Source organism: Desulfomonile tiedjei DSM 6799, from assembly GCF_000266945.1.
GTDB lineage: Bacteria > Desulfobacterota > Desulfomonilia > Desulfomonilales > Desulfomonilaceae > Desulfomonile > Desulfomonile tiedjei.
On record NC_018025.1, the window covers coordinates 5,077,813 to 5,308,498 of the forward strand.

Below are 230,686 nucleotides of genomic sequence, written 5' to 3' on the forward strand. Positions count from 1 at the left end.
GCAAACGACATCGTTTGCAGTCCCCCAACTCGGTTCTGATCGACTCAAGCGAGAGACGATTCTCTTTGTCGGAAGTGGTTCCGAAATCCTTCTCGGGAATCATCACGGGGTTCAGTCCTATGCGCACCATATATTCAAGATAGTTCTTGATCGAATGTGCATAAGAATCCTGCGCTTCGCGTTCAGTCATGGACAACCTTCAGATAGCGGGTACCTCCCTGGATTCCAGAAATTCCCAATGAAAGTCCAAGGAAGGCAGGCCTGCGATTTGGGTCGCTATTCTGTCTTCGACCTCAGTCTTATTACTCGATCCAGAATCAAATCCGCAACCTTCTCTTTAGACATTATATCCATTTGCTCTTCCTCACCGGAACGAAAGAGAAATCTCACGATATTGGTGTCGCAATCAAATCCTGCTCCTGGTTTCGATACATCGTTGAGCACCAGCATGTCCAGGTTCTTGTTTTTCAGCTTTGAGCGCCCGTTTTCGAGAACGTCTCTGGTTTCTGCGGCAAATCCCACCAGGATCTGATCCGGCCGTTTTGTCCGACCCAACTCCGCCAGAATGTCCGGATTTTTTGTGAGTACAATGGTGGGTTCCATTCCATCTTTCTTGATCTTATCTCTTTCCAGCGATGCAGGTCTAAAGTCTGCCACTGCAGCAGCTTTGATGACAGCAGATGCACGGGGAAATTCTTCCAATACTCTGTCACGCATTTCGAGTGCGGTTCGGATTCTGATGTGCCGTATCCCGTTCGGCGGCTCTGCTTTGAGCGGACCGGAAATCAGCGTGACCTCGGCCCCCCTGATTTGAGCACGTTTACAGATGGCCAGGCCCATTTTCCCGGAAGACCTGTTTGTTATGAATCGCACAGGATCGAGCGGCTCTTCCGTGGGACCCGCAGTCACCAGGATGTGCTCCCCTTGAAGGTCGCGCGGCATGAGGAGAGAATATATCTCCTGTGCAATTGCTTCCGGTTCGGGCATTCGGCCTTCCGCATCCCAGCCGCAGGCGAGATAACCGCTTTCAGGCTGCATGACATGGTATCCCAGATTCCGTAATTTATTAATGTTTTCCTGCACGATGGGATTGCGGAACATATTCACGTTCATTGCCGGACAAACCAGCACTGGACATTGAAGCGCCATAAATACCGTCGTCAGCATGTCATCGGCAATGCCGGATGCGATCTTCCCGATGACATTGGCCGTAGCCGGAGCTATGACTGCAAGGTCCGCATCGTCTGCGAGAGAAATGTGTTCCACAGAAGGCCGATCTCTGTCTCCCCACATATCACGATGTACTGGGTTCCCGGTTAAAGTCGCAAGAGTAAGAGGTGTAACGAAATTCGTTGCCGCATCGGTCATTACCACCCGCACAGATAGATTGTTGCGGATGAGCATTCGGACGAGCAACGGTATCTTATACGCGGCTATTCCACCTGAAATCCCGACCAAGACTGACTGATTCATGCGATTACCTTAATTCTTGGCATTTCGGATGCAATTCCGGTACCGAATTATTTCAGGATTCCGACGAGTTTACAAGTGCAGGATTAGCCATCAAAAATCAGACTATCCGATCGGAGCTAAGCGGGTATTATTTCCACACAATTCGACAACGCTTCAGTCTATAGCAAATGTCAGAATTTTTGTACCATTGCGAAAAGCGCTTCTCGAAAATCGGTGGGTGCCGTGCCCTACCGTTCCTTATAAAAGATCCGGTGTTCAAAAGGTTAGAAATTATGTCAACCGCTATATGACGGATCCGGAGAGATTGCGCTTGAACCATGAAAGTTCTTTCCGTCCATTGTTGACAGATAGTCCCTGCATGTGTATGAATAATCATGCCCATTTATTGACAGTGCGCCCGTAGCTCAGCTGGATAGAGCAACGGACTTCTAATCCGTAGGTCACAGGTTCGAATCCTGTCGGGCGTGCCAGAAATCATTGAGGATCCAGGACGAGCTCCGGGTCCTTTTTTATTCAGGAATAACCCAGGGATAGCAAATATGGGGGAGAAGAATGGGCATGCTTTATAAGATCGGTCTACGGCATATTCAGGATTCGTTCACTGCGCCAAACCCTAACAATTCTGATACGAGGTTTATCAAGACGGTAAACTATACGGAAGGGTGGATGAACAATCTCCCGCAGAGTGGCAATGCCAAACTCAGGTACAATCCGACCAATTTCGGGAAAATCGGTGAGCCTTTCCACCGCCGAGAGTACCTGCTCCAAAAAACGTTCGCCAGTCTCGGGATTCTGCTGGTTAGCGTACCACCTGCGGATTGCCTCAAGATCCTGCACAGCCGAGGCAGCGAAGGTGATCTTATATTTCCGAGGCATTTCTTCAAGTCAATCCGAGACGTTTCTTCACGTCTGCGAGACTCATTTCCCTTCCCTCTTCCAGATCCACTATACCTTGAACCACACCACGTAAAAAGGCCAACTCTTCCGTTTGAGTTTCGTAATCCTTGAGTGATTGAACAACAGCCACTCCACGTCCTCTATTGGTCAAAAGGACCGGCCTACGGGTCTTGTCGACTTGGTTAACAACTCGGCCTGGGTTAATTTTCATATCGCTCAGCGGGACGATATCCTCCGAGAATTTTGTAGTCATCGCCATATCTTCTCCTCTCATGATCTACTAATAGTACTGATAATAACACCAATTAAATGACCAAGCAAACTGGATCTAGGATTGGGAACCCGAACTCACGCCTCCGTAGTTATTCGGGGTGAATAGCAGAAGTGATTGGAATGATGAATCTTCCCATCTCCCGCGTTCAGACCAACCCGACTCGGACATCGATTTAGGTTTCAGGGATAACTGATGAGGAATAATTCTTTGGGGCGCTGGAAGCTCAGATCACACCTGGGCGCAAAGAAACCGAATAGGTGAACAGGTCGGATCGATACAACGAACAGCCCGCCATGATGGGGCGAGCAGGAGCAGCATAAATGACCAATCTTCTTGCCAAAAGCGGGCTCCCACGCTTGATTTTCAGCACAGAGGCCTGTTCTGCCGAAGCTACAGTGGCACTTATCTGGTAGTCGGCCTTCTCTATAATCATCTTCCCCCTGCGAGCCAGTGTTATGAAAATGGGTTCTCTTACGATGTCGGCATGTTTCACGAGGCTCATAAACTCTGCTGGTAAATAACGGTCATCCAACGCCACAGGGCAACCATCCGCGTATCGAATGCGTCTGATATAGAAAACGGGTGTTCCTGCCGGCAGCCCAAGGTCGGATAGCCATTGTTCGGAACAGACTTTGGTCTCGTAGGCTGCGACTACAACTTCAATTTGCTTGCTCTGGAGAGTCCATTCTTCGATGAAGGTCTCTATTTGGTCGAGCTGTCCGCTGATCCGACGGGGAGTTATGAATGTTCCGACCCCTCTCACTCTGTACAGGTGCCCTTCATTAACGAGGTCTCTCACTGCTTGTCGCACGGTTAATCGACTTACGCCGAATATCCGGGTAAGTGCTTCTTCGGGCAATAATTTGAGTTGCTCTTTGTTGCCGCCTTGTTCCCTTTTTTCATCGATAAAGCGCAGCAGTTGATCCTTGATTTGACTGTGCAAGGGCAACGCAGAGTTTCTGTCGATGCTTTTGAGCACCTGACTCTCCTCGAGGGCCGTAAGACCATCAGACCGGTGGTATCATGGTGCGCGAGTCCTTTTGGGTGTACCCACGATCGGCGATTCCGTCTCTGGACGGCCCGATTGCACCAGGATCGATTGTTATTATACCCGTCCGGTCCCCAATGGCAAAGCCTGTGACATTCGTTCAGTGAGCATTTGCTCTTGTGCCCGGGCTCAGGCCCGGTCAGCGTGCCGGCAACGAACCTGCAGCACCGCACAGACAAATCTTTTCTCTCCTTATACCATATCTTTCCCATTGTCATCTCCAATTTAACCGCAACACGGTTCCATGAACTGCCCGGGAGTCACACACGCCGGATCGACTGATTTTCTGATGTCTCAAGAGAATATGTCAGGCTTCCGAAGCCTGGAGGAATCGCCAAAACCGTGACCGATATTGGTAGGTGTCGGCCTCCGTACCGGCACATCTTCAATATGATCAATGATATCGGTAGAATGGACCGGCAGGGACGCCGGTCCCCACCAATACCTTCTATTCGAGCGTAGGATAAACGTCAGAATTTTGGGCAATCGCTCTAAAAGAATGCGGAGTACGGGAAAAGCTCACGCCAGGCCTCTCTCGCGACAGCTTTCCCCAGACTGCATCTCGGAACCGGCCGAGATGGGCGCATTGCCCAGTCTCAACCTCCTAAAGCGTTAGCATGCTGTTCTTTTGCAGGACATCCAGCGCAAGAGGCCTGTCCTCGAGTGCCACCAGAATGACCGGCCCCACGCAGCCCATACCGGTCTCAGCGTAAATTCCCCTTGAACGCAGGAGTTCCTGAGCCGATTCCAGGAGCAGGACGTCGATGCCGGCGATCTGTTCGGTGACCACCTTTTTCTCGGGAGCCGGCGCCTGAGGAGCAGTGGCTCGCTTCCGCGTCTTGCACAGTGTGCTCAATCCTGCTCGGTGGGCCCGCTGCCACTCCTCGCGAAAGACTTCCGTGACCTTTCCCCTGACCATAGCGGCCGCGTAAGAGATCGAACCGGCTATTACCGGTGCTCCCGAAGCACGTGAGATGATGTGGATGATGCGTTGATAACGTTCTCCTATGCCCGGACCATATCCCCAGCCAACGGATTCGTAGCCGCCTCCCGTGGTAAACGCAGAAAAGAGTTTGGTTAGCAGGTTTCCGGTAAGGCTATCGCAGACCATGACATCCGGGGTTCCTCGCAAAAGATCGTTCCCACGCATGACCACGTCCCGATCGGACCGCCCTGAAACGGCCAGGTTGATACAGTAGCCGTTGGCCTGGAGTTCACGGAGTATGCGTTCCACCGGTCTGGCTCCGTCGATGTTGAGTACTCCTACGGAGGGGTTGGCGATGCCGTAAGCCTTGGCGACACTAATGCCGTACAAAGCGTTGTAGGCCATGCCCTGGACTCTTTCAGCGGAAGACATGCCTGTGGTGCAGGCTATAAACATGGGCCTTCCCAGGCCTGGAGTACTTACAAGACCTACGGTAGCCACACCAAGGGGAAAGGGATAGTGCATGGTCACAGCGGCCTGGAGTTCGCCCGCATCAAGCATACGTTCCATGACCGCATGCGCCTCTTCTTCCGTAGATGCAGGAACCGTGCGCAGGTTGGTGGCCATGTCAGCAGGTCCGATCGTCAGAACTTCTATGCCCGGTACATTCCTTTGAGCCATCTCAGCCCCCGACAGAACTTCGCTGTATCCATGTTCATTGCCGATCGCAGTGAGGCCGATCTTGATTGCCGGTTCGGAATGAGGTGCCAACAGATGCTGAGCAGTCTCGTCCAGCACTTCAGCGATCAGATGTCTGATATCACGCATCACGCAGTCCCCGGATTGTTCTTGGACAAAGACATCAACATCTCGGCCAGGACCTGGCGGATGCTGTCCTTATCCAACGATGAGCTTTTGGCTGTCAGCCCGCGATTCTTCTCTACGATCAGGGACAGCCCATCGAAGAGATTCGTTATTCTCCCCAGGAACAGACTGCCCTTGCCAATGACCATCGCAGCATTCATATCGCCGGCCAGCAGGCGTTCACGAAAGAAACCGAGACAAGGAACTCCCGAGGGGATGTGTCCCTGAGTGGGAGCAAATCCTGGGAGACCATGTTTTTTAACAAATGCCGGGATGTCTTCTCTGGCAATCTCCGAAGCCATGACTGCCAGCGCGGCTATCATCCGGTAATTACTCTCGGGTACATTGCCGGCTCCGGCAGGTTCGGTAAGTTCGGGGTTCTGCATCTCCACTGAATAGCGGTCAATGTCAGTAATTTTGAGGCCTAGCTGTGCCAGAGGGGCTGTTACAAGGGCCTGCATCACATGCTGAGGCGAAGAACCGGTCCCGATCGCATGCTTGCCGATCACGTCCAATCGAATAACCGGGTTCACTCCATCGTTTTCGGAGATCAGCAGGGCAAAAGTTCCCAACATGTCCTCCAAGACGGGCATGCCCTTGCTCACATGGTCTTTGCCATTCATGCCCAGCTTGGCGACCGAGCCTCCGCCAACCACCACCACATTTTTAAACACTCCTGCCTTGACCAAAGAAGCGGCGTGCAACAGAGCGTGGACAGGCCCCGCGCAAAAACCGCGCACATCGCAGCCGCTCGCATTGACCAGGCCAGTCAACTCTCCGATAGATTTGGCGAAATTGCCGCCGCCCCGTTGGTTCATGTCTCCGCAGGCCTCTTCGGAACATTCAATGATGTAGTCGACCTCGGCCGGAGGTGTGCCCGTGTTGGCCAGCAAATACAGCAAAGGAAGAAGAGACGATGCCTTGACTGTAATGTTTTCGAGCATCACGCGGGCAGACAGATTCTCGTCCGTTTCATGGGCCTGCCGCACACACCCCACAAGTTTTTGTCCCAGGTACAGGCCTTCGGCAGTGTGATTGGCCACAAGCTCTTCAATCACTCTTGAGTCTTCGCCTTTGCTCAAGCGACTCAAGTTAGCCCCTGTCAGGAGACTATGGGAGCCAAGCGACTCGAGGAGCTCCTGAGAAAAATTACGCTCCAAAACCACCAGGTCGAAGGAATCCGCAATCTTCAGGAGTCCGTACAGCTCGACTTCCGGCATGATTTCTCCATATGCCCCAAGTCGGCTTCCTCCATCAGTTGATGTTCCGACCGCAGCGTGCCAAGGTCGCTGGATAGCGTCAAGATCGAGAGGGGAAACGTTGCCGATATAGACCTGGTTCGGAGGATAAGAGACAGCGGACTCAAAATCGCGCAGATGATTCGGGAGCCTGGCAAGGTAATCCGAGTTCGGGTTCTTTTTCCGCTCTGTGCTCTGCGTTGAGCCGTAATGAAGGAGAAGGTTGGGCGCGTGAACCAGGGAATAGGCCACGCCTTTGAGGACAGCCATGTTCCTACCTCGATGCTTGATACCAATTTGCTTTCAAAGTTAGACGAAAATCCCCTCTAACCCCCCTTTACTAAAGGGGGGAATGGGGGGATTTTGAATGCAAATTGATATGATATGGGTCCGGCAGTTGCTACGCCAGCCCCAGGAAAAAGGGAGTTGGCACTTCCCGGCCATAGCCCGTCCGGCGATCACCGGGAAGCCGGAGGTCTCTAGACCTGTTTCCGCATGCTGGCGACTTCAGAGGTCAATTTGGCGACGTCAGCCACCATTTCCATCATGGCCACTTGTTCCTGATACACATTCGGATCGAACTCGGCTTTAATCTCCTGTTCGAACACATGATACACGGGGAGTCCCAACGAGACCCCTGCCAATGAGCCTGCATAGGTCGGATCGCCGACCGTGACCGTCTCGGCAGCCAGTCCGGCGCTACTCGGTTCGGATGCACCGAGAAGCACCACCACGTTCTCACTACCGTATCGCTCGGCCACTTCTTTGATCTTTGCCTGATTTTGCAGGTCCATGGCACCCGCGGCCGTTCAGACGTAGCATTCCGTACTGACGAACACTACTTCACCGCCTGCGCTCATGGCGCACTCGGCAATAGCTGGGCCCGGTATGCCATCCCGGTCTCCCAGCGCAACGATCTTCTTTCCAGCCAGAATTCCCAATTCTGCTCTCCTCTCTGTGTATAAGTAGTTTTCTTACAGTGTTTGCCAAAAGTTTTGTCCGATTCAAATCCCCCAGCCCCGATAAGCACTAACTTCGTTCTAATTCTTTGTTCCAGAGGGACTAAAGAAAATAGCCCGGTAATTCATTGCCGGGAATTTGTGTATCAGCCGTCCCTCCGGGACTCAAAAATCATTAGATTTTTCCTTAACCGGCGATGAATCGCCGGCCTATTTCCAGTTGTTCCTCCGGAACAACCGACCCAAAGCACCCTGAGTTAGCGCCTATGCCCCTTACCCCCCTTTACTAAGGGGGGAATCGTACGTTGCTTCTTTACTCCCCTTTTACAAAGGGGGGCCGGGGGGATTTTTCCCACGAATAACTGAACGGATACCTCTATCAGAGCACTTGACCAGTATCTGGTCGCCTGCATCAGTTACAGAATCGTTTGTTACTCCGCCAAGGCCTTAATACAGTCTTCGATTTCCTTTTGCCCGAACTCGCCGGTGAGTTCGGCTACCCTGTCTCCTGCCTTGAAAAAAAGGAACGTGGGCAGGCTCATCACCTTGAGCCGCACGGCCAGACGCCGGTTCTCTGCGCAGTTGACTTTGCAGAATTTCACCTTTCCGAGGTAACGTGCAGCGAGCTCTTCTACGATGGGCATGAGCCCAAGACAGGGCCCGCAACGCGGTCCCCAGAAATCCACCAACACGGGCAAATCGCTATCCCTAACTTCCGTGTCGAAACTGTCCTGGGTCACTTCTAACAAACCAGGCATTTTGTGTGTTACTCCTTTTGTGATTAGACCTGCCAGAGGCCGGCCTCGATGTATTTCTCGGCGTGGAAAGCAGCAATGGCTCCATCCGCCGCCGCGGTCACCACCTGACGGAGCAACTTCCGGCGGACATCCCCTACTGCGTAGACACCCTTCATGTTTGTGCACATATGTTCATCTGTCGGGATATAGCCTTCCACGTCGGTTTCGACTGTCCCGCCCAACCATTCTGAATTTGGAGTCAGGCCGACATAGATGAACACGCCGTCTACGGGTACGACCTGAGTCTCACCACTAACCACGTTTCTTAAAAGCGTCGTTTCTACGGCACTCGAGCCTCTTATTTCTTCCACAACCGTGTTCCACATGATCTGAAGTTTTGGATTGGCCAGCGCCCTTTCCTGTACAATGCCTGTTGCCCGCAGACTATCCCTTCGATGCACAAGCGTCACTTTGTCTGCGAACTTGGTAAGGTACACGGCCTCTTCCACGGCAGCATCTCCTCCTCCCACCACTAGGAGCGATGCCCCTTCGTAGAAGGCTGCATCGCAGGTTGCGCAGTAGGACACCCCGCGTCCTCTGAACTCCAGTTCCCCGGGGCATTGAAGTGCCTTGGGGTAGGCTCCTGATGCGATTATCACAGCGTGAGCAGCATATTCACACTTCTCTGTACGCAACACCCAAAGGGTTTCATTACTGAAAAGACCCTGTGCCTTGGTTGCTACTTTCTCAACTCCGAATCGTGAAGCTTGCTTTGCCATGGCTTCCGAAAGGGCCGACCCGGAGATTCCTGTAGCAAAACCGGGGTAATTCTCTATTTCATCTGTAGTGGCAGCCTGCCCCCCTACGGCAAGTTTTTCGACCAGAAGCGTTTTCAGCTTGCTCCTGCCCGCGTAGATCGCGGCAGTAAGTCCTGCAGGGCCGGCACCGACTATAATAACATCGTGTAGTGACATGTTTTGTCCTTGTTACGCCGCTGATATCAAAGCTTCTTTCCCTTTAAGAGTCCGCAGTGAAAACTCTTTGCTCGTCAATGGATGTGTGTAGAGCTGTCAAGGCTCTATCCACCAGCCTGCTTCGCAGGCTCTTCTCCTGGCCGAGACTTAGTTCAGGGTTACCTAACGGATGAGGTATGGCGTAGCCGGGCACGATGCGATTTGCGCCTATTGCCATGGCGATGGACGTGATGGTGCACACTTGTACGGTTGGCAGTCCCGCACGTTCCAGCTCTTTCGTTATCGTTGCACCGCAACGAGTGCCCGTCCCTCAGGTACTGGTCAGGATCACCGCGTTGACCCCGGAGGCTACGAGGCGCTCGGCTATTTCTCTTCCAAACTTTCGGCTGTTTTCCAGCGACGTGCCGTTCCCGGTTGTCGTGAAGAAGCTCGAGAACAGCGCTCCGATCTTTCCTTCTCGCTCGCATTTCCTGAGGATGTCCACGGGCAATACCCGGTCGGGATCTTGATTGGCAAAAACGCTACTGTAACCCCCGTGCACCGCTTGGAATTCTTCTCCCGAAAGGTCGTCAATGCCTTCAAGGCTATATTCGAGGTATTTGGTAGCCCGCGCGGATTCAAGGCGATCGGGGTTTCCTTTAGGAACGATGCCGCCTTCGGTCACAAGGGCAATAGTGGCAACAGCGAGGTCTGATACGGGAGGTGCCGGGGACACCTTATCAAAGGCAGGCATTGGTAATTCCGTCACAAACGGTGCCCCATCGATCTTCGCCAACAGCATGTCTACAGCGCGGGCGGCACCGTTCTTTTCGGTCCATGCCTCTTTTCTAATCCCTCGCGGCAGATAACCTTCCTCCTCGGGAGGGCCTATTTCTGTCCTCTTGACCAGTTTAAGCCCAAGGTCCGCCATGATTTCAACGGCCTGACGCATCCCCGCTGCTGAGGACTCGGTTCGAACGCAAAAGATGTCTCTCCCGAAGAGCTCCACTCCAGGGTTCTCGGGGTACATGCCGGTAATGGCCGGAATGTTAAGGTCCGTAGTGACTGCCTTACACACCGCGCCGCACGCGGGTCCGTACCGGCCGGCATTGAATGCAGGACCGGCGACGACCAGGTCGGGATTAAAGGTGCGGATAAGATCGATCACTTCTCTGGTCGCCCGGTCGGACTGTTCTGCAAAGAAATTGTCGCCGCAGATGACTGTGCCGACGATTGACGCTTCATCACCCAAGGCCGCTTCCAGTGCCTTGCCGGGCCCCAGGGAGCCCTCTCTGATTTGCGGCGGAACATCTGCTTTGTCCTCGCCGCCGATCTGCCCGAAAAATTGGTTGAGATAGTGGACTACTCTGATCACGTGCGCACCTCCTTTAGTAACCCTTGACTGTGAGGCGATAAGCCCCCAACTGGTTAGTTGCGGTGTATAGGCGTCCCAGGGCAGTAGTGAATGCGCTTTCAGGTGGACCGGATATTCCCGCGATGGAATTACCACCAACAGTACGGGTCATAGCCGGCAAAGCCACTTGAACGTCGTTATTGCCTGTTGTGACCACCGCATCCGCCTCGGGGATGCTATCGACCAAGGAAGGAAGATCGCCCTTCGGACCGGCGATCTCGTTGGCAATAATCACTGTCCTGATGCCCACTTTTTCACATTCCTTGCAAGTCAACATCAAATCCGTATCTGAGTGGCCACCGCCCTCTTGGGTGATGACGGCTCCGGAAGCGCCCAACTGCTTTCCCAGTTTCGCCGCGAATTTGGCAGACCGATCTTTTTCCCTGAGCGTGTTGTGTTCATTGGCGATGATGACGCCCAAGAACCTGAGGTCTTGTCCGTTACGACGAGCCAATTCCAGGACAACCGGGTTGTTTACGTGGAAATATGAGGGATTCTTTTGACATGCAATAATATAGTTGCTGCTGACAATGGCCCCATCCAAAACCTCATTAGGATGGAGTACGGTTGGCAGAAGACTTCTAGCGTTTTCTCCATACACGAACGTATCGCGAAACAAGCCCTGAGATTGCAGATGGCAGATGTACACAACCCCCGGCAAGTCTTTCCCTTCAGACGTACGTGCGTCAGGGCCGTACAACTCTATGTCATCGGGAGCCAGGTTTCGGGTCGGTTCCGCCAGATAGACAGCCGCTTCGAGCCCAGCCTTCCTTGCCGCCAGATCGAATTCCAGGTCAGTCATCTCCGGAAAGGCAGTACACTCCAGGACGATATTTATGGTACGTGAGAACTGGCTGTAGAGGGCGCCGGGACCGCTCATATCGATGATTCCTTCCTGAATGCCCGGCCTCTGCCCGGTCTGGATTACAGCCACTCCCTCCAGGACGTTCGTTTCGCCTATGCCCGCAGTCTCCATAGGGCCGAGGGCTCCCGGGAACGGAGTGGTTCCACCGGAAAGCTTGACGCGAGGCTGAATCGCATCCATGACATGGATGATTCGTGCGGTTTCGCCCGGTGAAACAATCTTGACGTCCACCTCGGAAAAAAGACCGTCTCGATTCAGGGCTGCCGTCATTTCCTGTTTATCGATCTCCAGAGCACCGTTGCTTATTCGAGTGACAGCCCCGAACATGGCACTGGTAATCTTGAACTTGCGCAACGCTAACTGCATGAAAGGAAATTCTTTTTGTTCCATTGGAAAATCTCCGAGACATAAACCGGGCATTTGGTGCTTAAACCAGTCCCAACCAATGCCAGTAAGTGGTGCTGAAGACGACCATCAGGCCCACGGCTATCAGAACTAGAGGAACCCCTACTTTCAACATTTCGTCCGAGCTGAACGTATTTGTCGAATAGGCGACCATCGACATGGGGGTGTTGACGGGGATGATGACCGAGAACTGAATGCTGTAGTACATGATGAGAGTCAGGCCCCACACGTTCAGGCCGGGAATCGAGAGCCCTTGGGCAAATCCTATTGCTGTCGGAACTAAAGCTGCCACTGCGGCGGATCGTGCGGAAAATGCCAGCGAAAAGATGGCGAAGAATAAGCCTCCTGCTGCAATCATCAGCAGTAACGGCCACTTGTCGACTCCCAGACTGATAATAGTGTTTTGCGCCACCCATGCGGCTGCTCCGCTTTTCAGAAGCCATATACCCAGAGAAATGGCCGCGCCGAACAGCATGAGGGTTCCCCAGTTTACCTTCCGTTCCAACTCCTTCCAGGTCGCCACGTTGATTCCTGGAAAAAAGATGGCTACCACAGCGAGAATCGCGACGGTGCTGGGATCCAACGGATGTAACACCTTGCCGGTAGCCCACAAAAATATGGTCGCGCACATGATCGCCAGGAGCTTCTTCTCCTTCGCTGAGATGCGGCCGACCTCGTCGTATCGCTTGTATATGAGTTCACATCCGCCCTCTAATTCCTCGTCGCCTACCGGGAAAAAGCGGAGGACCAGCAGAAACAACACGAAACCGACTGCCAATGAGAAGGGCATTCCGTACACAGCCCACTGTAGCCAACTGATGTCATGCTTGGTTGCGGTGGAGATGTACATGGCGGTTTGTACGGGAGGCGCACCTGAAGTAAGAATGCCCATGCCGGAGATACCAGTCCCGAACGCGACAATCAGCAGCATGGCTTTACTCAGGTTGCTCTTCAAATCAAGACGAAAAGCTTCAATGATGCCAATCGACACAGCAGTCATGAGTGCAGCGTTGGCTGCCTGGGCAGGAATAAAGAGGGTTAAGATAAAGGACATGAGCAACACACCCAAGAGCACCCTCTTCGGTTTCGCACCCATACGGCAGAGAATAAAGAAGCCTATTCTCCGGCCTAGACCTGTTATTTCGATTGCGGATGCGAGGAACAAGGCACAAGCTACCAGCACCCAGGCTTCCGAACTGAAGCCGGATAAGGCCATCTTCAGCGCTTCTTTGGTCCCGATCAATTTTCCCGGATTGGACGATGCCGGAGAAATCGCCACAAGGATCGTAAAAGACGCTATGAGGAGAAATGAACTGGCCGCATATCCTACAGCTTCGGAAACCCACAGAATCAGCATGAACACCATCACGCTGAGGAGAGCTTGCCCCACAGGAGTGAGAGTCGCTGGAAAGTGGATCGATTGGAAAAGTACCAGCGCTACGAAGGCGAGCACAATTCCTGCAATTTTGCGAATCTTACCGTCAATTGTTTTCACGTCGGCTCCTTGATTACAGGTAATCGTCACATTCTGAACGAGACCGGTCCGAGCATACTGCATGGCTCACAGACTCTTTCATCTGTGGAGAACCATGGACCGCAAGATTGGTTCTGTTGTATAGACAACTTGTCATCCACATGTCAAGTCTTTTTTTACGACCTCGATCGTTCATCTGACATCACGAAAACCGCCATCGCGCTGATCCAAAGAAATTCCGATGGCCTAGTTATCTATAGTTTCGCCCTTTTTGTATTCTGGACGGTTAGATGGTGAGATAATCCTTGAAAAAATAAGGCGTTCCGCACATACCCGGTTTTGTGTAAAGATTCTGGGAAGGAGGAACGCCAGTTGAAGAGATCTATACCAGATCCGTTCGGGATTGACGAGATTCATTTCAGAGCGTGTTTCAGCGCACCGAGTTTCCGTATCTTCGTTGCGCTGGTGGTCGGTTGGGTGCTCACTATGGGCAAGCACACTATCAGCCAGGTGATTCTGACCATGAGACTCCATGAATCCAAGCACTTCGCCAGCATCTACCGATTCCTCGGCAAGGGACGATGGGAGACTGACTTTGTCTCCTATTTCGTCTTCAGAATGTTGGTAGAAACGCTGATTGCAGAAGGGATCGAGATCCTTGTGGTGATTGACGACACCTTGAACAAGCACACTGGCAAGAAGATCTGTGGCGCGGGCTGGCAGCATGATGGTTCACTCCCAAAGCATACTAAGCAAAAGGGGTATGGAGTGTGCTTTGTCATCATAGGACTGGCGATTCGCCTTCCCGGCATCAGCGATCGCATGTTTTGTCTGCCATACGCTGCCCGCCTTTGGTGGCCGCCAAAGGCCAAGTTTAATCCCAAGAGCCTGCCCTACAAGACAAAACCCGAACTTGGATTGGATCTTATAAATCTGACTCATTCATGGCTCCAAGAGGGAGAAAGACTGAGAATTGTGTTCGACCTGGGATACTGCTGCGATACCATCCTCAAAGCACGACCCAAGAATGTGCACATTACAGGGAGGCTGAGAAAGGATGCAGCTTTGTTCGCTGTGCTGGAACCTGCTCCATTTACAGTGATGGGCAGACCTCGCAAGAGAGGCGCTCGACTGCCCTCCCTGGAAACGATGTTCCAGGACCCCAATCTGGGGTGGAATGAGATTAGGGTCTTCTGCTATGGAAAACAAACTAAGCTCCTGATACATCAGTTCACGGCGCTATGGTATCATAGCGCAGGGCAACAGCCTCTTTCGATCGTGTTGTGCCATGACCCGGCCGGCCACCATGCCAATATGGTGTTTTTCGATACGGACCCTCAGGCTGCACCACAGCAGATTATCGAGCGCTACGCTGCACGCTTTAGCATTGAGATGACCAATCGAGAGACCAAGAACCTCCTGGGTGCGGCTGAACCTCAGTGTCGGAAAGAGACCTCGGTAACCCGTGCCCCTATGTTTGCTTACTGGGCCTACTGCTTTGTAGTGCTTTGGTTCGTTGGGCAATTCGTCACTGCAAAGAACCTCGTTGCCGACCCGGCTCCCTGGTACTGCCGGAAAAAGTCGTTCACCTTTTCAGACATGCTGGCAGCAGCTCGAAGGAGTCATTTCTCGCTGAGAATTTATTCGAAAGCCAGCCGAATCAATAAGTTCGAAAAACTCAACGGCCCGCGCTCCACGCGCGGACTCGACCATGCAAGAATCGCGAAACTATAGTAGTTATATCAGTTGCCAAAATTAGTGACCGATTGAAGATTAGGAAGATTGGTAGGTGCCGTGCCTCCGTGCCGGCACATCTTAAATATGATCAATGATATCGATAGAATGGACCGGCAGGGACGCCGATCCCTACCAATATCCTGTAATTCACACGAGGGATAAACGACAGAATTTTTGGCACTGACTATAATGTCGGCAGAATGCAGCGGGAAGGCAAGGTCAAATATTTTGTGTCGCATCCCCTTACGATGCCGTCACATTCACTCTCGAGCCATGCACATTGCAAGGTCTCAACTGAGCCGCGTGCCAAATGAGACCATAGACGGCGCAATCGGTGGCTCCGTAGACATCGATCCTCAGGAACGCGCCGCATCGTGAACCAGTGGGGTACGTCGAAACGACAATGGGGCCGGGAGCACAGAGGGACTGGATTGGAGTAGGATCTATCGAGTGAGTGATGGAAAGCTGGCGAAAGTGATGGGAAGTGAAGAGATAGTCATTCAGGTTTACTGTTCCACTACGAAATACCCCGTGACGCCGGACAGTTCGGCAGACGTTTCGAGCACATCGGAAGATCGTTTTCCGCAGTTCAACAAGTTCGCATCCTGTCGGACGTGCCAGAAATCATGAAGGATTCAGGAAATGTCCTGAGTTCTTTTTTCGTCAGGGTTAACACGAGGTTAACATGAGTGAAGGAAAGGCTCAATATTTTAAACCTGGCACAGGAGACGAGTGAAGCCACTTTTTAGCGAGATCAGGCAAGCATTCCCACCGCGGGATATTCATTAGGGGGCTGGTGCTTCTTACATCTCGGCCCCATGTTCCCGAAGAACGTCTTCTATTTCACTGTGCTGCATGCCAGTGGCCATAACCAGTGCTGTCTCGCCGTTGCAATTCTTGGCGTTCACGTCGGCGCCGTGCTCCAGAAGCAGTCTTACCGGTTCAATGCGGCCCTGAACGGTGGCACCCATGAGGGCAGTCCAGCCGTCTTGATCAACCATGTCGATGTTTGCTCCTTTGTCAAGAAGCAGCTTCATAACCTCCAGGTTTCCGCGGACTGCAGCCTCCATTAAAATAGTGGTCTTGTACTTGCCTTTCGATGCATTGATGTTTGTTCCTTCGGCGAGGAGTCGTTCCAGCGATGCAAGGTCATCTTCAGCGACAGCGATTCGCGCCGCCTCATCCTTGTCCCTTTCCTTGGCCAGTCTGTTGGCAAGGGCCAGCGCTCCACGGATTCCGGTTCGATAGATCTTCGGGTCACTCATCAAGGTTCCTCTTTCCATTCAATGCCAGAGCAGTTCGTGAGGCTTTCGAGTAGTCGTTACGAGTCGAACAGCGATTGTCGATTTGTCAGTGATTGTCGATTTGTCGTTTCGGAAGCATAGAATCGCGCACCGGAACAACTGTCTTCCAGCTTCGCCTTGGGCCCAAAATCTGTGGAGTAAATAGGAACAACTCCTGCCTTCTCAATGACGTCCACGGCAATCTGATCCGCGATCACGGACACCGCCGGAATCAGCTAATTCTCCCTAGTCAAAGCTTATTACGCCTTGGGCCCCGCGTCAACAATGAGGAGACCGATCTGATGACGCTGCCGGGTCGAACCTCACATGCTATGCGAACCGATAATTTCACTCCCGGAGATTTTCTGGTAGAACCAGAGGGGAGAAGCACAAATATGGTGGAGAAGAGAGGTAGACCATGTCGGACGATCCCAAGACGTTTCTTACGAGCGGAAGATTTGATTACTCTCTCAACGTGGCTCAAATCAGGGCCAAGGAGGCAGCCATCTTCGATCACGATCAAGGCAATCCCTATGGTACCGGGATTCAGAAGGCTGTTGAAGAATTCCCTCGAGAGTTAGGAGATCCCAGAATCAGACTCGGGTACGAACAGGCTTACAAAGAGACATGGGAAGAGCTTGAAAAAGATGAGTCGTAATTAGGCTGCTGATTTTGGTTTCCACAACTCTTACTACCAAGAGAAGAGTTGGGAGGATTCTAAGATGTAATGGACTGGGGTCTCCCGAGGAGGGATTTCCTTGGTCCATTTTGCGCTGCATCCTTGTTCCCAAAACTAAACAAGTACCCGGAGACGGGGGAGGAAGAGACCATCACGCCTCCGGGTTTCTCGAAAATCGCCGGAAAAAGCTATCCCCTTCTTATTCGGGCGATACATGACAATTAATAGATAGACCCCCTCTGCAGAAGTCGAGGCTCCTTTCAACAACCGGTCCCCAATGCTGTGTGGAAACCGATCCGAGAGATCGATGCACATTGAAATTTACAGGATGCGATTTGGGAATTCTGAAGCTGTTAGCGGTTCTGTCTGTGTAGCATCATATCTAATCTCACTTTTCCATCATCACCCTGGTGTAGGCCAATTGAATCTGCAGCGTTATATTTTTCCAGGAGCTTTCATATGCATTTGCCTTTTTTCTTGCTAACCCAATACGCACCCAAACCGGCAGTTACCGAGGCCCAGCATGTGTCCGGGCCGGAAATTCTTGTGGCCATGTTGGCGAAGTCCGATAAAAGTGCCCGGTTAAGCGAGCACTTTTATCGTTTGTTGTGGCGTTTTCGCCATGGGAGTCACTAGTTCACACCAAAGCCGCCAATTCTCCCGACAATTTCGGGATTGTTCGTCAATCCTCCGGCAGCGGCGGAGCGCCGGGGGATGACGTATTCCGATGGCCTAGCCATGGAACACGGTTGTGAAGATTTAGAAGTTAATCTGCAAGGATCCGTGGAACGCGTTAATGGCATCCCGAGAATCCATCGGATTGTTCACGCTTACGGCTCCACCACGTATGCCTCGCGTCTGATACGCTTCCTTGAACCAGTCACCCGGCTGCCAGTAGGCATATCTGAAGTACATGTTCAAGTTTTCGAGCAGTTTCCAGTCTACGCCCAGGTTCGCTTCCCAGCCGAGATAACCGTCGCTGACATAGCCGTATGTGGTACTGGTGACACCACCGACCTGCATAGTGGAAGCTGCCCTTCCGGCATTTGCTGCAAAGGCTGCGATATTGGCATCTCCGTTGGTAGCAGGAGTTCCATTCGAATTCTTTCCACCGAAGAGATAACCCTGTTTCTCAAGCCTGTGAGCCCACATATAGGTTCCCCAGAGATTGAGGTTCGCAGCGATAGCGTAATCTAAACGACCTGCGTAACAGAAAGCATCTGCCATCATGCCGTGGCCGTCATTGGGAACAAGCAATCCGGTGAAGGCATCGTTTCCACCGCCATACGTGGTGAACATCAGCCATTCATAGGGCTCTACAGCCTGGTAGTTGATCGGCCAACTGCCGTACGATTTTGTAGGATTGGGATTGTTCAAAACAGGACCGGAAGCAGTCGCAGCCATCAATGTGGCTTTGGCAGGTCCGGCCATGGCACCCAATTCTACGAGCCAGTGATAGTATTCAGAATGCTTCGGCGACAGCGCGTTGTTTTGAGCAGCAGTTCCGGTGTAATTGGCGTTAACTGCGGCGGTATTCACGCTGATCGTCGTCCAGTCATATTCTGCATTGAAGAAGAATCGGCCGTTATTGTACTTGGCATAAGCGGTCCAGTTTGCCAGTCTCTGGTCATAACCTCCACGGCCGAGAGCTTTGGACCCATCGTAGAAGTTCTTGGCATGAAGGTTCTGCAATATCGGTCCGCCACCAGCTTCAAAATTACCACTCTGATACGTGAACAGATAACCCTCGAAATAGTAGGGCTTGAGGTCGCTGTCCGGTGCCGTTCCCCAATTTGCGTTCAGGGCATTGCGCGCCAACCAGACTCCAACCATGAAACGGAAGGGGCCATAGGGTACTACGAGCAGAGTTCCTTCTGACCTGGTGGAATTTGCAGTAGAAATTCCGATACCGAAGGGGAAGTCTTTGACTCCGATTGACAAAACGCACCAGGGGAACTGTATCGTGGCCCTGAACTGTTCGACGCTTATCAAGGAAGCAGTATCATACGCATTGTCAGTGGTTTGATGCATATAATAGCGCTCAAACGGCGGCACCCCGATGCCTGCGCTTGAAGTGCCGGGCACGCCAACGGCCGGTTCCGCATACTTGTTCCTGTACCCACCGATTGTCATCACACCGTGCACCCTGATTGCAGGGTTCACTTTGATTTCAGGAAAGAGAGTCAGGCGCGAGTCATTGTATATGGCGTCAGAACCAAATTGAGAAAGCCCGCCCTGGGTAATGATCATGGGATACAAGTTGCCGGCCGTACCTCCTGCCGTAGGAGCCGGGAGGGTATGCGCGGTAGCAGCAGGATAACCGTAGATGTTTGGACCTGCAAATCCGACTTCGCCACCTCCTATGGCTGGGTTGGTGTCGTATCCGAACAGGTCGTGCTGGCCTGTACGTCCTAAATATCGGAAGCGGAATTCGTACTCACCTTTCATACTGAATTCCCACGCGATCGCTGGCGCGGTGACTGCCATTATCAGCAGCCCCACAAAGAGAATCGCCAAAAACTTTCTCATATGTTTTCCTCCAATCACATCAAATACGCCTATCGGCAGTCAACAGACAGCCACACAATGCACTCCGGGGCATCTCCATCTTCCGAATTCGCTCAGCCAATCGGATTTCGGCACTGAACGATTCGGGCAGAACGAAAGAAGCCCACTTCTATCAAGCGATAGTGAGATACCAAGTGTGTCAAGTACACTTGGCACAAAACGTGCCAAACACTGTGTCTTGGGAAAAGCGCTTTGTGACTGAAAATTCTCTCTAGAGGAAGAGTGCTGATTGGAATTCCATGGAGAAATTTAGGAGCCTAATCGGCGCATCAAGAACTGCCTGAACGTAACTGAGCGCTTTAATTATGGTTATTGAGGCGTCGATTAGGCGCAAGGGCACAATTATCTGCGCCGACACGGCGCATCAAGTGAGCTTGAATGTATCAAGCTGCCGTCTCAACATATGGCGTGAGATGCCCAACAGGCGACATGCTTCACTTTTACTACCGCCGGAACTGGCCAGAGCTTCCAGGAGGAGGTTCCGTTTCAGCCCGGCGACTACATCCACATACGATGGACGGGGAGGAAAATGGACGATCCAATATTTAGAAGTGGGAACGGCAGCTTCCGATTCCAAGAAATCGAACTGAAGCTGCGGACCCGGCGATACAATGAGTGCTCTTTCGAGAACATTGCGAAGCTCCCGAATATTTCCCGGCCATTTGTACCCGCAGAGCTTTGCCAATTCCTCAGGTGGAACGGTGGGTCTCGTGGGGAGCTTGAGTTTTTGCCCCAATTCAGAGATGATCTGTTCGGCCAGTGCGGGCAAATCTTCTATCCTGTCAACCAGTGACGGCACCCGTAAAGACAGAACGTTTAACCTGTAGAACAGGTCACGACGGAAGCGTTTTTTCAAAACCTCCTTTTTCAAATTCCTGTTTGTAGCCGCAAGCAATCTTGCGTTCACTTTTACCGGTTTCTCTCCACCGACTCTGGTAAACGATCGATTATCAAGAAAGGTCAGCAGCTTTGCCTGAAGATGCGTGGGCAGCTCTCCGATTTCGTTCAGCAGGAGCGTCCCTCCTTCTGCAAGCTCCAGGAGACCTTTCTTTCTTTTATTCGCTCCCGTAAAGGCCCCTGGTTCATGACCGAAAAGTTCCGATTCCGCGAGTTCGGGAGGAATGGCCGCGCAATTAAGGGTGTAAAAGGGGCCGTTTGCGCGGGCGGAATTGTCATGGATAAAACGCGCCAAATAGTCTTTGCCTGCTCCACTCTCACCGGTGATCAAGACGATGATATCTGTCATTGCGGCTACGCGGGCTTCTTCCACAACCGCACGCATAACAGGTGAAAGGCTGTCCTGGATTGAGGACTCGGAAGCATGAGCAGCCCGTTCCGTGATTCTGCGGAAAATGCCGCAAATTCCAGCAATCCGGCCGTCTTTGTCTCTAATTGGAGCGCGAATTTCCAGGAATCTCATAGGGAGGTTGTTTATTGGTCTCGTATGCTCCATCTCTACAGATTCCCCCGATAACACACGTGTATCCAATTCGTGAAGACGATCGGCAGCTTCTTGACCGAAAAGATCCTTGTCTTGAAGCTTTATAATCTCCGAGGCCGGCAGGTTCAGAAGTTTTTCCATGGAAGGATTGACAATCACGTATTTTAGGCTCTCATCCTTTATGAACACACAATCTGTGGAGGTCCTGATAATTGCACTGAACTGCTCTTCAAATCGTTGCAATGCTTCTTGGGCTCGTCTCCGTTCGGCTACTTCCACACGAAGTTCCCTGTTTGCCCAAGCTAATTCCTTCGTATTTTCTGCGATGCGTAGCTCCTGTTCGGTCAGGATTTTCCGTGCTTCCTCCTCTGCACGTTTCCGCTCGGTTATGTCGACTATCACTGCAACCGCAGCCTCAACTCGGGAATCCGGATCGCGTATTGGGGTACACGTCACATCTCCCCAAAAAACGGAACCATCTTTTCTCATGTAGCGCTTTTCCAAACGATAAAAGTCAATCTCTCCGCGAATGAGAGATTGCAGCTTCTCGTTTGAGGCATCAAAATCCTCGTGAGAAGATACGTCCTTGGGAGTAAGACATTTGGCTTCTTCGGCGGAGTATCCGAACATTCTTTCAAAGGCCGCATTTACGTACATGATGGACTTGGTATCGCTGAGCATGGTGACAGCTTGCCCCAGGTTATCTATGGCAGCCCGAAAGTTTGCTTCGCTCTCACGCAGTTCTCGTTGTGCCTGCGTCCGTTCGCTCATCTCTGCGATAATGCCTACCGCTGCTCCCACGCGTCCGCCGAGACTGCGCATGCGGGTGATACTGAGATCACCCCAGAATAAACTACCGTCCTTTCGAGCAAATAGCTTTTTCATGCGAAAAGAACCGGCATCTCCACAGAGAACCGCCTTGAATTTCTCTTCGAAGATATGGGAATACTCAGGATGCATCATGTCCCGGCACCTTAAGAACAGAGCTTCCTCAGCACTATAACCGAACATCTGTTCCCACGCTGCGTCAACTTGCGTGAGGCCTCCACTGTCATTCACGACGAATATGCCGTGAATGACTTTGCGAAGAGTTGTCCGGATGGCTTCACTTTCTGCATATTCCTCTTCTCTCCGGTTCATATTTTCACTATCACGAGCGATTGTCAAAAGAGCTTTTCTCCCGTCCACCCAGTCGATCTCCAGCTCTTGAGCCACGATTGAACGACCCGTTTGAACGATCTCACATTCCAAATCATGGACAAGCGACTCCACTGCTTCGTGTGGTAGTTCATTCGATAAGCCATTCATCCCCGAACTAGCACCAAGACAGCGGTTATGGCCGTTATCTTTAATTCTTTCCTGCTCGCCAAGCACTTCTTCGGCCTGCACATTGGCAAAGAGGATTTCATCACTAAGCTTATCGGTCACCCATACTGCGGCATCGATATTCTGTAGGACACCAATCAAAAGCTGGTGTGTATTACTCCCAGTCTGTCGACAGACTCTATCCATTTCCGGTCCCTCTATCTATGACCGTTTCGAAGAAAAAGGCATCGAAACGGATTGAAATATCCGATTGAATTTTCGACGAAAAAGACTTCTGATGTCGAGCTATTCACAGTCTCAAAAATGGTCCCAAACGATGACATTGCCCTATACCGGATGCCTTTCGGTAACCCGATGATATGTAAAGCCGCTCCATATTTCCCATTTTCCTTCCGAAAATAGGATGATGAGCCTTGTTCTTTGGATAAAGGCTTCAGCGACATTACAGTATTGTAAAATACCAGCATCAGATGTTACTTCTTTGAACGCACATTGGTATTATATCTTCTCAGGTTTTGTTTCCGCATCTCCAAGTTCCCAGCCTGTCCGGAGGCTCATAAGGGAAACAGAACCGGCAAGCCGCCGGAAAAACGGAGATTCGCAAAGCAAGTCTGAGGTCGGCATCTTGGGCTAGCAGTTGTCTGCCGCAATCAGGAGATCGCTACAGAGGAGCAATTGCTCCATGCGCGGGGTGCAAGGCAAATTAAAGTAGGGTCCGTTTCGAGATATTCTCTCAACGCAACCTGTGCTGAAGTCAACTTGCAGTCTATGTTATGAAGCTGTCTCCTTGCAGACGATAGCTTCATATATTTCATAAATCCTCTGATGTCTTCACCTTGAAAAGTCGTCCCTCGTTGATTCGACTTTTAAGACTGTCTGCCATTGTCAAACTTGCCGCTTCCGATATATTGAATGATGATCGCTCTGCATGAATACCAAAAGAGGCGCTGTAGTCGAAATCGACAAAGCTTCAAGCATAGACATGCTGAAGCTGAAGCCTCTTCATACGGTTCCGGAAACGCTCTGGAACTCGCGGTTCACGAGGGGTATCATCATGAAAACCTTATCCGCTTTTCAGCGGGATACCTCCAAACTTTAAAGAAAGTCTAACCTGACGTCATAGTCAAGACGCCATTATCTCATTGAACTGTATAGTACAATAATTTGCTGTCAAGTGGTTTTTGTGAATCTTTAACTTGATCGCGTAGCATTTTGACAGGCTGGTTCGGCAATAGTACAGCCTGGAAGCTGTGAATTCAACGTGTGGTCCAGAAAAAATAAGCTCTGTACTATGTGCCAATCTTCGCTGACAATCTCTGCCTCGCGATTGTCTTCTTTGGCCGTCGGGACCGAAGATCGGAAAACGATGAGCGCCTGTGGTGCAGGGAAAGATTTGTAGAAAGTCTTTCCCTGCAAGTCTCCCTATATCATGACTTCGCCGGACATCTGCCGACTTTCGCATGTCCTCTGTTCAGTGCTCAAATTCCCGAATCTTGTCGAGCCTGAATGAGTTCCAGGGTTTGGATGGCGATTTCCAGTTCCTCATTGGTTGGAATCACGAGCAGCTTCACGCGCGATTCGTCGGAGTTAATTGAGAACGGTTCTCGTCCGCGGTGTTGGTTCAACCCTTCATCAACGACGATCCCCAGGGAATCCAAACTTTCACAGCAGCGGCCTCGAACGGTTGGTGAATTTTCGCCTATTCCGCCGGTGAACACAATTGCATCCACGCGGCCCAGCACTGCGAAATAGGCGCCTATGTACTTTTTGATACGATAACAAAACATGTCCAGGGCAAGGGTCCCGAACGAGTCGCCTGATTCGGCCAGTCGGACCACCTCCCGCATGTCATTGGAGCCACAAATTCCCTGCAATCCACTCGCTTTTTCGAACAATGTTCCGATTTCTTCATATGTTTTCCCTGTGACACGAACAAGATAGCCCTGGAGCGCCGGATCGATATCGCCGCATCGCGTGCCCATGATGAGACCCTCCAGAGGAGTCATTCCCATGGAAGTATCAATGCTCCTGCCTTGCCGTATTGCAGTGGCACTGGCTCCATTTCCCAGGTGGAGAGAGATCAGGTTGACAGAATCCAGGGGCAGGTGAAGCCGTTTCGCCGCCTGCTTGGCCACGTATTGATGTGATGTCCCGTGGAATCCGTACCTGCGCACTCGATAATCCGTGTACATCTCATTGGGGAGCGCATAACGGAAGGCATACGACGGCATGCTCTGGTGGAATGCAGTGTCGAAAATAGCGACCTGAGGCACCGACTGAAACTGTTCCAGAGCCAATTCAACTCCGATCAGATTGGCCGGATTGTGCAGCGGTGCCAGTGGAATCATAGCTTTTATGGTTGAGATCACCTCTTTATCGATCAAAGTGGGCAAGCGGAAAGCTTCCCCTCCGTGCACAATCCTGTGTCCCACGCCGGATAGGTCGCTGAGATCCCATCCTTTGGTCGGGTGTGCCAGGAATTCCATGATAAGGTGAAAGCCTGCCGCATGATCGTGGACAGGCTGGCTATGGGTGAACTCGGCGAACTCTCCATTTCCGTTGTTCTTGCGGTGCTTCAATGTGCTCCCTGTCCGACCGATTTCTTCCAGGATGCCTGCAACAAGCACTGACTGATTATTCATGTCAAACAACTGATATTTAATGGAAGAACTTCCTGAATTGATCACAAGAATCTTCATTCCGGCTCCTGCATGGTTTGCGCTTGAATAGCCGTGATTGCCACGGTGTTGACAATATCCGTTACGGTACACCCTCTGCTCAAGTCGTTTACAGGCTTGTTAAGACCTTGAAGGACTGGGCCTATGGCTACGGCATTGGCAGAACGTTGAACCGCTTTATATGTAGTGTTTCCAGCGTTGAGGTCCGGGAAGATGAACACTGTGGCGTTTCCGGCCACTTCGCTCCCCGGTAATTTTGTGCGGGCCACCTCCAAATCGATGGCTGCATCGTATTGGATCGGCCCTTCAATCTTGATATCGGGCCGCCGCCTTTTCGCGATAAGGGTTCCTTCCCTCACTTTGTCCACATCCACCCCTTTTCCGGACTCTCCCGTAGAGTAGGACAACATTGCGACATACGGTTCGATGCCGAACACCTGAGCAGTTTCGGCTGAACTGATCGCAATGTCCGCCAATTGTTCCGGAGTTGGATCCGCGTTGACCGCGCAATCTCCGAAAACGAGCACCCGATCGGCCAGACACATCAAGAACACACTCGAGACAATTGAAAATCCGGGTCGGGACCGGATGATTTCAAAGGCCGGCCTGATGGTGTTTGAGGTCGTGTGAATCGCTCCGGATACCATTCCATCAGCGTGCCCATGGTAGACCATCAGCGTGCCGAAGTACGTGTTGTCTGCCACAGCGTCGAATGCCATTCCTCGGGAAACACCCTTGTGTTTTCGCAATTCGTAGTAGGTCTGTGCGAACGTCTCCCGCAGAGGAGAATCCAAAGGATTAACGATATTTACTCCTTCGGCTTCTATTCCAAGCAAACCGATTCTCTGACGGAGCCTCTCGGGGTCGCCCAGAAGGGTGATTTTAACCACATCGCGGAGTAACAGAATTTCGGCCGCCCTCAAGATTCGCTCTTCCGACCCTTCGGGCAGTACGATATGTCGGCGTGTTGACCGAGCGCGCTGGATGAGCTCGTATTCAAACATTAATGGGGTGACATGGCGCGAGCGCGGCAAAGTCAGACTTCCCTGTAACGAGTCGAACCGTACGCTCGCCTCGACGATTCCAAGCGCAGCGGCGATCTTGCGCTGATCTTCGGGAACCAATGAACTCTTCAGCGAGCTCACCTTGGCCGCGGTTGTGTACGTGTCTGTTTTTACGGATAAAATAGGTATCGGGAGTCTTCCAAGACCTTGTATGAGACGCTGCACCTGGGGAGCAGGTTTGAAGCCTCCTGTGAGGATTAAGCCCGCTATGTGCGGATACAATCGTGAAGCTTCCACTGCAAGACTACCAAGAATTATCTCTGCTCGATCTCCCGGTGTAATGATGAGATCTCCTTCTTCAATCCGGTCCAGGAGATGAGGCAATTCCATGGCAGCGACTTTGAATTGGTTAACCGTGTGGCTCAGGCTGCCAGTATCGCCCTGCAAATGTTCAGCATTCAAAGCGCGAGCGACTTCTCCGACCGTAAGTTTGTCCAGAATCGGATGTTCAGGGATCACGTGTGATGGTAGAGTGGCCGGTAAAGCTCTCCGCAACTCTTCCGTGACTCCAGCGCTCTGTCGGTGATCCACGCGATTTGCGATTATCGTCAAAATGTCGCATTTTTGCTGTTCGAGAGTGTCCATCACTACTTTTGCGAAATCGCCGATCTGACGGGGAGTCCTTCCCATACCATTTATTACGGCGACAACAGGGCTACCCAGGTTGTATGCTATTTCCGCGTTGAATCGTAATTCCATTGGAAAAGATGCTCCGCCGAACCCCGTGCCGACGCAGATCATTATCTCACATTGCTCTTCCAGAGCCTTGTACTTGTCGAGAATGAGCTTATATGATTTTTCCCGATCTTCTATCGTTTGTTCGTATGTACAGCCATACATCGTGAAATACGGAAACCGGGAGCCATAACGACTCAGGATCAGATGTATCAGGCGATCCGGCTCCTCTTCGGACTTGATGACCGGCCTGAAGAAGCCCACGGTGCGGCCCTGGTTCACGAGCCATTCCATGAGTCCGAGAAGAACCACGGATTTGCCGCTTTGAGCTTCCACTCCGGTTATATAAATGCTTTGTGTCATACCTTTCTCCGCAATATGTTAAAATCTCCGTTGTACCAAGTTTCAGTCTCAGCACGTTCTTAGTGACAACAAGATCACATGTTAAAGATACACCATGAATTTCTGGTAAGGTGAAAATTTCTTCCAGAATAAATTGGGCCTAGGATGATCCCGTTAACGCTCCTTAAAAGGATATAGACTGCGTGCTGCCAACGGCAACGATGGCGGCGCGTATCGGAGACAAGGCAGCGAGGGTCGAGAGAAGCAAACCTTGATTGATATTCTTTTTGAAGATCCGAGCTTCGCAGAATAAGGCCTGATACCATTTCGCAGTTATGCATATAAGATGGCGTAGGCTGAGGTGTTCTGAGCGGAGTGATTAGACGGCCTTGCGTAGTCCGGAGCGAAGGATACCTCCAGCCTCCCGGATTGTGAAAAGAAACCGAATCGGTATGAGTTGGTTGACCGCTATACCCCACTCAGAATATCATCACAATTATCAGAAACCTGGAAATTGCGTCATGTTAAGAAATCGCATCGGAGGTTTCGGTGGTATTCCAAGAGTGAAATAGAGATGGGCCCACAGGAGTCGAGGAGACAATCGTTATGGAATTGTGGAAAGAGAAGTATTCTTCAAAAATAGTCGATGCAAAGGAAGCCGTTTCCCACTTGAAAAACGGTGACCGGGTATACTTGGGCAGCTTGTGTTCGGAACCGGGGATGATCATTGATGCTCTGCGATCTTCGCACCTGGACGATATCGAAATCATCCAATTCATGCACGGTCGTCGGGCAGAGTCTCTTACAAAAGCACAGCCGACCAGATTCAGAATGAAGAGCTTTTTTATAGGAGGCGATCTAGCGGAACCGTCTGTAAGCGACTATGTGCCATTATATCACTCTCAAATACCCGGATTTTTTCGGAATCGCCGAATTCCCATCGATGTCGCGATTGTTCAGGTCTCCAGCCCTGACAGGTTCGGGCGCTTCAGTTTGGGTCTTTCGGTGGATGTTACTCTTGCCGCTCTGGAATCCGCTCGCGTGGTGATCGCTCAGGTCAATCCCAGGATACCCCGCACCCGTGGGGACACGGTAATTGTGGGCGATCGTATCGACTTCATTGTTGTTGCAGAAGACGACCTTTTTGAATTCTCTCAGGATGTATTCAGCGATTCTGCAAGCGTAATAGGTCGCTATTGCGCCGAATTGGTGGAAGACGGTGCAATACTGCAATTTGGATTCGCAGGTGCACCCAGGGGACTCACGAACCACTTGAAAGATCGTCGTAATCTGGGGGTGCATTCGGAAATCTATACAGACGGATTCATGGAACTTACCGAGGCAGGGGTAATTACCAATGAAACCAAGAAACTCTATCGTGGCAAGTCTCTCGCTACGTGTTGTATTGGAAGCAGCAAGTTGTACGACTTTATTCATGATAACGATTTAGTGGAGCTGTATCCTTCCGACATGATCCTGAGACCGGGCTTCATAGGACTAAACGACCGCGTGACAGCAATCAACCTTGCCGTGGAAATAGATTTGCGCGGCCAGATTAGACAAGGGCGTTCAGCAGCCAACTATATTAAGGGATCGGGTGGAGATCGAGACTTTATGAGGGGAGCTAACCTCTCTAACGGAGGAAGATCCATAATCTGTCTTCGCTCCATTTCTCCGGAAAGCGGCAAATCATCACTGGTTCCTGCGTTCGAACCGAGATCTGCGGTTCTTATGAACACGGGAGAAGCGAATTTTATCGTCACTGAGTACGGAACAGCATACCTGGGTGGCAAATCGATTCGAGAAAGGGCATTGGCAATCATTGAAATAGCGCATCCGGATCACCGCGATCACCTCATGGAAGAAGCACGAAAATTGGGGTATGTAGGAAAAAACCAATTCCCGTTTCGCACGGTTTCTCACGAATTGCGAGAACGGGTGCGCATGGACCGAACATTTAAAGGAGATCTTGTGGGTCGGGTTCGGGTAATCAAGCCTACCGACGAATCCATGATGAGAGATCTTTTTTATCATCTTTCTGAGAGAGCCGTATATTTCAGATACTTCGGCCGTAGGAAAAGCATGCCTCATGACAACCTTCAGAAGTATGTCAATTTAAGAGATGAAGACGGTCTTTCCATTGTGGTTACCATCGGTCCTCGAGAGGACAGACGAATTATCGCAGAGGCGCGATATATGTTTGAAAAAGATAACCCATTTCCTGAAGTGGCGTTCATGGTCGACGAGAAATATCATGGCAGAGGCATTGCCACTTTTCTCTTGAACTATCTTACCGAAATTGCTCAAGAGCGTGGGGTCCCTGGATTCAAAGCGGATGTTCTGGTGTCCAACCTTCCGATGCAGGACATATTCAATAGAGTTCCCTATGTTACTGAGAAAACTGCTGATATCGGTATATTAAGTTACAAATGGAGATTCGATCAGTTGAAGAAACCGGAGAATACAGATACCCACGGCTCTGTCCCGGTCATCCCAAGCGGCGACGACAATTAAGACGTAGCCTTATATTCCGACGATTCTTGTGCGATTCGCCATTTTCGTGGAATCGAATTCGGAAACATTGCATCTTATGGTGTGGAGATAGTACGTCTCCGTCGATCATAGAGACTGAGAAAGACCAATACAATGCTAGGTTTAGCCATAACACTGTTAATTATAGCTTTGATTGCTGGATTCCTCGGCTTCCTGGGAATTGCGGGAGCCGCTGTAGCCGGAATTGCTAAAGTCGTGTTTCTGGTTTTTCTCATACTGTTTGTAGTATCACTTGTTTTTGGAGGACGCGCAGTCCTCTGAAATAGCATTCCAAGCCTTGAGAATTCCTCGAGGCTTGGAAATGAACCATGTGTGAATCGGATTTATTCCATATTCTATTTTGTTAGGACCACCAATTGCAAATACCACTGTAATTCCCCACCTCATATATCATTTTGTAAGATGAAAGAAGTGATTATGTTTTTCTTGAGAAAAAGAAGAAAGGATGGAAATTAACATGGCAACTTCCACTGATATTGAATCATCTCAAAATATTCATCACAATATAGATATGCACGCGGCAATGGAGATTTACAGGGAAAAAGCAAAGCTGACTGCGCCTCATAAAATGCTTGCTTCTCTGGCGGGAAGCTGGACTACGAAAACCACAGCATGGATGGGACCCGACCAGCCTGCTATGGAAAGCACAGGAACCTGCGAGCAGAAGATGCTCCTTGGCGGACGTTACTTGCAGCAGGAGTATACCGGAGAGATGATGGGCGATACATTCACAGGGATAAACCTCATAGGCTATGACAATCATACGAAAAAGTATGTGTCTACCTGGATCGATTCCATGAGCACCGGTATCTACTATTTTGAAGGTACGGCCAGTGAAGACGGTAAAATCATAACTCAGGAAAGCTCCCTTGACGATCCGGTCAGAGGTCCTATTGTGTGGCGCAGTGTGACCACCATCGTGGATGAGAATAACATGAAATACGAAATGTACATCACACCCAAAGGAGGCACCGAAGAGAAAGTGATGGTAATGACCGTCACCCGGAAATAGCGAGGGCTTGCAAGAACGGGAGTCGTTGCGGCTTGATGGGCAGGACCGGCGCTGAGGCCGGTTCTGCGATACTTAAATACTTCCGTGACCGTGAGATGTACCTATTCGGGATAGTACGGAAGTGGTGGGTTCGAGTGATCTTTCCAATGAAAATCAAAACCCGTATTGGGGAGAATTTCCACTGTGAAATTCGTCGGTCCGGCCTGCTGGTAAATCTCGACGCCTATACTTGAAGGATGAGCTTCGTAGTAATAGGAATTATCGCTATTCTTATAGTAATCATACGGCGGACTGACGGCCGCTTGTTGCGTATCGCAACCTAAACCGTAAACGCCCAGAGCGTTCTGGTTGCCTGTTGCATTCAAGACCTCTATGGTTGTGCCGGTGGTCGGGGTTATGCGCATCCCGCCATTATATCCGTTGACCAGGCTGAGATTGTAGACATCCCTCGCATGGGGTTGCGTGCCATCATTGGCGTGTAAAGTCCATTCAAATCGAGTTTGGACATGGTCGTCCAAGACTTGTCCTTGAGGCGCAAATTCTATGGAAGAGCCACTGAGCCTGTGGACATGGTGAAAAGTTATGGTTGCAGAGGCATTTGCACCCAGGTTTTGGTAGATCCAAGTATCGGGATCGGCTTGCTGGGTAAAACCTGAAAAGGCCGTCGTATCATACTCTACCCAATTCAAGTGAGCAAACTTGAGATAAACATCAATTGTTTCGCCAAAATGATTTGTTACGGTAAAAGTTTGATCGTATGTTATTTCCCAGGCTTGAGTGGAGGGATTTGTCCAATACCAATCTCCTTGGATGTGATCCCAATACCAGTATTCGTTTGGATCTATAACCCAATAATTGTTGGATCCATCAAAATTGCAGTAGTACACAAATGACCCATTCCAATCATTGTAGTAGTACTTGTGCAGATTCGGATCGAATCGCCATGTAAACATTGCTTCCCATTGGCCACCGGGCTGGAACTGATGAATGTCATCAAACCAAATCCATGTACCGGTATCGATCCGCTGCATATAATATTCATGCTGCCCGTGGTACCATTGGTTCAACCCTGCCTGTGAGTCCGAAAACCACCACTGGGTCTGTTCGTTCCACCACCAGTTCGTGTTTTGGTTAAACCACCAGCCTTGACCGTCATCGTTGTACCACCAGCCGTTATCGACATAGACCCAGCCGAGATTATCGACCTGTTCAGCTTGGGCTTGTTGTTCCTGCACATCAGGCGCATCCGCTACTGCTCCATCAAGGACAATTCTGTCCTCCAACTGCTCCAGGAGCATGCGCCTGTCCACGGCAAAAGCATTCGTAACTGAGCTGGAATTCTCTGAACAAAACATTTCAGCCTCCTGGACAAACAAATAGAATTATAGGAGAAAGGGGTTTAGGAACTGCAGGTCTATTTAAAATCGTATGTTATGGCTTGATTGCTGTCAATCAAAAGTTCATATGCCGTGCACTTTGCGGGCGCAGGTCTCTTTGCCCAACGGGGAGGAGTGGAAGTCCGTTTTCTACATTTTTTTGAAGACCCTCTTTTGAAAATTCGTTAAATGTGACACATTCTAGCGCCCGGACTTCAGGCACTTTAAGGAGGAGCAAACATGAAGCACTTCTTCTGGATATTCACACTGCTTATCATCTTTTGGAGCCCGATGCGCGGTGAGGCTGCCGAACAACCTATCAAAGTGGCACTGCTTTTCAATCTTACCGGAGACATGGCATCCATTGACGCTCCAGGTTTCAGGGGCGCACAGCTTGCAGCCATTCGGATCAATGCTGCCGGGGGGCTGCTCGGAAGAAAACTGAAATTGATCGTCATCGATTCGCGTTCCGACCCCACAGCGGCAGCGGAAGGAGCGTTTGAAGCATTAGAACAAGGAATTGTTGCAGGTATCGGATACGGTGACACCACGTACGTGCTGGCAGCAGGCCCTGAGTTTGCTAAACGCGGAATTCCCTTCATCACTTCCGGTGCAACCGATCCGAATCTTCCCCGGGATGTCGGTCCCAGTCTCTTGATGACTGCGTACGGTGATGATGAGCAAGCCGCAGCTATGGCCGATTTTGCCGTGAAATATCTGAAAGCGAAGCGCTTCGTCCTGTGGACCGATGTATCGACTGATTTCACCCGTGATCTCGCCGAATATTTCAAAGAGAGCCTCGCAAGAACGGGTGGTCAGTTGATTGCACAAGATGTGTTCAAAGCCGGCACAAAAGACTTTGCCCCGCACGTAAAACGCCTGAAGGCCCTCAATGCCGTACCAGATGCAATATTTGTCTCCGCGGCTCCAGGCGAAGCAGCCACAGCAGTGGCACAAATAAGACAATCCGGAGTGACGGCTCCCATACTGAGTGGAGACGGATTTGACAGCGATCTTGTAAAGCAGTTGCCCTCGCCTAAGATTGCAAATGGGATTTACTTTTCGACGCATTCATACAGGGGGCAAAACAGACCTGAAGTGCTGGCTTTTATTGAAGAATATAAGAAAGAGTACGGGATGAAACCGGAAAACGCCTTTGCCGCGTTGGGCTTTGATGCTTTGAATCTCCTCGCGGATGCGATAAAGCGGGCAAATTCAGTTTCTCTGGATCCACTTCTGAAAGCCCTGTACGAGACTCGCACTTTCCCGGGGGTGACAGGAGAAATTTCCTATGCCCGGCCGAACCGCGCGCCGATCAAACCAATTTCCATAATAGGCATAAAGAATGGTGAATACTCGGTTATAGAGACGTGGAAAGCTGGACATTGATGCGTTTGTGTCCGCAGTTTGAATGATGGACAAGTATTCGCGTACTTTCTATAATGACGACGCTGCGATCCTCGGAGAAAACGATCGCACAAAGACAGTCTTGACAGTTGTTGAGAACGGGTTGAAAAGCCCGAAAGATATGGAGTTTGCATTGAAGGAATTGTTGAAGCAAATAGCGCTCGAAGAAGCCACAGACCCGGAAGCCCTTTACCATGATTTTGAACATGGCCGACTGGCGGTCTTTAAGGCTCCTCCATCGGGAAAATCCGTTGCAGTAGGAGAAAAGCTCAAGGTCAAGGTGAATGCCAATATCGGAACGTCAAGCGACCTGCACGACGAGGATTTTGAACTCAGGAAACTCGAAGCTTCTATAAAAGCCGGCACCGATGCCGTGATGGACCTCTCCACCGGCGGTGACTTACGAAGCGTTCGGCGCAAGATCATTTCCGAATCGTCTGTCCCGGTTGGGTCTGTACCCATCTACGAAGCCATAGTCCAGTCACTGCGCCTGAGGCAAGGGGCCGAAAAGATGGAGCCCAAAGAAATGCTCGACGCCATACGGCTCCACGGTGAGGACGGGATCAGTTTCGTTACCGTTCATTGCGGAGTGACGCTGAAAGCACTGGAGCATCTGACGGCAAAGCCCAGAGTGTGCGGTATCGTGAGCAGAGGCGGCAGCTTTCTTGCCCGCTGGATGAGGGCCAACAAAGCGGAAAATCCGCTCTATGAACAGTATGACGAAGTTCTGGACATCTGCAAACAGTACAACATGGTGATCAGCCTTGGCGACGGCCTGAGACCCGGTGCAATCGCGGATTCTCTGGATGCAGCACAAGTCGAGGAACTCATCACGCTGGGAGACCTGTGCCGAAGAGCCAGAGCAAAAGGTGTACAGGCAATCATCGAAGGCCCCGGCCACGTGCCTCTGGATCAGGTAGCCTCTCAGATGCAGCTTCAGAAAAAGCTCTGTGATGACGCTCCGTTCTATGTGCTGGGTCCTCTCGTGACTGATATTGCTCCGGGATTGGATCACATCACGTCTGCAATCGGCGGAGCGGTAGCTGCTGCAAACGGCGCTGATTTCCTGTGCTATGTCACGCCGTCCGAACACCTGGGCCTGCCGTCCGTGGAAGACGTGAGAATGGGAGTGCTTGCCGCCAGAGTTGCCGGGCACGCTGCGGACCTGGTCAGGAAACGTCCTGGAGCATGGCAATGGGACGAACAGATGAGCCGTGCCAGGAAGGACCGAAACTGGCCGGATCAGATCAGGCTGGCACTCGACCCGGAGCTGGCCAAGGAAATACGGGCCCGAACTTGCAGAGAAAACCATGAGACATGCACAATGTGCGGAGATCTCTGCGCTTACAAGGCCGACACGGAACTTGATATGCTGTGAGTTCGCCGGTTCTCAACGGCATAGCCACGCTTGACCGGTGAGCGCAGCGAACCGCATGGTGAAACGATTCTCAGCGCCAGACTGCGCAGCCCGTGGAGGAATGCTGTGACCGGCAGGAACCGCGTGGTTCGTGTAACTTTACGGCCTGAACAGAAGCACCACCACTGCCTCGGTCATCTCAGCAAATTGAAAAGCCTTATCGCGATTGCTACGGTTCGCTTCGTTCCCCGCATCCTACGCGAGCTGAAGCTTACAGAGGAACAACGTTTTCCCTTGCCGCTTATGGGGGCACCTGCTAAGAGCATGAATGCGGTTTACACACAGAGTCACCTCCATGTCGAGACAAAGTCATGAAGAGAGTCTTGCTGTTGTTGTGCAAAGGCTTTGAGATCTACGAAGCCGCAGCATTCTACGATGTATTAGGCTGGTCCGGGGCCTATGGTTCGGAACAGGTTGCCGTTGTGACGGTAGGCTTGCGAAAAGAAGTCCAAGGCTCGTTTGGGATAAGGGTAATCCCGGACCGGCTTTTGTCGGAAGCACATCCCGAAGACTTTGAAGCGCTGGCTGTGCCAGGCGGGTTTGAGACACACGGCTACTACGAGGAAGCATATTCCGAACCGGTGGCTGACCTTATTCGTCGTTTTTTCGCTATGGAGAAGCCGATCGCATCAATATGCGTGGGCGCTCTTCCTCTCGCGAACAGTGGAATACTCAAAGGGCGGCAAGCGACCACATATCATCTGCTCGAAGGGATACGGCGCAAACAATTGGCCAGTTTTGGGGCGCATGTCATTGACAAACCGATTGTGTGGGACGAGAACGTTATTACTTCCACGTCACCGGCAACGGCGATGGAAGTGGCGTTTGCACTCCTGGCGAGAATAACGAGTAAGGAGAATTCGGATCAAATACGGTTAAAGATGGGTTTTTAAGCATAGCAGGCTGGCGCGACGCAATGCATTTCTTCAATTCCATATTAGAAAGTTGATTTATCGAGGGAGGCGAGCCTCGCTATCAGGAGCCGCGTCGCATGAGGGTGAACAACGGGGACCGCATCGATCGAGTCATTTTCCTGCTCTCATAACCTTAGCGAACCAAACCCTAGTGAGCGTAGTAAGGGTTCGCCTCGATTAACAAGAAAAGAAGTCCGATAAATCCAAATAAGAAACTCGCCACATTTGCGGTAAGCACCATCAGTATTGTGCGCTTCGTTGTCACTGGGTTATCGATCACCTTATTTCTGTGCATCCGCCTAAATATCGAAGCCATCATGCTAAACTCTACCGTCGCGACGACAAATTCCATGACACATATTGCGATCCATGCTGAACTATTATCGGAACCGTACAAGTTGGCAAAAAAGACTGCGTCCATTTGAGACACAGGATTTGTGATCGCGTTTACGAACAAAACCCAGCCTACAAGTTCTTTTCCTGCTTTTCCGGACCACCCGAAAAAGGCCCAGATGACCAGGTATTCAATGATCACTGTGCACAAAAAATTCCCAACCAGCAACTCCAGCCGATTATTATTCCAAGAATGATTCAGTTGGTCCAAAGGCAGCGGAACATCATTGGCGTGACTCAATCCAATTGAGCCTCCCAAGACGATCCAGAGACACAAAAGCGCTGGAGACAAAGGAATCAGACGCAATATCATATACCTAGGATGAACAAAATAGTCTGACATTTTTCTCTAATCCAAATAGTTTAAGCAGTCACTACAGACCAATTTACCTTTACGATAAGTAGCAGTAAAAGAGCAATGGCCTAGGCTATTATCGAGCTTGCTCGAGACTATTTCTTTCTCTTGCATCTCATTGATGACGACCAGTCTGAGTTCAACCTTTCTTCGGGGAGCCCGGAACTCTGCAGAGATACTTCCACCATGCGGATCAAGATAAGGCTTGTCCAGATTCGAGTATGTTCTGATGACGAATTCAGGTCGGTCCCATATAACCTGATCGTCTACCGTGACTTTTTCAAATCGAACATCCGAGCCTGACATGTTGGAAATAGACACCTGGCTCGTCGTCAACAAATAGTAGATGAAGCATGCCGGTGGCACTAAAATACTAAAAACAATTACCCAAAATAGCTATAGTTTCGCCCTTTTTGTATTCTGGACGGTTAGATGGTGAGATAATCCTTGAAAAAATAAGGCGTTCCGCACATACCCGGTTTTGTGTAAAGATTCTGGGAAGGAGGAACGCCAGTTGAAGAGATCTATACCAGATCCGTTCGGGATTGACGAGATTCATTTCAGAGCGTGTTTCAGCGCACCGAGTTTCCGTATCTTCGTTGCGCTGGTGGTCGGTTGGGTGCTCACTATGGGCAAGCACACTATCAGCCAGGTGATTCTGACCATGAGACTCCATGAATCCAAGCACTTCGCCAGCATCTACCGATTCCTCGGCAAGGGACGATGGGAGACTGACTTTGTCTCCTATTTCGTCTTCAGAATGTTGGTAGAAACGCTGATTGCAGAAGGGATCGAGATCCTTGTGGTGATTGACGACACCTTGAACAAGCACACTGGCAAGAAGATCTGTGGCGCGGGCTGGCAGCATGATGGTTCACTCCCAAAGCATACTAAGCAAAAGGGGTATGGAGTGTGCTTTGTCATCATAGGACTGGCGATTCGCCTTCCCGGCATCAGCGATCGCATGTTTTGTCTGCCATACGCTGCCCGCCTTTGGTGGCCGCCAAAGGCCAAGTTTAATCCCAAGAGCCTGCCCTACAAGACAAAACCCGAACTTGGATTGGATCTTATAAATCTGACTCATTCATGGCTCCAAGAGGGAGAAAGACTGAGAATTGTGTTCGACCTGGGATACTGCTGCGATACCATCCTCAAAGCACGACCCAAGAATGTGCACATTACAGGGAGGCTGAGAAAGGATGCAGCTTTGTTCGCTGTGCTGGAACCTGCTCCATTTACAGTGATGGGCAGACCTCGCAAGAGAGGCGCTCGACTGCCCTCCCTGGAAACGATGTTCCAGGACCCCAATCTGGGGTGGAATGAGATTAGGGTCTTCTGCTATGGAAAACAAACTAAGCTCCTGATACATCAGTTCACGGCGCTATGGTATCATAGCGCAGGGCAACAGCCTCTTTCGATCGTGTTGTGCCATGACCCGGCCGGCCACCATGCCAATATGGTGTTTTTCGATACGGACCCTCAGGCTGCACCACAGCAGATTATCGAGCGCTACGCTGCACGCTTTAGCATTGAGATGACCAATCGAGAGACCAAGAACCTCCTGGGTGCGGCTGAACCTCAGTGTCGGAAAGAGACCTCGGTAACCCGTGCCCCTATGTTTGCTTACTGGGCCTACTGCTTTGTAGTGCTTTGGTTCGTTGGGCAATTCGTCACTGCAAAGAACCTCGTTGCCGACCCGGCTCCCTGGTACTGCCGGAAAAAGTCGTTCACCTTTTCAGACATGCTGGCAGCAGCTCGAAGGAGTCATTTCTCGCTGAGAATTTATTCGAAAGCCAGCCGAATCAATAAGTTCGAAAAACTCAACGGCCCGCGCTCCACGCGCGGACTCGACCATGCAAGAATCGCGAAACTATAGGTCTTGACCCTGTAGAGAGAAGCCGGATCGAGATCACGATCTCTTACCAGTTCATCCACAATAATCTTCCTTTTGTCGGGGGTTCGAAGAGTTATTTCGTAGTATCCTTCCCGGGCTTTTTCCTGAGAGGCTTGCTGAGCTGAGGCAGGAAACGCGGTGACAAGACCGAGAACAACAGTGATGAACAAAACGACCTGAACATTACGCATCATCATATTCTCTCCTTCCGAGCTTCGTCGGTGAGAAAATGAAAAATCAGATTTCAAACACTGATACTTGGTTTGAATAGCTGGATTATACATGATAGGTGATGAAAAAGCAATTAATATCAATCTCACTATTGCCTCATGCTGACCAATATTCGATAAATCCTTCATTGTATTCCTGGGTCTCATGCAACCGCTTTTTATGTAAAGGGAAACGACACTGTAATCATACGAAGTGCTGAGAAAGCCATTTTTTTGTATACTCTGCAACAAATTGTCACGTCTTTCGTGGACCTCAATTCTCGAGTGCGGTTAAATTATTGACAAAACGGATCATTTTCGATATAATCCGTTTATTCGTGTACCAAATAAAGGGGAAAACTATGAGAGCAAAGATCGCTGTTCTGGCGTGCTTCATGGTCTTTTTCTATGCCTGGCCTCTTCAGGCGGATGACAAGAATGTGCAACAACTTCTTTGGGATGCTTTCAGAGCTGAAAAGAATAGCCCTACTTCGGCGAAAACTATCGAAAAGTTCCAGCAGGTTCTCAAAGCAGATCCGGACAATTATTATGCGCTCCTGAAGATCGGTATCTCTAAGGCGAATGATCCCAATCAGTTTGTGGAAGCTGTAGATTATTTCCTCAGAGCCGCTCTTTCCAAACCGGACAGTCCTGAAGCGTATCAACATCTCGCGCAGCTCTACTACAAGACAGGCTATATCAGGGAAGGGGACAGATTTCTCAATATGTCCCGTAATCTGAGCGGCCAGGATTTTTACGATTCCATACGACTGCTGGGCTGGAGGTACGAGGATACAGGCAACTACTCTGCCGCGGTTCGGACGTATGCCAACGCGGCATTGCCTCCAAACTCGAAATTCCGCGGAAATCCGTACCTATTACAGCGGCTGTATGCATCGGCCTTGTCTTCCGAGGCTCCCTACGATTGGGCAGAACCGGTGTTCAAGCTTATGCAGGGGGAGAATTCGGGACAGGCCGTAATTCGGACGCTTCAAGCCAAGATGAATCAGAATCCCGAATTTCTGCTTTCGTCTTCTCGAACTACCTCAGGAGCAAATACAGAGCTTCGTGGCGCCATCCTGGACGAATTGCGGAGCGTAGTAGGCATGACGGAGCGGATTCCTGAAACTCCCGAGCTGTCAAACGTGGTCTATAAGTCTTTTTCTTGTAATCCTGGAGACTTGAAGATCAAGGCACCATCCGATCCGTACGCAGCCTTTGCTGGGGCATCGATCGATTCCCCTGAATCTCGGAGGAGAGTTGTCGCCGAGTTGCATCGACTTCGTGACGAAGCTCTGAAGGATCTGGAAAAAGACACGCTCCTCGAGGATAAGGCTGAACGGTTGTTTCTGTTTCTCAAGCGAAATGTTCTGAAGGAGTACAACCTATTCGAGGGATATACCGCAAAAGATGTCGTGGAGCACAAAAGGTTCATTTCTCTCACCGGCACGATTCTCTATGTTCTCATAGCCCGTGACGCAAACCTGCCGGTCTTTGCGGTGCTTGAACCCGGACATGCTTATCCGGTCCTCGATCTGGGCAAGGAGCGCAGAACGAGAATCGAGTTGACTGCTGAGGCCAATGAAGGTTTCGGCCCGGATGCAGAGCAGTTGGCGAAACTTCCGGTACGCGACAAGGAGTTTCGAGTCGGCTCTTTCCAGGGTCTTGGAGAAGTCAGCGATCCGATGAACCTGATAGCCGTTTTGTACAATGTTTCTGCTGACTTTAATCTTTATAGATTTGTCCTGAATGACAACGAAGCTCTTTTCAGGCAAGCTATGAAAATGGATTACAATCTGGATTATCCCAGGCAGACTGAACGCATTAGCGCTATGAAAACCTCCGGATTGGGCAATGGTGATCTGAAATCCTTCTGGTGGCTCGTAAGGACAATGGCTGCTTCGGATAATCGATTCAGACAAGAATTGATCGAACGGTTCAACCGGAGTATCGAGTTGATGAAACAGGGAAACCAAATATTTCCTTTAGATCTCGAGCTCAGAGAGCAAATGTTCACACTTATAATCCAGGCCGCCGCGTACGAAGCGCTTCCCGCCGAAGTGGGACTGGCTGAAAGAGCTCAGCGAAAACTCGCCGGTTTCGCCTCTTCTGAAGACGACACCGGTTCGACAAGTGCTCTTCTTGATGAGGAGCGGACGAGATGGCCGCAAGAAAAACGATATTGGCTGAAGGCGGTTGAAAGAATTGCATCTGCAGTACGTGAGAATCCTTGCGATGAAAAACTCGTTGGGATTCTGTCCATTCTGCGCACGAGAATAAGATCTGTTGCCGAGAAAGTGGACGATATAGCGGCTGAAGACGAATTGAATATGATAACCGCCGGGTTGACGAGATAGGCTTGTCTGTACTACGTTGACGGGGTTCCGGGCTTCCGGGTCCCGTCGACAACCATCCCTTCCAAGAAAACCTTCTGTTACCCTTCTTTAAGCAGCATGCTATAATTCATTCATGAGCACTGCAGGGGATTTCGATCACATTCTCATCAGAGAGGCAAGCGTTCTGGTACGCGTTCCCGAAGGAATCAGGGAACTCAATGATGACATCGTGCCGGAATACTTCGACGTGCGCACCGGGGTACCCCTTAAGAACATCTACCCGGAACTTCAGACAATAGAGCTTCATCGAGGATACTTATTATCGCCCGAAGACGCGCAGGGAATACTGAGATGTGGTTTGCCCGGATTGGAGCCCAAAGTCATCAGTATCTTGGATGTGAAGCAAAGGAGACTCGATTCGGTTGTTGCTGATTCGGTTCTCGATCAGCTGAAGGTTCTTACGGAATTATTTGGAGAATTCCTCCGGGCCGCGGAAGATGCTTCCCAGGAAGAGCGGTACTGGTTATCGCAACAGGTCCTGGGGCTCCTAAGAAAGTTTTCAGGCCGCGAACTTCAGGAACTCCAGGAAACAGTGGAGTGGTTCAGGAATCGTTCGAAAAAATAGAGAATAACAATTTGACAAATGCGGCTGAACATCCTTATGTTTCGAGTATTCAGACGATGATCCGGAGTTTTTTTCGTCATTTGCGGGGTATGCCTTTATGCGGTACATTGCCATTCTTATTTTCTGCGTGACTCTCCTGGTATCGGGAGCACCGGCCGGAGGTGCTGAATCTCAAGTTCTGCGCTTGTACGAAAAAGGAAACTCCCTTATGAAGGAAGGCAATTTCAAGGAGGCGGTTCAGGCCTATTCAAGTGCTTTAAACCTGTTGGAGCCTGATGGGAAGAACGCACATGTGGTCATTCTGGCGCGGGCCCGTGCATATCATGATTCCGGGGAACTGGAGAGGGCCTTCAAAGATGTGAGCACGATAGTGAAATCGGACACGGTCGATGCAGAAACCCTGACATCGACTCTCCATCTCAGGGCGCGGTTACATCTCCAGCAAGGACGCGATCAACAGGCTCTTTCGGACATGACCAGCGCCATAAAGATCTCGCACGAAAACCAATCACTGCGATCGTTGTCTTTTGCCCATCGTGGGATTATTTTCCTTAACCTCAACCGATACGAGAATGCACTGAGCGATTTCAACAAAGCCATCGAATTGGATCCAAATTCCGGATACGCTTATGCAGGCAGAGGCCTGGCATATCTCCGACTGGACAAAATAGATGCGGCTCGTCGCAATGCCGAAATAGCGCTGAGCAAGCACCCTGACGACAAAACGAAGAAACTTGCAGCCAAGATTACCAACGAGCTTTCCGTGTCGTCATCAGGGCCGCTCAGTCTTGCGGTTCCTATAGGGGACGACGGTCATATTTTCGTGCTACTCAAATTCAGCAAGAACGGTCCGCCGCACAGGTTTCTTCTTGATACCGGTGCAACGTTTTCCCTGATAAGCCGAGAGCTTCTGACTCAAATTCAGCAAGAAACGGAAGTGAAATCTGCCGGCAAAGCACGAGTAAAGACTGCTGATGGTTCGGAGCACATGGTGACGCGATACAAAGTCAAAAATGCATTTCTTTTCAATTTACCGCTCGGGGAAGTGGAAGTTCACGTATTTGATAAGAATGCAGGCGTCATCACCAATCTTCTCGGAATGCACAGCATTAAAAATATTTCTGTCTCCATTGATGCTCAGAGCAAGAAGGCTCACATCACAAGAAAGCAATCGCTGGATTAATACCATTTTGCGTTCAAGATGCTTACCACTGACCTAGCTTCGCAGGTCAGGTCCGTGCTTCCGCCTCTCAGTTAAGAACATCTTGAATGCAAGTCCGTATAACTGTGCTCGCGCTCGAAGGGGGTTCAAACGGAAACAGCCGCACGCTTCTTCAACAGAGCGATGCGGCTGAAAGTAGAACCGTAATGAATATGTTATAGCAAATGTCAGAATTCTTGCCCGATTGCGAAAAGCGCTTCTCGAAAATCGGTGGGTGCCGTGCCTCCGTGCCGGCACATTTTTACACAACAAATCGACTAGTTAGGCCCGGCAGGGACGCCAGGCCCCACCGTTCCCTATGAAGGATAGGGGTGTTCAAAACGTCAGGAATTATGTCAACAGCTATAGAAGAGACTATGCAACCATTCAGTTACGCATGAGAGGAGGTTTCTTCAGCCCCGAAGGGTCTTCCCAACAGTAGCCGTGGGTGCAAACCCACGGAAGCGATACGGCAAGTCCTATGTCTTCAGGACCCTGAAAGGGGTCAACCAATAACATTTGGGAATCATTGCCTGTTGGTCGACCCTTTCAGGGTCTTTGAACCATGCTTATGGACATGGCGCTGTCCACGGGTTGACGAAACTGTCTCAAAACTCCATTTTGGGCTCGCGATTTGCCAAGAGATGTACTAGAAAGGAGAGGAATTCAACAACCACGAGGCTGTCATGGGCAAACAGATCCGGGCCGATTACGAACAGATCTTGATGTTTCCGCCGTCAGTGGAAGACTGGGTGGCTAAGGATCACCCGGCGCGCTTTATCCGAGATTTCGTGGATTCCTTGGATCTGTCCGAGTTGGGAATCGAGGTTCCCGACAGCGATACAGGACGTCCTCCGTATGCGCCAGATCTTCTGTTGAAGGTGTGGCTTTTCGGATACTTCAATCGGATCAGGAGTACCCGTAAGCTTGAAAAGGGTTGCCTTGAGAATATGGGGCTGATTTGGCTGACGGGGATGAATGCTCCGGATCATAATTCCTTATGGCGATTCTTCAAGGCGAACAAGAAATCATTGAGGCATCTGTTCAGACAGTCGATTCGTGTTGCTCTGAAGGCCGATCTGATCGGTCTAGCTCTTCATGCCGTGGACGGGACCAAGATCCAAGCCGTCTCATCCAACGACAAGGCTCGGGGTCGTGAGCACCTGGAGAGGTTTCTGGAAAGTGTTTCGGAGAGATTGGACCGCACGATTGCCGATGCGATGACTGAGATAGAGAGAGCCGAGCGGGAAGAGACCGGTGAGTATCGCCTTCCGCAGTCCATGCAAGACGGATTGAAACGGAAACAGCGGATACAAGAGGCTCTGAAGGAGTTGGATGAATCGGACAAGAAGTCAGTTCACCCTTCGGAACCGGAAGCTCGCTTTATGAAGAATCGCCGGACCAAAGACTTGTCGTACAACGCTCAGGCGGTTGCCGACCAAAAGAGCGGCCTTATCGTGGCCGCAGATGTGGTCACGGATGGGGCCGACAACGGGCAATTGGTCCCCATGCTCGACAAGGTGAAAGAGAATCTGGGCGCTGTGGCAGAGGAAAATGTGGCGGACGGGGGATATTTTTCCTCAGGGCAGATAGGTCTGGCCCATGAGCGAGAATACGGCATTCTTATCGGGAAATCGTCAGGGGAAATTGTTTCCGAGAGAGGTGCGGATGAGGATCTCTATCACCGATCCCGGTTCGTCTTTGATCAGGAGCGTGATTGCTTCATATGCCCTGAAGGGCGCTTGTTGCCTTTTCATCAGCGGAAAATTAACGGCAAGAACCACAATGAGGTTCGCAGGTATCACTGCAAGGATTTTCTAACGTGTCCCAATCGCTGGAAATGCTCCAAGAGCAAGAACGGACGCCTCATAGACCTCAGCGTTTACGAGGCGGCCCTAGAACGACACCGCAGCAAGAGGGAAAAACCAGAGAACAAAGAGCGCCTGAAGACTCGAAAGAAGATTATCGAGCCACCGTTTGCCTGGATCAAGAGCGCATTAAGCTTTCGGCGATGGACCGTGGCCGGAATCGACAACGTAAAGGCCCAGTGGGACCTTATTTGCACGACCATAAATCTCAGGAAGCTCTACCACCATTGGGTATCCGGCGAGGTGGCATTCACGTAAGCAGCCGGAGGGAGACCATGACCTTATAACGGACAGTACACTCGGATCGAACCTCGCCTGATCTTCACTTGACGGGACTGCTTTTTTCCCAGAAGCAGGTCCTCCCGTCCGGCTTGCGTGATTCGCCGCAGTGCGCAGGTTTTGAGACGCTTTCTGACACCCGTGGCTACAATCGGGGCGCCCTTCCAGGGCGTGCCAGGTTATGACTAGATGGTTACATGGCTGTTGCTTTTTATCCACTTTACAAGAGGAAGAACCAGGGATTTTGGTCTAAATCCCTGAAACCAACCCGGATCCCAATTTAGAAAAGGGGAACGTTGGCTGCCAGCTTGATTGTCGCAAATGACCATTCAAGCAGCCGTGAGGCGATTACGACCATTGCCATCAATGCAAAATTCTTTCCCGCGGCTGACGCTTCTCAGGACGCTGCTTTCCGAATGCTGCTCCAAAAGTGAGCTGATGCTGTTCCAGCGCACGAATCTGATCCCGTAATTCGGCAGCCTTCTCAAACTCCAGGTCCCGAGCTGCAGCGAACATCCGATCCGTCAGTTGTTTGATCAGACCGGGAATCTCGTCCGGAGCCACGTCGGGTAGATCGGGTTTCTTCTCAACTTCCACCGTGACGTAATCCTGTTCCGCGAGAGAAGAGAGGATGTCGGTGATGTTCTTACGAACCGTTTCCGGCGTTATGTCGTTTTCGACATTGTATTCCTGCTGGAGACGCCGTCTTCGCGTGGTCTCCTCCGTAGACTTGCGGATGGATTCAGTCATGTGGTCTGCATACAGAATCACCGTGCCTTCCACATTACGAGCAGCCCTACCGGAAGTCTGGATCAGCGAACGCTCCGACCGCAAGAACCCTTCCTTGTCTGCATCCAGAATAGCAACGAGAGCCACTTCAGGAATATCCAGACCTTCTCGCAGAAGATTGATTCCCACCAGCACGTCGAATTTCCCCAAGCGCAGATCGCGAATGATTTCCATGCGTTCTATGGTGTGGATTTCAGAATGCAGGTACTTCACCCGAATTCCCAGGCCTGCATAGTATTCGGTAAGGTCTTCCGCCATCTTCTTTGTGAGCGTGGTGACCAGCACTCTATGACCCTGATCGATACGTTTGCGGATTTCACCTAAAAGATCGTCCACCTGATTGGAAGCGGGCCGCAGTTCAATCATCGGGTCGGTCAGGCCGGTGGGACGAATGATCTGCTCTATTACCCGGTCTTTGCTCCTCTCCAGTTCATATGGGCCGGGAGTTGCCGAGACGTAAATGGCTTGATTCACGTGAGATTCAAACTCTTCAAACTGCAACGGCCGATTATCCAGCGCACTGGGAAGCCGAAATCCATAATCGACCAGGTTCTGTTTTCTGGCTCGATCTCCTCTGAACATGCCGCCCAATTGAGGTATGCTGACATGGGATTCATCGATCATAAACAGGGAATCTTTGGGAAAATATTCCAGGAGCGTAGGCGGAGGCTCGCCAGCATTGCGGCCGGTGAGATATCGGGAATAGTTCTCGATACCGCTGCAGTAGCCCATTTCCCTGAGCATCTCCACATCGAATTTGGTTCTTTCCTCTATGCGCTGAGCCTCTATGAAACGATTCTGGTCGCGAAAGAACTCCACCCGCTCTTTCATTTCCTCAAGAATGGCATTTACAGACGAAAGCAGTCTGGATCTTTCCGTCACGTAATGGCTTGCCGGATAAATCGCAACCTTTTCGAGCGAGCGAATCACTTTTCCCCTGAGTGGGTCAATCTCATAGAGTGACTCGACTGTATCGCCAAAGAATTCTATCCGGAGCGCAACCGATTCTTCGTAAGCAGGAAATACTTCAACAACATCGCCTCGGACTCGAAAGGTTCCCCGGTGGAAGTCTATGTCATTCCTCTCGTACTGGATTTCCACGAGCTTCCGTAACACTGAATCCCTATCGGCGTCCTCTTTATCAATGAGGTGCACGAGCATGTTTTGATACGATTCCGGAGATCCGAGACCATAAATACACGAAACCGACGCTACGATTATGACATCCTGCCGTTCCAGAAGAGATCTTGTCGCAGAATGTCTCATTTTGTCTATCGTTTCGTTGATGCTTGAGTCTTTTTCAATGTACGTGTCAGACTGCGGTATATAGGCTTCCGGCTGGTAATAGTCATAATAGGATACAAAGTACTCTACCGCATTCTCAGGGAATAATCCTTTGAATTCGGCGAATAATTGAGCAGCCAGCGTCTTGTTCGGGGCAAGCACGAGCGTGGGTTTTTGCACTCTTTCAATGACATTGGCCATGGTATACGTCTTCCCCGAGCCAGTCACACCCAACAAAACCTGATGCTTCAACCCGTTCTCCACACCAGTCGCTAAAGCATCTATGGCTTGAGGTTGATCGCCCTTGGGTACGTAATCGGAATATATCTGAAACGGCCGCATGTATCTGTTCCTCAACTTCGTATTCAAGGCAGTAATATCGGGGAAACCCTTCTTGTAAGAAGTGTTTCCCCGAACCCCATCCCAAGAACTTTCAATATTTGGCTACATCCTTGTTTGCTTCGCAAACTAACGATGCAGCCGAAATGTTGAAAATTTCTTGGAAGAGCTTGGGAAACCTCTTCTACAAAGAAAGTTCCTCCAACACTACTACTTAAATGCGAACATATGACGTTCTTCATTTTAAAGATGGTTTAAGGATCTTAAGGGAATTATGGATTTTCCGTATTACTTTTTCCAGGTTCTTGAATCCCTCGGTTCGATCCGAAATCACCATCTGGAGCACTCGTTCCTCAGCAATGTAATACTGTACAAGCTGGACAAGCTGTAGACCGCGATGATCTTTATAAAGAAAAATAGTGTAGCCTTGAGTTCCGTCAAGTCCCTTAATTTTACCCTCTTCGAGAACCGAGCTATTCTTCATCTCCTGTTTCAGCTTTCGGAAGAGGTCTGCAATCGTTTCTGCCGTAACAGGACCTTTCTTTTGGCGCTCCTGGATGAAAACGCTTATTCTTAAGGTGGCTCCTGGGTGAAAGATCTTGATCTCGTTCTCTCCGGCAGTTTTCAGGGTCATGGATGTCGGGTAATCGAACGTGAATCTCCCCGCCGGATCGGCATATTTCGAAAAACCGTCTTGCCCGGATGCAGTTCCCGAAAGCACTATCGAGAGGATGATTATGAGAAACGTTGCTCGCGTCATCACTCCTCGCGACTCCACCCGCGTTTACGACGTGTCGATTTTTCTTCCTTTTCATCAGCAGGAGGACGCTTTAGGTCCGACAATGCCTGCCCAAGGGTTCGTGCCAATTCGTACGTTGCGATTTGCAGGCCGTTGATTATTCTCGACCTGAACCACCGATCCGGTTCGGATTCGCGGAATACTGCCAGATTTTCCAATTCCTTGTCGCTCAAGTGCCTGAATGTGTAGGCGATGGTTGTGATTGCCGTTTCCCCTATTCTGCTCTTTTCAAAGCCGAGCCCTTTTTCCACCATACCGATTTTTTCGTGTAATCGGTCGTCGTTTGCTGCATTTTCAGGGTCCGATCCGGAGAGCAGTCCTTTAATGACACTTTTTACGAGAACTTGATTGTTGCCATAAACATCTTCTGCCACAACGATTCTTCTCATAAGCTCTAAACGTTCGTCATCCTGTGATGCAGCCATCTTTCGGCTTTCTCGAATATTCTTCAGCAGAGCGGGATCCAGAGCGTTTTCCTGGGCGCGTGCAACTTTTTTTCCCAGAGACGATTCATAAAATTCTACTACTTTTCCGAGATATTCCTGTTTCAACTCATCTCGGATAGAAGAGCGCAAGATTTTCAGCAGGGTATCTTGGGCGGAATTCTTCTTAAGCAACGCTTCGGTTTCGTTCCTCGATCTGGAGTCCGGAAACACATCGGAGGGAACCGAGGCCAAGACAGATTTCGGCAAGGCGTCGAGCTGACCTGATATACCGGAAATTCTGAGTGCTTGATCGATCAGACTGTCTGTGCGATCGGCGAATGTCGCCTGAGAGGTAAACAAGACCAGAAAAAGCGTCAATACAACTGATGCGCAGCTTGATCGTCGAGGTATCGTGTTGATGTCCTGCAATTGGGTTACACCTTTAAAGCGAATGGAATTCCGAAGGAATCTGTTTCAGTTCCCCTTCCGGACTGACGGCCACCAGAGTAACCGTTGCTGTAATAAGATAATCCCGAGGCTCGCCTTGACGGGTTATTATCTGTTTGACAACAATTCTGAACCGCGTCGTGCTTTCAATCCAGGTCCGTACGACCAGGGAATCCCCCAGTTTTGCGGGAGCATGGAATACAATCTCGACCTTGTGCACCATGAACAGGTACCCGTTATTGTGGTACTCCGCGACGCTCGACAAACGCTTTTCAACGTATTCCGTACGGGCTCGTTCCAGGAATTTTAAGTAATTGGCATGATATACTACTCCCATGCAGTCTGTATCCTCGTAGTACACCTTGCATTCGAAGAGCAGCTCTACCGGACGTGTCGGTCTGGTTGCCGACTTGGATTCCACAGGCTCCAAGGTCGTGTCCTTTCAGAAGATATTTCTGAAACGCGTTGAAACGCCTTCGGCGGCAGGATAGCAAAGAAATGCATATTCTTCTAGCCAGCCGTCTCTGGTAGTGTAGGAAAAAGGAATCGCAGAGGATGTGGGATGCAAAAGATTGAAATGGCCGGATTCATAATAGCGCCAGTAGTTGGGCTGTCCGGTGTCTTAGTAATTGCTGCAGCAATTCTGTTGCAGGCGACCGGGGCTCTCGCATTACATACAGTCAGTCTCAATCCTGAAAAATCCGGTAGAATGACGGAAAGCCACTTTCAACGCCAATAGTGTTGCATGGATCGAAAGACGAATATGATACCTATTCCGAACGCCAAGAACCACCAGTATGTACGTCGAGAACGTGGTGAAGGCGAAGCGTAAAATCTGGAGATGCTGATCCATATGAGCCCGATACCACAAACTGCGTCTGTTATGGGAGTAACCCATCCGGGTACTCTGAGTTTCGTCAAATCAAGGAAGCCTTCCGCTATCAAATTAGCACCGAATCCAAAGCACATGATCATACCAAATAAGGGATCGCCCTCCTTTACCCAGAAGAACATACCCAAGATAACGCAAAGTGCTCCGGCAAATAGACAGGTTAACGCGTTGAGATGGTTTAACAGGAGATCCATGCTCTTTGCTCCTCGGATTCCATACAACGAAATCAGACTTGGCTCGAAAGAACCTAACAGTAGATGGGATATTATGGAAGTTTTTTCAATTCAGTATTTTTGATCTTTTTCTGATCAGTGTTGTGCCTCTCCATATATTGCATTTTGTCTGGGCGTCTGATTTCACTACAGATGGCTCAATGACCACAAAAAGAAGAAGCAGCGCCCTGCTTCCTCTTTCTTTCTTGTACCCATATTGGCCCATCGGGAGGGAAAATAGATGGAACTTTAGGAAACTAGATGAATCTTGAGATTACAACTTTTCCTGGCAGTTTTCAATTGTTGTAATCACTTCCCACTCACGTACCATCTTGCCGAAACCATCTTAAATGGCTACGTCTGATTCGTCTTTGGTGCGTAGTTTCTTCATAGCCTTAAACCAATCCGAGGAGGCCCGCTGACACAGGAGTACTGCAGCCCCGCTTTGAAGACCTATTTGGACAATTTCAACATAGTCCAAGTAAGCACCAACTGGGCCAAATGAATCTGAATGTCCGGAAGGCGGAGTCAAGCGTAAGACGGAAAGGAGCGTACCTAAAACAACTACGATCAGGAAAAGAATTCGTGCCCAATTTCGCCCTCTAGCAATCATGTAGCATATTAGCGCCATCACTGTGAGCAATGTTACCGTTATAGGCCATGAGGGGCTCATCCTGATTGTTGAGCACAGGGTCAAAAAGACTACCATAGAAAGCCATATACTCAAGCAGAGCATATAAACCGCGATTGTGATCGTCCATGGCCTCTTAAGCATTGCGTCTTCTTTCATGCAGCATCCTCTGTCAGAACGTCTTTTCACTATTTGACGTGCTGCGATATACCACTTCAGGCTCGTCGTGATGTGCAGTTCTTCTCTGAGTTTGCTGTGAATCTGTTCAAGCTTCTCCAAAAGTCTTATTGGTGAACATCTTTAGAGTCAAGGAAGTTTTGAGGAGTGGGGCAGCGAAGCCAAACTGTGGGTCTGCTCTCCCGAAAAACTCGTCGAATGACCACAAAAAAGGATGCAGCTCCCCGCTTCCTCTTTTTTTCTTGTGCCCAAATTGTGCCCATCGGGAGGGAAAATAGGTCAAACTTTAAGAAACCAGATGAAACTTGAGATTACAACCTTCCTTACTGGTTTCCGATGGTTGCAATCACTTCCCCTGTGATAAATTGAGATTATCGAAATGTCCAGAATGTCCTCGTAGTACACCTTGCATTCGAAGAGAGGCTCTACCGGACGTGAAACCGCTTTGGCCGACGTGGTTTCTTTCGTGTCCAAGGTTCGGGTCCTTTCGAATGACTTCCGGGTCGAACAGTGACGGACAGCATAACGGATTCCGCGTCAACAGAAAACCCCTCGCTTGCAGAAGCCAATTTGAGGACATGTCATTACCAGGGGCGAACCAATATCCGTTTGAGCGTAGGAGTATTGGTAGGTACCGTGCCTCCGTGCCGGCACACCTTAAATGTACTCAATGATATCAAGATAATGGACCGACAGAGACGCCGGTCCCCACTAATATCTTATGGATTATGCCCTTAGCTCCGCCAATTACCAGCATCGCATTGGGGCGCCACTCATCAAGGTTCAAAAGTCCCGAAGGGACGGACCGTGGGTAGCCACGGGTTGACGAAAGCGTCTCAAAACCTGCGCACTGCGGCGAATCACGCAAGCCGGACGGGAGGACCTGCTTCTGGGAAAAAAGCAGTCCCGTCAAGTGAAGATCAGGCGAGGTTCGATCCGAGTGTACTGTCCGTTATAAGGTCATGGTCTCCCTCCGGCTGCTTACGTGAATGCCACCTCGCCGGATACCCAATGGTGGTAGAGCTTCCTGAGATTTATGGTCGTGCAAATAAGGTCCCACTGGGCCTTTACGTTGTCGATTCCGGCCACGGTCCATCGCCGAAAGCTTAATGCGCTCTTGATCCAGGCAAACGGTGGCTCGATAATCTTCTTTCGAGTCTTCAGGCGCTCTTTGTTCTCTGGTTTTTCCCTCTTGCTGCGGTGTCGTTCTAGGGCCGCCTCGTAAACGCTGAGGTCTATGAGGCGTCCGTTCTTGCTCTTGGAGCATTTCCAGCGATTGGGACACGTTAGAAAATCCTTGCAGTGATACCTGCGAACCTCATTGTGGTTCTTGCCGTTAATTTTCCGCTGATGAAAAGGCAACAAGCGCCCTTCAGGGCATATGAAGCAATCACGCTCCTGATCAAAGACGAACCGGGATCGGTGATAGAGATCCTCATCCGCACCTCTCTCGGAAACAATTTCCCCTGACGATTTCCCGATAAGAATGCCGTATTCTCGCTCATGGGCCAGACCTATCTGCCCTGAGGAAAAATATCCCCCGTCCGCCACATTTTCCTCTGCCACAGCGCCCAGATTCTCTTTCACCTTGTCGAGCATGGGGACCAATTGCCCGTTGTCGGCCCCATCCGTGACCACATCTGCGGCCACGATAAGGCCGCTCTTTTGGTCGGCAACCGCCTGAGCGTTGTACGACAAGTCTTTGGTCCGGCGATTCTTCATAAAGCGAGCTTCCGGTTCCGAAGGGTGAACTGACTTCTTGTCCGATTCATCCAACTCCTTCAGAGCCTCTTGTATCCGCTGTTTCCGTTTCAATCCGTCTTGCATGGACTGCGGAAGGCGATACTCACCGGTCTCTTCCCGCTCGGCTCTCTCTATCTCAGTCATCGCATCGGCAATCGTGCGGTCCAATCTCTCCGAAACACTTTCCAGAAACCTCTCCAGGTGCTCACGACCCCGAGCCTTGTCGTTGGATGAGACGGCTTGGATCTTGGTCCCGTCCACGGCATGAAGAGCTAGACCGATCAGATCGGCCTTCAGAGCAACACGAATCGACTGTCTGAACAGATGCCTCAATGATTTCTTGTTCGCCTTGAAGAATCGCCATAAGGAATTATGATCCGGAGCATTCATCCCCGTCAGCCAAATCAGCCCCATATTCTCAAGGCAACCCTTCTCAAGCTTACGGGTACTCCTGATCCGATTGAAGTATCCGAAAAGCCACACCTTCAACAGAAGATCTGGCGCATACGGAGGACGTCCTGTATCGCTGTCGGGAACCTCGATTCCCAACTCGGACAGATCCAAGGAATCCACGAAATCTCGGATAAAGCGCGCCGGGTGATCCTTAGCCACCCAGTCTTCCACTGACGGCGGAAACATCAAGATCTGTTCGTAATCGGCCCGGATCTGTTTGCCCATGACAGCCTCGTGGTTGTTGAATTCCTCTCCTTTCTAGTACATCTCTTGGCAAATCGCGAGCCCAAAATGGAGTTTTGAGACAGTTTCGCAAACCCGTGGGCAGCGGCGTCACAGTATAAAGGCTTGGACCCTGAAAGGGTCAATCATTCGGTTCATCTGAGTTCAAGGTTGAACGATGGTAGACCCCGCCAGGGTCCTCACTGCTCGGTTTGGCTACAATTCTTTCCATGGGTTGCACCCATGGCTACGATTTGGATCGCCCCGTTGGGGCTCCGACTGGCACGTCTCAGCCACATAAGCGCCAATAGCGGAGCCAAAGGAACAATCCAACATCTTATATTGGAGCGTGGTATAAACACCCGAATTTTTGACAATCGCCTGAAATCAGCCTCTTGAATCAGGAGATTGTCCCGCTAGACGCAGAATCGCTGCATGCCTTGTGATGAACCGCGTGTCAATCGGATGAATCCGGTTTTTCGGATTCGTTCTCTTCCGAATCCAGATATCCGGACTTTTCCATCCATTCCTTTATGGTCTGTTCGTATCCTCTTCCTGTTGGGTGATAGAAACGTGTCTCCCGGATTTCTTCAGGAAGATACTCCTGATCCACCTTTGCGTCGGGAAAATCGTGGGCGTACTTGTAACCTTTTCCGTATCCGATTTTCTTCATGAATCGGGTGGGAGCATTCCTGAGGTGCAAAGGCACGGGCAAATGGCCTGTTGCTGCAATCTCTTCCTTCACCGCAATATACGCGGCTTCAAGCGCATTCGACTTGGGTGACGTCGCGAGAAACACTACAACCTGCGCCAAAGCCAAAGCGCATTCAGGCAGACCTATGTACTGACAGGCCTGATATGCTGCAACTGCCTGCTCCAGAGCACGTGGAGAGGCAAGGCCCACATCCTCGCTGGCAAACCTGACCAGTCGCCGCGCTACGTACAGCGGGTCTTCTCCTGCTTCGATCATCCGACCCATCCAGTACAGCCCGGCATCGGGATCGCTGTCTCGCAACGATTTATGGAGTGCGCTGATAAGATTGTAATGCTCTTCGCCGGTCTTGTCGTACAGCAGGCTTCTCTTTTGAGCCAGTTCTCTCACCAGATCGATGGAAATCACTCCATCATGATGCTTTTGAGCTTCCAGGGCTGCGGGTTCGAGCAGGTTCAACGCAGCTCGTGCATCACCTCCGGAGATAACCGCTATGAAATGCTCTGCATCTTCATTCAGCTTCACCTGCAAATTGCCTAAACCCTGTTCTGTATCCGTCAGACCGCGGCGAATAATCGCGCGGATATGTTCATCGGAAAGCGATTCCAAGATGAATACCCGAAGTCGTGAGAGCAACGCGGAGTTTACCTCGAAGCTCGGATTTTCCGTGGTTGCTCCGATCAGGATCAGCGTACCTCGTTCTACGTGAGGAAGAAGATAATCCTGCTGGGACTTGTTGAATCGATGGATTTCGTCCAGGAAGAGAATGGTTCGGGTGCCTCCGTACTTGAGATCGTCCCGAGCTCGTGCAGCGATTTCCTTTATTTCCTTCACCCCAGCGGTAACAGCGGAGAAAGGTACGAATTTCGATCCCGTTGCCTCCGCGATAATGGTTGCCAGCGTTGTCTTACCTGTTCCGGGAGGTCCCCAGAACAACATGGAAAACAGCCGGTCATCACGAATGGCATTCCTCAGGATCTTGCCGGGGCCGACAATGCCTTCCTGGCCTACGAAATCGTCCAGATTTCGCGGTCTCATTCTATCAGCCAAAGGTCTGTCCGGACCCGTAACCAAAATGTTTTCGAACATATCCATACTGCTGAACCTAACGCTAAGCGTGTCGATTATCAAGAGCACATTCGCTTCATATTCGATTTTGTTGATTTGTCATGCGAAAACAACCAGTTGTCTTTCGATTTTCCCGGAAATCGGGTTTGAGTGAGAAATGAAAAATTTCCGTTGGCGAACTACGCGCTCAAGAATAAAGCGATTGCCAAAGATTCTGACGTTTATAGTAAATGTCAGAATTCTTGTCCGATTGCAGAAAGCGATTCTCGAAAATCGGTGGGTGCCGTGCCTCCGTGCCGGCACATTTTTCAAAATAAATCAACCAGTTTGGCCGGCAGAGACGCCGGGCCCTACCGGTCCTTATAAAAGGTAGGTTGTAGGTCGGTAGGACGATGAGAAATCTGTGCCTCTATTGATATCATTGATCATATTGAAGATGTGCCGGCACGGAGGCCGGCACCCATCAATACTCTGACCCTCAAGTAGACATCATTTTTGGAGGTTCCTAAATTCCTTCAGATGTCTGTAACAAGAAATCCACAGTGATATTAGGTACTCTACCATTTCTCTGGATTTTATGGCTGATCCGTGGTACTTAGTTCTGTCCAAATACTCGAAATCTGTCGAGGCTTGCATGCAACGAATCGGGTTCGTGTTGAAACGCGGAGATCAGGAAGCGATTCGACTCGGTGAAAAGATCAAGGATTTTGTGGTGAAATCCGGCAAAGAGGTGCTGCTTGAATCTACGCTCACCGCATTGGCCGACAAATGGGGTGGCCGAGCCACAGACCGCCTCACGGACGAAGCAGATATTTTGATAGTGCTTGGAGGAGACGGCACGATACTTCGGGCCGCGTCTCTGTTGAACGATACTTCCATGCCCGTGCTTGGGGTGAATCTCGGAAGAGTTGGATTTATGGCAGAGCTTTCACCGGACGATGCTATTTCCGAGCTTGAGTCCGTAATGAAAGGAACTGCGGAATATGCGACCAGAATGCTTCTGGAGATCACGTGGGAAGAATCAAGCCGGATGCGTGTTCTCAACGATGCAGTAATCCACTGGGGCGCAATTGCCCGGTTAATCGATTTGGGACTAAGAATAGGATCCTCCAGCGAAATAGAACTCAGGGCCGACGGGCTGATCGTGTCCACTCCAACGGGTTCCAGCGCTTACTCGTATGCAGCGCACGGTCCTTTGATTCATCCCGATGTGGAAGGTATTCTCCTCACACCGATCTGTCCCTATGTGGGACTAAGGCGTCCCCTGTTGCTTCCTCCGAACGTGGAAATCGAAGTAATACTCAAGAAAGGGCCGTCTCTCACGATGACTCTCGACGGTCACACAACCATTAACCTTGAGGAAGGTCAGTCGATTCGTATTGCAAAGGCGCCGATTCCTTTTACTATGGTAAAGTGCAGGACCAGGGATTACTTTGAACTTTTAAAGCAAAAAAAACTTGGCCTGGTGTGAGCTTTCACGTATACGATCCTGGAGCAAAAGGACGTTATTCGCAGCAATCCTCACGTCCGCAAACACGTCGCATGATTGTGAAAAACCGCTTCCTGAATGCTGAGATATCTGAAAATAGCGAATCTTGCCATTATCGATAACGTCGAAATCGAATTCGGCGATGGATTCAATGTACTCACAGGAGAGACAGGGGCTGGAAAATCTATCCTGATCGGAGCGCTCAATCTGCTGCTGGGAAGCCGCGGGTCCGCGGAACTCATCAGGACAGGCGAAGAAGAAGCTCACGTCGAAGGATTATTCGAGATTTCTCCGACATCATTGCCTGATAGTCTGAAGGAAGCAATCGGATCCGGTGAATTTGTGCTTTCCAGGAAAATTGCCCGGTCCGGTCGTTCCAGATGCTGGATTAATGGAAATCTTGCCAGTGTCGGCATGCTTCAGAGTATCGGCTCTTCTCTTGTCAGCATATTCGGACAACACGATCACCGCGTGCTTCTCGATCCGGATGAGCATATCGACATTCTCGACCGATATGGAGCGCTGGACAAGCAGGTCGGAGAAGTTGCCGACCTGTACTCGAGATGGAAAAAAGCGGAAAAGGATCTGGATGCAGCACTCGGGCGCCTGGAAGAGTTAAAACGTGAATCCCGCGAAAATGCAGATTCCATAAAGGAGTTATCAGAGGCCGGTCTCAAAGCCGGTGAGGAAGAAGAACTGACGCAAGAACGGGACACTCTGAAAAAAGCGGTTCAAATTCGAGAAAAGGCCTTCGAGGCATACCAGGTTTTGTACGGAAAATCCGGAAGCATAATCGAGAACCTTTCCGACGTGAAGCGGGCAACGGATTACCTTGCGTCCACAAGCCAAAAATTTGAAGCTCTCCGGGAGAATTTTCAAGATGCCGTGTACCGGCTGGACGACGTTGCCCTGGAGCTTCGTGACATAGCAAAGAACTTCTCTGCCGACCCGGCTCGCCTGGAAGCCATAGAAGAAAGATTGGTTGCCCTGAGACGTCTGAAAAGGAAGTACGGCAGAGATATCCCCGGTCTCGTTGCTCTGTTGGATTCCCTTTCACAAGAGGAAGGAAATCTCCTGGATGCCCAGAATCTGGTGAACAAAACCAGGGCGGCTGCCACTCAATTCCATGAAGATTATCTCAAGGCTGGAGAAAATCTTTCCATATCCCGCAAAGAGGCGGCATCTCAGCTCGAAAAGGCTATGGGACAGGAATTGAGTGAACTTGCAATGCGGGAGGCGGTCTTTTCGGTCGAGTTTCAACCTCTGGAACGCGACCGGTCTTCACAAAAAGGTCTCGAAAGCGTAGAATTTTTCCTCGCATCCAATCCGGGGGAAGCTGCACGGCCCCTTGCGCGGATTGCCTCGGGAGGCGAGCTTTCGCGTATCATGCTGGCTCTTAAAGCTCTGCAGGCAGATGGACAGGGTGCATCGACAGTGATATTCGATGAAGTGGACGCGGGTATTGGTGGTAATACCGCGTTTGCTGTCGGCTCCAGATTGGCGCGAGTGGCCCGGCGGCAGCAAGTGCTCTGTGTGACTCACCTGCATCAAATAGCCGCTCTAGCGAATCATCATTTTGCAGTACAGAAGCACGTGAGTGAAGGACGAACCCAGATTGACGTAAAGAGCCTCGATTCCGAAGCCAGACCTGCGGAACTGGCGAGAATGTTGGGCGCCGGTTACGATCCCGAATCTGTAAAAGAGCACATAAAGAAACTCATGGAATTTCGCAGCATGGAGAACTCGCAGTGATTCGAAAAGCCCAGCTTTCGGACATGAAAATCATACACCAGCTTATCATGGAGCAGGCCAAATTCGGCCACATTCTGGCACGAGCTATCAGCGATCTCTACTCGCAGGTGAGGGATTTTTCAGTATTAGTCGATGATGCGACAGGAGAAATACTCGGGTGCGGTTCGCTGCATATTGTGTGGGAAGATCTTGCGGAAATACGGTCTCTTGCGGTAAAATCATCACACCAAAGTCGAGGACTTGGTACACTTTTAATCGATTTTCTTCTTAAGGAGGCGAATGAATTAGGCATTCGCCGCGTATTCGTCCTGACATATAGGATTACGCTCTTCGAGAAGCTCGGCTTTTCGGTTATGGATAAGAGTCAGCTTCCTCACAAAATCTGGGCCGACTGCATCAAATGCACCAAATTCCCGGAATGTGATGAAGTAGCGCTGGTGAAAATTCAATGATAGCAAGATGGGCAACAGGAACCGCATTCCGGAGACGGCGGCAATTCGACGAATCGATAATGCTGCTCTCATCATGGAGATTCATCACTAGGCTTACGGTATTGATGATTTGCATGGTTTGGCTTGGAGGTTGTGGAGTCATAAATGTCGGAAAGTGGAAGGGAATTGAGAGTACCGCGAAAGATGAGAATTACTATTTGTTGAAAGATGCATTTCTCACCGCCGGTTCGGCAGCTCTTCCCAAAGATAGCTTCGATCACACCATGAATGATATGGTGACTCTCATATTCATCCCCAAAAATGAAAAGAATGAATACGTTGCCGAGACCCGATGGATCGATCCTAACGATCAGGAATACCGAGTGATTCGCACTGCCTTTGATGTCAAAAGGGAGGGGAGGGAAGGCCTAGACAGGCGTAAAGACGGCACTCCCCGCATGCACGCCATGCCCACCAGAGAGCTCGCGGGCCATAAGAAAGGTTTGTGGAAAGTAGCTTTGTATCTTGATGATAAATTGGCTCGACGACTCTCCTTTTCCATTCGTTAGCCAAATTCGATGAACGTGCTGCAATAATGCTACGACTAATCGCTCAGGGAGCCCCAACGGGGCGATCCAAAATGGTAGCCATGGGTGCAACCCATGGAAAGAATTATAGCCAAACCGAGTAGTGAGGACCCTGGCAGGGTCCACCATCGTTTGACTAACTCGGATGAACCCAATGATGGACCTTTCAGGGTCCAAGCCTCTATAATGTGGCGCCGCTGCCCACGGGTTTGCGAAAGTGTCTCAAAACCGTATTGACGCTCAGAATCGTGCCACGCTGACACCCGGCGCTGAAGCACCGGGCTATTTTCTATCGCCCCTTCGAGGCTCAGGAAGCTGACGTCCCAAAGGGACGTAGGATAATAGCCCGGTAATTCATTGCCGGGAAGAAGGATGTCGTGCCACGATTTGGGGTAAGTTTCGACTATTGAGACAGTCTCTTGCACTCGTGGCTACTCATGGTCCGTCCCTTCGGGACTTTGGAGCTTTGAGCCAAGTGGAGCCCTGACGGAAAGCTGGCAAATTAGCTGAGCTAAGGTCATACTCCATTCCTCAATATGGCTGTGAATAATTGTCTGGTTTATTGCTTTTTTTACAGGGGCTGGCCGCAATAAACCTTGCGGCAAACAGGAGCACGCAAGCGGCTCACAGTTTTGTTTGCATCCGTACTCCGGCTTGCAAGAGAACACAGGAATTGGTAAGATATAATCCAAAATGAAGTTTAACTCCGGAGGCTTGGTGAAAATTACCCGAAACAATATGAAGCTAGTACTGCTTGGACTTATTTGTTTGAGCATTTGTTTTGCGCAGCCGGTCTTCGGAGATCAGCTCTATGCGCCTGAATACCTGTGGGCAAAGGGTATCGATTCAAAAACGGAGGCCGTGGAAATCGTCGATACTCATTTGGGAATCCCGTACAGAGACGACGGTGCACTGGACGACAAGGGTTATTTCACCTCATTCGACCGCCCGGATCGCTTCTTTAATACGCCCGGACTGAACTGTAGCGGTCTTGTGGTATCTGCGGCCCGTTTTCTCTTTGATAAGAATTTTACCCTGGCAGAGGTTACCCGTGATCGGCAAGGCAACAGCGGTAATAATTCCCCAATGGGAAAAGATTGGGATTTTGGCTGGGATTTGATTCTCAATCTGAGTGACGGCAGGCAACCTAAAGTCATAATGCCTGACGGAAAGGATTATCCGCTTGAAGGCGCCGATGGCATGAATCTCAGGGGATTCGATCTCCAGGACACTTCAGCCTGGAGAAGAGTAATCAGCCAGATGCAGCCCGGTCATGTTTACTTCGGAACCATCAGCAGAGCCGGGAATGAAAGACCGTACAAAATACTGCATTATCATGTCGTGATGATGATCCCGGATAGCAAAGGCGCAGTATGGCTGTATCATGCGACTCGCAGGAGCAGCGTTCATAAGATGAACGTCAATACCACCCAGGGACTGAATCGTTTCATGAGCCAATTCAGAGGCTCCCGGGGCGATGAAAAGATGATTCTCGTCGTCTCCGCGGTTCTGCCCACCATAGGTCAGGAAACGGTCGCAGATGTTCCCACGCCTGTTGCGGGAGAAACAGGTGCTGCTCAACAGCGTCAGCCTGGGACTGCAACGGCCAAATTGGAACCGTCGGACACGAACCATGACGCCGCTCCGACATCCGAAGAAGAGGAACAGGCGCCACCACCTCCCCCGCGAGAACCTGAGAAGAAGGGACCGGAGATCGTCATTAATCATCTGGCAGGCAAAGTATTCAAAGCATTTCCTGACCTCAATGGTTCTATTCCAAAATTTGCGGATGATGCAAAGCAGGCGTTGAGCTTTCGTTTTCAAAATCACGGAAACGCCGCCAGGAAAATTGAAATTATCCTGCAAGGCCCCCGCGGAAACTCTCAGTATTCTGGCAGCTTGGAAAATAATGCAGACGAACTGAACGTCGTGTACCCCAGAGATTTCACGAATGCGGAACCCTCTACCAGCCAGGGAGAGTACCTGGTAAATGTGAAAATCGATGGCGTCCAGTGGCTGGCCAACGCTTTTGAAGTCGCAATGCCGAGAGAGGCTCAGCCTAAAATAACCAGCGTGAAGGTCCCGAACACCGTAGAAGCAGGAAAGACTTTCACAGTTCGCATTGACGCTCAGAATATGGGTGCCGAATCCGATTATGGAGGCATAACCGTTTCGTGCCCGAATCCCGCGGGACTCAAGATCGTCTCGGCAAAACCGGGAAAAGTCTTTTCTCAGGGGAGTACAGTCCTCTCGGTTATGAGCGATAAAATCAGGACCAAGGTTCCCATGGCGGAACGATGGATCGAGCTCTGGGGCGAGAACAAGCCCTATGACATGACTGTGCAAATTCAAGCCGGCAAGCCCGGGACCTATCCGTTGTATGTTCGCTGCGCTCTCAGGGGTGTGAATGTGAAGAGCAGCGTCATCCTGATGGACCCCGGTTCGTCCGACACTGCGGATCAGCAAGGATTTCCGGTAAAGGTTTATAATATCACCGTTCGTTGAGTTGGAAGCTGGGAGACGGCTCGAGCTGGAGGTTTTGATGAAAAAAACCGGAATTGTAACCGGAATTATTCTATTCATTCTTGGTATGGCTGCGTTGTCCTATGCGGCCCCGAAAGAAGAGCCTTGGTCGGAAATAGAAGCACGGACGAAGTTTCTTCGGACAAAGCACTATATCGAGACCATTCGAGTCCATTCCGAAGTATTCAAGAGCGCCAAAGCTAAAGGTGGGGTCGATGTTCCGGGGCCGTTTCCGGTACACGTCATACTACCTGAGGACTACGAACAGAACGTGAATCGTCGCTACGGAGTAGTCTATCTCCTGGGCGGAAAATCGGGATGGGATAACGGTCCTGAACTCGGAGGCGCCACATATTGGTCTGTCTGGTGCAAAACGCCTCTTACCATGGATAATCTGAAATCCGGAATGCTCACTCCTGCGAGCTTTCAGGATAATATTTCCGATCAGGAGCTCCAGGTTTTTAATCAGTGGTTACGGCAAGACCCATATGATGACGTAATAGCAGTGGCAGTCTGGAATCCAGGCGGCGGGAACACCAGCCGCTACGAAGATTACCTTTTGGGTGAAGTCATTCCTTTCATAGACGCCCATTACCGCACAGTGCCCAATCGTCTGTTCAGGGGAATTGACGGGGCATGCGCCGGCGCAGCACAAGCCATTATGATTTCCGCGCGCCGACCTGACGTATTCGCGTATGCCGGCGGCCAGCAAACAGATCTGGGAAGCTATCCCATGACTCCTGACGTCTGGCGCAGCAATCTTGCAAAAATAAAGAAAGCGGGAGGAATCGCGTACAACATCAACACCAATGTGAAGGACGGCTGTAACTCGTACAGTAATCATGGTCGTTTGTACGAATTAGTGCAGGACATGCGTTCTTCAGGATTTCCCGTTGATGTGAATATATTTCAGAGTTGCGGTCACGGGTATTGTGCATACCGGTACCCCAACGGTCATCAGGCCTTGTATTGGTTTTCAAAGCAGTTCAAGAAGAACTTCGCTGCTCTCGGAATCAACCAGAATCAGGCTAAATCGAAAACAAACCCTCAGGTGTCCCCGGAGGGGGACAAGGTTCAATCTCGTTCCTCCTCGGAGCAGCAAAAAGACCTGCCCGGTTTGTGGTAAAACGAGATTGGAGAAACTCAGTCGTTTCTTGTACAGAGATGACTGCTTTGCAGGAATCATGGTGGGACAAAGCAACGGCTCCGCGTTGCTGATGTTTTCTGCGCTGATTCCCGAACAGGGGGCTCCAATTGATACAGACACATTTGAGAAACAAGGCGTCATTCTTGACCGCTCGCGTCCTCATTGTGGTGGCGATTCTCGCTATGATCGCACTGGGGGCGTGTTCCTCCCAGGAAAAGGCTGCTCCCGTTTCCGAATCCCGGCAGGTTCAATCCGAGATCGAAAAGCCGAAACCGGCCCCAGCGCCAGCCGAGCCCCAAAAGACCGTCGAACCCGAGATTGACAGGAAAATTGACGACATCAAAACGGAACCGGCATCGACTGCCGATGGCGTTGCGGTTACCGAGAAGATCCAGGGATACAAGACTCCGGCAGAGTACTTCATCCTTCAGTCCAAACGTATTCCATCAAATGTCACTGCAGTGAGTTTGCCATTAGACTATTTTGAACACCCGGACAAGAGTTATCCGCTGGTAATCGTTTTCGGCGGCGCGACTGAATGTGCCTTGGCTCCGAAACAGGGGTCTCTCGCGTGGCTCCATTATTACAAAACCGACGATGCAGTTGTTGCATTGGCAGGAAAATCTCTGGAAACGGCTCATTTCAGGGGCCTGGTTACGCCGGCTCATTTGAAGGATTTCAATCTCAAGTTGCGAGCAAAGCCTTATCAGGGAGTAATTCTCGCGTGTCCCGCGTCACCTCCTCTCGCCAGGCTGACCGGACCTGAGATTCCCGAGTACGAAGCGTTTGTCATGGCCGAGTTAATTCCCGCTTTGAAAAAGCATTACCGTGTGAAACCGGAGTTGATCGGTGTTGATGGCGTTTCCATGGGCGGATCGCGTTCCATGTATTACGGATTCAAGTACCCGGAGGTATTCTCCAGTATTGGATCGGTTCAGGGAGCATTCGGTCCGTACATGGATATTTACCGGGATCTGGTAACCTGGAATGCCGAGCATTTGAAACACAGACAAATACAGCTTGTCACTAGCGATAAGGACGTAATGGCCGCGTCTGTCCAGAAATTGCACCAATTACTGGTTTCCAAGAGAATTCCCCATGCGTACCTGATCCTTTCAGGACCGCACGATTATATTTTCAACCAGGGACCTGGAGCGATTTCGCTTCTTACATTCCACGATCAGGTGCTCAGGTGAGGTATTCTTTTTGAGAGCCGCCCCATGTCAAACGCTTGATCCTGTGGGATTCCGCGATCTCGAGGTCTTGCTGAATCGCGGCTGCGAACAATCACTATTTACTGCTGGGGCATTATCGGTTTCCCGTTCAGGAAAGACAATTCATGAACAATATTGTGGAAACCTGGGAAATTCGACAACCCCGAGTGTCGGACCGGATAGTCTCTTTGACTTGGCCTCTCTCACCAAAATCCTCGCAGTCACTCCTGCCTGGATGCTCATGGAGCAGCGGGAACCAGGTGTAATCGACAGCAGTATCTCACGTTGGTTAGCCGACGTACCCCTCGACAAATCGGAGATAACTCCGAGACATCTCCTGGCTCACTGTTCCGGCCTTCCGGCATGGAGACCGTATTATTTGCACGGTTCCAATTCCCGTAGTGAAATGCTCGACCGGATCTTTTCCGAGCCTTTGGAATACGCGACCGGAACGCTGTCAATCTATTCCGATCTCGGGTTTATGCTGCTCGCTTTCATCGTCGAAAAACAATTCGGCCAGGATTTCAACGCCTTTGTCGCAGAAAACCTGTATGAGCCCATGGGACTGAATGACGATCTCATTTTTCTGCCCGGTGCGAACAACAGCCGTGCTGTATGGACCAGGTACAGCGATCCTCCCGGATTGGTTCACGATCTCAATGCGAGGTCGCTGGGCGGAGTTTCAGGTCATGCGGGATTGTTCGGAACTCTGAAAGGTGTGACATCGCTTGCATCCGAGTTTCTGCATTCCCTAAAGACTCCTGAAGGCCTGTTTCGAAGCGACACCATCCATAAGTTTTGCCAGCCGGCCGGATTGGTAGAAGGCTCTTCTCGTGCGCTTGGCTTCGATACTCCTTCTCTTGAAGGCTCGTCCAGTGGAGAGAAATTCTCTCGTTTCAGCATAGGTCATACGGGTTTCACAGGCGTTTCTCTGTGGATTGATATTCCCAGGGAAATAATTGGCGTACTCCTCACGAACCGGGTCTTTATGGGGGAATCCGACCTCCGCATCAAACAATTCCGCCCTCTCGTTTACAATACCATTATTGAAATGCTGGAATGACGATCACATTCGGTTCTGCAATTCCGCATTCCCGAACAACAAACAAGACTATAGGTGCTCTGCGATCTTCTACGGCCGAATGAAAGGATTATTCTTTGAGAATCAGCGAGGTTTTACCATGATACACATAGATGTGCCTAAAGAGAAGCTCACGGCATTCTGCCGTAAACGTCATATTCGTTGGATGGCCTGCTTTGGTTCAGCAGTTCGGGACGATTTTGGACCAGATAGCGATGTGGATGTTCTCGTGGAGTTCGCACCGGACCATACCCCTGGATGGGAAATAGTTGACATAGAGGAAGATTTATCAGCGCTGCTGGGCGGCAGGAAAGTGGACCTCATCAATCCCAAGTACCTCAACCGACGGTTAAGAGATCGGGTCCTGGCCGAAGCGGAGGTCCTCTATGCAGAGGGATGAGATAAGTCTGCATCGTGACTGATACAGACCTCGCTGAAATATATGTTCGCTGAAGCGGCAAGATCGTCATATAATTCCGGTTCAACTGCGTCGATTATGGAAAACTAAATTGTTGGCGTTGCTCTGCCCCTAATTTAGGGACATGCAAAGAAAGATTGAAGAATGGCCATACAATTTGAATTCTTACCGGCAGGCTACGTGGACCAGCACTTCCAGAAAGACGAAGCCGGTCGAATCGTATTTTTTCCGTGGCTTGCTTGGGGCAGGGGCCGTATGTTACCGGACCAATCTTCAGAAAGTGATTTAAAGAGGCTCCTGAAGTTCCATAGTTCTATAGGTATTTTGGGTGCCATCATAGTGTACCCTCTTCTCGGAGTACTGTGGATGCTCTTTGCTATGATACTATCGACGTTATGGTATCACTTGAGACTGAGAGCGCTTATCAGCGGACTACCATTCAGCGAAGCTAAGTTTAAAAGGTTAAGCTTTCGAGAAAAACTTTCCTGGTACAACAAGCCGTTCAGCAAATTCACATTATGGCTGGTACTGGTTTTTTCAATGTTCTCCTTGTCAGCAGGGGTTTTTGGTTTACTCGATTCGTTAGATGTAATTGCCCCACCACCGATGAGTCCACGGACCAAAGAGACTCCAATAATTCCAATATTGTTGATACTCTTTTTTGGGGCAACAGCTACTTTGTCAGCCCATCGTCTAGCTCGCAAATACTGGTTGCAAGCCAGGACCCAAGGTGACGATGGAGATTGGTGAGAGAAATTGGCATAAAGGTTGTCGATCATGGAAATTGAACAATTGATCAAAGAAAAACGAGAAGAGATATTGCAGATCGCTCACCGACATGGGGCCAAGAATATACGTCTGTTCGGCTCCGTAGCTCGTGGAGAAACGAGGGAAACCAGCGACATCGATATTCTTGTTGAAGTTGGCGAAAACCCTTCCCCCTGGTTCCCAGGAGGGCTCATAGCCGATCTCGAAGAATTACTGGGACGGCGGGTCCATGTTGTCACGGTTGGGGCTTTGCATTCGTATATTCGGGACCGAGTATTGCAGGAGGCGGTTCCCTTATGAAGGATGATCGGCTATATTTCGTACACATCCTGGAGTGCATCGATCACATTTTGCAGTTCACCATTGACGGCACGAATTCTTTCCTGGCTGATCGCAAAACGCAGGTCAGTGGCACCCAGGCTCTGATACCTAAAGGACGGGACAATACATGGAAATAGCTTTTAACGTGATTGTCGAACGCGATGAAGAAGGATTCTATGTGGCCACAGTTCCAGAGCTTCGAGGCTGTCATACACAGGCTAAATCATTGGATACCCTCATGGAAAGAATCAGGGAAGCCATTGATTTGTGCCTTGATGAAGCTCACGTTGCCAGCCTCGAGAATTGATAACAGAAGTTGTTGTGTACTCACAAACGCGAGACTCATAAACGCATGATGATTCTTCAAAATAGTACTTTTTCTTGACTGGCGCGCGAGGAGCGCGTATGTTTTCCTTATGTAGGACAACATAGAAAAGTGGGGACATAAACAAAGCTTATGTGATAAGATTTCGGGATTAGCTTAGTGGAGGACAAGTTGGATGTTGTTTCTCCCTCGTGTAATTCCTGATTTCAACGGTGACGGTTACCTTCCTGAAGGAATTTATCCATGTGGTGACAACGGGTTATTTTTCCACTTTGTTGAGTCTTTTCCAGAAGCCATTACACGTGAGATGATTTTTGATGGTTTCACGAGGTGGAGGGTAGAAATTCGGCCATTAATAAAGGCTATTAGGCAATGGGTAGACGGTTCATTCGTCACTAACAAAATGAATCCACATGACGTGGACGTTGTTAGCTTTTGTGATACGGATTATTACAATAGCCTTACCAAAGACGATCAGGATGAAATTGATCGTCTGCTAGACGGACAACGTTCTACTCAGTCCGAGTATGCCACACACTCAATCCTGATTCTCAGTGCGCCTTTGGGTCATCCTGAACATCGGGATTCAGAAATATTTCGTAACCACTACAGAAAGTGGTTGGCTAAGACATATGTTGAAGATCCCGTCACTGGATACAGAGTTGAAACGAATCAACGGAAAGGCTTTCTGGAAATGACTTTGGGTGAGGAATGGGCTGCACCTATCATTTCGACAGAAAGGATCGAGTAATGTCTATCGAAATTGGACATGGCGATCAACTGGCTCCTCGGCTCCCGCACGAGATCATGGAAGAATTACGTGATCTTAAGAAGATAGAGGACGTCCTTGCTGAGCAAACAGAAGATACTGCTTCGCATCGGTTTAGATTGCGTTCTGTAAACAAAATGCGATTAGCCTTACAAGAAGAACTGCATGCCGCTCAATTATTGGGCTCTGATAATGATTTTGAACTCTCTTTAGAAGGGGAACCGGTTCAAGATCATATGATAGCTGCAAATTTTCTTGGTAGATTTTTGGCAGATTTACAAGAACTTGCAGATCGCGTTACTTTTGCGGCTGGGGCGACATCGAGAATTAGTGAAGAATTACCAGAAAGTAGCTTGTTAGACAGTAGAATTATGATCACTGGATGGCGTGCTTCGTCATTCACTGTTCAGTTCAAACTAGTTCCACAAAGACAAACTGATGACCTCTTAGTATCTGAGCGACATAAGATTGCTCTTAGAGATTTGCGGGGACTATTTGATGATGCCACACCTGATGAAGAGCTCACCGATTTAATTACGCGGTCTGCATCAAGAACCGCTTATCGAAGACTCCTCCGCAACGTTGCCAATGGAGGAGCCACTGTAAAATTGAGGACAAAGGTTGACCCGTATCCCACCAGACTCAGCGCGGAAAAGGCAGCAGAGCGCACCAGATGGATGGACGTCGCGGAAAAGGAAACAAAGCAGATTCTAAGAGTGGCTGGCATCCTTGTTGCCGGAAACATAGACGCTCATACCTTTAGGATTAGAACCAAAGAAATCACATATTGGGGTCCAATTGCGCCAGATGCCCAGCAACAGATACAACAAATTGCTCTGGGGAGTAATGTCAATGCCATGATCAAGCAAATCACAAAATATAAGAGTAAGGTTGACCACAAACCCAGCGTAAACTGGACGTTAGAAACTATTTCTGAGGCTCCGAAAGAGAGCAGCGAAGAAACCATCAACTTGTTTGAATGATTGCTTGTCTAATTCCTTTATCTCCAATCTGATCCGTATCCCCCATGCTTATCCTCTCTGGATTCCTATTAGTCCGTCCTCAAGGATAATCTCGTTTCTGGTGACGAGTACTTTCCACCTAAAAGGTCATGCCAGAGGAGTACACCTCTCCCGCTTTATTTCTACTGTTCCTTGATGTCTGCGATAGAAATGTGAGTGCCGTTTCGATCGAGAAATCCTTCTCTCACAAGCGCATCAACTATACCTTTCACTCTTTCAGGCGGTTCGTTCAAAGCACTGCATAGATCCTGCTCGGAAAGCTGTCGAGCTTTCACTAAAAGCTTCAGAATGTTACCTCGAATCTGCCGATCCGAACCTTGGAAGGAGGATTGTACGGAATAATGGGCGCTCCGGCGATTCGGATTCGATACAGTTTGCTTGAGCATAACTCCGTAATCCATGAGCGCATAGTACCATTCCCGAATTTTGCATGTGTCCAAGGTGAGTTCAATGAGGGGAAGGATCTGGGTGTCTCTTACAGATTCGCATTTCGGAAAAAAGGAATGAATAAACACTCTTCTGATATTGGTTTCAATGAACACGACCGGTTTTCGGAATGCAAATGCTGCTATGGCTCCAGCCGTCGCAGCGCCAATACCGGGAAATGTCTTTAGGGTATCCTGACAGGCCGGGAGTGTTCCCGAGAAATCCTCAATCACTTTCCAGGCAGTCTGTTGCAGAGCTTTAGCCCGCCGGTTGTATCCCAGACCTTGCCATAGTTCCAGCACTCGACTGAAGTGAGCTTCAGCCAATGAAGCAAAATCCGGAAAAGCAGAGATAAAATGTTCGTACTTGCCCAGGACCCGTTCGACCTGAGTTTGCTGCAGCATGATTTCAGAGACAAGAATCCTGTACGGATCGTCAGTTTTCCGCCAGGGCAATTCCCGACCGTGCTCCCGGAAGTGGATCCATATGTTTTCCCGAAACAGGTGAATCGCCCGAGAGTCAAGCTCAGGATGATTGGAATCCGCGTATGAGACATTTCGGGAAATGCCTTCAGGGATGGAAGGATTATTCTTGGTAGTGTTGAATCGAGGCACTATTCTTCTTCAATGATAAACGTCCCGGCAATTATGATCGCCTTGCCGTCATGTATGAACCGAGCGGATCCACCTTCGACCTCTACTTTATACCTTCCGGACCATGATTTAATCTGCTTCCCATCTGCCGCATACAGCGTAATGGTCCGTTTCAGCCCGACCAGGTCAGATTTCCAGTGACTGTAATCCTGCCGCTGCCGTTCCGTACAGCCCGAGAAGAGCGCTGCACATATAAAAAGCCCCATAATCAGAAATCTCTTCATGAGCACAAAACCTCACGCGAAAGTATATTTCTGAGTATGGGGCAATAATAGCCCGGATACAAGTTTCTAAAACAGTGGATCAATCGCTCAGCACGTCCGCGACCGCAAGGAAGAGATCCGATTCCCGGACCACCCCAATCAACTTTTTATCTTCGTATACAGGCAATACTGTGATTCTATTCTGGTACATAAGCTTTATGGCATCCATGAGATCCGCATCCGCCTGAATCGTGCCCCGTACTTTGAGCATGATATCCTTTACTTTCGTTTCGGCATTCCGGATCACTCGAGCCCTGAAACTTGCACGAGCTTCGTCCAAATCGAGCGCATCCGCTTGAGCGAAAGCAATGGATATTTCCGCAGACTCCAATCGAGTTGCGATGCCTCCCGCCAACTCGGGGACAAGCGCTTCTATGATGCTCTTGAAGCTGAGGATGCCGACCAATTCTTCGGATTTGTTCAAAACAAGGATATTTCGGTGCCCAGCTTGCGTACATTTTCCTTCTTCAATCTGACAGTAGAGTTTTCTCAGCTTAGGCACTGCTTGTCTCAATGAATCGTCAACATAGGTACTCGCATATTCGCTCAAAGGAACCAAAAGGTCCCTCACCTTTTTTGCAATTGGCATGGAAGTCTCCTTTCAATCCGCAAGTCCAAATGCATCGCCACAATCTTCATCCAAATCGAAAGTACTCATACCGACTCGCAAATCAAAGCAGTAATACGTGGGGAACCCTGTAAGAAGTGTTTCTCCGAGCATCTTATGCTTTGAAAGCGCAATATCAGTGGCCTCCCGAGCCCAGAATCCCGCTCGCGGCGGAGGCTAGAATCAGAGCTTCGACGAGCGCAAAGACTGCGTACAATTTATCGTCATTTCTCCAAAGAACCGGCACTATGGCTAAAAAACAGATAATAGTGACACCGGCAAGCAGTGCGATTCCGATGAAATTCAAGTAATCCCCGTACGCTATTAAGGAAAGCCATGTCCAACCGTCTTTCAGTCCGAAGTGATGCAGGTAATCATGAACGTTCATATTCCAATATTTGGTGACTTCATATGCCGGCACATAGGGCTTTAAAAAGCCAAATACATAAAGACAGTACGTGAAAATTACCAGCAGAAGACCAAAGAACATGCCTTTTTCCAGAATCCCGGCGTACACGAGCTGTTCTTGTCGCGGTTGCAAGGATTTTTCAAGATGATCGGTCATATATTTGCCTCCAAATGTAACCGTATTTGAGCAGACTCACGCCCTGGTCAGCCGAATATTCCTTTTTGCAGAGCTTTCAATCCTGCGAAACCCAGCATAGCTATAACGATCCACCGAACCACAGTGGGTTTTGCCACTTTCAGGAGTCTCACGCCGACAAACGATCCGAGCATGATTCCCACGAGAGAAGGAACTACTATCAATGGAATGACACATCCGTTGTTCAGATAGATCCATGCCGCGGAGGTATCTGTTATGGAAAGCAGGAACTTGCTCGTAGCCACACTGATCTTCAGTGGTGCTCCCATAAGGAGGTTTAGTACAGGAACGTTTGCCCAGCCTGCTCCGAGACCGAACATACCGGCCATGACTCCAATTGCGATGAATAGGAGCAGCCCTTGCCAGGTGCGGTGAATCTTCCACTGGACAATTTGCCCTGTGGTTGCCTCCTGGTATACCCCACTAATGTGCAGCGCGGCTGAAATCCAGTCAGCCTGCGGTACGTCCGGCAATTCGGATTTCTTTGCAGTCAACATCAATGCGCAAATGCCGAGGATTGTCACCCCCAACGCTATTTGAACAATCTTTGTCGGCAGAGCCAACCCGATCATTGCACCGATAATGGAAAAGGCTGAAGCAATGAGAGCCACTGGCATGGCAAGCCTCAGGCTGGCAAGATTCATCTTCAATAGTCCCGGGCCGGCTGCCAAAGCTCCTGCTAGAGCGACCAACAGACCCGCTCCTCTCACGAAATCCAGGTGAAATGGAAAAAATCCGCTGATAATAGGAACGAAGAGGACTCCTCCTCCAACTCCGCCGAGCACCGCCGCTACCCCCATTACAAAGGTAACGACTAACAGAAGTACCGGCCAAATCCACCATCCGTACTCCGATCCGCCTGGATCCATCGGCGATGTCTGCGCACATGCCCACTGTCCCAGGAAAAGGACCGATACCATGACCGCCGCAACGATCAGGAAATGCCTTCCACGTTTTGTCATTTGAAGCTCCTGCCCTCATGCACGAGTAATCTTTAAAAGTCCCGAACATCTAGCCTGATCTATAAAGCTGCCGTTTAAGGCAAAAGTTCACCCGTTGGCCGTCGGAAAACGGTCGAGCACCCTTCCGACGTCATCAATGGACCCAATCCGATTCAGATCGGGTCAAGTTCCCCCAGATCTCACTCCAATTTTTCGGACGAGAGAACACTGCACTGAAAATCAAGCTACCCCGGAAAAGTCTTGATCAGCATTCCCGGCAGAATCTCGATCGGTAATGCAGCTTGTGGAAGCGCAGCCCTCCTTCTATTACAAGAGTGAGTACCTCAATATCCGTCTACCAGCCTCTTGCCGCCACAATCTTATCGATCTCGGCGCGGCGAATACGTTCTTCCTGTTCGGATTTTCGGGCGTACGCCCTGAGAATCTTGGAAACCAAGTCCGCGGTTTCCGTGGGCTTCATCAAATAGTCGTAAGCTCCCAGCTTCAAGCCGTCTATCGCTGTTTCTATGGTTCCATGACCGGTTAACATGATGACTTCGATCAAAGGATATTTTTGCTTGATCTCCTTTAGCGTTTCGATACCGTCCTTGCCCGGCATAAGCACGTCGAGAATCACTACATCCGCTTTTTCTTCGGAGATTCGCTCGAGACATTCATCGCCGGAATATGCTCGCGATACCTTGAGTCCCCGGGTTTCCATTCGTTCCGCCAGTGTCTCTACGAATTCTTTTTCATCATCGACAAGGAGCACTTTCACGTCCATGATAAGTGGCCTCCCTTCTCATCATTTGTTCTTTTCGTCTATGATTTCCCTGGCTGTCTGAAACTCACCTTCTTCAGCAAATGCAGCAGCCGCCATAGTGTCTTCCAATTTTTTCTTGTATGCCTGGCGGAGCGTTTTTACGAGCCTCTCCATGTCCACGGGTTTCTGAAGATACGCAAAAGCGCCAAGCCGCTTCGCCTCTGCTTCATCTTTCTCGGAACCGTGACCTGTGAGAACGACGACCTGGACTTGCGGATATGCTTGTCTTACGCGCCGTAGCACCTCCATTCCGTCTATGCCGGGCATTTTAAGGTCGAGCACCATGACATCGGGAACATCTTCCTGCACTCGCTGGAGCGCCTGCTCTCCACTCAGAGCGAGATCCGGCGAAAGATCTCGCATTTTCATTCGTTCAGCGAGGGTAGTGACGAAATCTTCCTCGTCATCGACCATAAGCACCTTGAATTCTTGCATTGTATCCTCCAGCTTCGGCTGTTTCCGCAGCTTTGTCGAATCAAACGGGCTGCTTCGGATAAAACAGATACCCTTCGAACAGGATTTCCCGTACGCACCCCGAAACAAACTTGTTGATAGCGAAATCTATGTGGACAAGCAGCAAGAGTATGTTTGTCACATAGTAACAGTCAGATATTTGAGTCGGACTCCCGAAAGCCCTACTGCTTCCACAAACGATTCTTGATAGTGGGCAATTCCATAGAACACTTTTGCATGCTGCAGTCCTACGGTCTCAAGGAATGAAGCTTTACGAGCCACTCCCGCCAAGATCTCGGCCGCGTATTCGTGACAATTCTCCTCGGCAAATGCTGCGGCAGCAAATGCAGTACTGAGCGAAGGTAGGATGCTGACGGCTTCCCGGGTTTCAGGAATAGGGGTTTCCGCTATTTGCAGAGCGGTCTTGTGCTCGCCTTCCTCTGCAAAGGCGGCTGCGGCAAACCAGCTTTCGAGCTTTGGTTTCCAGTTCATGGCTTCCTCTTTGTTTAGAGCGAAATGAGGTCGGTTGAAGTATTGCCATGCCATGCTTGCGCTCAACTCCGTCAAGTGGCGTAGTGTTTCCAAGATAACTTTACATAATTCCGGACCTTCCAGGATATTGGGCTTTTTGGACCACAAAAACGGGCCCGAACCGTTCTGCTCCCGAATATATGCATCTACTGCAGCCACAAGATCGGACACACCGGCAGCAGAAGAATCTCTCTTGTTTCCTGCCGTGCCGTCCAAAAGCTCTTGTATATCATGTCCGGAAAGATACCCCCGCGGAACGATCTGAACGCAGATGTTCGGCAACGCGCCCAATCCATTATCGACCAAATATTTCACCGAATCCGCGTCCTCAAGGAAAAGATGAAGTTCGCCGCCATCTGAAATATTAGACTCCAATTGGTGCACAAAGCTCCACAATCCCGCTGTGGCTGCGTCAAGGTCACTGTGCCCGGTAACAACTGAATTCAGAAGCTTAAGGGATTCGGATAAGCACGAATCACACCCGATTGCGGAATCCCGCAGTTGTGTCGACTTTTTCTCCGGACTGAAGCTGCATCCGAAGGACTTCTGAAACGAGCCTCGCTCCAACTTCAGAGCAAAGGCCCTGACAGGTGGATTCAGGTACACTCCTGCAATTTCGACAAATCTGCTTTCCGAAGGCTTTTCCTTCTGGCGTTTACCACCGCGTTTCTTCCGGGAAGCCGCTCCGAGCGTTTTCCAGATCCTGGCCACAGTGGCGTTACTCACACCGAGGGCTTTTGCCAAAGTCCGCGTCGTCCAGTGTGGAGCATCCAGTGGAGTCGAATTCAAGGTTGCCTGAACGATGGCTTCCCTGACTTCCGGGTCCAATTTCCTCGAACTGGGGCCTCTGGGTGCATCCTTTGTCAGACCTTCCGGACCTTGCTCCTGAAAGCGCTTCCTCCAGAGCAGAACTGTAGGTCTGGAGGTTTTCATGCGGTCGGCAATTTCCGTAGCGGGCAGTCCGTCTGCTGCAAACAGGCAAATCTGAGCACGAAAGACAACGCGTTGAGGTGTAGTCTTGGCTCGAATCCAGCTTTCCAGCAGTTCTCTTTCATCCGCTGTCATGGGGAGATTTTGTGTCTTTTTTCCCATGCTCTTCTTGTAACACCTTGGTTCATATGTGGCAAGTTATTTCTGTAACAAACAGATTCCTTTTTCCAAAAAAACGGGGTCGCGATCCTTAACTTTACAGATGTAGCTTTCCATAATTTGTTTCTCAATTCCCTTGGCCGCGCCCGGGGAAACAAACCCTCACTTTGAGAGGGGAATCTTCAGTCTCAACTTGAATCTCAAGCGCGGATGCGGTTCTGTGGACTGCATTCAAGAGGGGGCCTGCAGCAGGCCGTGGGTTCTCGGCCGGCTTGTTCGAGATTTCCCCTGGAAGCACCGTAATCTCCACACATTTGCGTTCGGAAGAATCCGGGACTCGTAATTCAATCGTGCTGCCGGGACCCGATCCATGCATGAGAAGATCCATGCATTGAAACAGGAGCATTTGCAGAAGCAGGGGATCTGTCGTGACGCTTGAGCTCTTTTCAGCAGGTTTCACATCCAGTGTGATTTCCTTGAGTCGAGCAAATCTCTTACAGAGATGCGCGGCCTGGGAAACAGCCTGATTTATCTCCACACTCGCGGAGATTTCATCGGATGAATGAGCAAATGCATTCAGTTTTGTGGAGAGATCGACCCCTCGCTGCACTTGCTCGGCAATACGGCCCAGAGTGCGCTGAACCTTTTCACGAGGCAATGGAGTATTATCCTTTGCCAAAAACAAAAGGTCTTCGAGTAGACCTGCGGATTCCTTTATAATTGCCAGAACGTTCTTTATTTCATGGGTGACACCTGCTGTGATTTTGCCCATGAACTCCGTTTTTTCCATATCAAACCTCTCGCTCGGACTTGCTTACCGCATCCTTGATTCTTGCGACCAAGTCTTCGATGTGAACCGGTTTCATCAAGTAATCGAATGCACCGAGCCGCAAACCCTCCACTCCTTCCGATACGGAACCCATACCGGTAAGAAGAATGACCTGAATTTGAGGAAAATCCTGCTTGATTCTTTCGAGAACCGCCAGACCGTTCATTCCCGGCATCATCAAATCGAGGATAACCACTTCGGGGACCGATTTTGAAAGACTCCGCAATGCATCTTCCCCGCTGTTTGCTACATCTACGCTGATACCTCTGAGATCGAGTCGCTCGGCCAAAGTGGAAGCGAACTCCTTTTCATCATCGACAAGTAGCACCTTGCAGTTCATGTCAGCTTTCCACTCCTTCTTTTGGGGTCTTGGGAAGGAAAATCAGGAATCTCGTGCCCTGTCCCGGTTTGGAAAAAACCTCAATTTCTCCACCGAGTTTTTTCACAATACCGTATGTAATCGACAAACCGAGCCCCGTCCCGTTGACCTTTTTTGTTGTAAAGAACGGCTCGAAAATGTGTTTCAGAGTGTCTTCGGACATCCCTATGCCATCATCCTGGAAAGAAATGCCCACAAAATTGAAATCCTTATCCCAGGTGGCCATGGCGACCGTTCCTCCGTCTTTGACCGCGGCAAAGGCGTTGTTCAGAATATTAAGAAAGACCTGCTGAATCTGACCGCGGTCTGAAGCTATCCGCGGCAGGTCTTTCGCTAAATGCAGGCTTATCTGTATGTTTCGGTGAAGTGCTTCTTTTTCGAGAAAGCTCAGGGTCTCCTGCAAGACTTCGTTCACATCCAGGACTTCAATTTGCACTTCCATTCTTTTCGCAAAACCGAGGAGTCGATGAGTTATGTTCCGGCACCTGTCCACCGAAGCGGTAATCGCCTGGACCAAGCCTAGGAATTTGTCTCTTTGGGGAAAATCGGAGTTCAACTGAATCAGATCCTTCATGAGCCCCGCTTTTTCGTTAATGATCGCCATGGGATTGTTCACTTCGTGGGCCACACCGGCTGCCAGTCTTCCGATGGATGAGAGCTTGTGTGTATGCTGTACTTCCCGGTACGCCAACTCTCGTTTTTCATCACTGATCTGCAGTCGTTCCACGAGCACCCGTGTCAGGCGTATCACCACGAACACAATGACGAGCACACCTCCTATGAACACCAGAAGAAGCTCACTTTTCAGGGTGTACCAAGCCTTCAATACCTCGGCCTTGGGCTTCACCACCATAAGTATGAAATCGGATCGGTTGAAATAGGCGTACCCCACCAATACGTCTTTACCGGTTGAATCGGTGCGTTCGACGATTGCAGGCTCGTAGCTGGCCGGAGGAATCAAATCCGGCCGCTCATCGAGAACATTTCCGTAGAACTTGGATTGAGTCTGAAGAATGCCGTTTCTGCTGATAAGAAATGCGTCGGTTCGAGTATCGAGTCCCATGCTGCCGATGAGTTCGTCAAACCTGCGAGTGTCAATGGTTGCGCGCACAATCCACGCCTCACCGGAATCACTGAGATGATATACGGCGACCACCACATGCGGAAATCTTCGATATCCCATGAATACATCGCTTATATAAACACTGTTTACCTTAAGTTGCTCAAACCACCCCTGATTTGCGTAATTCTTTCCCTTCAGATCGTACGGGCCTGCATAGCTGACCTGAACTCCGTTTGCATCAATGAGTCCAAGATCGACGAATCCGTCGAATTCCTGTTTGAGCACACGGAAGATGCGGTTCAGTTTTTTTTCGTTCGCTAAATCCTCATATGTATAAGCAGATGCGATGAACCGCACGGTTGCCAGCCTGTTTCCCAGGAAAAGCTCAAAGGAGTGTTTGGTCTTGTTTACGAGCACTCGGATAGGGTTCAGGACTTCATCTTTGAGGGCCGATTGATACTGGTGATAATTAATCAGAGCCATAAGGGACAGCGGGACCAAGGTTATGAGAAACATGAGAATTGAAATGTTTCTCCGTATCATCGTGTAACGTCTAGGTCCCTGAATCTCCTCGGGGATTTCAAGAAGACCCCTGCAGGGCGCCGGAATGAATTTTCTCAGGTTCATGATTCCTCAGACAAAGAGGGACAGCTCAAATGTTTCTGAAAAACGTTTACATTAATCACGTTTCCGGAAAAGTAGCTTCAGTCACAGGATGGACCTTATGATGCCAGACTTTTCCGAAGATTGCACCCGTGAGCGTGTTGTTACACATTTTTTCCATTTCCGCGTACGGCGGTCACTTCCGTCTCCCGGTCGTCGTGGCAGTCTGTCACTACGAGAGAAAGGCTGGGACACGTGATTCACACAAGGAAGGTTTTTAAAGTGTCCCCTCCCATTTCAGGTGTAAAGGAGCCGCAGTTAAAAGTCAAGTTATTATTGTAACACTTGTCGAATTCGACCTAGGCGCGCCGGTTTCCCTCTTGAATCTGTAGGAAGAGGCAGAAAAGTAAATGCACTGATTGACGGTGTCTTTGATTGGTTGTTTCGAACGAATCCCGTGCGAGACGCGGAAAAATGCACTGGCGATTCATGGCGGTTAAGGAAAAATGATGATTTTTGAGTCCAGGAGGACGACTGATATGCAATAAATTAGCGCCGCAATCGCAAAAATTAACGTCTAATTGAGGATAAGAGTATTGGTGGGTGCCGGCCTCCGGAGGTTGTCTCAAATGAACTCACAAGAACATCGTGCCACGATTTGATACCCGTAGTAGTAGGGGCAGACCCACGCGTCTGCCCTAATTTGGGCGGACACGCAGGTCCGCCCCTACACTCAAGCAGGGAAGATGATGAGAATTCGTGCCACTATCTCGGATAAATTTCGATTTTTGAGACAATTTCGGGACGCAGTGACCCCGGTGACCACTAGTATCTTTGTTTTCGAGCGCGGGATAGGCGTCAGAATTTTGAGCAATCGCTATAATCTCTTTGCGAAAGAGAGTTGAAAGGTTAGCGCGCCTGTGAGACAGAGAGGGACTTTGGAACAAATCCCTCTCCTCAAGTTCCTAAGAATCGATCAATGCCGAATTTCCGTTATCTTTCGTGCCTGTGGCCTCTCCCATGCGACTTATCTCCGAAGAATCCGCGAACCTGGCGTTTGCTCAAGAGATCGGCCAGACGATCGACCTGATCCGAGCTGAGCAGACTGAGTCGATCCCTCTGAAGCTTCAAACGTTCGCGGAGCATTTCACTTTTCAGCTTCACCATTTCATCATCGATTTTGGTCATTCTATCCTGATCGATCTTCCCCGAAATCATCATTGTACGTTTTTCATCTTTGAGTGCGTGCAAGCCGGTACGCAATTTCCTGGTGCGGTCCCGGAATTGAGCGAACTGTCCGCGCATATCTTTGAGTTGTTGATCGTTCAGCCCCAACGCTTCTTTCATATCCACTTTGTGCCGGTGCCTTTTCCAGTGTCCGGTCGCGGATGGATCGAAAGAGTGCGGACCACCCGGCCCCGGGAGCGGACTTTGAAATTCCTGACCCGGTGTCTGCAAGGCAGGATTTTGCAGCGCGAACCCCATATCTGCAGCCATCAGCAAAACAGTCATAAGTGCACAGGAAAACAATACCTTCACGATTTTCATAATCGCCTCCTCATGGTTTATTACTTGTGTTGACTGAGAAGAAGGATTCGCGTTAAATGGTTTGATGAAAAAGATTCACGTTGAATTGCGGACTACGGAGTGAAGCACCTGTTCAGACGCGTCGATGAAGAGATCGCGATTTGTCGGCACTTCCACTGTACCCTGGAATGGCCTGAAATGTGTGCCGAATCTATGGTTGAATTTTGTTATCCGGGGAACTGTCCGGAAAAAAAACGGACAGATACAATATGTATTGTGTGAACCCCTTCACAGTGCAGGGGAATGGGTACAACAGGATCTTAATATCAGGTTTCGGCACTAAGGATTGTCAATCGTTCCGGACTCCACGCGGGAAGAATACCGGATTGTTCTTGCCTGGATCTTGACGAGCGCGGAAATAATCTGGTACACTCGCTGAGTTTTGCCGATCCTTCCCGAACGCGCCGGTGAAGCGGCCATAGCCGGTGGTCGGAGAGGGCGGTCTGGAGTTACTGAACCCGTCAGGTCCGGAAGGAAGCAGCGGAAGTAATCTCGGGGACCGGCCCTCAATCCCGATCACCGGCCGTGGTCGTTTCTCACGGCATCGGATGCCTCGCACAAATGCCATCATATCTGGTTCTCGCAAGAAAGTACAGACCCTCCACATTCTCCGAAGTAGTCGGACAAGGCCATGTGGTTCAGACTCTCTCGAATTCCATCATTTCGGGTCGGGTAGCGCATGCCTTCTTATTCTGCGGTGTACGCGGCGTCGGCAAAACCACGGTTGCACGCATTCTGGCCAAATCGCTCAATTGTTCGGGCCGCGACGCAGCCGATCCGAATCCCTGCAATTCATGCACGAGCTGCAAAGAGATAAGCTCGGGGACCTCCGTCGATGTTCAGGAGATTGACGGCGCATCCAATACGTCGGTGGAAAATATCCGTGAGATCAATGAGAACATAAAGTACCCGCCTGTAGCTTCCCGGTACAAGATCATCATCATCGATGAAGTCCACATGATCTCGATCAATGCATTCAACGCGTTGCTCAAGACACTTGAAGAACCGCCGTCACACGTGAAATTTATCTTCGCCACTACAGAATCCCACAAGGTTCCGCCCACGATAAACTCCCGGTGCCAGCGGTTTAATTTTCGGACTATTTCGGTCAAAGAAATTGCCGACGGAATGGAAAAAATCCTGGTGCAGGAGGGGATTCAGGCCGAAGAGGAAGCGCTCATCCTGCTCGCACGGGAGGCGGGCGGTTCGTTCAGGGATGGATTGAGTCTCTTGGATCAGATTATCGCATTCTCGTCTCAGCGGATAACTGTCCAGGACGTGACGCAAATCCTCGGAATTGTCGGGAAAGACTGTTTCGGCAGACTCGTCACTGCTGTGCTGGACAGGGATCCTGCAGAGTCCTTGAAGATCGTTCACGAACTCTTTCAGCAAGGATTCGATCCGGAACAAATCGTGATGGATTTGATCCAGTATGTCCGCAATCTCATTGTAGCTCGGAGTATTCCCCGGAATGCTCGAACAGAAGGTTTGATTGAAGCGCCGCCTTCCGAGATTCAAGACATGGAGGACATTTCCGGACGCTCTTCACCCCAGGAACTCCAAAACCTATTCAGCATTCTTCTGAAGAGTGAAGGAGAAATCAGGCGTTCCGGAAATCCCTGGGTGACCATGGAGATGACCATCCTCAAGATGGCGTATGCGCCTGAACTCACCGATCTCGCAGAGATCATCCGCCGCATTGATAAGGGTCTTCCGGCAAGTCCGAAACCCAGACCTTCGTCGGAGCCCCCTCCAAAATCGAAGAAGGCTGAAACGAGCACTTTGCGGCCTGTGGCTGCAGTACCCGATACTCGACCGGATCCTCCGGAAGATATTCCCCCGGAGACGTTCACCATCACTCAGATCATGCCGCTTCCGTCCGGAAGTCCGGATGAGGTATGGGCAGATCTCAAGGATCGGTTCAGGTCTGAAAACGAATCCATTTTGCCGTCCGTAATGGATCACGGGAATCTGCTTTTGTTCGGTCCTACAGAAGTTGAAATCGGTTTCACCAAAAAGATTCATAAAGAAAGCTTCGAGTCCAGGTTGGCTAAGAAGCCGGAACTTGGCACCTTGCTGCAGGATTTCTTCGGAGGAGCGCACATCAAAATTTTGACGTTGGCGGCTCCCACCTCCCTGGACACCAAAGATCCCTATGCAGGGCCTTCGGATGGAGAAAGCGACTTCAACCGCGCTCTGAAAACGGAAGCAGTCGAGAATCCTATAACGAAAGCCATTCTCTCGGAATTCGACGGAAGCTTTGTAGAGGATATCAAGATCTTAGCGTTGCCTAAGATGTGATTGGGTCAGGGGGATCTTGAAATTCAAGGAGATCCCTTCTTGACAGAGGTGACTCAAATTTCTAACCTGCTAGTACGATCTAATGAGGAGATGTTATTATGGCTGGATGTAAAAGCTGCTCAGGACGTTCGCACCTTGCCGGGCCCAGACAACCCCGAGCCGTGGAAAAACTTGGTAACTGCGAATTATCGAGCAATCCGAGGTATCCTCGCATTTTCGTTGGAAAACAAGCTATCTATTCTGACGAAAACACTCAGTTGATAGTCACCGTGATATCCGATGAATCTGATGAGAAGCAGGACAAGTTCACCCTGAAACTGACGACCATCTTGAAAGACCTTCTCGAGAACTATTCCGACGGTGACCAGTTCCAGATCGATCAGATTGCCGGCGAACATCGCTGGAAATTGCACGCACTCATTTAGTTGGAATTCACTTCCTTATAGAGTTGATTGTACACGGTCGGGTGAGTCGCCTCACTCTGACCGTGCAGCAAAACAAAACCGTCTGCAAGTTTTGAATGTGATCTTTTTCGGGGGCTGCCGTGGATAGACAGTTTGACCGAGAGGGGCTTGCCAAGAACGATGGCCGTGAAAACAGACCCGCTTTTGTCGCAGTCAACGGCACGGTGTATGATGTGTCCGCAAGCAAGCGGTGGGCTGGTGGAAATCATATGAAACGCCATCAGGCGGGAACCGATCTAAGTATGGATATAATCTCCGCTCCCCATGGGTTGGATGTGCTGGACCGATTTCAATCAATAGGTGTTTACACGCCCACTTTGCAAGCACCATCTTCCCCGCTGAAAGCGCGGGTGGAAGATCTTCTTGACACGTACCCTTTTTTCAGAAGACATCCTCATCCTGCCGTCGTCCACGTCCCTGTCGGGTTTCTTACAATAGCCCCTTTTCTGGTTGTGCTGAGTATCGTTTTCGGTTCTGCAAGAACCGAATGGGCTGCATATTGTTGTGTCCTGGTGGCCACAGTATCGATTCCACCTTCAATTGCGACCGGGTATTTCACCTGGTGGATAAATTACGATCTCCATGATTCACCGATTATTGCTTCAAAACGCCGCCTGGCTTGGGTTACACTCATACTGGCCGTCCTCGCAGGTGTGACGAGAGGTATGGCGGTGCAGGAACCTGTAAATTTTACCTCAGTTCCAGTGCTGATTTACCTTCTGCTCGTCTCGATCCTGGCTGTTCTGGCCGCGAGGATAGGATTTCTCGGCGGCAAACTTGTCTTTCCCTATGATTCTCACTGATGCAGGAATTGATACCTGTACTGCGGATGTCGGCAATCAGCGGGAAAAAGGAATCTTATGAATCAAACAAATGCGGAAGCCTCCAGCATACTGAACAGATTCTGGTCAGCCGACTGGAGACTGTTCTTTGCGCTATCGCGTACGCCCCATGCGGTCTTGGACATGTGTACCCCGGCATTGGCCGCGGTGTTGTGGCTCGGTGGGTTTCCTCCGATTTCTGTGACCCTCGTAGGGTTGATTACCGCTTTTTCCGGGTACACTGCAGTATACGCACTCAATGACCTGGTAGACTGCAAAATAGATCGGCAACGATTGGGTCTCACGGAGAATTCCCCTGAGACAGTCCGTGTGGATGAAATTCTCATGCGACATCCGGTTGCCCAGGGAGCACTCTCCTTCGAGACCGGTTTGGCCTGGTTTGCTTTGTGGTCTCTCATAGCATTGGCAGGCGCATGGTGGCTAAATCCGTTTTGCGTCATCCTTTTCGTCCTCGCAGCAAGCATGGAAGTTATCTACTGCAAGATGCTTCGGATCAGTCATCTCAAGATAATTCCCTCCACCATCGTGAAAGCTACAGGTGGTCTCGCTGGATTGTATGCAGTAGAACCTCACCCTGATCCGGCCTTTGTTGCGCTGTTGGTGATATGGCTTGGGGCCTGGGAAATCGGTGGACAGAATATTGCTAACGATATCGTAGACATGCAAGCGGATCAAAAGGTCTCGGCTCGAACAACATTGACGATCCTCGGCATGAAGGAATCCGTTTTCATCCTCCTGGCGGGTATTTCGGTTGCTGCATCTGCAGGAATCCTCATGTACTGGTTTTCAGGTCCGGGCCTGAATTTCTTCTACCCATTCGGAGCCGCGGTGCTTTCATGGAAACTCCTGTTGCAGCCCGCTCGACAGGTTTACCTTAATCCCGGTCCGGAAACTGCTGCTTCCCTTTTTAACAGGGCAAGTTATATGCCGCTTGGCTTTCTCGTGATCGCTCTGATCTCTCTTTTACCTTTCTAGTGTGACCTGATGAAATGCAGCAACGATCCCCATAGACCCGTGGTACCCTTCCGCACCATCTTCAACTGGAAATCTCTCACCGACAAAGAACAAATGCTCATGAACTGGCCGGAACGAGTGTGGATTTACAGTCCGGTTCGCGTGTTCTTTCAGAAGCGAGAAATTCGGAAATGGCTGAGACTTACCGGAATGGTTGACGTAGAAGATGCCCTGGAAATCGGCTGCGGTCTGGGTAGAGGGGCCGCTCTCCTGGCGAGGGATATGGGATTTCAGAGTGTTGCGGCATTCGATCTCGAAGAAAAGCTCATTCGAAGAGCAGTGAGACACAGGCCGCAATCATTGGCGAACAGGGTTTCCTTTTACGTGGGAGACGCACAGGATTTGCCTTTCAGAGACTCCTCTTTCGATGCTGTCGTTAATTTCGGGATCATCCATCACGTTCTTGACTGGCGTCGCTGCATTGCCGAACTCTCCCGAGTGCTCCGGCCGGGGGGGCTATTCTTCTTCGAAGAAATCTATCCCCCACTTTATGCGAATTTCTTGATGAAACACATCGTGAGACACCCCACCGAGGATCGATTCAGCCCAACACAATTCCTGGAGACGCTCCGAAAAGAATCTTTGATTCTTGTGGACGGAGTGGAGACCGGATCGAAGTTCGGAATCGTGGGAGCTGCCCGAAAATCAAAAGAGTAAGACCGGGGAAACCCTTCTTACAAGAAGGGTTTCCCAAATCTTACTGATTTGGAAGACGCATCGATAATATGAGCGTGATTCGAGAAGATGCGTAATGAATCCGGCAGATCGCGAAGACATGGCAGTTAGACTAATTGCCAAAAATTCCGACGTTTATCTCACACTCCAATTCAAGATATCAGTGGAGACCGGCGTCCCTGCCGGTCCATTTTATTGATATCATTTATTATATTGAAGATGTGCCGACACGGAGGCCGGCACCCACCAATACTCCTATCTTCAATCGGACATTAATTTCGACAATTGCTATAACCTGTCGGGATGACTATTTTTTGATGTTCGCTGCCTATTTTCGGCCCGAACGTTTCTTCTTGCGGACGGGTTTACACGAGGCCCCGTACAGATCGGGAGGAGGACCGGGAATAAGAACAGGAGCAGGTGCAGGGTAACAACCGGAAATTCCGCCTCCATATCGTGTTTGCCATTCAGCTAATTCCCGGAAACTGACGCCTTCTATACGTTGTTCTTGCCTGACCTGGGCGAACCCGGGCTGGATGCACGACATGAGTATCAGAAGACCCATAATCCACCCACACATAACCAGCCGATCCCTTTTCATGTTCGTGCCCTCTGACTTCTGTGAATGCCGGCTCAGGTACGGCCTTCAGCATACAATAGCATAAAGGGCGTTTAAGAATCTATTCATATCAATGCACCTTCAAAGCAGTGAGATTTGGGGAAGCTTTTTTGTAAATGGATTATGTCCTTAGTTCAGCACCGTAGTGAAGGCATTGGCTTTATCCAGGCTTCAGCTTGGATGCGGTGAACCCGTTGTCTGCACGGGTGAACTGCATCGGCTTCATTAACTGTCCTGATATTGCGGGCGCACTAGCAATTGCCAAAATTAGTGTCCGATTGAAGATTAGGAATATTGGTGGGTGCCGTGCCTCCGTGCCGGCACATCTTCAGCCGTCCCGGATGACCGGCACGGAGGCCGGTCGCTACCGGGCACCCATCTCGCGTTTCGCGGGACCCCTACCCGATCCACATTGGCCCTAATCCTTCGGACCAGGATCGGTGTGAGCACTGGATCGAGGAATTGGAAGGAATCGAGGCACTTTTTTCATGTACGCGACATACTGCTTGCCGAATTTCGCGAGAAGTCGTTTCTCTTCAATGTGGGCGCCGATAATAAGGTAAGCCGAGAGAACAATATTTATGACGAAATCCGTGCGTTTCAAGTCACGGGCCCACAGGAGCATGAGACCTCCGAGAAACTGCGGATGTCTTATCCATCCATAAATTCCCCAGGTGATGAGTCGATCTCTGCCGCGTTTTCTGTTGCCGTGGGTTCCAAGAGCTCGTAGCCCGAGGAAATCAATGAATCCGATATACTGAAAGGAGAGAATAAGCAGTATGATGCCGACAATGGCGAGAAGAAGTCGAATGTAATGAAGATTACCTGTCCATTGCCACAGCGCTTTTCCGTTGTCCCATGGAGTAATCCACCAGAGCCCGGTCAGACTCAGAGCTGCAAAGATACTGTATGCCAACCGATAGTATCGTTTGAAGCCGGTGTCCAGGATTCCGGTCTTCCTGATGGGCCCCTCTTCATTGAGGAGTGAATGCACGACGCACCAGGAACCCCAAAGGATGGCAGTCGTGAACAATCGCGCAAACGCATCACCATCAGAATCCATAATCCTTCCCGGAATGTCTTCTGCGTTTACGTCTCGGCCTGGACTGGTTAGCAAGCGGGGGTGGGACAGATTCCTGCTGCGCGGATCGGATAGGAACAAATTTACCCGTGAATTTGTTCTCAAGATCGACGTCGGATCTGCTGTCGTCTTCCGAGACCAGGTCAAGACCGATATCTTCAATCATCTTCTCGGCCTCGGAGACACACAAGATCACGTTTTCAATGTTCTCTATGCGTTTCTGGTATTCGCTTAATTCTGCGCTTGGCTTCACTCCATAGTCACTGTGCAGCATCTTTCCTCACGTGCAACCGAACTTCTTCGTTCTTCTCAACACGACAAGTCCTTACCCCGGAGAACTCTCTCACGTGAGAGATCCTCTCTGTAAGAGCCGACCAAATCGCTCTCTCAGTATGCGGTTTCCGGGACAGTCCTGCAATAGATTCGCTTTTCAGATGGTTTTAATCGCTTCTGCCAATCTGCTGAGTTCTGCTTCAGATGTCAAATGAATCCGTCTGATTCGGCGTCCGGTCTGTTTTAGAGCTTCGTAGTCTCCCAACGCCTGCGCTGTCTTGAGCACTCCAAACGAATACTTTTCCCCGGGGATTGGAATATCTTCGCTATCTTCGCACGTGATAAGCAGGAATATTCCCGTATCCGGCCCGCCCTTGTGAATCTGCCCTGTTGAATGCAGATATCTTGGACCGAAACCCACGGTAGTTGCTACCTGGAACCTATCACGAATATTCGAACGCATCTGTTCGAGCAGATCTTTATTCTCGCCGTTAGCTCGCATGAATACATTAAGTCCTACATAATCACGGCGTCTTACAGATTCAAAAAAGTTTCTGAGGTTCTCGGAAATGTTCGGATCGTCTAAGGTGAGAAAATCGCCAGCGGGCATTCTGCCGTCTTTTATAAAAGTTTCCAGATACTTCTTTGTAATGTCTTTCGATTGTTGCACGTTTGGTTGATCGAATGGATTGATCTTCAATATGATCCCTGAAATCGCGGTGGCAAATTCCCACCTGAACATTTCCCGGCCGAGATCGTAGGCATTATGCATGCGCTGGGTAACTACGCGATGTCCAGCCTGTTCCAAATCCGACATCGCTTGATCGTAGGTATCGTCTCCGTCCAGGCGTATGTATATGAAAACCCGATCGTCCCCATATGAATTCGGAAGTCCGACTTCTTCACCCGCGATGGGAAGAACGCCTTTGCCTTCTTTTCCCGTGCTTTCGGCAACCAATTGCTCTAGCCAGTTGGCAAAAGTCTCCAGTCCCGGAGAAATGACCAGAGTCAGTTTATCGAAACCATGAAGCGCTGCTTCCGAGATGATCGTTCCAAGCCAAGTACCCGGATTTTCAAGGGAGGACACTTCCGGTCCGCAAGCCTCAGCAGATTGGTCGGCTCTCATCAGCAATCTCTTGAGATTGATACCCATGAGAGCGGCAGGGACAAGACCAAAATATGAGAGAGCACTGAAACGCCCCCCAATATCCGGGGGATTAAGAAACGTGCGCCTGAATTTGCCCTGTGCCGCCAATTTGCCCAAATGGGTGTTTGGGTCCGTTATGGCAATGAAATGATCTCCTGCCTGGTCACCTACGGCTGCTTCCATCTGTTTTCTGAAATGCTTGTAGAGCGACATCACTTCCACAGTTGTGCCGGACTTGCTTGCCACGATGAACATGGTTTTTTTCAGGTCAAGACTTCGTTCCATGTCCAGGATTGCTCCGGGAACAGTTGTATCTATAATTTTCAACACGGGATAATCGTCAATGACCCCAAAACAGGACGAAAAGACCTCCGAAACAAGACTGCTACCACCCATGCCGAGGAGAACAACGGATTCTATTCCCGATTCCTTGATTTCCAGCGCGAATTCCTTAATTTTGGGCTGCTCCTCTTGCATGCGATTGATTACGTGCAGCCATCCAAGTCGTTGTGCTATTGCAGACCCCACCTTCGGGTCAGCGGTCCAAACGGAGGTGTCAGTGCTCCATATACTTTCTCCAACGTTCTTGTCGTCAAATTGCTTAAAAAGCGCATCCACATCCTGTTGAAGCTCTCCGAGCGATGCCGATCGATGTCCCCATCCTCGCAATAAACGGGTGCGTTTTGTTTCGATGTCTTTCATGATTTTCAAATACGACCCGGCAAATGCCCGTAATCCATCTTGCAGAAGCTTGTCCAGAAGATCGGGCACATGTATTCCCATGGATTTCAACGAGCGGAAAAGGGATCGAGCGTCTTCCACACCTCCGTCCAATGAAAGACTCGGACGCCCATGATCCCTGAAAGCTTGCAGAGTCGCCGGAGGTATCGTGTTTACAGTGTGGGGACCGATCAACGCATCGACATAGTACGTATCCGGGTAGTCAGGATTCTTCGTACTGGTGCTCGCCCAAACGATTCTCTGAGGCTGAGCCCCTTGTGCTTTGAGATCTTCGAATAACTCGGATTCAAAAGTCTCCTTGAAAATACTGTATGCAAGCTTAGCATTTGCTATCGCCGCTTTCCCCAACATGCTGAGGCCAACAGATCTATGGGAGGGATCGGTTCTATCCTTCAATTGCTCGTCCACAACGGTATCCACTCTGCTCACGAAAAAAGACGCTACCGAAGCGACATTCCCAAGATCGCGCCCGGTTTCGGCCAGTTTTTCAAGGCCTCTGAGATAAGCATCGATCGTGTCCCGATACTGATCCAGTGAAAAGATGAGTGTGATGTTGACGTTAATTCCTTCCGCTATCAACTCGATTACAGCATCCAGTCCCTCGGCAGTGGCAGGAACCTTGATCATGAGATTCTTTCGGTCGACCCGGGAGAACAGCCGTTTCGCCTCGGCTATGGTCTGCTCTGTGTCGTACGCCAATTCCGGTGAGACTTCCAGGCTGACGAATCCATCCCGTCCGCGGGTCTCTTCGTAAACAGGCAGGAGTGTGTCTGCAGCTTCTTGGATGTCGGGAATCACGAGCTCTTCATAAATCTGAGCTATGCCAAGACCGGTATCGACCAGATTATGAACGTCGTTGTCGTAGATTCTCTCTTCCCGTAATGCTTTCTCCAAAATAGAGGGGTTTGAAGTGACACCCGTAACGCCATCGATTTCGATCATTCTGCGGAGTTCGCCCGAACGCAACAGTTCGCGGCTGAGATTGTCATACCATACAGCTTGGCCGAGGTAGACGAGATCCCGCAATGGATTCATAGCTGCCTCCAGGTCTGGTTGCCACGTATTCGCTTGACAGATCGAGAAAGTGTGGCTAAGAATAGTTTCGGAGGATTTTACACGAATCTGCGAATGTCTACAATGTAGATGAGTTCCGGAAATGGATTTGAAGCAGTATCTTGAAATTCAAAGCCGTGAAATAGAGCGGCACAAGTGGATAGAGTCCGAGAAAGCCGGGAGAGACCTGGGAATGGATGCAGCCATAGATTGGATTCTGAAATATGCGGCCGCGTTCAGCGATCAACTCAATCCGGAAAATAAAGCCTGACCACTCTTCAGCGCACGGATTTTCCCGCCCGCTCGATTACCCATCCTGAGATATGCCAGTACAGTTCCACCTATTTCCAGACATTTACCTCACTGCTTATTTCACAAGAACCAGATATACTACTAAAGCGACTGCTATCCTGTACCAGGCGTATGGAGCAAGCGACCATCGCTGAACAAGGCTGATAAAAGTTTTCACCGCGAGTGCCGCTGAGATGAAGGAAACGATAAATCCGATAGCGAAGAATCCCAGATCCGACATCTCGAGCCACTGCCATTCCTTATAGAGATCGTATCCCGTTGCAGCTATCATGACAGGCACGGCGGCCAGAAACGAATATTCTGCAGCCACATAACGGTTCAGACCCGAGATCATGCCGCCCACAATAGTTGCAGCCGATCTGGATACTCCGGGCCACATTGCGAGGATCTGAAAACAACCCACGGTCAGTGCCTGTCCGTAGGTAAGTCCGTCCAGAGTTCGGACATTTCCCTCCGGTTTGACCCGTTCCACTACAATCAACGCTATTCCTCCCACTGCAAGTGCCAGGATTACAGTCATAGGGCCGAACAAATAAGCTTTTATGGCCTTGTGGGCCACTGCTCCCACGACCAGAGCAGGAAGCGTGGTCAGCGCGAGAAGCACCAATCCCCGGATTCCGGAGAAACCCTGCTCCGAATAGGAGCGGAATCCATTCACCGGCACCAAGCCTAGAAAGCGCTGATAATAGAGAAAAACCACTGCGCAGATTGCCCCTAGTTGGATGAACACATCAAAGCATGCAGCCTTTTCCCCGCTAAATCCAAGAAAATGACCGGCCAAAATGAGATGACCCGTTGAAGACACAGGGATGAATTCAGTTATTCCCTCAACAATTCCAAGTACTGCCGCTATCCACAATTCCATTTCTCAGCCCCTCATTGAGATGAATTAGCAATTCGCAATCTGTTCTCTCGAATCCGACATGGGAGACTCATAAAGAGTTTTCATACCGATCGCTTTTCTTTTTGTAATCTGGCAGGCTGGAGGTATTCTTCGCTCCGGACGACGCAAAGCCGTCTAATCACTCCGCTCAGAACCCCTCAGCCTGCGCCATCTTATATGCATAATTGCGAAATGGTATCAGACATTTCTCCGCAGAAGAAGATCTGAAGAGCATCTGACTCCAATAGATGTTCCCCGTTGTTAAGAAGACCCAAGAAAGCAAGAGACCCGGAAATTGCTGTTCTTGCAGAATTCCCGGGCTTGCTTCTCTTCTATCATCAGGCGTAAGAATCGCAATGTTCTCGGTCAGGATTTATTTTGCTCCGAGTAGCTCTACTTCGAAAACAAGTGTGGCATTCGGCGGAATGACGTTCCCTGCTCCTCTGGCACCGTATCCTAACTGCGGCGGGATGGTGAGTTTCGCTTTTGAGCCTACGTTGAGCAGAGCAATGCCTTCATCCCATCCTTTTATGACATTGCCTGCGCCGAGTTTGAAGCTGAACGGCTCTCCTCGATCGCGCGAGCTGTCGAATTTCTTACCGTTTTCGAGAGTACCGACATAGTGAACCGTTACGGTTTGACCCGGTTTTGCTTTCGGCCCGGTGCCTTCTTGAAGCATCTCCACCTTAAGACCCGAATCTGTAGTCATGGTTTGTCCTGCCTGTGCAATTACTGCGGAAAAGAGGAATGTTCCTGCGATGAGAGCGATTACGAGCAGACTTGATTTCACTTCCGTCTCCTTGAGGTAAAATCGGATACGGTCTCACAATGAAAAAACAACACTGGGAGCACCTTTGCAAGAGAATGCTTCCCGTGCTCTCCGTTTCATTGGATCCACAAGATTTTTGTAGCAGTCGTAATCGCTTATGTCCAGAGGTCGGCTGGTCCGGACCCTGGAAAGACTTTCTGAAACGTCATTAAAACGGCCTAGGGGACAATTGTCTTGCCCGCTCCTGTATCTGCCACTGCAGCCATTGATTCTGATTCTGAAGAGCCTGATTCTGCTGCTGTTGAATCCATTGGAGCTGCTGTTGATATGCTTGATTTTGCTGATGCATTTGACGCATTCTTTCTTGCTGCTGCCATATGAGCATTTGCTGACGTTGATGTTCCTGTCGGATTCGTTCCTGTTGCATCCACTGGTACATGTCAGAACTTGCCGAGTAGGGAAACAGGAAGAATACCAGACTGAGCAGCGCAACACTGATGATTGTACGGAAAGCTCTTATTCCAGTCATGATCTATCCCTTCGAACAGTCGCGACATCGCTTTATTTGAGATACTTGTTTAGGTTATACCATAAAACCATTGAAAATGCAGAGCAAAATATTAAAGAAGAGGATATTCAAGGCAGAATTGCGGCTCGGTTGTCATATGGAACACACGAAGAATGGATTGCGGGGAAGAACCTGCTCGATGCAATTGGTACATTTCGCAGTTGGGCACATAAGATAGCGGAAGGCTGGAGTGTCCTGAATGGGGTGATTAGTCGGCTTTGCGTCCTCTGGAGCGAAGGATACCTCCAGCCTCCCGGATTATGAGAAGAAAAGCGAATCGGTATGAAGTTGTATTGGCTTGTATGTTCTCCTATGGATTTGAAAAAGGTATATTATTGCATAACCGGTTTGTGTTAGGTGATTCATGCGTTCGAAATTTCCGGAAAGACGGCTGAGACCGGTCAAGAGTCGAGAATACGAAGTTGAGCAAATCCTTCCTTTAGTGAAACCCGGTTTATTCGGGACAGACGGGGTCAGAGGACTCGCCAATCAGGAGCCCATGACTGCAGAGACTGTTTTGGCCTTGGGGAGAGGTCTGGCGTACATCTGCAAGAAGGAACGCACTGCTGGAGGGAAAATCCTCATTGGCAAGGATACTCGCACATCGGGGTACGTCTTCGAGTATGCCTTATGTGCGGGAATCTGTTCGACCGGAATGGATGTGCTCCTTGTAGGTCCTATGCCTACGGGCGGGGTCTCGTTCTTGACTTCCAACATGCGATGCGATGCAGGCGCGGTGGTCACTGCGTCGCATAATCCCTGGGAATACAACGGCTTAAAGCTGTTTTCCCGCGAAGGCCTAAAGCTATCCTCTGAGGTTGAAGCGGAAATCGAACAGTGCATATCTTCGAAAATATTGGACGATGTGCGACCTACAGGTGCCGACATTGGCCGGGCTTCTCGCATCAATGACGCGCTGGGCCGCTATGTGGTGTTCGTGAAGAATACCTTCCCTAAACATCTCGCTCTCGATGGCTTGAGAATAGTCCTTGATTGCGCTCACGGAGCAGGGTACAAAGCTGCACCTCTTATTTTCCATGAACTGGGAGCCAAACTGAACTGTTTGGGAATCAACCCTAATGGAGAAAATATCAACCTCAATTCCGGTTCCATGCACCCTGAAATGGTGTGCTCTGCGGTAAGCGATACCGGGGCCCACATTGGCATTGCTTTGGACGGAGATGCTGACAGAATTGCTCTAAGCGACGAGTACGGAAACGAGATTTCAGGGGATCAGATCATTGGCATTATTGCCGAAGACATGCTCAAGAAAGGGGCTCTCCGCAAACGAACTATCGTGGCAACGATCATGAGCAACTCCGGCCTGGATCGCAGGATTGAGGAACTCGGTGGGTCTGTGATTCGAACAGCGGTCGGAGATCACTTTGTCGTAGAACGACTCATCAGCGAAGGCTTGAATTTCGGTGGGGAACCCACAGGTCATGTGATTCATCTGGATCACGTGCTCTGTTCGGATGGTATTATTGCCGCGCTCCAGGTTGCTAGAATTATGGTCGAGACGGGAAAGCCATTGTCAGAGCTTGCAGCACCCATAAGACTCATTCCCCAGATATGTAGGAATGTTGAAGTGTCGACTAAACCGGATCTGAAGTCGATTCCGGGGTTGCAAGACGCTATTCGCTCGAGTCAGGCTTTATTGGCCGATAAGGGCCGACTTCTCGTACGGTACTCCGGCACTCAATCATTGTGCAGAGTCATGGCAGAAGGGGAGAATTATTCTGAATTACAGTCTATTGTCGATTATATTTCAAGCATTATTAGGAAATATTGCCATAACAACGCCGAATAAAATGTCTATATATGAGCGGAGGGAATGATGTCACCTTCAGTTAAGCCTTCGGACGGATTGGGCGTGCTCATCGCAGGTCTGAACGGAGCGGTTTCCACCACCTTTCTGGCGGGGGTCATGGCTGTCCGCCGCGGGCTCGCCACGCCTGTGGGCTCTATTACTCAGATGCAAACCATCAGATTAGGGAATCGGAGCGATGAGAAATTTCCGTTCATCAGAGATTTTGTTCCGTTGGCCGATCTGAAGGATCTGGTTTTTGGCGGCTGGGACATTCGGAATGAAAACTGTTTTGAATCCGCTCAAAGTGCTCGTGTGTTGCATGAGAAAGACCTGATGGGGATAAAAGACGAATTGAGCGAAATTCGTCCCTACAAAGGCGTATTTGAAACTAAATTTTCGCAGCGCCTCAGCGGTTTGTGGACAAAGCAAGGAAAGAATAAGCGCGATCTTTCAGACCGCGTGAGGGAAGATATTGGTAATTTCAAATCGTCAAATCGCCTCAAACGGGCAGTAATTGTGTGGTGCGGAAGCACGGAAATACATTTGCCTCTCAGTTCCGTTCACATGAGCTTGTCCGCATTCGAGAAGGGACTTGAGAACAATCACCCGGACATTTCCCCCAGCATGATTTACGCGTATGCTTCGCTTATGGAAAACGTTCCGTACTTGAATGGTGCCCCCAATTTGAGTTCCGATATTCCGGCCCTGATGGAATTGGCGGTTCTCAAAGGGGTTCCCATCGCAGGGAAAGACTTCAAAACCGGTCAGACGCTCCTGAAAACTGTTATTGCACCGATGCTGAAAGCCCGGATGCTTGGTCTCAAGGGTTGGTTTTCCACGAATATCCTGGGAAATCGCGACGGTGAGGTGCTCGACGATCCGGCCTGTTTCAAAACCAAAGAGGAAAGTAAGCTTTCCGTGTTGAATGGAATTTTGCAGCCTGACCTGTATGCGGACCTCTACAAGGATCACTATCATAAGGTTGCAATCAATTATTATCCGCCGAGCGGGGACAACAAGGAGAGCTGGGACAATATAGACATATTCGGCTGGATGGGTTATCCCATGCAAATCAAAATAGATTTCCTGTGCCGCGATTCGGTCCTCGCGGCCCCTCTCGTGCTCGATCTCGTGCTCTTTCTCGACTTTGCCCGGAGAAGAGGTCTTTCCGGTGTTCAGGACTGGTTATCGTTTTATTTCAAGAGTCCTATGCAGTCCCCGGGAATGGTAGTTGAACACGATTTGTTCATACAACATATGAAACTCAAGAACACGCTGAGAGCCTTGATGGGAGAAGTTCCCATCACTCACGTCGAAGAGCCGGGGGAAGGTTTCGACGTCGAAAAACCTGCAACCGTCACCGGATAAGGATTCGTGTACTATTTCACCTTCATTGGTACAGTAGGAGCTGGTGCACACGGAACCGGACCGCACGGAGGCGGGGGAGGCCCATACGTGGCATAATGGGGCGGAATTCTGTAAGGAAAAGCCGGGGCTGTGCAAAGGAAATACCATGCCCCTTGTTCCTTGAAAGCCATGAGACTTACGTCAAGCGGTGGCTGATGTACTCGAGAGTTCCCCCCAGCGTACGCCAGAAAGGAGGCTGCAACTATACAAATAGCCGTAAACAGAACAACTATCTTACTCATGACCGACTCCTGACACATAATTAGAGTAAAACTATCAGACTCGCATGCTTCTGACAAGCGAGATATACATTTTCAGCGTAATCTTCTTTTTAGCGAATCCTTTGGCGGAGACGCAGTACATCGATTTTTCAGTATGGTTCTTATGGTTTCCAGATCTTGAACTGTCTCACGGTACTCCGTTTTTTCCGCAGGCGTTAGGTCACCAAGAAAGCTATTCTCGCGCCGTTTGAATGCGTTTTCTTTTCGGACATGCTGCACGAGCATTCTTCTCAAGTCTCCACATGTTTTGGTCGCGAACTTGCTTTCTTCGGATTTAACCGAGCTCATTCCCCCACTTTCCGATCCCGGTTCGGAGGCGTCACAGTCTTTGATTCGTTTCTCCAAAACGGACATAGCGAGGATCAGTTGCTCGATGTTGTAGTTCAGTACATTTTGGAGGAGTGGATCTTCTCTGTTTCCCTTTTTGCCCAAAGCCTCCAAATACGAATTAAGTTGCTCTTGTTTGGTTTGGAGCTCTTGCCGAAGAGCCTGACATTCCGGCCGCGTCTCGCAATCTGCCGGTACCGCGAACCAGACAATGCATAAAAAGACCGCCGAACAAATAGTGAAACAGCGAGCTGTCATCTCCAAAGTGCCTTCGACAAATTGAATATCTTTCTATTTACCACAGATAGGTTAAAATCTAAATAAGTTTCTTCAAGAATATGAAATCTTGTCAGTCATGCGGAATCTTGCGGAAGTATGTCGTCCCGTTCAATGATGCCCTTGCCCTTCGGTTTGTCTTCCGCTGACATTTCGCAGTTATGCGCATAAGATAGCGAAAGCTGGGGGTGCCCTGAGCGGAGTGATTAGACGCCTTTGCGTCGTTCGGAGCAAAGGATTCCTCAGCCTACCAGATTATGAAAAGACGAGCAAATCAGCATTATACGAATTGCCAAAATTAGTGTCCGGTTGAAAACTTAGGAATATTGGTGGGTGCCGTGCCTCCGTGCCGGCACATCTTCAATATGATCAATGATATCGATAGAATGGACCGGCAGGGACGCCGGTCCCCACCAGTATCTTGTGTTGGAGCATGGGATAAACGTCAAAATTTTTGGCAATTACTATAAACTAGACTCTTGCGTTCATTACATGAGAAAGACTACCTACTCTCAACTCGTCTGTGCGTCCTTGAAAGTACCGGGCATTCAATTCCTCAGGCCCCAAGTCCTCGATGCTTCCGAACCCCATTTCTAACAGACTGCTCTTGAGCAGAGAAGGATCGAAGAAAGTCTGAAAAGGTTCGCCTGCAAAAGCTACGCGACGCGCCAGGCCATCGAAGACACGACGTTGGATCGGATTTAACAATGACGGCGAAATCATATAATCGAAGACTATTCCGCTGCCGGCCGGCAGAGATGCAACGAATCGTAGTGTCGTGGTAATCGCACTACTCGTGATATACGGGGTTACTCCAAGCCACGAGAAAAAAATCCCCTTACGAGTATCCAACTCTGCCCGTTGCAGTCCCTCCTCAAGAGTCTCGGATTCGAAGTCCACAGGGCAGAAAGTAAGATTCCGAGGAATTGGGATACCTGCTTCCTCAAGACGCGTGCGCTTCCATGCCTGAGTAGTTGGATGGTCCACTTCGAATACATGTAAGGTATCCGCAGGAGATGAATTTCTGTACGCGAATGTGTCGAGACCTGCTCCGAGAACAACATATTGACGAACGCCTCTGTTGATGGCATCGGTGAGTCCGTCTTCCGCACATCGACTGCGGGCAGCCAGAAACGCCCGGAGCCTATATTCCAAGGGGGTCTGCTCGAACCACTTCGGATCCAACTGTTTTTCAGGCTCTTTCTCGGCCCCCACAATACGAAGTGCGAGCGAGTCGGAGAATATCTTGGGATGATCTATAATCTGATGTACGGCACGACGCATTGCCACTCGCAATGCAGTCACGCTCGGACAGCTCTCCTTCATGATGCACTCCAACGTATAACGGAAGTATGAAGTTCCGAATTGTTATACCTGCTTTTTCGTGACAAGTCCTGAAATGGCATTGAGGAGCTCATTGAGATCGACAGGTTTTTCAAGCACGTGATCCACCGGATGCTTGTGCCGATCGAATGCGCTTACTTCTGAACCCCATCCGGTCAAGAGGATGAATGACGGTCTGGAAGCGCCTCTCGTTCTGGATATGGCTTCTATTCGTTCGGCAATTTGCCACCCGTTCATCTCAGACATTCCCAAATCGCAGATCACCAGATCGATCTGATGATGTTCGAATATTTCCAGCGCCTGAGACCCCGAGAGCGCGCGGAACACTGTTTGATTTCGTATTGTCAGTGCCTCATGGAGGCTGTTGACGATCTGTTCTATGTCGTCCACCACAAGAATATTCAACCTGAAATCCAACTGCTCTTTCAAGCCGACCTGTGTACAGGATTCTCTCCGGGAAACAAGCGGCAGTACAACAGTGAAGATGCTTCCTTCACCCTGTCTGCTCCGGACCGAGATCTCTCCGCCGTGTCTTTTCACGATGCCATAACTGCTGGAAAGTCCCATTCCCGTCCCCTGAGTACCTTTGGTGGTCCAGAACGGTGCAAAAATGTGTCCTAAATTCTCGCTGGGTATGCCTATTCCATTATCTTGCACCTGGAGGATTACCGAACGATCTCGGGCTTCGCTTCGGACAACGATCCGGCCCGGCCCGGCAAGGGCTTCAACCGCATTTTTTATGAGATTGACGACAACCTCGAATAGTTCGTTTTCCATACCCAGAACCGGGCAAGAGGTCTCAAGCTCCGTCCATAGGGTAATGGAAAGACCCTGTCGTTCCGCCATGCCTTGCCACCAGGTACGCGTCATTTCAACCGCTTCCGCCGCTGTTTTCGAGAGATCGAATACCTTTCGTCCATGTGTTTCCAGAGATTCGGTCCTCGAAAAATCCTGCAGTCTCTTTACGGTTTCGGCACCTAATCGGGCGCTTTCGACAATATTTGTGAGATTCTTTTTGATTTCGAGCAGATTGTTCCATTCTAGATGGGTGAGGGCCATCTGGGAATTGCCCATCACAATCTGAAGCACATTGTTGAAATTATGTGCCGCGCCGCTCGCCATTTCCCCGATGGCCCGCAGCCGAGCGGTCTGGAGCAGAATCTCCTGAGATTTCTTCTGTTCGGTATAATCTTCTACTACTGCCTGACAGCCGATGGTCTCCCCGGACTGATCCACTAACGGCGTGGAAAGAATACGCAGAACGAATGCATTGCCTCCCGCACCCGTGAACGGGATTTCTTCGCACAGGACGCTTTGCTGTTCCATGCAATTCCGGAAGAGGGTGCGTGCTCCCGAGTCGCCAAAGAGCTTCAAAATGCAGGCTTTCTCAAATTTATCTCCGACACAGCCTATTATCTTGAGGAATGTGGGGTTCGCAGCAATAATCGTCCCGTCTCTGGCAACGGAAATTATCCCCAGCGGAGCATTTTCAACAAGCGAACGGTATTTTTCTTCACTTTCCCGGAGAAATTGTTCTACTTTTTTGCGTTCGGCTATTTCGTTCCGCAGCTCTTGTTGATGTTCCTGATTTCGGATGAGTTGTTCTTTTTCATAGGTGAGATCTTCAATGAGAACCAATACACTCCTGTCGACGCCCATGCGCACGGATTGAAAACTGATGCGCCCCCACATCTTGTTCCCATTGATTTCCAGGACCCCAAGGTAGGAATGTCGTTTGCGCGTCGAGAAGACCTTTTCTAGAATCTCCTGCGCTTCCGCCGCCGTCTTTTCGTTGATGAAGAGAGAAGAGAACTGCCTGCCGATAAGTGACCCGTTGGAAGCGTTCGTCATTCGCTCGCAACTTTTATTGGAGAAGGTCACGTGAGAGTCTTCCCCTATCAACAGCGCCGGAATGGGCAGGACCTGCAGCAGTTTACCAAACCAGGTCTTTCTTATTCCTCTGAAACTGAAGCTACCGGATTCGGTGACGTCCTCTATCAAGCAGCTTGCCAGGTCGAGAGACTCTGTCGGGTCTTCAGATTCAAGAAAAGACCCTTCTTCCTCTGCATTCTGCTTCGCGACACACGAAACAAGCTCTGAGAAATCTCCCTTCAAGACTCTTTTTGTTTCGTACCCGGCGAAAACCGTTCCGCTCGGTTCGCGCGAAGACCATTTGCATTCTGCTTCGAAGACCAGAGGGTTAATGCCAAGAGATTCGCGGGCAGAGACGGCCAAGGTCTTGATATCTCCAGGACGACCCGAAATACCTTGAATCCTCACCCCATTTTCTGAAATTTCCGTGAGCAACCCTTGAATATCAGGACGTTTGTATTCCTGAATCTGGATTGATTCCTGGATCTTAAATCTCGGGATAGTCCTGCTGTCGTCTATAAGGATCTCTTCATAAGAGGCGAAACGAGTGGCTATTTCGGAAGGATCCAGGATCTTGGCTTCTAAACTGCGTCTGAGCAGACTTAAGAAACCCTTCAACGTCAAATTGTACTTGGCCATAAGTTCGATATCTGAAAGCCCCTCTCGAATGTCTCGAACTATGTCCGCGGCTTTAATTCTTTTCTCCATGACCATACATCCACAGCAGGCGGTCAAATCGGGATCCCGCCATGCTCATTTAACTCTGAAGCAAAAACTACAGATTTGGAAAAAGTTTCATAGAAATCGCCATCCGGTTGGTACCTACCTTACCCGAGAGAACGAACAATCCATCTTACGGCTATGGCTTTAAGCCATTCTTTATCATCGGGGCCAATACATTAATTTTCAAGAATAAACAGTATGCGGAAAAGATACTGAATTTCTCATGAAGAAAGCAAGCGATTTCTAGCCAAGTTGATAGCACTTCAACAAATGAAGTATCAACTCCGATAATATGCAATCTTAACAGTATGATTTTCCGAATAGCCCCACTTATACGCTTTTCTTTTCATAATCTGGGAGGCTGAAGGTATCCTTGGCTCCGGACGACGCAGAGCCGTCTAATCACTCCGCTCAGGACACTCCAGCCTTCGCCATCTTATGTGTACAACTGCGAAATGGCATTAATGTTCTGAATTGATTGCCTCGATCTCGTAGAGCTGTTTCTGGTCTTCGACACCCTTGAGACAAGCATTGAATTCCAACGAAACCTGCAACTTCTCGGAAATCAACTCGTATGTTTTTTCCGAGATTACTACTTTGCCTGCGGATGCGGTGGCTTGAATGCGGTCAGTGAGGTTCACGTCCGCACCAACGATGCCGTACTTTGCCCGGGATTCCGTGCCTATGTTTCCGACAATGACTTCGCCGGTATGCACGCCGATACCCATGTGGAGCACAGAGACATTTTCAGACACTTTTTCCGTGACGAAGCGTTTCAGTTCATGCTGCATTTCCAATGCACAACGCACTGCATCCATAGCACGCTCGGTTACTTCAGTCTCTATGCCGTTGAAGAACACAAGAATGGAGTCGCCATAGAAATCCACGATTATGCCCCGATAGCGCTCAATAACTGCAATCATACGGGCGAAATAACGATTGAGCAGCTTAATGACTTCTTCGGGTTCCAACTTCTCCGACATTGACGTGAACTCTCGAATATCCGACATCATAATGGTGACGGTTCTTTTTTCTCCACCCAGGCGGAGAGCTTCGGGTCTACTCATCAATTCTTCCGCCACCTTGCGATCGACGTATCTGCCGAAAGTCTGCTCGATCATCTCACGCTGTTTCAATCCTTCAGTCATCTTGTTGAAGCTTCGTCTGAGTTGTCCGATCTCATCCTCGCCGTCTTCAGGTAATCTTACCGTGTAATCTCCGGCTTCCACTTTTCCCGCTGCTGCTGATATTTCGGCAATGGATCGTCCCACGGAGCGGGTTGTTGCTCGGATAAGCAGCAAAATGACGGCAAGGCAGATTAAACCGGCCAGCGTATAGTAAAATCGGGAATTGACGATAGGAGCCAGCACTTCGCGCCCGCTGGAAAACACCACAATGTACCAGTTCAAGGAAGGTATCTTGTAGAATCCTGCAACCTGTGCCGGTGGATGCCCTGAACCGAGCAGGGTTCCGAAAGCGTTGTGGCGGATTGCCTCCAGCACTCTCTTTTCGAGAGGATCGTCATTGTCACCCATGCGCTTGCGTCCCGCCATGGATTTGTCCGTATGCGCGAGAAACTGACCCGTACTGGTAACCAGACATGCTGAACTGCCCGGAATAAGACCCATGCTTCGGATGGGATTCAAGAAGGAGTCAAAGCTTATCCGTACGGTCAAACGCTTCAGAGGGCCGCCGTGTTTTCCAAGAATCTTGACGATCCGCAGAGATCGATCCAGCGCTCCCGGGTCCATCATGGGAGCGCAGAAACCGAAATCACCGCATAATTCCATAGTATAAAGTCCTTCGACAACACCGGAACCGAAGCTGCCCGACTCGGTCGTAATTTGCACATTTTCTTCCCACGGATCGGGTACTTCGACATCAACGAAGCGCACGCCATCCTTTTCGGTTAATTGCTGGATAAGGAACGCCTGGGTCACCCCGCCGTTCGGGAGATCGTTGGCTTTCGCTATAAGATTAATGAGATCCAGCTTCTCGTTTAGCTGCATAGTGACCTGATGCCCCACTTTTTCCAGCTTCACGCGTGTGTTCTCTATCCATTGGCTGAGGAGAAACGAGCGCGCGTACATCCACCCCGTAACGCCAACGATAATGAGCACCAGGGCTACCGGAAGCAAGAGAAGAAGGAGGAAACGTCTTTGTAACGAAAATATCATGAATTACCTTTTCGGCCCGAGTCTATTTCTCAGTCCTGTCAACGTCCTTTGCTCCTACTGTGTCGAGTTGAACGACTCGCTTGCCATGTCTCTCTTCACTGAATTTGTCTGCCTCTTTTTTATCCAGAAAAGGGATCAGGTCAATCCCCATGGGACCCTTCAGGTCACTTCCCATGACCAGGTATGCGTCACTGGCATTGACGAGTTTTCCCGATTTGAAGTCAGTAACATATCGATGTGTAATGTTCCCCACATCGATTCCGAATCTCTTGGGAATCGTATTGTAGATGAAAAGGCATCTTGCACCTTCGAAAGCCACCACCTTGCCGTCTTTGAAAACTGCAGCCGCGACTCCTGCAAAGCCTTCCAAATGTGAAGCCTTGTATCCATAGGTGGCTCCAGCTCTCAAATCACCGCCCACTGTCATGCCGCATACAGGGCAACGGGCTTGCAGGTCCACCGCTGCACCATTAGGCAGAAGCAACGTTTCCTGGGCCGTTGCCGTCAAAGAAACCAGAGAAATGACCAATATCAGCAATATCTTGGCTTTCATATGGAAACCTCGTTTCTACGAATCGAACCTCTTCGAAAAATCAGCGTGCCGAATTTGTCGGAATCCGCCAGCCGGCTTACATCCACATCAATGGTTATGCCCCCGATCCATTTTGAGCGTTTTCTTTTTCACGGTCAAATCTTCAAGGGAGACTTCTGAAAAAGAAGCGATTTTCTTACCGTTGTGGTCGCTCTTGAATTTTTCAGCAGCGGCCTTGTCTGCAAAGGGAAATGCTTCAGGTCCCATTGCGGCCTTGAGTTTTGCTCCCAGAACATAAATGGCTTGTTTTGCATCAATCAGTTTCTTGGTCCCGTAGTCTGTAACGTATACATTCTTGATCTTTGCCGAGTCGGAATGGTACTTTTCATGGGTGAAATAGTACCTGAATAGGTCCCCCGCGGCATCGAATCCCACAACTTTCCCGTCCTCGAACACGATAGCGGCAACTCCCAGTTCGCTGGATTCCAGCTTCATATCACAAACAGGACACGTTTGGGATAGATCGAGCTTAGATCCGTCGGGAAGGTCAATCGTAGCAGCCGATACCAAAGAAGCAAAGAAGCTGAACACGAGGGACATTACGACAGCACGTTTCTTCATTCCGATGTTCATGTTGGATCTCCTTTTCCTGAATGGGATTCTTTGAGCGCTCTTTTAAACTCAAATTCTTTAACAAAACAGTAGATTGTCGGAACTACAAAGATTGTGATGATATCTATGGTCATGCCGCCGAAACTGGGAAGTGCCATGGGTACCGCCACATCCGCTCCCTTACCTGTTGAAGTTAAAACGGGTATGAGAGCTAGAATCGTTGTCGCGGTCGTCATTAGTGCAGGTCTCACCCGTTTCAGGCCTGCTTCCACAGTCGCTTCTCTGATCTCCTGGATTGACTTGAATGAATACTCTTTGAACACCTGATCGAGGTACGTGGAGTAGATGACACCATCATTCGTCGCGATTCCAAACAATGCCAGGAATCCAACCCAAACCGCAACGCTCAAATTGTACGGCCTGACTTGAAACAGGTCTCTCATGTTGACGCCAAAAACCGAGAAATCCAGAAACCACGGTTGGGAATACAGCCAGAGCATGATGAATCCGCCTGACCACGCGACAAATATCCCCGAAAAAACATTTAAAGAAACCGGTATGGATTGAAACTGAAAATAGAGCACCAGAAAGATGAGCAGCAGTGCCAGAGGAATAACAAGCCGCAGCGTTTTTTCGGATCTCACCTGATTTTCATACGAACCTGCAAACACGTACGAGGTTCCCGGAGGCAGCTTGAATTCACCGCCGGCGAGCTTGTGTTTCAGGTAATTGTCCGCAGCTTGAACTACATCTACTTCAGCAGTTCCGGGCTTCTTATCGAACAAAACGTAACTCACGAGGAACGTATCCTCGCTCTTCACGTTCATGGGGCCGCGGGTGTACCTGATGCTCGCAACCAAGTTGAGAGGTATCTGTACACCTTCATTACCCGGAACCAGGATTTTGTCGAGAGCCTCCAACGAGTCCCGTAGTTCCCGTTGATATCGGACACGCACAGGATAACGTTCTCTACCTTCCACCGTGGTAGTGATGCGTTTGCCGCCAATTGCGATTTCCACGACATCCTGAACATCCTGGATCTTTATCCCGTACCGTGCGATGGCTTTTCTGTCGACATCGATTTCCAGGTAAGGATTGCCCACTACCCTGTCTGCCACGACCGACGCAGGCTCTACCGAGGGAACCTCTTTGAGATAGCGCTCCACCTGGAGGCCGACTCTTTCAACTTCTTCGAGACTTTTTCCACGAATCTTCACGCCCATTGCAGCTCTCATTCCGCTCTGGAGCATAACGATACGTGCGGAAATGGGTTGCAGTTTCGGTGCGGAGGTTGTTCCGGGAAGTTGAGCTGCCTTTATAATTTCCTTCCAGATGTCCGTAGGGCTGTGAATATGCGGTCGCCAGTTGCGGACCGGTTTGCCGGTCGAAGGATCGACAACTCGCTCGCCGGTATCGGGGTTGATTTTGTACTCGGGCACGTAATTGATGACAGTTTCGATCATGGAGAGCGGTGCGGGATCGAGAGCACTTTCCACCCGACCGATCTTGCCCACCACAGAGTCCACCTCAGGTATGGACCTGATTGCCATATCTTGTTTCTGGATAACATCCAGCGCTTCGCCGATGGAGGCGTGGGGCATAGTCGTCGGCATAAATAGGAAGGAGCCTTCGTCGAGATCCGGCATGAATTCTTTGCCAAGTCCGGGAAAAGCATGAGAGAGCTTTGACCAGATCCATGTGTTTCGGACAACGTTCTGTCCGGGCAAGAATTCTTGGGCACCTGCATCACTTCCGGATCCCTGGGGATCGACATGTTGAGCCGTGATCGTGGTCCGGGGAGGCACAATTTTGTCTGCAGCCCAGGGGATGAAGAAGAAGACTCTGTCGAATCCCAGCCAAATGACCGATCCCAGGATGATGATGCTGAAAGGAATCATGAGAAATTGGGCTTTGTGATTAAGCGCCCATTTGAGAAGAGGCGCGTAGAAAGCCGTAAAGATCTTTCTGATTGCCAGCAGCCCGAAGATTATCGACGATGCGAAAATGATGTTCCTGATCATTCCCTTTTCGGGACCCAATGGTAACCAGTGCTCGGTCAAGAGCACAATGACGAACACCAGGGCAGCGACATTCAGGACAAAAGGTGTTTTTTCTCTCCAGTTTTCCGGGAGGAACAGAGTTGCAGTTTTCACGAGCGATACGAGAAGAATTCCCGCTCCGATTAACCAGGAAAAAGAAAAGCCAATCCACAAGCCCAGGAGTACCAGGAGTCCGTTCACGGTGAGCAGCGTGTTCCTGCGGAGATTCCTTTTACGGAAAAAAACATGAGCCAGCGGTGGGATGAGCGCCAGAGCGAGTACCAGTGAAGAGGCCACAGCAAACGTTTTCGTGTACGCCACGGGTTTGAACAGCTTACCTTCCGGACCGGTGAGCGTGAACACCGGCAAAAAAGAGATGATTGTCGTGAGAGACGATGTGACGACAGCGCCGCCCACTTCTCCGGCGGATTCCTTGATCATTTTAAGGGTCACGCCTTGGGAAGGATTCTCCTCCATGTGGCGGAGAATGTTCTCACAAAGGATGATCCCCATATCCACCATGACACCGATTGCTATGGCGATACCGGAAAGTGCCATGATGTTCGCGTCTACTCCCGTGAATTTCATGACGATAAACGTGAGGAGCACAGACAACGGGAGCACTGCTGAAATGAGTGCAGAACTCAGGAGATGATTCACCATGACCACCACCACGATGATGGTGACGAGTATCTCTTCCCAGAGAGCCTTCCTCAGTGTCTCCAGAGTTTCGTGGATCAGTTGCGTACGATCGTAGAAAGGCACTATTCTTACTTGAGAAACACTTCCATCCGCCAGGGTCTTGGTAGGAAGTCCGGGCGTTATCTCTTTAATTTTCTCTCGAACGTTCTTAATCACCTGGAGCGGATTTTCGCCGAAACGCACGACAACGACACCGCCCACTGCCTCTGCGCCTTCTTTGTCGAGAGCGCCTCTTCTCATTTCAGGTCCGAGCGAAACTACAGCCACATCCTTGAGAAAGAGCGGAACCCCATCATTGACTTTGATCACACTGTCACGCACGTCCTGGATGCTGCGAATAAATCCAAGACCGCGAATCGTATACTCCGTTCTGTTTATCTCGATGGTGCCGGCACCGACGTCCAGATTTGAACCTCGTACCGCTGCGAATACTTCAGGCAGAGTTATGTTGTGGCCTCGCATGGCATCGGGATTGATGTCGATCTGGTATTCCTTTACGAATCCACCGATCGATGCGACCTCGCTCACTCCTCCCGAGGACTGAAGAGAGTACCGGACATAGTAGTCCTGTATAGTCCTGAGTTCGTCCATGCCGAACCCTTTGCCTTCCAGAGTGTACCAGAACACCTGTCCGAGGGCGGTTGCATCCGGGCCCAATGAAGGCTGTACACCTTCCGGTAAAGTGCCTGCCGGCAAAGAATTCAGTTTTTCCAGAATCCTGGATCTGGACCAGTAAAACTCGATATCTTCTCGAAAAATGATGTAGATCGTGGAGAATCCAAAAAACGAGTTGCTCCGAACGGCTTTTACCCCTGGAATTCCCAGCAGAGATACTGTGAGCGGGTACGTGATCTGATCCTCGATATCCTTTGGAGACCGCCCCTCCCAGGTTGTGAAGACTATCTGCTGGTTTTCTCCGATATCCGGAATAGCGTCGACCGGTACGGGATTTCGTGGAAGGCCCGGAATCTCCCAGTCAAACGGGGCAACTATGAATCCATATACCAGGGTGACCAGCAGCACAAAAACCATGAGGAGCTTTTGCTGCGTCCAGAAGCCCATGAGCCCGTAGAAGAAGGAGGTATGGGAACTACGGACATCGTCATCGGGAGTATTCCGCTTCATTTGCCGCCTCCGTGCTCATGGCGAGCCCCTGGAGTGTTTCCGGCTGAATCCTCCTTTGCAGCCTGAGGACCGAATTCGGGCGGTATGGTCTCCGCCAAATCCCCACAACCGAGCATACTCCGCTCTTTCAGCCGGATATCTCCGAAGAATGGGTTGTGAGGTTCCTGTTTCGCTTCAATCCAGTACGCTCCCGCCCCGTCGAACGCATCCGGACAATTGTACAGGTACAGCGGTCCGCTCATAACATGCCGAAAACCCATGACCATTTTGGCGAATGTTTCCGACAATGGATCGAAGGCTTTTCTCTGTTTATCGATTTCCTGAGTCGCTGCAAGCATGGTTGCGCGAGCGCTGATTGTTCGGGAAAGCTTGTTCCACGTGCCAGCAGCCTTCTTATCGATACCCGTTGTGCTGACTGCCTTAAGCTTTTCGGTAAGCTGGGTTGCTGCTTTTGCAGCTTCTGAGGAATCCGCGCGGACCAGCGATTCCTTCAAGCTCAAATACGTTTCAATCACGGGGGTCAACTGCTTCAGGAATGGTTCGGGAACGGTGAGCTTCGAGATTACTTCTTCTTTGCCGGCTGCTTCAGAAACAGGTTTGGATTCCCCCGGATTCATCATGCTCGATCGGGCCAGAATCTGCATCGCGCTGTCGATCTTGAAATTTCCCTTGGTCACGACGCGATCTCCCTCACTCAGGCCGTCGTAGACCGCGTACTTGTCGTCAGCTCTCGGTCCCAGGATGATCTCTCTCCCTTCGTACGTCGGGCGTTCGCCTGGAACTTCAACGTACACCACGGCTCGTTTCCCTGTGACAAGCGCTGCAGAAGAAGGAATCACGAGAGGCATTTCAGGATTCGGATCGTCTGAGTACCCGAAGGATGACGCAGGCCGAAGTGCCATTTTGCTTTCCGGACATATTCCCGGTACGGGACTTGCCTCATCCCGCGGATGCACGGGGCATACGTATTTTCCCGCCCATTCCCGCTTTATAACCTTTCCCTTGGCGTCTATTTCCGCCTCTACTTCTGCAGTAACGAACATACCGGGCTTCAACGTGAAATCCGGATTTTCCGCCGCGACCCTGACCTTCACCGAACGCGTCTTTGTGTCCAACATGGGGTCGATGAACAACACTCTCCCCTCGAAAGTGCGTCCGGGCACTGCAGGGGTGGTGAAGGTCACTTTCTGGCCGTACCTGATCCAGGGCAGATCGGTCTCATAGGCATCCATCTTGATCCACACGTTGGAAAGATCGTTGATGATGTACATTTCCGTGCCTTCTTTTACGAACTGGCCCAGCAATGCCATCTTCTTTGTAACTACACCGCTTATGGGGGCACGAAGCGTCACGTTGAGAATCGGTTTCTTCTTCTCCCTTATTTCCTTTACCTGTTCTCTTGTCAGGCCGTACTGAATGAGTTTTTCCACTGCCCCCTTGATGACCGACTCTTCTTCCTCTCCCGTCCGCATGGTCTCGAAAAGCTCGACTTGCGACTTAATAAGCGTAGGGCTCCAGATGGTGACCATAGGATCGCCTTTGTCCACATGCACTCCGGTGAAATTGATGTAGATCTCGTCGAGACGGCCGTCCACACGAGAGGTCAGCGCAGCCACACGAGTCTCGTCCTCATATACCTGGCCGACCATGCGAACTTTCACGAATGCGCGCTCTCGCTTGACCGACGTAGTCTCAACTTCGGCCAATTTCTTGGCAGTCTCGGACATGGAATATTGAGTGGCTCCGGCATATTCATCACCGTGATCGTGAGATTCCAACGGGATCAAGTCCATAAAGCAGATTGGGCATTTGCCGGGGTTGGGCAGTTTTATCTGTGGATGCATCGAGCATGTCCAGAGTTGCGTCTTTTCGCTTTCCCGATGAATAGTGTCATTCCCGGACTGCGCACTGACTGTTTCTGTAGGGAGGTGTGACCGAAGAGTCGCGAAGTAGTAGCCACCGATGAATGCGAGAGCCACAGCAATCGCGACCAAGGTATTCTTGAGAAATCTTCCGGACTTTGTTTTGAGCTGATTCTGACTCATATTGCCTCTCCCACAAAAAGAACAACCCAAGAGATCTGCTATTATTTGACAAAATCAGTAGGAAATCAATGGCTGCCAAGATTTCCTTCCAAAAGTGTGTATCGATCGGCGGTAATGCTGGATTGACCTGATCGTAGGGTCAATCCGTTTAGTTTCCGCGCCTGAGGTTTGGGTCTCACGGACCGAACTGATGCAGTCCGTGATTCCATTTATTCGGTGTTATAGCGGTTCTCAAGAGTCTTGAAGTAGTCTAATACCTGTAATGGAAAGCATTAGTAGCGCCCGGCGTCCCTTGTATGTTTCTGTCCATGAAGTACTGAATCTCTGGAACCGGTACCGAGCTGAGGGGAGGGGCTGATACTGGATCAATGATACGAGGTACTTCAAAAAATAGGACTCTTGGTTGCCAAGATATAAGAGTCCTGATAGAGGGGGGATGCACGTCTGTCAGACTCTCTGCAGGAGTCGGGCAGAGGCACCGGTAGATCGTTCGTCCCTTGGTCCTCTGAGACTGCCCGGCAGCTGGATCACCGGAGGCCTTCGTGTAAAAAGCCCGAACAGTCGCCTGGACTCGTTGAGAAGTCCGTATCCACAAGGGTGGGATGTTACACATGCATGAAGAAGTTTTTGTTGGCATAGATATCTCTAAAGATCAGTTGGATGCGCATGTGCTGCCAAAAGGCATGCACACCACCGTCAAGAATGACACTCAAGGCATCGACTCGCTGATTGAGATCCTCCACGCAGAGACCCCCATGGTAATCGTGATGGAAGCCACCGGAGGCTACGAGATAACCGTTGCGGCCCAGTTAGGTCTCGCCGGCCTGCCGATCGCTGTCGTCAACCCTGGTCAGGTGCGGGACTTTGCTAAAGGCATCGGAAAACTCGCCAAGACAGACGCCATCGATGCTTATGTGCTGGCACGCTTTGCCCAAACGGTTAGGCCCATACCGAAGCCGCTGCCAACGGAGGACGAAAAGCAAATCAAGGAACTCGTAACACGTCGAAAGCAGCTTGTTGATTTGCGTGCATCAGAAAAGAATCGCCTCCATCGAGCCCGTTCCAATCGCGTGCAGCGCAGCATTCAAACGGTCATAGCAGCCCTAGATAAGGAAATCGAAGACATCGATAAAGATGTCGATGACCTTATCAGGAAATCGCCTCTGTGGCGTGAAACAGAGGAACTCCTCCGAACCTTCAAAGGCGTGGGCCCCATAACTGCCAGAGTGCTCATGGCAAAACTGCCCGAACTGGGACATGTCAGCCGTCATGAAATCAGTCGCCTCGTCGGCCTGGCGCCTCTCAACAAAGACAGCGGAAAGAAGAAAGGCAAGCGCGAGATTTCGGGTGGACGGGCGGATGTACGCTCAACCCTGTATATGGCTGCAGTCGCGGCCATAACGTCCAATGTAGTCATCAAGCCTTTCTATCAACGCCTCATTGAGGCTGGAAAACCTTTCAAGGTTGCCATCACGGCTTGTATGCGTAAGATGATCGTCATCCTAAACGCAATGCTCAAGAAAAAACAGCCTTTCCAGGTAGTTTTTCCTTGACAAGAAACACAGTCGCTGCCGGGCGAAACCGGATGATTTCTTACAGATTGCCCACCGGCACGGAGGCCGGTGGCTACCAATTTCGAGGAATGGCTCTTCATAATCCATGATTACTCTTGAGAATCATTATAGTGATGCACTCATCTGAATGCGTGAATTACCACCTATCTCGTCTACCAGAGACTCCCAAAGCCTGGCCCTCGTGCAGCCTGTCCCATGGGCCAGACAGGGGTCTGCCTGACCACCGGTTGTGCATATGTCGGGGCGAATCGTCTGACCGGACCGGCATTCATAACAGCAGTCGGCGCAGCTATACTCTGGCTTCCAGCGCAGCATCCACAACCGGTCGGCGGAGCAACCTGCTGCGGAGCAGGTGCACTCTGGGGTGCCGAGCAGCAGCTCGCCGGATTTGCGTTAACAGGTTTCGGAAAAGCTGCAGCTCCCCGATTCACAGGGACATTCCATCCGCCTCCCATGGAGGTTACTTCTAATGGTCGACGCTTTGGCACCGCACTTTTCATCTGTGCTTGTGGGGCCTTGGGCATGAGACCTTCAATCACGGGGGGCTGCTGCACGCCACCCCCGGTATTCTTGGGATCGCAACAACTTGCTGCTGCATACGCCGACCCGGTCAGGGCAACACTCAAGAAAACACCGATTACCAACAGGTAAGCTACTTTTTTCATGGTACAATCCTCCTTTTTTTCTCAGATAACCGCTGCCACTAACAAGCTGCAGCCCTGATCGGTTTGGAAACGCTAATGCAGCCGTCTGCAACTTCGACGATCCGGTCTGCGTATTCCGCATTTCGTCTGCTGTGCGTAACCATAACGATTGTCTGGCCTTCGGAGTTCAAGCGCTTGAGCAAGTTCATGACTTCTTCGGAATTTCTGGAATCCAGGTTCCCGGTAGGTTCGTCCGCGAACAGAATGGGTGGTTCGTTAACCACAGCCCGCGCTATTGCCACTCTCTCCTGTTCGCCTCCGGAAAGCTGATTGGGCAGCCGCAAAGCCTTATCTTTCAGGCCCACACGTTCCAGCGCAGACAGCGCGAGTTTCTTCTTATCCGCTTCTGAATGGTGTGTTACAGCAAGGGGAAGCTGCACGTTTTCTATAACGTTCAGGTACGGCACCAGTTGAAAGGACTGGAAGATGAAGCCCATGAACTCACGCCTGAAATCGGCCAGTTTGTCACGTTTGAGAGCGTATATATTGATGTCTCCCACGAGGATCTCGCCTTTGGTGGGGCTCAAGAGCCCTCCGAGCATGGAGAGCAACGTGCTTTTTCCTGCACCGGATTCACCCATGATCGAGATAAATTCAGACTGACCTATGGATAGATCGATTCTTCGGACCGCAGTTACCTTGTTTTCACCTTGGCCGAATTCTCTTGCCACCTGATTCGCTACTATATAACTCATGATTATTACCTCCTTTACAGCGTCCGAAGAGCTTCACTGGGGTCCATTTTGGAAGCCGCAAGGGCTGGATACAGCGAAGCCAGCAGGCCTACGAGAATTGCAAGGAAAACCGCTCCCAATGCCACCAGAGGGTCCAGCGAAAAATGGGGCATGTGTTCCGTGAGGAACGTCAGCAGTAAGCGGGTGATCCCTATCCCCGTCAAATAACCGGCAATTCCTGCCATGAATGAAACAACCGCTGCCTCGAGGAGGATGATTTTCATGATATGAGAGCGCCGAAAACCTATTGCGCTGAATATTCCTATCTCCCGCGTCCGCTCGTTTACACTGGCCATCATGGTCACAAATACAACCATTGAGCCCACCAGCAACACGAGACCTGAAATGCCGAGAGAAAACTTGCGGAAATTGTGGAGCGTATCCATTCTGCCTTCCACTACTTGCTGGATTGCAGTAACTTTCGCAGTGGGCAGCTTTTCGGAGATTTGGGTCACGATGTCGGAAATAGGGCAGTTCTTGCAGAGCGCTGCAATTTCTACCATTCCCACGGTGCCCTGTTTTCCGAAGAGTTTTTGGGTAGTCGGCAAATGCATGAAGATAAGACCGTCATCCTGGGAACCGGTGGACTCGAGAACTCCGGCCACCTTGAAGGATTCACCCTTGATGTCCAGCTTGGAGCCGGGTGTCACGTGGAAACGCTCTGCAGCCTCTTTTCCCAGAAGGATCTGATTAGGTTTTGTCGGAGTGTCTCCATCAACTTTCCACCATTTCTTGAGCGACATTTCCTCGTCGAAATCCACTCCGACCACAAGAGCTTTCGCTGCTTCCGATTCGAATACCCCGAATACCTTGGGGCTAACGATCCTGATGTTGGCCGCGTTGGGAATGGTTTTGATTTTTTCCAGATCGGATTCGGAGATCTCTTTTACGTCAAAGGAGAAGCCTCCCAGGCTCAAACCGCCGTAAGTCAGGGATAGGCCCTCAGATTTCGGCGTGACAATGATGTTCGCACCGAACTCGTCCATTTTGTGGGCAATGTCTTCTTCCAGGATACGTGTCGTTGTATGGAGAGCGACAACAGCAGCAACCCCTACCAGCAACCCCACCACAAGGAAGAATACTTTTCCTTTTCTCCGTCTCAGATTGTTTACGGCTATATCGTGAAGTTTCATACTAGACCCCTCCTATCGAAAATAAACGAGCCCTTCCGCGACTTCCTGAGCATTGATTACAAGCTTGTCACCCTGAATTGTTCTCTTGAGGGGATGCGGATTACAGCCGCCTCTGACTTCATTTACCTTGTCGGTCCTGAATTTGAGGCCGCAATTGATGCAAATCATGTCATTCCCTTGCTGCACGTACCCCTTTTTGGATGCCTTGCACACTTCACATGCATCAAGAGCTGCACGGACAACTCCGTCGGTGCTCTTCACAATGAAGAATCGAACTCTCTCCTTGGGAGAAATGGTGTACTGAAAATGATGTGCTTTTCCGTCAGCAAACGATGCGACAGGGAATACAAATGCTCCGTTTACGGGTTTGACTTCCTGCGCGGGAACCGTGAAATTCCACGCGTACACGGGAGCGGAAAAAGCGAGCAATGCGACGGCGCAGAGAGCGATGATGGTGCTTATTGAGGTATGAATCTTCATGATATTTCCTTTCTTTTCTGAGGTAAATTACTGAACCAGGAGATTTTTCAGTTCGGTGTTTGCAGAGATCATCCGTGGCCAAAATGTCTTCCATTCATCCTGGCCGAACGATGCATGCATCTTTTCTTTGAATGTGGGATCGAGAATCTTCACGTCGGCGTCTTTGAAAACCGTGCCGACCCATTCCATGGTTTTGCGAGCCTTTTCCTGGCTGTCTTGAATGCCCGATACCACATGTTCGTCGACGAGCTTTCGGATTCCCAGACGCTGGGCTACGATCTGGAAATACTTCTCCTTGGATCCGAATTGTTGAGAGATACGTTTTGCAAACTCATCCGTATCGATGCCCTGAGCTGTCCTGATCCTTTCCACTTCGGCTTCCACTTCATAGGGTTGAACCACTACAGTCTTGGAATCCGCAATTTGCAGCAGCACTTCTTTTCCAACGGTGTTGAAGAATGCCGCGGCAGGATCTTTGGTTGAAGGATCGCTCATGTCAGCGAGAAGCGGTATGTTCAGATCTTTCGCAAATACGGGCTTTCCGTTGACTCCGGCAATGACCGGCTCGGAAATTCCCGATCCTTCAGGACTGAACAAGCCTTCCAATTTGACGGGATACCCGGCTTTGGCTATTGCTTCACGGATCTGATCGGTATTGGTCTGCTTGTCTCGAAATTTTACGGTTACGTCCTGAGCTGCCAGGCTGACATCGGCCTCGACGACTCCCGGCAGCTTCCCGGTAACTTCTTTCACCGTGACAACGCATGCCGGGCAATTCATATTGTTTACGATTAACCTCGACCCGATGACCTTCCCGGAAAGCATGGCGAATACCCCATAACTTCCCGCGACCAGGAAGAGGATAAGCGCCGCTGCAATCCCCACCTTCTTCATTCTGGCAATGGAGACCTTCTTTTCGGCCTGATCCAGTACATTCAAATCAATTTTCTTGATGTTCTTTTCAGAGGACATACCTGTACTCCATGAGTATTTCAGTGTGCGCAGCGTCGATACGCACAGCATCAAAGTGATCCGAACAAACGTCCGCCACTTGAAGTCGTTAAACTACGACACGAAACTCAAGAATTCTGGGGTACTGGTATCAACAGCGAAGGGAACAGGTTTGAAGATTAACAGGGGTGCCGCGTGCATTCGAAAAAAGAGCAGTCTCCAAAGACACACTTTCTTGTGAAAAGACCGGCAATTCGGAAAGAGCGGCAGTATAGGCGGAAAATCGAATATTCGACTCGTTTACGGTGTTCTGCCCGGAAAGGCTGACAGTCTGAAGGTGTTCCAGACAGCGGCAATTCGGGCAATCCTTTTTCAAAGAGTCTTGCGACACAGAACTTACGTGCTTTTGAGAGCAGCAGGATTTTGACTCGGGAGAGCTGGGAATCGAACACTTCATTCCTGCCGAACATGAACGAGGAGAGGCTTTAGCCATCGAACAAACACGGTCTTTACTCTTGCAGCAACAATTGATCAGTGCAGCCGGCACGGCGGTTACACCGATCATGGAAAAGCAGGAGATAATTATTACAAAATGAGTAAACATATGGCCCTGTTGTTCAGAGTAGATTCTTTATTGATGTAGTCTAGCTATTTTCTTCCTGATGTCAAGCGTTCTTGTTGAGGATTTCTCTTACCAAAACGCATTTCTTAATGTGTTCTACAAGACACATCAAGAATTCCCGCGAAAAAAAGCACACTCTTGATTATCGACTAAATTTACCTGCACGCGAAAAGCTGTTAGAACTACCAATCGGGGAACAATGCGTTCTGCAGACAAGGGAGGAAACGTGAGCTGCGCGGCACCCAAACCGATACACTGGGAAGATTTGAGAAACCGAAATCCGGAGCAGATCTTGAAACAGGATGGCGTTACGAGCACATCCGATCATGCTTATGAAGTCAGGTTCCTTAACGCCAAATATCTTGTGGACGCGGGGGCGGAACGTATCACCGAGCTTTCTCCCTATCCTTCGCGCAGATTGAGCGAAGAATTTCAGATCCTGTTGATCCGTTACCTCGTTGCCGACAATGGCGGCCCTGTAACGGGGGTCGAAGTCAGTGAGAAAGATTTGCCCGGTGGGGTGACTTTTTTCCAGGGGCCGCACACGTTATACGTGTGGCCGATTGCAGAACGATACGGGCGAGACCCTGAAGCATTCGAGGCGCGAGCACTGGAATTGGGGGCACAACGCGTTCCTCATGGCGATACGGCCATGCGCTTTTTTCCGTTCCCCGAGATTCCGGTTACCTATGTCCTGTGGAAAGAAGACGACGAATTTCCCGCGTCAGTTTCAGTGCTCTTTGACAAGTCCATCATCCGATGGTTCGCTCTGGATATGGTGTTCACGACTGTGCTTGCGTTAACGGACCACATTCTTACGGAGCGGCCCTGAATCATCTATGCCAGAGAAACACTTTCTGTCGGAGCATTAATCAGCATCGACAACCGAGACAGCCTGCAATGCAATGAGTTTCATGGCGTCATAGTAGGAAACTTCTACCTGACCTAAATTCTGAATCCAGGTGTTCCATTCTTCACGATCCGTAGAAATCTGAGTCGCATGTTCGGAAAAATACTCAGCCAGATTTCGGGAATCCTTTACCAGACCCATAAAGCCGTTCTGAATATGTACAAGAGCTTCAATGTCACTCATGAGTTGCGCGCACAGGACTCTGGGCACGATGAATTTTGACTTCCGGTAGTGAACTCGGCAGGAATTTTCAGACGAAAAGATACAGGTGATCGCAAACTTGTCCCGAAGCTCAATTGCACTCACCGCATTTTCAATTCTTTCCAGCCGTTCGATAAGATTCATGTGCCTTCCAATCGTAAAATACGATCAGCCATCAGAACAATTTTGTCAATACGAACAATGCGATCCAGTGTGGCTTCGCTTGACTGCTTGCGCTTTCTCATGAAAATGAATAATTGTCGGATTGACATTACCTCATGGAATTACCGGCGGACCGGCAGCGAAGCCGAACCGTTTGATGAGCCGGTCTCGGCGCTTTTCGGCTCCGACCGAATTTGACTTGTGAAACCGACGCGAATTAGCCGGGGTGCGGATATGCTGAATTTCTATTTCAAAGGTATCGTTGTTGGATTGTCAATTGCCCTTCCTGTAGGTCCTATTGCGCTCCTTTGTATTAAACGAACCCTTAACAGAGGCTTCAAATCAGGGTTCAGTTCCGGTCTTGGAGCTGCAGCCGCGGACGCTATATATGGAGCCACGGCAGCCTTCGGGATGACTGTGGTAACCCATTTTTTACTCTTGCACAGTGAGTTACTGAGACTTCTCGGCGGATTAATTCTGTGTTATGCAGGTTACACAATATTCTTTTCCACACCACGAGAAGACGGACCCGATACACAGAATGACGGACTGTTTCGGGATTTTGTTTCCACATTGGCTCTGACGCTGACCAACCCTCTTACCATCATAATGTTTGCCGCGATTTTTGCGGCAGCAGGATTGAGTACCAGTGAAGGGAAGCTTGTTTCTTCGAGCCTCATGGTGTGCGGAATATTTTCGGGATCCACATTGTGGTGGCTGATCTTAAGTGCAGTCACGAGCGTCTTTCATAAGAGAATTCCCGCGAGGGGCCTGAAACTCATCAACAAGAGCGCCGGGTTTCTCATTGCAGCGTTTGGTTTTTTCGTTCTAGCCAGTCTCGTAATCTCCAAGACAGCCACTCTCGGGCAGTAGATCTCTTCTGGAAGCAGACCGGGGTTTTTACAGGATTTCGCTGTTATGCACATAAGACAGCGAATACTGGAGCGTGTCCTGAGCGGAGTGATTAGACGACTTTGCGTCGTCCGGAGCGAAGGATACCTCCAGCCTCCCAGATTATGAAAGGAAAAGCGAATCGGTATTAATCGGTCAAAGTGTTTCCCGAATTCCTTCTCACATCGGCATAATTAACGATTCAGCCTGACACATCCGTATTATTACAAAGTCTTTCCATGAATGAGTTCATATGATGACCGGGGGATGATTTCCAGGGCCGGGAAAACTCTGTATTCTGAAGGAACTCGCCACACGCACGCTTCGACGAATTTCTTGCCGGGAGCCGGGAACCCCATTCGGAAAAGCCCGAGTGAAACAATCGTCCCCTGAAACGATAATTCAACGTCCGCTACAGCGGTATACGTAGGAGTAACTCCTTGGAATAGAGCCCCTGAATCAAGGAGCATTTTTGCCACTTCGGGAAAGCCCTTCAAAGTCGCGTGTAGTAGAGCTGAGTTGTTATTCTTGTCTTTCGCGTTCACATCTGCGCCGTATCTTATAAGAGTCCTGATAATGCTCGCGTGGCCCTTGGCCGCTGCGGCCATAAGGGCTGTTATCCCATGGTCTCGGGTCTTTTGATTTACATCCGCATGCTTCAACAGAAGGATTTTTACGATATCTTCGTGGCCGAACAGCGAAGCCCACATGAGCGCAGTCTGGCCTTCATCGTCCGCCGCGTTGATGTCCGCGCCACGCTCCAGCAATACCTGAACTCCCGGAGCGTGGCCCAGCATGACTGCCCACGCGAGCGGTGTAAATTTGAACTCGTCTTTGCAGTCAACGTCCGCTCCTGCATTCACGCATAATTGAATAGCGGCGGTATCGGAATTCTTCACGGCTTGCATCAACTTTCCCCCCCAGAAAGTACGGTCATCCTGAAAAGACGCCAGAATTATTCCGAGTCCAAGTAGTGCGATAAGAAGCAATCGTTTTTGGAGAAAATTTTCCATATCAATTCTCCCTCCAAGGAAATTGGATGGCATAAAATCACAGTATTGATACTTGTGGAGGTATTAGCTTACGAATTCCAATTAATTGCGCATGCCCTCAGTCTGCCTCGATTCCGGTACAAGCCAAAACCTCGTCATGGTTCGGGCATCCCGCTTCCATTCGTGTTCCGGCGGCAAACCTCTATATTTGGTTTAAATTATTCTCAACAGTACTTCCGGGACGTTAAAAAGCAAGAGCAATTTTTGTGCCACCGGTTCGCGGAACCATGACAATATCTTTCGACTCCAAGAATACTAGAGGGTTGACGGCGAAGGACTTATCCGCAAATCGGGTGGCAGTTCACAATCCAGTATGGGAGCCATTTCGGTAAGATTCGGCTATTAGACAGGAAAACATGCTCGCACCTGACAGGACGCGAGGATAATATACCCGAAAGGGTAAAACGAGAAGGGCATTTCGCGCCCGTTCAGGACAGGAGTGAGCCCCCCGACACCTGATAGCAGCAACAAACATAAATTCAGGGAAGGTCGAGAATGCCCACCAATAAAAAAAGGCTACGGATTTCGTAACCTTAAAGCTGGTAGCGGGGGGAGGATTTGAACCTCCGACCTTTGGGTTATGAGCCCAACGAGCTACCTGGCTGCTCCACCCCGCGATCATCTAAATAGGATATCAAGTGAACGCGCTGATGTCAAGCAATGAAAAAATCGGGCCGGGAATCGCAATTGAGCTATTTTCTTCATAGTAACACCGTCCTAGAGGAATCAGCAGAATTGAGAGAACCGTTCCTCGGAAAAATCCTTTTCTCTTCAGGAAGGAACGGGGAATATTGACCGAATTTCGCTCAGCTTGTATGCTCAAGACCGTTTCCCGGCATGGTCCGGGGAGATTTCCCCTGTCCGGCTCGTATAGTAACGAATGGGGAAACAGAGTCTCATTCATACGCGAACAATAGAGGGCCTGTTGAGCGACACTCCCCAAAAAGCGCGTTACAAACGTCTGCAATCCGAACTCCGTCAGTTCGGGCGGGTTGCAGTTGCATTTTCCGGGGGAGTAGACAGCACTCTTCTTCTCAAAGCCGCATCAGACGCGCTTGGATCGAATGTTCTTGCTGTCACGGCTTACTCACCCACTACTCCTGAACGAGAATTGCGCGAGGCAACCGAATTCGCTCAACTGCTGGGAGTGGAGCACCTCATCCTGCGCTCAAGAGAGATGGAAGACCCCGATTTTACAACGAATTCCCCGGACAAGTGTTACATCTGCAAGAAAAGCAGGTTCGGTGATATTCTGAAGGAAATGGAACCGCGTGGTTTTCCTGTGCTTCTGGATGGATCGAATGCGGATGATGCGAGCGATTACCGTCCGGGAAGTCGGGCTGCAGAAGAGTTAAAAGTGCGCAGCCCTCTGCAGGAGATCGGCCTTTCCAAAAAAGAGATTCGAAGAATCTCGCGGGAACTCGGACTCACCACCTGGGACAAACCATCGTACGCGTGCCTTGCGTCGCGAATTCCCTACGGCCGACAGATTACTGCAGAAAACCTCGATCAAGTGGATCGGGGCGAGGAGTTCATTCGGAGTCTTCTGGGTAGCATACAGATTCGAGTCCGACACTATGGGGATACTGCACGGATTGAGGTCGATTTCGCAGCAATCCCGAAACTTGCAACCAGGAAGATACGAACCGCTCTGGTGAGCTTTTTCCGGCAGGATCTCGGGTTCACATTTGTCACCCTCGATCTTGGAGGATTTGAAACAGGAAGCCTGAACAAGGTGATTACCTCTAATATCAATTTGCATTCAAAATCCCCCCATTCCCCCCTTTACTAAAAGGGGGTAGAAGGGATTTTTGTTTAACTTTGAAAGGCAAATTGGCATGAACCGCCGCTCCGTGACGGTATTTTGTGAGTCCGATCACTATGAGAATAGCGTATTTTGAATGTTTTTCCGGGGCCTCGGGCGATATGATTCTCGGGGCGCTCCTGGACGCGGGATTGCCCCTGAGCGTTTTAGTTTCCGAACTTGAAAAACTCAACCTTGGACATTTCGAGCTACGAGCCGAAAAGACAACCAGGAAGGGACTTTCCGGGACAAAGGCCCACGTGCTGATCGACCAACATCATCATGGTCACCATCACCGAAGACTGGCTGATATTACGCAGATAATATCCCGGAGCGGACTTTCCGAAGCCGTAAAAGCCAAGAGTCTTCAAGTGTTTGAAGTTTTAGCGGAAGCAGAGGCCAGTGTTCATGGAACGACCAAAGACGAGGTTCATTTCCATGAAGTGGGCGCCATGGATTCCATAATCGACATTGTGGGCAGTGTGGCGGGACTGGCAGCTCTTGGGGTTGAGTCCGTTTTTTGCTCGCCGTTACATGTCGGGTGCGGGACGGTTCAATGCGCACACGGCATTCTCCCGGTGCCTGCTCCGGCCACAGCTAAGCTTGTCCTGGGAAAGCCTGTCTATTCAACGGGTGTACCCGGAGAATTGCTCACTCCAACAGCCGCTGCACTTTTGACGGTATTAGCATCGGGATTCGGTCCCATGCCGTTTATGGTTCCGTATGAAGTCGGCCATGGTGCGGGAAGTCGTGACCTGGAGATCCCCAATCTGCTCAGAGTCTTCATTGGAGACACGGAAAATCAGTCCAGCGAATTGGGGAGTGAAATCGTGGCGATTCTGGAAACGAATATCGATGACATGAATCCCCAGGTGTACGATCATCTCGTGGAAAAAGCGCTCGGCATGGGTGCGCTGGATGTTTTTCTCCTGCCTATACAGATGAAGAAGAATCGTCCGGCAACGCTCGTAACAATCATGTGCCCGATCGACCTGGTGAAAGCGTTTTCTGATTTGCTTATGCGGGAGACAACCACCATAGGGGTGCGCTGGCGCGTGGAAAACCGCATAAAAGCGACTCGGTCCATTAAAGAGATTCGTACGAAATATGGTCTGATTCGGTTCAAAATAGCATGCGCCGGGGATGAGATCACCAATATCCATCCGGAATATGAAGACTGCAAGCGTTTGGCTATGGAACAAGACATACCGCTCAAGAAAGTGCTGGAGGAAGCGCATTTTGCTGCATTAAACGCATTACGGGATGATTGTTCATGAAAGTGGAACTCTGTTTCTATGCATCTCTGGCGTCACTTCTTCCGGAGTATGCAGTCAATAATGCCTGTTTCGTGGAACTGGCCGAAAATACGACCGTACGCGATGTGCTGCGACAATTTGCCGTCCCTGAAGATATTCCGAAACTCGTATTCTTGAACGGTATTCATGCACGCGAAGACGAAGTGCTCAAGCCGGGAGACCGGGTCGCAGTCTTTCCACCCGTTGCCGGCGGCTGAAATCATGTATGAAGAAGGGTCGGGAAAAGCGCTTGTCCGGAAATATTCTCCTGATATTTTCCGGGAAATACGTAGATATTTTGCGAAGATCTTCGTTTTCTCACTTGATATTTAAGTTGACCCGCTCGCATAATACTATTGTCATTGCCTCTACGAACAGTTTGAGCCGACTCGCATCAGGAGGGAAACCATGCGCGTTCTACTGTATATCTTCTTGTTATTGGTACCGGCACTCGCGTACGCAGCCTCTGCTCTTGAAACCGATGTCATAAAGACTTCGGATGGCGATCTGAAAATTACGTTTATCGGACATGGAACATTGATGTTTGAATACAAAGGAAAGGTGATCCATATCGATCCCTACGGAAAACTGGCTGATTTTTCAAATTTCCCCAAAGCGGATCTCATTCTGATTACTCACGAGCATCAGGATCACCTGGATCCGACTGCTCTTAACAAGGTGAAAACCGACAAAACAAAACTGGTCGTCACGGAAACGGTTGGGAAGAACCTGCCGGGTCGAATCGTCATGCACAACGGCGATGCGAAAACAGTGGACGGCATCAAGATAGAAGCTGTCCCGGCTTATAATCTCGTACATATGAGGAGCGCCGGTGTGCCTTTTCATCCGAAGGGAGTGGGCAACGGATACGTCTTGACCTTTGGCGACAAAAGGGTCTATGTAGCCGGAGATACGGAAAACACTCCTGAAATGAAGCAACTCGCGAATATCGATATAGCTTTCCTCCCTATGAACTTGCCGTACACCATGACGCCGGAAATGGTTACGGATGCAGCAAAAGCTTTCAAACCCAAGATCCTCTACCCATATCACACGGGTGACACCGATCTATCCAAGCTTACGGCTTTGATGAAAGGGACGGAAGGAGTCGAAGTTCGACTGCGCAAGATGAAATAGCGTTGAAATCGTCTTCGATCGTGTACAATCAGTTTGCCCGCTGTAGGTATCGCATAGCGTACAGTGATATTTTCCGGCTCCACTCACGTGAGGAGCATTCGGTTCGGTAGTGACCGGTTTTCTTGACATTAGCACCATGGCGGGCATTAAGAGGCTGTCTCAAAAGTCTCGAATGTAGGAGAAATCGTGCCACGATCTGAGGTAAATTTCGATTTTTGAGACAGTTTCTTAAGGCTAAGGCCGGGTTGGACGAGTCTATCCAAAACCACTGCTTTGCCGAGACAATCTTTAGCTTCTTAGGGAGAGTTCATGACTGCACGAATGATTTATATCCTTGTCTTTGTTTGTATCTTTGGATTTTCTTTGAGCGCACATGCTCTCACCTGTGAAGAATGCAAGGAATTGAACAAGACCAAGCAGTCGATACTGCAGCAACTGTTAAAAAAAGACGAGGAACTGAACGCTGCCTTCAATAAGAAGAATTTTTCCGAAGTTGGTGAAATTCGCAATAAAATGCTTGAATTGCGCAAGAAGATGATCGAGCTGCGTGGAACTGACGAAAAGTGTGAAGAAGCCTGCAGACCGGATATCGTCAAAGGTGTGGAATGTCGAAAGATCATAGAAGATATACTCCGGTTGGAAGCTGTCGAGAATACCGTGGACGAGGCCCAGGTCGATGCACTGTACCGGCAGCTCAAAACGTGTAACAGCGAATGGGAAAAGCTCAAGAAGAGCGATTGACGTCGAAAGAAGCCGCCGTTTCTATGGCGCCCTCGGATCGCATCTATCATCTGCACCAGTCTGTTAAGAGCATCATCTCAGCTCACAAGATGATATTGCCTGGAACGACTGTCGTACTAGGTGTTTCCGGCGGACCGGATTCGGTCGCCCTTATGCATGTCTTGCACGCGCTGAAATCAGACTTGCGATGCAGCATCCATGTAGCTCACTTGGACCACGCATTGAGATCGGACTCCCGCGCTGACGCGGAGTTCACCTTTCAGGCTGCGGAACGGCTCGATCTTCCGTGCTCGATTCGGCGGGAAGACGTTCGAACATTGGCCGCAAATCTTTCGATGAGCCTGGAAGAAGCCGGCAGAAAAGCACGATATGACTACTTCCGGGAATTGTTACGTAAATTTCCCGGCGGAAGAATTGCCACAGCCCACCATCTTGACGACACAATAGAGACCTTTTTTCTACGCATATTGAGGGGATCGTCTCTCCAGGGAATTCAGGGTATTAGACCGGTACACGGTGCTATTATCAGACCGTTTGCTCATACGACACGCAGCGAAGTACTGGAATATCTTGAGGATGCGGGTATTCAGTACAGAATCGACCCTACAAATCTCACTATTTCCGCAGATCGAAATTTTATCAGGCACGACATAATTCCTGCGGTGCAAAAACGCTTCCCTCAGTACAGGAAACCGCTTGCGCGCACCATGGAGTTGATCGGTCAAGAAGATCGGTTCATCTCTCGGCAAGCATCAGAACTGTTCAATCGTGCCGTTCGGTCTACCGATTCAGGGCTAACACTCAGTATTGAACCACTATGGCAAGCCGATGAGGTGCTCGTTGCGCGCGTGATTATCTTGGCTCTTTATGAGACTGCGGGGCCATATGCCAGAATCGGCCGGGTTCATGTGGAGTCCATGAAGCAGATGATCTATTCGGAGAATCCTTCGGGCAGAATCAGCCTGCCAAACAGGCTTGAAGCAGTGCGGAATTACGCCGAACTCAGAATTGCGCGAAAGGAATCGACGTTTCAGGATTCCCGCCTAGAAACTGAAATACCTGGCCCGGGGACGTACCAATTCGGTGCCGCTGGACCAAAAATCTCGTTTGAGATAATTCCGGCCGAACTCGTTGACGTGAATTCGGCAGACGGTGCGGAAACAGCATTCTTCGACGCGGAGCAAGCCGCGTTTCCTGTGGTGCTGAGAAGCGTGCTCCCTGGAGATCGATGTAGGCCATGGCCGGGGAAAGGTTCCCGCAAGATCAAATCTATACTCATAGACGCAAAAATACCGCGGCACATGAGAAAACTGGTTCCGCTGCTATTCAAAGGAGACGAATGCCTGTGGATCGGGGGGCTTCGGAGAGGCAATGCAGCTCCCGTCACTGATACGACGCAGACAGTGCTGAAGGTTATGCTTACGCGAGAGGGGTGTTTCGATACATCCGGAAGATCGGGTTAATCAGGGACTTGTAACCTGATAGGTGTATGAGAATTTGGTGCCGTTACAGCCATCCGCGCAGGTTCTGTATGCGTATTGATTGCATGCCAAATCCGCATCGAAACCAACATCGGGAGTAGTGTCCAGAGGTATATTAAAGAGAAAATTGCCTACGGAATTATCTTGCAGACATCGACAGGTGATGTGACATTTTGTCCATACTTGCCCGGCAGATGCATTCCCGCAGGAAACAATTACCACCAGGGCCACTAAGACAACGAACAATGCGGTTTTCAACGAGTTCATTCTCTCACCCGTTTTCTTGGTGAGAGCAACTTTAGCATAGAATCTCAAATTGATGCAACATGAACCCTGAATGTGAGCAGATAGTTTTCCTGGCTTTCTGTGTTCGAAATTTTCGATCACAGTCATCATATTTATTCGTTTGACTCGGTTTTGGTGATCATTTAAGAATTGGTTCCACTTACCGAGACGAAGCCGTTCTTGATCGACTTCACCGGATTCGGAAGCCACTTGAACACTGTAGAGACAAAATTTGGCTTCTTCATCCAGAAGGAGGGTTTCATGGAAAAGTGTGCAACAATCAGCATCGTCGTCATGCTATTGTGCTTGCAGGGTATCGTGACGCAAACGGTGAAAGCGAATGAAGGTAACGGGCTCAGAACAATCGAACAAGTTATCGAAGACGCTCATGAAGACGTGAGTTGCATAGGCATTGACGAACTGAAGAAGAGAATCAAGAAGAACAATAAGCTTGTCTTGTTGGATGTCCGAACAAAGTCAGAATACGATGCAGCTCACATAAAGGGCTCTGCGTGGGTTGAGCGCGGCATCGCAGAGTTTGTGCTTGTACAGAAATTACCGGATTCAAATGCTGAAATCGTCGTCTATTGCAAGAAAGGCCACCGAGCGGGTTTGGTGGTGAAAGCCTTGATGAAAGCGGGTTTTAGAAATGTGGTGAGCCTCGAAGGTGGCTTTGACGAATGGGTACATCAAGGCAACACTGTTCACAACAGCCTGGGTGAATTCAAAATGGTCAACCCCGCCAGGTTCGGCGCGGGTTCGTTCCAGGTAGAGTTCTATCAGAACAAGAACTGATCACCGCACCCTCCTTCTTGTGGGTGCCGCCATTTCTTTTCAGGACAAAATAGATATCAATCAACGCATGGCAATCACTTTTTCGCAGATTGCTCGTTATTCAGATGCTTCTTGTAATTTGAGAAGCTCCATAATGCCAAAGTAACGCTTTCTTCTGGGCTGTCCTCGTCGTGAAAAAACAGTGCCGCTTTTCGCATGTGTTCCAGCGCATGAAAGATGTCCATTACGAAAAAGCTTGTGGGGTAACAACTCGGAGTAGAGAGAATCTTTTCTCGGATCACAGTCCCTCCAACTTTCCAGATCCTCCCTAATCCCGCTTTACCTATAAACGGTTCTCAAAAGTTTTCGCGGTCTTGTGCCGACATTCAGCAAAAGGCCAAGGTTGTGTCTTGGGTGCCACTGACCTGGTAGCGCCAGGTCAGTGCCCTTGCCACTTGACGCGCCCGACACTGACCTGAGCACGCTCAGGTCAGTGGCACCCGACTGACAGAACTGCGCAACGAGCAACCGAGAAAAAATAGCCTCAGGTGAAGTCAATCCGTGATTACTTTCGAGAACTGCTAATAAGTGAGGAATTTCGGGTTGCTTTTTTACTACCGAATATCTTCGCTCGTCCACAAGATTTCCCACCCCCTGGATTCAGAAGAATGAAAAAAGACAAACAAGCTACTGCACGGCCCCCTGAAGTTCCTGCTTCATAGCGACAAATCGGTTTGCCATTTCTGCCGCTTGATTCTTCGATACAAAATCTTTTACCATCTTGAAAATCGAATTCTCCTCTTCTCTCAGGTGGCGGTCGAGTATGTCTTTCAGAACGCTGAGTTTCGCAGGCCATCTTTCATCCACAAGCTGGGTATTTTTCATGTCGATGATGATTCTTTCCATAATGTAGTGTTCTTCTTCCGCTTTAAGCCTCGTGTTCTGATTCTGGATTACGGAAAAGAGAATGACTTCCTCGGCTTTTGCGTGAGGAAGCAGAGACTGGCGCAAAAAGGTAAATTCCTGACCGCGTGTCCGGGGATCGGAAGCATGTTCCATCCGATTCAGCGTCTTGAGAAATTCCGAATGATCCTGTTTGATCACGGAAAAAATATCGTTTGCAGCGGGGGCCTTCTTATTTGTCTTGCGATGTGTTTGAGCTTCCGTATCAGCAGAAAAATACAAACTGAAACCGATGATCCCGGTAGCGCCAAAGAAATCTCTTCTGGTTAAGTGACCGTTCATAGCAATTATCTTCACCTCAATGCAATTAACACAGCAATAAAACTGTATCAATCAGAGACAATCGTCCTATAAAAACCGCGGCTATCTCTTTACCCGGGCCTTTGTGCTCCGATGTAACCATGCGATACCATTTAGTGGTACGGTACCGGATAGAATGGGGAAAGTCAATGATCTCACATTTCGGAGCATCCCCAGACAACCGTTCAGCAATGTAGTCGATTATATGACAGTTCTCTCTTACGGACTTCTTTGCCTCCCGGAAAACTTGAATAGAAGCGTCTACTTGACCGATAACACTCTGCAACTTATTTTCTTATCATGATTATGGAGCAGGCTTCAGGGTCTGTTCCTTAGCAAAAATTATGTGGGGATGCTGTCCTTTGTGGAAGAGGGACGGAGCTCGTTATGGTTTGACGAGGTACGCCATGATAGATTCTAGACCGGTAAAACGTGACATGCTGCCGGGACCGGTTGACATTGCGATAGACGGTTCCGCATTGACATTTGATCGTGCAAAACGTATGGCAGATGGTAAAGCGCGAGAATTAGCAGCTTCTCCAATGCTTCTTGCCTGGTTTGATAAGAAAGAGTGGAAACATTCCCCCGCAATTGTTTGTGGCTGTGGAAACGATGTTCCAAGCTGGGTGACCTATGCCCAGTCTCGAGGGGCTCGTATTTCCGTATTAGTAAATGACGGGGAATACGTATTTTTGTACAAAGAAGGCTAAGAGAGCTGAATATGAAAACCCCCGAGTTCCTGAACCGGGGGTTTCCTCCGTACATTAAGTTTTTGGGACGCACACAGAGCGTGACTTGGCAAAACCGCGCAGGAAGTGTATACTCAAAACAACTCAATGTGCACGGAATTGAAATAGTGGAGTATAAAAATAGTATCTGAAGTAGTCATTGTTTACAGTGACTTGAGATGAGAATTACTGCTGAATTATTAAGGAATTAATGAATTATATCAATTTGCTTTCAAAGTTAGACAAGAACCCCCTCTAACCGTCCTCTATAAAGGAGGAGTGGAGCATAAGCGCCAACGTTGTTCCAATTCTTTGTCCCGAAGGGACAAAAGAAAATAGCCCGGTAATTCATTGCCGGGAATTTGTGTATCAGTCGTCCCTCTGGGACTCGAAATTATTATGTTTTTCCTTAACCGGCGATGAATCGCCGGCCTATTTTCAGTTGTTCCTCCGGAACAACCAATCTAGAACACTCTAAGTTAGCGCATATGGGAAATGGGGGGATTTTGAATGCAAATTGTAATTAAGAAATAGGAAGAGCTTTCCTGTGTCAGTCAATTGCTGTAATTGAGAAAGGTGAATTATTATGAGTGTGGCAATTATTACGGGGTCGGCTGGGCTCATCGGCAGTGAGGCGGTGAGATGGTTTGCGAGTAAAGGTCTAATAGTAGTCGGTATTGACAACAATATGCGAAAAGCTTTCTTCGGTGAAGAAGCAAGCACTTTCGGAAACCGTCAATTACTTGAAACCACAGTAGACGGATACACGCATTTTGATATCGACATTCGAGATCTGGACAGTCTACATCGGATCTTTGCCCATTACGGCACCGATATATCCGTAGTCATCCATACCGCTGCTCAACCATCACACGATTGGGCTGCACGTGACGCGTTTGCTGATTTCTCCATTAATGCAAATGGAACGCTCAGTCTCCTGGAGATGACTCGAAAATTCTGTCCGGAAGCAGTTTTCATATTCACAAGCACAAATAAAGTTTATGGTGATACCCCGAACTGCCTTCCTCTCGTGGAATGTCCGTCCAGATGGGAGCTGAAGAATCACGTGTACGCAGAACACGGGATAGATGAGACCATGAGCATCGATCGTTCCCTGCATAGCATTTTCGGGGCCTCCAAAACTGCTGCGGACATTCTCGTGCAGGAATACGGCCGCTATTTCGGCATCAACACCGTGAGCTTTCGTTGCGGATGCCTCACAGGTCCCGATCAGGCCGGCACACAACTCCATGGATTCTTATCCTATTTGATGAAGTGCGCCATGAGCGGCGAGGCATATACGGTTTTCGGGTACAAAGGCAAACAGGTCCGAGACAACCTGCACGCGTACGACCTGGTAAACGCCTTTTGGCATTTCTTCGTCAGCCCTCTCCATGGAGGTAGGGTCTACAATCTCGGAGGAGGACGGTCGAGCAGTTGCTCCGTATTGGAAGCCATTTCAGTGTGCGAAGAGATTACCGGTCGTCCGTTGAACTGGATGTACTCCGAGAAGAACAGAATTGGCGACCACAAATGGTGGATCACGGACTGCAGACGTTTCGAGAGTGATTATCCGGGATGGTCTCTGACATATGACCTTGTTTCAATGCTGACCGAAATCTACGATGCCCTGAATCATAAGCCGTATCCGCTTCGAAAAGTGGAGCAGCTTTATGACATACGGCCGACAGACAAGGATTACGGCTCGAATATGACTATGCCCTTATAAGTCCTTCCACAACTGCCACATTGAATGAGATTGCCGGGAGCATTTCCCGGCAACGCACTATCCAACCATTAGCGGTAAGCTGAAACAGCTAGTTTATTCAATTTGTTCTTGCGATAAAATTGACTTGATGTTACAGTTTTGTGCGAGGTTATTGAAGTTGTTGTATTTGAGTCGATACGGACATGGGAAGCTGGCAATCGCAGGATTTGCGGTTGGTTTCCTCATTTCAGCATGTTCTGCAATGCCCGGGCCTCAGATTGTCAAGAAAGACGGAGATACCATGACCGTACGGTATCAGGGACAGGAATTAAGAATGAAACCCGATGATGGCACTCCTCAACAAGGCAGGGGTATATCGAAACAGGGCATGTTCATCTACGCCGATAAAGGCGCAGAAGCTTCTGCAGTCCACGTGATAAGACGTTACTCTGAATCCACCCACACAGTTCCGACCCGGGAAGCTCCTGCTCCGCGACAGGACACATCCGACTCCGGAGACGCCGGCAATTAGGTCCATGTTCGTTCGATTCTATCGCGCAAGAACAGCCGAAGAAGGCAGGGAAGTAGATCTGTATTGGGCCGATTTCGGAGCGCCGCATGTTCTCCTCATGAAAAAAGGCAGAATTACAAAGGAATTGAAAAGCGTTCCTCCGCTTCCAGGCGAACTCATTACGGAATTCGAGTTACCGGGACTCAATGAAGAACAGGTGGAGTTCATCACGCGAAAAATACTGAAAGGCCGTTTCTTGGAGGAACCGGGTGTCCAGGGCAAAGGAGACTCAGTGCTTTATCTGCTCGTCAATGAAACCCTTCATGAATTGGAAAAACTTCGGAAAATCATCTCCGAAGATTGATACTATTTCGCAGTTATGGAAATAAGGCTGGAGTGTCCTGAGCGGAGTGATTAGACGGCTTTGCGTCGTCCGGAGCGAAGGATACCTCCAGCCTTCCAGATTGTGAGAAGAAAAGCCAATTGATATGGCAACTCCTCCCACAAGACTCCACAGGTGTCCCCATTTAAGGAAAGGATAGGGAATGAAGATGAATCTTTCTGCTCTCACAACGCAATATCGTGAAGAGATCGTCGACATATTCAACTATTACATTGAAAACAGCTTTGCCGCATACCCTGAACAAGCCGTCCCGTATTCCTTTTTCGATCATCTCTTGGAAACGTGTCGCGGCTATCCGGCAGTAGCGGTTCTAGACTCGGAAGGGCACGCCGTCGGATTTGGCATGCTCCGTCCCTACAACCCGCTTCCCACGTTCTCGGGGACAGCAGAGATAACATACTTTCTCAAGCCCGATACAACACGGAAAGGCATCGGCAAGGCTCTTCTCGAGCATCTCCTTGCGGAAGGAAAGAATAAGAATCTGAGAACAGTGCTTGCAAGCGTGTCTTCATTGAACGAAGCAAGTATCCGCTTTCACTTGAAGAACGGTTTTACGGAAGCTGGACGGTTTCGGAATGTCGTTGAGAAAAAAGGCAGAATTTTTGACGTGGTGTATTTCCAAAGGATGCTCTAGATACGAATGAAACGGAGCGGATTCATGAGACGCCGTACTGCATGCCCCGGTAGCGGCCTGCCTTCCGTTATGACCAAACACGGAGCGAAGAAGATTCGAGCGGCTGAGCATAACATTTCGTTGATTTTTTGGCTTGAACTCTCTGGCCCCCTATCACTCCAAAAATTGTGTTTGCTATCATGTCCCCATTTCGGGTATGATCAGCCCTATTATGGGGACAGTACCAACCAGTCTTAGCTCCGCACTATTCGGGAGGGTTCGTTCTTCTGTTTTGTCTCTCCTCTTCTGTCATAGTGACACCTCGTTTTATTTCCGCGAGATCGAACGATCTGTAAACATGGGGCGAGGAGCAGTTCAGCGTGAACTGGAAAATCTCGTCAACGCCGGATTAGTCGTGCGGCGCAAACAAGGAAATCACGTCTATTTTCAAGCTAATCCTAAATCAGCTATTTTCCCGGAGCTCAGATCTCTTATGGTCAAGACGGCCGGGATAGCCGATATTCTTCGACAAGCCTTAGCACCTTTATCAGAACGGATAACTTTCGCATTCATCTATGGATCCTTTGCAAAAGGAACTGAAACTGCTGACAGCGACGTGGATGTGCTTTTCGTCGGGGAAGCGAAACTTTCTGAAATTGTTGATTTGCTGATGCCCGCCCAGCAAATTATGGGGCGGGAAGTGAACCCTTCCGTTTATCCTTTGAAGGAATTCTCCACAAAAATCGCTGGAGGCCATCATTTCTTAACCTCGGTTGTTCGAGATCCGAAAATCTTTCTCATCGGAGACGAAAATGTCTTTAGAGGATTGGTTGAGAAACGGTTGGCTGGTTGAACATAAGACCAGCGCATCTCACGGAATCGACCTGCAGCCCAATAAATTCAGTGCCTTCATAGTCATTACGATCTCATCGTGCTGATTTCTCACTTCTATGAACGATCGGACAACACCTCTGTCAGGCTTGGACCGTGAGCGGATAGTTTCCATGACCGTGACGCGAAGGAAAAGCTCATCGCCAGGCCGAACCGGCTTCAGCCAACGGAGTTCGTCTACTCCCGGTGAGCTGAGACTTGCTACCCGTGATAAATAATGCTCGACGAACAACCGCATCATGAGACTGGCTGTATGCCAGCCGCTGGCAATAATCCCCCCGAACACTGATTTTTCGGCTGCTTCTTCATCGGTGTGCAACGGTTGCGGGTCGAACCTGTTGGCGAACTCCAGAATTTCACGTTTTTCCACTGCAATGGAGCCGCATTCATAGGCAGCGCCGGGTACGTAATCTTCGAAATAACGGTCGTCTATCGATGTTGTGAAAGTGGTGACGTGCATACTGCCTCTACGGTTAATCAATCCATGCGAATCACGGTTGCGCTGGCATCCATCGATGACTCTAGCATACAAGCCGTTCGATCAAGATTTAGTCCGACTGCTCGCAATGACCCGAGTCGGTGGATGAATTTCGAAAAACTTCAGACGCGAAACGTGTGGCAGACTGACCCCATCTTTTGGCATTCAAAAAGGGGAATGTTGGGAGGACGTTCTTGGTAGAGAATGTCCTTCCAAACGCTCTCCAAGAGACTTTTACCATTCGCCGGAATCCGAATTTCCTGCAAGGAAATTGGGTTTCGGCGAGTGCCAAAAGTTCTTGAGGAGGGGTTCGGGGAGGAACTTCTTACAAGAAGTTCCTCCCCGAAATTTCTTGTCTGATTGCTGAATTCCCTATCTGTGCACGAACGGGGCTTTGGACCGTGCTCCTTTTTCAACAAAATTCTGCAATCCGATGCGGTTGTCTTCAGTCTTCCAGCACTCGCCGAAACGCTTGGCTTCGTTCTTGAGCCCATCTTCCAGGGTCATGCTGCCGCCTTCGAGAATTGCCTGGACTGCCAGTTTGTCTATGGCGCGGGATAGATGGCCGATATCCACATCCGGCAGTTTATCTGGGACATTCGATAGAGGTCCCATTTCCATCATCTTCACTTTTGTCTTGCCTTCGCCCAGTTCTCGAGCCAGTTCGATTGCGCGGACAAGCACGTCGCCTTCAACAAGCTCAGTTACAAGGCCGTATTCCAGAGCCTGCTCGGAAGAGATGGGACCTGCTGTCCTTATCATCTCCGCAGCCTTTTCAAACCCTATGAGCCTCGGCAATCGCTGCGTACCACCCATTCCGGGAATGAGACCCAGGTTCACTTCAGGTTGGCCTGCGAACATTCTCAAGCCTTTGGGAGCGATTCGTGCCGTGCAACACATGGCTATTTCGCATCCGCCTCCCAGGCCTAGACCGTTCATCGCTGCTACGACCGGTTTTCCAATCTTCTCCAGGTTGGCTGACGAAATTTGACCTTTGCGGGCGAAAGCTTCTCCCTGTGCCGGGTCGGTGAGTCCCGCCATTTCTTTGATATCTGCTCCCGCGACAAATGCTTTGTTTCCGAAACCCGTCAGCACGGCAGCTTTTATTTCCGGGTCATTCTTGATGATCTCGCAGTACGCATCCAATTCCTTGAAGACTTTACTATTCAAAGCGTTCAGAGCTTTCGGTCTGCGAATAGTGATGAGTCCGACGTTTCCTTTTTTCTCGAAAAGGACGTCCAGCACTTCCCATGGTTTTCCGGAAGCAGCCTGTTCCTTCAATGTTTTCGACACAGGCATGTCGGGGTACTTTTTCGCAAAATCCTCCACAAGCTGCAGCGCTTTATCTATACCAAGGGAATTCATGAATGTGAACGGAGGCTTCATATCGAGCGCAACACTGATGAGAAGATCGAAATCGCTGGTGGTGATGATTCCCGCGTCCAGCATGTCGCATACGATAGCGAAGTATGCGCCTTCCAGTTCTTCAGCGATTGCTTTTTCCTTCTCTGGAGCGATGTCGATTTTTTCCCCTCTGCCAGGCACTTCCCAGTTACCTTTGGATGCTACAATCTGTTTAAGGCTTTCCGGAACCCTGAACCAGGGATTGAGTCTTTCGTGCATGTCTCCGAGACCGTGAGCGGTAATCGGATTGCCGCCGGTCAGATTGTGCGCGGTGAAGGGGCCTACGGTCAGGCCGAGACATTTCGAAGCGACGGCATCCACCTCTTTCGTGGAACCCAACCCTGCATCCACACACTGAACGCACGCGAGAAGCAGCCCTTCGAACACGGGGTCCACGGCATAGCCGTATCTCGAACCAACGTGGATAGGGAATTTGCCGATTGCCTCGTAGAAACGCATCATAAGCTCGGTAATCTCTGGGTCCGTATCCTTTCCGGGAATGATCTCCAGGGCTGGATTTCTTTCAGCCGGGAAGAAATAATGGGTACACAAGGAGCGGCCTTTGTGCTTCAATTCTTCGAATATGCGTTCCGGTTCCAGATGTGAGGAATTGCTGGTGAGAATGGCATCTGCGCTGACCAGTTCTTCAATCTGATGGAAAATTCGGCGTTTCAAGGGCAAGTCTTCAGTTGCCGCTTCCACGACAAGGTCTGCTCCTTTGAGCTGACCGTAATCGGAAGTAAACACCACGTGGCTTTTCATGCCATCGACTTCCTTGGGCTTGAAAGCGCCGGTCTCAGCACCCTTGTCGATCTTCTTGAACAGCTTCGCCTTGCCTTTTTCCAAGGCTTGCTCTGCCACATCCACCACAATGACCTGGACATCATAGGCGTGTAGAACCTTAACAAAATGAAGAGCTATATCCGGGCCGATTTGGCCGGAGCCGATTACGCCCACTTTGCTGATCGTTCGTCCGCGGAACGAAAAAGCCATGTTCCATCCTCCTTGGGGGGAATAATTCAGTGAATGAAAGACACACGTAGATCAGTCTACTGATCTACCTTATTCACGAAATGTTGTAAATCGAAAAGAATTGTTTATCTCAGTTCAGCAGAGTGAACTTGCTCAAAATGGGTTCACCTCCTTGGACTGTCGAACTTCAGTCTTCAAGTGTAACCCTTCAAGCCTGGTGGCTCAATCAATGAATCATCAATCGTCGTTCATCACAAGATCAAGATAATAACGAAGGCGCAGCTATTTTCCTGAAAAAATCTTCACGCGCAGGATTTCCGTTGATGCTATTTTTAGCGGGTGCTACAACGAATAATCCTGGAGAAGTTTTTCCTTCAGGTTGGCAATCTCTTTCTCCAGTAATCTCGGCCGGCAACATCGAAGGAAGAACGTTCCGGATCGTGGACCGAAATTCGTCGTTGCGCATTGTATCCAATTACTCAAACATGATGGAGGAATATGGTATGGAACTCACAAAAGCGGTTCTAGAGCGGAAAAGCATTCGCGCTTTTCTTCCAACTCCCGTGTCGCGGGAGGCGATCGTCAGGGCAACTGAACTCTGCCGATGGGCACCATCGTGGGGCAACACCCAGCCATGGGAAATCGTTATAGCGGACGGAGACAAATGCCGAACACTCGCGGACCGGTTTTATGAAGAAGGACGCAGAGGGGCTCCTCCACGGCCTAATATAGAAATGCCCATAGAGTTCTCCGATGTATACAAGAGAAGATACATGGACCTGGGAAGAGCCCTTCTCACGCATATGGGAATTGAACGAGACGACAAGGATGCTCGGATTCAGCATTATCTCAATATGTACCGGTTCTTTGGCGCACCGTGCGTTGCGTATTTTATTATCGACGGCAAGTTGAATGAGCCGTATTCCTGCCTGGATATCGGCTCCATAGCTACGACCTTTTGCTATGCCGCTCTCCAGGAGGGGCTTGGAACGATCTATCTGGCCGCGTCCATGCACTTTCCGGATATCGTCAAGAGTGTCCTTGAAATTCCAGCGGACAAGAAGGTCGTCATCGGAATAGCAGTGGGGTATCCGGATGATTCCAAACCTGCTGCCACGTTCCGAAGCGATCGGGATTCCGTGGATCAGATCTTGCGTTTCGCCTGAGATGCATGAAACGATTGTCAAGAATTCTGACGTTTAGCCCGCGCGTAAACATAACTTGTTGGTGGGGAATCGACGTCTCTGCCGGTCCATTCTGTCGATATCGTTAATCATATCGTAGACGTGCCGTACGGAGGCCGCCACCCACCAATGCTCTTATTTCGATCGGACGCCAACTTAGGAGTTGCTATGACCGATTCCGGAACTGACGAGAAAGAGGCCTATTTGCCAACTGACTCGAAGTTTCCGGAAAGATCCGGTTTCGGCTTGACGCGGAGGGTTGCCGCTCCTATAATTGTTTCCATTCCCATCGCTTAGCTTACACTCCATGTGAAGGCTTTCCGAAAAGGGTGATTTTTCGAAAGCCGGATCGTTGAGCCGACTGTAACGGAGCCATGCGCCATGAGGCGGCGTGAATTCATCAAATCTGTCGGTATGGTGGGTGTTTTTTCCCTGCTCTCCACCATTCCCTTACATGCCGCAGGATACGGATCAAAGTCAGGGTCGAAATCCCCCGATCTGATGGGACCCTTCGATCTCGCTCAGATGCCGGACGGAAACCTTCTTGTGAGCGATCCTGCCCATTATCGCGTGATCGGACTGGACCGCGATTTGAAGCAAGTTGCGTCGTTTGGCGACCCGGGCTCTCATGCAGGTTTCTTGAATTTCCCCAAAGGGCTTAGCATCGATTCAGCCGGGTCCGTGTACGTGGCTGACTCCAACAATTGCAGAGTTCAGGTGTTCGATTCCACAGGAAAACTCAAGTCCGTAATAGGTTCTATCGGTTCCATCGGAGGGTCTTTTGCAACTCCGCAAGGAGTATTCGTTGCACCTGACGGACGCCTCTTTGTTGCGGATACGAGAAATCACAGAGTGCAGATCTTCCGGAACGGCGAGGTCGAGGCAATAATCGGAGAACTTGGCGACGCGAACGATCAGTTTCGTTTGCCGACTGCTGTTGGAGTCAACAGTCAAGGTGAAATACTGATTCTGGACAGCAAACACGGCATGGTCAAAATCTTCGACAAGAACCTGCAGTTTGTAAAGTCGATCGGCAAAGATGGCACTGCGCCGGGTTCGTTGAGAATGCCTCAAGGTATGAAAATCGACGCTTCAGACGATATTTGGGTCGCGGACACGGGAAATCACCGAATTCAAAAATTCGGAACAGATGGGACTGTTCGGGCACTTTATGGAAAACAGGGTTCCGGACCGGATGAATTCAAAAGCCCCACAGGACTGGCAGTGACAACTGACAAACTGTTCGTCGCAGATAATGGAAACAGCCGAATTCAGGTGTTTGCGAAAAATTGATTCACGATGTCATGCCATTTCGCGAATAGATAGACAAACCCCGTTGGTCCGACAGGGACGCCGGGCCCCACTTAACCGGTGGCGGCCGGCCTCCGTGCCGGCCAAATTGGGTTAGCAAAAGCGAATGCTTATCAAACAGTTTGATGAACGGTAAAAGATGGATATCGAACAGATAACAATTCTTTTCCTCGTCATGGTATTTGTGGCTGCGGAGATTTATCGTGCTCTTCGAAGCACGCGAGGGACTATTGTCGCCTTGGACAATACCGGACTTGGTGAACTGGCGCCCATGTTTGCCGTAAGGGTGCGTCTGGAAGAAGGTCGTGAAATAGACGCGAACCTCAATTTCTGCACCGCATGCATCGGCCGGCTAAAAATAGGAGATGACGTGCGGGTCTGTGCGTCCCGAAACGGATATGTCGCGGATCTTCCGTGGTTCCGAAGAAAACGATGCAGCACGAATTCCGCGGAGAACAACCGTCTGTGCAGAAGCCGCACTATCAGTTGAACTTAATCCGAACGGAGAGCATTTCTTGGAGATTCTCGGTTACCTCACGCTGATCATATTTCTTGGGCTCATGCTGCTCACACTGTTCGGGTATATACGGACTCCCGTTCAGACAGTACTGGTGCTTTCCACGGTGCTGTGCCTGATCGTAGGCGGTATCTTTCGCTATGCCTATTGGGGTTGGGACTCGGTCATGCTGTTGCCGAACGAGTTCCTGGGTGGGATAATCTTGCACCCCATTACGGCATTGCTCACCGGACTATTTCTTGCGGGTGGCTTGAAGGCATCCGGCGGTTTCGAGGCTCTCAAGGTTCTGCTCGGATATTTACGGAGAAGCCCTATTGGACTGGTTGGCACGCTGGTAGTCCTTATAAACTTACCAGTGATTTCTTCTCTGCCCTGCGGTCGCATTCTCGCTGCAGCATTGTTGCCGTTGCTCTTTACCTTCGGGTTCGAAGGCGGGCTGGGGCTTCTCACGAAGTCCCAACTGATCGTTCTCATTGGAGCATTCACCAGGAACGCTATGGGATCGTGCGGACCGTCCCCTATCGGCGGTGTCGGCCAGATCGGAGAAGGATTCCTGGGCAGCCATTTCGCGACCGCTTCGGACGGAATTCTTCGTGCCCCGCAAGCGTTTGCGCTTATGATGGGCACCGCAATCGTCGCTCTATTCTTGAAGTTTGTCAGCCAGAGACTTTACCCGAATGACGTATCCCTCAGAGATTCACCACTTCGAATAGCAGCAGAAACTGAACCCGAGATAATTGCTCCTACCGCGGGGTATCTTGCGCTCGTGATATTTGTCCTGTCGCTTCTTGTTGCCATTTTTCAGCCTTTCGGGAAAATGCCCGTCCAGACGGTGCTTGTGGTGGGCGCTCTCGTGATGATCGTGGTGTGCAGAATACGGCTGCAGGATCTCATGGAAGGAATTATTCTCCTGCCCGTGACAGCTATGGCTGCAGGATTTCTCGCTGCTGGAGCATTGGCTGCAACGGGCGGATTCGACGCTCTGGGAGTCATCCTGAACAGTCTCGTGAATGTTCCTTTCCTCGGAATAGCGGGCATGCTGGCCATCTTCGTGCAGTTCCAGACAATTCTGCCGCTTTCGTGCGCTCGAATTCTCGTTGCTGCCCTGGTCCCTGTGCTGTATCTGTTCGGACCGGCAAAATTCGCCTTTCTCGATTGGTCCCAGCTCGCCATTATGATGGCTGCATTCATCATCAATGCTACCACGTCGTGCGGTCCGTCTCCCTTGGGCGGTGGCGGAATGATGGGTGAAGGAACCATGCGGGCTGAAACAGGCTTCATCAAAGGCGCTTACACCTTCGCTTCCATGGCGATTATGGCTCCTTTGGCAGCCATTTACATGAAGTTTCTCAATCTGGCGGTATTCGAGCCCGGGAATCCGGCCTTCATGAAAGATATCATTGTCATAGGAGAGTTTACGCTCGCAATTGTAGGCGTGAACGTCCTGTTCATCTTCCTGGGAAGCAAACTGTTCAACTCGGATTCATCGCATAACTTCTTCCTGCAACTGGGTGGCTTCATATTAAGCGGAGCCATAACAGGCGGAATAATCGCATTTTCGCTCTTCGAGCTGGATAGCCGAGCTATTCTCCAGGGAATCGCCGGCGGCACTACCGCCGCGGCATTAATCGCACTTATGGTGCCCGCCCGCCTGTCAGCCCGTATGAGCGCAACACTGACCGGCGAAGCTATACAGGGCGTCCGGTAAACGATGCAAATGCATCAAAGCAGAAAGATCTGGGGAACCTTTTTTGTAAAAAAGGTTCCCCAAACCCTTCCAAAAAACTTTTAACACTCGCCTGAATGCTGGTTTTGGAAAAACCAGCGTTCAGGCGAATGCTAGAAGTTCTTGGGAAGGGGCTTGGGGAAACACTTCTTACAAGAAGGGTTTCCCCGGTCTTACTTCTTTGATCGCTTTCAGCGAGGTTAACTGTGCTGACGTGGGTTATGTTTTTATTTGTGGGAGCTTTATCTGGCGTCATCATCGCGTGGGCGTTGGACATGAGTTCCCCGAAAGAGTTGCTGCAGGGCGCTGCAGGTGGCTTAATTGCGGGGCTCTTGATGGCTGCAATGTTGCCTCACTGACCGAAAGCTGAGAAATGGCCGAAGACAAACAACAATCAGTACAACGTAAGCGGGAAGATCCCGATCAGCCGATGGTGTTACCGGGCATACACCGGTACCAGTTTTTTACGAATCTGAAGGACCGGGGTTGGACTCAAAATCTGGATCGTATCTCGCTCTTCGGTATTGTGGGAGCACTTCTTGCGACGATTGTGAAACCGCTTTTGCGGGGTAACCCGGCCACTATTTATTGTTACGAGTGCCGGGCTTGTTACGCGACTCAGGATCGATGTCCCGTAGGCATAGCATTTCAGGCCGAACTCGTGGTTGCCGGAAGAGTCGGCGATTACGACCGGTTCATCAGGAACGGCGGGCTCAAGTGCATCAGATGTGGCAATTGTCAGAGCTATTGCGTGCAGTATCTTCCTTTACCGCAGATGTTTGCGACCATGCAGGAGGACACACGCTTGGCCATGTCCAAGGGGATTGTGCCCAATCACTCGTTGCAGAACGCGTTGGCGCAGGGATTGGTCGGAAAGGAATTCATAGATGATGTTGTCAAAGCTATGGGATAATCCGGCCGGTTTCCTCTGGCAGTTGGTACGCTCGAGAGATGCTCGTCTGGTATTCTACATGGCATTGGTAGCCGTTCTTTTTCCGAGCGCCCGGTTCATCCTGTTTTTGGTGTTTTTTCTGATTTTGGGAATCATGTGGGGAAGGGATTATCAGCGTACCGGAAGCCGTAAGCTGGCGGGACTCGCTGCAGTTTTGGTGTGCATCCTCATCGGATACGGAATCACCAGAGTGAACGTGGAACATATCGATATATTGCGCCAATCGACCAGCCCGTGGGGTAATGGCATTGAACTCGTTGCAGACGGAAGCTACACCGGGTCCAGTGAAGGCTTCAGAGGTCTTATGACCGTGCGGGTAGATGTGAAAGATCATCGGATTATCGACGTGAGAACTCTGACGTATCCCGATGCCATCTCCGTTGAAGATAACGATATAGAGGCATTCCGAAAGGAACTCTTAGAAAAGGGAAAACTGGAAGCTCCGGCTCAGCCGAGTTTGTACCGAGGAGCTACAGTAAGCCTCACCGGATACGCTGACGCTGTGGAAGACGCATTGTCAAAGGGCATACCGAATTACCCGGAATATAATCTGTTTTCAAGGCTCTTCCTTGCAACATTCATCGGCAAGGCTCCGAGCCGGGTGACGCTCAATGCGTTGGCCATTTTGTTCGCGGGTTTCATTGTCTTTGAATATGCGCTCCAGTCCATGCTGACACCCGGTACGGGCCGCAGCATCAACTGTTACAACTGTGCCACCTGTGTCGGCGCATGCCCGGTCAAGGAAGCGGAAGGCGTTCAGATGCCCATGGGATTGGTTCTGCTGACCAGGTTGGGAGATTACGACCGAGTCATGGAGCTTTCCAAGTATTGCGTAGGCTGTGGGAGATGCGCTGCAAAATGTCCTATCGGGAATTCAGGGCCAATGGTCATTTCCGCTGCTTACATGGCTTCACGGGAGCAAAAAAAGTTGCTCGGTGAAAGCGGTGGTCAGCTCAAAGAAAAAACGGAGTCCGCTTGATGGGCAGAATTTCCTGGTACTGGTACGTATTGGCTGTCGTGGCTCTCGTAGTCGTGGTGGCCGGCCTTGGGGAATTCTCGGTCCAAAGCTCCACCTGTATGATGTGTCACACGCAGGAAGCGGCATACAGCGATTTCATGAAAGCGAGATTGAGCAAGGAGAAAAAAGGCTTCTCGCACGAGCTGATAGCGTGCGCATCATGCCATATGAAGGGCGGAGCCGCCCGGACGGTTGGCTCCAGGTTGGATGGTCTACTCCATACCGTCAGCTATATCGTGCCCCAGTTGGACCCGCGGAGTTCTCAGACTTCCGGTTTGTTCAACCGTACGAGGATTCCCAGTGAGAATTGCCAGTATTGTCATCTTGCGGCAATCAACAGAAAAGCCGTTCAGGTGAAGGACCTGCCGCCGGAATTGCAGAAGATCGGCCTCGTTATGGATCACAGAAAACACGTGATTGCCAGAGACGATACGTGCGCCCGGTGCCACGAACGATACAAAGACCAAAAAGTAGCTGATAAATCCGTTGCGTACACAGAAGTAAACCATCTTGCGTGCGATTCCTGTCACACGGGTGCTGCACACGCGTATCGCAGCGGTCAGATGCTTCCCATGACGAACCAGCGCTTTGCCGCTGCAAAAGAGAACGCCTGGGAAAGATTGTCAAGCAATCCCCGTTGGATGGTGGCTTTCCCGTCGGAATTAAGCTGCCGACGATGCCACAATGGAAAGATTCATTATAAGACGAAGATATTCCTGGCAGACTGCCGGAACGGAAAGGTATACGAAGATTGCCTGAAATGCCATCCGAGCATGACGCGGGAATATTTCGAGCAACACAGAAAAAAAGCTCAAGACCAGTCTTTGGCCTCAGTTCGTGAGCAGGGACTTTGGAGTGCCCACGACGGACTCACGACAGTGGGAGGCAAAGCAGGAGCACAATAATATGCCAACTGTGAGAGACGAATCTAAAGACAAGATTAACCGAGAAGTCGCAGATATAATACTCGACAAAAAAGAGCCGCCCGTAGCCCGTTTCAGGCTGCTCTCCAAAGGAATGGAACCGTATCATCGGCTCTATCTGACCGATGTGGAATGCGATATCACAGGTGACAAGGGTTGCCTTGCATGCGGCAACTGTATCGATTCCTGTCCGGTGTTGCGCAAAGATCCCAGCCGTTTCGAAAAAACGGAGCAGCGTACCTCCTTCGCACTTGAAGCATGCGTGGGAGAAGATTGCGAGCAGTGTTATTCATGCGTGCTTGCATGTCCGCAAGTGGATACCGCTTACAAAGATTACATCGTAGATGAAGTGATTCCCGAGACGATTCAGCCTGCACCTCGCATTACGGCGCTGGATAACTATTTTATGGCGATTATCGCGCTGATTCTGGGATTGGTCATAGGCGTGTTCATTGCACGATAAGCGACGAGTCGGATTGAGAAAGGATTGAAGAAATGTCAACGGCTGTGCAAACGGAAACCGTCCAGGATACTCAGGCAGTACAGACTGAAAGAACAGATCTGGTACCGATCTTTATCATGGGAAAACGGTACAATGTCCCCAGCACGCTAACTATTCAAAAAGCTTTTGAATACGCCGGATATCAGCTCATCCGAAGTTGTGGATGCAGAGGCGGAATTTGCGGAGCATGTGCGACGGTTTACAGGCTTCCCGATAGTCCGAAGATTTACGTGGGACTCGCATGTCAGACGGTGGTTCAGCCGAACATGTACATCGCCATGGTGCCCTTTTTCCCGGCAAACAGGGCCATCTATGACATTGAAGAGATTACTCCCGATACGAAAACATTACTGAAGCTCTATCCGGAATTGGCCAAATGCATGGGATGCAACACCTGCACGAAATCCTGTCCCATGGACGTTCCGGTAATGGAATACATTTCCGCTGCGCTTCGCGGGGACGTTGCCAAGGCTGCCGATCTCTCATTTTCATGTGTTATGTGTGGCATTTGCACATCCCGATGTCCGGCTGAGCTGGCCCAATACCATATTGCGATGCTGTGCCGCAGAATGACAGGGAAATACCTTACACCGCAGGCGCCGCATCTGCCGGAAATGCTCCGTCGGATCGAATCGGGTCGCTACGAAGAGCCGCTTCGTCAGCTCATGACTACAGACCTCGAAACGCTTCGGAAGCTTTACGTGGAACGTCAAATGGAGCCGCATACCGCGGACGAAATGTGGGAACCTGACGACAAGCGTTTTCTCTGAGATAGAGAACGGGCCGGCGATGAGGCATTTCGATCCGGCCGGTGGAACTCTTCACATATTACGGCTTATCGGGCTTATAAGTCCGAAAACCGGAGGCGAAACATGGGATATCCCCAGGAATTGATGGAACTGATCAAGAACGTTGACAGAACGCGGCCTGAACGAGTTGCTCGTAAGAAAGCCGGCCAGGAATTTCGAGCTCTCACTTTGGACGAGCGTAAAGACAGGTTGGAAAAATACCACCCTGACTTTAGAACCGGTGCTCTTCGTGAACTGAAAATAGGTCCGAGCAAAGGCTATGCAATCGCACCGGAAATCGCTGATGTATTCGAGGCCCGAAGCCGCGTGGATCCCGATAAGATCAATTTGAACGAAGTACATTACGAAACCGACGTGCTCGTGATAGGCGGCGGAGGAGCCGGTACTGCTGCTGCTCTCATTGCTCAGGAACAAGGCGCTCAGGTCATTATCGCGACGAAACTCAGGCATGGTGACGCAAACACTATCATGGCCGAGGGTGGTATCCAGGCAGCAACGAAAGCATGGAAGGATTCTCCTTATTATCATTACCTCGACGTCATGGGCGGCGGCCATTTTGAGAACGATCCGGAACTCGTCAAGACCATGGTGACTGAAGCGCCGAAAGTCATTGCGTGGCTGGAAAAACTCGGCTGCATGTTCAACAAATGGGAAGACGGCAAAATGTTTACCTTGCATGGTGCAGGTACGTGCCGCAAACGCATGCATTATGCCGGAGATATGACCGGGGCCGAAATTATGAGGGTGCTCCGGGACGAATGCCGGAACAGGATCAAGCACATCGGGGTGCTGGAATTTTCCCCGGCAGTCGAATTGCTCCTGGATGAGAAAGGCCAGTGCTCCGGGGCGGTTTTATACAACCTCGAAACCGAAGAGTACTTCCTGGTGAAGGCAAAAGCCGTGGTCATGGCTACCGGCGGTTCCGGTCGTTTGCACATGCAGGGTTTTATGACCACCAATCACTACGGAGCGACCGGCGACGGGCTCGTCATGGGCTATCGAGCGGGTGTCGGAGTACGATTCCTTCACGCTACGCAGTATCATCCCACCGGAGCAGTATTTCCCGAGCAGGCGGAAGGTCTTCTCATAACGGAAAAAGTCAGGGGCGCAGGCGCTAACCTGGTAAATATAGACGGTGAGCAGTTCGTTTTCGAGCGCGAGCCTCGCGACATAGAATCTGCAAGCATCATTCGTGAATGCACGAAGGTCGGTAAAGGCGTTCGAGTTCCCGGGCCGCTGGAGAAGTACGGCGTATGGCTGGATTCTCCTATGATCGATCTCCTGGAAGGCGAAGGCACGGTCGAACGCGAATTCCCTGCAAAATTTATCCTTTACAAGCGCTACGACATCGATATTTCCAAACTGCCCATGCTCATCTATCCCACGCTCCATTATCAGAATGGCGGTCTTGCGTATTCCCCGGATGGCGCTACGAATCTTAAGGGTTTCTATGTGGCCGGAGAAGTCGGCGGAGGTGTGCATGGAGCGAACCGGCTCATGGGTAATTCCTTGCTGGACATCACCGTATTCGGACGTCTTGCAGGAAAATCAGCCGGAACCTTTGCCAAGGCAAGAACGGAAGTAGGCAAACTCAGCGTTCAGCACGTGAGAGACTACCACAAAGAACTCGAAGCCTCAGGCATCGAAACGGATCGTGTGTCACCTATGGTGCTTCCGGATTACGGGAACCCTGAAGTCAAGAGTCGTCAGTGGACTACCACGTACGTGGGAACAGTGCGCTAGGAATACTTCCGAATACGGAAGCTTGAACATGAGGAAACAGTCTTTTCTATGAAGCCATTGCCGGAAAATAAAAGCACATCCAGCGCTATCTTTGACTATGTGCGCAAACTCCCGGACCAGTCGCCGTACTGGAGAGTGCAATCGACTGCATGGGGATTGGTGCTTATCCTGGTAGTCGCAGGAGGAGTTCTCTTTGCCGTGCTCGGGTTGTACGGCGTGTACGGAGGCGGGAATCTTGCTTATTCCGGTATTGGATCGCCCGGACCGGTGAAGTTTCGGCATTATACGCACATGACGTTTCAGAACGGAAAGTACAAAGACTGCAAAACATGCCACGACAAGCTGTTTGCGAGTCAGCAATACGGTACGTTCGCGCTGCGGGCTCTTAAGGACTCGCCGGAAAGAAAGGTCCGCATCGGGAAAGATTCCTCTACGTTGTACGTTCCGCTCACGGGAATGACCGATGAAAACGCCTTGATCACGTATGAGGTGCCCAGAGCCTGCGCCACCTGCGCAACAGGAAACTGCCACGACGGCAAGGAATCCTTTAGCAGATTCGAATGCCTGAAATGCCACAAGAGTTACTAACGCGATATTTGAAGGCAAAAGCATGAGCAGCAACTCGCAACCACAGTATGGAATCGATCGCACGGGCGATGCGGTCCAAAAGACCGCCCCGGAGAAGCCCAAGCGCTGGGCGATGATTGTAGATCAGCGCCGGTGCATCGGTTGTCATAGCTGCACCATAGCGTGCAAGAGCGAGAATAATGTTCCTCTCGGATATTGGCGCTCCTGGGTGAAGGGGATCCAGAAAGGCTCCTTCCCTGAAGTGAGCAATATGTTTCTGCGCCGTTTATGCAATCAGTGCGAAGTTGCTCCCTGTGTCCAGGTATGTCCGGTTCAGGCAACTGTACGGAGAGACGAGGACGGCGTAGTCATCATGTACTACGGAAAATGCATCGGCTGCGGCATGTGCATATCAGCGTGTCCGTACGATGCGAGATTCTTCAACCCGGTTCGCCACACTGCCGATAAATGCGATTTCTGCGCTACCCGCGTGGATAACGGTCTACAGCCTGCCTGCGTGGAGGCGTGTGTTTCCCGGGCGCTGACCTTCGGAGACATGAACGATCCTCAATCCGATCTCTCGAAAAAGCTGGCAACCATTCCTACGGGAGTGTTGAAACCGGAGCTTGGGACACATCCCAAAGTGTTTTACGTTCAAGCCGACAATGATTTGATCGGCAGAATCAAATTTTCGGACAATTTCACAGAGCAGGTCATTGAGTATAATCGCAGCATACCGAGCCCGGATGCTTCTTATTGGAAGAACGGAAAAGATAAGTAAATGGAAACCGCGGTTCTGTACAACGTTCCTCACGAAATTCCCTGGAAGATCTACATCCCGTTATATTTCTACTTCACAGGTCTTTCTGCAGGGTCGTTCATCCTTTCCACGTTGTCCACGGTTTTCGGAGTCAAACGGTTCAAGCCTATGGCTCTCCCTGCGGCAATCATTTCCTTCTTCTTGTTGTTGCTCGCGCCGGCTTGCCTGATCCTGGATCTGCATCAGCCCACACGATTCTGGCACACGCTGGTACCCGAGTTTTTCAACAACACCTCCGCGCTTTCATACGGTTCCTGGCTGCTGACACTCTACCCCATTGCGAACCTGGTTTATATCTACTTCATTTTTGTGAAGAACGATCGCATCACGAAGATCCTGGGAACCTTTACCGTTCCTCTGGCCATATTCGTGCATGCGTATACGGGTTTTGCATTCGCCCTTGTACGGGCAAGAGCATGGTGGCATTCCGCTCTGATGCCGGGGTACTTTCTTACTTCCGCTCTACTTTCCGGGATTGCACTGCTCTTTGTCGTGGCTCTGGCCATGGATCGGTTCAGAAAGGAGCCGCTGGAGCTGGAGCTGTACACCAGTCTTCGGTGGATGATGGTCGGGATTCTCCTTACGGATCTTTTCTGGAATGGCAGCTTCTGGTTGACTCTGCTGGTATCCAATGCAGACGGGCATGCCTCGATCCTTTATGCGCTCCACGAGAAGCTCTATCTCTGGGGTGAAGTGATTATGGGAATGCTGGTTCCCCTCGGCATTCTGGTGGTTCCCTGGACCAGAGAAAATAAAGTGTGGGTCTGTCTGGCGTCGATTCTGATCATCTGCGGCGTGTTTCTCATGCGCTATTCCGTAGTGTTCATAGGGTTCGATATTCCGCTGAGCTGACGAAAAAAACTATGAAGGACTATACAAGAAGAGAATTCATCCGATTGGCAACCCTCATGGGAGGTGTATCGCTATTTGCGGGATGCACACTCCTTGGGTCGTCCGAATCGGTCCCGAAATACAGCGAAGGCGCTCCGGGTGTGGATCCTCTGGAAAACACCATCGGAGTGCGCAACGTTTACACGGTCTGCGGAGCATGCCTCGGAAACTGCGGCATATGCTGCAGGGTGGCAGAAGGAACGCTCGTCAAGATTGGCGGTAATCCTTACAATCCTGTTGCCGTTTCATCTCCTTTACCGTTCGATACATCTCTCCAGGAGGCAGCCATCCGATCGGGGGCAGTCTGCGCCATCGGGGGCAGCGGAATCCAAACCCTGTACAATCCCTTCAGAGTAGCAAAACCGCTCAAGAGAGTCGGGCCCCGCGGTTCGGCAAAATGGGCTGGCATTTCCTGGGATCAGGCCATCCAGGAAATCCTGGATGGCGGCGATCTGTTTGGAGAAGGAAAAGTATTAGGGCTCAGAGAGATAAAGCAATCCGGTCAGAATGTGGGATTTCTCGCAGGACGTGCGGACTGGGGTTCTCTGCATTTCATCCGTTCTTTTGTGGATGCTTTTCCCGGAGCAGTTCTCCTTCGCAATCGCGATCAGATGACGGAAGACATCGATAAAGCCGCAATTCAAGCGGTGTTCGGCGGGGGAACAGGTCTTGTGGCACCGGATTACGCATCGGTCAAGTTTCTCCTGAGTTTTGGCGATGCTCCGCTGGATTCGGGAATACCGCTGGTGTCGATAGCCCGCCAGATTGCAGATGCCAGGGTTGGCGAATCGAGCATGAAATGGGCTGTTGCGGACCCGCGACTCTCTACGTCCGGCTCGAAAGCCGATGTATGGCTTCCCGTAATACCCGGAAAAGACCTGGAGCTTGCTTGCGGCATAATGAGATCCCTTGTGGATCGCTATCCGTCCGTGAAGCAGATTCAGGATCTGAAGCTCAAGAGCATGGTGGAAAGCCGAACGGTTGCCGAGTTCGCGGGGGAATGCGGAATCTCTCACCAGTTGATCGATCGCGTTGCAGATCTCTTGGTTCAGGCAGGACCAAAATCCGCGGCAGTGCCGGGGAGAGGTATTCTTTCTGGGAAAGATGGCATAACAGCTGCCAAAGCAGTTTACACTTTGAATACCATGGTTGGATCGGAACCGGGTACTGGTGGACTCATCGCTCGAACAGACGGATTCCTCGAAGAGATTGCGACAGTCAAGCGTGCGATAAAGGAAATTTCCGGGTCGGATAAGACGAAAACCATGAAAGCTCTCCTGAGCTGGCAAGCGGACCCTGCGTACCATGACCCGTATGTGACGGAATTACTTGCCGAAAGAGGCAATCCTGCGCTGTTTGTGGCGATCGACACCGAAATAACCGAAACCACGGCATGTGCGGATTATATCCTTCCGGATACTACCTATCTTGAACGCTATGATATTTGCACCCTGCCTGCTTCAGTCAGCGCGAACGGTATTGGCGTGCGAAAACCGGTTGTCGGAGGATTCGATCCGGAAAAGGGCCGGTATATTCCTATTCTTCCGGAGACCCGGCTCATGGAAGAAATCGTACACCAGATCGGTACCAGTCTGGAGTTGCCGGGATTCGAGGCTCCGAAGAACGAATCCGGAAAGACCTGGTCTGTTCAAGCGTATTACCGGGGAATGCTTGCGATCATATTGGAAAACATGAAGAGTTCCGGATTCCGCATTTCCGGCGATTCCGATGAGGTCGAGAAGGTGCTGGAACGAGGGGGAATTTTCCCTTCACGATCCGCAGTTTCCAGACGGGCCTCCAGCTCCGTGCCTGAATCCCATGTATACTGGCCGGAAGTCCCTCCGCAGCAACCATTGGAGACGGATATTTCGGATGGATTTCTGCTCATTTCTTACACTCTGCCGTTTCACAGACAGCCGGACAGCAGCTTGAACAGTTGGCTCCTGGAAGTTCTACCCGAGAACAAATTGGCTGTGAGTTCGCAAGACGCCGCCAGGCTGAAAATTCGGCAAAACGATACCGTGACGGTTTCGAGCCCGGACGGAAAGATCAAAACAACCTGCAAGGCCCAAGTCTTACCAGGGATGCGACCCGGCGTAGTCGCGTTGGCTCGAGGATTCGGTTACCGGCAATCCGGCGCTGCACGGCAAGTCATAGACGGGATCACGCAAACCGCAGACAGAACCCGAGGTGCAGGAGTGAACCCGGCAGTGCTCCTATCCAAAGGCATACGAAAAGTCAAAATCACCGCCGCGTAAGATTTGGGGAACCTTTGTGTAAAAAGGTTCCCAAAACCCTTCCAAAAACTTTTAACACTGTTTAATTCATCGCTTTTTCTCTCGAAAAAACGATGAATTATAGCAGTTGCCAAAATTGGTGACCTACTGAAGATTAGGAATATTGGTGGGTGCCGTGCCTCCGTGCCGGCACATCTTCAATATGATCAATGATATCGATAGAATGGACCGGCAGGGACGCCGGCCCCTACCAATATCCTGTAATTCGCACGAGGGATAAACGACAGAAGTTTTGGCACTGACTATAAACAAATGCTAGAAGTCCTTGCGAATGGGGTTCGGGCTCCGAGAGACGCGGGGTTTACACGAACGATTTTCCCAGATCTTGCTGCTTCTAGTCCGATAAGGAGAGCATTTCGATTATCTTGAGGAGTTCTTCACGGTCGTGGTCTGAAATTGTAATAATTTCGAATCCGCAGGCGCAGGGTTCATCGTCGGTGGCCGGCCGGCACCATTTGCATTCTGCGTCAAAAGAAAAAGGACGCACATTGTCGAATTGATCTGCTTGAATCATAAAGGTTTTTTTCTGCTGGGGTTTAATACTGATTCCGCTGATTTGGATACCTCTATCGGTTATATCCTGTATGCAGCCTTCGTTCGTGGGGTCGTCCACATCGAAAATGGCAATGTTGAAGACCGGGTATTTTCTGGGCGTTTCCCTCATAGTGCCGAGTCCGCCTCAGGACCGATTCTCCTGGAAGTTCGAGAAAATAGAAGGACACAATCGTCCAGTTGAAATGCTTCTTTCATGAGAGCCTTTCAAGAAAAGAAAAGTCCGGGATGCTTTAGGAACTCGGGTGTCAGTGTTACCTGGCTTACAATCTTTTGCAAACACAACTACTGCTTAGATCCGTTGAGCTCGAATGATCTTACTTGGGCACGCTTTCCGGCAAAACAATCTTGGGACAGATCATTTTCATCACGTTCAAATACGGTCTGATAAGTTCGCCCACCTTGTCCAGGTTGTGACGAGTATCGTCCTGCACAGTTCCATCAGGCTTGACTGATTGGAGCGCTTGTCCAAGCATCCCGGCAATCGGACCGGTAATATCTGTTGATTGCTTCACAGTGTCCGGATCTTTTCCGGCAAACTGCATGATTGCCATGAGAGAGTCCGACCATGATTTGGATAATCGGGATATTTTCTCCTGATCGCTCAAGTTGGGGTCTCTCGACACGGCAATGAGACTATCGATCTGTTTCTGGATATTTTCACAAACTATAGTTTGGCCGGGCTCAGGTTGCATCTGGGCCTGGCAAACCGAAACATGCACCGACAGGATTGCAATGAGCGGCACCAGAAAGAACAGCACGGATTTCACGGAATCGAAGCTTTGAAATTGTTGCGCATAATAATGCGTACGACCTTGTCGCACGGCACGTATTGAGTGAGTATATCGTTTCACTGCAGTAGCTCCCTGTGATGTTGTTCCCACTGTGCCATACGATGAGATACACCGTCAATTTTTTTTGCTCTTTTGCATCGGGTGCAGAATCGGTCGGCTTTACTTTTAGCAGGTATTTGTTAAGACTGTGTCAACTGGATCGGAGGCCTGAATTGAAAACAACTCAACTCAGAAAATTAACCCAGGATTGGGGAGCAGATTTTACCGGAATAGCCGATCTTCAATTGCTCCGTGGCATAAAAACGGAACCCGCGAATCTTCTGGATGGCTATTCTCGCGCGGTAAGCATTGCCGTACGGCTTTCTGACGGAGTTTTCGACGGGATAGTCGATGCACCCACTCCGCTGTACCAGCAGCACTATCTCAAAGTAAACAGTTTTCTCGACGATTTGGCTGTGCGCGTCACGCAATATCTTCAGAAACATGGTGCGAAAGCATTGCCGATTCCTGCATCTCAAGTGCTGGATCGGGTTAACTGGAACTCTTATATTTCTCACAAAGCGGTTGCTCTCGCTGCTGGAATAGGATGGCAAGGCAAGAGCTTGTTGATCGTAAATCCGCAGTGCGGACCCCGCATCAGACTTGTCACCGTCCTTACCGACGCGCTTTTGGAAACTGACGAGCCGCTCAAGAATCGATGCGGAAAATGCACTTCCTGCACGGAAGCATGCCCGGCTCAGGCCATAAAGAACGTCAACACAGAGTACCATTTCCGGGACAGAGATGAAGCATTGCATTTCGAGCGCTGTGTGGAAAAAGTGGTAGATGATTTTGCCAAACGCCCGTTTATAGAGCATCCTATTTGTGGCATATGCATAAAAGCCTGTCCATGGGGAAAAGAAAAGAAGAAGCGTTCAAGAAACCCCAAAACGGAGTCTCTTCTGCCTGCCACGTGATCTATGCTAAAACCGACCATACCTGGAGAATGTATGACCCCACCGGATCGCGAACTCACTTGGAAAGTATTAGATAAAAAAGAAGATAGAAATTATCGCTTGTTTTCCGTGCACATTCATAAAAGTAAGTCACCTCGGACGGGTGATGTTCACGATTTTCAAGTGCTTAACTCGCCGGACTGGGTAACTGTTATCCCGGTTACGGCAGACAATAATCTTGTATTCGTGAACCAATATCGTCACGGCAGTGGAACACTTTCTCTGGAACCTCCCGGAGGACTGGTGAAAGAAGGTCAGACTCCTGAACAGAGCGCACGAGAAGAACTGGAAGAGGAGACAGGATATCTTGCGGATAGATTTGAGCTTCTCGGATGGATGCACCCGCTGCCGGCACTTTTTAATAATAAAATGTACGTGTACTACGCAAAGAATGTCGAGCTTACCGGTCGGATCAATCCCGATGAAACTGAAGAAATACAAACAGTTCTAATCCCGGTTCACGATCTTCCACGTTACATTCAGACAGGCAGAATCAGCTGCGGAATCATGATTGCCGCACTGCATCTGTTCTTAAACAAGCAATTAGTGTAAATCGACGCTGCTTGAACGCTGAACGATTTCACGCAATCAGAAAAGAATGTCTCGCGAAGGAGTCCCTTACCGGAGCCCGTCACCGGTGTTTCCGGTTTTACCCGGCAGTGTAAGAATTGTCTGCACATCAGTCCGATCGTCGCAGACTGCCGGATTTAATTGACAATGTACATATGACCGTCTAAGATGGCTCTGTGTCCTCATGAAACGCGAGTCAGGGGGGACACATTATGATAATTGCTGCCGGCTATGGCGATCTCGGGTAAGAATTAGGCGCGACAAGCTTGTGATATACGTTAATTGCTTTACGTAAATTGTCGAGTCCCATCATTGGCAATATCGTATTAAATTGAATGACAGAGGCTCTTGCATGAACAAGCCGGGAATTCGAGCACCAGGTCATATGCCGCATTCCGACGATTCCTTGGTAAGTTTCCGAAAAGGATCGACATACAAGGAAATGGGATTGCTGAACGAGGCAATTTCAGAATACGAAAAGTGCCTCATAGATCCGGCGTTTAGAATCCGGGCCCTGCGCGAAATCGGCGCGTGCTATTTTGCCCAAAATTCTCCGGAAAAAGCTGAGCGAATTTTCTTACGCGCATTGCTCTATCCTCAAATAACTCCACACGAAAAAGCAAAAATATACGCCGAACTTGCTGAAATCTATGTGAACCAGGGCAAATTCGAGGCCGCGCTGGAAAGATTTCTTCATTTAAGGGATGCAGATCCGGACTATCTGCCCGATCTCGAATCCAAAATTAAAGATCTGTACGAATCTCTTGAATCCACTTTCTGGGAAGAGAGAGAAGATATCGAACCTGTCGACCCGGACAATCCTCCTCAAGCCGGAAATACATTTGAGGACGCAAGAAGAAGTTCGCCCCGGGTGAGGTTTTCCAGCAGGATTTTTTACTCGTTTGACGAAACCAACTGGAGCACGGGATATTCAACCGATATCAGCAAATCGGGCATATTCATACTCACCTACAAGCCCGTTCCCGTGGGAAGTCTGGTTTTCATGAAATTCGAATTGCCGGAGTCCTTTGGGCCGACGCCGCTCAAAATCCTGGGCCAGACTGTGAGGCAGGAATCAAAGAGGCACTCTAAAAACGGCGTTCTCGGCATGGGCATCCAATTTATTTCCGTAGACACCAAATTATCCGAGAAACTTAAAGTCCTGATTCGGGAACTCCAGGAACGTGAGAACCAGGATTTAGCATCCCACAAGGAAATACGGTTCCAATGTGAACAGTGCGGTAGAGTGGTGGGCGCTGAAAAATCCTTTGCCGGACAGTCCATCACGTGTTTTTGCGGAACAGAGCTTTCCGTCCCCTTTGTAGTCCATACTCCCACTGAAAAGAATCCTTTTCAAGGGTATCTTCTTGCAGGTTGCCGAATGGACGGGGTGATTGGTTCAGGTAGTGCAGCTACCGTGTACAAAGGACACCACCTCGCCTTGGATATCCCCGTTGCTATCAAAATACTCAGCTCGATGCAGAAGCGGATCGGCAGCCAAATAGCCAAACGATTTCTCAAAGAAGCGCGGATTATTGCGAGAATCAAGCACGAGAACATTGTTGCAGTAATGAACGCGGGAGTGGAAAACGGGCACAGTTTCATTGTCATGCAGTACGTTGCCGGTCGCAGCCTGGCGCAATTGCTGCAAAGTAAAGAACAGATCGATCTGAATCAGTTTATTCGGCTTTTCCTTGATGTAAGTGCCGCATTGCAGGCTGCTCATGAACACGACGTCGTGCACGGCGACATTAAGCCTGCCAATATACTGATTACTCCTGCAGGAACAGCGATGCTCGTTGACTTCGGTCTGGTAAAGGATCTTAAGTCCTTTCAAGAAGAAAAGACGAAAGGCCTGGCATTGGGAACTCCGCTTTACATGTCCCCGGAACAGGCAAAGGGCGAATACGCTACGGAATTTCGATCTGACATCTATTCACTGGGAGCTACCATGTATCACGCATTGGCGGGTAGGCCTCCCTTCTATGGAATGACGAGCCTGGAAGTGATCAGGAGACAAATCTCCGAGACTCCCACACATATTTCGGAACTCCTCCCTGATGCTCCTCACAGATTGGCCGATCTCATTATGAAAGCCTTGGAAAAAGATCCTGCATGGCGATTTCAGTCGGCTGAAGCTCTGAGACACGAATTACTGAAAATATCGAGGGACGTGGCAATCGATCGATTCAAACCACTTCTGAAGAAGAGGATGAAATCTCCGTCTGAAATAGAATGAGACCAGCCACAATCGAGGAAAATGGCGCTTAAACTTCACTGTGCGTTTGGCTGATAGGTGGAATACCATTTGGCAGTTATGCTCATAAGACTGATTGCCAAAAATCCTTACGGTTATCTCACACTCCAGTTCAACTATCAGTGGGGACCGGCTTCCCGAGACCGTCTCAAAATTCTCGAATGCACAGAACATCGTGCCACGATTCGCCATCGTGGTAGGGATCCCGCGAACACGCGGGATGCCTGCCCTCCCGCAATGACCGGCACGGAGGCCGGTCACTACCGGGCACCCACGAGGGGCGCCCCTCCAGTCAGTCCGGGAAGATGATGAGAATTTCGTGGCACGATCTGGAGTTGATTTTGACTTTTGAGACACTTTCTCTCTGCCGGTCCATTCCATTGACATGATTGAGAATTTTTGAAGATACCGCGGCACGGAGGCCAGTGATACGGACTTGCGATCAAGATAGTTCTCATTGAGGAGAGCACGGACCTACAGGGCAGGTCCGTGGCACCCAAAACCGCCATCGATCCCGCATACATGGGGGTGCCACTGACCTGCGCAGCCAGGTCAGTGCAGTTATATCAGTTGCCAAAATTGGTGACCGATTGAAGATTTAGGAATATTGGTGGGTGCCGTGCCTCCGTGCCGGCACATCTTCAATATGATTAATGATATCGATAGAATGGACCGGCAGGGAGGCCAGTCCCTACCAATATCCTGTAATTTACACGAGGGATAAACGACAGAATTTTTGGCACTGACTATAGCATCTTGAATGCAAAATCGTATGACTACCAATTCCGATGAATCGCTCTTCACTATCCGCGATTACTCTTAGAATCACAAATATTGCAGGGAACGGCTGAAAGCGGAATATCAAGATTTGTGAGCGGGAATTTGAGAAAAACTTCCTGCAGCGATTGTCACGGATGGCGGGGAAACTTTCTTGTGCAGAAAAGGGTACCCGGGGAACTCTTTCAGATAATCGCTCGAATCAGGTTACAAAAAGATTTCCCCGATCTTACCGGGTTAGCGGGCAAACTCCACAGCCCGCGCTTCACGAATGACCACTATCTTAATCTGTCCGGGATAGGACAGTTCTTTTTCGATTTTCTTACGAATGTCGCGTGCAAGGAGAGACAACCCCTCGTCTCCGATATTCGAGTTCTCTACAATGATTCTGATTTCACGACCTGCCTGGATTGCAAAAGATTTGCTGACACCTTTGAAGGAATCGGCAATCCGTTCGAGATCTTCGAGCCGTTTCACATAATTTTCCAGCATTTCTCGCCGTGCACCCGGTCTGGCCGCAGACAGCGTATCCGCAGCCTGCACGAGGACTGCGATCATGCTGGTCGGTTCTTCATCGCCATGATGAGCCGCGATGGCATTCACTATCAGACCCGATTCCCCGTAGCGTCTGGCAATATCGGCTCCGATTACTGCATGAGCACCTTCCACCTCGTGGTCGATGGCCTTTCCGATATCGTGGAGCAGTCCCGCCCTTTTCGCCTTCTTGGGATTCAGTCCGAGTTCAGCGGCCATAATGCCGCTGAGAAAAGCCACCTCAACGGAATGCTGATAGACGTTCTGTGCAAAGGATGTCCTGTATTTCAGCTTTCCCAATAGCTTGATCAACTCCGGGTTGATTCCGTGAACTCCAACGTCAAAGCTCGCCTGTTCGCCCGCTTCGACTATGGCTTCCTCCATTTCCAGAGTGACTTTCTTGACTACTTCTTCAATACGCGCCGGATGAATCCGGCCGTCATTGATGAGCCGTTCCAAAGCCATACGGGCAACTTCGCGACGTATGGAATTGTAACCCGACAAGATGACTGCTTCAGGGGTATCGTCAATTATCAGATCGATTCCTGTGGCGGCTTCTATGGCCCTGATATTCCTGCCTTCCCGGCCGATAATCCTTCCCTTCATTTCTTCGTTGGGAAGATTAACCACTGAAACCGTACGTTCGGCAATGTAATCTGCCGCGTATCTCCCCACAGCCGTAGCGATAATTTCTTTTGCTTTTTTGTCGGATTGAGCGTGGGTTTCTTCTTCTATCTGGCGGATGATACGAGCGCTTTCAATACGCGTCTCATCTTCGACATTCTTCAGGAGGATCTCTTTTGCTTCCTGAGCAGAGAGACCTGCGAGTTGTTCGAGTTTTTCAGCCTGTTTTTTGAAAAGCGCATCCGCGTCTTTCTCTTTATCTTTGGCGCGCTTGAATCCCTGTTCGATATCTTTCTCGTGTTTTGCAATTAAGGCTTCTTTGCTTTCGAGTTGTGAAGCCTTTCGCTCGAGATTCTCTTCCTTCTTTACAAGGCGAACTTCGCGTGCGGATAATTCCGATCGTCGTTCTCTGATTTCATTTTCCAAGTCCGTCCTGGCCTGGAATAGTTTATCCTTGGCCTGGAGAAGGGCCTCTTTCTTGATTGTTTCCGCCTCCTTAGACGCGGTTTTTACAATCTCCTCGGCTTCTGTTTTAGCTGATTGGACCCAACTCTTGTCAAGGAATCTCGCGAGAGCATAACCACCCCCAACCCCGAGGATGACCGCGATAAGGGCTGGAATCAAATAGGGAATCGATTCCACAACCCCCTCCATCTCTATTTATTGCGGGACGGTCAAACAAGAAACCAGTATGGTAGCTCAAAAATCGGAAGACTTGTCAAGGATAAACAGGTGGGCCGTAACCTTTGATGCCCAAATTACGTATATATAGTCCCCAAATCGTCATCCAGAGGTTTCTGTTTATTGTCCCGGTTGTGGTCAAAAGCAGCAACCGGCAAACGTGTGAATAGTCCCCCGCTATCGGCCGTTACAGCGGAACTTTTGAACCTGGTTTCCCAGGTGGGACCCAGACGACTGCTTCAGGCTTCCTGCTTCAATGGCAGGCATGCTCACCACAGCCGGGGGTGGCTCCCATTTTTTGAGTGTTGGCTCAAAAAATTGCCGCCAATCACGAACCAAGCAGGGGACTTAGCGTATTCAAATGACACGATCAATCGATTCGAGAAGCTTTTCGGTTTTTTCCTCCAACTCTCGTATTGTCTGCTCTTTAACCCGTTTATATTGATATAACTCGTCAGTAACGTTTAAGAGGGTCAGTATGACCAGATCTAAGGTTGAGACGACCGCAGCCTGTTTCTCAATCGCTTCGGCCCTCTGTTGAATGAACTCAGCAAGCCTTTGAACGTAACGCCTGTCACCATGCCCTTTTACACTATATTCACGACCAAACAATCGTACTTTGACGGCTTCGGCACTGTCAGACCGATTCTCGGAAGAGACAGAACCATCAACTTCCTGGCTCAGGTGAACGCCTCCAACTTCTCGATAATTCTATCCAGCTTGCCTTTCGCTGCTTTATGGTCCTTTTGGAGTTTCTTGATGGTTCGGTCCAATTCCCCGATTCTCTTATCTCTCTTCTCAAGTTCTCGACCGAACCGTTCCTGTTCTTTCTTGGATTGATCGTTCTGCTCTATTAAATGCATGATCTTCTCTTCGAGAAGAGCAAGCTTATCGGAATCCATCTGAATCTCCTATTGGCTTTTTGAGATCCGCTTTAATTATATTTCTTTAGCATAATGTGTCAAGAAATATCTTGAACCACTCGCTAAAGTTCAACAACGACCGCGGACTTTCGCGAAAAATAGCACATCTAATTCCTGAGAATTAGGCTTCCGTTTCAGTCTTCGGGTATTCTTCGGAATCCACCAATCGCTGAATCTTCCGAGAGAACGTGTTTCGACTCATGCCCAGCAATCGTGCAGCTTGTAACTTGTTGCCGCGACTGCGCTCGAGAACTTTAATGATAAGGCGTTTTTCCACTTCGCCCATAATCAACGGGTGGATTCCTCGAATCTTGTTGTCGACTAAATATTCCACCAGCAAATCAATAGAGTCCGCAATATTCGCATCGAGAACCGTGCGAGGCTTTGGTTCCGCACGAGCCTTTATCGATTTTGGACTCGCATCACTGTTGTCTGGCTTCATGAAATCCCGACCTTCCCAAAAAAATGTTCAGTGCATTGCATAATCGAAGATGGATCGTCCATCTGAAATACCGTTTTGCGATACTCTGCACCCCCGATCAATCCACGAGAGTACCATGCTAAATGTTTGCGCATTCTCAGAACGGCACGGGCTGCGCCCCACCAATTCAGCTCCATTTCGAAGTGATGTCGGATCACCTCAAATATTGTGGTGAACCGGGCAGGTAATCCGCTTGCGAATCCGAACCGTTCCAGAATCTGACCGGGCAGCCATGGCTTCCCCAATGCGCCTCTTCCGATCATGATCCCGTCACATTCGGATTCATTCATCATCGTGACCGCATCCTGGACTTCCATGATCCCGCCGTTGCCGATGACTGGAATATTGACAGCCTCCTTCACTTCACGAATTACCGACAGGGACGGGGGTCCGGAATGCCTGTGAGATCGGCTCCTGCTATGGACAATAATGGCATCGGCACCTTCAGATTCCAGTATCTTCGCCATGTGAGCAGCATTTTGATTCGTGTTGTCCCAACCCGACCTGATTTTCGCCGTGACAGGAATTTTCAGGCATTTGCGAATTGCAGCGACAAGCCGACCTGCAAGGGACGCGTCTTTCATCAGAGCCGCACCTTCACCTCTTCCCACGATCTTTCGGGCAGGACATCCCATGTTCACGTCTACCGCGGCTGCTCCCATGTCCTGGAGCCGTTCCGCAGCGGCAGCCATGAGACTCGGGTCTTTTCCGGAAATCTGGAATATCGTCGGTACCACGTGCCCTTCGAGATCTACGGTGCGAAACTCATTTCTATTTCCAGCGATTGCTGCTGCGCTCAACATTTCAGTCCAGACAGCAGAAACCCCAAAAGATTGTACGAGCGTTCTGAACGGAGTGTCCGTAATTCCCGCCATAGGAGCGAGAAAGACGTTTCCGTACGTTTCAAGATTCCCTATTCTCATCAGGTTCCGTCGATCCTTGGCCTTTTCGCAAGGGATAGATTTTCTGTTTGGTCCTGGATACAGCCAGACTCTTTTCGGGAACATCTCGCGTGATGGTGCTTCCGGCGCCGATCACGCTACCCGGACCGACTTCCACAGGAGCAACGAATTGCACGTCCGAGCCGACGAAACATCGGTCATGGATTACGGTACGGTGTTTTTTCTTTCCGTCGTAGTTGCAGGTAATCGTTCCGCATCCAATGTTGACATTCTTTCCTATACTGCTGTCGCCCAGGTACGTAAGGTGGGAAGCCTTGCTTCCATCTCCGATGACCGACTTCTTCACTTCAACGAAATTGCCGATTTTTGCATTCCTGCCGATCGTGGCTTCGGGCCTTAAGTGCGCCATCGGCCCGACGGAAGTCCCGTCATGCACTTCAGCCCTATCGAGTCTGGACCCCTGCAGTACACGAACTCCATCACCCAACCTGCTATCCAGAATATACACACCTGATTCGATCACGCAATCATCGCCTATTTCCGATAGGCCGCTGATTGTCACATTGGGATGAATAATCGTATCCTGCCCGATTTTGACGCGACTGTCCACATACGCAGTGGTCGGATCGAGGAGAGTCACACCTGATCTCATCAGAGATTCGCGTACGGAGTCCCAGATGATAGTGGAAACTTTGGCTAATTCGGAGCGGGTATTGATTCCTATTACTTCCCGAGAATCTTCCACGAGAAAACCGTGAACGGGCATGCCGTCGCACACAGCTTCCCGTACGATATCGGTCAGGTAGTACTCGTGCTGTGCATTGTCGGAACCGATCCGATCCAGGAGAGAAAACAGCAGTTCTGCACGTACCAGGTAGATTCCGCTATTTATTTCACACACCAGTCTTTGATCGGGTGTGGCGTCTTTTTCCTCAACAATGGCCCGAATCAGGCCGTAGTCATCACGAATAATTCTGCCATAACCCAGCGGATCGTCCATGATCGTGGTCATGACCGTAATCCCCGAGTTGTTGGCTGCATGACACTCTACGAAACGGGACAGGGTTTCCGATCGAATGAGAGGAATATCGCCACAGAGAATCAAGATATGGCCGGTACTTCCCTGGAGCAGATCCCGTGCGGCCATGACGGCATGGCCCGTCCCCAATTGCGGTTCCTGAATGGCATATTCTACGCCGGCGAGTTCGATGGCAGTGATGACTTCCTGAGATTGGTGTCCTACGACAAGAACGATTTTAGCAGCTCCCAAAGCCTGTACGGAATCAAGGACATAGTCGATCAGAGATCTCCCTGCTGCCGTATGAAGCACTTTGCACAGCTTCGATTTCATGCGAGTGCCTTTGCCCGCAGCGAGTATGAGAGCAGTAATGTCATTCATAGGGTAGATAGCTCGTTCAGTTAGATAACAACTTTACAAACTTATCTCTTTTGTCCTTTTGCTGTCAAGCACTGTCTCCTTATACCAGGATGCGGAGCCGTGTTCCAGTGAAGAGCAGGTCCCAGGGTAAAGCTTCAGTTTCGGGCGGTAGCTTGAGAAGTATTTCGTTTTGTTAGCAACCGTTTGCCATGGGAAGAGACTTATGGAGCATGTCATGGCGAGCGTAGCGAAGCAATCCCCCAAATGTGGGCAAGGGAACTTCTGGGTCAGGGGATTGCCACGTCGCTTCGCTCCTCGCAATGACAACCTGGAAAGGTTGCTTCCCCAAATGACTAAAGATTTATACCCCAAAGAGTTTACACCCAGTATGACTGAATATAGTTCTTGGCAATCATTCAAGAATGGTGGTACTGAAGTACGATCTTGTCCGATATGATCCCATGGACTAATTTTGAAAGGCCATATCTGGAGTTGTTGTCATGAGGATACGGCGAAAGTTGAAATATGCAGTACTGGGATCGGCTTCCGTTCCGGACGACTCGCCGGAAATCGCAAAAGCGTATGCCGTCGGCCGGGCAATTGCCGGATTCGGTGCAGTCCTGCTGACAGGAGCCTGTCCGGGATTACCTCAAGCCGCAACCCGAGGAGCCAAATCCTCAGGCGGTATCACCATGGGCATTTCCCCGGCTCAGTCTCTCCACGAGCACAGGACAGTCTATTCATACCCCGAAGAAAGTGATGTAACGCTATTTACGGGAATGGGCAAGAAGGGCCGAAATGTCATTCTTGTGAGGAGCGCAGACGCATGTATTTTTATCGGTGGGGGAATGGGCACCCTAAATGAGTTCACCATAGCATTCGATGACCTCGATACACACTGCGCCATTGGAATTCTATCGGGGACAGGCGGATATTCCGACGAATTCGGCAGGCTTGTTCAAATCGTGGGGAGAACATCGCGAGCGGCTCTGTTCGAACATGCCGATCCTGCAACACTGGTACAAAGCATCTTTCGTCATGTTGATTCGGCTGACGACATATATTGATTCTTGCATTTTCGGCTAGGTCAGCGTTCTAAACTTCGTTTAATCCACATTGTCTTTAAAGGAAATTCCTTCATTTTTCAAGGGCCTGCATTCCGATTAACCTTGACCCGGAAACGAAAACCTGATATATACATATAAGCTGCCTTGAGTAAACATTTTTTTATATACGAGGATGGGCAATGACTTGTGTGAAATGTCCCTGCCTTTCTCGTCCGTGCTCCCAAAGAGACGCGGGCGCCTTTAGGAAATTTGTTTCAGGAGAAGATTTGGTGTCAAAACATCTATGTGCTTCGCTGTTCTTCAGGGTAACACTTCGCACACTTGTAATCATCCTCATTACAGCCGGTTTTTTCATGCTCTCTGCCAGTTCTGCTTCAGCGCAGCTACCGGCGGATTTACGTGATGCTTTGGAGGCTCATAGGGCTGGCAAACTTCAGGAAGCAGTTGAAATTTATACCGAATATCTTGTCAAAAACCCGAAATCAGCGGAAGCCTATAACTGGCGCGGTATGGCGTACGAAGATCTGGGACAGTTGAACAAAGCCCTCGCCGATCTGAATAGAGCCCTGGAACTAAGCCCTAATTACTCCGATGCATACAATAATCGCGGGGAAGTTTACAGAAGACAAAACAAATTTGTTGAGGCGATGAACGATTATCGCAAAGCTACGGAGCTTGAGAAAGATTTTGCCGAGCCTCACTATAATATGGGTTTGATTCTTGAAGCGCAAAAAAAGAATGAACTGGCCATACGAGAATTTGACACCTATTTGAAATTCAAACCGAATGCACCTGATAAACAGGAAATCACTGCTCGCATTGAAGCGCTGAAGAAAACGGCTGCGGCAACACCGGCTCCTCCAGGTACGGCACCGGCACCCAAGGCTCCCGATCAAAAGGCACCTGGAGTGGCACCGAGCCCGCCTGGCGCTCCGAAACCCGCCGGTCCCAGACCTGGACAGGTGCAGATTCCACCCCCGCCACCACCAGGTATCGATCTGGGGATTCCGGGTGTTCCTCCCATTCCTGTGGATATTCTGGCAAGCCTCGATATAGTATCCGCCATTATCTCACTCGTTTTTTATCTTTTTTCCGCTGGAATGCTTTTTTTAATTGCCGTCAAAACGAATACAAGCCTGCCGTGGCTGGCATTCATCCCTATTGCAAACATTATCCTTTGCATCAAAATTGCCGGAAAACCTTTGTGGTGGTTGGCTCTGTTCCTGCTGCCGATCCTGGCGCTCCCGCTTGCCATGCTGATCCCAATGGATCCGACGGAGGGCATCATTGTCGGAGTGCTCACGTTGTTAGTAAGCCTCGTGCCTCTGGTGGTGTGGCTGTTTGTGAGCCTGGGTATTGCATCTGCCAGAGGTAAGTCTGCAGTGTGGGGCGTGCTTCTCTTTATCCCTTGCACCAGTTTTATCGGTCTGGCTTACCTGGGATTGAGCAAGTAGTCGGAACCCCATGCGGGACCCTGATTTGCCGGATGCACACTTTCGCAGAGATCGAATTCTCTCCCGAACGTGCATCGATTTTGAGATCATCGATTCTCCAGCAAAAGGCGCCTCATCAGCAGGCGCTTTTTCCGTTTCAGCCACAGGAATTTTGTCTTTCACCATTGAGCCCGCGTCGACCGATTTCTCGGGTTTCGACACCCTGTCAGTCAACCTACAGAATACTTCACAGGATACCGTTCTTGTAGGCCTGAGGCTTTTTCACGGAACACAAACTCTTTCAGAAAGCGTTTCGTTTTCGGGAGGACGAGAGGAACTGCTTCCGGGAATTCCTGCTTTCTTGAAATTTCCCATCGAGAGCTTCGGAACGTACGGCGAAGCAACTGATTGGAAAGATGTCCGGCGAATTACATTCGTCTTCTGTCGTGAAAAACAATATGCAGGATCTGAACCGGTCAGTATTGTTTTCCGAGGCTTGGAGGGTGAATCCCGTGAGCGCTACTCGGGTCCTCGATTGACTTCCGAAGGATTGCGGCATCTGCGGCAAGATTGCTCCATAGAGAATGCATGTGATGCCAAGGTATTATCGCTGTATCGACAATCAAACCCAGCAATGTGGATTCCTCCTCCTCACAGGTATCCGAAAGAAAACGCCGACCAGGTGCTTCGTGGTGAAATCATGGGATTTCACCTTGGTTACCCTGTAGATTGGGCCTCCAACCCTGAAGGGTCCCTTGAATGGGCTCATTTTCTGCACCGCCATCATTTTTTGCGGTCGCTGGTCATCGGCTGCGCTGAAACGGGAAATCCCGCGTACTCTCGCGCTTTGGAAAATATCGTGAAGGATTGGATCGCTGCCAATCCTGTTCCCATCGGCTCCAATGGGGGAGCCAGTCCTGCGTGGGAGACGCTTTCCGTCGCGTGGAGACTACGAGAATGGCTCTGGGTGGCAGGAGCTACTGATGCGTTTCATGGGTTCCGCCCTGAATCCCAAGAATTGATATTGAGATCGGTCTGGGAACATGCCCGAAGTCTTGTCGATCATCAGGGCCACTCTAACAATTGGATCGTTGTGGAAAGCGCAGCCCTGGCGCTCGCGGGATTGTGTTTTCCCGGTTTCAGGGACGCACGTTCCTGGTGGAAGTCAGGCATCCGGAGATTAGCTATTGAATTTGTGCGGCAGTTTTTCCGGGATGGCGTGCATTTTGAGATTTCTCCCATGTACCACGCTATTTGCTTCCATGCATTGCTCGAGGTTCGGGAGGCTGCCCAAAAAGCGGGAGAACAATTGCCGGAGATCTTCTTCGATCCTCTGGAACGTTGCGGGGAATATCTTGCAGGTCTGTGCAGGCCTGATTTCACATGGCCGTCGCTCAACGATTCGGGATCGATGGACAAAGACTATACTGCCCTATTGCGCAAAGCCGGAGACATGTTCTCCAGACCCGATCTTCAGTGGATCGGAACCAGGGGGACTGAAGGTAGAACTCCGGAATCAGGGTTACGAGTGTTTCCGGATGCGGGTATTGCAGTCATGAGATCCGCTTATGAACCGGATGCTCATTTTGCGGTGTTCCGGGCCGGTCCTGCGGGAGCATCGCATGTGCACGAGGATGTCCTCTCTCTGGAAATAACTGCATGGGGACGTCCAATACTCGTGGATCCCGGAATAACCTCATACGGACCGGAGGCTTTAACCGAGCATTACCGAAGCGGACCGGCTCATAATGCAATTCTTCCGAAAAAAGGATTTCTCCGGTCGAAAGCGCCTTTTGAAACACGGGTAAGACCTGCGGGAAGGAATCTCTCTACGGAAGCAGGAAAGAACTGGCGTTCCGTGACGGGAATCTGTCGCTTCGGAGAGTCAGGAGATCGACAATCCACGATAACCCGCACCATTCTGTTCATTGATTCGACATTCTGGCTCGTGAAGGATACTGTTCGGTGTTCACTACCTGAAGATATTATTGTCTGTTGGCAGTTCGCTCCCGGACGTCTGGAAATATCGGGTCAGTCTCTTGAATTCAGGTGTCCGGAACCTGAGGAGCGTCTTTTCAAGCTGATCCCACTTTTGGGAAAGATGTCCGCAAACCTCCGCTGTCTTACCGGTTCCTTGAATCCACCTGGAGGTTGGGTCTCGACCCACGGCGGTGACGTCCCGGCTCCCTCTTGCGAGTACAGCATGCAGTTTGCGGCCGGTGAATCCAGCGTCTATTGGGCGCTGATTCCGGGACTGGGCGTCATTCAGACAGAAAGGAACGACTGTAACGAAGGAGACACAATTCGTATCAGTCTATTGGATTTTCGATATGAGCTCCGGTTCAGCAGGGATGGTAGGTTATATTGTTGTCGCGTTAGTGGTTATTCTTAATCTTATATCAGTTGCCAAAATTAGTGACCGATTGAAGATTAGGAAGATTGGTAGGTGCCGTGCCTCCGTGCCGGCACATCTTAAATATGATCAATGATATCGATAGAATGGACCGGCAGGGACGCCGGTCCCTACCAATATCCTGTAATTCACACGAGGGATAAACGACAGAATTTTTGGCACTGACTATAAATAATGTAACGATTCAATTACTCGGGGCAGAAAGAGATCTTCTCCTGTGATCGTGATACCACTGACTTTCAAAATCCCCCCTAAACCCCTATAGGCGCTAACTTTGTGGTAATTCTTTGTCCCGTAGGGACTAAAGAAAATAGCGGGGAATTTGTGTATCAGCCGTCCCCTCCGGGACTCGAAAATCATTAGGTTTTTCCTTAACCGGCGATGAATCGCCGGCCTATTGTCAGACTGTTCTTCCGGAACAAACGACCAAAAACACGATAAGTTAAATGACCCCCGGCAAAGCCGGGGGCATATTCCTGTTAGCCCCTCAAAGGGGCATGTTCATGAGCCCCCTGAAGGGGGCGTCTCCGCATGGAGCATATTGAGTTGCTCCAGCCGGGCATCTTCCGCCTCCTGCTCACGGATATACTTTTTGACGGACTCTTCGTCCAATCCCACAGTCGAGACATAGTACCCTCTTGCCCAGAAGCTCTCTCCCGTGAAATTCCTCTTTCTCGACGTGAAGTTCCTTGCGATTGAGATCGCACTTTTTCCCTTGATGTATCCGATCACACTGGATACGGCAAACTTCGGGGGAATACTGACGCACATGTGGACGTGATCCGAACACAGGTGCCCTTCGATTATCCTCGACTCTTTCCGTCGAGCCAAATCATGAAACATCTCTCCAAGGTGCTTCCGAAGTGCCCCATAGATCTGCTTCCGGCGCCGCTTCGGAATGAAAACCACATGATACTTGCAATCCCATTTCGTGTGGTTTAGGCTTTGATAATCTTTCATCATAACCTCCCAGAATTGAAACTTGGTGTGTTCTGGGAGGTTGCTCTCTACTGCCTCGCACGGTCAAACCTTAAAGGGTTCACCCCGGCAAAGCCGGGGGCTTATTTATTTTTGTTAGCGCCTATGCCCCTAACCCCCCTTTATTAAGGGTGGATTGTCACGTACCTTCTTTCCCCCCTTTTATAAAGGGGAGAAAGGGGGATTTTCCCCGCGCATAACTGAATAGATACTAAATAATCGTGAAATTACTTGATTGATGAGCAACAACTTGCTATAATAAAAGCGCTTATTGGAGGTTTTAAATGGTAAAGTATTTTATTATAGTGCTGTCGGCTATCGTGACTGTGGGTATGACCGCTTCTACGGCTCTAAGTTTTGGAGAAAACGTCCTCGCGGCTACCGGGCAGTACACTTTCTTCATAAAACCCGATCCTTGTGCGCCTGTTACCTATTATCAGAAGATGGTCCCCTGCGTAGCAAGAGAGGTTGTGCCGGTGCCAAGAAGAGTGTCCCAGACCTATCCTGTGCCCGTGCCGGTCATACGGGGGATGCGGACGCGTATAACGCAGACTCCGGTCGGCTGCGCGTGCGGACAGGACCATTGCATCGAATGCTTTCCCAAGCCCTCTACAACCATGATGACCAAAGATATGGTGATGCCCAGGATGGTCCCGGTCCGGGTTCCTGGGGTTGAATTTGTCCCGAAAGAGGTTACTCGAAGAGTTATGCTTCCTCAGTGGTTTGAGGTAGTTGAAGAGCAGCTTCCGCCCAGGGAAGTACGAAAAATACGATAGCTTCGTAATCGTTCAGTCACGAGCGGGTACTGGGAATTCTGCGCCCTGGAAGGGCGGCCCAATAGTAGCCACGGGTGTCAGAAAGCGTCTCAAAACCTGCGCACTGCGGCGAATCACGCAAGCCGGACGGGAGGACCTGCTTCTGGGAAAAAAGCAGTCCCGTCAAGTGAAGATCAGGCGAGGTTCGATCCGAGTGTACTGTCCGTTATAAGGTCATGGTCTCCCTCCGGCTGCTTACGTGAATGCCACCTCGCCGGATACCCAATGGTGGTAGAGCTTCCTGAGATTTATGGTCGTGCAAATAAGGTCCCACTGGGCCTTTACGTTGTCGATTCCGGCCACGGTCCATCGCCGAAAGCTTAATGCGCTCTTGATCCAGGCAAACGGTGGCTCGATAATCTTCTTTCGAGTCTTCAGGCGCTCTTTGTTCTCTGGTTTTTCCCTCTTGCTGCGGTGTCGTTCTAGGGCCGCCTCGTAAACGCTGAGGTCTATGAGGCGTCCGTTCTTGCTCTTGGAGCATTTCCAGCGATTGGGACACGTTAGAAAATCCTTGCAGTGATACCTGCGAACCTCATTGTGGTTCTTGCCGTTAATTTTCCGCTGATGAAAAGGCAACAAGCGCCCTTCAGGGCATATGAAGCAATCACGCTCCTGATCAAAGACGAACCGGGATCGGTGATAGAGATCCTCATCCGCACCTCTCTCGGAAACAATTTCCCCTGACGATTTCCCGATAAGAATGCCGTATTCTCGCTCATGGGCCAGACCTATCTGCCCTGAGGAAAAATATCCCCCGTCCGCCACATTTTCCTCTGCCACAGCGCCCAGATTCTCTTTCACCTTGTCGAGCATGGGGACCAATTGCCCGTTGTCGGCCCCATCCGTGACCACATCTGCGGCCACGATAAGGCCGCTCTTTTGGTCGGCAACCGCCTGAGCGTTGTACGACAAGTCTTTGGTCCGGCGATTCTTCATAAAGCGAGCTTCCGGTTCCGAAGGGTGAACTGACTTCTTGTCCGATTCATCCAACTCCTTCAGAGCCTCTTGTATCCGCTGTTTCCGTTTCAATCCGTCTTGCATGGACTGCGGAAGGCGATACTCACCGGTCTCTTCCCGCTCGGCTCTCTCTATCTCAGTCATCGCATCGGCAATCGTGCGGTCCAATCTCTCCGAAACACTTTCCAGAAACCTCTCCAGGTGCTCACGACCCCGAGCCTTGTCGTTGGATGAGACGGCTTGGATCTTGGTCCCGTCCACGGCATGAAGAGCTAGACCGATCAGATCGGCCTTCAGAGCAACACGAATCGACTGTCTGAACAGATGCCTCAATGATTTCTTGTTCGCCTTGAAGAATCGCCATAAGGAATTATGATCCGGAGCATTCATCCCCGTCAGCCAAATCAGCCCCATATTCTCAAGGCAACCCTTCTCAAGCTTACGGGTACTCCTGATCCGATTGAAGTATCCGAAAAGCCACACCTTCAACAGAAGATCTGGCGCATACGGAGGACGTCCTGTATCGCTGTCGGGAACCTCGATTCCCAACTCGGACAGATCCAAGGAATCCACGAAATCTCGGATAAAGCGCGCCGGGTGATCCTTAGCCACCCAGTCTTCCACTGACGGCGGAAACATCAAGATCTGTTCGTAATCGGCCCGGATCTGTTTGCCCATGACAGCCTCGTGGTTGTTGAATTCCTCTCCTTTCTAGTACATCTCTTGGCAAATCGCGAGCCCAAAATGGAGTTTTGAGACAGTTTCGTCAACCCGTGGACAGCTCCACAAGCATAGTTGAGCGACCCTGAAGGGGTCGACCAATAGGCGATAATGCTTAAATGTTGTTGGGCGACCCCTTCAGGGTCTTGAAGACAAAAGACTTCCCCTATCGCTTCCGTGGGTTTGCACCCACGGCTACAGTTGGGTAGCCCCTATGGGGCTGTAGAAACCTCTTCCACGCGTAACTGAATGGATATCCCCTGAGAGCGACAACCGTAGACCAGGAAAAAGAGCGCATTGCACATCCCTCTTGCGTTCAATGCGAGTCATGAAGTACATTCTCTACTCCACTTTTCAATCTTGATTGGAAGAGGCTGTATCAAATCATTACCTTCCTCGCACGCGAAAGAGAAAGACGGAGGTTGATTTGTAAGAGCTTGAATGATTTATAGTAAGAGGAAGGGTTTGGATGAATGGCTGTATTGAAAATGTACAGAGGCATTTCGGTTGCGAGTAAGAATGTCGAGCTGGTGAAGAGAAAAATCAACTCAGATGGCCTTATGCAGTCCCACGAACTGCCCTGGAGCTCTTATATACTCGATCTCAGGTTGAATTTAGCCGAGTTACTGAACAGGCCCGATCTCTCTACGTCACATACTCGATTTTATAAACCGGGACAGTGCATTACTTCCGAGAGTGTTCGTCAGAGGAATCTCCCCTTTCCGTTCATCTTCGCTTGCGGCGATAAGACAGGTGCCGCCTATTTTGCGAACACCCACAACCGAACCGAGGAAAAAGACTTTCCTCTGGTGATAGAGTTTTTAGCTCCTGTGGAGGATGTATTTGTGGATGGCAAGGATTTTCTCTATTCCGTATTTGAAGGCGGACCCCGCCAAGGGTTGAGAGAAAAGATCCTGAAATGCTTTGGAGTCGAAATCTCGAAATATCTGGATAAAGCTTGGAACTCTAGGAAAACAGAGCATAGAATAGCCATGTGTGACCTGGCGGTTCAAGATCCGGAAATTGTTTTCTCTCATTATCAAAATCGTATGACCATTGGAGGCCGGCGCGGGACTGTGTTTCGATCCGCATTCATGGTGAGATCTCCAATCGATTTCGATCGTATATTATCAGTTCACAGGGCTAATCCATGTTATGAGGCACCGAGTTTTTCCATCCATGATTTCAAAAACAAGCCGTCAATGACAATGCCGGAGGTTTTCCGAAAATTCGGGTAATTCCACCGCCTGATTGAACCAACACCCGTCAATGGATGTTCAATAATATCCGGGATATTGTGGTTTCTCCAAATTCTTCCAAGTAATCCCGAGCTTGTTCTTGAAGTAGGAACCGAACCGTTCGAATAATTTGGCCCAATGGGTCCTGCCTTGTTCCAGTTCCGTCAGAATTTCAGCCACAAGCTCAGGTAATCTGCCCAGTTCTTCTTTCGGCAGAAATGAGACGGCGCCTTCCCTGATAGCCTCGTTAATGCTCTCGACATTGATAGCTCGCGCGGTGAGCATTGCTGCAGGTAAATGTCGTGCTCGGCATGACTTCAGTAATTCAAAACCATTTACACCCATGATGTCGAGAATCGCTAGATCGAAATTCTCGTTTTCGATCAGTTCGAGCGCAGTCTCAAATGTCTGTCCGGTAATCACAATGGTGTTTGGAAATTGTTCTTTGATAATGTCAAGAACATCGGCTTCGTCGTCCACAACCAGCAGCCTCTTGTGCTCTAAAATAGATTGATCGTCCATCGTGAATTCTCCCTCGGACAGAAACGACTTCGGTCATATGGATATATTGGGAGTGAAGTTTATCTAATACCGATTCGCCTTTCTTTTTTATAATCAGGAAGGCGGGGGGTATCCTTCGCTCCGGACTACGCAAAGCCGTCTAATCGCTCCGCTCAGAACACCCTAACCTTCGCTATCTTATATGCATAACTGCGAAATGGTATAACTTACCCCCAAGTCCGATTGATGTTGCCTCTATGCTTCCTCTATGTTGATTCTCAGCATCTCCAGTGAAGCAAGGACCCGTTTACTGTTGCGGTTCACCGCGGGGAAGTCTTCTGAGGCTTCGTAGAGCTGTCGAGCAATAGCAGTTAGAGTCTCAACTGATTTGCGCATTTCTTCGAGAGAAACTATCCTTTCCATTCTCTAAATCCCCTTTTTCCTCAAATCCTTGAATCTTCGGGCCTTTACTTCGTAGCGAGGCAAGCTGTTAGGTGGTAAGATCTCCAGATTGTAGCCAAGGTTAGTCTTCAAACGAAGTTGGGTCGTAAGCTCGCCCTGAAGTTCTTTAGTCGAAGAATTCGCAGCTTCTTCCGTTAACTCGACTTTCAAAGTAATCGTGTCGGTATCGCCTTTTTTGTCTACAATGACTTCATACTCATTTCCCAGTCCTTGAATGGAACGAACTACATCCTCGATTGCAGACGGAGCCAAGAGCACGCCTTTGACCTTGGTTATGTCGTCAGCCCGTCCGATTACACCTCCCTTGAACAGCTTGTAAGTGCGTCCGCACTCACATTGCTCATCACCGATCTCTACGATGTCTTTGGCATCGAACCTGACGCACGGCTGAGCGAATCTGTCCAGCGCCGTAATCACGAGCTTGCCTTTTTGTCCGGTTTCGGTGAGGAGTTCCCCGGTTTCCAAATCTTCCACCTCAGCCAGGAACATGGCTTCATTGACGTGGAGAGCGCCCGGCTGGCATGAGCATTCGAATCCCCAGGCTCCTATTTCTGTGGCACCGGCGTGATCGAAGACTTTAGATCCCCATATTTCTTCGATCCGCTGCTTTGTCGAAGGAATCAGAGCCCCTGGCTCTCCAGCGCAAGTAATCTTGGTAATGGGCAATGTAGCAGGATCGATATGAAGCTGATTGCGTGCGGTATCGGCCATTCCGAGGACATACGTAGGCGTAGCCATCATTGCCGTAGCCTGCAGCTCCTGAATCTTGAGAATACGAGATTTTGTGTCCAGCACCCCTCCCGGGACCGTTTCGCACCCTATCTTCTCGGAAGCATAATGCGCAGCCCAAAAAGCTACGAATACATTGTACCCGAAAGGTAGGAAGACACGATCGTGGGGCCGATAGCCCTGGGCCCAAAGCAGGGTGGCCCAGCACTCCGTCCACCATTCCCAATCTTGCCAGGTATCAGCCTGGTAGATTGGTTGCCCTGTCGTCCCACTGGTTTGTCGAAACACACATACATCGTCCAAGTCGACACACAGCGCATCGCCATATGGGAAGGGGTCTTTTCGCTGAATAGGCTTCATCATAGCCTTTTCCACTTTCGGAACCCGGCGGATGTCTTCCCAGGAGTTGATATCTTCAGGATGCATCCCGGCTTGCTGATAGAGAGCGCGGTGAAATCGTGAGTTAGAGTACGCCCACGTTAGAATGCGCTTGAATTTCTTGAGCTGCAATGCCTCCAGCCGCTCGCGCGGGAGTACTTCCAAATACGGATTCCAATATGACACCTGTTTGTTCATGATTCCTCGCCAAGAATGTTCCAAACTCAATGGTTTTTTCTATCGTGAGACCAAGCAATTATGGCCTGATTTCCTCGGTAATGGCCAAGTCTCAGTATTTTTGCCGTTCTTCTCTCCCTGGTATTGACAGCCACGATCGGCGAAACACCGCATAATGACTTGGCACGTCTCTAAGATGACTCAGGAGCTGTCCGTTAGAGATAACTCCTATTCCATCATCATGTTGGGCAACCACATGGAAATTTGGGGAAAGAACAGAAGCAGAAGAAGACACAGCCCCATCCCCACAATAAACGGATAGATACCTTTGTATACAGTTCCAACAGGTTCTTTGCAGACCCCCGAGACAACAAAGGCATTGATCGCCATAGGGGGAAGAATCACTCCTATCATGGTTACCACGCTGATAATGACTCCGAACCAGATAGGGTCGTATCCCATCTTGAGCACTACGGGGAGAAAGATAGGAGTCGCCAGAATGAGAAAGGCCAAGTCTTCAATGAAAGAACCACCTATAAGATACACCGCAATAATGATCAACATGACGACCGTGCGATCTACTTGAAGGCCTTCAAGCCAGCCGGCAACAATATATGGCGTTCGGGTTACTGCAAAGAAATGCCCCAGGATGGTTGCTCCGGCAATGAGCATGATAACCATGCACGCGATGCGCAAAGTCTCGGAGACTGCTTGCACAAAGCGCTTCAGGTCCATGTCTTTCTTGCACAGAGTGAGAATCAAAACGGCAAACGTTCCGACGCTTCCGGCTTCGGTCGGGGTAAAAAACCCCATCATCAGGCCGCCTACCACAATGAGGAAAATTGAGAGCACTACCAGGACCGGCGGCAAGGATGCGAATCGATCTTTCCACGGTGACTTTTCACCCTTCGGGCCTAGCTTGGGATTCATCGCGCTCCACCCGAAAAGCGTAATCACGAAAGAAAAAGCCACGATCAGGCCGGGAATAATACCTGCCAGAAACAGCTTGCCGATAGAAGTCTCTGTAAGTATCCCGTATACGATGAGCACTACACTCGGAGGAATCAGTATTCCCAGAGTTCCCACGGTAGCAACTGTCCCGCAGGAGAGCCGTCTGTCGTAATTGTACCGATCCATCTCGGGGACCGCTATCGTTGCAAACGTTGCGGCAGTTGCAGGTGAGGAGCCGCAGATTGCCTTGAAAACCGTAGCCGCGGCAACGGTTCCGATGGCGAGACCGCCAGGCACATGTCCGATGAACTTATATGCCGAATCGTACAGATTGCGAGCCACGCCGCCACTTGCACCGACTTGCCCCATGAGAACAAACATCGGTATGACCGTAAAACCGTATGAGGACAGTACGGAAAAAACGTCTTTTGCCACGAGGTTGAATGCGGCATCCACGTTAACGATGGCAGCAAACCCGATGAACCCGGCAAGAGCCATTGAGAAACCAATCTCAAGACCCATGAGAAAGAAAACGAAGAGCAAGAGAATAACCAAAAGACCGATTGTGGCAAAGCTCATGGTTCCAACTCTCTCTTTGTCAACATGTCTACAAACAGTACGAGACACTCAATAAAGCAACACAAAGCCATCAAATAGGTAACGGGATAAAGAGGAAGTTGCAGAGTAGGAGTGACTTCTCCCACACGATAAAAATCATTCCCCATGATCCATGTGTTCCATCCCAGGACTGCAAACAAGCCGATAGCGAGCAGCCGCGTCAGAATGTGCAGTACGGTTTGCAGCGCATCGGGCAGTTTTCCGGTGAGGAAGTCCATCATCACGTGGCCCTTCAGGCGAGACGTCTGAGGCAGAGCGAATCCGATTACAACTGCCCCGAGTAGCCCTACCAACTCGTACGTGCCGAGGATCGGTCGCTTAAACGCCCGGAGAATCACATCCGCAACAGTTAACAGCATGGTTCCGCTCAACGCGAAACCGGCTATGACGAAAAGAAATCGGGAAAATGTTCGATTTAATCCGGCGAGATAACTTTTTGTCATCACTGTACTTTCCGCGAAGCCGGACTCGCCTGCTCGGGAGAGTCCGGCAGACTTCATGTAAATCAGGGATTATTTTTGAGCCATTCCCTGCAGAAACTCAGCGCTTCTTCACCGGGAAGACCCTTTGCCTTCATAGCCGCGACGTATTCATCCAAAACGGGGCTAACCGTCTTGGCCCATCGTGCATCTTCCTCTTTTGAAAGCGGGATTATCTTATTCCCTTTGGATAAGGTGAATTCCGTGCCGATCTCATCGAAGGAGTCCCACCCATTGCCTGTCTTGTCGATCCATTCTTTATTTATCTGTTCGATTGTCTGCTGAACTTCCTTGGGGAGAGATTCCCACTTCTTCTTGTTCATAACGACAAAAAATCCCAGTGTGTACGCGGAACCGAAATTCTGTGTAGTTGACTTGATTACCTCAGCGAATTTCCATCCCTTGAGCGTTTCAATGGGAGAAACAACGCCATCTACGACGCCTTTCTGTAAAGCGTCATAACATTCATTCTGGGGCATGGCCACAGGAGTAGCCCCGAGAGCCGCTACAACTTTCGCACTGGTCCCCGAACACCTGATTTTCATCCCTTTGAGATCTTCCATTTTTTCAACGGGCTTTTTGGTGTGGAAAATACCGGGGCCATGGCCGTGGAGATACATGACCTTCACATCATCGAATTCTTTGGGCTTGAATTTGTCATAAAACGCGTTGCACAGCCTCGTTACCTGAATCCCTTTGGTGTAGCCGAGAGGAAGGTCTATGACTTCACTGAGCGGGAATCTCCCCTTGGTATAGCTAAGGACGGACATTCCGATATCGGAAATACCTTTCACGACCCCGTCATAGCACTGATCTGCAGGGGTAAGGGTTGCACCGGGAAACATGTTGATCTTGACTGCACCATTGGTCCTCTTTTCAACTTCTTTTGCCCACTCGGTGGCAAGAAGCGAGTGACCGTGAGTAGCCGGGAAGAAAATGGAGTAAGTAAGTTCAAATGTCTTACTGTGGCCGGGACTGTGGCCTCCCAGCACCGTGAGTGCTGTCGTAAGAAGCACCATCAGCAACAAGAAAGTCCTAGTGGTAGACATGCTCACCTCAATCATAAGAGTGATGAAGACTCCAGAAACCAATCGGACTAGGTCTTGGTGCTATCGACGGAATTACATACTGGAGAGGGCGTTGTCAGAAAGCTCTGCTTGTTAGCGATTTCGTAGGCAGTGTCGCTTCGGTCGACAGACAAAGGCATCTGACGAAAACGGATTCCGCTATACCAGTTGAAATCCGGCGATATGCACAATCGTTGTTTCGGCGTGAGCAGGCGATCGATCGGCCGTGTCGTAGTTACTATGCATTGGTTGTGCCACAGCTAACATCTTCGGTCGCTATCCGAGTAAGCATAAGCTTTATCAATGTCTTGAGAGGATTCGGCGAGAAGTAAGGAGGAGGTCTCTTCGAGTGGCCATCGATGGCGAAATGGGCGATATCGCCCTATAATTGGAGATAATCAAGGTAACATTCAAATATTGTATGAGATTTTAATTTGGGCGATATCGCCCAGATCTGTCCAAAGTGGGCTACTTCAGCCCACCCATCTTCAGCGCTTTCATCTGACGCTTCAGCGTATATCGGGATATGCCCAGAATACGGGCAGCAGCACATTTGTTGCCGCCAGTCCGTTGCAAGGCCATTTCTATAAACTGGCGTCTCAATTCCTCCATAGCTTGGGTCATGGACGGAGATGGGGGAAATTGAACAACCCAAGGTGACTCACAGTCATTGGTATCTGCCAAGTCCAGAAAATCTAGTCTCAGATCCGGTCCCTCGGAAAGAATGACTGAGCGCTCCAAAACGTTCTTCAACTCCCTTACGTTTCCCGGCCAGGAGTATTGAATCAATTTTTCCATATCCTCCGGACGAATGCTCAACCCCGCAGTGAGCCGCAGTTCCTGGGCTAATTGACCGACGATTTGGCGTGTCAACACTGGTATATCCGCCAACCTTTCACGTAATGGCGGGACCCGGATCCCATACACATTCAGACGGAAAAATAAGTCTCGTCGAAACTCGCCTCTGGAAACAGCCTGACTCAAGTCTCTGTTCGTGGCGGCCATTATCCGAACATTGACCGTCACGTTCTTTTCACCTCCAACGCGTGTGAATGAGAATGTATCGAGGAATGTAAGTAACTTGGCCTGCATCGGTAAGGACAGCTCTCCGATTTCGTTTAACAGCAGGGTTCCGCCTTCAGCCAGCTCGACGAGACCTCGCTTGCGCCTTATGGCCCCTGTGTATGCTCCGGCTTCATGTCCGAAGAGTTCGGATTCGGCCAAATCCTGAGCAATAGCAGCACAGTTTATGGCGTAAAAAGGGCCTCCATTTCGATTCGAATTATCGTGAATGAAGCGAGCGAGATAATCCTTGCCACTGCCGCTTTCTCCTTCGATGAGGACTATGAGATCGGAATTAGCTGCTATGCTGGCTCTGGCCAGCGTGACTCGCATGGCAGGGGAAAGATATTCCTCTGCCGTACTCTGGTCGCGGGAGAAGATCCTGCGTCGATCCGTTATGTTTCTCGATATTGCGCATATACCAATGATCTGCCCCTTACTGTTTCGGATGGGTGAACGCACGTCCAAAAAGGTTGTGGGCAACCCCTTCACCGGCCGGGTATGTTCTTCTTCTATGGTCTCCCCTGCCAGCACTCGCTGATCGACCTGTCGAAGATGCTGTCCAGCTTCCTGTCCGAAGATCTCTTCATCATCCCGTTCAACGATGTCGTTTGCAGGCAGTTCCAACAGATTTGCCATATATGGGTTCACCAAAGTATACTTTAGTGAACGATTCTTGATGGATATGCATTCTGTGGCCGCCTCGAAGATGGCTCTCATTCGCTCTTCGCTCAGGATCAAAGCCTCTTGGGCACGAGCTCTCTCAGCAATTTCAGATTTGAGGCGAGCATTTGCTTCCGCGAGTTCGGCAGTACGTTCTCGGACTCGTATCTGGAGTTCGTCTCGAGCTTCCTGCAGCGCTTTTTGGGCAATTTTTCTTTCCGTAATGTCTCTCATAATTCCTTGATATCCGCTGATTCGGCCTTCTCCGTCCAAGCGAACATCAATGGTGTGCAAGGTGTCGATTTCAGTGCCGTCAATGCGACGAAACTTGATCTCGAAATCCATTGCGACACCGGTTCGGTCGACCTTTCTTCGCATTTGGATGCGTTGACGAGGATCAGAGTAAAAATCTTGAACTCTTCTCGCGAAAACCTCCTCTTTAGTCTTGCAGCCCACCAGGCGCACGAAGCCTTGATTTACATCCAGGAAATCTCCTCCCCTGGTGGTTATGACTATTCCGTCATTTGAATTCTCAAATACTGCCTGGTGGAGTGCACCTTTTGCTCGCAGAGTCTCGTTTGCCAGTCTAAGATCCCGAATCTCTGCGCCAAAGCTTTCGATCACGTTAGTGGCTGTTCGTTCGCATGCTTTCCCAAGACGACGGAGTTCAGCAACGATCTCGCGGACGTACTCGTCAGTTTGACTGTAAGTCGTGGCGGCTCGAAGCTCATCCAATTTTTCCTGAAGGTCTTTTAGTTTCAAAGCGATGCGTGAATCATTAGTGTTGTGCATAGGAACCCACCCGATCTTGCGGACAAAGTCGATCACCGTGTCCACACAATGGTGCAACGAGTACAAGCTATTGTGCATGCGTGATTCTTACCTATTTTCATTCGCAACGAAGAAAACATCGAACCATGTATTCATGAGTGCAACCGGAACAACGGCGGCTGTTCATCAATTTCCAGGTTGTGTCACACTTTGGGCGGGCTGTCACTGCTGTGTCGGAATGCATTGAAAATAGAGACTATGACAAATCCCATCGGCCAGACAGAGTTTATCACCCATTTCGGGCAATGCCAAGTTCCAAGTCTTTTCGGCGGTTCGGATCTGCCGCAACTACACTCAGGTGTTCCGATCGGGACGATCGGAAAGAAATAGTAATAATCAAGATAGTTGGTCGACTGACAAAGGAATACGTGTAAGCCATGTGCAACATGGAGGAAATCTCGCTTGCCTCACGTAATCTTCACAGAGAAGGAGTTGACCGTTGAAGGGGCATATGATGAAATCTCAATATCTTGCATGCGACGGATCGGCCTAGGGATGGAATCCACCTGAGACGGCCGAGACATGGATTCTCACGTTATTGAGTGAAGTGGGTCGCTCCGTTACCGACCTGGAGCACATTTTTTGCGAGAACAGGCTTGACAGATCCCAAGACGGAGATTATCTAAATAAGAAATTTCTTTTACAAAGATAACAAAGTGTTCCAGCAACCTGAATTGTACTCACTCTCGGTCATTCTTTTTGATCCGGTACTCTAAAGGAGGTAATTATGCAACGTGACTCTTTCCTTCCAACTAAGCGGGGATTCTTCAATGCCATTTTGCTCCGCCTGCAAATAAGAATTCCCCAATCCCGGCTGTTCCCCAGAGGCGTCGAGACCGGGTTCCAATGGTACATCGACTTCTCGTAACATCGCTCTCTACTCCCCTTTGTTCCCCACAATACGTGGGGCTGAACCGTAAGAGATTTCGTTGCGAGCCACATGAAAGCTCAGTTCCCCACAGTGTGGGGATATGGGATGCCTTTAGCAGGCCTCTGTTTCAGAGGGATCCCTCATGATCACTGTGGTATCTCGGTGGCCCCCGATCATCTTGGAGGCGACCGCACCGAGTTTCGGGAGGAAAGCATGGGGTCTGAACAATCCGCAAGCTACTTCAGATACTGGTCTAAGGTTGCCAGAGATGCCGATGGCAACCTGAAATCCTTTCATCTCTTGCCTTATCATTGCCTCGATGTCGCGGCTGTCGGGTATGTGCTAATGCAGAGGCAAATATCATGGATGAATGCTATCACTCGTGCCTCACCTCTGAGTTTTACAGAGCTTCAGCGTGTTCTTTTGTTGTTTCTCATTGTGCACGACTTTGGCAAGTTCAGTAGTCGCTCGTTTCAGAGTCATGTATGGGAAGTGTTCGGCTTATTGCAGAAATGCTCAAGTGTTGTCCCCCATAACGCGCACAGGCACGACGCATTGGGCATGGCACTTTGGGAAGATGAACTGTTCAGTCGGATCTGGGAAAGGGATTGGTTTACTTCTGGTGTGGAATTCTTGGACGCTTTGAGCTACCTCCAACCTATCTCTCAGGCGTCTTTCGGCCATCATGGTCATGCTGTCGATATAGACAAGATCTCTATAGAGGAGGAATTTACTCGCGACGATATTGAGGCTGCTGCTGACTTCTTGGAGTCTTGTGCTGCATTGCTCGTTCGTCAACCGAGTGTCCTGCCGGAGGACTTGGGCGAGATGTACGACGCATTGAAGGTCCAGTCATGGTTGCTTTCGGGTTTCATAATCTTGTGCGATTGGATCGGGTCGAATGAGAGCCTGTTCCCTCATTGTTCGCAGCCAATGGCACTTGACGATTATTGGCAGCAGGCATGCAAACTAGCCGAGCACGCAATTAAGGCAGCAGGGATTCTTTCTGTTCCACAGTCAGAGTTCAACGGCATGGGGCAGCTTTTTCATAATCTTGCAGATGTGACTCCGAGCCCCCTCCAAGCATATGTAAGTGAATGTGACCTTCCTGCCGGCCCTCAGTTGTGGATCATTGAGGACATCACCGGATCGGGAAAAACAGAAGCTGCGATAATGCTCGCCCATCGCCTTATGCAGCAGGGATCGGAAGGAATTTTTGTGGCACTCCCGACTATGGCCACGGCGAATGCCATGTACGATCGGATGGCCAAAGCGTACAGAAGCCTCTTTTCTGCTGATGGACGGCCGTCTCTAGCTCTTGCACACGGCCGACGCAATCTCATGGACGGCTTCACCTCTACGATCCTTGATTTTGAGGGCTCCCTGCCGACAATGATCCCTGATGAAGGTAGCGAGGAACCGACCGAAGCTTCCGCTGCATGTGCTCGGTGGATAGCTGACAACAAGAAAAAGGCATTTCTGGCTCATGTGGGGGTGGGGACAATCGATCAGGCGCTGATTGCGGTTCTGCCGGCCAAACATCATACCCTCCGCTTGCTCGGGCTTTCAAATAAGGTGCTTATTGTGGATGAGGTGCACGCTTGTGATGCCTACATGGCGGAATTACTCAAGGCCTTGCTGCAATTCCACGCGGCCATGGGCGGAAGCGCGATTCTACTCTCCGCAACTATCCCGAAGGCAATGCGCAAGGCCTTTGCAAATGCTTTTCTCAAGGGATTGAACTCTGAGAAAAGAGCAACTGAGTTTTCTGGCTCTTTCCCCTCAGTGACACGGATTGGCGCTGACGAGCCCTCGGAGACTGCAGTGGCGCCAAGGTCCGATCTCCGCCGGTCGGTGGTTGTCAAGCTTGTTCACAATGAGGCCTCAATTCTCAAAGAGATTGTAGACGCTGCCGTTTCCGGTGCTTGCGTTTGCTGGGTTCGCAATACTGTGGCTGACGCAATTAAGGCTTACGAACTGCTTAAGGGAGAAGCATCCGTGGACAAGGACCGCCTTATGCTATTCCACGCCAGGTACGCAATGGGCCACAGATTGGATAGAGAAAAGGTCGTGCTGAGCAATTTCGGCAAAGAGTCGAGTCCTGATCAACGACAAGGAGCGATTCTCATTGCCACGCAGGTGGTGGAGCAATCCTTGGATCTCGATTTCGATTTCATGGTTTCTGACCTCGCGCCAATCGATTTGCTCATTCAGCGAGCCGGGAGAATCCACCGACACCATCGCGAGTTTCGCGGAAATCTAACACGTGCAGTCTTATGGGTATTCAGCCCTCCGCTGGTGGAATCTCCTGCTTCCGGCTGGTTTGCCGATTTTTTTCAAGACGCGGCCCATGTGTATGAGGCTCACGGGCATCTCTGGCGTACGGCTCGTCTGCTCCAAAGCAAAGGTGGATGGACTATGCCGGATGATGCCCGAGACCTTATCGAGGGGGTGTACGGCGAAGAAGGAGAGGAAATTCCAGGCGGCCTCATGAAGAAGCAAAACGATGCGGAGGGCAGGCGAAGGGCAGAAGGGGCTCAGGGACGATTCAATGCTCTGCAAGTTACGGCCGGATACGAACGTCAGTTCGGCTCTCTCTTTGCTGACGCTGCAGCTCCCACGCGGTTGGGCGAGCCAAGCGTGACTTTGCGTCTGGCAATACGTTCTGGGGAACGAATTCTACCGCTCTATGAGCACCATCTGCACGCGTGGATGTTGAGCGAAGTGCAGGTGCGAGAATCACTCGTCGCCAAGTCGAGAGCTACAGAGAAGGAGAAACAACAAGCCGCGGCCACTATGAGGGACCGGGGCAAGTGGAGTGAGCTCATCATTCTAGAGCAAGCGAGAGACTGTCTGTGGACGGGCAAGGCTAGCGACATAAACGGCAACCCCATCGAACTTGTCTACAGCATCGATTCGGGCTTGAAAGTTGAGAAAGGGGGAAAGTGATATGGCCTACAATCTTCTCGAAGAAAAATGGATACCAGTCAGGACTGCAGATGGTTCTAGGCGGAAGGTGGCGCCTTGGGAAATCACTTCCATTGACCATGGCGGTCCTATAGTGGCAATAGACTCGCCCAGAGCCGATTTCAATGGAGCATTGATGCAGTTCCTCATCGGGTTGGTGCAGACCAGCGAGCTCATTCCAAAAAGGGAACCGGAATGGAGCCGCGGATATCGCTCTCCGCCAACCGATGCAGCCCTTCGAGATGCATTTCTCGTCCACAAAGATGTTTTCTTCCTGGACGGGGATGGCCCCAGGTTCCTCCAGGATTTAAAGCTGGAGAACGGGACACCGTGGCCTATCTCAGACCTGCTCATCGAGCTGTCGGGAAACGGGCATTTCACAAAATCCAAAAAGGGCAACGGCTTCTGCTTCTGCTGCGCTGCAATCGCTCTGTTCTGTCTGCAAACGAATGCTCCGGAAGGAGGCCGCGGTCATCTGACAGGACTCAGGGGCGGTGGACCACTCACCACTTTAGTGCTTCCACCTGAGCAGGATCTCTGGAAGACGATTTGGCTAAATATAATTCCAGAAGAAGTTTTGATCTCAATGGGGGCGGGAGATGATTCCCCCGACATAAAAGATATTTTTCCTTGGATGGCACCGACCAGGACAGGCGAGAAGAACACGGGGACAGCAACATTACCCGGGGATGCTCATCCTCTGCAGATGTACTGGTCTATGCCGCGGAGGATTCGTATCGATTTCAACGAGCTCGCGACGGGTGCATGCGATGTATGCGGAGAAGAATCAGAATCGCTGGTTCAAGGCTATTTCGCTCGTCCGCACGGTGTAAAGTACGAGGGTCCCTGGGTCCACCCACTCACGCCTTACCGTTTTGATTCCAATAATGTGCCGATATCACAAAAGGCACGGGCAGGATCCCTCAATTATCGGAGCTGGGTTGGGCTGGTCATACGAAGCACGGATGCTGACGAGAAATCCAAGGTACAGTCCCAGCCTGCTCGAGTGGTGGAAAAATTCACAAAAAGGTCCAGAGAGGTGGCCGGCAAGCGGACCGGAGCACACTTATGGGGATTCGGATACGATATGGAGCACATGCGTGCAAGATGCTGGTTTGAGGGCCGGATGCCCATGCATGCCATTTCCGATGAACGAACGGCCGAAAAGTATACGCTGAACTCCGAACGCATGGTAAGAGCGGCAATCACTATCGGCGGCTTTCTAAGCCTTTGTCTTAGACAGGCATGGTTCGGGGAGCGCGACAAAGTCCGCGGGGACACCGGCTTCGTAGGCGAGGCATTCTGGTCGAGATCGGAACATCTCTTCTTCCTGCACCTTGACAAGCTCATTCGGGAACTCGAAACCTCTGACCGGGACCGGTCACTACCGACAGAGACACTGAAATCATGGCATAGGGTCTTGTGTAAGCTGTCATTGGAACTCTTCGATGTATATGTCACGTCAGGCCCAATTGAGAACAGCAACCCGGCTCGCATAGCACGTGCCAGAAACAGGCTCAGGTTCTGGCCCCATGGAAAGAAAGTGAAGCGGGACATCCTCGCTCTACCCGATGAGCCAAAGAAATCGAGCGTCTCACAAGTGGAAATTACAAGGAGCTGAGCATGGCTGAAAAGAGATTCATCAACTTTACCCGTAAAACCGAGTGGGGAGAGGCGCTCCAGAAGTGGCATCGCAGGCTCGCCGACAATCGCGGCGACCGCGCTGCGCTCAAGAAGTGCAAATCTCTCACGCAGGTAGTGTTTGTACCCGCATATCACGAACTTTACCAAGAGATTACTACTGTCGGGAGAGCAGCCGCAAAAGCGAAAGCCATCACGTGGTCCTGGGCAAGGCTGGAAGGCCGCGTACGGGATCGCCTCCCTATCATAGCTTCTCTAACCGCTTTGATAGAATCCCCGAAAGAATCTGATAGAAAGAATGATCCTGAAGACAAGGTAGTAAGCTTGCCTAGCCAAATGGGAGCCATTCGTTCTTCCGGAGGCGGTCCGCTGGTGAGCGACTTGCGCTTTCGACGCCTGCTCAAATGCCGGACGCCTGAAGAGCTCTACCCCATGCTCAGGCGGGTTATCGGATTGCTCAACAACCAGACCGACATCATGAGCCTCGCGCAGAGCATGTTCTACTGGGACGAAGAGATGCGCAAAGAATGGGCCTATGACTACTACACAACCGAAGAGATCGCCAAGGAAGGGAGCGAATCATGACCACATTTCTGCAATTGCATATGTTGACTTCTTATCCACCGTCCAATCTGAATAGAGACGATCTGGGCCGCCCCAAGACTGCTGTCATGGGAGGTAGCACTCGGCTGCGGATTTCGTCTCAAAGTCTGAAACGGGCGTGGCGCAAGTCGGAAGTCTTCGCATTTCATGTTGCGCCGAGTAATGTCGGCACGCGTACCAAAGAGAAGGGCAAGGAGATTTTTCGAGACCTTTGTGCCAGTGGGATTGAGGAGGCTCAAGCCAAGGAGTGGGCCAGGACAATAGCCGGGAAATTCGGCAAACTCAAGTCCAAATCCTCCAAAAAGGATCCTCACGAGGATCTCGATATCGAGCAGCTTGCCCATTTCACTCCGTTCGAGCTCGAGTCTATTGCAGAGCTTGTGAAAAAGCTGGCTGCCACCAGGCAGGCGCCTTCAGGCGAAGATTTGAATCTCTTGAGGAAAGAGCACACCGCAGTGGACGTAGCCCTCTTCGGGAGAATGCTGGCCGCAAATCCAGCTTTCAATACCGAAGCAGCAGCCCAGGTTGCCCATGCGATCACGGTTCATGCGGCTGCTGTGGAAGACGACTTCTTCACCGCTGTCGATGACTTGAACATGGGCGACGAGGACCGGGGATCTGCTCATATGGGTGAGACTGAATTCGGAGCGGGCGTTTTCTATGTCTATATGTGCGTGGACTGCGAGAGTCTTGTGAAGAATCTTTCTGGACATTCGGACCTGGCCGGAAATGGCATAGCAGGTCTGGTGGAAGCTGGCGCCAAAGTTTCGCCCACGGGAAAGCAGAACAGCTTCGCGTCCAGGGCGTACGCGTCCTATATCCTGGCAGAGAGGGGAATACAGCAACCCCGGTCGTTGGCCGTGTCGTTTCTGAAACCTGTGACCGGTGATGATTTCCTCGAGAAGGCAATTCAGCGCTTGGAACAGACGCGGAACAGAATCGACACTGCGTACGGGCAATGTTGGGATGATTGCGCCATAATGAATGCTCACGAAGGCGCAGGCTCGTTGGCCGAGATCCTGCAGTTCGCAAGAGGGTGCGTGTCATGAGAGACTATGCAGTGATGCAGCTATACGGTCCAATGGCCTCATGGGGCGACATAGCCGTGGGAGAGCTCAGGGGAACCTGGACTCGGCCGAGCAGGTCCGCGCTTATCGGTCTTCTGAGCGCTGCCCTTGGTGTGACTCGAAAGGATCATAGTACGCTGGAGCGTATGGTCGGATCGTATCGCTTCGCTGTGCGAGTGGATCGTCAGGGAACTCTGATCCAGGATTTTCACACTTGGCAAAGGCCAGAACCCAAGCGAGGTGTGAAGTATGAGACCCGGAAAGAGGAACTCGAAGCGGAGGATATCGCCACAGGCATTTCGAGACGAGATTACTGCTGTGATGCCAGGTACGAGGTGTGTATGTGGACAGAAGGTGACGCTCCTCCATTCTCTCTTCAGGAGATCAAGGAAGCTATAGCTCACCCGCGTTTTGTGCTCTACCTGGGACGCAAGTCGTGTCCTCTCGGTCTTCCCATTGCTGTCAAGATAATCCAGGCCGACTCCGTATGCGAAGCTTTTGAAAGGGCAGACCGGCAACAGCCCAAAGACTTTCTCGCAGCCATCCGCAGGCAGCCGCCTCTGTTCTTTTCGGACGACTGCCTCCACATAGGCCAGATAGAATCACGTGACACTTTTACTCGTAGAGACGTTCCCCTGAACAGGACCGCTTGGCAGTTCACGGAACGCCAAGAGTGTTTCGGCGGGTCCCCAGAGTAGGGAAGGAGGATAGAGTATGTATTTCAGTCGCATACGTCTGGACGGAGAACGAGCGTCGGCTGCCGAGCTCACGAAAATGATAGGTCAGGATGGGTATGGAGATCATCAGATAATTTGGCAGCTCTTCAAATGCGCTGACAAAAGCGAGCGCGATTTTCTGTTCCGCAAGGAGTCACAGCAATCCTTGCCCGTCTTCTTCACCGTTTCTCGCACGCCACCCGCGCGCGATCACGGGATATTTCGCCTTAAAACGAAATCGTATGACCCCAAGGTGCGGCCAGGGGATCGTTTCGCCTTTTCCCTCAGGGCGAACCCGGTGGTCACCCGATGGATTGGGGATAATGAAAAACATCACGCGCGACATGACGTGGTGATGGACGCCAAGCGAAAACTGAAGGCCGACAGCGTGCCCGAGAGTGAGTGGCCCACCACACCGGAGATCGCGCAATCCGCCGGATTCGAATGGTTAGCAGCCAAGGCGGAGCATGCAGGTTTCGGCGTCGACCGGAGACTTGTGAGTGTCGAGGGGTATCGACAGCATCAGTTGCGGAAAGGCAAGAACCACCTGATCCGGCTAAGTACCATGGATTTCACGGGCATCCTCACCGTCACCCATCCCGATCTCTTCGTGACGGCGCTCTTTGGAGGCATTGGTCCTGCGAAAGGTTTTGGTTGCGGATTGCTCTTGATAAGGAGGGTGTAGTTATGCTCCCTCCACTTAAACCGATCACCATAAAAGAGAGGCTCTCTATCTTGTACGTCGAGAAGGGACGCCTTGACGTACTCGACGGAGCATTCGTAGTCGTGGACAAGCTCGGGGTGAGGACCCAGATCCCTATTGGGGGCGTGGCATGCCTCATGCTCGAGCCGGGAACGAGGGTATCGCATGCCGCGACTGCGTTGGCCGCCAGAGTTGGCACACTGCTCGTATGGGTAGGAGAAGCAGGAGTCCGAGTGTACAGCTCCGGCCAACCAGGGGGAGCCCGGTCTGACAAATTACTCTACCAGGCGAGACTCGCGCTCGACGATGCGGCTCGACTGAAGGTTGTGCGGAAGATGTTCGCACTGCGATTCGAAGAAGAGGCTCCGTCTAAGCGAAGCATCGAGCAGTTGAGGGGCATAGAAGGGGCGAGAGTGCGGCGCATGTATCAGTTGATTGCCCAGAAATTTCGCGTTCCGTGGAAAGCTCGGGACTACGATCCGGAGAAATGGGATTCGGCTGATCTTCCAAACCGGTGCCTGAGCGCTGCGACATCGTGTTTGTATGGAGTAACCGAAGCGGCTGTCCTGGCAGCAGGCTACTCGCCTGCGATAGGGTTTCTGCACTCGGGCAAGCCTCTATCGTTCGTGTATGATATAGCGGATCTGTTCAAGTTCGAGACTGTTGTGCCGGTTGCCTTTCAGGTGGCAGCGAAGCATTCCAGGGAGCCGGAACGGGATGTCCGGCTGGGATGTCGGGATGTGTTCCGCAGCTCGAGGCTACTTCAGCGTATCATTCCGACCATTGAGGAGGTCCTTTCCGCTGGCGAAATCGCGGTGCCCTTAGAGCCAGATTACGCGGTCCGGCCAGCTATTCCCAATCCGAGAGGTCTTGGTGATGATGGTCATCGTAACTGAGAATGTGCCACCGCGCCTGCGTGGGCGGCTCGCCATCTGGCTGCTGGAGATCCGAGCCGGCGTGTACGTGGGCGATTATTCGGTGAGAGTGAGAGACTATATCTGGAGTCAGGTCGAGCAAGGGGTGGAGGAGGGCAATGTGGTGATGGCCTGGACAGCGCCGAACGAAGCTGGATTTGACTTTGTGACGTTGGGAAAGAACCGGCGGATTCCGCTTGACATGGATGGAGTGAAGCTCATATCGTTCTTGCCGCAAACCGAGGATCTCGCTGACGGCGAGGAAGTGGAAGATCTTTGAGTCGCTCCAGTAGAGGCGTTTCTCCTGCGATAACTTGGTAACCCTGGCGAGGTGAAAAATCCTCAATGGTTCTCGAGGCCTATCAATAGTCTGTTCCCCACATGCGTGGGGATGAACCGGAAGGAAAAGCGCTCATCCTTGAGCTGCGCGACTGTTCCCCACATGCGTGGGGATGAACCCGTTTTGCAAGTCAATAAAACCGCCCCGTTTCTCTGTTCCCCACATGCGTGGGGATGAACCAGTTCACTAGCTATCACAGAATTGCGGGATACCCTGTTCCCCACATGCGTGGGGATGAACCTGTTGATGTGGTGCGGGATTCCGGAGGTACGCGCTGTTCCCCACATGCGTGGGGATGAACCGAGATTTTTTCCGTTCACGATATTTCCTCCACACTGTTCCCCACATGCGTGGGGATGAACCGGAATAGCGGTGTGCGATCACCGTGGCGGAATTCTGTTCCCCACATGCGTGGGGATGAACCGGTCTATTTTGAACTATTTTTTGGACTTCAGACCTGTTCCCCACATGCGTGGGGATGAACCGCCCGCATCCAACACGCTGAGGAACCGCTTGAGCTGTTCCCCACATGCGTGGGGATGAACCGGTAATGGAGATTCTCTTCCAGATCCGAGGCAACTGTTCCCCACATGCGTGGGGATGAACCGATGTTTCGAGCCTGGTCATACCCCGGGGGAGGCTGTTCCCCACATGCGTGGGGATGAACCGGTCCCGGTCGATGAATCCATCGTCCGAGGATCCTGTTCCCCACATGCGTGGGGATGAACCGTTAGGTCTGGAAAAATCACATCGCAACTGGCGCTGTTCCCCACATGCGTGGGGATGAACCGGAGGACAACATGATCGCACAGGAAAACAGCAGCTGTTCCCCACATGCGTGGGGATGAACCGTTCCAGCGTTCGCCGGAATCCGCATTTCCGTGCTGTTCCCCACATGCGTGGGGATGAACCGTTTGGGTGGTCCCGAATCGTGGGTCATTGGCCCTGTTCCCCACATGCGTGGGGATGAACCGAATGCCTGGATCTGCCAGACAAGCTCTACACACTGTTCCCCACATGCGTGGGGATGAACCGGTCTTTGAATCCGGACGGCACCCCGGTGATATCTGTTCCCCACATGCGTGGGGATGAACCGAAAAACGTGAGCGCAGCGGTGCACAGAAACCCCTGTTCCCCACATGCGTGGGGATGAACCGATCGTTATATGACAGGTCCCGAGCTGACCGGACTGTTCCCCACATGCGTGGGGATGAACCGCGAGGCGGAGCTTCGCAGACCGGCTCATGAAACTGTTCCCCACATGCGTGGGGATGAACCGATCACTCGACCGATGATCTTCAATTCTTTGACCTGTTCCCCACATGCGTGGGGATGAACCGAAGGCCAGGAAAGCCGATCCGGATGCGACGATCTGTTCCCCACATGCGTGGGGATGAACCGGAGGGTTAAGAGGTCCGGATTCTATAATGGAGCTGTTCCCCACATGCGTGGGGATGAACCGAGTATTTAAAAAATGATTACTTAAAAAGAGAACTGTTCCCCACATGCGTGGGGATGAACCGAAACTGGTATTTCACTAGTAACTGCCCACACCCTGTTCCCCACATGCGTGGGGATGAACCGAATTTCTAATGCAAAGAGATGCTTTTACAGTACTGTTCCCCACATGCGTGGGGATGAACCGAAAGGGCACTGTCCAAACATTAGACGACTTCCCTGTTCCCCACATGCGTGGGGATGAACCGTTGTAGCATCCGCGCAGCAGCGCCCGGAATTTCTGTTCCCCACATGCGTGGGGATGAACCGGCAAGATCCGGCAGGAATACGAGGCCGCTATTCTGTTCCCCACATGCGTGGGGATGAACCGCTCATATTCGCCTGCAGGAAATTCAAGCCATTCTGTTCCCCACATGCGTGGGGATGAACCGGTTTCTGACAGGCCCGTGACCGGGCCCGGCAACTGTTCCCCACATGCGTGGGGATGAACCGATCCTCGACACGAAAAACAACGCCGAGGTCGACTGTTCCCCACATGCGTGGGGATGAACCGTTATGAGAATGAGAAGGAAAGTGTTGTTCGATCTGTTCCCCACATGCGTGGGGATGAACCGCAGCATGCTGCCTCTGTCGGTTTCCGCTTCCTTTCGCCTTGTTGGTTGTGGGGTGCTGGATGGACGAAAACAGTTTGACCTGGCTAGACCGTGCTCCCAAAATCAAGCTTCTGCGACAAACTGACGAAAAAGAATTATTTCCTCTTACTCCGTCAGAGCAGTTCGATTGTTTGCTGAATTACTCGAACATCTGGCGAAAATGGCTCTTTTTAAAGTGAATACGGGGTGTCGAGAGCAAGAGGTTTGTGGGCTGCTCCGGGAATGGGAGATTCCTATTCCTGAAATGAACACGAGCGTTTTATTCTGAGGGAAAATTTCCGTCCTGTGCCAGCCAAGCAAGTAGGCGGAATATCTGGTTAATCAGTGGAGCCGGGGATGGGAGTCGAACCCACGACCTGATGATTACGAATCATCTGCTCTGGCCTCTGAGCTACCCCGGCGACAGAAACCTCAAAATAGATCAACTCCGCTGCGAATGTCAACTGGTGCTTTGTTATGGATGAAAGGTGGGGATTCATCTATTCGCACGGGAATGCATTCATTGAACAGTTGTCTCATGCAAATCGAGAAGAGGCGTGATGTCTGAAGTTTCTCGGATAAATGCAACTCCTGTTCGTCAGCGCGCTCGGAGAGCGTTAAATATGCTTTGTCCCGAAAGTAAGCCAAGTTTCTTTCTAATGTTCCTCCGATGCGTTGAAACCGTTTCCAGGCTGAGACCGAGCACATCTGTTATCTCTTTCGAGCTTTTTCCAGCCAATATCAGGTTACAAATTTCGGATTCTCTAGGCGTCAGGCTACTGTACAGTTGAACAGCACGATTATCCGAATTGGAAAGGAGTTGCTCCAGGAACATTTCTAACGAGATGACAAGCGCTTCTCCACGGGTAGACAGTGTCTCGGATTTTATGCGAGAGACCATTGGCTTCAAATGGGAGATCAACTCGAGAGTTAACTGCTGCCTTTCCTCTTTTAATCTGGTGCCCAGGGATTCCATAATTAGCTGCATGGCTTTGCTTCTTTTGTGCAAAATCACTTCATTATTTGCCAATTGTGAAAGAAGTTCCCTGTAAGCGCTGAATAATTCATTGGTTGTCGATTCTGTCGAACCTGTCTTCTGCCGTGAAAGAGCAAAATCTTGGAGTGTTACTGTCGTTAAATTCTCCATACCGCATCGAATCGGTCTGAAGATCGCTTTCACAAAACGTCTTCTCTCCAAAACCTCCATCCAGGTGGAGATAGTGATAGCATTTTTATCCAATGAGCTCCGGTCTATACATGATTTCACCCGATCGAAAGAATCAGGAAACAATGACATTATCAATTGACCTTCAAGACGGTTTTTGTTTGGGCCGATTTGGCTACAAAATTCATTGACAGAAATTATTCGATAGTATTCGTCGACCAGCAAACAGGGAATGGCGAATGCATTCATTGCAGAACTCAATAAATCGACTCCCATTCCCATTTCAAGACTCTGACAATCGATGATTTCGTTGTTCAGTCCAGTCCCATGTCCGATGTTACTCTCCAGCCAAAAAGAAGCCTCTACAAAATGCTGACGGTTCTCGTTTGCAAGAGCAGCCGAAGATGTTTCGTTTTCCTCGAGAGACTCCGCAAAAACTAGCTTTCGCAACTCCGTTCGAGCCCGGTCGGAAAGGATCTTTATGCGATACCCTGAAGTCGTCCCGCCCGGGTGCGAATCGAGAGTAAACCAGCGGCACTCCGCCTCAAGCGCGAATTTGCCAATCGGCAAGAAATCTTTCGTTTTCACCACCAGTTTTTTGGTTTCTCCGGTGCAAGCCGGAATACCCTTTACCTGGAAACCTTCCTCTGTAACGTTTTGCATGAGGCCTTCACGAACGGGGTTGCACACATCGTGGACCAGGACTGTCCCTCGAATCGAGTGTCTGGGCTTTTTCCTTTGTTCCCGTATTTCGACTACCTGCGCTTCCAGAGGTAGTAATCTGCCGAGTTCCTCCGATTCCATGGCTTTCGCCCGGAGAATTCCGCTCAAGGCTTTTATCATGCCAAATAAGGATAGATTGTACTTTTCCATAAGTTGACAACAATCCCTCTTGGCTCGAATATCATTAACTAAGTCTTTAATATTAATTTCGATTTTACTCCCCATTTCCCTAGTTCTCCTATTGCAGCCGGAGGCGAGAGGTTCTCCGGGATAGGATACTGGTTACGGGACTGAAGCAGCATTGCCCCCTGTTCGTTTCCCCTACAGTCAGATCTGCTCTCTACCATAATTACGAAGTGAATTATCAGTTGTTAGTCCATTAGAGCCCGAATTTGAAAATTCGATCCGTAATAATTGAATCTGATTGAAAAAACTACTTTTCCGGCATCGCCTCTTGACACTTGAAGCATTCTGGGGACGCGAACCAGTATAAAATAGGTAGTTGGGATACCTGATAGTCTACTTACTTTTTGCTGGTTGACGAGAAAGATTTTTTCGATACCAATAAAGTAAGGTAACATTACTCATCTCATTACTGGTTTGAGAAGGAGAAACCACCTGGATTGCAAAAAACCAGTCAAATTACTTTTGTGGGGTCACGGGAAGCTTGAAAGTCTTCCAATGGTAAACATAATTAGTGGAATTGAGTAAAAATAACATAACAGTGCAAAAGCAATATATCACGACCATGTTCGGGGGAGATAGAGGTACGTGCTGTGCTTCAGTACGGGCCTTCGATATTGCCCATTTCATCGTAATTCGCATATGAAAGTAAAAAGAGAGGGAATAGTAGCTAGTTACAACGACTCGTGAGGGCGAAGCCTGCCCTCATGAAAGAGAGAAAGTAGATCGATCGTCGATCTTTATAGAGAAGTGGCACAGTAAGGCTCAACAAATTTCACCTTTGACTTATCTTATTAGAAGGTTAATTAGTTTTGCCACCACTTGTATCCATTATAATTTGTATTTACAATTCCGTTGCCACCCTGAATTGGGCTTTAGCATCCGTGTTGGCCCAAACGTATGAGGAATGGGAAGCCATCATCGTAGATGACGGCTCGACCGACAGCCCTGACGTTCTTGTCCGGGAAATCAAGGACGAACGAATCAGATTTTTTCGGCTGCCACGTAATGTGGGTAGAGGGGCTGCTCGGAATTTTGCTCTCACGAAAATCCGAGGTCCGTATATGACCATTTTGGATGGAGATGATTGGCTGTACCCTTCAAAATTGCAGTCTCAAGTCCAAATCATGGAGAGTGAATATAAATTAATCTTATGCAGTTCCCCTCTTGTTTTCGTAAAAGTGGACAACTCTCTTTCCGGAATAAGCGGTTCGACCCGAGATTTCTGCGACAAGATTGTTATAGGGGAATCGAGACCTCATTGGATATACGTGCCTTTTCCCTCTTCCCTGATGCGGTCGTCGGAAGCGAAAAAGATAGGATTCAACGAAGACCTGAGAAGATCGGAAGATTTTGATTTCCTCATAAAACTGCTCTGGGGCCAGCCCTTCTATCTTATGGCAAGACCTCTTTATTCATACAGAATTGAAGAGGAGTTGACCGCGAATTCGTCGATGATCGCCGCAAAGGAGAGCCTTCAATCATGCAGGCAAACGCTGAAACAATATGAAACGGAATTCCCGATAACCGCACGTTACATGATGCTTCAGTCCTATGGCCTCTTAGCGAGAACATTTCTACGGAGAAAATTGCGAATTCCGTCGCATCCCCGGCAGGCGAATGAACAGGAAACGAGAGATTTTGAAGACGCGAGGGGACTAGTGGCTTTGCGGGCGGGTGATTTCTTCAACAGAGTCTAAATTGCGGTAATGTAATACGTAATACCGATTCGCTTTTCTTTTCATAATCCGGCAGGCTGGAGGTATCCTTCGGTCCGGACGACGCAAGGCCGTCTAATCACCCCGCTCAGAACACCTCAGCCTGCGCCATCTTATATGAATTCGTATAAGGAGCCGAGAGGATGATAAAACCAGCAACCGGTCTGATCATGATAATCTTAACATTCACATTTTTCGGATACGGAATCTGTGCATCAATGGAAGAGAAGCATATTCCCACGCCCTATTTGATGATGCTGACCTTTTTCGGTAATCCAATAACTAAGAACAATCTTGACCATGTCAGAACCAAAATGGCGCCTGTTTTCAATGAATCGGCTTATGACGGTATCGCCGTATTCCCTATTGATGCTTACTACAGTTGGGATCGTACAAATTTTATGTGGTTAACTCAGACAGGAATCAAGAAACAGATTTGGCCCTGGATTTTCTTTAACAGAATAGCCGAGGACCCAAAGGCTTCAACCAGAAATAAACCATGGTTCCTGGGCATTAAGGGACTGGACCTCTATAATGAGACAGGTGCACTCCGGGATTTTTACGAAATTTTGCACCACTCTCTGGTTGTTTCAAGGAAGATGAATTCTCCAGGAATCGTAATCGATGCAGAGCTTTACAATAATCATGACAATCATAAAATAAGTCAAATAGCATCCAAGCAGGGCAAAACCGAGCCTGAAACAATTTCGGCTTTACGAAATATTGGTGCTAAAATGGCTGATATGATCCACGAGAATCATCCGAACGCGATAATATGGTTTCTTTATGCTCCTTTGCATCAGGAAAAACCATGGAGTACAACGGAAATCGTGTTTGGCATTCTCGATCGGGCAAAGGAGATGAATTATACATTCAAAGTCGTTGCCGGCGGAGGAGTAGATATCGGATACTGCGTTCGGGACCATGCCGATTTGGAATCCAAAATCAGCTCCCGAGCACTTAAATTCGCGAGCTATTTAGAAGAATATTCCAACATTCTGAAATTGGGCGGAACTGTAGGGCCCTGGGAATCCCTCTCTTCAAAAAAGGGTTGGACAATCCGGGGTGAATGCGGTTCTTCCGTTTTGCAGAACGCAACCGATTTCGAGCCGATCTTCGAAACGCTTATGAGAAATTATCAATATGTGTGGGTCTACGGTGATTCGGGAAATAATTACAATCCCTTTGAGAAATCAACTCAGTTCAATGCCATTCTGACGAATGTCCGGCGGGACGTGCAAATCTCGAAAGGGCAACAGCCATAGTGCCGATAACTTGTCTTCTCGTCTACATTTTGAACTATTTCCCACTGAAAGTAATTGCTCCATAGTTGCTGAAATTGATCATACCAATGTGCTTTCATAAAGGGAATATTGTGAGAAACCTGTTATACCGATTCTCGAAAGTAATCACGGATTGTGAAGAGCAGTTCCCAGCAATTGGTAGCGCCGGCCTCCGTGCCGGCGAACAATTCACCAAACAAATCAATAAGTTCTCGCCGGCAGGGACGCCGGCGCTACTGATTCTTCTCATTGCAGGCATTGGATTCCGTCAAGATTTTCGATAACCGCTATATTTGCCGGTCCCGGCAAATCTCCTTCGCTACGAACGGCACTGCCTGACTTCGCTTCGGAGACGTGCCGGTCCCGGATTGTCAGATGTTCCTTCTTTGAACGCACATTGGTATCATACGTGAAATCGGCATGAATAGTATCCGCACAAAAGTTACGTACAGTCTTACAAATTGGAAATAGCATTCGAATGTCTCTTTTGACTACCAACATTCTCGCGAACTATGCCGGACGAGGCTGGGTATCTGCGGTAAGCCTCATAGTCATTCCTTTCTACGTTCGATTCATGGGGATCGAATCGTATGGACTCATAGGTTTTATCACCACGCTGCAGCTCGGTGGGAGCCTTCTTCACGATGGCATTGCCACCGTCCTGAATCGTGAGCTTGCACGATTGTCTGGTCTCAACAACACTGCGCATCAATCGAAAACGGTTCTCCGAACCCTGGAGGTGATTTGCTGGGCATTGGCGATCATGATTGCAGTTGTATTCCTCTTTCTTGCACCTCTTTTGGCATCACATTGGCTCAAACTTCAAGAGCTGAGTACTAGAACCGTGGTGACATCCATCATAGCTATGAGCCTGGCTTTGGGATTAAGTCTTCCCTATACCATGTACATTGCCGGGTTAATGGGACTGCAGCGTCAAGCACTTGCAAATGTCATTGGAGCGATAACTACTACCATACGTTTTGCTGGTTCTATAGCAGTGCTCTATTTCGTTTCTCCTTCTGTTGAAGCATATGCATTATGGCAAATTCCGGCTGCTCTTATCCAGACCTTCACTGCGGCATTTTTTCTGTACCGTACCATGCCCAAAAGTCATGCGAAAGCCAGGTTCAGCAAGGCGGTGATGATGCTCAATTGGCGCTTCGGGGTGGGGTTCAGCACAGGCACGGCGCTCCTCTTGTTACTGCTCCAGGCCGACAAAATCGTTTTGAGCAAGCTCTTGCCGCTGGACCTGTTCGGGTACTATTCACTGGCTTGGACATTAGCAATCAGTGCAATAGGATTAGTGGCGGATCCGATTCGAGACGCGTCTTTTCCACAGCTTGCCCGGCATGTTCAGATCGCCGATAGCTCGGGTTTGGCAGAGCTGTATCATGGCTGCTGTCAGATCGCCGGCTCCGTCATCATACCGGTTACGGTCATTGTTTCGCTGTTTTCCCATGAAATTTTGCTCACCTGGACGAGAGATCCGCTCATAGCGCAGAATACCGGACCGATTCTGCAATTACTCATTATCGGCATGGCTTTTCAGGGATTGAATTCGCTGCCGAAAAACCTGCAATTGACGTATGGATGGACACGACTGATGACCGGAATGAATGCAATCGCATTAACCGTTTTTGTTCCGCTCGTGATTGTACTGACACATCTGCACGGCCCCAGTGGCGCTGCAATCGCCTGGATAGCAGTTTGGGGTACATACTTGATGTTAGCCGTATGGTTTACCCATCGTCGAGTTCTTATTGGTGAACAGCGTAAATGGTACATTGATGACTTTGGCCGACCACTTCTTGGAACGCTGGTACTGGCCTCATTTTTCCGCTATCTCGTTCCCGGTCAGATGTCGACCGTTCCTACAGTGCTCTATATCGGGATCGCAACCAGCGTCTGCATCGGCTTTACGCTGATTTTCGGACCGCAGACAAGAGAATGGATACTGCAGCAATTGAGGAAATCACTTTCCAAAAAAGAATTAGCTGTCGATTCCTGCGCTGTTTCGGTTTTGAAAAAGAAGCAACTTTAAACCAAAATCGAATCTTCGTCCGAGTCTTTACAGCAGTTGACACAATTTCTGACGTTTTGAACACCCCACCCCTTTATAAAGAACGGTAGGGCCCTGCGTCTCTGCCGGGGCGAACTGGTTGATTTGTTATGGAAAATGTGCCGGCACGGAGGCACGGCACCCACCGATTTTCGAGAAGCGCTTTTCGCAATCGGACAAAAATTCTGACATTCGTTATAAGTCGGAGTCTATGTTGTGAAATCAACAGAGTTTCATGAAAACGAACAAATAATAAAGAATTTACGGGAGGAAGGAAATCCGGGGCCCACGGACCTGAGTGCAGACAATGAAGCTCAGCAAAAAGAGCTTTCTGACGATCGGCTGGACTATCTGTTTTTTCTGTTACTGTTTGTCTCCATACCTTTTATACCATTCTTTCAAATTTCAGTAGCCGGTTTTGAGGTTACTCTTTCCGTTATCGTAATTCTTATGTACATGCTTTTCAAATCCATAGAATTATTGAAATACCATGACCGGACGATCATCCGATATGAGATCACCTTTATGTTTCTTCTCCTTCTGGTCTGGAGTCAAATCAGCATTTTTTGGGCGGAGGACCCGCATTTAGCTTTTCGGATTGTCCTCAAATGTTCGTTCTTCTTCATATTCACCGTATTCTTAGTGAATTTCTTCTCTCTATCAATTCAGTCGATGCTAAAGAGATTATTCACGCTTCCATTTCTCATGGTAATACCCGTTCTTATTGGATTCGCGGAATACCGATCAGGAACGCATGCCTTTTACTCTTTTGTGTATGGCGATCACGTTTTTGGTGACAAAAATACAGTAGGATTCATGTGTGCTACTGCTCTTCCTGCTTTGGTGGTGCTCATCGCTTCCCGAAAACTTATACTAAAGTTAATCTGCTTCACTGCTTTTGTTCCGTTGGGATTGGCGACGTATCTGACCTATTCCCGCGGTGCTGTCATGGAGGGAATCCTCATAATTATGCTGTGCAGTTTCAGTTACCTTTTTCTCAGCCGAGGAATTAAAGGTATCCTGCATTTTGCAGTTTTAACTGTCTTGATTTTTTGTATCGGATTAGCGCTTTTTTCATCGGAAGGACTCAATGAATCCAAGCAAATGTGGGAACAAAGGTTTCAGGAAGAGGACCCGCGTGCGACGTTTTTCGCAGCTGGATACGAGATCGTCTCATCGAATCCCTGGACCGGTGTAGGAATAGGAAACTTCGGAAATGCTTTTTTGCGAACAAACATTGCAGTTTCAGCAGAATCGAAGCTCTACTATCCGCATAACTCATTTCTTGCAATGTTGACGGAGTTGGGATTGCCGGGGCTAATACTGTTTGCAATTATTGCCGTATGGCCGCTTTCGCTCTTCATCAGATCGATCGGAAGAGTTGTCCGATCCGGTGATTCGGCTGTTATAGAAGGCTTTTCAATTGGGTTGGGGCTAAGTGTGCTTATAATTACTTCCATTCTGACCATAGATTTTATTTATTTTCCATACTATTGGATTATCTATAGTATTAGCTCATGTATTGGTTTGGTTATTAACGATGAATCGACTCTTACCTGCAGAATCTAAATAATACCATTTCGCAATTATGCATATAAGATGGCGCAGGCTGAGGTGTTCTGAGCGGAGTGATTAGACGGCTTTGCGTCGTCCGGAGCGAAGGATACACTCCAACCTGCCGGATTATAAAAAGAAAAATCGGTATAAGAATCCTTATAGCGGTTATCGAAAGTCTTGACGGAATCCAATGCCTGCAATGAGAAGAATCAGTAGCGCCGGCGTCCCTGCCGGCGAGAACTTATTGATTTGTTTGGTGAATTGTTCGCCGGCACGGAGGCCGGCGCTACCAATTGCTGGGAACTGCTCTTCACAATCCGTGATTACTTTCGAGAATCGGTATAAGCTCATCTAAATAGGGGGATTTTCCGAATGAAAGATCGGATAGGAATATACGCCCTTTGGGACCTCAACTGGGATGGTACTACATTAGCAGGTTTACATTGTCATATTCGATATATTCGACATTTTTTGAATCATGTATCGAAATTGAAGCTATTCACTTCTATTAACGGCAACCGCAGTGACCAAGATGATTGCATAAGTCACCCTAATCTGGAAGTAATCCCGGTTCCATGGGGGTCTTTTACAGGGGCATGGACACATTTGCCAAAAGTTTTCAGCGTCTTTTCTGCCAACTTGGACAATATCGATGCATTATATATACGGCTGTTCGACCCTTGTGCGTGGATGTTGGGTCCTCTCTGTAACAGGAGAAAAATAGGGACGGTTTTTCATATTGTAGGCGACCCGATTGCAGGCATTTACGAAAGGAGTGATTGGTCCGGTCCGGGCAAATTGTTCAGAAGAATACTATTCCTTCCGGAGGAACTCCTGACATGGAATGCAGTGCAATCGCAGGTCCTGCTCTTTAGCGGGTCGGACCTGAAGCAACGATATGCAGTACGTGGAAGTCATGGAGAAGTAATCATTGATTCCGTCTTGGAGGAGTCAGACTTTTCTTACCCGAAAGGAAACTCTCTCCACGGCTGCACGACAGTTCTGTTTGTGGGCTTTCTCAGGCCTCCAAAACGAGTCGAGTTCCTCATTGAAGCAGTCGGTATGCTGATCTCCGAGGATCGAAACATCAAATTGCGTATAGTCGGATCGGGTGAAGAGCGATATGTAACATACCTGAAATCCCTTGTCAGCGAGAGAAATCTGTCGAAATCGGTTGAATTTATCGGGTATCTTCCCATGGGAGACGGTCTGAACAAAGAATACCGGACGGCTGATATATTCGCTTTCCCATCCGCCACGGAAGGTGCAGCTCGTAGCCTGTTGGAGGCGGCTGCAAATTCGCTCCCAATAATTACTACGAATGTCGGTAGTGCCAGAGATTTATTTATAGACGGCGAGAGCGCCTTGATCGTTCCTCCTAACGATCCTGTTGAAATTGCTATCGCTCTCAGAAGGTTCATTGAAGATCCCGCGTTACGAAAGAAATGCATGGAAAACGCACGCCGGTCTGCAGGTGGCCGAAGCGTAAGAACCCACGTTAAGGTAATTTTGGAATACTTGAACAGGGCTTCTGAGATTGCTCGGAGTAATGTATGAACAAAATTCTTATTATGTATAGCTGGTTCGTTTTTGTCATGACTTTCTGGATGCCTGATATTCCTCACATTATGCGGTTCAGAGGCTGGCTGCTGGGCTTGGCAATGAATCGTAAAGGCAAGAATTTTCAAGTCTCAAATGCTGCAATAATACGAGGGTTAGAAAATCTTTCCGTTGGAAACGATGTATATTGCGCTTCCGGAGTGGTCATCTTAGCCGCAAGGGACATACGGATAGACGACGAAGTCATGGTAGCCTTTCACAGTGTCATTATAGACGGGAACCACCGTTCCCAGGCAGGGAGTTACCGTTTCGGCAGATCAATCAGAAAGCCTGTAAGGATCGGCAGAGGTACATGGATCGGAGCGAATTGTACTATCTGCCCGGGAGTATCAATCGGGTCGAACGTTGCCATTGCTGCGAATTCAGCAGTAGTAGAAGACTTACCGTCGGATGTGACTGCAGGGGGCGTTCCCGCGAGAGTGATCAAAGACAATTCTGAGTTTAATTTCTCTGATTATGAAGAAGTCATATATTCACGATAGTCCTAATGCCTCTCTCACATTTCATGATACATCGCCAATGCGTCTTCACGAAAAAAATGCATCTTGGGGATTTAACAATATATACGAATAGTATTCATAATTAATCAAGGTCCATTGATTCATAAGTCAATTGTTTGAAATGAGCATTTGGCCTCAGACCGAGTGTCGCACATCTCTTACCGATAATCCACCCGAATCGCCGGTGAGATCACATAAGAGAAGCAAAGATCATGAATGAAAAACTTTCGATCATAGTACCTTGCAGAAATGAAGTAGAATATATAGACGCTTTCATGACCAGCATACTTTCCCAGGAAGTTCCCGAAGAAATTGATGAATTAGAAGTTCTCATCGTGGATGGCATGAGTGAGGATGGCACCACAGAAAAGATCCTGGAATTCATCCGTAAAGATTCAAGAATAGTATTGATCGAAAACCCATGCAAAACCACATCAAAGGGATTAAACCTGGCTCTTATGCAAGCAAGCGGAATTTACATTGTGAGAATGGACGTGCACACTGAGTATGCTCCAGACTACATCAAAATGTGTCTAAAAGAGCTACTCAGAACAGGCGCGGACAACGTGGGAGGTGCTGCCCGCGTCAAAGCAGAAGGCTATGTTCAAGCTGCAATCGGTTTGGCTTACAAATCAAAATTCAGCACCGGGGGAGCCAAATTTCACAATGAGCATCATGAAGGCTATGTCGATACGGTACCTTATGGATGCTGGCATAAGCATACATTAGCAAGAATGGGATATTTCGATGAGGAATTGATACGTAATCAGGACGATGAGCTGAATCTGAGAATTATCAGAAATGGAGGGAAGATTTTCCAATCGAATTCGATTCGATCCTGGTATTATCCCAGAAATTCAATAATAGCGTTGTTCAACCAGTACCAACAATACGGATACTGGAAAGTACGAATAATGCAGAAACATAGAACGTCGGCAGCAGGCCGGCATCTGGTTCCTGCAATATTCACTTTGGCTTTATTGGTAACTGCATTTTTAACTGTAATAGATTGTGCGTGTGCTCCCATCCTGATCGGTTTGACTGCCATATACCTGGGCTCATCGTTAATTGCGAGTATTTTGTCATGCAACGTTTTAGGCAAGATTAAATACTTGCCCATCATGCCGATCATCTTTGCTGCTTATCATTTCGGGTATGCCTTGGGATTTCTTATAGGCCTGGCTGATTTCGGCTTATTTTCAGGAAGGTCGGGACAGTATTTCACCGAGCTAACGCGAACGGTAAGGAAAACGTCCAGAAACTGATCGTAATACCAATGTGCTTTCATAGAGGGAATATTGAGAGATCTGTTTTTGGCCGGTCCCGCCAAATCTCCTTCGCTACGAACGGCATGGCCTGACTTTGCTTCGGAGACATAGCGGGATCGGATTTGTCAGATGTTACTTCTTTGAACGCACATTGGTATTACGAGAATTGCAGTCATACTATTCCATAAATTCAAATCTACTACAAAATTCAAGAACATTTGGACCCGTATGAAGGTCGTATAAAGACAAATAGTAAATCGAAGTAGTAATTGCGAACAATCTCAGTCGGAGATCTATCATGGATGATTCTGGTAAAGATGCTCTTTTTTTACTGAATGTGATCAAAAAACATAAGCTCATGATTTTGTGTATAAGTTGCGGGCTTATCATAGTGACCGTTCTGTTCACTTTCTCCAGAGTCCCGTGGTTTAGATCGTACGCTATGCTTGAAGTGGATGTTAAGAAACCCGAGGCACCGAATTCCTTAACCGGAGAAGCAAATTCTGAAGCGATAATCAGTACGCACTTGGGCAAATTGAAATCAACAAGCGTAGCAGAGTTGTTGGTAACAAAGATGAATCTGGATCAAGATCCGGAATTCATAAACTCACCCGGCCTCATAAGCCAAATTGTGTCGGGCCTGCGTAGTCTTATCTCCACGGAAGACTCTCCGAACTCGTCGCAGTTTGACGAGATAGAGAAGAAAAATAAGTTAATCAAGACTGTTTTGGACAGGGTTTCAGTTCGGCCGATTCATAAAAGTAACTTAATTATGGTCAGTTTTGACGCAAAAGATCCCTTTCAGGCGAAAACTTTTTTGGATCAATTCCTCCATTTATGCATCACTTATCAATCGGATCAGAGGAGGAAAGATTTGAAGGACACGTTAATCGGTCTCGAAAGGGAACTGCAAAAATCTGAGATGAAACTGTTCGACTCGGAATCCCAACTTGTTCAATTTGTGTCGAAAAGCGGCTTGGTTCCATCGAGTGACGGCGGATTCGGCCCCATTATGGATCAACTGAAAAGACAAATGGAGACAGTACTGAGAACCAGAGAATTGCGAGGCAAATACCAGGCTCTGGACGAGAAATCCTCCGGCAAGAATGACGAGTTACCTGGAGATCTCCCCAATAGCGAGTACGTGAAGAAAATGCAGGAGCAGTTGGCAACCCTTGAAGTAGAAGATCGCCGCATGGGTGCACTCTATAGTGAAGCCTTCCCCAAACGCATTACCCTACAAAAGCAAATTACCGAATTACGACATAAGATTGAGCAAGCCCAGAAAGAGGCTGTTTCGGCAGCATTGGACGCTATCAAGAAAGAAGAACTGATTTCAACAGAGTACCTTGATGGCATAAAATCGGAAGCAATGCGAGTCAATGCATTGAGTTCACAGAGTGCTCTTCTCATGCGAAAAGTAAATATGAACAGAGAAGTGCATTCAAACCTTTTGAAACAATATCTGGAAACACAAATTCGGGCAAACAGCAACCTGAATGACATTCACATAATAGATACCGGTTCTTTAAATACTGGGCCAATCTGGCCTCCTAAACTCCTTTTTCTCAGTGTTGGACTCTTTGCTTCAGTATTGATAGGCGTGCTCGCTGCATTTGTACGCGAATATACCGATGACTCGATTCAAACCACCAAGAGATTAGAAGCCCAGTTCGATCTTCGCGAATTAGGCAAAATACCCGATCTGAACTGTGTGCGCTTCAGATCGGAAAATGGCGCTTCGAGAGGAGCTTTTCTGGTACACTCGGAACCGCAATCGTTCCTGACGAATGCTTTCAGAAATATACAAACATCCATCTCGTTTGTTGTGGAAGATTCGGACATGAAGACGTGGGTGTTGTCGAGCGCAATACCTCAGGAAGGTAAAAGCTTCGTTTCTATGTCATTGGCATTTACCTATGCTTTAGACAAGTCAAAAAAAGTGTTACTCATCGATGCCGATCTGAGAGGACCATCGATTTCGAGAATGTTCAATGAAATAAACGACGATGGATTGTCGACTTTGCTTCAATCGCCTGATATGTCATTTGAGAATGTCGTTCACCATCACAAGCCGTCAAATTTATTCTATATGTTAGCGGGACCGTTATCTGACGATCCCGTAAATCTTCTGAGGTCCGATAGACTCAAAGACGTATGCAACATTCTCAAAAAGGAATTCGATGTTGTCATTTTCGATTCGTCTCCCATATTGGCTTTTCCCGATACTCGGATTCTTTCGAGAGTTACGGACGGACTCATATTTCTCGCACGGCAAGGCCATGTTACAGAACATGAAGTAACCTCAGCTATAGAGATCATACGCTCTACGCAGAAATCGAGAATTTTAGGTGTCATTCTGAACGGAGTTTCAACATTCGATCGAGCATACAATTATTACCAAGCCTACTATTCCGGCAGAAATGGAAAGAACTGGCCTGCTCTTACGGAAAGGAGACGTCATGAATGACATTCTTCTCAGAATGTACTATTGCCTGCCGTCCTGTGCAGTGAATGTTGCTGCGTCATTGTACGGATATTATCAGACAAGGATAAGATACGGCTCTTTATGGGAAAGAATGGTTCCGGTCATTGAACAGAGAGATGGCTGGACATTAGATCAGTGGAGAGAATATCAAAATGACAGATTGATGTTCTTCTTAAAACGTGCAGTGACCAGAGTACCGTATTACAGGCGTCTTCATGAATGCGGCCGTTTTCCTGTAGAAGATGTCAAATCAACTGACGATCTAAGTATCCTTCCTATTCTCGAAAAAGATGTAGTTCGTTTAAATCCTCGTGATTTTATCGCAGATGATTGCAATCCATCAAAACTGATTAGTGAACAGACAAGCGGTACAACGGGAAAACCTGTATTGACTTTTTGGACATCCGCCACTTACCAGGAATTATTTGCCATATTTGAATACAGGCTGCGTCGTTGGAATGGGGTGAAGTATGGCGATAACTGGTGCATGATTGGCGGCCAACTGGTAGTCTCACAAAAACGAAAACGCCCGCCGTTTTGGATTTGGAACCATCCCTGTAGACAACTCTACATGTCGAATTATCATCTTGCCCCCCAATTCCTCGATTATTACTTGGATGAGATCAAGGCAAGAAAAATTGTGTACATGCTTGGATTTTGCTCGTCAATGGATGTTCTTGCCATTCATGCTCTCGAGAGAAATAGGACAGATATTAAATTTGAATTTGCCATTGGAAATGCCGAACCATACCTGATTCATCAGCGGGACAGAATCGAGAAGGCTTTTCAATGTGAAACACGTGACTCATACGGGTGTTCCGAAGGTGTAACGCACGCATATGAATGCGCTTACGGCAATTTGCACCTTTCGCCCGACGTAGGCATAACGGAATTTATCGGTCAAAACGGTGAAGCAGTTCCTCCGGGTGAAGCGGGGGAGCTGGTATGTACAGGTTTGCTCAATCCGGATAACATTTTCATTCGATATCGTGTCGGTGATTGGGCGATTGCCGGCGACCCCGGTTGGCAATGCCAATGCGGACGCTCGATGCCGATTATCAAGAAGGTGGAAGGCCGGACTGCTGACATGATAATTACTCCGGACGGACGCAGGATAGGTCTCATTGACCCTGTGTTCAGGGGGAATTTGCGAATAAAGGAAGCCCAAATTAGACAGGTAAAAGCAGAGGAATTTGTCATCTGTTGTGTACCGTGTACGGGATTTGATGATTCCGACAAATCGGTCATCATGAATCGCTTCCGGGACCGGGTGGGCTGCGTAAAAGTACGCTTTGAACTAGTTGATAGGATTCCCAGAGGAAACAACGGAAAGTTTAAATTCGTGGTAAATGAATGTTATCAAACATTAACAAGATCGGAACAACCGTCTGTGGAGAATTCCTCAAGGTCTGGAACGCTAATGTAATGCAAATGGAGAAGGAACTCCTTCCTCGAACACTGCGTATTATCCAGAGCATGATTATTTTTGCCTCGGATCGTTTGGCATATCAGTTACATCGATTTTCCATATATCAGTAATCTTATCCTCGACCTCAACCATCAGGTACCAATTACAGAGCAGCACTTTCCACGAATTACGTAGGCACTTCGCGAAAATGCCCGCGACCGCAATCACCGTGAATTACTAAATTTCATACCCTCCGCATTTTATTGCGACAAATCATAATGTCGGTTTTTGGAGTTCGAGATGGACGAAACAAATAGCCATGAGATAATATTTTCAATAATTCTCGTGGTTCACAACGAACGTGAATGCCTGATTAATTTGCTTCAGGATTTGACTTTACAGGATTTTCCTGCGGAACGGACGGAGATGATTCTCGTGGACAGTGCCTCCATTGATGGGACCGGCCAAGCAATGCATGATTTTGCCGAAAATCATACTCGTAGGAGGATCACCATACTGCAGAACCCGGATAAAATCACGGCTCCCGGCTTGAATCTTGCCATCAGGGCGGCCACCGGGAAATTCGTGTTGCGACTGGACGCACATACCAGAATTCCCACCGATTTCTTGACGCGTAATTACGAAGCATTACAGAAAGGGGAGTCTGTGGTTGGAGGCCGCATCGTTTACATGCAGCCGAGTGGGATCTGGGAGCTGATTCTCTCCACTGCTGTTTCGTCACGTTTTGGCGCTGCTTGTGCTCCATTCAGACAATTGCGGGCCGCAGGATACGTAGACACCCTTGCTTTTGCGGCCTATTCAAGACAAGTTTTTGCGAACGTAGGACTGTTTAACGAGACCCTGGTCCGTAATGAAGACAATGAAATGCATTACCGCATCCGCAAGGCCGGCTTCAGATTTTACTACGATCCAACGATCATATCTCGCTATTTGTCACGTCGAACTCTTCGTGGACTGCTGAGACAGATGTACAACAACGGCCTTTGGATTTTCCCCACAATGGCAATTCAGCCAAGATGTTTTTCATTCAGACATTTCGTACCGTTGTTTTTCTTTCTTATCCTGTTATTTTGTGCTCTCACAGCTATAGTATTGACCGGTTGGCTTTTAGGCTTTGTGCTATTGGTGTACTTTCTCGCTGCTTTCATCTTCGCTGCACAGAAAACTTCCTGTTTCAGCGGATATCGGAAATTCGGTGTTCTTTTGATACCATTCTATTTTTTCCTCATTCATAGCGCATACGGTATTGGGACGTCTGTTGGAATGTTCCGATTGATCGGAGAGTATTTTGGATTGGTTCTTAACCCATCCCAGCAATTCTGAAATTGAATCGTGAGCTTTTTGACGGTTTGATGAGTGCATACCAATGTGCGTTCAAATTAGTCGAGCCTTCCAGATTATGAGAAAAAAAGCTAATCGGTATGAGAAATCTGACTGGAATTACAGACGGAGTATTTATATGGATTTTGTAGTCTTTGTCTTGAAGAAATTAGTAAGTGCAGTGGTTCAGCCCATCGGGATTTCTTCTGTTCTCGTGGTTGCCGGTGTCATTGTCTGGAAGTTGAAGCACTGGAGTCGGGCCGGGGCGTTCCTCATCGTCGCTGGATCGGGATTGTTGTTGGTTCTTTCATTACCGATCACATCCTATTTGTTGTTATACGGTTTGGAAGCACAAGCCGGTTCGTATCAGGATCCTGATTTTCTCAAATCAAACGGCGTACAATACATTGTTGTATTGGGCGGTATCGGCAGCACTGATGAGCTGACTCCCGCAGATAAATCCGGGGATTCCATTTACCGGGTTTTGGAAGGAGTGCGTCTCTGGCACGGAGTTCCCGGAAGTCGGTTAGTTCTTTCCGGAATGGGAACCCCGGTTTCGAGTAACGATCCGGAATCAATGAAGTCTTTTCCTATGTATCTAGGGGTTGAGCCCGATGCTTTGACAGTCTATGCAAATGCCAGGGACACCGAGGACGAAGCCGAATTCGTGTCCGCGTTTCTGGGTGACTCCACATTCGCCCTGGTGAGTTCTGCTTACCATATCCCTCGAGCTATGAAGCAATTTCGGAACAGAGGCCTCAATGCCATTGCCAGTCCTTGCGGATTCAAGGCCAAAACTCCACCCCAATTGTATAGAAGCTTTCTGCCCGAAGGCAGTGCTCTGTTGGGTTCGGAATTGGCAATACATGAGTATTTGGGGCAGCTTTGGATAGGCCTTAGAAGCCTGGTTTCACGAATATAGCGAGCCTATAAAAATCTGACGTTTATCCCATGCTCCAATACAAGATACTAGTGGGGACCGGCGTCCCTGCCGGTCCATTCTATCGATATCATTGATTATATTGAAGATGTGCCGGCACGGAGGCACGGCACCCACCAATATTCCTAATCTTCAATCGGACACTAATTTTGGTAATTCTTGTGGCATGAACTGCACGGTTTTACTTCTTTGACTGCTATCGGCACGAGTCTGTCTGGAGGCACTCGGAAAGACGTTCTTGAGAGAGCCAAAAAGTCGGCCTTTTCTTTATGGCAATGATCGATCTGAGGAGGAAGCCGCAAGAAATTGTGGCTTCCTCGTTTCTTTTTTAGCCCATTGATGGGGCCGATTCATTCCTCTGGATGCAAAACGGTATCAGATATGTGATATTGGTCTTATACATCAAGTACGTTTATGAAAACCGTCTGAGAAGTCGATTGAGCTCCCCCGGAACCTGCGCACCCCAGATCGTTTACCACGATAGAGAGTGTGTCGGAACCATGGTAGTTGAGACCCGGGGAGTAAGTAACATCATGCAGCACCGCATTAAGCTCGGTCCACGATCCGAGGAACACCATCTGCGCGTCTTGCGTTCCATCACCGGTGAGAAAATAAAGTCCGGTTGTACTGGCAAGGCTCAATGTGCCGTGACTCACGGAAAGAGTTATCTGAATCTCGTCAGTAATAGAATCGACATCATAAACGTAAATAGCGGGAATATGCAGACTGGTATTTTCATTGACAGTCTGTGCTCCCGGGACCATTACTATGGGCGCTTCATTCACATAACTGCTCGTGTGTTGCTGAGTGTAGTGGAAGTTGTTACCCCAGATGTACTCACTGGAATGCCAATCGTTGTATACCATCACCCCATAGTCATCGACGAACCAGGTGAAGGCTAATTCCCATCCGTTTTCATTGACGTCATCATGCCAGTACCACTGGCCGTCTGTATGATCCTGATAGAAGTAATTGAGTTCATCGGCATAATAGCTGCTGCCGGTAGAATCATTGTATGCCCACATCCATTGTGAGTTAACCTGGTCCGCGAACCAGGCGAATGCCGGTTCCCAGGTCTGATCGCTAATATCGTCCCACCAGAACCAGTTACCAGTAGAAGTTTCCTGTGCCCAGTATTGATGCAACCCGTGATACCAATAGGCGAATCCTCCGGAATTCTGCACCCACCAGCCAGTGTTCTGGTTCCAGAACCATCCGCTGGATTGGTCCCACCACCATCCGCTGCCGTTATCCTCCTGCCACCATCCATTGTCGACATACACCCAGCCGAGACTATCGACCGTACCCGTGTCAGTTCCGGCGTCCTGCACATCCTGCGCGTCAGCCACCGCTCCGTCAAGAACAATCCGATCTTCCAACTGCTCCAGGGTAATTGAGCGGCCGGATCCCCCAAATGACTTCCGTAATTCAGGCATAATTCTCATCAATTCTTCCTCCATTTTCAGCAATTACGAAAAGAGTCTTCCGAGGAGGTATGTTCACCTCCAGCTTCCCCCAACAGTGCCTTTGTTGTAATACCAATGCGCTTTCACACGAGTAATATCGGAAAGCCGATCAGTTGCCGGCTCCGGCGGATCTCCTCCGCTACGGACGGCTCAGCCTGACTTCGCTTCGGAGATCCGCCGGAGCCGGCTTCAGCATTGTCACTTCTTTGATAGCGCATCGGTATAAGTCAGATTATCTCTCATCCAATCCTCTCCTTACTAATTCCGACCACGGCTATTAGGGCACCCTATTTCTTCCCCCTGTCATTTGTGTTTATGGCATCGTGGTGCATGAGTACTCGTGAAGGTCTTCTGCACACAATTGTGTCGTTCAGAGATAACTTGCAACCAGCATAGATCTTTCTTGACAGACAATTGTTTGAGTTCGTGTAATGAGCAACGAACCTTTCTTATGTAAGGGGGGATTCTGAAAAGCGGACAAGTCATGTACTAAGAACATAGCAACTTACAAATATCGATTAATAATCGGTAAAAATCCCCCCCAACACAATTTGAATGCATAATTTCGGAGAATGGACATGGTCATCCATCATCTTTAAAAGTCAGTATACGCAAAAAATGACTTTATGAAAAGAGGACAACACACTGGTCGATGAGTTTTCATTGAGGAACAAGCTTATTTGCTCGGGAACGATTACAGATATACGTCAATGGATGAATAGGCCATTCTGGAGATGGATGTAGAATTGTCAGAAGCAATTTGTTTCCCGAATCCGTTAAATCTTACTCTTTTCTCTTGAAGAGGGTAGTTCACAATGCTTTTCATCATCGTGATGAACCCTTTTTCCATTGGAACCATATGAAAACTGACGATAATGCGTCGACAGTGTGTATCATACAAGGATTGGTGTGAAAATCTTGACATCTCAAGCAACGAAACCATCCTTATAGAAGAGCTCTGGATGAAATGTCATTGAACTAAGAGAGTATGGTTGTAGAGGGGGCAAGAAAGAGATTGTTTCAGAGAAATGAACCATTGACAAGGGTGAGATGTCATATTAGGATGTCTGACAGTAGGTCCGTGTGCGTCATACCCATTAGGGTTGACCTGTCGACCGTCCGAGGGGTAACGTAAGTCGTACTGGCTGATAGAAGCAAGAGCCTAGGTTCGCCCTAGCCTCGTACGCCGCCAACCTGAGCGATTCTTTGGAATCCACGGTCGAGAGCGCATGGACTTTTACTTTTTCTTTCGCGTCGTATCCCAATATGGGTGATAAGTTTTCAAATGCCATCCGTTCGCCGCGTCACAGGCAATAACCACTCTAATCACTTCAATACGATTTGACTGGGGGTCTCTGGGTCTCGGGATTCTTGCTTCCACCTCCCAGTTTCCCGTCGATGGGTTCTGGATCGGTTCATGAGGCAGTTTGACAAGCACTTCTCGCACACATGGAAGTAGACTGAGACGATAGGCTATATCCTCCTCAGAGTACTCCAATGGTAGATCTTCCGAATCCTCGCGTGGAAACCAATGGTCAAAGCATTTTTCGATGTACACTCTCTTCCGCTCTCCGAATAGATTAGTCAGAACGTAGATTTTTCCATGACATGTTCGTCTCCATTCGTCCAAGTACTTGTTGGCAATTTGAAACATAGTTCGACGACCTGTGATTCTGAGTGGTTTGATTTCGCATTTGTACCTCTTCACTTAACCAACCTTCGGGAATCCTGACAGATCACAGATTGCGTAAACAACACCAATTGTAGAAAGATTGAAGATTACTGCAAAGACTCCAGTCCGACAGTATCATTTTGAGAAAAGAGAACTGGAAAGAGGTACGCTGCAAGACAATAACTAACCGAAACCAAGGCAGTTTAATGACTATCTATAGTTTCGCCCTTTTTGTATTCTGGACGGTTAGATGGTGAGATAATCCTTGAAAAAATAAGGCGTTCCGCACATACCCGGTTTTGTGAAAGATTCTGGGAAGGAGGAACGCCAGTTGAAGAGATCTATACCAGATCCGTTCGGGATTGACGAGATTCATTTCAGAGCGTGTTTCAGCGCACCGAGTTTCCGTATCTTCGTTGCGCTGGTGGTCGGTTGGGTGCTCACTATGGGCAAGCACACTATCAGCCAGGTGATTCTGACCATGAGACTCCATGAATCCAAGCACTTCGCCAGCATCTACCGATTCCTCGGCAAGGGACGATGGGAGACTGACTTTGTCTCCTATTTCGTCTTCAGAATGTTGGTAGAAACGCTGATTGCAGAAGGGATCGAGATCCTTGTGGTGATTGACGACACCTTGAACAAGCACACTGGCAAGAAGATCTGTGGCGCGGGCTGGCAGCATGATGGTTCACTCCCAAAGCATACTAAGCAAAAGGGGTATGGAGTGTGCTTTGTCATCATAGGACTGGCGATTCGCCTTCCCGGCATCAGCGATCGCATGTTTTGTCTGCCATACGCTGCCCGCCTTTGGTGGCCGCCAAAGGCCAAGTTTAATCCCAAGAGCCTGCCCTACAAGACAAAACCCGAACTTGGATTGGATCTTATAAATCTGACTCATTCATGGCTCCAAGAGGGAGAAAGACTGAGAATTGTGTTCGACCTGGGATACTGCTGCGATACCATCCTCAAAGCACGACCCAAGAATGTGCACATTACAGGGAGGCTGAGAAAGGATGCAGCTTTGTTCGCTGTGCTGGAACCTGCTCCATTTACAGTGATGGGCAGACCTCGCAAGAGAGGCGCTCGACTGCCCTCCCTGGAAACGATGTTCCAGGACCCCAATCTGGGGTGGAATGAGATTAGGGTCTTCTGCTATGGAAAACAAACTAAGCTCCTGATACATCAGTTCACGGCGCTATGGTATCATAGCGCAGGGCAACAGCCTCTTTCGATCGTGTTGTGCCATGACCCGGCCGGCCACCATGCCAATATGGTGTTTTTCGATACGGACCCTCAGGCTGCACCACAGCAGATTATCGAGCGCTACGCTGCACGCTTTAGCATTGAGATGACCAATCGAGAGACCAAGAACCTCCTGGGTGCGGCTGAACCTCAGTGTCGGAAAGAGACCTCGGTAACCCGTGCCCCTATGTTTGCTTACTGGGCCTACTGCTTTGTAGTGCTTTGGTTCGTTGGGCAATTCGTCACTGCAAAGAACCTCGTTGCCGACCCGGCTCCCTGGTACTGCCGGAAAAAGTCGTTCACCTTTTCAGACATGCTGGCAGCAGCTCGAAGGAGTCATTTCTCGCTGAGAATTTATTCGAAAGCCAGCCGAATCAATAAGTTCGAAAAACTCAACGGCCCGCGCTCCACGCGCGGACTCGACCATGCAAGAATCGCGAAACTATAGTGACTATAGCGGTTATCGAAAGTCTTGACGGAATCCAATGCCTGCAATGAGAAGAATCAGTAGCGCCGGCGTCCCTGCCGGCGAGAACTTATTGATTTGTTTGGTGAATTGTTCGCCGACACGGAGGCCGGCGCTACCAATTGCTGGGAACTGCTCTTCACAATCCGTGATTACTTTCGAGAATCGGTATAGGAGTAGGGAAATGAGAAGGAGGAAGATGAACCGGATATTCAGGTCTCTTGTTATGGGCTTGTCAAGAGAACAATTCCATATAGTTTGTTTATTTCAGTCGGGAAACCTTCTTCTGCGCTAAGAAGGTTTCCTTTGAGTTGGTCTCAGAATGATATTCCGGCAGGAAACCGAGGCTATTCCGATTTTCGCAGGAGTTCTTCCATCTTTTCCATCTGGCTCTTGGCTATCTCATATTGCAGATTTTGCGCTTTCTTCAAGCCTTCCCATAGATCTCTGAACTGTTTCTCAAGGGCTTCATTGTAGAAGGGTGCCTGCTTCAAACCCCGAAAGAAAGTCTCTTCAGTCTGCTCCATGAACGTTTTCCACGTGGCCATATTGATGTCGTACGAAGTTCGTACAGTGCTGATCCAGGAACTCCATTTTCCCGCGAAGCCGGCTTCCGGGCTCTGCATGAGGGGTGATTTGGAAGCCATTTGCTTCCAAAAAGTCCAGCTTTTCTCCATCATCTGAGTAGTCTGATCGAACAGCTCTTTCATAATTTTGCCTTCCTCTCTGAGCATGAATAGCCCTGTGATGAGCAGGTGAACGCCAGGAGTGATCAGGTTCTTCAGGGTTCCATGTGTCACAGGGAACTAAATTATGGGTCGACAAATCAGTAATATTACGGCGATGTCGAATTTTAGTACGTCAAAAATCGATAACAATGAGATCTGATCAAGAATCGTAACTCTTTCAGACTAGGGTGAAAAAGAATCTTTGTCAAGATTCGCGTGTAAATCATTGGGGGTTTCTAAACCGGCCATTGTCCGTTTTTTTGCAGTTCGTGCATGATCTCATTGCACAGAGATTGTAGCAATACCGAGCGGCAGTGTTGGTTCGGATTTCCCGGTGCAGGCAAGAGTACTTCGGTTGACACCGAAGGGTTAAACGGCAAAGATAGTACAGTACGAATTATATCTGCTCGTAATTAATCAAAACCCCGGACCAATGTGACCGCTGATCTGATACGACCGGGGATTTGCAGATCGGAGCTTGGCCCGATCAGGGGAGGTCAATTTGATGGAAAAACAGCACGAAACCGTGGGTGCGAAGTCTCTTATGGAACTCTGGCTCAAGACTTCCACTGACTTCTGGACATCCATGACGGAATCCGATCCGAACGGTTCGCAACGGCAGCAGCCCGATACGGGGGAGTCGCAGGAAAAGGGTAGGGCCGAAGAAGCCCTGCAATCCACCATGAGAGCGGTCAAGGCCTTTGCCGCTTCCATGGCTGAACCGGAGGCAGCCGAATCCTGGGCGAAAGGGATCAACACGCTGCCCGAGGTGTTTATCAAGATGACACAGCCGGTGGCAAACAGCTTTTTTCTTGCACAACAGGAATGGATGAAGAAAGCCGGCAGAGTCGGGCAGTGTGCTTCAGAACACAGGCTTAACGACATCTCGGGAACATCTTTCAGAGTACTCACAGAGGTGTACGAGAGAGAGTTCCGTCACTTTTTCCACATACCTCAGGTCGGACTTGCCCGCGGGTATCAAGAACACTTCAATGCTGCAGTTGACCGGTATAATCTGTTTCAGACTTCGCTGACCGAATTCCTTTCGTTGCTGTACCTTCCTCTGGAACAATCCCTGAAAATGATGCAGGACAAACTTGCCGAAATGACTGATTCAGGCAAGCTCCCGGACGATTCGAAAGAATACTACCGCATGTGGATAAAGATCCTGGAAAACCACTACGCGACGCTGTTCAAATCCCCCGAATACCTCGAGACCCTCCGAAAGACACTCGATTCGGTGAATGAATTCATTATTGCCCGTTCCCAGATCCTTCAAGACACTCTGAAAGTTCTCCCCGTGCCATCGCAGCAGGAAATGGATGAATTGTATAAAGAAATCTATCTATTGAAAAAGAAAATAAGAAATCTAGAGAAGCTAATTCCGGAATTATCGAATTCTCAAAAGTAAAGATCGGACAAGCTTAAGGAGGTTTTCATGGGGCAGTCCAAGATACCTGTCGATCTCCTCATTTCTGCTCTGGCGGAAGATGTGGAAAAGGCTCAAGCTAAAGCCCAGCGAGCGGCTGATTTGTTCATGGGGTCCTTGGATACGACCATCGCGAGTACCCCGCACGAGATCGTTTATCAGGAAGACCGTGTGAAATTGAAGCATTACCGCCCCACGGGCAAGAAATCGATGAAGACTCCGTTGCTCGTCGTCTATGCACTCATAAATCGAGAGACAATGCTGGATCTGCAGCCGGGCCGCAGTGTAGTGGAGGTCTTCCTTGATGCGGGAATCGACTTGTACATGATCGATTGGGGATATCCGACCCGCAAGGATCGTTATTTGACCATTGACGATCACGTCAACGGGTACATGGATTCAATCGTCGATTTCATCCGGAAGAGACATAAGATCGATAAGATAAATCTCATGGGAATCTGCATGGGCGGCACCTTTTCCGTCATCTATTCGGCATTGTTCCCGGAAAAAATAAAAAATCTTATCACCACGGTTACTCCAACGAATTTCGAGACCGAGCAAGGCCTGCTTCACGTCTGGACCAAGAACATGGATGTGGATCGAATGGTAGACTCATTCGGCAACATGCCTGGAGATTTGCTGAATTTCGGATTTCTGCTGCTGAATCCTGCGCGTTTGATGATCGACAAGTACGTGGGGCTCATAGAGAATATCGACAGTAAGTCTTTCGTAGAGAACTTTATCCGTATGGAAAAATGGATTTTCGACAGCCCTGACGTTCCGGGTGAAACCTTTCGGCAGTTCATCAAAGACCTCTATCAGAAGAATCTCCTTATCCAGAGTCAACTCATGGTGGACGGGAGACGTGTGGATCTGCAAAACATCACCATGCCCGTGCTGAATTTTTACGGATATTTCGATCACCTTGTTCCTCCTGAAGCATGCAATAAGCTGACGGCCATGGTGGGCAGTTCCGATATCGAGGATGTTTGCCTCCATACGGGCCATATCGGTATTTACGTAAGTTCCAAAAGCCAGAAAGAATTTGCTCCCAAGATTGTCAGATGGTTGCAGAAACGCGATTTCTGATCGATCCGAAACGTTGGAAGAGCCTTCAAAGGATACTGATACCATTTCGCAATTATGTATATAAGATAGCGCAGGCTGAGATGTTCTGGGCGGAGTGATTAGACGGCTTTGCGTCGTCCGGAGCGAAGGATACCTCAAGCCTGCCAGATTATAAAAAGAAAAGCGAACAGGTATGATTATGAATTCTGCATGGTTGCCCATTGAGTACAATTGATCCTCGGGAATTGGAGATGCTCATGACCAGGAAGAAAGATTATTTTCAAACGTTTTGTGAAGTGAGTAAAGCCTTCGGGACTACACTCAGCAAGCAGGAACTCTTAAGCCTTATCTGCAAGAGCGCTGTTGAAACCATGGACGGCAAGGCTGCCTGCTTGTTCTTAGCTGACGACAAAAGAGAAGTATTTGTGCCGGTTGCGCAGCATGGACTTTCCCAAACCTATCTTCATGCGCATCCCATGAATGCCAGGAGCGTGGTGGCAGAAGTCCTACAAGGAAAGCATCTTTCCATCGAGGACGCTACAACGGATCCGCGACTCGAGAATCATGATATCAAAAAGGCCGAAGGCATAGCTTCCATTCTGGTGGTACCGGTTTTCGTGAGGAACCGCCCTATCGGCGTGCTTTCGCTCTACACTTCAGAACAAAGGGTTTTCTCGGAAGATGAAGTACACTTCCTTGCGGCATTGGCGGAACAGGGAGGTATGGCAATCCAGAATACAAAATTGCTGGAGCGTATCAGGCAAACATCGCTTTTGTTCAGCGAATTTGCGGCGAATTTGAACTCGAGCCTGGACATCAAGAAAATTTTGCACATTATGACCGCGGACATCGCCGATGCATTCGGCATGAAGGGTGTTGCCGTCCGACTGCTGAATCAGGAAACCGGGACTCTGGAGCTGGTCGCAAGCTACGGGCTGAGTGAAGAGTTCTTAAATAAAGGCCCGGTTATCAATGAGACGTTACGCAGAGTCCTTGGAGGCGAAACGGTTATATCCGCGCTGGAAGATCGAAGAGTGTACAGAGCTGCCATGGAGCAGGAGGGAATTCTGTCGATTCTCTGTGTACCCATGCGGGTTGCTGACGAAGTTATCGGAGTCATGCAACTTTGCAGTGAAACGATCAACGGTTTTTCGGAAGACATGGTTCAGCTCGCGACTGCCCTTGGTCATCAAGGCGGACTTGCTATTCGGAACGCATCTCTCTATTTCATGCTGCAACGAGACAAGATGGCGCTGGAACAGGAAATCTGGGGCCACAAATCATGGTTCTGATACCTATTCGCTTTCAAGCAGTCAATCTGGGGAAACCCTTCTTGTAAGAAGTGTTTCCCCACACCCCTTCCCAAGAACTTTTAGCATTTGGCTCAAGTCATAGGTTTTCCGGTGAAAAACCTATGACTTGAGCCAGTGTTAAAAGTTTTTGGGAGGAGTTTGAGGAAACTTTTTTGCAAAAAAGGTTCCTCAAGTATTACTTCTTCAAAAACGAATAGGTATCAGAAATGGGTTCAGGAGGGAAAGCATGACGGGAAAAACAATTTTCCAGGTAAAAGTGGGTGATACGGCAGAGTTGGCCAAAACCATATCAGAGGCTGACGTATACCTCTATGCCGGAATAACCGGTGATTTCAACCCTGCTCATGTGAATGAGGAGTACGCTCGCAACACGTTCTTCAAGACGCGGATTGCCCACGGAATGTTGACTGCAGGCCTGATTTCAGCGGTTCTGGCGAACCGATTGCCCGGACCCGGCACCATATATCTGAAACAGGAATTGAGCTTCCTCGCACCGGTCATGATTGGCGATACTATAACGGCCAGAGTGGAAGTTGTTGAAATATTAGAAGAAAAGAACAGAATCCGTTTCAAGACGACCTGTTCGAACCAGAATGGGAAAGTGGTGCTGGATGGTGAGGCTTTGATCAGTCCTCCAAAGTTCTGACCTTCTGAACACCCTGCCCTTTATGAGGAACGGTAGGGCCCGGCGTCTCTGTCGAGCCGAACTGGGCGATTTGTTATGAAAAATGTGCCGGCACGGGCACGGCGCCTACCAATACCCTACCCTCAATCGGACATTATACTGATTCTCGAAAGTAATCACGGATTGTGAAGAGCAGTTCCCAGCAATTGGTAGCGCCGGCCTCCGTGCCAGCGAACAATTCACCAAACAAATCAATAAGTTCTCGCCGGCAGGGACGCCGGCGCTACTGATTCTTCTCATTGCAGGCATTGGATTCCGTCAAGACTTTCGATAACCGCTATAACTTTGGCAATTCCCATAAACCGAATAGCTTGTCTTCAAAGCAAAAAATCTTTGACTCCAAGGTCCTCGGCCTGCTATGGTCTCCCACCATGCACTGTAGTTTTCATTAGACAGACTGAGGTTACCCCCGGCAGCAGGACTCTAACGCGAACCTTGCTTCCCTCCTCGGTCTGTTACTACCTTTTTTTCTTCTCTCGAACTTCTGAACCCTCCATCCTTTTATGGCAATTGTCAAAATTAGTGTCCCATTGAGGATAGGAGTATTGGTGGGTGCCGGCCTCCGTGCCGGCACATCTTCAATATAATAAATGATATCAATAGAATGAACCGGCAGGGACGCAGGTCCCCACTGATATGTTGAATTGGAGTGTGAGATAACGTCGGAATTTTTGGCAATCAGTCTACAGTGATTCCGTTGAACCCAGTGCTCGAAGAAACGCGGCAATTTCATGGTGCCCTGCGGTTGCAGCAAGGACCACCGCCGAATGTCCATGGTTATTGCGAGCAGCTATATTGGCTCCAGCGCGCACCAGAAGTCTCACCACCTCGAAATGGCCTCTGTAAGCAGCACGCATGAGCGCAGAGTTCTCGTCAGTACCTTGATTATCCGGCAATGCACCTTTTTTCAGCAGTAATTCCACTGTTTCCTTATATCCGGCTGCTGCTGCCTTCATCAAAGCTGTTTTTCCGGACTTGTTCCTGGCATTTGGAACTGCACCCCAGTTGAGAAGAAGCTCCGCAACTTCCACGCTCCCTTGCGAAGCGGCGACGATCAACCCCTGGTCAAGCATGCTCCGACTTGACTTTCCGGCACCCCGCTCCAGGAGTTTTCGAACCAGGTGCGGTCGGCCTGCTCTCACGGAGAGTGCGAAAATAGTGTCTCGTACTTTGCTGTTGAGGGCCAAATCAGCGCCCTGAGTTACCAGAGCTTCCAATTCTTGAGGATCTGCTTTCTTGAGCACAGAGAGGATTTGTTCCCAGTTGTCGTCAACAGATCCATCTGTCTGCAACAGAAAATCGGTTAACTCATAACCGGGATGTCCTCCAGTCTGGCTGGTGGTAGGCTCTTGACCCATGGTGATGGTTTCCGCGCCACTGATCGCGAGGAGATTTGCAGTTGCGGTGTGTCCTTTGAGAGATGCCTTCGAGAGGGCATCATTCCCGTACATATTCTTCACATGAACATCCGCTCGTGCGGCCAGGAGTTGTTCAACGACATCCAGGTGGCCATTGGAAGCGGCTCTTATGAGTGCGGTATTGCCAAGATAATTTCTGGCATTGATATTAGCTCCCCGGGCCAGCATCAGTTTGACGACAGAAATGTGACCCATTGCAGCGGACTTGATCAAAGGGGTATCGCCGTAATCGTCTGTCGCGTTAACATCAGAACCGTAGTCCAGGAGGAGCTTCGCGACGCCGAAGTGATTCTTGAAAGCAGCAATTTCCAAAGCCGTGCTGCCTTCCCGATTCGTCGTATGCACGTCCGCGCCTGCATCGATAAGCAGTCTGACAAGCTTGAGATTCCCTTTGAACGCCGCTCTCATTAGGGCCGTGTTACCGTACCGGTTCTTCGCGTTTATGTCGGCTCCTCGCGAAAGCAATAATTCCGCCACAGTCAATTGTCCTCTCGAGGCTGCTTTCATCAGAGCGGTATCGCCGAATCGATCGGCGGAGTTGATCCGAGCCCCTTCCCCCAGAAGATAGACCACCCATTCCTCGTCCCCTTTCTCGGCCGCAATTATAAGAGGTGTCTGTCCGAGAGGATCCGCGCCGTCTACAATGTCCAATGACTGAGTGGCTATGTGTTCGGCTGTTGGTGCACTGTCCGGATCGATTCTGGATGATGCACGAGAATCGATGAGAAGCTGGACAACCTCAGGATTGTAATCCGAGTAAGCCCAATCCAACGCGGTGTTTCCCTCCTGATCGTGCACAAACGGATCTGCTCCCCAGTCCAGAAGGACGCGGACCAGCTCGAGAAATCCTGAAGAAGCCGCAAACATGAGACAAGTTCTGCCTTTCAGATCTCGCGTTTGCACGTCTGCACCGGATGCCAGGAGGAGGCGCGCTGCGTCGGGATGCCCACCTATGCAGGCCTCCAGGAGCGCGCAATTGCCGTACTTGTTCCGCGGAGTCAGACTTGCTCCACGTTCCAAGAGAAGCTTCACCGCATCGAAACGTCCCGAGTAACTGGCGCGCATAAGCGCCGTATTTCCGAAGATTGTTTGATGATCTATCCAAGCCCCTGCTTCAAGGAGTAATTCGAGAATAGGAACGAGCCCGACACGCGCTGCTTCCGTGAGCCCGGTATCCCCCGATTCGTTCTGAGAATTAACGTCTACTCCGGATTCTATGAGGAACCTGACAACTTCTGTCTGACCGGAAGAGACGGCTTTGATCAGAGGAGTACTCTTCTTCTTGTCGGATGCTTCGCTCTCAGCCTCGTTCTCTATGAGCACTTGAGCTACGGATACATGGCCTGAGGAGCACGCCAACATAAGGGGTGTCTCTTTTTCGCTAGTTCGCGGATCGACCGATATCCCGTATTTAAGCAAAGTCTGCACGATATGCGACTGATCCCGACATGCCGCCCAGTGCAGTGCAGTGTAGCCGTACACATCTTCTTTAAGGGGATCAGCACCCGCATTCAGGAGTATTTCCGCAATATCTGCGTGTCCCCAAAACACGGCATGCATCAGCGGTGTTCGGCTTTGATGATCTGTTCTATCTAACGATGCGCCTCTGTCGATCAGCAGTCTCACAACCTGAGATCGCCCCCAGAGGCATGCTTCAATTAACCCGGTTTTTCCCGAAGAGTCCTGGAAATCTATGTCTGCACCAAAAAACAGAACTTCTTCCACCAGGTCAGTCCGGCCCTGAGAAGCAGCAACCAACAGACTGGGACCAATATTCGGGTCCGCCGATACTGTATAATCGGAAGACTTGTTCGTGCCGGGAATCGGTAAGAGGTCTTTTGATGAAACCGCGCCGGCTTCGGGGGTACTACCTTCTTTCTCCCGAATCGATTTTGAAAAGGAAGTGGAATCCATGAATGAACTGCTTACGTCCAGCACCTTCCCCCCAGGAATTATCACGGCATCGAGTGTCTGAATCACTCTAACTGCCAAGCCGTGAGTGAATTATCACTCACCGGGCAAACGACAATGGGTGGAAAAGACGACAGAGAAAACCCCCGAATGCGTTCCCATCCTACCGCTTTGATCCGAGCGCCCGATTCCCGGTGTGGAGATCTATACGGAGATATATAACACCGTGCGCATCAATCGCACTGTTCTGAGATAAGCCTCCCTGACACCAATAGAGTAGCATTATAGTGATGTGAAAAAAAGGTTATGTCAATAATAGAAAATATACATCATTTTGGGTAGCCAGAATACCCAATCAACAAAATCGGTCACTACCGGGTTTAGCAATTCTCTCGCATTCTTGCTGTCAGCTCACTATCATTCCCTGCTACGCCCATTTCTTAAGATATCCGATGAGACTCGATTTCTCATTCTTCAGGCCCAACTTTTTCCTGATGTTTTTTCGATGAACGATTACCGTCTCGTAAGTCAAATTGAGCCCTGCGGCAATTTCTCTGCTGTTCTTTCCAGCCCTGATCATGTGGCAAATCTGCAGTTCTCTTTTTGTGAGCTTATTTTCAAAGCTAAGGATCTTTGCTCCAAATGGCGACATAATGTGCCTGAGGTTAAAATCGAGTATGTCTATTAAATGTTTGTGAGATGCAGATGTTTCAATTTTCTTTAACTCATCGAGAATCGGCAAAACAGCTAATCTTAAATTCTGTTGAATACGTTCCTGGATGTCGTTTTTGTACTCCTGATGTAGTTGCAGAACCTTCTTGACTGCACCATTCGTCTTCATGAGATGCTGTACGCTTTGTTGAACACTTTTTTGGGCAAGTTGCGTGTTGTGCATTGAATCTTTCGACGGTTCCTCTAAAGCGGTACTTGTCTCAGGCGATCTCGTATCTTGTTGGATGCATGCAGCGGTATCGTGCCGGGGGAGTATATCCGAAACAGCCAGAGCAATTACAGTATTCGGCGATCCCCTTCGTTTGCCGAGAGAGGTCCGGATCCGGAGGAGCATTGAAATATCATCAGTTTTCTTGTAGGTAATCACACAATCATCCGGGCTGTCTGACGATAATGTCTTGTCCCAAAGGCCGACAGTGCAGAAGACCGATCTCAGTGCCTCGGAATCCAGTGAATTGTCCCCATTAAGATCCAGCGCGTGTGCGAATTCTGCGTTCATGCGAATACATGTTCCCATCAAATCCACAATCGCCAACCCGATAGAATGTTTGTCAAACAGTATCCGGTGTTCGTGAACGTGTTGAAGGGACAACTGTTCTTGTTGAAAACCCCATTCGGATATCAACTCCTCACCCGGGCAATCTCGGATGATTTTCCATTCCGAAATTTGGGTAAGATTGCGATGTATAACAAGCAGTGCAATACATTGACCCTCGTTGTCGAGTATCGGGGAAGGATAAAAGGCTATGTCCAGGAGTTCACCGGGTTTCGTTAATCTTCTTGTTACCAGCCATTTGGGATTCCCATCACGCGCCGATAAAATGCCGGACAATAAACATTCCCGCTCGGAATCCGGCACAAGTAGGTTCCCTTGGTCCTTGAGTTCTTCGAGGCTCCATCCGAACGTCTTGCTGAAATTCGTGCTTACCTGTTGAGGAGTTCCGCGGAGATCGTAAATTACATAAGAGTCGGCTGAACATTTCTCAAGGAATCCTTGCCGGACTCTCGTTTCTGAATGAAGAATTTCGGATTCCCCCGAGCACGCGCTCCGGTTTCTTAAGTCGTGAAAAGAGAGCTCTTCCATATAATTTGCGCCTCAAGTAAATAATAAATCAGTCTTTTTTTGTCAGGAACACCTGGGGCAATATCAGAAACGCAACCCCCGAATCATCTTGTTAAATCTACACTAATAAACTGGACAACAGTGAGTAAGATCGGGAAGAATAGTGCACCCATCTTACCATTTAAAAAATGCATTATCAATGATATTTTCCACACTCCATATGCAGTTTATGTCAGAACAAAAATATCCAATGTGATTCCTCTCTCGAATATCTTAACGAAACATGAGACGCACGATTCGAATCTTATGAAAGAACCCGTTGAAATTAAAAGGTAACCTTTTATTTCTATAAAAAAAGGAATAAACATGGTATACTACGACAATAGACCACAAAATGTGTGAATGAAATCATCGGATTGCACTTGCTTATTGATCTTTGAAGCGCTTAATTCACTGCGCTGCAGGGTCAAAAGTAAGGCTCCGAAGAGAACCGGTCGCAGAATTCTCCGACCGTGTAGTTCAGGCAAGCATTCATGGAGAATAGTTTCATCAAAGCGGCCCGAACCGGGGACTTGGTTCGAATTCATCAGTTGATCCTACAAGGAGCGAATCCGGATGCCGATCTGGAAGGAATAAGACCTCTCGCGGCTGCTGCTCTCGCCGGTCACGTCGCCATCGTGGAACTGCTGTTATCACAAGGAGCGCAGCTTAATCGCACGGACCAATTCGGGAATACGCCCTTGATGGAAGCCGCCCTCGCCGGCCACCGCGAGGTGGTTCAACTGCTTCTGAAACGAGGCGCGGAAATAGAGGCGCGCAACATAGATGGTGAAACGGCATTGCTCAGAGCCTGCATGTGGGGGCACACGGATGTCGTGGAACTCTTGTGGCGTGTCGGTGCTCGCCTGAATACTCCGGACAAGGACGGAAACACTCCGCTCGCATGGCTATACGACAAGGTTATCCCGAACTGGTGGAATTGCTTCTGGAACTGGATGCTCAGGTCCACCCGGGGAGTCCGGACAACAGGGCTGCGCTCGCTCTTGCGGCTTCCTCCGGGCATCAAGAGGTTACGGAAATTCTTCTCGATCGGGGAGTCGAAATAGATTCCCCTGATGCATTTGGGAATCTTCCTCTTGCTGCTGCTGTGCGCTCGAATGATACCGAGACGGTGCGCCTTCTGCTGGATCGCGGAGCGCAGGTGAATCGAAAGGAGCCGAGAAATGGCTGTTCGGCGCTTTTCTGGGCTGCTGATAACGGCAACGCTGGTATCGCAGAATTGCTCCTTTCCAGAGGGAGCGATCCGAATCTCCGAAACAGAAACGGCAGCACTGCTTTATTTTGGGCAGCATTCAAAAAGCATACTTCCTTGACTGAGATGCTGCTCAAACATGGCGCACAGGTGAATGCGGCCAATGCAGCCGGATTCACACCGCTCATTCTGGCAGCTCGGGCCGGCAGCACCGATACTGTCCACATGCTTCTCGAATACGGAGCTGACGTTCACGCCCGCGATAAATATCGAAAAACTGCCTTGATTTATGCATGCAGCGGCGGGGCTGTTCGTGCTGTGAACTTGCTTTTGGACAGAAGGGCTGAGATCGACGCGCAATCCAAATGCGGCAACACCGGTCTTTTCTGGGCCAGCTACCGCGGGCATACCAACATCGTCAAGCTACTGCTAGCGCGCGGGGCACAGGTGAATGCAGTGAATCAAGCAGGTCACACGCCTATTTTTTGGGGTGTATGCAGTGGAAAGGAAGAAGTTGTGGGTCAACTCCTGAGATTCGGTGCTCGACTGGACATTCGCGACGTAAAATATAGCAGCACCGTTTTGTTCTGGGCCGCATACAATGGGCACGTTCAGGTCATCGATGCCCTTTTGAAGAAAGGTGCAGATATAAATGCCCGTGACAATTCGGGAAGCACGCCGTTGATCTGGGCGGTTCGTTCCGGCAAAACCCGGGCGGTCGAGTTGCTCTTGAAAAAGCGCGCGAATGTGAACGCACGAAGCACATCAGGAGCGAATCCGCTCTCGTGGGCATGCCACAACGGAGACCTTCCCATTGTTCGACTACTTCTCGATTCAGGAGCTTCAATTGAAGGCGGAAGAGGTCGTCACGGTAACACGCCGCTCATCCGGGCATGCTACAAAGGACATGTTCTCGTTGCTGAGCTGCTTATATTGCGTGGTGCCAACGTCAATGCGCCCAACGATCTGGGGAGAACTCCTCTTATGGCCGCAATTCTAGCGGATTCCGTTCCCCTGATGAAGATGCTTTTGGAACACGGGGCCGATACCGAATTGCGGAGCAAAGAGGGTTTTTCCGCGCTGGAATACGCTTTTCGAGGCAGATGGAGTGAATCGGCAAAGATACTGATCGAGGCTCGCATCAAGAGAGGAGCGGGCACAGGTTTCCTTAACGAAGTGCTCCATGCCGCCGCCAAACGTAATATGCCGGATCTGGCCGAAGCAGTGCTCGATCGAGGAGCCGATGTGAACTCCAAGGATGCCAAGTACTGGAACACTCCTCTATTCTGGGCCGGTTACGGGGGACACAGCGCAGTGGTGCAACTTCTGCTAAGCCGCGGCGCCAATCCCGATGCACGGAACAAATTCGGGAACACTCCACTCTTCTGGGCTGCCAAAGCAGGAACTGCCGAGGTAATCTCACTGCTCATCTCCTCCGGAGCGGATGTGAATGCGTCCGACAAAGATGGCAAGACCCCTTTGATGATAGCCGCTGCTGCAGGAAGACTGGAAATAGTCAAACTGCTTTTAAAATCCGGAGCCTACATTAACGCGAGGACCAAGTTCGGATGGACGGCGTTGATGGATGCGTATTTTGAGGGTCACCCGGAAGTTGTTGCTTATCTAAAGGGAGTCGGTGCACGCCTTACGGGTTTTCTCAAGACTCGATCCTGGCGGTCAGACTGGCAGGAAGCTCTCGAATCTCGATCTTTCTGATATCAGACTGAAACCGATAGTAGCGCCTTCTTAGGGGAGTGTGCCAAGATTACCAGTTGATCAGGTTGGGGCGATTGTCAGTTTGTCCACGCTTCAATGCTAGATAGCAGTAGGGACCGGCGACTCGAAACTGTCTCAAAAGTCCAGATCGTGCCACGTATTTTTCAACATCTTCCCGGCCTGATTGTAGGGGCGCCCCTCGTGGGTGCCCGGTAGTGACCGGCCTCCGTGCCGGTCATTGCAGGAGGGCAGGCACGAGACTGCCCCTACAAGGGTGATGAATCGTGGCACGATTCTTGGGTATTCGAAAATTTTGAGACAGTCTCCAGAAGCTGGAGGCCAGCACCCACCTATCTTACGCTCTGCCCGTGTTCTCCCGTGCTGCTCGAAATGAGTTGCTGAGGCTCCGGGAATCTCTTCACTGCTTTATTGTGCGCACTCGCAATCCTGAGGAAGTTCTTCAGGAGAATTCCTCCATCTGGCCGATTGCTGTAGAAGTGCTCCGGATGCCCCTGAATGCCGTACACTGGTTTGCTCGGATGACGAATGATCTGATTCCTACTGACCTTTTCCGAAGCCAGGAGAACAAAACCCGGCGGCAACACCTTGACTTCATCGAAATGGCTCTCGAGCATCCGAATGGATCCCGCTACTCCTTCAAAAATCGGATCCTGAGATGTCACGGTGAGAGGGACCACTCCTCCCTGCCGATCACGGCTATAGGGCATGCAGTCGTCGTCTACAGAGCGAACAGGCCCCACTTTGCCGCCGAAAGCAAGGGCGAGCGCCTGATGCCCTCCACAAATCCCGAGCATCGGAATATTCATATCCTCGGCAAAGACAGGTAAAGACCACAGGAAATTCTGGAGCGATACTCCGAGCTCGCCGGAATAGCGACACCACGGGGTTCCCTGGGGACTCAACACGATAAACTCGGGCTGCATTTCCATTACGGTTTCCAGGGTTACTTTGGAGAAGTGAAGAATAACCCCATTTGGATTACCGCTCAACTGTTTGATCACAGAAAAGACATGCTTGCATCCGCGGGAACATCCGTCGGTTGACAGGCCGACCATGAGCCACGGACGACGGTTTTCGTTTTTGGACCGATCCTCGGCAGCAGACTCTCGGCACATCCAGAAAAGCGCAACAAGTGCAATACACAAGGGTAGGACAATCCTGACCATAGGCCTCAACGAAGATTTCATAAGGATACTCACGATTAATGTTTAAGGGGCTGGCCTCTTATACACTATCGAGAGATCGGCAGGCAATTGAAAAATTGATGGCTGATAAATTGCGTTTACAGCGGTTATCGAAAGTCTTGACGGAATCCAATGCCTGCAATGGGAAGAATCAGTAGCGCCGGCGTCTCTGCCGGCGATAACTGGTGGATTTATTGGGTGAATTGGTCACCGGCACGGAGGCCGGTGCAATGCTGTTGAATTAAGGAAAGGGTTCTTGATTTTTCACGTTTAACCTCCGAGAATTCAGAAGGAATTGTGTTGACATGCGGGTAGTTACGCGCGATAAATTCTTTCAAAACAAGCTGCTGAAAGGATTTTATTATGGCACGCATTATGCTTTGAAGAACCATGCCAACTTAGCGCGTACGCTGAAAAATTTCTTCACATTATTCCCGGACAAATCGACCCTTCCAAGAAACGCTCGCCTCAGGACTTTACTCGAAACAGAAAACTCGCCTTTGGAAAGCTTATCACCTTCATCTTGTCCATTGCCGCCAGTGGAAAGGGTAAAGGAGTGGACATGAAATCCGGTGAATTCTTTCGACATGCCAGAATTCTTGGCCTTTGGCCTGACGCCGAGGCGATCCATCGAAGCGCGCTCACCAAGGCGCGCAAAAAGGTGGATTGGAGGATCTTTCGGCAAATACTCGATGATGCGGTTGGTCTGGCTTATGAGTGTTGGCCTAAGAGCCCGAAGGACGAGTGGCATGGTATGTCCACTCATGCGATAGATGGCTCCGACTATACGCTTCCAGCCGCCGATGAGCTCAGGGCCGAGTTTGATCCTGAGAGCGGACTTGGGCAAGCGGGCAAAGGACATTATCCTCAGTGTCTTGTATGCACGCTCTATGACGTCTTCAGACGTCTGCCCATCGCAA

195 protein-coding genes, 3 tRNA genes, 2 other RNA genes and 1 CRISPR repeat array (2 of these 201 running past the window's edge) are annotated in these 230,686 nt (G+C 49.8%); of the genes, 106 read left to right on the plus strand and 94 right to left on the minus strand.

The window, feature by feature from the left end:
- A protein-coding gene (locus DESTI_RS21695) for a uracil-DNA glycosylase (protein WP_014812126.1) crosses the window boundary here: on the minus strand, nt 1-190 show its beginning. The gene continues 533 nt to the left of window position 1, outside the view; the window shows 190 of its 723 coding nt (coding positions 1-190); its start codon is at nt 188-190; the stop codon falls past the left edge of the window.
- An 86-nt stretch (nt 191-276) separates the two neighbouring features.
- Complete coding sequence (coaBC, locus tag DESTI_RS21700) at nt 277-1,473, minus strand: bifunctional phosphopantothenoylcysteine decarboxylase/phosphopantothenate--cysteine ligase CoaBC (protein ID WP_014812127.1); 1,197 nt, start codon at nt 1,471-1,473, stop codon at nt 277-279.
- Between the two features lie 393 nt (nt 1,474-1,866).
- Here coaBC and DESTI_RS21705 point away from each other — a divergent pair.
- A tRNA-Arg gene (locus tag DESTI_RS21705) sits at nt 1,867-1,943 on the plus strand.
- Between the two features lie 106 nt (nt 1,944-2,049).
- Here the strand turns inward: DESTI_RS21705 and DESTI_RS21710 are convergent.
- The 11 genes from DESTI_RS21710 to DESTI_RS21765 all read right to left on the minus strand — a co-directional run bounded on the left by DESTI_RS21710 (nt 2,050) and on the right by DESTI_RS21765 (nt 13,610).
- The gene (locus DESTI_RS21710; protein ID WP_014812128.1) at nt 2,050-2,349 is read right to left on the minus strand and encodes a type II toxin-antitoxin system RelE/ParE family toxin; all 300 of its coding nucleotides are present in this window, start codon (nt 2,347-2,349) and stop codon (nt 2,050-2,052) included.
- Nucleotides 2,350-2,353: 4 nt separating this feature from the next.
- A complete protein-coding gene (locus tag DESTI_RS21715; RefSeq protein ID WP_014812129.1) occupies nt 2,354-2,629 on the minus strand; it encodes a type II toxin-antitoxin system Phd/YefM family antitoxin in 276 nt (91 codons plus the stop codon).
- A 238-nt stretch (nt 2,630-2,867) separates the two neighbouring features.
- Nucleotides 2,868-3,623: a GntR family transcriptional regulator gene (locus tag DESTI_RS21720; RefSeq protein WP_014812130.1), complete on the minus strand. Its 756-nt coding sequence runs from the start codon at nt 3,621-3,623 to the stop codon at nt 2,868-2,870.
- A 673-nt stretch (nt 3,624-4,296) separates the two neighbouring features.
- A complete protein-coding gene (grdD, locus tag DESTI_RS21725; protein ID WP_014812131.1) occupies nt 4,297-5,445 on the minus strand; it encodes a glycine/sarcosine/betaine reductase complex component C subunit alpha in 1,149 nt (382 codons plus the stop codon).
- Nucleotides 5,445-6,989 carry a glycine/sarcosine/betaine reductase complex component C subunit beta gene (grdC, locus tag DESTI_RS21730; protein ID WP_014812132.1) on the minus strand — a complete coding sequence of 515 codons (1,545 nt, stop codon included), beginning with the start codon at nt 6,987-6,989 and terminating at the stop codon, nt 5,445-5,447. The genes grdD and grdC overlap by 1 nt, the downstream gene beginning before the upstream one ends.
- A gap of 209 nt (nt 6,990-7,198) precedes the next feature.
- On the minus strand, nt 7,199-7,660 hold the full coding sequence (gene grdA / locus DESTI_RS21735) for a glycine/sarcosine/betaine reductase complex selenoprotein A (protein WP_014812133.1): 462 nt from the start codon (nt 7,658-7,660) through the stop codon (nt 7,199-7,201).
- A gap of 449 nt (nt 7,661-8,109) precedes the next feature.
- Nucleotides 8,110-8,436 carry a thioredoxin family protein gene (locus DESTI_RS21745; RefSeq protein ID WP_014812134.1) on the minus strand — a complete coding sequence of 109 codons (327 nt, stop codon included), beginning with the start codon at nt 8,434-8,436 and terminating at the stop codon, nt 8,110-8,112.
- 23 nt (nt 8,437-8,459) lie between these two features.
- Nucleotides 8,460-9,389, minus strand: a complete 930-nt coding sequence (gene trxB / locus DESTI_RS21750) for a thioredoxin-disulfide reductase (protein ID WP_014812135.1) — start codon at nt 9,387-9,389, stop codon at nt 8,460-8,462.
- A gap of 43 nt (nt 9,390-9,432) precedes the next feature.
- On the minus strand, nt 9,433-10,743 hold the full coding sequence (locus DESTI_RS21755; protein WP_014812136.1) for a glycine/betaine/sarcosine/D-proline family reductase selenoprotein B: 1,311 nt from the start codon (nt 10,741-10,743) through the stop codon (nt 9,433-9,435).
- 13 nt (nt 10,744-10,756) lie between these two features.
- On the minus strand, nt 10,757-12,037 hold the full coding sequence (locus tag DESTI_RS21760) for a glycine/sarcosine/betaine reductase component B subunit (protein ID WP_014812137.1): 1,281 nt from the start codon (nt 12,035-12,037) through the stop codon (nt 10,757-10,759).
- Between the two features lie 37 nt (nt 12,038-12,074).
- Nucleotides 12,075-13,610 (minus strand): SLC13 family permease, encoded by a 1,536-nt coding sequence (locus tag DESTI_RS21765; RefSeq protein WP_014812138.1) that lies wholly within the window; start codon nt 13,608-13,610, stop codon nt 12,075-12,077.
- A 288-nt stretch (nt 13,611-13,898) separates the two neighbouring features.
- Between DESTI_RS21765 and DESTI_RS21770 the strand changes: the two genes are divergently transcribed.
- Both DESTI_RS21770 and DESTI_RS21775 read left to right on the plus strand, forming a co-directional pair.
- Nucleotides 13,899-15,260, plus strand: coding sequence for an IS701 family transposase (locus tag DESTI_RS21770; RefSeq protein ID WP_014808181.1), 1,362 nt, complete (start codon nt 13,899-13,901; stop codon nt 15,258-15,260).
- A gap of 453 nt (nt 15,261-15,713) precedes the next feature.
- Nucleotides 15,714-15,893 (plus strand): hypothetical protein, encoded by a 180-nt coding sequence (locus DESTI_RS21775; RefSeq protein WP_041286389.1) that lies wholly within the window; start codon nt 15,714-15,716, stop codon nt 15,891-15,893.
- A 173-nt stretch (nt 15,894-16,066) separates the two neighbouring features.
- Here the strand turns inward: DESTI_RS21775 and DESTI_RS21780 are convergent, their stop codons facing one another.
- Nucleotides 16,067-16,528, minus strand: a complete 462-nt coding sequence (locus tag DESTI_RS21780; protein ID WP_014812139.1) for an ankyrin repeat domain-containing protein — start codon at nt 16,526-16,528, stop codon at nt 16,067-16,069.
- Between the two features lie 436 nt (nt 16,529-16,964).
- On the opposite strand from DESTI_RS21780, the gene DESTI_RS21790 reads away from it, so the two are divergent.
- Entirely contained in the window at nt 16,965-17,204 is a 240-nt protein-coding gene (locus DESTI_RS21790) for a hypothetical protein (protein WP_014812140.1), read from the plus strand.
- A 780-nt stretch (nt 17,205-17,984) separates the two neighbouring features.
- On the opposite strand, the gene DESTI_RS21795 is transcribed toward DESTI_RS21790, so the two are convergent.
- A complete protein-coding gene (locus tag DESTI_RS21795) occupies nt 17,985-19,754 on the minus strand; it encodes a hypothetical protein (RefSeq protein ID WP_014812143.1) in 1,770 nt (589 codons plus the stop codon).
- A 403-nt stretch (nt 19,755-20,157) separates the two neighbouring features.
- On the minus strand, nt 20,158-22,746 hold the full coding sequence (locus DESTI_RS29265) for a sigma 54-interacting transcriptional regulator (RefSeq protein ID WP_014812144.1): 2,589 nt from the start codon (nt 22,744-22,746) through the stop codon (nt 20,158-20,160).
- 742 nt (nt 22,747-23,488) lie between these two features.
- On the opposite strand from DESTI_RS29265, the gene DESTI_RS30945 reads away from it, so the two are divergent.
- On the plus strand, nt 23,489-23,659 hold the full coding sequence (locus tag DESTI_RS30945; protein ID WP_157212241.1) for a hypothetical protein: 171 nt from the start codon (nt 23,489-23,491) through the stop codon (nt 23,657-23,659).
- 379 nt (nt 23,660-24,038) lie between these two features.
- Here DESTI_RS30945 and DESTI_RS21810 read toward each other — a convergent pair whose 3' ends face one another.
- A complete protein-coding gene (locus DESTI_RS21810; RefSeq protein ID WP_014812145.1) occupies nt 24,039-25,259 on the minus strand; it encodes an acetate/propionate family kinase in 1,221 nt (406 codons plus the stop codon).
- Entirely contained in the window at nt 25,256-27,340 is a 2,085-nt protein-coding gene (gene pta / locus DESTI_RS21815) for a phosphate acetyltransferase (protein ID WP_014812146.1), read from the minus strand. The genes DESTI_RS21810 and pta overlap by 4 nt, the downstream gene beginning before the upstream one ends.
- 585 nt (nt 27,341-27,925) lie before the next feature.
- Between pta and DESTI_RS21820 the strand changes: the two genes are divergently transcribed.
- The 3 genes from DESTI_RS21820 (at nt 27,926) to DESTI_RS21830 (ending at nt 30,884) form a co-directional block, all read left to right on the plus strand.
- Nucleotides 27,926-29,833 (plus strand): bifunctional acetyl-CoA hydrolase/transferase family protein/GNAT family N-acetyltransferase, encoded by a 1,908-nt coding sequence (locus DESTI_RS21820; protein ID WP_014812147.1) that lies wholly within the window; start codon nt 27,926-27,928, stop codon nt 29,831-29,833.
- A gap of 132 nt (nt 29,834-29,965) precedes the next feature.
- Nucleotides 29,966-30,133 carry a DUF1328 domain-containing protein gene (locus tag DESTI_RS30230; RefSeq protein WP_014812148.1) on the plus strand — a complete coding sequence of 56 codons (168 nt, stop codon included), beginning with the start codon at nt 29,966-29,968 and terminating at the stop codon, nt 30,131-30,133.
- A gap of 196 nt (nt 30,134-30,329) precedes the next feature.
- Nucleotides 30,330-30,884 carry a DUF1579 domain-containing protein gene (locus DESTI_RS21830; protein WP_014812149.1) on the plus strand — a complete coding sequence of 185 codons (555 nt, stop codon included), beginning with the start codon at nt 30,330-30,332 and terminating at the stop codon, nt 30,882-30,884.
- 101 nt (nt 30,885-30,985) lie between these two features.
- On the opposite strand, the gene DESTI_RS21835 is transcribed toward DESTI_RS21830, so the two are convergent.
- On the minus strand, nt 30,986-32,239 hold the full coding sequence (locus DESTI_RS21835) for a hypothetical protein (RefSeq protein ID WP_014812150.1): 1,254 nt from the start codon (nt 32,237-32,239) through the stop codon (nt 30,986-30,988).
- A 261-nt stretch (nt 32,240-32,500) separates the two neighbouring features.
- On the opposite strand from DESTI_RS21835, the gene DESTI_RS21840 reads away from it, so the two are divergent.
- The 3 genes from DESTI_RS21840 (at nt 32,501) to DESTI_RS21855 (ending at nt 35,977) form a co-directional block, all read left to right on the plus strand.
- Nucleotides 32,501-33,649 (plus strand): ABC transporter substrate-binding protein, encoded by a 1,149-nt coding sequence (locus tag DESTI_RS21840; protein ID WP_014812151.1) that lies wholly within the window; start codon nt 32,501-32,503, stop codon nt 33,647-33,649.
- A gap of 22 nt (nt 33,650-33,671) precedes the next feature.
- Entirely contained in the window at nt 33,672-35,045 is a 1,374-nt protein-coding gene (gene thiC / locus DESTI_RS21845) for a phosphomethylpyrimidine synthase ThiC (protein ID WP_014812152.1), read from the plus strand.
- A gap of 350 nt (nt 35,046-35,395) precedes the next feature.
- A complete protein-coding gene (locus tag DESTI_RS21855; RefSeq protein ID WP_014812154.1) occupies nt 35,396-35,977 on the plus strand; it encodes a DJ-1/PfpI family protein in 582 nt (193 codons plus the stop codon).
- A gap of 169 nt (nt 35,978-36,146) precedes the next feature.
- On the opposite strand, the gene DESTI_RS21860 is transcribed toward DESTI_RS21855, so the two are convergent.
- Together DESTI_RS21860 and DESTI_RS21865 are read right to left on the minus strand one after the other, a co-directional pair.
- Nucleotides 36,147-36,632, minus strand: coding sequence for a hypothetical protein (locus DESTI_RS21860; protein ID WP_041286556.1), 486 nt, complete (start codon nt 36,630-36,632; stop codon nt 36,147-36,149).
- 108 nt (nt 36,633-36,740) lie between these two features.
- Nucleotides 36,741-37,052, minus strand: a complete 312-nt coding sequence (locus tag DESTI_RS21865; protein WP_014812156.1) for a hypothetical protein — start codon at nt 37,050-37,052, stop codon at nt 36,741-36,743.
- 208 nt (nt 37,053-37,260) lie between these two features.
- On the opposite strand from DESTI_RS21865, the gene DESTI_RS21870 reads away from it, so the two are divergent.
- The 5 genes from DESTI_RS21870 (at nt 37,261) to DESTI_RS21890 (ending at nt 45,137) form a co-directional block, all read left to right on the plus strand.
- Nucleotides 37,261-38,622, plus strand: a complete 1,362-nt coding sequence (locus tag DESTI_RS21870; RefSeq protein WP_014808181.1) for an IS701 family transposase — start codon at nt 37,261-37,263, stop codon at nt 38,620-38,622.
- Between the two features lie 589 nt (nt 38,623-39,211).
- A complete protein-coding gene (locus tag DESTI_RS21875) occupies nt 39,212-41,206 on the plus strand; it encodes a tetratricopeptide repeat protein (RefSeq protein ID WP_014812158.1) in 1,995 nt (664 codons plus the stop codon).
- Between the two features lie 112 nt (nt 41,207-41,318).
- Entirely contained in the window at nt 41,319-41,810 is a 492-nt protein-coding gene (locus DESTI_RS21880; RefSeq protein WP_014812159.1) for a hypothetical protein, read from the plus strand.
- Nucleotides 41,811-41,907: 97 nt separating this feature from the next.
- A complete protein-coding gene (locus tag DESTI_RS21885) occupies nt 41,908-42,993 on the plus strand; it encodes a tetratricopeptide repeat protein (protein ID WP_014812160.1) in 1,086 nt (361 codons plus the stop codon).
- A gap of 704 nt (nt 42,994-43,697) precedes the next feature.
- The gene (locus tag DESTI_RS21890; RefSeq protein ID WP_014808019.1) at nt 43,698-45,137 is read left to right on the plus strand and encodes an IS1182 family transposase; all 1,440 of its coding nucleotides are present in this window, start codon (nt 43,698-43,700) and stop codon (nt 45,135-45,137) included.
- A 384-nt stretch (nt 45,138-45,521) separates the two neighbouring features.
- On the opposite strand, the gene uvrB is transcribed toward DESTI_RS21890, so the two are convergent.
- The 4 genes from uvrB to DESTI_RS21910 form a co-directional block, all read right to left on the minus strand.
- Nucleotides 45,522-47,573 (minus strand): excinuclease ABC subunit UvrB, encoded by a 2,052-nt coding sequence (uvrB, locus tag DESTI_RS21895; RefSeq protein WP_014812161.1) that lies wholly within the window; start codon nt 47,571-47,573, stop codon nt 45,522-45,524.
- 235 nt (nt 47,574-47,808) lie between these two features.
- Entirely contained in the window at nt 47,809-48,330 is a 522-nt protein-coding gene (locus tag DESTI_RS21900) for a hypothetical protein (RefSeq protein WP_014812162.1), read from the minus strand.
- The gene (locus DESTI_RS21905; protein ID WP_014812163.1) at nt 48,330-49,223 is read right to left on the minus strand and encodes a DUF2059 domain-containing protein; all 894 of its coding nucleotides are present in this window, start codon (nt 49,221-49,223) and stop codon (nt 48,330-48,332) included. Before DESTI_RS21905 ends, DESTI_RS21900 begins: the two co-directional genes overlap by 1 nt.
- 13 nt (nt 49,224-49,236) lie before the next feature.
- Nucleotides 49,237-49,662: a YbgC/FadM family acyl-CoA thioesterase gene (locus tag DESTI_RS21910; RefSeq protein ID WP_237671502.1), complete on the minus strand. Its 426-nt coding sequence runs from the start codon at nt 49,660-49,662 to the stop codon at nt 49,237-49,239.
- A gap of 141 nt (nt 49,663-49,803) precedes the next feature.
- Between DESTI_RS21910 and DESTI_RS30950 the strand changes: the two genes are divergently transcribed.
- Nucleotides 49,804-49,980, plus strand: a complete 177-nt coding sequence (locus tag DESTI_RS30950) for a hypothetical protein (RefSeq protein ID WP_014812165.1) — start codon at nt 49,804-49,806, stop codon at nt 49,978-49,980.
- Here the strand turns inward: DESTI_RS30950 and DESTI_RS21915 are convergent.
- From DESTI_RS21915 to DESTI_RS21930, 3 genes are all read right to left on the minus strand, one after another.
- Entirely contained in the window at nt 49,968-50,327 is a 360-nt protein-coding gene (locus DESTI_RS21915; protein ID WP_014812166.1) for a hypothetical protein, read from the minus strand. The genes DESTI_RS30950 and DESTI_RS21915 overlap by 13 nt on opposite strands.
- A 1,807-nt stretch (nt 50,328-52,134) precedes the next feature.
- Nucleotides 52,135-53,574 carry an IS1182 family transposase gene (locus DESTI_RS21925; protein ID WP_014808019.1) on the minus strand — a complete coding sequence of 480 codons (1,440 nt, stop codon included), beginning with the start codon at nt 53,572-53,574 and terminating at the stop codon, nt 52,135-52,137.
- Nucleotides 53,575-54,028: 454 nt separating this feature from the next.
- The gene (locus DESTI_RS21930; RefSeq protein WP_014812168.1) at nt 54,029-55,378 is read right to left on the minus strand and encodes a replication-associated recombination protein A; all 1,350 of its coding nucleotides are present in this window, start codon (nt 55,376-55,378) and stop codon (nt 54,029-54,031) included.
- A gap of 607 nt (nt 55,379-55,985) precedes the next feature.
- Between DESTI_RS21930 and DESTI_RS21940 the strand changes: the two genes are divergently transcribed.
- The 14 genes from DESTI_RS21940 to DESTI_RS22005 all read left to right on the plus strand — a co-directional run bounded on the left by DESTI_RS21940 (nt 55,986) and on the right by DESTI_RS22005 (nt 69,159).
- Nucleotides 55,986-56,822 (plus strand): NAD(+)/NADH kinase, encoded by an 837-nt coding sequence (locus DESTI_RS21940; RefSeq protein ID WP_014812169.1) that lies wholly within the window; start codon nt 55,986-55,988, stop codon nt 56,820-56,822.
- Nucleotides 56,823-56,918: 96 nt separating this feature from the next.
- Entirely contained in the window at nt 56,919-58,592 is a 1,674-nt protein-coding gene (recN, locus tag DESTI_RS21945; protein ID WP_014812170.1) for a DNA repair protein RecN, read from the plus strand.
- Entirely contained in the window at nt 58,589-59,044 is a 456-nt protein-coding gene (locus tag DESTI_RS21950; protein ID WP_014812171.1) for an N-acetyltransferase, read from the plus strand. Before recN ends, DESTI_RS21950 begins: the two co-directional genes overlap by 4 nt.
- The gene (locus tag DESTI_RS21955; RefSeq protein WP_014812172.1) at nt 59,041-59,592 is read left to right on the plus strand and encodes a hypothetical protein; all 552 of its coding nucleotides are present in this window, start codon (nt 59,041-59,043) and stop codon (nt 59,590-59,592) included. The genes DESTI_RS21950 and DESTI_RS21955 overlap by 4 nt, the downstream gene beginning before the upstream one ends.
- A 735-nt stretch (nt 59,593-60,327) precedes the next feature.
- The gene (locus DESTI_RS29270; protein ID WP_014812173.1) at nt 60,328-62,115 is read left to right on the plus strand and encodes a hypothetical protein; all 1,788 of its coding nucleotides are present in this window, start codon (nt 60,328-60,330) and stop codon (nt 62,113-62,115) included.
- Nucleotides 62,116-62,152: 37 nt separating this feature from the next.
- Nucleotides 62,153-63,259: an alpha/beta hydrolase gene (locus tag DESTI_RS21965; RefSeq protein ID WP_014812174.1), complete on the plus strand. Its 1,107-nt coding sequence runs from the start codon at nt 62,153-62,155 to the stop codon at nt 63,257-63,259.
- Between the two features lie 128 nt (nt 63,260-63,387).
- On the plus strand, nt 63,388-64,476 hold the full coding sequence (locus DESTI_RS21970) for an alpha/beta hydrolase (RefSeq protein WP_014812175.1): 1,089 nt from the start codon (nt 63,388-63,390) through the stop codon (nt 64,474-64,476).
- 10 nt (nt 64,477-64,486) lie between these two features.
- The gene (locus DESTI_RS21975) at nt 64,487-65,557 is read left to right on the plus strand and encodes a serine hydrolase domain-containing protein (RefSeq protein ID WP_014812176.1); all 1,071 of its coding nucleotides are present in this window, start codon (nt 64,487-64,489) and stop codon (nt 65,555-65,557) included.
- A gap of 118 nt (nt 65,558-65,675) precedes the next feature.
- On the plus strand, nt 65,676-65,975 hold the full coding sequence (locus DESTI_RS21980; protein ID WP_014812177.1) for a nucleotidyltransferase family protein: 300 nt from the start codon (nt 65,676-65,678) through the stop codon (nt 65,973-65,975).
- Between the two features lie 795 nt (nt 65,976-66,770).
- Complete coding sequence (locus tag DESTI_RS21990; RefSeq protein WP_014812179.1) at nt 66,771-67,061, plus strand: nucleotidyltransferase family protein; 291 nt, start codon at nt 66,771-66,773, stop codon at nt 67,059-67,061.
- Nucleotides 67,058-67,219 (plus strand): hypothetical protein, encoded by a 162-nt coding sequence (locus DESTI_RS30955; protein WP_014812180.1) that lies wholly within the window; start codon nt 67,058-67,060, stop codon nt 67,217-67,219. The genes DESTI_RS21990 and DESTI_RS30955 overlap by 4 nt, the downstream gene beginning before the upstream one ends.
- Complete coding sequence (locus DESTI_RS21995; protein ID WP_014812181.1) at nt 67,210-67,389, plus strand: type II toxin-antitoxin system HicB family antitoxin; 180 nt, start codon at nt 67,210-67,212, stop codon at nt 67,387-67,389. The genes DESTI_RS30955 and DESTI_RS21995 overlap by 10 nt, the downstream gene beginning before the upstream one ends.
- A gap of 193 nt (nt 67,390-67,582) precedes the next feature.
- Nucleotides 67,583-68,158, plus strand: coding sequence for a DUF6932 family protein (locus tag DESTI_RS22000; protein WP_014812182.1), 576 nt, complete (start codon nt 67,583-67,585; stop codon nt 68,156-68,158).
- Nucleotides 68,158-69,159: a hypothetical protein gene (locus DESTI_RS22005; RefSeq protein WP_014812183.1), complete on the plus strand. Its 1,002-nt coding sequence runs from the start codon at nt 68,158-68,160 to the stop codon at nt 69,157-69,159. The genes DESTI_RS22000 and DESTI_RS22005 overlap by 1 nt, the downstream gene beginning before the upstream one ends.
- 161 nt (nt 69,160-69,320) lie before the next feature.
- Here DESTI_RS22005 and DESTI_RS22010 read toward each other — a convergent pair whose 3' ends face one another.
- The 12 genes from DESTI_RS22010 to DESTI_RS22065 form a co-directional block, all read right to left on the minus strand.
- Entirely contained in the window at nt 69,321-70,238 is a 918-nt protein-coding gene (locus tag DESTI_RS22010; protein ID WP_014812184.1) for an HhH-GPD family protein, read from the minus strand.
- The gene (locus tag DESTI_RS22015) at nt 70,238-70,501 is read right to left on the minus strand and encodes a hypothetical protein (RefSeq protein ID WP_014812185.1); all 264 of its coding nucleotides are present in this window, start codon (nt 70,499-70,501) and stop codon (nt 70,238-70,240) included. The genes DESTI_RS22010 and DESTI_RS22015 overlap by 1 nt, the downstream gene beginning before the upstream one ends.
- Before the next feature lie 79 nt (nt 70,502-70,580).
- Nucleotides 70,581-71,129 (minus strand): CBS domain-containing protein, encoded by a 549-nt coding sequence (locus DESTI_RS22020; protein ID WP_014812186.1) that lies wholly within the window; start codon nt 71,127-71,129, stop codon nt 70,581-70,583.
- Between the two features lie 154 nt (nt 71,130-71,283).
- Nucleotides 71,284-71,712: a hypothetical protein gene (locus DESTI_RS22025; protein ID WP_014812187.1), complete on the minus strand. Its 429-nt coding sequence runs from the start codon at nt 71,710-71,712 to the stop codon at nt 71,284-71,286.
- Between the two features lie 47 nt (nt 71,713-71,759).
- Nucleotides 71,760-72,713, minus strand: a complete 954-nt coding sequence (locus tag DESTI_RS22030) for a sulfite exporter TauE/SafE family protein (protein WP_014812188.1) — start codon at nt 72,711-72,713, stop codon at nt 71,760-71,762.
- A 334-nt stretch (nt 72,714-73,047) separates the two neighbouring features.
- Nucleotides 73,048-73,476 (minus strand): response regulator, encoded by a 429-nt coding sequence (locus DESTI_RS22035; RefSeq protein WP_014812189.1) that lies wholly within the window; start codon nt 73,474-73,476, stop codon nt 73,048-73,050.
- 21 nt (nt 73,477-73,497) lie between these two features.
- On the minus strand, nt 73,498-73,950 hold the full coding sequence (locus tag DESTI_RS22040) for a response regulator (protein ID WP_014812190.1): 453 nt from the start codon (nt 73,948-73,950) through the stop codon (nt 73,498-73,500).
- Between the two features lie 156 nt (nt 73,951-74,106).
- Nucleotides 74,107-75,591, minus strand: a complete 1,485-nt coding sequence (locus DESTI_RS22045; protein WP_014812191.1) for a helix-turn-helix domain-containing protein — start codon at nt 75,589-75,591, stop codon at nt 74,107-74,109.
- Between the two features lie 124 nt (nt 75,592-75,715).
- Nucleotides 75,716-76,378 (minus strand): sensor histidine kinase, encoded by a 663-nt coding sequence (locus DESTI_RS22050; RefSeq protein ID WP_014812192.1) that lies wholly within the window; start codon nt 76,376-76,378, stop codon nt 75,716-75,718.
- A gap of 1 nt (nt 76,379) precedes the next feature.
- Nucleotides 76,380-76,757, minus strand: coding sequence for a response regulator (locus tag DESTI_RS22055; protein ID WP_014812193.1), 378 nt, complete (start codon nt 76,755-76,757; stop codon nt 76,380-76,382).
- Nucleotide 76,758: 1 nt separating this feature from the next.
- Nucleotides 76,759-78,486 carry a sensor histidine kinase gene (locus DESTI_RS22060; protein WP_014812194.1) on the minus strand — a complete coding sequence of 576 codons (1,728 nt, stop codon included), beginning with the start codon at nt 78,484-78,486 and terminating at the stop codon, nt 76,759-76,761.
- Nucleotides 78,487-79,455: 969 nt separating this feature from the next.
- On the minus strand, nt 79,456-80,010 hold the full coding sequence (locus tag DESTI_RS22065; protein ID WP_014812196.1) for a Spy/CpxP family protein refolding chaperone: 555 nt from the start codon (nt 80,008-80,010) through the stop codon (nt 79,456-79,458).
- Between the two features lie 470 nt (nt 80,011-80,480).
- Here DESTI_RS22065 and ffs point away from each other — a divergent pair.
- From ffs to DESTI_RS22090, 6 genes are all read left to right on the plus strand, one after another.
- An RNA gene (gene ffs / locus DESTI_RS30235) (signal recognition particle sRNA small type) lies at nt 80,481-80,563 on the plus strand.
- Nucleotides 80,564-80,610: 47 nt separating this feature from the next.
- Complete coding sequence (gene dnaX / locus DESTI_RS22070; RefSeq protein ID WP_014812197.1) at nt 80,611-82,350, plus strand: DNA polymerase III subunit gamma/tau; 1,740 nt, start codon at nt 80,611-80,613, stop codon at nt 82,348-82,350.
- Between the two features lie 98 nt (nt 82,351-82,448).
- The gene (locus tag DESTI_RS22075) at nt 82,449-82,775 is read left to right on the plus strand and encodes a hypothetical protein (protein ID WP_014812198.1); all 327 of its coding nucleotides are present in this window, start codon (nt 82,449-82,451) and stop codon (nt 82,773-82,775) included.
- A 119-nt stretch (nt 82,776-82,894) separates the two neighbouring features.
- On the plus strand, nt 82,895-83,617 hold the full coding sequence (locus DESTI_RS29280; protein WP_014812199.1) for a DUF2231 domain-containing protein: 723 nt from the start codon (nt 82,895-82,897) through the stop codon (nt 83,615-83,617).
- 57 nt (nt 83,618-83,674) lie between these two features.
- Complete coding sequence (locus DESTI_RS22085) at nt 83,675-84,631, plus strand: UbiA family prenyltransferase (protein ID WP_014812200.1); 957 nt, start codon at nt 83,675-83,677, stop codon at nt 84,629-84,631.
- Between the two features lie 9 nt (nt 84,632-84,640).
- Complete coding sequence (locus DESTI_RS22090) at nt 84,641-85,327, plus strand: class I SAM-dependent methyltransferase (protein ID WP_014812201.1); 687 nt, start codon at nt 84,641-84,643, stop codon at nt 85,325-85,327.
- A gap of 346 nt (nt 85,328-85,673) precedes the next feature.
- Here the strand turns inward: DESTI_RS22090 and DESTI_RS22095 are convergent, their stop codons facing one another.
- The 4 genes from DESTI_RS22095 to DESTI_RS22110 form a co-directional block, all read right to left on the minus strand.
- Nucleotides 85,674-85,946 carry a hypothetical protein gene (locus tag DESTI_RS22095; protein ID WP_014812203.1) on the minus strand — a complete coding sequence of 91 codons (273 nt, stop codon included), beginning with the start codon at nt 85,944-85,946 and terminating at the stop codon, nt 85,674-85,676.
- A 436-nt stretch (nt 85,947-86,382) separates the two neighbouring features.
- A complete protein-coding gene (locus DESTI_RS22100; protein ID WP_014812204.1) occupies nt 86,383-87,027 on the minus strand; it encodes a methyltransferase family protein in 645 nt (214 codons plus the stop codon).
- Nucleotides 87,017-87,319 (minus strand): hypothetical protein, encoded by a 303-nt coding sequence (locus tag DESTI_RS22105; protein WP_014812205.1) that lies wholly within the window; start codon nt 87,317-87,319, stop codon nt 87,017-87,019. Before DESTI_RS22105 ends, DESTI_RS22100 begins: the two co-directional genes overlap by 11 nt.
- Before the next feature lie 156 nt (nt 87,320-87,475).
- Complete coding sequence (locus tag DESTI_RS22110; RefSeq protein WP_014812206.1) at nt 87,476-90,241, minus strand: bifunctional transaldolase/phosoglucose isomerase; 2,766 nt, start codon at nt 90,239-90,241, stop codon at nt 87,476-87,478.
- A 121-nt stretch (nt 90,242-90,362) separates the two neighbouring features.
- On the opposite strand from DESTI_RS22110, the gene DESTI_RS31125 reads away from it, so the two are divergent.
- Nucleotides 90,363-90,530, plus strand: coding sequence for a hypothetical protein (locus DESTI_RS31125; protein ID WP_014812207.1), 168 nt, complete (start codon nt 90,363-90,365; stop codon nt 90,528-90,530).
- Nucleotides 90,531-90,626: 96 nt separating this feature from the next.
- Here the strand turns inward: DESTI_RS31125 and DESTI_RS22115 are convergent, their stop codons facing one another.
- The 3 genes from DESTI_RS22115 to DESTI_RS22125 all read right to left on the minus strand — a co-directional run bounded on the left by DESTI_RS22115 (nt 90,627) and on the right by DESTI_RS22125 (nt 92,752).
- Nucleotides 90,627-91,436 (minus strand): undecaprenyl-diphosphate phosphatase, encoded by an 810-nt coding sequence (locus DESTI_RS22115; RefSeq protein WP_014812208.1) that lies wholly within the window; start codon nt 91,434-91,436, stop codon nt 90,627-90,629.
- A 391-nt stretch (nt 91,437-91,827) separates the two neighbouring features.
- The gene (locus tag DESTI_RS22120) at nt 91,828-92,244 is read right to left on the minus strand and encodes an FKBP-type peptidyl-prolyl cis-trans isomerase (protein WP_014812209.1); all 417 of its coding nucleotides are present in this window, start codon (nt 92,242-92,244) and stop codon (nt 91,828-91,830) included.
- A gap of 187 nt (nt 92,245-92,431) precedes the next feature.
- A complete protein-coding gene (locus DESTI_RS22125; protein WP_041286395.1) occupies nt 92,432-92,752 on the minus strand; it encodes a hypothetical protein in 321 nt (106 codons plus the stop codon).
- 403 nt (nt 92,753-93,155) lie between these two features.
- Here DESTI_RS22125 and glmM point away from each other — a divergent pair, with 403 nt between their 5' ends.
- Together glmM and DESTI_RS22140 are read left to right on the plus strand one after the other, a co-directional pair.
- Nucleotides 93,156-94,601, plus strand: a complete 1,446-nt coding sequence (gene glmM / locus DESTI_RS22135; protein WP_014812211.1) for a phosphoglucosamine mutase — start codon at nt 93,156-93,158, stop codon at nt 94,599-94,601.
- Between the two features lie 27 nt (nt 94,602-94,628).
- Nucleotides 94,629-95,969 (plus strand): inositol-3-phosphate synthase, encoded by a 1,341-nt coding sequence (locus DESTI_RS22140; RefSeq protein WP_014812212.1) that lies wholly within the window; start codon nt 94,629-94,631, stop codon nt 95,967-95,969.
- A gap of 11 nt (nt 95,970-95,980) precedes the next feature.
- Here the strand turns inward: DESTI_RS22140 and DESTI_RS30960 are convergent, their stop codons facing one another.
- The 9 genes from DESTI_RS30960 to DESTI_RS29290 all read right to left on the minus strand — a co-directional run bounded on the left by DESTI_RS30960 (nt 95,981) and on the right by DESTI_RS29290 (nt 110,063).
- Nucleotides 95,981-96,250 (minus strand): hypothetical protein, encoded by a 270-nt coding sequence (locus tag DESTI_RS30960; RefSeq protein ID WP_014812213.1) that lies wholly within the window; start codon nt 96,248-96,250, stop codon nt 95,981-95,983.
- A gap of 72 nt (nt 96,251-96,322) precedes the next feature.
- Nucleotides 96,323-96,721 carry a hypothetical protein gene (locus DESTI_RS22145; RefSeq protein ID WP_169316390.1) on the minus strand — a complete coding sequence of 133 codons (399 nt, stop codon included), beginning with the start codon at nt 96,719-96,721 and terminating at the stop codon, nt 96,323-96,325.
- Between the two features lie 642 nt (nt 96,722-97,363).
- Nucleotides 97,364-98,218, minus strand: coding sequence for a class I SAM-dependent methyltransferase (locus tag DESTI_RS22150; RefSeq protein ID WP_014812215.1), 855 nt, complete (start codon nt 98,216-98,218; stop codon nt 97,364-97,366).
- A 42-nt stretch (nt 98,219-98,260) separates the two neighbouring features.
- Nucleotides 98,261-100,816 (minus strand): hybrid sensor histidine kinase/response regulator, encoded by a 2,556-nt coding sequence (locus DESTI_RS22155; RefSeq protein WP_041286398.1) that lies wholly within the window; start codon nt 100,814-100,816, stop codon nt 98,261-98,263.
- A gap of 476 nt (nt 100,817-101,292) precedes the next feature.
- Complete coding sequence (locus DESTI_RS29285; protein ID WP_014812217.1) at nt 101,293-103,008, minus strand: adenylate/guanylate cyclase domain-containing protein; 1,716 nt, start codon at nt 103,006-103,008, stop codon at nt 101,293-101,295.
- Between the two features lie 22 nt (nt 103,009-103,030).
- A complete protein-coding gene (locus DESTI_RS22165) occupies nt 103,031-103,561 on the minus strand; it encodes a nitrous oxide reductase accessory protein NosL (protein ID WP_014812218.1) in 531 nt (176 codons plus the stop codon).
- Between the two features lie 87 nt (nt 103,562-103,648).
- Nucleotides 103,649-104,173, minus strand: coding sequence for a nitrous oxide reductase accessory protein NosL (locus tag DESTI_RS22170; protein WP_014812219.1), 525 nt, complete (start codon nt 104,171-104,173; stop codon nt 103,649-103,651).
- Nucleotides 104,170-108,018, minus strand: coding sequence for an efflux RND transporter permease subunit (locus DESTI_RS22175; protein ID WP_014812220.1), 3,849 nt, complete (start codon nt 108,016-108,018; stop codon nt 104,170-104,172). The genes DESTI_RS22170 and DESTI_RS22175 overlap by 4 nt, the downstream gene beginning before the upstream one ends.
- On the minus strand, nt 108,015-110,063 hold the full coding sequence (locus DESTI_RS29290; protein WP_014812221.1) for a DUF3347 domain-containing protein: 2,049 nt from the start codon (nt 110,061-110,063) through the stop codon (nt 108,015-108,017). Before DESTI_RS29290 ends, DESTI_RS22175 begins: the two co-directional genes overlap by 4 nt.
- 611 nt (nt 110,064-110,674) lie before the next feature.
- Here DESTI_RS29290 and DESTI_RS22185 point away from each other — a divergent pair.
- The gene (locus tag DESTI_RS22185; RefSeq protein WP_014809154.1) at nt 110,675-111,616 is read left to right on the plus strand and encodes an IS110 family RNA-guided transposase; all 942 of its coding nucleotides are present in this window, start codon (nt 110,675-110,677) and stop codon (nt 111,614-111,616) included.
- Between the two features lie 173 nt (nt 111,617-111,789).
- On the opposite strand, the gene DESTI_RS22190 is transcribed toward DESTI_RS22185, so the two are convergent.
- Genes DESTI_RS22190 through DESTI_RS22210 form a run of 5 tightly spaced genes read right to left on the minus strand, consistent with a single transcriptional unit; the run spans nt 111,790 to nt 115,660 of the window.
- Complete coding sequence (locus DESTI_RS22190) at nt 111,790-112,302, minus strand: hypothetical protein (RefSeq protein ID WP_014812222.1); 513 nt, start codon at nt 112,300-112,302, stop codon at nt 111,790-111,792.
- 38 nt (nt 112,303-112,340) lie between these two features.
- Nucleotides 112,341-113,036, minus strand: a complete 696-nt coding sequence (locus DESTI_RS22195) for an ABC transporter ATP-binding protein (RefSeq protein ID WP_014812223.1) — start codon at nt 113,034-113,036, stop codon at nt 112,341-112,343.
- A 14-nt stretch (nt 113,037-113,050) separates the two neighbouring features.
- Nucleotides 113,051-114,208, minus strand: coding sequence for an ABC transporter permease (locus DESTI_RS22200; protein ID WP_014812224.1), 1,158 nt, complete (start codon nt 114,206-114,208; stop codon nt 113,051-113,053).
- A gap of 12 nt (nt 114,209-114,220) precedes the next feature.
- Nucleotides 114,221-114,688, minus strand: coding sequence for a DUF2318 domain-containing protein (locus DESTI_RS22205; protein WP_014812225.1), 468 nt, complete (start codon nt 114,686-114,688; stop codon nt 114,221-114,223).
- A 27-nt stretch (nt 114,689-114,715) separates the two neighbouring features.
- Nucleotides 114,716-115,660 (minus strand): heavy-metal-associated domain-containing protein, encoded by a 945-nt coding sequence (locus DESTI_RS22210; protein WP_014812226.1) that lies wholly within the window; start codon nt 115,658-115,660, stop codon nt 114,716-114,718.
- An 827-nt stretch (nt 115,661-116,487) separates the two neighbouring features.
- Between DESTI_RS22210 and DESTI_RS29295 the strand changes: the two genes are divergently transcribed.
- Nucleotides 116,488-117,093, plus strand: a complete 606-nt coding sequence (locus tag DESTI_RS29295) for a DUF3786 domain-containing protein (protein WP_014812228.1) — start codon at nt 116,488-116,490, stop codon at nt 117,091-117,093.
- A 36-nt stretch (nt 117,094-117,129) separates the two neighbouring features.
- Here the strand turns inward: DESTI_RS29295 and DESTI_RS22225 are convergent, their stop codons facing one another.
- Nucleotides 117,130-117,516 (minus strand): hypothetical protein, encoded by a 387-nt coding sequence (locus tag DESTI_RS22225; protein WP_014812229.1) that lies wholly within the window; start codon nt 117,514-117,516, stop codon nt 117,130-117,132.
- Nucleotides 117,517-117,768: 252 nt separating this feature from the next.
- On the opposite strand from DESTI_RS22225, the gene DESTI_RS22230 reads away from it, so the two are divergent.
- Nucleotides 117,769-118,407 carry a LysE family translocator gene (locus DESTI_RS22230; RefSeq protein ID WP_014812230.1) on the plus strand — a complete coding sequence of 213 codons (639 nt, stop codon included), beginning with the start codon at nt 117,769-117,771 and terminating at the stop codon, nt 118,405-118,407.
- 242 nt (nt 118,408-118,649) lie between these two features.
- Here the strand turns inward: DESTI_RS22230 and DESTI_RS29300 are convergent, their stop codons facing one another.
- A complete protein-coding gene (locus DESTI_RS29300; protein WP_014812231.1) occupies nt 118,650-119,438 on the minus strand; it encodes an ankyrin repeat domain-containing protein in 789 nt (262 codons plus the stop codon).
- A gap of 579 nt (nt 119,439-120,017) precedes the next feature.
- A tRNA-Met gene (locus DESTI_RS22240) sits at nt 120,018-120,094 on the minus strand.
- 308 nt (nt 120,095-120,402) lie between these two features.
- Here DESTI_RS22240 and larE point away from each other — a divergent pair.
- From larE to tilS, 6 genes are all read left to right on the plus strand, one after another.
- Nucleotides 120,403-121,269, plus strand: a complete 867-nt coding sequence (gene larE, locus DESTI_RS22250; RefSeq protein ID WP_014812232.1) for an ATP-dependent sacrificial sulfur transferase LarE — start codon at nt 120,403-120,405, stop codon at nt 121,267-121,269.
- 89 nt (nt 121,270-121,358) lie between these two features.
- A complete protein-coding gene (gene larC / locus DESTI_RS22255) occupies nt 121,359-122,558 on the plus strand; it encodes a nickel pincer cofactor biosynthesis protein LarC (protein WP_014812233.1) in 1,200 nt (399 codons plus the stop codon).
- The gene (locus DESTI_RS22260) at nt 122,555-122,794 is read left to right on the plus strand and encodes a MoaD/ThiS family protein (RefSeq protein WP_014812234.1); all 240 of its coding nucleotides are present in this window, start codon (nt 122,555-122,557) and stop codon (nt 122,792-122,794) included. Before larC ends, DESTI_RS22260 begins: the two co-directional genes overlap by 4 nt.
- Before the next feature lie 190 nt (nt 122,795-122,984).
- Nucleotides 122,985-123,713: an MBL fold metallo-hydrolase gene (locus DESTI_RS22265; protein WP_014812235.1), complete on the plus strand. Its 729-nt coding sequence runs from the start codon at nt 122,985-122,987 to the stop codon at nt 123,711-123,713.
- 309 nt (nt 123,714-124,022) lie between these two features.
- Nucleotides 124,023-124,454, plus strand: coding sequence for a hypothetical protein (locus DESTI_RS22270; RefSeq protein ID WP_014812236.1), 432 nt, complete (start codon nt 124,023-124,025; stop codon nt 124,452-124,454).
- Nucleotides 124,427-125,917, plus strand: coding sequence for a tRNA lysidine(34) synthetase TilS (tilS, locus tag DESTI_RS22275; protein WP_014812237.1), 1,491 nt, complete (start codon nt 124,427-124,429; stop codon nt 125,915-125,917). The genes DESTI_RS22270 and tilS overlap by 28 nt, the downstream gene beginning before the upstream one ends.
- On the opposite strand, the gene DESTI_RS30965 is transcribed toward tilS, so the two are convergent.
- Entirely contained in the window at nt 125,918-126,202 is a 285-nt protein-coding gene (locus DESTI_RS30965; RefSeq protein ID WP_157212243.1) for a hypothetical protein, read from the minus strand.
- A gap of 279 nt (nt 126,203-126,481) precedes the next feature.
- Here DESTI_RS30965 and DESTI_RS22285 point away from each other — a divergent pair, with 279 nt between their 5' ends.
- Complete coding sequence (locus DESTI_RS22285; protein ID WP_014812239.1) at nt 126,482-127,015, plus strand: rhodanese-like domain-containing protein; 534 nt, start codon at nt 126,482-126,484, stop codon at nt 127,013-127,015.
- A gap of 74 nt (nt 127,016-127,089) precedes the next feature.
- Here the strand turns inward: DESTI_RS22285 and DESTI_RS22290 are convergent, their stop codons facing one another.
- Entirely contained in the window at nt 127,090-127,296 is a 207-nt protein-coding gene (locus DESTI_RS22290) for a hypothetical protein (protein WP_014812240.1), read from the minus strand.
- A 385-nt stretch (nt 127,297-127,681) separates the two neighbouring features.
- Nucleotides 127,682-128,239: a hemerythrin domain-containing protein gene (locus tag DESTI_RS22295; RefSeq protein WP_014812241.1), complete on the minus strand. Its 558-nt coding sequence runs from the start codon at nt 128,237-128,239 to the stop codon at nt 127,682-127,684.
- 425 nt (nt 128,240-128,664) lie between these two features.
- On the opposite strand from DESTI_RS22295, the gene DESTI_RS22305 reads away from it, so the two are divergent.
- The 6 genes from DESTI_RS22305 (at nt 128,665) to DESTI_RS22330 (ending at nt 133,073) form a co-directional block, all read left to right on the plus strand.
- On the plus strand, nt 128,665-128,967 hold the full coding sequence (locus DESTI_RS22305) for an AF1514 family protein (RefSeq protein ID WP_014812242.1): 303 nt from the start codon (nt 128,665-128,667) through the stop codon (nt 128,965-128,967).
- Nucleotides 128,968-129,571: 604 nt separating this feature from the next.
- Nucleotides 129,572-130,714 carry an NAD-dependent epimerase/dehydratase family protein gene (locus DESTI_RS22310; RefSeq protein ID WP_014812244.1) on the plus strand — a complete coding sequence of 381 codons (1,143 nt, stop codon included), beginning with the start codon at nt 129,572-129,574 and terminating at the stop codon, nt 130,712-130,714.
- Between the two features lie 157 nt (nt 130,715-130,871).
- Entirely contained in the window at nt 130,872-131,225 is a 354-nt protein-coding gene (locus tag DESTI_RS22315; RefSeq protein WP_014812245.1) for a hypothetical protein, read from the plus strand.
- Between the two features lie 4 nt (nt 131,226-131,229).
- Nucleotides 131,230-131,568, plus strand: a complete 339-nt coding sequence (locus tag DESTI_RS22320; protein ID WP_014812246.1) for a hypothetical protein — start codon at nt 131,230-131,232, stop codon at nt 131,566-131,568.
- Between the two features lie 181 nt (nt 131,569-131,749).
- Complete coding sequence (locus tag DESTI_RS22325; protein WP_014812247.1) at nt 131,750-132,241, plus strand: GNAT family N-acetyltransferase; 492 nt, start codon at nt 131,750-131,752, stop codon at nt 132,239-132,241.
- A 337-nt stretch (nt 132,242-132,578) separates the two neighbouring features.
- Complete coding sequence (locus DESTI_RS22330; RefSeq protein WP_211213710.1) at nt 132,579-133,073, plus strand: nucleotidyltransferase domain-containing protein; 495 nt, start codon at nt 132,579-132,581, stop codon at nt 133,071-133,073.
- A gap of 18 nt (nt 133,074-133,091) precedes the next feature.
- On the opposite strand, the gene DESTI_RS22335 is transcribed toward DESTI_RS22330, so the two are convergent.
- Together DESTI_RS22335 and DESTI_RS31640 are read right to left on the minus strand one after the other, a co-directional pair.
- On the minus strand, nt 133,092-133,571 hold the full coding sequence (locus tag DESTI_RS22335; RefSeq protein ID WP_014812250.1) for a MaoC family dehydratase: 480 nt from the start codon (nt 133,569-133,571) through the stop codon (nt 133,092-133,094).
- Between the two features lie 390 nt (nt 133,572-133,961).
- Nucleotides 133,962-135,986, minus strand: a complete 2,025-nt coding sequence (locus tag DESTI_RS31640) for a 3-hydroxyacyl-CoA dehydrogenase/enoyl-CoA hydratase family protein (RefSeq protein ID WP_014812251.1) — start codon at nt 135,984-135,986, stop codon at nt 133,962-133,964.
- Nucleotides 135,987-136,468: 482 nt separating this feature from the next.
- On the opposite strand from DESTI_RS31640, the gene DESTI_RS29305 reads away from it, so the two are divergent.
- The 15 genes from DESTI_RS29305 (at nt 136,469) to DESTI_RS22410 (ending at nt 151,186) form a co-directional block, all read left to right on the plus strand.
- Entirely contained in the window at nt 136,469-137,131 is a 663-nt protein-coding gene (locus DESTI_RS29305; protein ID WP_157212245.1) for a nitroreductase, read from the plus strand.
- A 186-nt stretch (nt 137,132-137,317) separates the two neighbouring features.
- Entirely contained in the window at nt 137,318-137,446 is a 129-nt protein-coding gene (locus tag DESTI_RS31645) for a hypothetical protein (RefSeq protein ID WP_014812253.1), read from the plus strand.
- 84 nt (nt 137,447-137,530) lie between these two features.
- Nucleotides 137,531-138,442 (plus strand): NHL repeat-containing protein, encoded by a 912-nt coding sequence (locus DESTI_RS22350; protein WP_014812254.1) that lies wholly within the window; start codon nt 137,531-137,533, stop codon nt 138,440-138,442.
- Between the two features lie 157 nt (nt 138,443-138,599).
- Nucleotides 138,600-138,950 (plus strand): hypothetical protein, encoded by a 351-nt coding sequence (locus DESTI_RS22355; protein WP_014812255.1) that lies wholly within the window; start codon nt 138,600-138,602, stop codon nt 138,948-138,950.
- Between the two features lie 25 nt (nt 138,951-138,975).
- Nucleotides 138,976-140,685 carry a hypothetical protein gene (locus tag DESTI_RS22360; RefSeq protein WP_014812256.1) on the plus strand — a complete coding sequence of 570 codons (1,710 nt, stop codon included), beginning with the start codon at nt 138,976-138,978 and terminating at the stop codon, nt 140,683-140,685.
- A gap of 391 nt (nt 140,686-141,076) precedes the next feature.
- Nucleotides 141,077-141,616, plus strand: a complete 540-nt coding sequence (locus DESTI_RS22365; protein WP_041286405.1) for a hypothetical protein — start codon at nt 141,077-141,079, stop codon at nt 141,614-141,616.
- Nucleotides 141,591-142,634 (plus strand): 4Fe-4S dicluster domain-containing protein, encoded by a 1,044-nt coding sequence (locus DESTI_RS22370; RefSeq protein ID WP_014812257.1) that lies wholly within the window; start codon nt 141,591-141,593, stop codon nt 142,632-142,634. The genes DESTI_RS22365 and DESTI_RS22370 overlap by 26 nt, the downstream gene beginning before the upstream one ends.
- On the plus strand, nt 142,634-143,578 hold the full coding sequence (locus DESTI_RS22375; RefSeq protein WP_014812258.1) for a NapC/NirT cytochrome c family protein: 945 nt from the start codon (nt 142,634-142,636) through the stop codon (nt 143,576-143,578). The genes DESTI_RS22370 and DESTI_RS22375 overlap by 1 nt, the downstream gene beginning before the upstream one ends.
- Nucleotide 143,579: 1 nt before the next feature.
- Nucleotides 143,580-144,059: a 4Fe-4S dicluster domain-containing protein gene (locus tag DESTI_RS22380; protein ID WP_014812259.1), complete on the plus strand. Its 480-nt coding sequence runs from the start codon at nt 143,580-143,582 to the stop codon at nt 144,057-144,059.
- Between the two features lie 32 nt (nt 144,060-144,091).
- On the plus strand, nt 144,092-144,868 hold the full coding sequence (locus tag DESTI_RS22385) for a 4Fe-4S dicluster domain-containing protein (RefSeq protein ID WP_014812260.1): 777 nt from the start codon (nt 144,092-144,094) through the stop codon (nt 144,866-144,868).
- 102 nt (nt 144,869-144,970) lie between these two features.
- Entirely contained in the window at nt 144,971-146,650 is a 1,680-nt protein-coding gene (locus DESTI_RS22390) for an FAD-binding protein (protein WP_014812261.1), read from the plus strand.
- Between the two features lie 48 nt (nt 146,651-146,698).
- The gene (locus DESTI_RS22395; RefSeq protein ID WP_014812262.1) at nt 146,699-147,238 is read left to right on the plus strand and encodes a cytochrome c3 family protein; all 540 of its coding nucleotides are present in this window, start codon (nt 146,699-146,701) and stop codon (nt 147,236-147,238) included.
- A gap of 22 nt (nt 147,239-147,260) precedes the next feature.
- Nucleotides 147,261-147,998, plus strand: coding sequence for a 4Fe-4S dicluster domain-containing protein (locus tag DESTI_RS22400; protein WP_014812263.1), 738 nt, complete (start codon nt 147,261-147,263; stop codon nt 147,996-147,998).
- Nucleotides 147,999-148,889: an NrfD/PsrC family molybdoenzyme membrane anchor subunit gene (gene nrfD / locus DESTI_RS22405; RefSeq protein WP_014812264.1), complete on the plus strand. Its 891-nt coding sequence runs from the start codon at nt 147,999-148,001 to the stop codon at nt 148,887-148,889.
- An 11-nt stretch (nt 148,890-148,900) separates the two neighbouring features.
- Nucleotides 148,901-151,186, plus strand: coding sequence for a molybdopterin-dependent oxidoreductase (locus DESTI_RS22410; protein WP_014812265.1), 2,286 nt, complete (start codon nt 148,901-148,903; stop codon nt 151,184-151,186).
- A 373-nt stretch (nt 151,187-151,559) separates the two neighbouring features.
- On the opposite strand, the gene DESTI_RS22415 is transcribed toward DESTI_RS22410, so the two are convergent.
- Nucleotides 151,560-151,889: a PilZ domain-containing protein gene (locus DESTI_RS22415; RefSeq protein ID WP_014812266.1), complete on the minus strand. Its 330-nt coding sequence runs from the start codon at nt 151,887-151,889 to the stop codon at nt 151,560-151,562.
- Nucleotides 151,890-152,094: 205 nt separating this feature from the next.
- Nucleotides 152,095-152,631 carry a hypothetical protein gene (locus tag DESTI_RS22420; protein WP_014812267.1) on the minus strand — a complete coding sequence of 179 codons (537 nt, stop codon included), beginning with the start codon at nt 152,629-152,631 and terminating at the stop codon, nt 152,095-152,097.
- A 152-nt stretch (nt 152,632-152,783) separates the two neighbouring features.
- Here DESTI_RS22420 and DESTI_RS22425 point away from each other — a divergent pair, with 152 nt between their 5' ends.
- From DESTI_RS22425 to DESTI_RS29310, 3 genes are all read left to right on the plus strand, one after another.
- On the plus strand, nt 152,784-153,527 hold the full coding sequence (locus tag DESTI_RS22425; RefSeq protein ID WP_014812268.1) for a 4Fe-4S double cluster binding domain-containing protein: 744 nt from the start codon (nt 152,784-152,786) through the stop codon (nt 153,525-153,527).
- Nucleotides 153,528-153,560: 33 nt separating this feature from the next.
- The gene (locus DESTI_RS22430) at nt 153,561-154,118 is read left to right on the plus strand and encodes an NUDIX hydrolase (RefSeq protein ID WP_014812269.1); all 558 of its coding nucleotides are present in this window, start codon (nt 153,561-153,563) and stop codon (nt 154,116-154,118) included.
- Nucleotides 154,119-154,488: 370 nt separating this feature from the next.
- Entirely contained in the window at nt 154,489-156,375 is a 1,887-nt protein-coding gene (locus DESTI_RS29310; RefSeq protein ID WP_014812270.1) for a protein kinase domain-containing protein, read from the plus strand.
- A gap of 1,032 nt (nt 156,376-157,407) precedes the next feature.
- Here DESTI_RS29310 and rny read toward each other — a convergent pair.
- The 7 genes from rny to glmU form a co-directional block, all read right to left on the minus strand.
- Complete coding sequence (rny, locus tag DESTI_RS22445) at nt 157,408-158,970, minus strand: ribonuclease Y (RefSeq protein ID WP_014812272.1); 1,563 nt, start codon at nt 158,968-158,970, stop codon at nt 157,408-157,410.
- A gap of 206 nt (nt 158,971-159,176) precedes the next feature.
- A non-coding RNA gene (ssrS, locus tag DESTI_RS30240) (6S RNA) lies at nt 159,177-159,358 on the minus strand.
- Nucleotides 159,359-159,366: 8 nt separating this feature from the next.
- A complete protein-coding gene (locus DESTI_RS31825) occupies nt 159,367-159,621 on the minus strand; it encodes a cell division protein ZapA (RefSeq protein ID WP_041286406.1) in 255 nt (84 codons plus the stop codon).
- A 68-nt stretch (nt 159,622-159,689) separates the two neighbouring features.
- Nucleotides 159,690-159,911 (minus strand): hypothetical protein, encoded by a 222-nt coding sequence (locus DESTI_RS22455; protein WP_014812273.1) that lies wholly within the window; start codon nt 159,909-159,911, stop codon nt 159,690-159,692.
- A 142-nt stretch (nt 159,912-160,053) separates the two neighbouring features.
- Nucleotides 160,054-160,374, minus strand: coding sequence for a helix-turn-helix domain-containing protein (locus DESTI_RS22460; RefSeq protein WP_041286407.1), 321 nt, complete (start codon nt 160,372-160,374; stop codon nt 160,054-160,056).
- Nucleotides 160,371-161,336 (minus strand): tRNA dihydrouridine synthase DusB, encoded by a 966-nt coding sequence (dusB, locus tag DESTI_RS22465; RefSeq protein ID WP_014812274.1) that lies wholly within the window; start codon nt 161,334-161,336, stop codon nt 160,371-160,373. The genes DESTI_RS22460 and dusB overlap by 4 nt, the downstream gene beginning before the upstream one ends.
- Nucleotides 161,317-162,714 (minus strand): bifunctional UDP-N-acetylglucosamine diphosphorylase/glucosamine-1-phosphate N-acetyltransferase GlmU, encoded by a 1,398-nt coding sequence (gene glmU, locus DESTI_RS22470; RefSeq protein ID WP_014812275.1) that lies wholly within the window; start codon nt 162,712-162,714, stop codon nt 161,317-161,319. The genes dusB and glmU overlap by 20 nt, the downstream gene beginning before the upstream one ends.
- A 479-nt stretch (nt 162,715-163,193) precedes the next feature.
- On the opposite strand from glmU, the gene DESTI_RS22475 reads away from it, so the two are divergent.
- The 3 genes from DESTI_RS22475 to DESTI_RS22485 all read left to right on the plus strand — a co-directional run bounded on the left by DESTI_RS22475 (nt 163,194) and on the right by DESTI_RS22485 (nt 167,585).
- On the plus strand, nt 163,194-163,760 hold the full coding sequence (locus DESTI_RS22475) for an SLOG cluster 4 domain-containing protein (RefSeq protein ID WP_014812277.1): 567 nt from the start codon (nt 163,194-163,196) through the stop codon (nt 163,758-163,760).
- A gap of 269 nt (nt 163,761-164,029) precedes the next feature.
- Complete coding sequence (locus tag DESTI_RS22480) at nt 164,030-165,214, plus strand: tetratricopeptide repeat protein (protein ID WP_041286408.1); 1,185 nt, start codon at nt 164,030-164,032, stop codon at nt 165,212-165,214.
- Nucleotides 165,215-165,224: 10 nt separating this feature from the next.
- On the plus strand, nt 165,225-167,585 hold the full coding sequence (locus tag DESTI_RS22485) for a heparinase II/III family protein (protein WP_014812279.1): 2,361 nt from the start codon (nt 165,225-165,227) through the stop codon (nt 167,583-167,585).
- Between the two features lie 522 nt (nt 167,586-168,107).
- Here the strand turns inward: DESTI_RS22485 and tnpA are convergent.
- The gene (gene tnpA / locus DESTI_RS22495; RefSeq protein ID WP_014809671.1) at nt 168,108-168,566 is read right to left on the minus strand and encodes an IS200/IS605 family transposase; all 459 of its coding nucleotides are present in this window, start codon (nt 168,564-168,566) and stop codon (nt 168,108-168,110) included.
- Nucleotides 168,567-168,868: 302 nt separating this feature from the next.
- Here tnpA and DESTI_RS22500 point away from each other — a divergent pair, with 302 nt between their 5' ends.
- Nucleotides 168,869-169,360, plus strand: coding sequence for a hypothetical protein (locus tag DESTI_RS22500; RefSeq protein ID WP_014812282.1), 492 nt, complete (start codon nt 168,869-168,871; stop codon nt 169,358-169,360).
- A 234-nt stretch (nt 169,361-169,594) separates the two neighbouring features.
- Here DESTI_RS22500 and DESTI_RS22505 read toward each other — a convergent pair whose 3' ends face one another.
- Nucleotides 169,595-171,034, minus strand: a complete 1,440-nt coding sequence (locus tag DESTI_RS22505) for an IS1182 family transposase (protein ID WP_014808019.1) — start codon at nt 171,032-171,034, stop codon at nt 169,595-169,597.
- A gap of 515 nt (nt 171,035-171,549) precedes the next feature.
- Here DESTI_RS22505 and DESTI_RS22510 point away from each other — a divergent pair.
- Nucleotides 171,550-172,314, plus strand: coding sequence for a hypothetical protein (locus tag DESTI_RS22510; RefSeq protein ID WP_014812284.1), 765 nt, complete (start codon nt 171,550-171,552; stop codon nt 172,312-172,314).
- 39 nt (nt 172,315-172,353) lie between these two features.
- On the opposite strand, the gene DESTI_RS22515 is transcribed toward DESTI_RS22510, so the two are convergent.
- From DESTI_RS22515 to DESTI_RS29315, 7 genes are all read right to left on the minus strand, one after another.
- A complete protein-coding gene (locus DESTI_RS22515) occupies nt 172,354-172,836 on the minus strand; it encodes a response regulator (protein ID WP_014812285.1) in 483 nt (160 codons plus the stop codon).
- A 234-nt stretch (nt 172,837-173,070) separates the two neighbouring features.
- Nucleotides 173,071-173,238 carry a hypothetical protein gene (locus DESTI_RS30970; protein ID WP_014812286.1) on the minus strand — a complete coding sequence of 56 codons (168 nt, stop codon included), beginning with the start codon at nt 173,236-173,238 and terminating at the stop codon, nt 173,071-173,073.
- Between the two features lie 3 nt (nt 173,239-173,241).
- On the minus strand, nt 173,242-174,582 hold the full coding sequence (locus tag DESTI_RS22520) for a phenylacetate--CoA ligase family protein (RefSeq protein ID WP_014812287.1): 1,341 nt from the start codon (nt 174,580-174,582) through the stop codon (nt 173,242-173,244).
- A gap of 207 nt (nt 174,583-174,789) precedes the next feature.
- Nucleotides 174,790-176,091, minus strand: a complete 1,302-nt coding sequence (locus DESTI_RS22525) for a TRAP transporter large permease (RefSeq protein WP_014812288.1) — start codon at nt 176,089-176,091, stop codon at nt 174,790-174,792.
- Complete coding sequence (locus DESTI_RS22530) at nt 176,088-176,573, minus strand: TRAP transporter small permease (RefSeq protein ID WP_237671452.1); 486 nt, start codon at nt 176,571-176,573, stop codon at nt 176,088-176,090. Before DESTI_RS22530 ends, DESTI_RS22525 begins: the two co-directional genes overlap by 4 nt.
- A 62-nt stretch (nt 176,574-176,635) precedes the next feature.
- Complete coding sequence (locus DESTI_RS22535) at nt 176,636-177,658, minus strand: TRAP transporter substrate-binding protein (RefSeq protein WP_014812290.1); 1,023 nt, start codon at nt 177,656-177,658, stop codon at nt 176,636-176,638.
- Nucleotides 177,659-178,144: 486 nt separating this feature from the next.
- Nucleotides 178,145-180,193 carry a sigma 54-interacting transcriptional regulator gene (locus tag DESTI_RS29315; RefSeq protein WP_169316391.1) on the minus strand — a complete coding sequence of 683 codons (2,049 nt, stop codon included), beginning with the start codon at nt 180,191-180,193 and terminating at the stop codon, nt 178,145-178,147.
- A 1,123-nt stretch (nt 180,194-181,316) separates the two neighbouring features.
- Between DESTI_RS29315 and DESTI_RS22545 the strand changes: the two genes are divergently transcribed.
- Genes DESTI_RS22545 through cas2e form a run of 8 tightly spaced genes read left to right on the plus strand, consistent with a single transcriptional unit; the run spans nt 181,317 to nt 189,994 of the window.
- Nucleotides 181,317-184,052, plus strand: coding sequence for a CRISPR-associated helicase/endonuclease Cas3 (locus DESTI_RS22545; protein ID WP_014812293.1), 2,736 nt, complete (start codon nt 181,317-181,319; stop codon nt 184,050-184,052).
- Nucleotide 184,053: 1 nt separating this feature from the next.
- A complete protein-coding gene (casA, locus tag DESTI_RS22550; RefSeq protein WP_014812294.1) occupies nt 184,054-185,691 on the plus strand; it encodes a type I-E CRISPR-associated protein Cse1/CasA in 1,638 nt (545 codons plus the stop codon).
- A gap of 2 nt (nt 185,692-185,693) precedes the next feature.
- Complete coding sequence (gene casB / locus DESTI_RS22555) at nt 185,694-186,296, plus strand: type I-E CRISPR-associated protein Cse2/CasB (protein ID WP_014812295.1); 603 nt, start codon at nt 185,694-185,696, stop codon at nt 186,294-186,296.
- A complete protein-coding gene (cas7e, locus tag DESTI_RS22560) occupies nt 186,293-187,363 on the plus strand; it encodes a type I-E CRISPR-associated protein Cas7/Cse4/CasC (RefSeq protein ID WP_014812296.1) in 1,071 nt (356 codons plus the stop codon). Before casB ends, cas7e begins: the two co-directional genes overlap by 4 nt.
- Entirely contained in the window at nt 187,360-188,079 is a 720-nt protein-coding gene (gene cas5e / locus DESTI_RS22565; protein WP_014812297.1) for a type I-E CRISPR-associated protein Cas5/CasD, read from the plus strand. Before cas7e ends, cas5e begins: the two co-directional genes overlap by 4 nt.
- Before the next feature lie 16 nt (nt 188,080-188,095).
- Nucleotides 188,096-188,782: a type I-E CRISPR-associated protein Cas6/Cse3/CasE gene (cas6e, locus tag DESTI_RS22570; protein ID WP_014812298.1), complete on the plus strand. Its 687-nt coding sequence runs from the start codon at nt 188,096-188,098 to the stop codon at nt 188,780-188,782.
- A 2-nt stretch (nt 188,783-188,784) separates the two neighbouring features.
- Nucleotides 188,785-189,696, plus strand: coding sequence for a type I-E CRISPR-associated endonuclease Cas1e (cas1e, locus tag DESTI_RS22575; RefSeq protein WP_014812299.1), 912 nt, complete (start codon nt 188,785-188,787; stop codon nt 189,694-189,696).
- Nucleotides 189,677-189,994 (plus strand): type I-E CRISPR-associated endoribonuclease Cas2e, encoded by a 318-nt coding sequence (cas2e, locus tag DESTI_RS22580; RefSeq protein ID WP_014812300.1) that lies wholly within the window; start codon nt 189,677-189,679, stop codon nt 189,992-189,994. The genes cas1e and cas2e overlap by 20 nt, the downstream gene beginning before the upstream one ends.
- Before the next feature lie 90 nt (nt 189,995-190,084).
- Nucleotides 190,085-192,126: direct repeats of the CRISPR family, unit length 29 nt; unit sequence CTGTTCCCCACATGCGTGGGGATGAACCG.
- 364 nt (nt 192,127-192,490) lie between these two features.
- On the opposite strand, the gene DESTI_RS22585 is transcribed toward cas2e, so the two are convergent.
- A tRNA-Thr gene (locus DESTI_RS22585) sits at nt 192,491-192,566 on the minus strand.
- A gap of 176 nt (nt 192,567-192,742) precedes the next feature.
- The gene (locus tag DESTI_RS31300; RefSeq protein ID WP_014812301.1) at nt 192,743-194,257 is read right to left on the minus strand and encodes a helix-turn-helix transcriptional regulator; all 1,515 of its coding nucleotides are present in this window, start codon (nt 194,255-194,257) and stop codon (nt 192,743-192,745) included.
- A 770-nt stretch (nt 194,258-195,027) separates the two neighbouring features.
- On the opposite strand from DESTI_RS31300, the gene DESTI_RS22600 reads away from it, so the two are divergent.
- The 11 genes from DESTI_RS22600 (at nt 195,028) to DESTI_RS22660 (ending at nt 210,379) form a co-directional block, all read left to right on the plus strand.
- A complete protein-coding gene (locus DESTI_RS22600) occupies nt 195,028-195,915 on the plus strand; it encodes a glycosyltransferase family 2 protein (protein ID WP_014812303.1) in 888 nt (295 codons plus the stop codon).
- Between the two features lie 161 nt (nt 195,916-196,076).
- On the plus strand, nt 196,077-197,198 hold the full coding sequence (locus tag DESTI_RS22605; RefSeq protein WP_014812304.1) for a hypothetical protein: 1,122 nt from the start codon (nt 196,077-196,079) through the stop codon (nt 197,196-197,198).
- A 496-nt stretch (nt 197,199-197,694) separates the two neighbouring features.
- Complete coding sequence (locus DESTI_RS22615; RefSeq protein ID WP_014812305.1) at nt 197,695-199,257, plus strand: lipopolysaccharide biosynthesis protein; 1,563 nt, start codon at nt 197,695-197,697, stop codon at nt 199,255-199,257.
- A 234-nt stretch (nt 199,258-199,491) separates the two neighbouring features.
- On the plus strand, nt 199,492-200,844 hold the full coding sequence (locus DESTI_RS22620; protein WP_014812306.1) for an O-antigen ligase family protein: 1,353 nt from the start codon (nt 199,492-199,494) through the stop codon (nt 200,842-200,844).
- A 594-nt stretch (nt 200,845-201,438) separates the two neighbouring features.
- Nucleotides 201,439-202,389, plus strand: coding sequence for a glycosyltransferase (locus DESTI_RS22630; protein ID WP_041286411.1), 951 nt, complete (start codon nt 201,439-201,441; stop codon nt 202,387-202,389).
- A complete protein-coding gene (locus tag DESTI_RS31650) occupies nt 202,386-202,934 on the plus strand; it encodes an acyltransferase (RefSeq protein ID WP_014812308.1) in 549 nt (182 codons plus the stop codon). The genes DESTI_RS22630 and DESTI_RS31650 overlap by 4 nt, the downstream gene beginning before the upstream one ends.
- Before the next feature lie 230 nt (nt 202,935-203,164).
- Nucleotides 203,165-204,217, plus strand: a complete 1,053-nt coding sequence (locus DESTI_RS22640; RefSeq protein ID WP_014812309.1) for a glycosyltransferase family 2 protein — start codon at nt 203,165-203,167, stop codon at nt 204,215-204,217.
- Nucleotides 204,218-204,518: 301 nt separating this feature from the next.
- Nucleotides 204,519-206,690: a GumC family protein gene (locus DESTI_RS22645; protein WP_014812310.1), complete on the plus strand. Its 2,172-nt coding sequence runs from the start codon at nt 204,519-204,521 to the stop codon at nt 206,688-206,690.
- The gene (locus DESTI_RS22650) at nt 206,683-208,134 is read left to right on the plus strand and encodes a phenylacetate--CoA ligase family protein (protein WP_014812311.1); all 1,452 of its coding nucleotides are present in this window, start codon (nt 206,683-206,685) and stop codon (nt 208,132-208,134) included. The genes DESTI_RS22645 and DESTI_RS22650 overlap by 8 nt, the downstream gene beginning before the upstream one ends.
- Nucleotides 208,135-208,416: 282 nt before the next feature.
- The gene (locus DESTI_RS22655) at nt 208,417-209,460 is read left to right on the plus strand and encodes a glycosyltransferase family 2 protein (RefSeq protein WP_014812312.1); all 1,044 of its coding nucleotides are present in this window, start codon (nt 208,417-208,419) and stop codon (nt 209,458-209,460) included.
- A 136-nt stretch (nt 209,461-209,596) separates the two neighbouring features.
- Nucleotides 209,597-210,379: an ElyC/SanA/YdcF family protein gene (locus tag DESTI_RS22660; protein ID WP_014812313.1), complete on the plus strand. Its 783-nt coding sequence runs from the start codon at nt 209,597-209,599 to the stop codon at nt 210,377-210,379.
- Nucleotides 210,380-210,792: 413 nt separating this feature from the next.
- Here DESTI_RS22660 and DESTI_RS22665 read toward each other — a convergent pair whose 3' ends face one another.
- Nucleotides 210,793-211,842 (minus strand): Ig-like domain-containing protein, encoded by a 1,050-nt coding sequence (locus tag DESTI_RS22665; RefSeq protein ID WP_014812314.1) that lies wholly within the window; start codon nt 211,840-211,842, stop codon nt 210,793-210,795.
- Between the two features lie 2,024 nt (nt 211,843-213,866).
- Here DESTI_RS22665 and DESTI_RS22675 point away from each other — a divergent pair.
- Nucleotides 213,867-215,228 (plus strand): IS701 family transposase, encoded by a 1,362-nt coding sequence (locus DESTI_RS22675; protein ID WP_014808181.1) that lies wholly within the window; start codon nt 213,867-213,869, stop codon nt 215,226-215,228.
- Nucleotides 215,229-215,593: 365 nt separating this feature from the next.
- Here DESTI_RS22675 and DESTI_RS22680 read toward each other — a convergent pair whose 3' ends face one another.
- Complete coding sequence (locus DESTI_RS22680) at nt 215,594-215,956, minus strand: hypothetical protein (RefSeq protein ID WP_041286414.1); 363 nt, start codon at nt 215,954-215,956, stop codon at nt 215,594-215,596.
- Between the two features lie 523 nt (nt 215,957-216,479).
- On the opposite strand from DESTI_RS22680, the gene DESTI_RS22685 reads away from it, so the two are divergent.
- The 4 genes from DESTI_RS22685 to DESTI_RS22700 all read left to right on the plus strand — a co-directional run bounded on the left by DESTI_RS22685 (nt 216,480) and on the right by DESTI_RS22700 (nt 220,430).
- Nucleotides 216,480-217,385 (plus strand): poly(R)-hydroxyalkanoic acid synthase subunit PhaE, encoded by a 906-nt coding sequence (locus DESTI_RS22685; protein ID WP_014812317.1) that lies wholly within the window; start codon nt 216,480-216,482, stop codon nt 217,383-217,385.
- 27 nt (nt 217,386-217,412) lie between these two features.
- Nucleotides 217,413-218,492 (plus strand): class III poly(R)-hydroxyalkanoic acid synthase subunit PhaC, encoded by a 1,080-nt coding sequence (phaC, locus tag DESTI_RS22690; protein WP_014812318.1) that lies wholly within the window; start codon nt 217,413-217,415, stop codon nt 218,490-218,492.
- 236 nt (nt 218,493-218,728) lie between these two features.
- Nucleotides 218,729-219,763 carry a GAF domain-containing protein gene (locus DESTI_RS22695; RefSeq protein ID WP_014812319.1) on the plus strand — a complete coding sequence of 345 codons (1,035 nt, stop codon included), beginning with the start codon at nt 218,729-218,731 and terminating at the stop codon, nt 219,761-219,763.
- Nucleotides 219,764-220,010: 247 nt separating this feature from the next.
- Nucleotides 220,011-220,430, plus strand: a complete 420-nt coding sequence (locus DESTI_RS22700; RefSeq protein WP_014812320.1) for a MaoC family dehydratase — start codon at nt 220,011-220,013, stop codon at nt 220,428-220,430.
- Between the two features lie 722 nt (nt 220,431-221,152).
- Here DESTI_RS22700 and DESTI_RS22705 read toward each other — a convergent pair.
- Both DESTI_RS22705 and DESTI_RS22710 read right to left on the minus strand, forming a co-directional pair.
- A complete protein-coding gene (locus tag DESTI_RS22705; RefSeq protein ID WP_157212247.1) occupies nt 221,153-223,801 on the minus strand; it encodes an ankyrin repeat domain-containing protein in 2,649 nt (882 codons plus the stop codon).
- Between the two features lie 424 nt (nt 223,802-224,225).
- Nucleotides 224,226-225,614 (minus strand): LuxR C-terminal-related transcriptional regulator, encoded by a 1,389-nt coding sequence (locus DESTI_RS22710; RefSeq protein WP_014812322.1) that lies wholly within the window; start codon nt 225,612-225,614, stop codon nt 224,226-224,228.
- 512 nt (nt 225,615-226,126) lie between these two features.
- On the opposite strand from DESTI_RS22710, the gene DESTI_RS31465 reads away from it, so the two are divergent.
- Together DESTI_RS31465 and DESTI_RS22720 are read left to right on the plus strand one after the other, a co-directional pair.
- Nucleotides 226,127-226,699 carry an ankyrin repeat domain-containing protein gene (locus tag DESTI_RS31465; protein ID WP_052316087.1) on the plus strand — a complete coding sequence of 191 codons (573 nt, stop codon included), beginning with the start codon at nt 226,127-226,129 and terminating at the stop codon, nt 226,697-226,699.
- On the plus strand, nt 226,585-228,561 hold the full coding sequence (locus DESTI_RS22720) for an ankyrin repeat domain-containing protein (RefSeq protein ID WP_237671506.1): 1,977 nt from the start codon (nt 226,585-226,587) through the stop codon (nt 228,559-228,561). Before DESTI_RS31465 ends, DESTI_RS22720 begins: the two co-directional genes overlap by 115 nt.
- Before the next feature lie 350 nt (nt 228,562-228,911).
- Here the strand turns inward: DESTI_RS22720 and DESTI_RS22725 are convergent, their stop codons facing one another.
- On the minus strand, nt 228,912-229,769 hold the full coding sequence (locus DESTI_RS22725) for a type 1 glutamine amidotransferase (RefSeq protein WP_014812324.1): 858 nt from the start codon (nt 229,767-229,769) through the stop codon (nt 228,912-228,914).
- 508 nt (nt 229,770-230,277) lie between these two features.
- Between DESTI_RS22725 and DESTI_RS22735 the strand changes: the two genes are divergently transcribed.
- A protein-coding gene (locus DESTI_RS22735) for an IS4 family transposase (protein ID WP_237671475.1) crosses the window boundary here: on the plus strand, nt 230,278-230,686 show its start. The gene runs 809 nt beyond the window's last position; 409 of the gene's 1,218 nt are visible here — the first part of the coding sequence; it begins with the start codon at nt 230,278-230,280; its stop codon lies beyond the right edge, outside the window.

Excerpts from the sequence above, each read along its gene's own strand:
- DESTI_RS22395 (WP_014812262.1), top strand. The coding sequence starts at position 146,699 with ATGAAGCCATTGCCGGAAAATAAAAGCACATCCAGCGCTATCTTTGAC.
- larC (WP_014812233.1), top strand. The coding sequence starts at position 121,359 with ATGAGAATAGCGTATTTTGAATGTTTTTCCGGGGCCTCGGGCGATATG.
- DESTI_RS22110 (WP_014812206.1), bottom strand. The coding sequence starts at position 90,241 with ATGAATCCATTGCGGGATCTCGTCTACCTCGGCCAAGCTGTATGGTAT.
- DESTI_RS22650 (WP_014812311.1), top strand. The coding sequence starts at position 206,683 with ATGAATGACATTCTTCTCAGAATGTACTATTGCCTGCCGTCCTGTGCA.
- DESTI_RS21865 (WP_014812156.1), bottom strand. The coding sequence starts at position 37,052 with ATGTCAGGCTCGGATGTTCGATTTGAAAAAGTCACGGTAGACGATCAG.
- DESTI_RS22660 (WP_014812313.1), top strand. The coding sequence starts at position 209,597 with ATGGATTTTGTAGTCTTTGTCTTGAAGAAATTAGTAAGTGCAGTGGTT.
- DESTI_RS22285 (WP_014812239.1), top strand. The coding sequence starts at position 126,482 with ATGGAAAAGTGTGCAACAATCAGCATCGTCGTCATGCTATTGTGCTTG.
- DESTI_RS22355 (WP_014812255.1), top strand. The coding sequence starts at position 138,600 with ATGGATATCGAACAGATAACAATTCTTTTCCTCGTCATGGTATTTGTG.
- DESTI_RS30960 (WP_014812213.1), bottom strand. The coding sequence starts at position 96,250 with ATGAGTAAGATAGTTGTTCTGTTTACGGCTATTTGTATAGTTGCAGCC.
- DESTI_RS21940 (WP_014812169.1), top strand. The coding sequence starts at position 55,986 with ATGCAACGAATCGGGTTCGTGTTGAAACGCGGAGATCAGGAAGCGATT.
- DESTI_RS22295 (WP_014812241.1), bottom strand. The coding sequence starts at position 128,239 with ATGAACGGTCACTTAACCAGAAGAGATTTCTTTGGCGCTACCGGGATC.
- dusB (WP_014812274.1), bottom strand. The coding sequence starts at position 161,336 with ATGAGAATAGGGAATCTTGAAACGTACGGAAACGTCTTTCTCGCTCCT.
- DESTI_RS22060 (WP_014812194.1), bottom strand. The coding sequence starts at position 78,486 with ATGAACCTGAGAAAATTCATTCCGGCGCCCTGCAGGGGTCTTCTTGAA.
- DESTI_RS22520 (WP_014812287.1), bottom strand. The coding sequence starts at position 174,582 with ATGAACAAACAGGTGTCATATTGGAATCCGTATTTGGAAGTACTCCCG.
- DESTI_RS21995 (WP_014812181.1), top strand. The coding sequence starts at position 67,210 with ATGGAAATAGCTTTTAACGTGATTGTCGAACGCGATGAAGAAGGATTC.
- DESTI_RS22015 (WP_014812185.1), bottom strand. The coding sequence starts at position 70,501 with ATGAAGAGATTTCTGATTATGGGGCTTTTTATATGTGCAGCGCTCTTC.
- DESTI_RS22095 (WP_014812203.1), bottom strand. The coding sequence starts at position 85,946 with ATGAAAAGGGATCGGCTGGTTATGTGTGGGTGGATTATGGGTCTTCTG.
- cas1e (WP_014812299.1), top strand. The coding sequence starts at position 188,785 with ATGCTCCCTCCACTTAAACCGATCACCATAAAAGAGAGGCTCTCTATC.
- DESTI_RS22325 (WP_014812247.1), top strand. The coding sequence starts at position 131,750 with ATGAAGATGAATCTTTCTGCTCTCACAACGCAATATCGTGAAGAGATC.
- DESTI_RS21780 (WP_014812139.1), bottom strand. The coding sequence starts at position 16,528 with ATGAGTGACCCGAAGATCTATCGAACCGGAATCCGTGGAGCGCTGGCC.
- DESTI_RS30230 (WP_014812148.1), top strand. The coding sequence starts at position 29,966 with ATGCTAGGTTTAGCCATAACACTGTTAATTATAGCTTTGATTGCTGGA.
- DESTI_RS31650 (WP_014812308.1), top strand. The coding sequence starts at position 202,386 with ATGAACAAAATTCTTATTATGTATAGCTGGTTCGTTTTTGTCATGACT.
- DESTI_RS21980 (WP_014812177.1), top strand. The coding sequence starts at position 65,676 with ATGATACACATAGATGTGCCTAAAGAGAAGCTCACGGCATTCTGCCGT.
- grdC (WP_014812132.1), bottom strand. The coding sequence starts at position 6,989 with ATGGCTGTCCTCAAAGGCGTGGCCTATTCCCTGGTTCACGCGCCCAAC.
- DESTI_RS29305 (WP_157212245.1), top strand. The coding sequence starts at position 136,469 with ATGGAACTCACAAAAGCGGTTCTAGAGCGGAAAAGCATTCGCGCTTTT.
- DESTI_RS30965 (WP_157212243.1), bottom strand. The coding sequence starts at position 126,202 with ATGAACTCGTTGAAAACCGCATTGTTCGTTGTCTTAGTGGCCCTGGTG.
- casB (WP_014812295.1), top strand. The coding sequence starts at position 185,694 with ATGGCTGAAAAGAGATTCATCAACTTTACCCGTAAAACCGAGTGGGGA.
- DESTI_RS22100 (WP_014812204.1), bottom strand. The coding sequence starts at position 87,027 with ATGGATTCTGATGGTGATGCGTTTGCGCGATTGTTCACGACTGCCATC.
- DESTI_RS22000 (WP_014812182.1), top strand. The coding sequence starts at position 67,583 with ATGTTGTTTCTCCCTCGTGTAATTCCTGATTTCAACGGTGACGGTTAC.
- DESTI_RS29300 (WP_014812231.1), bottom strand. The coding sequence starts at position 119,438 with ATGGAAAATTTTCTCCAAAAACGATTGCTTCTTATCGCACTACTTGGA.
- DESTI_RS22200 (WP_014812224.1), bottom strand. The coding sequence starts at position 114,208 with ATGAAACTTCACGATATAGCCGTAAACAATCTGAGACGGAGAAAAGGA.
- thiC (WP_014812152.1), top strand. The coding sequence starts at position 33,672 with ATGATGGACAAGTATTCGCGTACTTTCTATAATGACGACGCTGCGATC.
- DESTI_RS21930 (WP_014812168.1), bottom strand. The coding sequence starts at position 55,378 with ATGGATATGTTCGAAAACATTTTGGTTACGGGTCCGGACAGACCTTTG.
- DESTI_RS22530 (WP_237671452.1), bottom strand. The coding sequence starts at position 176,573 with ATGACAAAAAGTTATCTCGCCGGATTAAATCGAACATTTTCCCGATTT.
- DESTI_RS22685 (WP_014812317.1), top strand. The coding sequence starts at position 216,480 with ATGGAAAAACAGCACGAAACCGTGGGTGCGAAGTCTCTTATGGAACTC.
- DESTI_RS22705 (WP_157212247.1), bottom strand. The coding sequence starts at position 223,801 with ATGGATTCCACTTCCTTTTCAAAATCGATTCGGGAGAAAGAAGGTAGT.
- DESTI_RS22140 (WP_014812212.1), top strand. The coding sequence starts at position 94,629 with ATGTCACCTTCAGTTAAGCCTTCGGACGGATTGGGCGTGCTCATCGCA.
- DESTI_RS22210 (WP_014812226.1), bottom strand. The coding sequence starts at position 115,660 with ATGTCCTCTGAAAAGAACATCAAGAAAATTGATTTGAATGTACTGGAT.
- DESTI_RS21890 (WP_014808019.1), top strand. The coding sequence starts at position 43,698 with ATGGGCAAACAGATCCGGGCCGATTACGAACAGATCTTGATGTTTCCG.
- DESTI_RS30950 (WP_014812165.1), top strand. The coding sequence starts at position 49,804 with ATGCAAAAGATTGAAATGGCCGGATTCATAATAGCGCCAGTAGTTGGG.
- DESTI_RS22305 (WP_014812242.1), top strand. The coding sequence starts at position 128,665 with ATGATAGATTCTAGACCGGTAAAACGTGACATGCTGCCGGGACCGGTT.
- DESTI_RS31645 (WP_014812253.1), top strand. The coding sequence starts at position 137,318 with ATGACCGATTCCGGAACTGACGAGAAAGAGGCCTATTTGCCAACTGAC.
- DESTI_RS22460 (WP_041286407.1), bottom strand. The coding sequence starts at position 160,374 with ATGAAGCCAGACAACAGTGATGCGAGTCCAAAATCGATAAAGGCTCGT.
- DESTI_RS21795 (WP_014812143.1), bottom strand. The coding sequence starts at position 19,754 with ATGAGAAAGTTTTTGGCGATTCTCTTTGTGGGGCTGCTGATAATGGCA.
- DESTI_RS22270 (WP_014812236.1), top strand. The coding sequence starts at position 124,023 with ATGACTGCACGAATGATTTATATCCTTGTCTTTGTTTGTATCTTTGGA.
- DESTI_RS22535 (WP_014812290.1), bottom strand. The coding sequence starts at position 177,658 with ATGTCTACCACTAGGACTTTCTTGTTGCTGATGGTGCTTCTTACGACA.
- casA (WP_014812294.1), top strand. The coding sequence starts at position 184,054 with ATGGCCTACAATCTTCTCGAAGAAAAATGGATACCAGTCAGGACTGCA.
- cas6e (WP_014812298.1), top strand. The coding sequence starts at position 188,096 with ATGTATTTCAGTCGCATACGTCTGGACGGAGAACGAGCGTCGGCTGCC.
- DESTI_RS22655 (WP_014812312.1), top strand. The coding sequence starts at position 208,417 with ATGGACGAAACAAATAGCCATGAGATAATATTTTCAATAATTCTCGTG.
- DESTI_RS21820 (WP_014812147.1), top strand. The coding sequence starts at position 27,926 with ATGGAATTGTGGAAAGAGAAGTATTCTTCAAAAATAGTCGATGCAAAG.
- cas7e (WP_014812296.1), top strand. The coding sequence starts at position 186,293 with ATGACCACATTTCTGCAATTGCATATGTTGACTTCTTATCCACCGTCC.
- DESTI_RS21710 (WP_014812128.1), bottom strand. The coding sequence starts at position 2,349 with ATGCCTCGGAAATATAAGATCACCTTCGCTGCCTCGGCTGTGCAGGAT.
- DESTI_RS21760 (WP_014812137.1), bottom strand. The coding sequence starts at position 12,037 with ATGGAACAAAAAGAATTTCCTTTCATGCAGTTAGCGTTGCGCAAGTTC.
- DESTI_RS22175 (WP_014812220.1), bottom strand. The coding sequence starts at position 108,018 with ATGAAGCGGAATACTCCCGATGACGATGTCCGTAGTTCCCATACCTCC.
- DESTI_RS22410 (WP_014812265.1), top strand. The coding sequence starts at position 148,901 with ATGAAGGACTATACAAGAAGAGAATTCATCCGATTGGCAACCCTCATG.
- glmU (WP_014812275.1), bottom strand. The coding sequence starts at position 162,714 with ATGAATGACATTACTGCTCTCATACTCGCTGCGGGCAAAGGCACTCGC.
- DESTI_RS21790 (WP_014812140.1), top strand. The coding sequence starts at position 16,965 with ATGTCGGACGATCCCAAGACGTTTCTTACGAGCGGAAGATTTGATTAC.
- glmM (WP_014812211.1), top strand. The coding sequence starts at position 93,156 with ATGCGTTCGAAATTTCCGGAAAGACGGCTGAGACCGGTCAAGAGTCGA.
- DESTI_RS22030 (WP_014812188.1), bottom strand. The coding sequence starts at position 72,713 with ATGACAAAACGTGGAAGGCATTTCCTGATCGTTGCGGCGGTCATGGTA.
- DESTI_RS21915 (WP_014812166.1), bottom strand. The coding sequence starts at position 50,327 with ATGGATCTCCTGTTAAACCATCTCAACGCGTTAACCTGTCTATTTGCC.
- DESTI_RS21715 (WP_014812129.1), bottom strand. The coding sequence starts at position 2,629 with ATGGCGATGACTACAAAATTCTCGGAGGATATCGTCCCGCTGAGCGAT.
- DESTI_RS22025 (WP_014812187.1), bottom strand. The coding sequence starts at position 71,712 with ATGACCGATCATCTTGAAAAATCCTTGCAACCGCGACAAGAACAGCTC.
- DESTI_RS22680 (WP_041286414.1), bottom strand. The coding sequence starts at position 215,956 with ATGAAAGAGCTGTTCGATCAGACTACTCAGATGATGGAGAAAAGCTGG.
- phaC (WP_014812318.1), top strand. The coding sequence starts at position 217,413 with ATGGGGCAGTCCAAGATACCTGTCGATCTCCTCATTTCTGCTCTGGCG.
- DESTI_RS31465 (WP_052316087.1), top strand. The coding sequence starts at position 226,127 with ATGGAGAATAGTTTCATCAAAGCGGCCCGAACCGGGGACTTGGTTCGA.
- DESTI_RS22695 (WP_014812319.1), top strand. The coding sequence starts at position 218,729 with ATGACCAGGAAGAAAGATTATTTTCAAACGTTTTGTGAAGTGAGTAAA.
- DESTI_RS22375 (WP_014812258.1), top strand. The coding sequence starts at position 142,634 with ATGGGCAGAATTTCCTGGTACTGGTACGTATTGGCTGTCGTGGCTCTC.
- DESTI_RS22400 (WP_014812263.1), top strand. The coding sequence starts at position 147,261 with ATGAGCAGCAACTCGCAACCACAGTATGGAATCGATCGCACGGGCGAT.
- DESTI_RS21830 (WP_014812149.1), top strand. The coding sequence starts at position 30,330 with ATGGCAACTTCCACTGATATTGAATCATCTCAAAATATTCATCACAAT.
- DESTI_RS22260 (WP_014812234.1), top strand. The coding sequence starts at position 122,555 with ATGAAAGTGGAACTCTGTTTCTATGCATCTCTGGCGTCACTTCTTCCG.
- DESTI_RS22085 (WP_014812200.1), top strand. The coding sequence starts at position 83,675 with ATGAATCAAACAAATGCGGAAGCCTCCAGCATACTGAACAGATTCTGG.
- DESTI_RS22105 (WP_014812205.1), bottom strand. The coding sequence starts at position 87,319 with ATGCTGCACAGTGACTATGGAGTGAAGCCAAGCGCAGAATTAAGCGAA.
- DESTI_RS21840 (WP_014812151.1), top strand. The coding sequence starts at position 32,501 with ATGAAGCACTTCTTCTGGATATTCACACTGCTTATCATCTTTTGGAGC.
- uvrB (WP_014812161.1), bottom strand. The coding sequence starts at position 47,573 with ATGCGGCCGTTTCAGATATATTCCGATTACGTACCCAAGGGCGATCAA.
- pta (WP_014812146.1), bottom strand. The coding sequence starts at position 27,340 with ATGACACAAAGCATTTATATAACCGGAGTGGAAGCTCAAAGCGGCAAA.
- DESTI_RS22485 (WP_014812279.1), top strand. The coding sequence starts at position 165,225 with ATGCGGGACCCTGATTTGCCGGATGCACACTTTCGCAGAGATCGAATT.
- DESTI_RS21880 (WP_014812159.1), top strand. The coding sequence starts at position 41,319 with ATGAGCACTGCAGGGGATTTCGATCACATTCTCATCAGAGAGGCAAGC.
- DESTI_RS22330 (WP_211213710.1), top strand. The coding sequence starts at position 132,579 with ATGGGGCGAGGAGCAGTTCAGCGTGAACTGGAAAATCTCGTCAACGCC.
- DESTI_RS22035 (WP_014812189.1), bottom strand. The coding sequence starts at position 73,476 with ATGGACGTGAAAGTGCTCCTTGTCGATGATGAAAAAGAATTCGTAGAG.
- DESTI_RS22005 (WP_014812183.1), top strand. The coding sequence starts at position 68,158 with ATGTCTATCGAAATTGGACATGGCGATCAACTGGCTCCTCGGCTCCCG.
- DESTI_RS22385 (WP_014812260.1), top strand. The coding sequence starts at position 144,092 with ATGTCAACGGCTGTGCAAACGGAAACCGTCCAGGATACTCAGGCAGTA.
- DESTI_RS30945 (WP_157212241.1), top strand. The coding sequence starts at position 23,489 with ATGAATACCAAAAGAGGCGCTGTAGTCGAAATCGACAAAGCTTCAAGC.
- DESTI_RS22365 (WP_041286405.1), top strand. The coding sequence starts at position 141,077 with ATGGCCGAAGACAAACAACAATCAGTACAACGTAAGCGGGAAGATCCC.
- tnpA (WP_014809671.1), bottom strand. The coding sequence starts at position 168,566 with ATGAAAGATTATCAAAGCCTAAACCACACGAAATGGGATTGCAAGTAT.
- DESTI_RS21965 (WP_014812174.1), top strand. The coding sequence starts at position 62,153 with ATGAAAAAAACCGGAATTGTAACCGGAATTATTCTATTCATTCTTGGT.
- DESTI_RS22415 (WP_014812266.1), bottom strand. The coding sequence starts at position 151,889 with ATGAGGGAAACGCCCAGAAAATACCCGGTCTTCAACATTGCCATTTTC.
- DESTI_RS22335 (WP_014812250.1), bottom strand. The coding sequence starts at position 133,571 with ATGCACGTCACCACTTTCACAACATCGATAGACGACCGTTATTTCGAA.
- DESTI_RS22640 (WP_014812309.1), top strand. The coding sequence starts at position 203,165 with ATGAATGAAAAACTTTCGATCATAGTACCTTGCAGAAATGAAGTAGAA.
- DESTI_RS30955 (WP_014812180.1), top strand. The coding sequence starts at position 67,058 with ATGAAGGATGATCGGCTATATTTCGTACACATCCTGGAGTGCATCGAT.
- DESTI_RS21925 (WP_014808019.1), bottom strand. The coding sequence starts at position 53,574 with ATGGGCAAACAGATCCGGGCCGATTACGAACAGATCTTGATGTTTCCG.
- DESTI_RS29310 (WP_014812270.1), top strand. The coding sequence starts at position 154,489 with ATGAACAAGCCGGGAATTCGAGCACCAGGTCATATGCCGCATTCCGAC.
- nrfD (WP_014812264.1), top strand. The coding sequence starts at position 147,999 with ATGGAAACCGCGGTTCTGTACAACGTTCCTCACGAAATTCCCTGGAAG.
- DESTI_RS22065 (WP_014812196.1), bottom strand. The coding sequence starts at position 80,010 with ATGAAAATCGTGAAGGTATTGTTTTCCTGTGCACTTATGACTGTTTTG.
- DESTI_RS22500 (WP_014812282.1), top strand. The coding sequence starts at position 168,869 with ATGGTAAAGTATTTTATTATAGTGCTGTCGGCTATCGTGACTGTGGGT.
- DESTI_RS22195 (WP_014812223.1), bottom strand. The coding sequence starts at position 113,036 with ATGAGTTATATAGTAGCGAATCAGGTGGCAAGAGAATTCGGCCAAGGT.
- DESTI_RS22525 (WP_014812288.1), bottom strand. The coding sequence starts at position 176,091 with ATGAGCTTTGCCACAATCGGTCTTTTGGTTATTCTCTTGCTCTTCGTT.
- DESTI_RS21885 (WP_014812160.1), top strand. The coding sequence starts at position 41,908 with ATGCGGTACATTGCCATTCTTATTTTCTGCGTGACTCTCCTGGTATCG.
- DESTI_RS22090 (WP_014812201.1), top strand. The coding sequence starts at position 84,641 with ATGAAATGCAGCAACGATCCCCATAGACCCGTGGTACCCTTCCGCACC.
- DESTI_RS21765 (WP_014812138.1), bottom strand. The coding sequence starts at position 13,610 with ATGCAGTATGCTCGGACCGGTCTCGTTCAGAATGTGACGATTACCTGT.
- DESTI_RS22050 (WP_014812192.1), bottom strand. The coding sequence starts at position 76,378 with ATGGAAAAAACGGAGTTCATGGGCAAAATCACAGCAGGTGTCACCCAT.
- DESTI_RS21955 (WP_014812172.1), top strand. The coding sequence starts at position 59,041 with ATGATAGCAAGATGGGCAACAGGAACCGCATTCCGGAGACGGCGGCAA.
- DESTI_RS22370 (WP_014812257.1), top strand. The coding sequence starts at position 141,591 with ATGATGTTGTCAAAGCTATGGGATAATCCGGCCGGTTTCCTCTGGCAG.
- DESTI_RS22265 (WP_014812235.1), top strand. The coding sequence starts at position 122,985 with ATGCGCGTTCTACTGTATATCTTCTTGTTATTGGTACCGGCACTCGCG.
- DESTI_RS22170 (WP_014812219.1), bottom strand. The coding sequence starts at position 104,173 with ATGAACATCGGAATGAAGAAACGTGCTGTCGTAATGTCCCTCGTGTTC.
- DESTI_RS22150 (WP_014812215.1), bottom strand. The coding sequence starts at position 98,218 with ATGAAGGAGAGCTGTCCGAGCGTGACTGCATTGCGAGTGGCAATGCGT.
- DESTI_RS22055 (WP_014812193.1), bottom strand. The coding sequence starts at position 76,757 with ATGAACTGCAAGGTGCTACTTGTCGATGATGAAAAGGAGTTCGCTTCC.
- DESTI_RS22320 (WP_014812246.1), top strand. The coding sequence starts at position 131,230 with ATGTTCGTTCGATTCTATCGCGCAAGAACAGCCGAAGAAGGCAGGGAA.
- DESTI_RS22545 (WP_014812293.1), top strand. The coding sequence starts at position 181,317 with ATGGGGTCTGAACAATCCGCAAGCTACTTCAGATACTGGTCTAAGGTT.
- tilS (WP_014812237.1), top strand. The coding sequence starts at position 124,427 with ATGGGAAAAGCTCAAGAAGAGCGATTGACGTCGAAAGAAGCCGCCGTT.
- DESTI_RS29290 (WP_014812221.1), bottom strand. The coding sequence starts at position 110,063 with ATGAGTCAGAATCAGCTCAAAACAAAGTCCGGAAGATTTCTCAAGAAT.
- DESTI_RS21745 (WP_014812134.1), bottom strand. The coding sequence starts at position 8,436 with ATGCCTGGTTTGTTAGAAGTGACCCAGGACAGTTTCGACACGGAAGTT.
- DESTI_RS31300 (WP_014812301.1), bottom strand. The coding sequence starts at position 194,257 with ATGGGGAGTAAAATCGAAATTAATATTAAAGACTTAGTTAATGATATT.
- DESTI_RS29315 (WP_169316391.1), bottom strand. The coding sequence starts at position 180,193 with ATGCACAACACTAATGATTCACGCATCGCTTTGAAACTAAAAGACCTT.
- DESTI_RS22455 (WP_014812273.1), bottom strand. The coding sequence starts at position 159,911 with ATGGATTCCGATAAGCTTGCTCTTCTCGAAGAGAAGATCATGCATTTA.
- DESTI_RS22075 (WP_014812198.1), top strand. The coding sequence starts at position 82,449 with ATGGCTGGATGTAAAAGCTGCTCAGGACGTTCGCACCTTGCCGGGCCC.
- DESTI_RS21900 (WP_014812162.1), bottom strand. The coding sequence starts at position 48,330 with ATGACGCGAGCAACGTTTCTCATAATCATCCTCTCGATAGTGCTTTCG.
- DESTI_RS22225 (WP_014812229.1), bottom strand. The coding sequence starts at position 117,516 with ATGAATCTTATCGAACGGCTGGAAAGAATTGAAAATGCGGTGAGTGCA.
- DESTI_RS22045 (WP_014812191.1), bottom strand. The coding sequence starts at position 75,591 with ATGGGAAAAAAGACACAAAATCTCCCCATGACAGCGGATGAAAGAGAA.
- DESTI_RS22665 (WP_014812314.1), bottom strand. The coding sequence starts at position 211,842 with ATGAGAATTATGCCTGAATTACGGAAGTCATTTGGGGGATCCGGCCGC.
- DESTI_RS22605 (WP_014812304.1), top strand. The coding sequence starts at position 196,077 with ATGATAAAACCAGCAACCGGTCTGATCATGATAATCTTAACATTCACA.
- DESTI_RS22205 (WP_014812225.1), bottom strand. The coding sequence starts at position 114,688 with ATGAAGATTCATACCTCAATAAGCACCATCATCGCTCTCTGCGCCGTC.
- DESTI_RS22125 (WP_041286395.1), bottom strand. The coding sequence starts at position 92,752 with ATGACTGGAATAAGAGCTTTCCGTACAATCATCAGTGTTGCGCTGCTC.
- DESTI_RS22040 (WP_014812190.1), bottom strand. The coding sequence starts at position 73,950 with ATGCAAGAATTCAAGGTGCTTATGGTCGATGACGAGGAAGATTTCGTC.
- coaBC (WP_014812127.1), bottom strand. The coding sequence starts at position 1,473 with ATGAATCAGTCAGTCTTGGTCGGGATTTCAGGTGGAATAGCCGCGTAT.
- DESTI_RS22020 (WP_014812186.1), bottom strand. The coding sequence starts at position 71,129 with ATGCCAATTGCAAAAAAGGTGAGGGACCTTTTGGTTCCTTTGAGCGAA.
- DESTI_RS22615 (WP_014812305.1), top strand. The coding sequence starts at position 197,695 with ATGTCTCTTTTGACTACCAACATTCTCGCGAACTATGCCGGACGAGGC.
- DESTI_RS22515 (WP_014812285.1), bottom strand. The coding sequence starts at position 172,836 with ATGGACGATCAATCTATTTTAGAGCACAAGAGGCTGCTGGTTGTGGAC.
- DESTI_RS21855 (WP_014812154.1), top strand. The coding sequence starts at position 35,396 with ATGAAGAGAGTCTTGCTGTTGTTGTGCAAAGGCTTTGAGATCTACGAA.
- DESTI_RS22350 (WP_014812254.1), top strand. The coding sequence starts at position 137,531 with ATGAGGCGGCGTGAATTCATCAAATCTGTCGGTATGGTGGGTGTTTTT.
- DESTI_RS29285 (WP_014812217.1), bottom strand. The coding sequence starts at position 103,008 with ATGATATTTTCGTTACAAAGACGTTTCCTCCTTCTTCTCTTGCTTCCG.
- DESTI_RS31125 (WP_014812207.1), top strand. The coding sequence starts at position 90,363 with ATGGATTTGAAGCAGTATCTTGAAATTCAAAGCCGTGAAATAGAGCGG.
- DESTI_RS21875 (WP_014812158.1), top strand. The coding sequence starts at position 39,212 with ATGAGAGCAAAGATCGCTGTTCTGGCGTGCTTCATGGTCTTTTTCTAT.
- DESTI_RS22700 (WP_014812320.1), top strand. The coding sequence starts at position 220,011 with ATGACGGGAAAAACAATTTTCCAGGTAAAAGTGGGTGATACGGCAGAG.
- dnaX (WP_014812197.1), top strand. The coding sequence starts at position 80,611 with ATGCCATCATATCTGGTTCTCGCAAGAAAGTACAGACCCTCCACATTC.
- DESTI_RS22645 (WP_014812310.1), top strand. The coding sequence starts at position 204,519 with ATGGATGATTCTGGTAAAGATGCTCTTTTTTTACTGAATGTGATCAAA.
- grdD (WP_014812131.1), bottom strand. The coding sequence starts at position 5,445 with ATGCGTGATATCAGACATCTGATCGCTGAAGTGCTGGACGAGACTGCT.
- DESTI_RS21810 (WP_014812145.1), bottom strand. The coding sequence starts at position 25,259 with ATGAAGATTCTTGTGATCAATTCAGGAAGTTCTTCCATTAAATATCAG.
- recN (WP_014812170.1), top strand. The coding sequence starts at position 56,919 with ATGCTGAGATATCTGAAAATAGCGAATCTTGCCATTATCGATAACGTC.
- cas2e (WP_014812300.1), top strand. The coding sequence starts at position 189,677 with ATGATGGTCATCGTAACTGAGAATGTGCCACCGCGCCTGCGTGGGCGG.
- DESTI_RS22505 (WP_014808019.1), bottom strand. The coding sequence starts at position 171,034 with ATGGGCAAACAGATCCGGGCCGATTACGAACAGATCTTGATGTTTCCG.
- DESTI_RS22185 (WP_014809154.1), top strand. The coding sequence starts at position 110,675 with ATGCATGAAGAAGTTTTTGTTGGCATAGATATCTCTAAAGATCAGTTG.
- trxB (WP_014812135.1), bottom strand. The coding sequence starts at position 9,389 with ATGTCACTACACGATGTTATTATAGTCGGTGCCGGCCCTGCAGGACTT.
- DESTI_RS22230 (WP_014812230.1), top strand. The coding sequence starts at position 117,769 with ATGCTGAATTTCTATTTCAAAGGTATCGTTGTTGGATTGTCAATTGCC.
- DESTI_RS22725 (WP_014812324.1), bottom strand. The coding sequence starts at position 229,769 with ATGAAATCTTCGTTGAGGCCTATGGTCAGGATTGTCCTACCCTTGTGT.
- cas5e (WP_014812297.1), top strand. The coding sequence starts at position 187,360 with ATGAGAGACTATGCAGTGATGCAGCTATACGGTCCAATGGCCTCATGG.
- DESTI_RS31640 (WP_014812251.1), bottom strand. The coding sequence starts at position 135,986 with ATGGCTTTTTCGTTCCGCGGACGAACGATCAGCAAAGTGGGCGTAATC.
- DESTI_RS22710 (WP_014812322.1), bottom strand. The coding sequence starts at position 225,614 with ATGGAAGAGCTCTCTTTTCACGACTTAAGAAACCGGAGCGCGTGCTCG.
- DESTI_RS22390 (WP_014812261.1), top strand. The coding sequence starts at position 144,971 with ATGGGATATCCCCAGGAATTGATGGAACTGATCAAGAACGTTGACAGA.
- DESTI_RS22190 (WP_014812222.1), bottom strand. The coding sequence starts at position 112,302 with ATGAAAAAAGTAGCTTACCTGTTGGTAATCGGTGTTTTCTTGAGTGTT.
- DESTI_RS22380 (WP_014812259.1), top strand. The coding sequence starts at position 143,580 with ATGCCAACTGTGAGAGACGAATCTAAAGACAAGATTAACCGAGAAGTC.
- DESTI_RS21835 (WP_014812150.1), bottom strand. The coding sequence starts at position 32,239 with ATGTTTTGTTCAGAGAATTCCAGCTCAGTTACGAATGCTTTTGCCGTG.
- DESTI_RS29265 (WP_014812144.1), bottom strand. The coding sequence starts at position 22,746 with ATGGATAGAGTCTGTCGACAGACTGGGAGTAATACACACCAGCTTTTG.
- DESTI_RS21990 (WP_014812179.1), top strand. The coding sequence starts at position 66,771 with ATGGAAATTGAACAATTGATCAAAGAAAAACGAGAAGAGATATTGCAG.
- DESTI_RS22475 (WP_014812277.1), top strand. The coding sequence starts at position 163,194 with ATGAGGATACGGCGAAAGTTGAAATATGCAGTACTGGGATCGGCTTCC.
- DESTI_RS22310 (WP_014812244.1), top strand. The coding sequence starts at position 129,572 with ATGAGTGTGGCAATTATTACGGGGTCGGCTGGGCTCATCGGCAGTGAG.
- DESTI_RS22510 (WP_014812284.1), top strand. The coding sequence starts at position 171,550 with ATGGCTGTATTGAAAATGTACAGAGGCATTTCGGTTGCGAGTAAGAAT.
- DESTI_RS30970 (WP_014812286.1), bottom strand. The coding sequence starts at position 173,238 with ATGGAAAGGATAGTTTCTCTCGAAGAAATGCGCAAATCAGTTGAGACT.
- DESTI_RS22165 (WP_014812218.1), bottom strand. The coding sequence starts at position 103,561 with ATGAAAGCCAAGATATTGCTGATATTGGTCATTTCTCTGGTTTCTTTG.
- DESTI_RS22430 (WP_014812269.1), top strand. The coding sequence starts at position 153,561 with ATGACCCCACCGGATCGCGAACTCACTTGGAAAGTATTAGATAAAAAA.
- DESTI_RS22115 (WP_014812208.1), bottom strand. The coding sequence starts at position 91,436 with ATGGAATTGTGGATAGCGGCAGTACTTGGAATTGTTGAGGGAATAACT.
- DESTI_RS22155 (WP_041286398.1), bottom strand. The coding sequence starts at position 100,816 with ATGGAGAAAAGAATTAAAGCCGCGGACATAGTTCGAGACATTCGAGAG.